Origin of the sequence: Nostoc sp., from assembly GCF_036917355.1 — a bacterium.
Taxonomy (GTDB): Bacteria; Cyanobacteriota; Cyanobacteriia; order Cyanobacteriales; family Nostocaceae; genus Nostoc.
Window position 1 is genome coordinate 57,672 of the sequence record NZ_JBALDP010000064.1, and the last position, 230,686, is coordinate 288,357.

Below are 230,686 nucleotides of genomic sequence, written 5' to 3' on the forward strand. Positions count from 1 at the left end.
TACTAGTTGATGGTAAAACTTTTCAAATATGGAGTCTGCAACGTAAATTCGCTCAATTGAAAGGCATGACTGTCCGGTGTTGACGACGGAAGCCCACAATATTGCTGAGGTTGCTAATTCTAAGTTGGCTGATTCTAAAACGATCGCAGGATCTTTTCCTCCTAATTCCAAAAAAGCTGGAATAAACTGTTTTGCAGCTACCTGTGCAACTTTTCTCCCTGTGGCTACACTGCCTGTAAAGCATACCAAATCTACATTTTCAATTAAAACAGATCCGGTTGCGCCTGCCCCTTCCACAAAAGTTAATACCTCGTGCAGTTTGGGAACAGTATTGAGTGCTGTAATCAGTGGTGCTACGAAGCGGGGAGTGATTTCACTGGGTTTGACAATGACAGCACAACCTGCCAACAATGCCGGAATGGTATCAACAGTAGACAGTGACAGCGGAAAATTCCACGGGCTAATTACCCCAATTAAGGGATAAGGAACGGATGTTTGTTGCAAGGCAATAAAGGGAATGACTGTATTTTTTGCCGATTCTTGCAGCAATTCCGGTGCTAACCGACACCAGCGATCGATGCTGGAGAGTAAAGAGTCTATTTCTAATACCGAGGCTGACAATCTTCCTGTATCATTTACCAAAGCTTCCGTGAGGCGATCGCGTCCAGATATTATCGCATCCTTCCACTGCTGTAAAGCTTCAATTCTTCCCTCTAAGCCCAATTTCTGCCAGCGAACTTGTGCCCGGCGCGTCCGCTTACATTGCTGTACCACCAACCTTGGAGGCGGCGGGATAATTACGTAGTCAAATTTGCCAGTTCGGGGATTGCGGACTTCTATTGGTTTTGTCATTTGTCATTTGTCATTTGTCATTTGTTATTTGTTATTTGTTATTACTTCCTAATCCCCAATTTCCATTCCCAAATTCAAATCATCCCCAGGTTGGTGAAGCACTCAATGGTGGTTTGCTGTGTTTGCAGGAAGTGTTTGCGGTCTACTCCTCTTTCCAGCATAGTATTAGCGGGGTAAAAGTGTGATTGGTAGTAACTTTCGGAGCATAGTTGAAACCACTGCTAGGTAAGTAAAATTTTCAACTACGGTTGGAGGCGATCGCTTGTTTGATTGGCTGTAATTCTAAATTAGTGGACAAATGACAAATGACTAATGACCAATGACTAATTTAGAGAATACGATCGCCACCCCAGAGCGATCGCACAAGTCTATCTGTCAATTCCGATCCAAACATCTGTGCGGCAAATTTATTACCTGGATCGCGTTCAGCACTGATACGGCGGAGCGCTAAATCACGAGCAGCTAAAGCTTCTCGTGCATCTTCTGGCACAGGTTCAGCGCCATCTACCCAAGTTAACCAGCGATCGAGTGTTTCGTGTGCAAGTGTACGAGTTAGTTCCAGGGTTTCAAAAGTAGGTGCGCCTGTGTAACAAAGACTAACGGGCGATTGAAATAAGCGAATATACGCACTTTTGCTAGTAAATACCTTGAGTCGCGAATCTTGCTGTAACTTTAAGAATGTTTCATTAACTGGCTCATAGTAGCGATCTAGAGATGCCAAATCGGTTAAAAGCTCAGTCCGAGGAATGTAATCTATATAAAAGAAAATATTTGGAAGTGTGCCAAACTCGAAGGCCAAATGAGGAACCTGAATATGGGACTTCAACCAAGTGGTGAGACGCATAGTACCAAAATTTGATTTTTCCGGGTTTCCCAACCACGAATGCACTAGCCAGTCAATTTCTTCCCCAGAAAAAGCGGTTAGCGAACCCTTCATATTGCCATCAAGACTGCTATATTGCTGTAAATTTTCTACAGAAGGGTCTGGATGTAACTGAAAACGAGCCTCTAATTTTTGGCGGAGTTCCTTTGTAATCTCCCACAACTGCTCAAATACAGCTTTATTATCTAAATCAGTTGGTTGTTGAGTCATGGTTTGAGTTTGCAGTTTTTCTATAAACTTCATATTTAGTTTGACACTTTCCGGTATCTAATTCGTTACTTGTATCGAGCAACGCATTCATCGAATTCAAGACTGTAAGAAATAGTCCATCAACCAAAGTGCGATCGAGCTATTGCAGCAACATCTTTTTTCAGAGCAAAGTTGGAGCAATTTATCTCAGTCGATGATTCTTCATTTAGATGCTTTTGCTCTTAGCACAAGCTTCAGTGATAATACTGAAATTTTATGTAAAATTATTCTTTATATACTTAATTATAAAAATCAAAATAATTTTGTTGAGAATTATAGACAAATTAGAAGAAAAACAAATATTAATAAGTTAGTTGTTTGATTATAAATATACAGAATATGGCTTTTGATTTAGATAAAGCTTTTCAAATAGATATCGCTCAAATGAATTTGAAAAAAGCACATTCATTAGTATTTAGGTTACATGGTGAGCCGAAAATGCCTTTTGTCATTTGGCTGCTAGAGAATCCTAATAGCATAATGGCATTACCTGGAAAAATTAGTCTACTCCATCATGATTATATTCACATACTTTTAGATAGAGGGATTTCTTCTCAAGATGAAGCTTTTGTCATAGGATTTACAATGGGTAATGACTTAAAGACTAATCAACTACATTTGTTCATCTATCAATTCTTTGCTAAATTTATATATCCAGTTCCTTATAATTTTTCTAAGCTAGACTTTATAAGTTTTAGATTAGGATTTATTTATGGCAGAAAGATTAAAATTAAACAAATAAATGAAATTGACTTTGAAATTTATCAAAATGAAACCATAGGATTTTTGAGAAATTTTCTCGGTATCAATACTGAGGAATGTAGACTTATGCAAGAGTATTAATGGCGACAAAAATTAATTAAAATATATCTAAAAAAAGAGTATTAAAATGCACCTACCTTATAAACTGAGATTTGCTTCCTCTCAACTAATAACTGTAACAGTACTGCTTACTCTGCTCTTATTCATTCCTCAAGTTTGGCTCAACTTGCAAGCATATTATAACTTCAATAGTATTACTAAAAATGAATTTAAACTCCAAAGGTTAAGTGATGAAATTACTTATTTTGATGAAGTGCTAACTATGTCAGCCCGGATGAATGCTGCTACAGGAAACACTATTTGGGAAAAACGATATCGCCAATTTGAACCTAAGCTTGACATTGCTATTAAAGAATCGATTAAACTAGCGCCTAAAGCATATAAAAATGAGGATGCTAAGAAAATTGATGCTGCTAATCAGCGCTTAGTGACAATGGAATATCAATCTTTTGATTTAGTTAATAAAAATCAAAAAGAGAAAGCACAACAACTACTTTTTAGCCGCGAATATGAAACTCAGAAGCAAATTTATGCTGATGGGGTGATAAAAAGAAGGTATAATATATCGCTGGAATTACAGCAGAAGGTTGATGAATATTATCAAAGAATCCTATGGGCAATTTCGGAGTCTATTATAAGTTTAGCGATGCTGATTCCAGCATGGCTTTTAGTATTGCATTTATTACAACAATACTTAAAAGCTAAAAAAATTGCTCAAGCCGCTTTAGAAGAGACGAATTCTCGATTGGAAATGCAAGTTGCGGAGAGAACAGCAAAATTAAAACATAAAAATATTCAGCTACAAAATACACTGCAAGAATTGCAACACACTCAAGTACAACTTATTCAAACTGAAAAAATGTCTTCGTTAGGTCAGCTAGTTGCTGGTGTTGCTCATGAAATCAATAATCCAGTTAATTTTATTTATGGTAATCTGATGCATATTAGAGAATATAGTCAGCAATTACTAACTTTAATTAAACTGTATCAGCAACAATGTTCTAGTGAGAAATCAGAAATAACTACTCTAATTAATGAGATAGATTTAGAGTTTATTGTTGATGATATGCCGAAAATCTTATCATCAATGGCAGTTGGTACTGAACGTATTCGTGAAATTGTATTAACTTTGCGTAACTTCTCGCGCCTTGATGAAGCAGAAATGAAATTTGTTGATATTCATGAAGGAATTAATAGCACCCTATTAATTTTACAGTATCGTTTCAAAGAAAATCATAAACAGCAGGAAATTGCAATTATCAAAGATTATGGAAATTTGCCTCTTGTTGAATGTTATGCAGGAGGCTTAAATCAGGTCTTTATGAATATTCTCAGTAACGCTATTGATGCTTTACATCAACGGGAAGTAGAGTGTTTAAAAGGAGATATTGAAAGACAGCTTAATTCTATTATTATCCATACTCAAGTTAAAAATGAAGAATGCGTAATTATTAATATAAAAGATAATGGTTTAGGAATAACTGAAGAAGATCAAACTAGATTATTTGACCCTTTCTTTACTACTAAACCTATCGGCAAAGGTACTGGCTTAGGATTATCTATTAGTTACGAGATTATAGTGGAAAAACATCAAGGAAAAATTAACTGTATTTCTGTACCTGGTAAGGGTACAGAGTTTGTCATTGAGATTCCTATCAAACAGACACGTTCAATAGTTACGCATTGACAGAGAGCCATTATTGCTATTTCAATTATTACTAATAGAAAATCCTCGACGCGTAGGTTTAATATTAGCTAACTCCACCTGAAAAGTTACCTTGTCACTCATTTCCCCGTTTCTTGCTTCCAAAGTCCACTTACCAGGACGTAAATTCCAAAATAAAGAATTAGCTGAATTTGTATCTAACTTTTCGCCATTTAACCACCACTCCACTGGTGCAGATTTATTTCCCGCTAGCTTAAATTCGAGTTTTTGCTTCGTTTGTTCACCAGGATAAACTAAAAATAAATCGCCATGATGCGGAGATAAAATTCTCAAATTGGTAGAAGTAAAATTTGACTGCTGTTGTTTTGCTAACCATTCATCATACTCTGGTGGCAAATTGAATTGATGCTCGCGTTCGTAATTACTTTTATCTTCAGGATAGAAATATTCCTGCACCACTGAGGTACAATCTGGTGTGGGTCGTAACCCAGAAATTGCACAAACAGGTAATTGCACTAAACCTTTTGGAGATGGAAAAGCTGCTGGTTCTTGATGTTCGTGCAGATGTAACATAATTCGATTCCATAAAGGTGCTGCGCCTGTCACACCTGAAACTTGTCGCATTGGTTCGCCAGTGAAATTGCCTACCCAAGTAGCGACAGTATAATCTGTGGTGAAGCCAACAGTCCAAGTATCACGAAAATTGGAAGAAGTGCCAGTTTTAACAGCAACAGGAAAAGGTAAATTTAACACTGAGTCTACACCAAATGCTGTTGCACGAGCATAGCTGTCACTGAGTATGTTAGTGATTAATTGCCAGATTGTGTGATTAAGGAGTGGAGAGTTTGTAGAGACGCGATTCATCGCGTCTGTAGGGATTGGGGAATTGGAAAATGTGCTTACTAAAGGAATCGCCTCTCCTTGTCGTGCTATGGTCAGATAAGCACGAGCTAATTCCCAAAGGCTGACTTCGCCACTACCTAGAGTCAAACCCAAACCATAATGTTCTGGAGTTTGATTGAGGTGTTCAAATCCTAGTTGATGCAGTCGTTCTAAAAAAGTTTCTACACCTACTTTTTCTAACACCTTTATTGCAGGTACATTTAAAGAATTTGCTAAAGCGATTCGTACCCGCACAGGGCCAAGAAATCTTTCGGTGTAATCTGTGGGGCTGTAAAGTTTCGCGCCGGGAATTGCATAATGGGCGGGTACATCTGCCAAAATGGTGTTTGGGCGAATTAAACCTTTTTCTAAAGCTAGTTCATAAACAAAAGGCTTGAGGGTAGAACCTGGTTGACGTAGTGCTTGCACTCCATCATTGCGTCCCAGTTTGGCTTCATTAAAGTAATCAGGTGAACCGACATAAGCCAAAACTTCACCAGTGTCGTTATCAATCACCAACGCCGCTGCATCATGGACATTGTTAGCGGCTAAGGAAGAAATTACCTGCTGTAGCTGTGCTTCGACAAACTGCTGCAAAGGGCGATTGATAGTCGTGCGGATGGGGGAATTTTGTTCTGTTTGCGTTTTATCAAACTGATTGGCTAACCAAAATAAAAAGTGTGGTGCAGCGATAATTCCCCCTTGGCGAGACTGAAACACAACCTTTTCGGTGTGTGTTCGGGTTGCGTTTGCTTCACTAATATACTTTTCCTGTACCATCCGATTAAGGACGTATTTTTGTCGCTGCTTCAGCCGTTCCCAATGTTCGTAGGGATTAAAGTATGTGGGATTATTAGGAATAGCAGCTAACAAACTAGCTTGAGCAAGATTCAACTCACTAGCTGGGATGGAAAAATAAGTCTGTGCGGCGGCTTCCACACCATATATATTCCCGCCCATTGGTAAGCGATTGATATATGCAGGCAGGATTTCATCTTTGTTCATCCCTGCTGCTAACCGCCAAGATAGCCAAATCTCACTCAGTTTACCAGAGAAGCTGCGCGGCACTGGATCTAACATTCGCGCCAACTGCATAGTAATTGTGGAAGCACCGGAAACAATTCTTTTGGCGTGGATGGCTTCTTTGCTGGCGCGGATAACAGCTTTCATATCCAACGCCCCATGATGGTAAAAGCTGCCATCTTCGGCGGCTAAAATGGCATGGATAAACTGGGGCGAAACCTGATTTAGTGGTACTACTGATGTATGCTCTTGGTCGCGGGTGAGCAATGTTCCTAATGGTAAACCATTGCGATCGCTAAATTGCATTGCCAACTGATTTTGGGCAATATCTGCGGCACGAATGGGCGCAAAATAAGGGAGTAAGCGTACCAGCAGACACATTAGCAGCACAGCTAGGATAACTTTACTAGTGGGCTGAAGTTTGAGTAGCGATCGTAAAATTAGTTTCATCAGGGAATCCCCTGTCCAAGAAAACCTACCTTAATCTTGACGCAGCGATTACATCTACATCAGTAAATATTTCAAATCCTTAATAATTAATTTTTACTAACTCAGCAGATGTAAATTAATGTTTGCGGAATTTAAATACTTCTTTATAGTTAAGAATTGTAGTCATTTTTGGAACAATAACATTAGATTAGTTATCTATGTAAATAAACATACGTTACATCCGCAGCTTGTGTAAAAGTAACTAGTTATCTTCCGTTCTTTATTAGCCTTGGCATTTCCGACTCCATCAGGTAATGCAAGTTTTTATTTGCTATAGTGCGTGAATTTTGTATTTTTAATTACTAGAAAAATGACTATCAGAGTTTTACTGCGTTTCCAGCATAAAATAACCTATCGGATTCTTAAAGTTATTGGCAGTTCGGTAAAAAAAATTAGGCGTTCTTCAAGTCGGAAGAGAACAATACAGTTTATCCTTCTCTTTACATTTATATTAGGGATGGCAGGGTGTAATTTTTTTGGTATCAACTCAAGTAAAGAACAACTACCAGCAGTTTCCTCACTCACACCACCAAAATTACCAAACTGGATTGAACAAATAAGTCCCATTGGAGATGCAAAACCTCTCAATCAAATCCGCATCCGTTTTAAAGAAGCTTTAATACCAGTTGAAAGTCTTGATAGTCCAGAACAGCAAAAAATATTACAAAAATTTGCCCTTTGGCCGCCTTTACCCGGTCAATTTCGCTTTTTAACACCGCGCATGGTGGGATTCCAAGCTGATAAAGCATTACCAATAGCGACACGGTTTCAAGTTACTCTTAAGGCGGGTTTAGCCGATTTAAAAAATCACCAATTAGACAAAGATTTATCTTGGACTTTCAACACTGAATCCATCAAATTAACTAATTTACCTGGTGTCAATCCCGTCGAAAAGGCTGATATCGAACCAATTGATTTACAACATAAATTACAGTTTACTTCCAATGTAGAATTGGATTTAGCTTCTGTCCAAGAACATTTACAGCTAATTCCCGAAGGTCAAAAGAAAGGTATAGGTTTTAAAATTGAATTAAATAAAGAAGAAAAACCATTAAAGAATGAAGAAGATCCTTTAGAAAAATTTGATCCTTCAGCACGCAACTGGATTTATAATCTCGTCCCCCAGCAAAATCTGGAAAAAGCAACCAGTTATCGCTTAGTATTTTCTCCAGGAATACGTCCTGCTTATGGCAATCTAGCGACAGAGAAAGAATTTGCTAGTAAATTAGCAACTTATTCGCCTTTGGCTTTTCAGAAAATTAACTTTTACGGACAGCCAGATTCAGGTGGAACATTTGGACGATTTGTTAAAGGCAGTCCGCAGCTAGAATTTAATAACGTTTTATTAGCAGATTCAGCTAAACAAAACATTACTATTAATCCAGCACCAAAAGAAATTTCGATAATTTTGGAAGTTAATGATGAAGATAAAATTGTCGGGATTAATCCTTATGCGCTAGAACCTGCCAAGACTTATACAATTACTATCGGCGAAAATCTCAAAGATAAGTTTGGGCAAACTTTGGGTAAACCTGTCACCCTTAAATATGATACTGGAGATTTAGCTGGAGATATTTGGGTACCATCAGATTTGAATATTTTTCCTACAAGTAAAGATTTACAGCTAAATATTAGTACGGGAAATCTGCCAGAATCTAAATATAAAGCAGCTTATCGAGTAGTCCAACCGACAGATTTAGTTTATTTTAATAATAGTAGTGATTTATTGCCACAACCTTCTGATTGGCAGAGCTTTAAGGTATCGGGTAAGAAAAATCAATCAGTTGATATTGCTGTTCCTCTGCGGGAAAAAATAAATTCTACTACGGGGATGTTAGCTTATGGAGTCCAAGCCCGCACGAATAAATATCAGGAGAATGGGAAGGAACTGTGGCGCGAACCTACAACTTATGGCTTAGTTGAATTGACAAATTTGGGCGTATTTACTCAGTGGTTTCCTGAGTCAGGGTTAATTCGTGTCAATCATCTTACAGATGGTTCGCCAGTGAAAGCGGCTGCTGTTGAAATTTACCAATCAAAATTACAAGCAAAATCTCGTCCAGAACCAGTACCTTGTGCAATAGGTAAAACTGATGACAATGGAATTTTTAGAATTATTGGTGAAGGATTACAAAAATGTTATTCTGGCAATGAAAGCTCTAGTAAATCACCACAGTTATTAGTAATTGCCCGTGAGAATCAAGATTGGGCATTTGCTAGAACTGAAGAATATAGCGGTGTTTATGGCTACGGCATTGATGCAGGTTGGCAAGATAAGAAGCCAGAATCACGCGGGGTAATTTTCTCGGATAGACAGTTATATCAACCAGGTGAAAAAGCTTGGTTGACTGGTTTTGCAGACTATTTACAAAATGGTGTAATTCAGCAAGATAAAAATGCTGCCTACCAATTAACTTTGGTAAATCCCGATGGGCAAAAAACCAGCTTAGGTACGCAAACTACAAATGAATTTGGTAGTTTTTCTCTGGAACTGCCAATCAAAACTACTCAGCGCTTAGGCTACTATACAATCCAGGCGAAAGGTAAAAATGGACAAGAAATTTCTGGAGAGTTTCGGGTAGCTGAGTTTAAGCCACCCAACTTTAAAGTGGAACTCAATTTAGATAAAGAGTTTGCATATATTGACGAGAAAGTTAATATTAATGCTACAAGCAATTATTTGTTTGGCGCACCTGTAGAAGGTGGAGAAGCAAAATATTTTATCACTCGCCAGCAGACCGATTTTGTGCCTAAAGGTTGGGAGGGATTTACTTTTGGTAGGCAATGGTTATGGCCGGAGGAAACCCCTACTATATCTACTGATGTATTGCAAACTAATACCCAACTAGATGCTAATGGTAAAAGTAGTCAAACTGTAAATGTGGCTAATGATTTACCATATCCGATGACTTACCAAGTAGATGTGCAAGTTGCAGATGTTTCTAATCTGTCGGTAGCGAATTCCAAAACATTTACAGCTTTACCGAGTAATCGCCTTATTGGATTAAAAAGTAATTTCATCGCTGATGCTGGTAAGGCTTTTCCTGTTGAAGTGATTGTTACTGACCCTACAGGAAAACCAATCGCAGGTCAACGGGTGCGCTTGGAATTACAACAAATTAAATACAGCAGCGTTACGCAGTTGGTAGAAGGTAGTCGAACACCAAAAAATCAAGTTGAATATAAAACAGTAGGACAAGCTGAAATTACATCTGCTAGCAATCCGCAGTCGGTAAATTTAACAGCACCGGAATCCGCTTCATATCGGATTAGAGTTAATTTTAGCGATACTAAAGGTGAATTAAGTGCCACAGATTTGCAAATTTGGGCAACTGGAGAAAATCCGGTATTTTGGGGTTCTAGAGAAGAAGATATCTTAGAAGTTAAATTAGATAAAAAAGAGTTTAAACCTGGTGACACGGCTACTGCACTAATTCAATCTCCATATCCAGATGCAGAATTGTACTTTGCTGTAATTAAAGACAAACCCCTTTATCAGCAGATAATAAAAGTTCAGGGAGGCGCACCACAAATTCAGTTTCAAGTTACACCAGAAATGTTGCCCAATGCAGCCATCGAAGCTGTATTAGTAAGACAAGGTAAACCCATTAACCAAGTGGAAGCGGGAAGTTTAGATAACTTGGTGAAGATTGGTTTTACACCTTTTAAAGTTAATTTAGAAGATAAATATTTAAAACTGCAAGTTAAGCCAGTCCAAGCATCATTAGAACCTGGTGCAGAGGAAACAGTACAACTAGAATTGAAGGATAATCAAGGAAACCCCACCAAAGGACAGTTTACAGTCATGGTGGTAAACGAGGCGGTGTTACAACTTTCTGGTTATCGTCCGCCAGATTTGGTAGATACAGTTTATGCAGAACAGCCAATTTCTACGCGCTTTAGCGATAATCGCCCAGATGTCATATTACAAGCACAAGATGTAGCTAAACCGAAAGGTTGGGGTTATGGCGGTGGTTTCTCAACTGGTGCAGCTAATACTCGCACTCGCACCGATTTTCAAGCCTTAGCTTATTACAACGGTTCTGTCGTCACCGATGCAAATGGTAATGCACAGATAACCTTTAAACTCCCGGATGACTTAACTACATGGCGAGTGATGGCTGTGGCCACCGATGGAAATCTGCGTTTCGGGAATGGCGATGCAACATTTATCAGTACTAAACCACTGCTAACTAATGCCATCTTGCCACAATTTGCCCGTCCAGGCGATCGCATTCTCGCTGGTTTATCCGTCACAAACAACACTGGGAATACAGGAAATCTCTCAATAAATGGCGAACTTAGCGATAACGTGAAGTTTGCTGACAAAAACCCCACAGCGACTTCTTTGCAAACCAAAGCTGAATCCGCAACTCACGCTTATCGTTTTCCAATGATGGCGGATAGTGTGGGAACTGGTAAAGTTCGCTTTACGACTCAGCTAAATGGTACGACCACAGATGCTTTTGAAGTACCTTTGGAAATTAAGCCAATTGAAATTACAGAACAAGTCGTTGAATCTGGTGTCACTGAAAAACAGGTGAAGATTCCCCTGAATGTCGATAAAAATACCTTCCCTGATGCGGGAGGTTTAGATATTCAGTTGGCGAGTACTTTGATTCCAGAAATTAAAGCACCAGCAAAACAGGCTGTAGAAGATGAGGATTTACCATTTACAGAACCGGCGGCGAGTCAATTAATAATTGCTGCTAATTTGCAAACTATTGCCCAAAAATACGGTCAGACATTTACAGAATTTAATCCTAGCCAACAGGCAAGTCAAGCAATTGAAAAATTACAAAAACTCCAAATAGCCGATGGTGGTTTTGCTGCTTTCCCCGGACAAGAAAAATCTGACCCTTGGGTTTCTTCCTATACGGGTGAATCTTTGGCTAAAGCTAGTCAGGTGTTCCCTAATTTAGTTGATTCTGCAATCGTATCTCGCCTGAAAGCCTATTTACAAAAAGTTCTAGCAAACCCCGGAGAATACGACTTTTGTAAACAATTACTCTGTAAAAGGCAGCTACAATTTAATGCTTTAATCTCTTTAGCAGAATTAGGAGATAAACGCAATACTTTCCTCGCAGATATTTATGAACAGCGCAATAATTTTGATGTAGCAACTCAAATTAAACTAGCGCGATACTTATCTCAATTCCCAGAATGGCAAGATGAATCTCAACAATTAGTGAATAAGCTGCAACAGAATATCTATGAAACTGGTCGCACAGCAGTTGTGAGTTTACCAACTAGTTGGGGCTGGATGAGTTCATCTACCACGACGCAAGCGCAAGCTTTACGATTATTTATTGCCAAACAGAGTAAACCCGAAGTTATAGATAAATTATTCCAAAGTCTTTTGGTATTGCGACGGGATGGTACGTGGCAAACCAACTATAATAATGCTCAAGCTTTAACAGCTTTGGTAGATTATAGCCAACTGCAACCCACACCACCTAATTTTGTTGCCACAGTGGAATTAGCTGGTAATAAGTTAGGAGAAAATCGTTTTGATGGCTACAAAAATCCTACCTTACAGCTAAATGTGCCGATGAATAAATTACCTCGTGGTCGTAATGATTTAACGCTGCAAAAATCAGGTAATGGCACTTTACACTATCTGGTTGCTTATAATTATCGCTTGCAAGGAAATCAACCAGGTAAATTTAATGGACTACGCATAACACGAGAAATTAGTCAAGTAAATAAAGAGAAAGTTTTGCAAAAAACAGGTCTTTATGCTTTCGATAAACCCTTGACTTTAGCCTCTGGACAGGTGTTTGATATTGGTTTAGAAATTATCGCCGATCGCCCCGTGGATCGTGTGGTGATTAAAGATCCATTACCAGCAGGATTTGAGGCGGTGGATGCGAGTTTTCAAACTGCTACAGCTGCATTACAAGCAAAAGCCGATAGCTGGGAACTTGGGTTTAAGAATGTGTACCGCGATCGCATTATCGCCTACGCCGACCACCTGGAACCAGGAGTTTATAGCCTCCATTACTTAGTCCGTTCTGTTACTCCTGGTACATTTTCTTGGCCTGGTGCAGAAGTTCACTTGCAATATGCGCCAGAAGAATTTGGGCGTACTGCTGAGTCTACATTGGTGATTGAGGATAAGTCGTGACAACTGGGTTCTATAATCAATGCGATCGCCTTTTCACCTCAGCCAACAAATAATAACAACCAAAATCTGTATATGTACTAATATGCAAAGGGAGCTATTTCTCCTTTATTAAGCAGAATTATTACCAAATTTCACCATGATGAATAACTGGTTTGATACAGCTCGATTGGGGATGTTTATTCATTGGGGACATAGTTCCCAACAAGGATGTGAGTTATCTTGGCCGTTAGTTGGGGGTGTATTCAGCCTACCTTTTTGCAAAGATATTCCAGTTGAGAAATATCACTACACAGCTAATACTTTCAATCCACAGCAATACAATCCTCAAGAATGGGCAGATTTAGCAAAAAGTCTAGGAATGAAATATACCATATTAACAGCCAAACATCATAATGGTTTTGCCCTATTCCATACCCAAGAATCAGACTTTTCAATTGCATCTGCACCTTATAAAAAAGATATTGTACGTGAATATATCGAAGCGATGCGCTCTGTAGGATTGCGTATTGGTCTTTATTTTTCGCTTAGTGACTGGCATCATCCAGACTATCCAGCTTTTACAGAAGCAGATAAACCTTATCGCTTTGACCAGCTACCTCAACCTACAGCGCAACAGTGGGAGCGATATATCCAATTTATGTTCAATCAGATACGAGAATTATTGACTAACTATGGTCAAATTGACATCATTTGGTTTGACGGAAGTTGGGAACGCACTCCTGAGCAATGGCAGGCTCAAGAATTAGCAAAAATGATTCGTGATTTACAACCTAATATTCTCATCAACGATCGTCTTCCGAATTGTGGAGATTTTGAGACTCCTGAGCAGTTTATTCCTCCTCACCCACCCGATCGTACTTGGGAAACTTGTCTGACTATTAACGAGAGTTGGGGATATAATTCAAATGATTGCAACTTCAAATCGTCTCGTAAATTGATTCATACCCTTTGCGAAGTAGCAGGAAAAGGAGGCAACCTCTTGCTTAATGTTAGTCCAATGGGTAATGGACAAATCCCTCTTGAGCAGTTAGAGCGTCTCAAAGATATAGCAGATTGGATGGGGAGCCACTCTGAAAGTATACTTGATACAACCCCAGGATTAGAACCGTGGCAATTTTATGGCCCCTCAACTCGTAAGGGCAATCGCATTTATTTACACCTATTAATGAAACCTTACGAAACAATATCAGTTAGGGGTATACCAATCAAACAAGTAAAATCGGTGTTTGTTCTTGCTGACGGCACAGCACTAACCTACACAAGTCGCTGCGCAATTATTGATTCTATCCTTAATTCTAATCCGTTAGGAGAATTAACAATTGATGTACCTGAATCAGTAATTAATCCATACGTTACAGTGATTTGTATTGATATTGATTCTTGAGTAATTAATGTAAATTCATTAACAGTACAGCGATCGCCCCAATTCTTAGAGCAAAAGAGAGCTATAGTGTAGCATTAGCGACGTAGGAGCGTCACAGCCCCTTAAAGTAGCTTAAATTAGAGATCGCATACAAAAAAGCCCCTAACCCCGATAATCCTGAACTGAGAATCGGACGTAGAGAATGCAATGTACGCGCCTACAATGTTCAGCTTTGTACAGCTTCGGTGGCAATTATGCAGCTTATTGGGATAAAAAGTATACTCAGGCTGTAAATTTTAGTACTGAAGAGCTTGAAGAGATTATTGCTAACAATCAATAAGCTGATTTTTCATCTCCAGAATTGTTACGGAGACTTTTAGTAAAAACTATAGCATTAAGAGAAAACGGTAGAATACGCCCAAATAACTAAATGATGCTGCGATCGCTTAACCCAATTGCCGCCAATGTGCCGGTGCTTCGATATAATCAGGTAGACGAGTGGTGCGATCGCCAACTGCCTCTCTAATCTGATGCAACTCTAAGTTTTTTGCTCCGGTCAAAATAGTCCCTTCCAATTTGACATCATTGAGGTTAGCTTGTGAAAAGTTAGCTCCCATGAGGTTTGCCTGAGTCAGGTTAGCTTGATAAAAGGTTGCCCTATAGAGGTTTGCTCCAATGAGATTAGCCTGATATAGGTCAGCTTCCGTTAAGCTAGCTTCTGAGAGATTGGCAAAATAGACTTCTGTTTGGTGGAGTTTGGCTGCATTCAAATTAGCCCCAGAAAGGTTAGCTCCATTTAAGTTCGCCCCACAGAGGTTAGCACCAATCAAACCCGTTTGGTGCAGGTTGGCTTTACCCAATTTTGCTCCTTGCAAATTAGCTAAAAACAACTTTGCTCCAGAGAGGTTAGCGACTTTTAAGGTCGCTTGTTGCAAGTTAGCTTTATAAAGGTTCGCCCCTTGTAAATTAGCTGCACGCAGACTTGCACCAGAGAGGTTGGCTGAACGCAGGTTGGCTCCAGAGAGGTTAGTGCGATTCAGGTTAGCCCAACAAAGGTTGGCTCCATATAAACTAGCTTTTAGTAATTTGGTTTCATAAAGAATCGACCTAATGAGTTTAGCGCCACTAAGGTCACATCCACTCAAGTCAGCCCCACGCAGGTCAGCCCCACTCAAGTCAGCCCCGCGCAGGTCAGCTTGTTGCAAGTTGGTTTTTAGTAGGTCTGCTTGTCTAATATCGGTGTTACGTAAATCAAGTTTTTGATCTTTTGGGTCTTCGAGTAAATTACGCCTGCCGATAACAGTCAGGGCTGCTTGAATATCGGTGCGTATTTTGGGGAATTCTTCATGGAGATTTTGCTCCAACTGCGGCGTTGGACGCGACCCACCTCGACGCCGACTTGAGTAAATTGCTCCTTGATATTCCGGCTTTTGTTGCTCCCCTTTTACGTGCTGGATGGGTGCATTCTCTCGCACAAAGGCAGTGAGGATTTCCATAATTGTCCAGTGTTCTTGAGGAAAATCCTGAGCAACCCTTTCTAAAGCGTAAATTGCACCTGTCCGGGTTTCCACCTTTTCATGGCCTAGCTGGGCAATTGCGCCCATAAAGCGCTCTGCAATCAATCTGTCTTGATTGAGTTTTGCGTTTTGCAGGCCAATTTCTAAGTTTTTCTCAGATGCGATCGCACTTTTCTGCATCGCTTGGGCACGCCTTGCTGCATAATAAGTATTAAACATTGCTGCCGATGCCAGAAAAACTATTGCAGTAGTTGTTAAAGCTTGGTTTCTATACTGGATTTTTTCTTGAATTGACAACTCTTTAATATTGGACAAGACAAAGAAAATTACAGTCAACGAGCAGCCAAATATAGCTGTTAAAGTTATCAACCAATTCAAAAGAGCGTCTGTCTTTTTAGAAGACATGGTAAAAATTTTCCTTACAACCTAGAATTATTACTTAGATGTTGAGGAAAAATAGTATAGCATTTAGCAGAAATTTATAATAGGTGTCCAAACACTCATTGAACTAAGGAATTATATCTAATATAATTTTACGTCACACATTAAGAAACGCTTGCGCTACAAAAATTACGAATTACGCTGAAAATAGAGAATGAGGAGAGAAGCAATTAATCGCGTCTCTACTAAAGAGTAGGGAAAAATTTTTCAATAAGCAATCAAGCGGATATGATATTACTCAGAGAATTTGGTTTCTCTGAGGTTTGCTTCATCAAATATGGTGTCATAGAGAATTGCTCCATGCAAGCTAGCTAGATATAAACTGGCACGATGCAGGTTAGCTTTAGAAAGATTAGCTTTCTCTAGATTAGCTGCACTGAGGATTGCTCCTTCTAAGTTCGCTAGATATAAATTAGCTCCTTCTAGATTAGCTGCACTAAGTATTGCCCCCGCTAGATTAGCTTCTCTAAGATTAGCCCCAGCGAGATTTGCTTGATAGAGATTTATCTGTTGTAGATTCGCCCCTTTCAAGTTTGCTCCTCTCATATCTGTGAAGCTCAAATCAAGTTGCTCATTTACTGGGTCTTTGTTTGCATCTCTTCTGGCGATAACAGTCAGCGCGGCTTGAATATCTACACGAATTTTTGTTGACAGGTTACTCATTACTTCCTGTTGGGGCATATAAGGAGCATTCTTTCGTACAAAAGTAGTAAGAATATCTACGCTCTTCCAGTGGTACTGTGGATAACTATAGGCAATTTGTTCTAAATCATTAATTACAGCTAGACTAATTTCTATAGTGTTATTTCCTAGCTGTTCGCTTGCTCTTCTTAAGCGTCGTTTTAGCGACTGATGCTGATTTTGTTTAACTTTTTGCTGAAAAACTGGTATCCGCAGCAATATTTTTGATAGCTGGATGGGAGTTTTTGATAAAATGTTTTTCATGGCATTAAAGACATTAAGGATTAATGGAAATGAATTGTAATATCTAATTTTTATTGAATAAATTATTTACGTTTGCTATTGTTTCATACATATTTAGTCCTGAAATTTATTTATGTAATCAACAAAATGGAAAATATAACTTCCGAGTAAGTAGACATAAGCATACATACTCTTGGCATTCTCAATAATCAGTTGTATTCACTAGTGCAGCATGGCGGAAATAAACGTACCATTTCAAATGGCGCAAGAGCTTAGAATATAATTCTTTTGACTTTTGACACTTCGACTCCTTTCGGCTGCGCTACCTCGGCTCTGGTTCCATCGAGCGACTTGTACTGAGTTTCGACTACGCTCAACTACCGCGTAGTCGAAGTAAGTTGAGATGCTCGGCACAACTCAAGGCAAGTCGCTCAGTGTTAACTTTTGACTTCCGCCTTGCGGTACTCGTCTTTAGTCTTCACGGATAATTAACTCTCGTCATGATAATTTTGATTTACTTATAATCATTGATTAACTAAAGATGACTATTAAAACTCAGCAAAATATACAACCAATAGTTAAAAATCTGGTGTTAATTGGTGGCGGTCACAGCCATGCTATTGTTATAAAAATGTTCGGTATCAAACCGTTAACAGGAGTACGTTTGATACTGATTACCACAGCATCAGAGACAGCCTACTCTGGGATGTTACCAGGACATATTGCCGGATTTTACAGCCACAATGAATGCCATATTAACTTGCAACCCTTGGCGAACTTTGCTCAAGTACAATTGTATATTGACACAGTAGTTGCCCTTGACTTAAAAAACAACAAAGTTCTTTGTAATAACGGACTTGTGGTAGATTTTGATGTGCTGTCTATTGATATTGGCAGCACTCCAGCCATACTGTCTGTATCAGGTGCGGCAGAATATGCGATCGCAGCTAAACCAGTATCGCAGTTATTAGAGCATTGGTATGAACTAATTACAGCTGTACGTAAAAATCCTCAACAACCAATTAGGATTGCGATCGTAGGTGGTGGCGCTGGCGGTGTAGAATTAGCGCTATCGATGCAATCTCGTTTACATCGGATTTTGGATGAAACTCAACAACCTATTCAAAACCTAGAAATTCATTTATTCCAGCGCGGACAAGAACTGATGCCCAATTATCATCAATCAGTGCGGCATCAACTTCAGCAAATTTTAACTGGCCGAGGTATTAAGTTACATCTAGGAGAAACTGCGTATAAAATTGCACCTAAAACCCATAATGAAGCTAAAAAAGTATTTGAAATTAAATGTGAATCTGGTTTGATAGTAAAGTGCAATAAAATTTTTTGGGTAACACAAGCATCAGCACCCGAATGGTTAAAGAACGCTGGACTAGGAACTGATGAGCAAGGTTTTATTTTGGTAGAAGACACGTTACAATCTCAAACGCACCCGCAGGTATTTGCATCTGGTGACATTGCCACAATGGTAAATCATCCGCGTCCGAAAGCTGGGTTATTTGCTGTTAGGCAAGGTAAACCTTTGTTTGAGAATCTACAGCGAATTTTATTAGGCAAGCCGCTCAAAACTTATAAGCCACAGAAACAATATTTGAGTTTAATTGGTACAGGAGATAAACGAGCAATTGCAACCAGAGGCACTTTGACTTTACCACCCCACAAACTCTTGTGGCATTACAAAGATTGGATTGACCGCCGCTTCATGGAACGCTTTCGCTTTGAAGATTAGGGACTGGGGACTGGGCAAGATGAGGGAGAATAATTGAAAAATTTCTTCCCAATGCCCAATGCCCAATGCCCAATGCCCAATGCCCTCATCTAAGCTGTTCAATTAGCTCAACAATTTGTTGGTAATATTGGATATTTCCTTCTTGGTAATACAAGTCTGCGGATTTCTGAAAATCTCTAATTGCTCCTTGAGAGTCCCCCAAATTCCGGTAGACATCTGCCCGCAGGATGTAAGCTGAAGCCCAATTAGGCTGACGCTGTAAGGCTTGGTTTAAGTCTGCAAGCGCTCCTTGTAAGTCTCCCAACAAAGAACGACTACGACCCCGATTGTACCAGTCTTCGGCAAAGCTGGGGTCGATCGCGATCGCTCGACTGTAATCTTCTATAGCCCCTTGATAATCTTCTAGGGCATAGCGAGCATTAGCACGATCGCTGTAAAATGCAGCAGATTGGGGATTTATTTGCAAAGCTTGGGTGTAATCTGCGATCGCACTTTCATAAGCTTCTAAAGCATAATGGGTAGAACCTCGGTTGTAATATGCTTCAATTAAATCAGGATTAATTTTTAATGCTTGATTATAATCAGCGAGCGCTCCTTGTTCATCCCCTAAAAGACGACGAGCATTTCCCCGATTGCAATACGCTTGGGAAAAATCAGGAACAAGCTTTATCGCTTGAGTGTTATCATCAATTGCTCCCTGTAAATCTTGCAGAGCTTCGCGAGCAATACTCCGACCATAATAAGCTGCGGCTAAGTTATCATTAATCTGCAATGCTCGATCGTAATCTTTAATTGCGCCTTTATGATCTCCTATAGAACGACGAGCCGCCGCGCGATCGCAATATCCTTCAGCTAAATTAGGATTGAGTTGTAATAGGCGATTGCTATCTTCAATTGCACCTTGATAATCTCCCAATCGCCGACGAGCATTAGCGCGAAAGCCATATACTAAAGCGAGAGTCGGATTTTCTTGTAATGCTTGGTCATAATCTGCGATCGCACCTTGATAGTCTTCCAGAGTACTACGAACCAGACCTCGCTCGCAATAAGCTTGCACATCATCAGGATTCAGCTTTAATGCTTGATTAAAGTCTTCAATTGCTTCATGATAGTTTTTGAGGTGAGCAAGCACCAAACCCCGATTATAGTACGCTCCGGCAAAGTTGGGATTGATTTTTAGGGCGCGGTTGTAATCTGCGATCGCACTTTGATAATCTGCTAAAGCGTAGTGAGCATTACCTCGGTTATGATAAGCTTCTGCCAAATTAGGATCTAATTGTAATGCTTGGTTATGGTCAGCGATCGCTTCCTGATAATTGCCTAAAATATGGTGAATATTGCCCCGATTGCTGTAAGCTGCGGCAAAATGGGGATGCCATTGTAAAGCTTGCTGAAAATCTGCGATTGCCCCTTGACGATCGCCACGTTCAAAACGAGTTACGCCCCGATTATGATAAGCATTAGCAATATCAATATTGATGTTATCAGCTAATTGGGTACTCATTTCGATAGTTTGGATATAATCTGCGATCGCTTTGTCGTAGTTTTCCAAAGCAAAGTAGGCATTGCCCCGGCTGTGGTAAGATTGCGCCAGATTAGGATCGATTTGTAATGCTACGTTATGATCTGCGATCGCGCCTTCATAATCGACTAAAAAGTAACGAGCATTAGCGCGGTTATAATAGGCTGTGGCAAAATTGGGATTAATTTCGATGGCGCGATTGAAGTTAGCGATCGCACTGCGATGATCTTTGATTTGGCCACTTAAAATCAGCCCTCGATTATGGTAAGCTTCCGCATAGTCAGGATTTATATTGATTGCTTGGGTGTAAGCTGCGATCGCGGCTTGATAGTCACCTTGCAAATTTTGGTTTAATCCTTGGTTAAAAAAATCTTCCGCATTCATATAATTTTTTGGCTTTTGACATTCTCTAGCCTAAAGCATCGGGATTGTTAACGATATGTTTTCAAAATTATTCCAACTACTATTGTGCCGGTTGCTAGGATTTTTTGTTTCAATCGCGCGAATGGGTTTCATTTATTTGAAAGTCTAATTAAAGCTTAAAAGTTATGAACAGCAGAGTAGGCGATTACAAAACCCCTCTTGAAAAGTTCTTCAGGCGGGTTTAGTCTGTATAGCCGCGATTTCCAATCGCCCGGTGTTTCTTTCAAAAGTAGATGCTCCCGATAGAGATAGAGTAGACGTAGATAATCTATCGTCTACCTTTTCAGTCTTCGTTTGCATAATTTCAAACTTCAAATCTGAAGAATAATCAGACAACTCATAACCAACACTCTTAACATGAGCCAACATTAACTCATCTCGTTGATGCCAAACAGCAAATATTTTCTCCCTGCCATCATATAGCGTTTCTAAATCAATTTGGTAAACCTCATTTACTCGCTTAAGCTTCAAACCCAACAAATTTAATAGCCGGCTAAGTATTTTTATTGCCGAAACCTGCTCTTTCTCACCAACTAAATTAATCCCAAGCGCTCTTTTGATATGCTTACTATGCTGAAAAGCAACATTTTTTAGCAATATCAAATCTGGCTCATTTTCAGAAAACTCTCGTTTTTCTTCGAGAAACTGAAGCATTCCTAAAGCTCTCATCGCTTCAACTTTGAGCGTGTAAGTTTTTAAATCTGGTAGAAAAACTTTCCCTTCACCCCAAGACAATTGCTGATGCCATTCTTGCTCATCTCTAACGTGAAAATACTCGCTTTCGTGAGTTAAATAATAGTGGATTAACAACTGACGATAATATCCTTGTTCATCCTGTAATTTCAGCCAAGGAGTAATTTTTACACCATATCTTTGTCTAAGAACATATTTATTAATTTGGTTACGTTCTCCATCCGTTAGGGAATGCTTAACTAACATCTGCTCATATTCCACATAATCGATATCTTTAGCATTGGCAACAGCAGATGCTAAAAATAGTTGATTTTGCTGCTTAATATCTTTAATTTTACGTTTAATTTCTTTAGCTTTTTGACGACTTTGTGCCCAATCTTTTTGAACCTTAACAATTTCTAAAATTAACCTTTTACGGGTAGCTAAATCATCTGCATCGGTTGCCAAAAAGGCCAGACGTAAATCTCGAATAATATTATTATGAACTGCATTACTCCGCACCTGAATTTGATGCCCATCAGCAATCAAACCATCTTGCATCGATTGCCGATACAGGCGAATAGAAGCATTTACCCTTGCAGATAACTTCGCCCAAGTTCGCAAATGAATTGGGTCATAAACTAAGGGTAAATCCACATCTATTTTATGTAGGGGACTCAGCAAAGCTAAGTTTTCTTTTTGATTTTCTTGATACCAATCAGATAACAAGCGATAATTTGTACTCCCACTACCAATTAAACCAATACCTCGTTTAGCACACCAGACAACACGCGGTACATCATCTCGGACTCTTGCTAACGCTTGTCTTGCTTCCGAGTCAGGAATTACCCCTTGAAAAATGCCATAAACTCGATCGAAATGTTGGACATCAATACTAATTCCTGTACCAAGGCTAGGGGTAACAAAAACGCCGTCATATTCCGATATTTTTTGATTAATCGCTGCAATAAAATCAACTGCTGCGTGACCAGGTGTATTTGTAGTATGACTACTAACTACCAGAGTTTTAGGAAATTGTCGCCGTAATTTTTGTAGACGTTCTTTCAAATAACGTTCAATTGTTTCACAACTATAACGCCCAGCGCGACTATCAGTAGTAACATAACATTTACGTCCAGCAAGTAAATCCAATTCTAGCTGGTGAATTAGCGGTGTTGGGTTCGGTGAATCATAAAAAGTTACGTCCCAACCTTGTTGAGGTTTCCACTGATTGAGAACTACCCAAGGCGTTAATTTAATTCCTGCCAATCCTTGTAAATATTCAAGTGAAACATCTGATAAATCAGCATCTTGAGCAATTACTAGCCCCCCACTTGTTAAAACTGTTGCAATGAGTTGCTGGAATAACTTTAATATTTTTACCCGCTTATGCTTACAAGTATTACTATTTAACAGATGCCATAGAGATTGCTCTACTTCATCTAAAATTACTATTGCCCCGCGCCAATGTTCTGGGTTAAGTTTCCAAATCGAATCAACGCACAAGCCGAGAGATTGCTGAGGAAAGAGAGAGCGCAGTATGGGAGGAGCGGGGGTAAGTGTTTGATTAATTTTTTTCTCCCCATCTTCTTTATGTGTTCCCCATTGAATACCAATTTTTTCACACAAGAATCGTCCAAGTAAGATTCTGTGAGTAATTAACAAAACAGGTTGATTTCGACTTTTTGCTTGTTGAACAACGCCTTGCAATGCCGTAGTTTTCCCCGTTCCTTTCGCTGATTTGACTCCTACTAATCCAGAGGTTGGGAAAGGTATTTCACCTATATAAGGACGGTTGAAGGTAAGTGCAGCAGGAATACTTAACTCGGTGTGGGGTTTGGTTTGAGCAAGATAAATTTCTAAATCAACACTTTGGCGATAAACTTTCTCAAAACTATTTGCACCCTTAGCAACAATAAACTCATCAACCCCTTTTTCTAATCCTGGAAGTTCGATGACTTTTACAGGGCAATTTTTTTGCTGGAATAAACAACCAAGTTGAGAAATAGCATTATTTACAGCAGCAATTGTCTTGGGTTGAGTTTCAAAATCAAAGCAAATATAAAAGCTGCGCTTTGTAATCGTAAATGCTGCTAAATCAGGAATTAGCTGACGACGGGTAACTTTACCAAATTCATCTTTCACAACCCGATAACCACTGGTAATTCCGGGAATGGCAATGGCTACATATCCTTGCGTCAACAACGTGGCTGCTTTCTTTACACCCTCGCAGATGACGAGGGGGATGTTCTGTTGTATCACCCATTGCCAAAAGCCTCTAGCCTCGCCATCAGGAGTAATGGTGATATTGTCGGGCATGGCTAGATTGTAACGCCCAGCGACTTGCTGCCACACTTGCAACGTTACCCGCAAACAAAACACTCGCGTTGGCGTGCTGGGGGGATGCTCGTACTTGATGGATTTGCCATTGTGATTTTGTCGGGGTTGGTTTGGCTTAAAGCATCCCCATTCCATCATTTGCCAATTATTCAGAGGGTCTAGTCCCGAACACCACCAACCGCCTTCTGTGATATGAGCGTAACGCTGCAACCAACTATTTTTTACCATTCCGGTATTGGTGCGGGGAAGTAGCTCAGAAATTAACAGGTACTCATAAGCTGTTACACCTTGGAGCGACCTAAAATTGAGATGCACTAAGTGTAAGTCTATACCACTACTCTTGACTAATTCTTCAAGGTGTTGGGGGTGTAAATAGTGCAGATGCATAGGGAAAGGCGGAAGGGAAGACAATGAGATTAAAACAGTAACATGCATCTGCTTTTTTTTAATACGCGATATTGCGAAGCTTATATGATGCTTTTTTTACTTCGTTGCCGGAGACACATCGGTTAAAGCTGTAGTGGGTTATTCTGCCTATTAGATCCCCGAAGTAATAATTTTGTATTGTGATATTTGTTCGCTTTTTATTTTTATTTATCAGTAAATTTCTGCGTTAAGGAATGCGATCGCTACATGACATCGTTATTGAGGTAATATCTTCATATACTTCAGTAAAGGCTTGACACTGAGCATCCACTCTGTAGGACGCCTGTAACCTCTCTGGATGAATAAAGCCAAAAACGCTGACTCTACAGAACCCTTGAACCTCGCTCCAAAGGTTTGAGATAGCCTTGAGTATTAATTTTTCTTTGCGATCGCAGTTAATACAGATAACTTGACGTAAAACTTTTACCCCAGTAGCACGGTAACTTCTCAAGCTGATTGGAGGTAAAATAAACAACAACTTTTAAAATAAGTTCAATCTGCTTTATAAACCCTTTGCTTTTAGTTACGAATGTAGGAAATATGGCTTTGTATTTTTTCATTTTTCCGTGTGTTTGTTTCATCACTGGCTATTTTTTATTCAAAAATAGAAATAATGAAATCTCACATTTAGTGACTGTATTTGCAGCTATCAGCCTGATTTTGGGTTTAATGTTAGCTCCTTGGCAGATTTTAGTTCTACTATTAATTCTTATTCTTATCAGTACAAGCTACGAGTATTATACAAGCAAAGTAGTCAGCAGGGAAACACAATATACACAACAGCCAGTTCCCAAATCGGAACCAGACTATCACTTAATCTACCGTGGAGCTTCCTATCGTCATGACCTCAACCCCAAATTAGATGGGGAAACCACAGCATCAGTAACCCATAAGTTGAGCTTTCGGGGATGTACTTATGTTGTTGGCGCCGATCCTAATACCCAATCGACTGGAATCATTACACCACAAGCAACTCATAAGTTGAGCTTTCGGGGAAGCACCTATTCTATAAATAGAACTACACACAGAGATATTAAAGAGCAAGGTAGTTAGAAACTTGGTGCAAGTCTTTGAAAGTTTACATTTTATTGGCTCATACCTTCCAAATCCCAGAGGCGATGTCTACAATGGGCTATGACGATCGCTAACACTACACTACTTATGAGGTACTGGTGCTATTTATGGTAAATTCTGCTGTAGCACCTGCAATTTAATGTCATTATAGACTTTATGCCCAGCAATAATGCGATATCAAGGGAGAGCCAGCGATCGCACATCCTCGACTATTACCTACCGAACTCAATGCTGCTTGATTATGCGATCGCTATAAATCATAACCATTTTAAGAAATACCTCATACATATACTTTGAGAAATGGTATTAATATATGGCTTTGTCAAGATTTCTAGACGAACAAATAATGTTAAAAAATAAGAACATATTCTGGAAAGTACTGTTGAGAAAGTTTATTTTTTATATGAGTGGAGTGGAACTTCCTTGGTAAAAGAGATATCTAGTTAGTTTGATTCTTAACTATTCACTCCTTGGAGAGGCGATTAGTCTCCCAAAATAGACAACATATTTTTAACCTGTAAAATTATGTGGAAATCAAAGTTAATATTTAGATTAGTACTGTCGGCTGCGGCGATCGCTACTAGCGTGCAGCTAAATTCAGCAAGTGACTATGCTATTGCTCAAAGTGAATCTTCCAATCCGACTGTTGAATCTGAGCAACAAAACCAAGCTTTAGAAGATGGCAAGGTTGCTATGGCAGGAGTTGGTATAGGAGCCATTGTAGGCTTACTCATTTCTGGTTTATGGTATCAGAAACGTTGTTACCAAAAAATCCAGTCACGTGCTAAAATAAACCGCTTTCGTGAAGAGTTTCTCTGTGGTTCTTTAGCAGATTATTATTTATCTAATTCTAAAGCAAATTCTTCACCTACAAATTCTCGGAAAACTTTACCAACACCCACTAAAGAAGAATCCCCTACTTCTGAGGAAACTTTCGTAACGCCAACTAAAGAAGAAATATCCGATCCCTCTACTTCTGAAACAAATAATCTAGAAGTAGAACCTACGCCAGCGACAGCATCTAATTTCTTATCTGACTCCTACCACAAGTTAATTGAGGAAATTGTTAATACATCTCTCAACGATAAAATCAGTTCTAAAGAGTATATATATCGCCAATTAGTAGAAAATGTGAACAGTGGTAATGATGAAATCTTTGAACGCTGTTTGAGCGATCGCTTGCATTCTACCCAATCTGAACTACATAAAGTAATAAATTCTCCGAGTTTATTCCAAAAAGAGACTCCTGAGTTAAAGAAATCTCGTCTAAATCGTACCTTGAAGGCATTACAAAGTATTCAAGAGGAATGGGAACGAGTCCAAAAACAAAAACTAAATTAAGCTTTAGTTAACCCAACTGTGCAACAAATTCTCACGGACTGAAAAGCAAGAAGCTTTTCAGTCTTGTTACAAAACCGAACTAACATTATTAAATTTATTGGTGTGGACGGTTATGATTACTCGCTATAATTGCTAGAAAAATACAGGCGATCTCACTAAGTTTTTACAATAGATATCAAATATGGGTAGCTATGAACCTTATGATTGGCAAGACAACGAATTAGATAAGGGTTTGCCTATTAAGTTATAATTTCAGTTATTTGTAGATTTAAATATTTTCTTATTTCTGACTTAATTATTACGATTTTAGAATCTTTCTCATCTTTTTTATAGTGGTAGCTTGGATGCTTCACATAAATTACTGGCTTCCCATGTAAACTTTTATAACTATGAAGAAATTTTTCAACTTCTCTTCCAAAAGCAATGATTACCTTTGGATTAAAAAAAGTCATTTCACGCATCAAGTGGCATTGAAAACAGTTTTTGATAGTATTCTTTTTTAGTTTATCTTGTTCTCCAATTGTTGAACATTTGACAAGGTTAGTCAGGACACAATACTTAAAAACTTCACCTTGATCAACATCCAGTATAGTTGACATATAGTTCAATATATTTTTGTGGAAAACTAGATTACCCTTTTCTCCTGGCTTTGTTGTGGCATTACCAGTAAATAACCCCCGATTCCAATCTATATGTTTTTGAGCAATGTCTTTAGGTGAACCTCTATAGTAGCCAATTTCAGCGTTAATAATATGTCCGGGATTTTTGGCAATAAGCATCACTTGGATATTTTCGGGATTTCCTTCTGTGTAAAATCCTCTTGGTGGAGAGTCTAACGCAGGATTATTTAGTTCATTATTGAGTCGATTCATGTTAAGAGTATTTGGACACTCTCTTTCTGAGTTTTTACAGTTGACTACTGTTGCGTAGAAATTGATAACTTGATTCATTGGCTTATATGGGTGGTTTATTAAAAACTATACTGATCTGACTAAAGTTGTCCTGAGTAATGCTACTAAAAAATCGTTTCGCTGATGTTTCAGCGAAACGATTGAAGTTAATCTCAAAATTAGAAATAGCTAACCCTCTAAACTAAACCACGACAGCTTCTTCGCGGCGTACAATACCTCAGCGTTGATTTCTTTGAAACCGCGATCGCAGACAAGTTTCTTGGTGCTGTAATAGTTTTATATTCTGTTAACTGAAGTTATTAGTGAATAGGACGTAAAACTTATAATTCACATTTTACAGATAGTTACGATTATTTCCAAGCTAGACAAAGACTTTCTTCTACTTGCTATACCTGCATATAATGGGATTATTGAACATCCATAACTGGTGAATAAAATGGCTAAAACATTAACAATACAGTTATCAGATGACTTAGAAAGTAAATTAACTGCTCAGGCGCAAAAACTGAATTTATCTTTAGAAGATTTAATTTTGCAATCATTATCTCAATCAGCTAAACAGGAAAATATCTCCGAATTCGATCCAATTTTACCTTTATTAGGTACATTGAAATTTGATACTTCTGATGTAGGAGAAAACCACGATCAATATCTCCAGCAAACTTTGCAGCAGGAGCTAAAAATTGACGAATAAAGTCTTTATCGATACATCGGGGTGGGCTAATTTATTTATTGCAACTGAGTCCTACCATGAACAAGCAAAGCAGTGGTTTCAACATAAACGTCAGCAAAATCAAGCAATGGTAACAACTAATTATGTTGTTCTTGAACTGGTGGCTTTGCTGAATAGCCCTTTACGCGTACCTCGTCCGCAGTTATTTAAATACGTAGAAGCTGTCAGAACTGCTCCTTATATCAACTTGACTTATATTGAACCAACAATAGATTCAGCAGCTTGGGAGCTACTCAAAACTAGAGAAGATAAAGCTTGGTCTTTGGTAGATAGCACTTCTTTTATAGTCATGCAAAAGCTTGGTATTAAAGAGGCATTAACCACAGATCACCACTTTGAACAAGCTGGCTTTATTCGTCTGCTGAAGTCAGAATAAGTAATAATAAAAGGCATTCATTAAGATATGCCCTTTATTATTAAAAATCCCTAACCCGTTAACCTATGCCCCGACAGCTTCTTTCGCGGCGTATAATACCTCAGCGTTGATTTCTTTGAAACCGCGATCGCGCGCAAATTTTTCAGTATTACGCTTCACTTTGCCGCGAACAAATCCCGGAATCTTATTCAATTCTGCTTGACCATCTTTTGTCCAATTCAAATCAGAATCAGCAGAAATTCCCCTAGTAATAACTTCTTTGGTATCATGACCGCCAAAGATTTCTAACAGGTGATCTTCCATTCCCAAAGTGAAGGAATTGTAGATCAAATCTGTAATCTGATTCGTACCTTCGTAACCCATAAATGGTTTGTAACCAATCGGGAAGTTTTGGACGTGGATTGGTGCAGCAATTACGCCGCAGGGGATATCTAAGCGCTTACCAACATGGCGTTCCATTTGCGTGCCGAAAATGGCAGAGGGTTCAACACGAGCGATCGCATCTCCAATTGCACCATGATCTTCGGAAATTAGCACTTCATCGCAATATTCGCTAACCTGCTCGCGGAACCAATCTGCATCATATTTACAGTAGGTTCCAGCCCAAACAACATGAATCCCCATTTCTCGCGCCAGAATCTTGGTAATGGCGGCGGCGTGGGTGTTGTCACCAAAAACCACAGCTTTTTTGCCAGTCAAGTTTTGACAGTCAATCGAACGGGAGAACCAAGCAGCCTGAGATACATGCAAGGTTTGCTCATTGATGAAGTTTTCATAGTCAACTTCTGCACCTTGAGCGTTAATTACCTGCTGAATCTTGCGAATACAACGGGCAGTTTCCACTACACCCATTGGAGTAATGTCTATATAAGGTGTGCCAAATTGTTCTTCCAGGTAACGGGCTGTGGTCAAACCTAGTTCACGGTAAGGTACTAAGTTAAACCAGGCTTGGGACATCTTTTTCAAGTCATTCACCGAAGCACCTTCAGGAATTAAGGTATTTACCTCAATCCCTAAGTCAGCCATCAACCGTTTGAGTTCGGTGCAGTCGTGATTGTTGTGGAAACCAAGGGTGGTAGTACCGATAATGTTAACCGAGGGTTTCGCAGTTTTGCCCTGTGCCAATTCGCCGCGCTTCCGGGCTTTTTCAATGTAGTATTGAACGATTTGATCCAAAGTGCGATCGGCGGCTTGCAATTCGTTGTAGCGGTAGTGGTTCACATCCGCTAGCATTACGTCTCCTTTCGCTTCCAACTGCGCCCGTTCGACAAAGTTGTGCAAATCCTCTTGCAAAATGCTGGAGGTGCAGGTGGGAGTTAACACAATCAAATCTGGGTGTTCCTCGGCATCCTTGCGGACGATGTTATCTACCACCTTCTCTTGGGAGCCGCGTGCCAAAACGTTGCGATCGACGACACTGGTTGTCACCGGAGTAAAATCCCTCTCCCGGGATAGCATGGAGCGCATGACGTTAAAGTAGTCATCGCCTATAGGGGCGTGCATAATCGCATGAACATTTTTAAAAGAACTAGCGATTCGCAGAGTGCCGATGTGGGCTGGGCCAGCATACATCCAGTAAGCCAATTTCATGTTTGTGTCTCCCTTTTAAACAGAAATAACTAAGTAAGTGGGCGTAAAAAATATAAGATAGAGCTTACCAGCAACCCCTTCGGTGCGTAGTTTACTGCCGTAGGCATCGCCCAGCGTGTCCTTGGTAGAGAAGGGGAGAGGTTTGGAGAGAGGTATTATCTTTAATTCAGCCCATTTACTTATAAGTGCTTGATTATTAAGTCGTTTCTGATTTTCTCAAACCTGCTGGCTGAAAAAAAATAAGGTTTGTTGCGGGTTTTAGGGGAGGCTATATAGCTGAAACCTATTTGCTGCTTGGGATACAGCTATCATCTCAACAACATTGCTGGTGATTTTGTAAAAAAATCTTAATGTTCAAACAGAATTCAGGAGTCAGGAGTCAGAATTCAGAATGAATCCTGTACTCTCCCCGCTATCAGTGGCGAGTCTGAATCCCCACAAAGAGTGATTCTGATTCCTGAATTCTGAATTCTTCTTCAAGAATCTCTCATTCCCTAGTCAGTTGCGTTTTTACCTAATTCGCTAAGATGTACACAAGCTCATTTTCACAACAATTATGGTGAAAACACCCTCCCAGCTTTGGACAATTCCTCCTTTGGAAAATGGCGACAAACTCACCCGCTACGAATTTGAGCGTCGCTATAATGCCACCCCTAACCTAAAAAAAGCTGAATTAACCGAAGGGATTGTCTATATTATGCCTGCTGCTCTGCGTTTCCGAAGTCACGGTCAACCGCATGGTTGGATTTTGACATGGCTTGGTACTTACGAAGCTGCGACTTCTGGTGTAGCCTTGGGAGTTGAACCTACCGTCCGCTTAGACTTAGATAACGAACCTCAACCCGATGCTGTTCTGTTAATTGTACCGGAAGCAGGTGGTCAAACGCGGCTGAGTGAGGATGATTATATTGAAGGTGCGCCAGAGTTAGTTGTGGAAATTGCTGCTAGTAGTGCGGCTATCGATCTTCATGGCAAAAAACAGGCTTATCGTCGCAACGGTGTTAAAGAATATATTGTTTGGCAAGTTTTAGACCAAAAATTGACTTGGTTTTCTCTAGAACAGGGTGAATATTTGGAATTAGTAGCTGACAATGAAGGCATTTTACGAAGTCGGGTATTTCCAGGGTTGTGGTTAGCGGCGACGGAGTTATTAGCAGGTAATATGCAGGGTGTGTTGAAGATTTTACAAACTGGTTTGCAGTCTGCTGAACATGGGGATTTTATCAAGAAATTGGGTAGTGATTAACCCCTTCTAAATAGGGAAAGTATCTTATACAAATTATGTTTACACACCAAATTCTTCTGCTTTAGTATGTATAGTTAATTCAGCAGATATTTCAGGATTTTTGGCAACCATCATAGTAATTCGTGGCTTTCGTTGTTACATCTAGTGTAATAACAAGACTTCAGTCCTAATTTTGTTTGCGTAGCATCTCTTCAGAGAGGACTAAAGTCCTCACTACAAACTATGAAGATTTTGACGGTAATTATATTATTTGAATCATCCACTTTTTCAAGAGGAAAAATGCTGCTTCACCACATCTAAGCGTGAACAGTTCCAATAATCAATATGGGAAATAATCAAACCATCAGAGTTCAGACCTAATTCACTCCAACCAGGAATAGAGATCCGTGGCTTCCAGGGTAGAGGAGTATTCCAACTGAGTGTCCACTCAGTTTTTATTGTGTCTCCTAAACGTTGAATATTATGTAAGTCCATCTTGGGATTTAAAAACCAAGTTTGGATAAAATTAATCATTAATTTGTAACGTTTAACACCACGAAACTTATTCAGCGGGTCTTTAAAATAAACCTCTGGGGCATAAATGCTGTAAGTTTGATTGGCTGGGAATCTTTGATAGTCTTCTTTGAGGATTTCAATGATATTCATGATAGATAAATATATCTGTAAATTGGTTTAATATGAAAACTTAAAAATGTAAATTAACCCTCATTCCATAAACGTTCTAATTGACGCCGCCAAGCAGTTAGGACTTCTTCTCGCCCTTGTGAAGTTTGATTTATTTCGCCCATCATTCCTTCGGCGTAAAAGCGTTCTAAGCTTTGCATGGTAGCTTGCAGAGATTGTCCTTGCTGTTTTGCTGCCTGAATAATTTGCCGGATGCGGCTTTCAACTAGTTGATTAAAGACATTATCTAATCTAGCCTGATGGAGAGATAAAAGTCGGTTGATTGCATTGGATAAATCTGCACTTACTAAAGTTCCACTGTGATGTTGAAATACCCCCCAAATTACTCTTTCATATAAAGCGTAACGTACTTCTTGAGTGTCATCGAAGTTGGCTTCTAAGAACTGTTCTAAAAATGGTTGGGCTTCTTGGATGGGCAGAATAGGCAGTAAAACTCGCAGCCAAGTATTATCTTCGGAAAGCAGCACCAACAGCCGAAAATTAGGAGTGTCTACTTGCCACGATCCAGGGGCGATCGCAACAACAGCCGATGTGTCAAATAGTTCTGTTAGCGTACCCGCAATTTCTTCAGGTGTCATAACCTTATATTTATATGTAGCCTCTAGATTAGCGCAGAGGTGCATCAACTTATTAGACCTCTTGCAAAAATATGTTTTTGCACTCTTAGGGAAAAGGGTAAAGGTTAAAGGGAAAGGATTTTGAGTTTCTTTACCCTTTCCCCCTTACCCTTTCCCCCGACTTTTGCAAGAAGTCTATTCACTAGAATGCTTGCTTGTCCAGTCTGAAAACACAGTGGGGGCGCACAGCTAGGTGTACGCCCCCACAAATGAATGTATTCCACTGAATTGAAATATCTGATTTAAATAAGCGAATTGCTCAAAAATACGATACCGATCGCACACAAAGCGAAACCAGCAAGGCTGATTTTCCAGGGTAAAATTCGGTTTATTTCGCCCATACCCACCCCAACACCAATTTCTCTAGCACTCATGGCAACGGCAAACAGGGTTAAGGCAATACCTAGTATATAGGCAACTACTGATATTGTTCCTGCACTAACAATAGATTCAGCATTAGCGTAACCCTGAAATAAACCAGCACTGATGCCCACTAGAGCAAGCACCAGAAAGTTTAGTTGATTTGGCATCATCAGCATAGTACCAAAAACGATGGTAGAAATGGCGATCGCTATTTCTGTGCCTGGTAAATTTAGCTGGAATATATGAATTACAATGCCCAAAACTGTTGCCAAGACAAAACATCCAGCGATCGCAGCGCCACGAACAAACACAGATGAGAGTAAGCCAATAGCAACAATACCAACTAAGCAATTTAAACTAACTACTGGATCTGCCAATCCCCAAACAAAGGCTTCCCAGGCGTTAGAGATGTTATGGTCAACTGGTGTTCCACTCAATGAACTCAGTAAGCTAATTAAAATTAAAGCTGCGATCGCCCCAACATGGCGAGGCATTAACTTTGAGGTATAAAATTCTGGTGAAGCACGGAATTGCGATAATTTAGTTTTGAACATCACTATATGCCAAATTAGTTTTTTCGGTAATTTATACTACCCAGCTTTCAAAAAAAACTAACAGTTATGTAAAGCCGCAGTTATAGGAACAGCCCCGATCGTCAACTGTATTAATAATCACTAGCAATTTGAATTTAAGATGCGATCGTTGATTAGCGATCGTTTCAAATGACAACACAACTAAACTATAAAAATGAATCTAAAGTACGGTGAATTCGATATATTAGAGCGAGAACTAGAAGCTCTTCCACCGATTCATAGAGTGGCGTTTGCGGCAGCTTGTTGCGAGAGATTATATCCACACTATGATATTTACTTGCGAGCAGCTAGAGAAGATGATTGGGATGGAGAAGATTTATTTAGAGTAGCACTCGATGAAATCTGGGAATTTTTGGCAGGAAAAAAGATTGATGCGTCTAGATTTCGTAAACTGTATTCTGATTGCGACGAAAGCTACCCCGACTATGAAAACGTAGACACTCCAGAAGCACAGACAGCCGCAGGTGCAATTCTCAATACTTTAGAACTTTGTTTAGATCCAAGCGTACAACACACTATTTCAGTAGCAAAAGAAATAGACGAAACTCTTTTCATGTATATAGATTATTTATACCAGTCTGAAGACGAATATTCGGCAGACATTTCTCACAAAGAACTATTAGAAATAGTTGCCAACCATCCGTTTACAGTACGAGAAATGGCAAAACAAAGCGAAGACTTGCGGCGCTTGCGAGAAACTCCCACTTTAACTCCTGAGTTTTTACAGTGGCTGCGTACTTCTTCTGAAAATGGTGGTAAAAGTCTGCTAGATTTAAGTTGAGAAAACAATAGTGAAGGGTGTGACTAAAGAACCTCAAGAAAACGCAGCGTCAAATTTGGATGCTGTAAAAATTAAATGGTTTCGCCACCATCTCTCTATATGGGGAACGCAAAACTTACGCGATTTTCCTTGGCGGCAGACTTGCGATTCTTACGCAATTCTCGTTGCAGAAAATCTGCTGCAAAAAACAGACGCAGTTATGGTTGTTCCTATTTACAAAACATTTCTCTTGAGGTATCCTACCCTCGAAAACTTAGCCAAGGCAAGCATTGATGAATTGAGGGAATTGCTTGAGCCTTTGGGTCTTTTCTTCCGCGCTGAAAGATTACAAAAGTGCGCTCGCATCATCTTAGAGCAGTATGGAGGAAAAATCCCCGATTCAGAAAAGCAGTTGCTTGAATTACCTGGAATTGGTAAATATACAGTTCGTGCTATTTGTTCTCAAGCCTTCAGTCAACCGCTAGCCGTACTCGATACTAACGTAGCTCGCATCCTCGAACGCTTCTTTGGCTTGCAAGGGGAAAGAGTGAAATCGCGCTGTAAGATTCTTTGGGGTGCGGCAGAAATAATTGCTCCCAATAAAGAAGTTGGCAAGTGGAATCTAACCTTGCTAGACTTTGGAGCGATGGTTTGTAGAGCAAAAAATCCTCTTTGTAATGATTGCCCTCTTTCAGCAAAGTGCAATTATGTCCAAACGCAACGTAACTTAGAGAGTCTTAAGAAAACATAGCATCAAGTTTGCCATAACCCAACCTTATCAAGGCTTTTTTGAGTGTTTCTGTCGCTTAAACCAAGCTACGATTCTAAATTTATTTATGTGTAGCACTGTTTTTACTTTTTAATTTTCGTTAATTGATTATGACTCTCGAATACTGACTTCTGAATTATTTTTGACGATATACTCAACTAATTGTTGAATCATTTGGGCATCTGTTTCACTTAAACTTTCCAACTCAATTCTATTGCTTTGTTGTGGGGTACTAAAATCGCTACTATATATACGACGACTCAAGCCTACAGGACTATTCCCATAAAGTGTTGTATAAAATACACACGCTGCTACATACGAGCCAATCGGACTAGGGTGGCTTCGATCGGAATTGTAAAGGTTTAATTTTAGATTCGCTTCCTGAATTTTTTGCCAAGCTATTCCCACCGGTGCAACTTTAGCTTTCAGTTCTTGAGCAATGTTCATGTAAGCATCAGTCAATATCTGTTGCGTTTCTGGTTGATTTTGCTTTGCCCAAGTTAAGTAAAACACTGTTTGTGAATTCACTCGCTTAATCTCAGCATCAAACAGACTAGCATACTTATACATTTCCTGGGGATTGGTAATTGGTAAAGTACTTTGCTCTTGCAGTACTACATAATCCCAGCGTTTTGCTTTCAAAAGTCTGAGTGCTTGACCACGTTTCCAGTGGTTTTGAAGTGTAGCTCCACCAATCACAACCATTTCAGTTTCTAACTTTTTAGGTTCTTTTGCTGAAGCAGCTAACTGTTGTGTCAACCAAGGAAGATCGTTGAAATATGTATAACTATTGCCAATAAATAAAACTTTGATTGCCTGTTGTTCAGCTACGGGGAAAGAATTTCTCTGAAACTGCCTTGCTAGCATATTAAGCAAGACAATTATTAGAAAGAGGAATAAACATACATATACTATCTTGGTATTGCTCATCTTCCCTGAAATCTTTGCAGTATAACTTAATTCTTGGACAGGATTTTTTGGAAATAGTTCTGACTATTGATGAGTGGATGAAATTTTTTCCCAAGAGATTGCAAATTTTACCCAACCTAAAACTTCTCTTAACTGAATTTGTATAACCCCAGACTTGTAGTCTGTTCGCGTAGCGTGCGCCTTTGCGCAGGGCGTGCCAAAACGAGATACTCCCAGAGGGAAGATGGTTAAAGGCTCCCACTTTCACGACTTTTCAGTATATTGGCGCAGCCATAGACGAGATGAGTTCACCTACAGATGAGCAAATAGCACTAGACCTCTTGCAAAAATATATTTTTGCACTCTTAGGGTAAAGGGTAAAGGGTAAAGGGTAAAGGGAAAGGATTTTGAGTTTTTTTACCCTTTTCCCCCGCCCCTTATCCCCAGAGGGGGCCCCACCTTCCCCTTTTCCCGGACTTTTGCAAGAAGTCTACTGATTCGGCTAAGGCTCGAAGATAAGAAAATTAGTTACCCCGATAGATTTGAACAGGAAAAGCTGTTGAATTTGTGCAAAGCTAAGATGCTTGTTGAGCTAGTAAACAGCCCCGATCGCAATTTTTAGATAATTAAACCATAGTACCCGGTAGCACAGATGTGCTGCCCTACGAAGGATTGAAACAAAATCCCCCAATACTTTAGAGTTAATAATAAACTCAACTTCAAAGCGCGATCGCAATGACTGATAAAGAACTCAAACATCTAATTGAGAGTAATGCTAAAACAGTCCAAGCTATGTTAGATGAAATGGCGGAAGCACGTCAGGAACGCCAAGAACTCCGAGAAGGAATGCTCCAAATTCAGAATGCAGTCGCACAATTAACGAATATACAAGAGAGAATAACCAATTTACTAATTTCTATTGATGGCGATCGCCCCACAATTCTTAAAAAACTCTCAGCCCTGGAAACTAAGCTTGACCAGTTATTGCAGCAAAACCCAACGGATGAGTTAGGGTAAATACTCATAATAATGCCTAGACGTGTTGAAACAACATTTATTTTCCTTAAACAGTCGATAATGTAAATAAATGTAAAAAATTCTCAGGCAGGATAAAAGCATCTATGCGTGTAATTTTAATGACTGGTAAAGGCGGCGTGGGTAAAACTTCTGTCGCTGCTGCAACTGGACTCCGTTGCGCAGAACTAGGCTATCAGACGTTGGTTTTAAGTACAGATCCCGCCCACTCCCTCGCAGACAGTTTTGATATGGAATTGGGACACGCACCCCAAAAAATTCGTCCAAATCTCTGGGGTGCTGAACTAGATGCGTTGCAAGAACTGGAGGGAAACTGGGGTGCTGTGAAACGTTATATTACCCAAGTTTTACAGGCAAGGGGTTTAGATGGCATACAGGCGGAGGAATTGGCAATTTTACCAGGGATGGATGAGATTTTTGGCTTGGTAAGGATGAAACGCCATTACGATGAAGGTGAGTTTGATGTCTTAATTATCGACTCAGCGCCCACCGGCACAGCACTGCGTTTGCTGAGTTTACCTGAAGTCGGTGGCTGGTATATGCGCCGTTTTTACAAACCATTTCAAAATATCTCGGTGGCACTTCGACCTCTGGTTGAACCTTTGTTTAGACCAATTGCTGGTTTTTCGCTACCTGATAAAGAAGTAATGGATGCACCTTTTGAGTTTTACGAACAAATTGAAGCTCTGGAAAAAGTATTAACAGATAATACTCAAACCTCAGTGCGTCTAGTAACAAATCCCGAAAAAATGGTGATTAAAGAGTCTCTCCGTGCCCATGCTTATCTGAGTTTGTATAATGTTGCAACAGATTTAGTCGTGGCTAATCGGATTATTCCCCGCGAAGTCCAAGACCCATTTTTTCAACGTTGGAAAGAAAGTCAGGAGCAATATCGCCGAGAAATTCATGATGATTTTCACCCTCTGCCAGTGAAAGAAGTTCCCCTATTTTCTGAGGAAATGTGTGGATTGGCTTCATTAGAACGCCTGAAAGAAACTCTTTATAAAGATGAAGATCCAACCCAGGTTTATTACAAAGAAACAACTCTTAGAGTAGTGCAAGAGGAAAATCAATACAGCTTAGAACTTTACCTACCTGGTATACCTAAAGACCAAGTTCAACTCAGTAAAACTGGAGACGAATTAAACATCACTATTGGCAACCATCGTCGTAACTTAGTTTTACCACAAGCCTTGGCAGCACTACAACCAGGCGGAGCAAAGATGGAAAACGACTATCTAAAAATCCGCTTTGCTGACAACACAAAAGTTTAATTTTGTTGAACGTTACTCTGTCAACAAAAAGTTAAAACTAAAAAGCAAGAATTTTCTCTTGTAGCTAGTACAGACGCAATCTTTTTAGCGTCTGTTTTTATGATTTTTTAGTGAATTTTAATAAAAGCTAAAAAAATATTTTTATTAATGATTTGACCGTAGTTTTACTGAAGACAAAATGATTAAATAAATTTCACAATGTCTTTAGATTTAATTATGCCAGTTTTCAAATTATTAATTTATTTTGCTATAACAATGACCTCCAATCCCGAACAAGATTTGCCCTTATGTCGCGATGAAGAAAGTTTACTACGCCGCATTACAAACCGTATCCGACGAAGCTTAGAGTTAGAAGAAATTATCACAGTAACAACGGCAGAAGTGCGATCGCTATTAAAAACCGATCGAGTGATGATTTACAAATTTCATCCTGATGGTAGTGGTCAAGTGATTGCTGAATCGATTAATAAAAATTGTTTGCCCTCGCTACTGGGGTTAAATTTTCCCGACGATGACATCCCATCCTATGCCCGCGAACTATTTATCAAATCACGGGTGCGTTCTGTTGTGAACGTCGAGACTAAAGAGATTAGTCAAATTCACCTGCATGACTTGGATAATGGAGATATCTCAGAAGAGATCCATTACCGCCCTGTAGACCCCTGCCATATTGAATATTTGACGGCAATGGGCGTAAAATCCTCTGTAGTAGCGCCTATTCTCTATCAAGATCAACTTTGGGGACTGCTGGTTTCTCATAATTCCCAAGCGCGTTCAATTTCAGAATATGAGCTAGAAGCAATACAAATGGTAGTCGAGCAGCTGTCAATGGCGATCGCTCAAAGTACCCTTCACACTCAAGTTCGCAAAACAGCCGAACGAGAAGCGATCGTTAACCGCATTGCTACCCTCCTACATTCACTGCCGACGATTGTCTTACAGCCAGCCCTAGAAGCGGCTGTTGCTGCCTTTAATGGTGTTGGTGGCAGGCTGTGCATTAGAAATGAAGCTTTTGATTTCCACAATGGCAACGTCACCAGCTTAACAGAATGCTTAATACCAGGAAATACTTGTATCAAGCTTTATATCTGTGGAGAGCAACCTGTAATGCCAGAACAAACTATATATCCACTGATCGAGCAATATAGTATCTGGCAGGAACACTACAAATTTACTAACTACGACGTTTGGGCGATTTCAGATATATATAACACTCCTGGCTTGCGAAGTTTGCAAGTTGCTTTTCAACCAACTAAAATTCGCAGCATATTGATGATCCCACTCCAGTATCGTCAGCAGTTGTTGGGCTACTTAAGTATTTTCCGCAATGAAGTAGACATAGAAACTTTATGGGCGGGGCAGCATGACAGCGATCGAAGACAACTCTACCCGCGACGATCATTTGAGGTTTGGCGCGAATCTAAAACAGCACAAGCTCAACAATGGACAATTGAAGAGATTGAACTGGCTAGAAACCTCAGTAAACACTTTGCTTCCGCAGTTCAGCAGTATGAACTACACCAACAAGTCCAAGTCTTCAATGAAAATTTAGAAAAACAAGTTAGAAGACGCACCGTTGAGTTACAACGCACAGCTGAACAAGAACAAGCTGTGTTTAAAGTTATTGCCGAGATTAGAGAATCTTTGGACACAAATACGATTTTTCAAACCACAACTAAAGAAGTTTGTCAATTAGTCAAAGCCGATCGCGTTTCTGTTTATCGTTTCGATTCTAGTTGGGGTGGTGAATTTGTCGGGGATTTCGAGGCTGCTAGTCCATACTGGTCGAATGAGTCCGAATTAGGTATTAATACAATTTGGAATGACACCTACTTACAAGACACAGAAGGAGGACGTTACCGCCACAATGAAACATTTGCAGTCGATGACATCTACAAGATGGGGTTTACTCAGTGTCATGTCGACAATCTAGAGCAGTTTCAAATTCACGCTTTTGTGCTTGCGCCGATTTTTGTTGGGCAAAAACTTTGGGGTTTGTTGGCAACTTATCAACACACTGGCCCCCGGCAATGGAAAACTTCAGAAGTTAACTTTCTCAGTCAGATTGCCGCCCAAATGGGTGTAGCACTCCAGCAAGCTGATTTACTCTCTCAGACACAACAACAGACATTAGATTTGCAACAAGCAGCAGAACAACAACGGGTATTGTTTGAAGTTGTAGCGAAAGTTAGAGAATCTTTAGACTTAGATGCGATTTTTCAAACAACCACCCAAGAAATCTGTAAATCACTACAAGCAGATCGAGTTGCAGTCTACCGCTTCCAGGCTGATTGGAGTGGTGAATATATTGCCGAGTTTGTGGGTGATAATTGGTTAAAGCTAGTAAGTTCTGATACTAAGACAGCTTGGCAAGATAGCTATTTACAGGAAACCCAAGGTGGGCGATATCGTCACAACGAAACCTTTGCAGTCGATGATATCTATGCAGCTGGCCACTCTCAATGTCACGTTGCAGTTTTAGAGCAAATTCAAGCAAGAGCTTATGCGATCGCACCTATATTTATCGGGCAACAGCTATGGGGCTTGTTAGCAGCTTACCAGAATTCTGCACCGCGCCATTGGGAAGCTTCGGAAATTAAATTTATTACTCAAATTGCCAATCAACTTGGGGTTGCACTCCAACAAGCACAATTACATAATCAAACCAAAGAGCAGACGCAAAAGCTAGCTCAAGCTTTGCATGATTTACAGCAAACTCAAACCCAACTGATCCAAACCGAGAAAATGTCTTCATTAGGTCAATTGGTAGCTGGTGTGGCTCACGAAATTAATAACCCCGTGAACTTCATTTATGGCAATATCAATCATGTCAACGATTACACCCAAGATTTACTCAGTATCCTAGAACTTTATTTACACAATACCCCCAACCCTAGCTCTGAAATTCGCGATCGCGCACTCGATATCGACTTAGAATTTATCATTGAGGATTTGCCCAAAACTCTATCTTCCATGAAAATTGGGGTCGATCGCATCCGGCAGATTGTCTTAGGTTTACGGAATTTCTCTCGCCTTGACGAAGCAGAAAAAAAACCAGTTGATATTCATGAGGGCATTGATAGCACCTTGCTAATTTTGCAGCATCGCTTAAAAGCAAAACCAGAAAGTCCAGCGATTGAATTAGTTAAAGAATATACTAACCTTCCTTTAGTAGAGTGCTATGCCGGGCCGCTAAATCAGGTATTTATGAATGTTTTAAGCAATGCGATCGATGCTTTAGAAGATTACACACAATCTCAATCAAAATCTCATAGCAGTCAAATTACTATTCGTACTGCTCTTGGAGAACTTGAAGGCAATATCAAGAGCGTAGTAATTCGCATTGCAGACAATGGCCCAGGAATACCCGAAGCTATGAAGGCAAGAATTTGCGATCCATTTTTCACAACTAAGCCAGTGGGAAAAGGCACTGGCTTGGGGTTATCAATTAGTTATCAGATTATTGTAGATAAACATGGTGGCGTGTTGAAATGTGATTCTCAGCCGGGGTTAGGTACAGAATTTTGGATTGAAATTCCGATTAAACAAATTCGTCATTAGTCATTGGTCATTTGTACTGAGTGTATCCCTAAAGCGAAAGCTCCGCTAACGCGTAGCGTCTCGTAGAGAAGCCGTTGGTGCAGCCTCTCGTAGAGAAGTATTAGTCATTAGATATTAGACTTGAAGTCCGCTTGCGCGGATTTCGTTTTTTTTAGCTGCGACTTCATTTCAGTAGACGGAAAATTTTTGCGATGCCGCTTCTATGAGACCCTACGCGAACGGCCGGTGTAGCCATCGTCAATTCCTTGAGGTTTAATTTTAATTAAGTGCATTGGCGATCGCAGTACCAAGTTGATGCAATGTTTTCTCTCGCACAAAATCGGCGGCTGCCCGTGCCGACTCTGCCAAGTTTTTAGTCTGACGTATTTGGGTAAAAATTTGATTGCCTGTGCATTGGAAAATATCGCTCATTTCCGGAAAAACCTTTTATTCTTTTGAAGCAAATAAAGAGCAGTTGGACAGTTCATTTTTGAAGAGTCCTTAATGCTTAGGGATCGTTTATAAAGTAAATATTAAGTAGGATGTGTTACAGCTTTAGCCTAACGCTCTTTTATTACTCTCGTCAGATTAAATTTGAAACCCTATTTTGGCGTTAGTCCGCCTGGGCGGACTATACTTGTGTAGTCGCGATTTCTAATCGCTTGGGTTATTCTCCAGAGTCATAGAAGAGCGCTAATGCACCGCTATATCAATGGTATGTTAAGCGATCGTGTCATATTTTTCGTGACAAATCATATTGAAATATGCGCCTAACACAACGCCAGTTGTACTACAGATAGTGCAGCGTAAAGCTTTAGGTATGGCTTTGCTTAGAGCTAGTCATCTCCCTTGGCGCTAGCCTCTCCCTTTGGGAGAAAAGGAGAAGCTAAGAGCGAACGAGCGTTGGGAAACTCCGCAACGCACTGGCTCCCCTACAGTAATTTTATTTTTACTTTATAAATAGCCTCTTCTAGGTATGAAAAGCATCTGACTAGAAAAGACAGTTAAGATGTGTAATTTTGCAAACAGCTTACTCAAAGCAAATCAAACAATATTATTGATCGGGAACATTCTTCTTATGCAATTAAACAATTCTTCTTTTGCAGCTATATCTGATAATGAAAAGAATATAAGTCTAGCGGCTGTATTAAAGCATATACTTGTAATTTTAATCTCAATATATTTAGTCTGTATTCCGTTAGGAAAGGTAGGACAAAAACGATTTACGCCCGTAGATTTGGGAATTCTTGTGATATTGCTAATCGTGAATTCAGATATAAAATTTAAAGAAGTGGTTGAAAGAATTTCATCCGCAAAATTGACTCCTACTTCTGTTGAGGTAACTCTCAAAGAGAAAGTTGAACAACTTTCTGAAAAAATTGACGATCAAGCTAAAAAAATTGATGAATTAGATAAGGCAGATGCCGAAGCAAAAAGTTGTGTCGATCTTCAACTGAGTGAGACTAGTTATAAAAACGTCAATTTTAACCTCTCACAAGTACTAACTTCTCAGTTGCACAGGCATAGCTAAATAGGTCATTTTCAAACCACCCAATGGTGTAAAAATTACTGGAGTTAGGCTTTGATTCAGATGCATTTGAATTTCGGAAGATGGTAACTCTTTTAAGCCTTCCATCAAATATTTAATGTTAAAGGCAATCTCGATATTTTCACCAGAAATTTGTGCTGGCATCGACTCTCTACCACTGCCCACATCTTGAGCCTCACAAGACAAGGTAATTTCTTGGGCTTCGCTATCAATACTGAGCTTGACAATATTATTTTTTTGATCGGCTAACACAGCAATCCGTTCCAAAGTGCTGACAAATTGTCGCCGTTCAATTGTCACTTGTCGCTCAAATTGGCGCGGGATTAATTGTCGATAAGCAGGATATTGCCCTTCTAATGTGCGACTAGTCAAGCGTTGATTTTGCCATGCAAACACAACTTGACCTTGATCGAAATATAAAGCTACAGGTTCATCTGATGAGGCGCTATGAGCTAGCATTCTTTGGAGTTCGCGTAACGCTCTCGCTGGTACTGTCACTTCTAGTTGAGTAGTTCCGCCTAGAGGACGTTCGTTGCTAGTTTCTACGACTGCTAGGCGATGTCCGTCGGTAGCTGCAAATTCTAGGGTGTCTTGTTTAACTGTTAAATGCACACCAGTGAGTACTTGCTTGGTTTCATCAGCACTCGTAGCAAACAATGAACCGCGTAATCCTTCAATTAATGCGGTGGTGGTGAGATGGATTACTTCTGTATTTTCAATTATAGGTAGTTCGGGAAATTCTTCCGGCCCCATTGCTCGAACTTGGTAATGTCCACTCTTGGGTGTGAGTGTGACAATTAAACCTTCTCCACCAGATGTTGCACCTGTCAAGGCTGATTCATCGTCTAAAGTGATTTCGCCCTCTGGAAGACGAGAGGTGATGTCTACAAGTAATTTAGCAGGAAGTGCGATCGCACCACTTTGCCATACCTCTGCGTTAAAACTGGTACGGATTCCCAAACTAAGATCGAAAGCTGTTAAGCTTACTTGGTTAGTTTCAGCATCGGCTTGTAACAGCACATTAGCAAGTACTGGATGAGTTGGCCGTGAAGGTACTGCACGACTAACAAGTGAGAGGTTTGTACTGAGATCGCTTTGGGAGCAAACTAATTTCATAAGTCAGATGCAGCTAGTGAAAGATATCCTAACATCCTTATTCCTCACTTTTTCTCACTTGCATTCCCCCGAATGCACCCTTAGATATTTTTGCTGACCACAGTCAGATAAGTATTTTACTTCCTAAAACACACCTTTGTTAAATACCTACCCTTGAAAGGTTAGGGGATGAGGGCGTGAGGGATTTGCAAAACGCTTGTCCGATATAGTTTTCGGCTTAAGTTGACACTAATGAACATGTTGTGCCCCTACCCGTGTACTTCCTGCCTCAAAATGTAGAAAAAAACTTATGAGCGCAAGGCTTTGACTGGATCGATCTGGCTAGCCCGCACGGCGGGAAGCAAACTAGCTCCCACCCCCACCAGTAGCGCTGAACCCACTGCCAGCACTGCAATTCTGCTATCAAACTTATAGGGCAAGCTAAAGGTATCAGTAATTACAACAGTCAATCCATGCACTACTCCTAGAGCCGCTGTTCCTCCTATTAGACTTAAAAGCATCGCCTCTAGAATAAATTGCAGCATGATTTCGCGTTGGGTTGCACCTATGGCCCGTCTCAAACCTATTTCAGCAGTTCGTTCATTTACTGAGGCAATCATAATATTTGCAATTCCAACACCGCCAACTAACAGCGCGATCGCTCCTACTGCTGTTAGACCTTGAGAAGCCATCTCTAGAGTTTTCTGCTGCTGTATAATATCTGATACATTATTCCAAAATTTAAATTTGTAACCTGGAAATCTTTGTAACAATAACTCCTCTGCTTGGTGGCTTAACTCTTCGATATCTGCAAGTGCATAAGGGCGCATTTGGATGCTCCCAATATCGCGGCTACCAGTCGAAGCGTTGTAAATAGACATTGGCACATACAGTTGACCCGCCGGAGGTGCATTTTCACTTAGAATAGTTGCTACCACCCCGATGACGATATAGGGTCTGTCCCCAGCATAAATCAGCTGCCCCACAGGTTCTTGCTTTTGAAAAAGTTGTTCTGCCAGCAATTGATCGATTACGATTACCGGGCGGTAGTTGGCAAAATCTTCAGACGTGAAAAACCGTCCAGATACTAAGGATATCCCTGAAGTCAACAAAAAATCTTGGGAAACAGGTGACAAGGTTGGAGTAAATTCCTTGTCGCGAAATATAGTTGGTGTAGAACCAGCCCAATTAAAAGAACTGATCGCTTGCAAGCCCACCATTCGCTGTCGTAAGAATTCCATATCTTCCAACTTGAGTTGGGTAGCTTGACCACCAGAATCCCAATTTGGATAAACTGAAACTTGAGGTGCGCCTCGTTTTGCTAATTGTTGAGCGATCGCATCTCGGCTAATATTACCAACCTGAAGTGTAGCGCTGACAGCAGCCACACCCATAAATACCCCTAGAGTAGTCAGAGCAGAACGCAAGGGGTTTCTACCTAAAGAATGAAAGGTAATATTTAATAAGTCAAAAGCTGAAAGAGCCATAATAGTCGCTTTGCTCTAGCTTGGGGATTGGACGGAGGGGCAGGGGAGCGGAGGGGCAGAGGGGCAGGGGAGCAGAGGGGCAGAGGGGCAAGGGGGCGGAGGGGCAGCACTTCTCTACGAGACGCTGCACTTCGACTACGCTCAGTGACCAGGCGAATGGCTACGCTCAGTGACCGAAGGGCAGAGGGGAAAACTTACTGCAACTTATCCCCTGCTCCCCTGCTCCCCTGCTCCCCTGCCTCCTGCTCCCCTGCCTCCTGCTCCCCTGCCTTAACTGGCAGCCCTGGCTTGAGTTCTGACTCAACGGGCGGCAGTATAACTTGTTCGCCGGGATGTAAACCAGAGGTTACTTCTACATTCATTAACCCCTCCAATCCCAGATCAATGGTGCGTTTTTGGGCTTGATTTTGACTATCCAGAACCCATACAAAGGGGCGTGGCTGCGATCGCACAATTGCCTCTGTCTTCAAAACTACTACGTTCTGCCGTTGCTGCAACACAACCTCGACATTTACCCTGCTACCAGGGAGCAGTGTGCGAGTCGGGCTATCAAGCTCAACGGTTGCGGGTACTGTTGGTTGCTCTGATTGTTTTGAACTGCTACCATCTTGTTTTTGGGCTTCAGGACTGAGTGCTTGAGGATACAAGCTTTGCACGCGTCCAGAAAATCTCTTTGCATTCGGCCCGATCGCATTAATGCGGGCCAGTTGGTTGACGCGAACTTGAGCAGCGTTGAGGGTAGAAAGCTGGAGTTTCACTAAGACTTTTCTCGGATCGCCTAAAGTGAGCAGATTGGTACGCAACTCGACCCCATCACCGTTTTCTACATTCACACCCAAGACTACGCCATTCAATGGTGCAGTTACAATATTATCCTGGAGTTGCTGCTGAATAAGTTGGCGCTCCAATTGCAAAGTCTGAATTTTCAGGGCGGTTGTACGTGCCTCTGCTTGATTATCTCGCAGGCTAGCGCGAGCAACGCGTACAGTATCTTCCTGCGTTTTGGCTTGTTCTTGGGCAATAGCTCCCTCTCGCACCAAGGGAGCAAGCCTCTGGAGTTGTTTTTCTTCGGCTGTTAGTCGTTCTTGGGCTTCAATAATTTTCTCGCGACTACGTGCTAGGTTGAGTTGCTCTTGTTGAATTTGTAACTGCTGATTGGTAAGAGCAACTTTTCGTTCAGGGTAGCGCAGGGTCAGCAGCACTTGACCAAGTTTTACTCTCTCACCAGGTTTTACCATGACTTGTTCTACTGCACCCTGTTTTGGGGACTTCAAGATTCGCTGTTCCCGTAACTCAACAGTACCGCTCTCATTGATTGTGGTTTCAACATTACCTCGCTCCACAGTTAACAAGCGTACTGCTACTGGTTCAGGAGGTTGATTCAGAGCTAAGAAGTAGGTTAGCCAACCGCCAGCACCGGCTAAAGCCAAAACTCCTGACCAGGCTAGCCATCGACTTGGGATATTAAATTTATCTTTTTCATATTTCCAGTTCATGACAACTCGATCCAGTGAGTTTGTAGTTAATTACAAGCGATGCTACGACGGGCTACACCTACGCAATTAAGTAGGGACGCAAGGCCTTGCGCCCCTACCGCGTGGTCTATTTACCTGAAAATAGCTGTAATGTTGAAGAATCTTGCAGCCAGAGATCGAACACGACGAGGCGACTGTTGTCCAAAACGCGGCAAAAATTTGAACTGAGATAATTTCGCAGACCAGAGTAATAATCAAGCCACCAGAAGGCAGGCCAGGCTATGACCATGAAACTTGCTCCCGCTTGACGCATTCGTTCAAGTTCCCGGATAGCGATCTCGTCATTTAGTGGCGCTCCCCAGTATTGACCGTCATGTTCTAAAAAGGGCAGAGCATCGAATTGCGGCAGAATCTCGCAGCTCCATTGATTTTCATCGACCAAAATCAAACGCTTGCCGATGGGAATCACAGATGCAATTTCCCGCATAGCAATTTGTAGCCGCTCTGACCAACTCAAATTAAGTTCAGGTATCAGTTCAGATGTCAACTCACTACGGCGCATATTTATATACAACAGGCGCTCTGCTAGCCACTGACGATAAGATGCATCCTCTGCACGCGGTGAATTTAACAAATAAGCGATCGCATCAGTACGTTCTGCCATCGCAGCCAGCGATCCTGTTCCTCCAGAGCCGAAGTTAAGCTGGGAATCCTGTTCAGCGTGAGACCGGAATTGAGCCAGCGTTTTAGGTATAAAGAAAAGATCGAATTGCGCTGCTATCCGCAAGTATAGGTTCAAGTCTATCAAGTACTTGGAGTGGGGTGTGTCATATCCCCCAACTGCTGCCAGTGCATCAGCACGAAACATGGTAGCTGCACAGAAGAGCAAAACCCATTTTCGCCCGTCAACAATTTGGTGAATAAAATCTAATCCGTCGATGAACCCCTCTAGAAAGTTACTTGAAAATCTTCTGCTTTTGTCTTCTAAGAAAGCACCATTATTGTCAATCACTTCAATTTGGGCAACTGAAAAACCAGCATCTGGATGGTTATCTAACGCTAAGACGGATTCGCTAATAAAGTTAGGTAGTACCATATCATCGTCCGGCAAGAAGCTGAGATAGTAACTAGAGTTAAGCTCAATAGCTCGTTGCCAATTGCGAAATAATCCAATATTAGTTTCATTACGCACGTAAGTAATGCGCGGATCTGCAAACGAGCGAACGACTGCCTCTGTATCATCGGTAGAAGCATTATCTAACACCAGAGCTTGGAAATCTGAATAGTCTTGTGATAAGACGCTTTGAAGGCTAACTTTTAATAAATCCGAGCGATTGTAGGTTGGGATGGCGATAGTCACTTTGGTTTCATATTTCATATCCTTGCTACTCACCCTCTGTTTGGTAATAACGCCCGCATCATAAATTAAAGACAAACTTATCTTTAAGTTATTAAATCCAGTTCTCACGACCAGAGATCGAACACAATCAGGCGGCTGTTGTGCAAAACACAGCGGAAGTTTGAATTGAGATAATTGCGTAGCTGTGAGTAGTAATCTAGCCACCAGAAAGCGGGAAATCCAATGACCATGAAGCTTGCTCTTGCTTGTCGCATTCGTTCGAGTTCCTGAATGGCAGTTTGGTCGTCAGGTGGAGCGCCCCAATAATCACCGTCGCATTCGAGGAAGGGAAGGAAATTAGATTGAGGTAGAATCTCAGAACTCCACTGATTGTCGTCAACCAAAATAAAACACTTTCCTGCTGGAATCGTGGCTGCGATCTCCTCAATGGCAATCTGTTGTCGTTCTGGCCAGCTAAGATTGAGTGCGGGTATTAGTTGAGATGTAAACTCGCTGCGACGCATACTAATATGCAATAGGCGCTCTGCTAGCCACTGACGATAAGATGCATCCTCTGCACGCGGTGACTGTAACAAATAAGCGATCGCATCATTACGTTCTGCCATCACAGCCAGCGATCCCAATCCTCCAGGGGAGTGAAAGCTAACCTGGGAATCCTGTTCAACATGGAACCGGACTTGAGCCAGTTCTTTAGCAATAAAGAAAAAATCGAATTCCGCTGCCATCCGCAAGTATAGATTCAAGTCTAGCAAGTACTTAGAGTGCGTGATGTCGAATCCCCCAACCGCCCTGAGTGCATCAGCACGAAACATCACTGCACTGGTACGCAAAATCCATTTTCGCCCATCAACAATTTGATGGATGAAGTCTAGACCGGAGATTAGCCCTTCTGGTAACTGATCTGAAAGTTCTGTACCTGTGACATGCAATGTAGCACCGTTAATGTTAATAAATTCAGGTAGTCCAGCCGACAGACCAGCATAAGGATGGTTGTCCAGTGCTAAAACAGACTCGTGGATGAAGTTGGGCAGCAGTACATCATCATCCGATAAGATGCTGAGATAGGGGCTAGTGTTTAGCTCAATACTCCGCTGCCAATTGCCAAATATGCCAATATTAACTTCGTTGCGTACATAAACAATTCGCGAATCTGCGAATGAGCGTACAACTGCCTCTGTATCATCATCAGAAGCATTATCTAATACAATAACTTGGAAATCTGGATAGTCCTGTGCCAATGCGCTTTGCAGGCTAGTTTTGAGTAAATTTGATCGGTTGTAGGTTGGAATTGCGATCGTAACTTTGGTTTCAGGTTTCATATCGTTTCTGCTCACTCCCTGTTTTGCTAAATAATGGCCAGGCAGTATCAAGCTAAAGTGTGTAAATCAAAGACAACCAAGCGTTGATTTTCCAAAAGACAACGAAACTTAGTGCGCAAATAGCGAACGAATTCAGCATAGTAGTCAAGCCACCAAAAGGCAGGCCAGGCAAACACGATGAAACTTGCGCCTTCATGGTGCAGTCGCTCAAATTCCTTAATTGCTACGGTATCGTCACTAGGAGGCCCCCAATACACACCCTCTTTTTCTAGGAAAGGGATCGCTTTGCAATTTTCAAGTAGCTGATGATGACCCAATTCGTCCATGTCAACCAAAATATAATTCTGCCCTTGTGCAATCAAGGAGCCTAACTCTTTACCCAACTCGACCATCCGCTGAAGATATTTGTAACAAGAATCTTCCCTATATTCAAATGCATCATTAACTTTAATACCTTGTTTGTGTAAATATTCTCGTAGAACTTTCTCTTCATAATAATAGTGGTTAAGTCGCCAGCTATAAGTACGCTTGTTTGTGCCATTATGACCATGAATGCGGTATAACGACTGATAGTCATTAATCCGTCTGATACTGCCGGAAAAAGGAGCCAAAAAGCCAAGGTATGACTCTGCATTTAATCGATAGTTAGTCTCAGGCATAGGTAAGATTTTCTCTAAATAGCTGCGTAACCAAACGTTACCGCTAGTAGGTGGAAAAGTATGACCTTCTAGACCATATTTAAGCTGCTCATTGTACAAATTACCTTCTGGCAAAATACCTTCACAATCAACTTTTTCTAGTAAGTTGCTGTTAACATCAATCACACGCAAGGGCCAATGAACCTTAACTGCATCTGGATCGTTATGTAAGATTTTCACTGCTCTTTCAATAGCACTTGGTAGCAAAACATCATCTGAATCCAAGAAGCATATAACCTCACCACAACTAATAGCAAAACCAGCATTAAATGCAGATGCTTGTCCACCATTATCTTTTAAGACAGGAACAATTTTGTCTCCATAACTGGCAATAATTTGTTGTGAGTTATCGGTTGAACCATCATCAACTACGATGACTTCTGTAGGCTGATAGCTTTGATTTAGGGCACTTTCAATTGCCTCGGATAAAAACGATCCATAGTTATAATTAGTAATGATAATACTAGCTATAATTTTTTGCATATACTTTTCCTTTTATCCTAAGCCAAACACAATTACACAATCGTTTTTTAATAAGTAAGGAAACTTTTGACGCAAATATTCATGAAATTCAGTAAAGTACTCTAGCCACCAAAAAGCCGTCCAAAAGAAGACAATTGCATATACCCCAGTTTGGTGCAATCGCTCAAATTCTTGAATTGCCATATTATCATCTGTGGGAATTCCCCAATATTGTCCGTTGCATTCAGTAAAGGGAATAGTCTGAAAACCTTCAATGATTTTGTTGCCATTTAGGCAGTCCTCATCGACTAAGATGAAAGATTTTTCTGCTGAAATTACAGCCTTCAGTTCCTCCCTCAACTCATACAGATGACCAATGCGATTGCGCTCTTCCACGAAATATAAATCTGCGGTCATTTTAGCCAGATTCCACTTTTTCTGAATCTCATTTAACTCCTTGGCAGCTTGTTGAATATCCCATCTTTTAAAGAAATAATCGAGATTATCGCGTTCTGGAGGAAAAGGATGCCAGAAATGAATAACAGACTTCGGTTCAAACACAACTGGGATGTTAGAATGATACAAAGCCATACTAGAATCAATCCAATCTAAATAGACAACATCATCAAAAGGCATCACTCGATCGAAAACACTTCGACGGTAAAGTTGACAATGAACCTCTCCAGATAACTCTATCTTTCGGCGATGGGAACCTCGATCGAGCAGTTGATCCCCTGTAGGTGGCAGAATTTCCAACTCGATCCCATTCGTCGTTTGTACTGAATGAACCTGTCCTAAGTTTGGGTCCCAGTGAATTTTAGTTGCATCCAAACCGCCCTCGATAATACGGGGAATGGCCACATCAGCTGGATGTTCTTCGCAAGCCTGGATGAGATAAGATAACCAATTCTCTTCTACGAGAACATCATTCTCGATAAAACACAAGAAATCATCATTAGGGTTAGATTCCTGAATTACCAGATTTCTTGATTGGTTAGGCATCAAATAATAATCCTTATAAATGACTTTGACATTGCTACGCCCCTCAAGCACCTGTTCAATTTGCTGCCAGTAAACTTCAGGAGTGTTGCAATTTATCACAATTAAATTAAAAGGAATATGCGTGTAATCAAAAATTCGCTGCAAAGATTCCGCAGCTAAGGAGAACTGTTCGCGAGGAAAAAATCCAATGGTAACTGTTGGCATATTGATATTCCTAAATTGAATCATGATGATTAATTCATGGCTGCTTCTAGCAGCGAGGACAGAACTTTATGGGAGTCAAAATAATCTTCCGCAATCTTCCGTGCGGCATGACGATGTTTTTCATAGTTAGAATTGATCGTGTGGACACCATTTATCGCCTCGCAGTGGTCTTGGAAGATTAAAAGTCCTTCTCCGATCGGTAGCCAATCGCTTAAGCCTGTGTCTTGAACTAGAATTGGCCTGCCAGAGGCTAGGTAACAGACGCTGCGATCGCTAAACCAGCCACCTTTGGTAGCAACATAACCCTGTTTTGCGACTCCAAACTCAGCACGGGATGCTTGAACAAATTTCTGGTAAGACTCTGGTGTAAAGGACGCAAGCCATCCAGGGATCACCTCCCAGCCATACTGCGATAGTTCATCAGGAAAGCCACCGCTCAATGCAATCCGAAACCCCTGTTTGGTGAGTTGCGGTATATCAATAAACTTTAAAAACTCTTTATCCTTGTTCCCATAGGTGATTCCTTCGTATACTACCTCCCGATAACTGTGCCACTGCATAATCGAACTGAAGCCGATGGTGTCATTGTCTTCAATTACTGGCCAGTAAGGCAGTGCTACTGGAGGTAATGTCTTTAGCCAATGCCTACCGTTTGTGGGGATAAGACAGTCTTCAGCATCTATGCGTTGTCCAATCGTGAATAGGCGATCGCAACGTTCAATCGTCTGTAATAATTCTGAATTACCGCTAGCAATATTAATCTGAGTAAAACCGGGATCGGCATCAATATAGATGCGGCGCTGCGGCCATTCATATTCATCTCTCCAAACAGAAAGTGGTGAGCCACGGACAATCATTAAATCAGCCTGAGAGCAGATGTCTTTAAACTCGTCAATCTCCATTCCAACTGAATGCTCGTCAGTTCGGTAAATCCACTGGTTTTTAAAACCAAGCGGTTCTAGGCAGTTTTTAATATAATTTGTCGGATAGTCTAACTCTGTCGTAATTTGCTCGGTTTCCCAGTTGTAAACCCACGACATCGATCCACATTCTTCCAAGTAGAAAATATCATGTCCAAGGGCACGCAGACCCAGAAGGTATTGCAGGTCAGACCAGGCGTTGCCCCCTATGGGAAACCGGCCGATAGCACTAGCAAAAATTATAATCATCCTATTTTAAATTTATTAAATGTTTTGATTTAGATGTATTAGCTGATGATTTCTCGTTCTGCATAGGCAGTCAGAGCAATGGAGATAGATAAGGTGTGTTCATATTTAAAACTGTCTCTAGTAGTCGAGGTAGCACCACTTTGTAACTGAAGAATTGCTCGGCTAATTTCTCTGCTGCTTGACAGTGAGCCTGATAATTTGTACTGACGCGCTCGATACAGCCTATGGCTTCCTGCAAACATGAAAACACCAACGCACCTTGTCCCGTTGGCAGCCAATCGCTAAATCCGGTATCTTGTAAAATGACGGGACGACCAGCAGCGAGATAGCAGACACTGCGATCGCTAAACCAACCGCTACGGGTTTTGACATAAGCTTGTTTGGCAACGCTAAACTCTCCACGAGAGCCAGTCAGGTAAGTTATGTAGGTTGACAAACTAGCGCTAATTTCCCTACCATCTCGAACTAACCAACCTGCTGCCTTTAAAGATTTCGTAACCTCTGCTATTTCTGCATCCTTGCCAGCAAGAGCAAGTTCGAGTTTTTGCGAACAGTAGCTAGGGAGTTCCAGCAGGCGCATAAATTCCCAATCTTTCTGACCATAATGCTCACCTTTGTAAGTCACGCTGCCATAAGCATTCCAATTGGCAATTGTCGTGAATGGTAAATCTGCGCGTTCTTCGCCACTATCTTCGCGAATGAGTATCGGGCTTTTCCATATCTCTGGCACAACAGGCGGTACAGTGGGAAGCCATTTAATTCCATCACTCGGTATGCCACAATCCGGTTGTCCAATATTAACGCCATAACTAAAGTAGGCATGATAATCGTTGCGCCCCTCAGCAGCGAATGTCCCAACCTGAGTAAAGAATGGATCCATATCGATTAATACTCGGTGTTGACACAAAAGAAATTCAGGTAGCCAGCAAACTCCACCGATATTCAATAGCAAATGCGCCGTCTTGAGCATCTGCTTTATTTCTTGCCAATCTGCACCGTAGACAGTTCCTGTATCCCGGTTTACATAGCAGAGTGTTGCATTAACGCCATAACTGTGTATTAGCGTTTGGACTGCGTGAAGTCCAAAGCCTGGGTCGTCAGTGTAATTGTGGGCGATGGGGTTATAGCAAGACTGAGACCAACCGCTTTCTTCTAAGTATAAGATTTCATGTCCCAGATGATGTAGCCCTAACACATAGTGAAAGTAGGCTAAGAGATTGCCAGCTACTGGATGTCGAATCATATATCCGCAAACAACAATGCGTGCCATGCTTATAACCCCACTTGCTCCATAAGACTGCCAATTACTTTCTCTGCGGCAAAGTACTCTGAGGCAATTTCGCGGGCTGCCCGACAATTGCCTTCGTAGTCGCTTTCGATCGCATCCACTGCCGCCAGAATATCTTCTATAGTGTTGAATGCAAATAATCCTTTCCCTGTGGGCAAGAACTTGCTAAACCCTGTCTCTTGGGTGATCACAGGACGCCCTGCTGCTAAATAGCAGACGCTGCGATCGCTAAACCAGCCAGTGCGAGGACGAACATACTGATCCTTTGTAACAGTGAACTCGCCTAGAGAAGCACAAATATAGTTACGATAGGCGATCGGATCGGATAATGCCCTAGCATAAATAATTCGCCAACCGCGATTAATCATTTCAGCTTCCTCTTGAGCATTAATACCTTCAAGAGCAAGCTCAAGCGGTAGCAAAGATTTTGCTGGAAGGTCTATGAAACGGCGGAATTCTCGGTCTTTGCGCCAGTAATACTTCTCCCCCTGCCAAACGATATTATTGTCCCAATGCTCCCAGTTTGAGATAGTTGTGAGAGCTGAGTCCAAAATTGGTGGACTATCGGTATACCACCAATCGAGGCAAACTGGCGGTCGCGTCGGATGCCACTGGTATCGAGCGACGGGTACAAGACAGTCCGGCGCTCCAAGATTCTCGCCATAGGTGAATAAGTAATTGTAAGCATCAAGTTGCTCAATCTTTTGGGTGTCATTCTCGGCTACTTTAATCTGATCGACCATCGGATCGGTTTGTAAATATATAAGACAGGCTATATCGTCGTGCTCAGTACGTAGGGGATGGTATCCACATAGATTAATAACTGCGTCCGCTTCTTTGTATAATTTTGCCAATCCGATTAAGTCACGTGCTCCCAGGGTTGCATCTCGCACTCCTGGAGGACGGAAAATCCAACGATCGCCCAAACCGATACTATCCATGTATTGGGCAAGATAACGGACATTTGCTGAATATTCTGATGTATGCCAGCAGAAGGTAATGGGATCTAATAGTTCGCTATCAGTATCTTCGACGTACCATACATCGAAACCTAATCGCCGCAAGCCTGCTAGATAGTGGAGTACTTGCCAGGTCATGCCCCCAAATGGGAAGGATGCCAGCATACCCCAGACGACGACTATTCCCCGATTAGCAGGCGGATAGTCAAAAGAAAGGATCATTTGGTTCACTCCATCCATCATTGAAATTTAAGAGCATAGTTGAGGATGCCATTCAAAGTTTGTTTAGCTTCAAAATATGTTTCAGCAATTTCCCTTGCTGCTCGACAGTGCTTTTCATAATTAGTATTTATTGTCGCTAAGGCATCGGCTGCTTCACTAAGCGTCGAGAACCGGAACATCCCCTCGCCATCGGGTAGGAAGGAACTCGGCCCAGTATGTTGAACAACGACAGGTTTCCCGCTTGCTAAATAGCAGAGGGTGCGATCGCTAATCCAGGCATTTTGAAACTTCATGCATGAAGGTTTAGCACAACTAAACTCTCCTCGCGACATTTGGATATAAGATTGATACCTATCTGGACTGCCAGCCATTTTGTAGGCATGACGCACCCGCCAACCATAGCTCTCCAGCACTTCCCGATCCTCTGCGTCTCCTTTATAATCAGTAACATCACGCGGTACGGAATTGTTGGCTTGCCAGCTTTGCTCTTTTCTGCTTTGCTCATCTTCCACGTCTCCCTCACCCAGGCACAGCGCCAGTTCAAGCACTTGGTCGGTTAGGCGCGGCAGTTCCACAAATTGCATGAAGGAAACTCGCTTGTTGTTCTCATAGCAGATATCCTGCCCGTCCGTAATCCATTCCCCCTTGCCACCATTGCCCCACCAACCGGAGACAGTCGTAAATGCTTCGCTGTTGGGATTGTAAAGGTATGGCCACAATTCAAGACATACTGGTGGTCGAATTCGCATCCAAGTCAAACCACAATCTGAAAACTTAGCGCTAGGTGTGCCGACAGTTTCACCAGTACTAAAGTAATAATCGTGTGGAGGTACGGTGAGTTGTCCAACTGTTATCCAAAATTGTAATAAACCTGGATCGATATCTATTAGGGCAGTCCGTCGAAAACATGAAAGCAAAGCTGGATGAATACCGTAGTAAAAATTTAGTAAAAGGTCTGCTTGCCGAAAGATTGCCTGTGCCTTTGATGACCAAACTCCGATGTATTCATACTCGCTGCCACGATCGGATATCGCGTTCTGGTCTGAATAAAGAATGACCTTTCCACTAAGTCCATAGCGTTCCATACGCTGGTAAAACGTTGAAAGCATAAGCTTATCCTGCTCTGGATCGCTGCTGCTGTGGAAGCGCTCTAACCAATACACCTCACATCCCAACTGGCGCAGCCCCTGCACATATTGCATATAAACCCAGAAATGGCCCCCTCCTTCTGGAAAGGTCACGACGTTTGATGGGGAGATGACAACGACAGACATAATACTTCCCTCCCAACTAAGCTGATAGGTTTGCTAGAAAATTGGCGAGTTCTCGAAAGCCTATAAGTTGGATCTGGAGTTCTGTGAGCTTGCTTCTGATGATTGGGCTGCAAAGCGTTTGTAATTCCGTTTCTCGCTCGATCGCATAGGTTGATGAAAACTCTGGATCGACGTAACCTGGATGGCAGCTCAATTCAGTAAACCCTTCCTGAACTTCGGTTTCTAGCATTTGGACTAAATTTTCCACGCTAATCTGCTCCAGGTGCGTCTCTCCATCCCATTGCCCATAAAAGCTAGGGAAATAACGAACCGGAGAGTGTTCTCGTAGTGGCAATCGATATTGCTGCGCTAAATTAAGGAAGTGGGGCAGTAATTGAGGAGAGCGGTGGATGTTATGATGCGAGTCAAGATGAGTCGGTAGATGCCCTATTAGCTCTTGAAAGCGTTTCAATTGATGATTTAGTTCGGCACGGCATCGATCCGGAGTCGTGAGATCGACTACTAATTCCCCATCCTCGGTCGTGATATTTATATGCAAACCAACGCTCAGTTCGGGTAGTTTACGGCTTAAGATAGCTGCTTCCTCACTCCCTGGCATATTCACCATTAAGCTCGTGCTAGTTAAGACTCCGTTACAGTGGGCTTCAACAATGCCACTGTTAATTCGTTGACTAGCACCAAAATCATCTCCATTAACAATGCAATACTTCATGGATCAAACTCTTTAAACAGAAATCTTGCTAGTTTTCTAACCACCTGTTTGCCAACTCACGATCGCAGATCGCATGGTTGAGTCGAGCCGAAGTGTAATTTATACAGCTTCTTGTAATAGCCACTTACCGCTAGCAACTCCTCGTGAGTTCCCATCTCTACTACTTTCCCCCGATCCAAAACTACGATTCGGTTGGCTCGTTGAATTGTCGAGAGGCGATGGGCAATGATAAACGTAGTCCGTCCTGCCATCAATCGCTCTAATGCCTCCAGCAGTAGAAACTCGGTTTGAGCATCCAGGGCGGAGGTTGGTTCATCCAGAATTAGCACTGGAGCATCCTTGAGCAGGGCGCGGGCGATCGCTAATCGTTGTTTCTCTCCTCCTGAAAGTGTGGCTCCGCGCTCACCAATTACCGTGTCATAACCTTGGGGTAATCGTTGAATAAAGGTGTCAGCATTGGCAGCTTGGGCAGCTTTGACGATCGCTTCGCGGCTGGCATTAAAGCAGCCATAGGCAATGTTCTCAGCAATAGTTATCGGCAGTAAAAACGGCTCTTGCAGTACCAGGGCAATCTGCTCGCGCAAGTTTTTGACTGGCACGCTTTGGACATCCACCCCATCAAAGAGGACTCGTCCCTGCCAGGGGTCAAAAAAACGGAGAATCAGGGAGACTAGGGTAGTTTTGCCAGCACCCGTTGCGCCTACCAGTGCGATCGTTTCTCCCGGTCGCGCTTCTAGGGTAATTTCTTGAAGGACGGGATAGTTGGGTTTATAACCGAAGGTGACTTTCTCTAAACATACGTGTCCCCGTCCTCCCACTGGACGAACTGGCAATGGTCTAACATTAGAAGCATCCTGCACCCCATCTTGAGCATCCAAAACCTCTAACACTCGCCGAGCACTAGCAGCTGCGCCAGCAAAACTAGAGGACATATAAGCTAGAGTCGCCATCGGCACGTACAGGGAGGCGAGATAAGAGAGGAAGACTAGTAAAGAACCAATTGATAGTGACCCATCCAAAACCTGGAAGCCACCGTAAGCCATGATTGCTGCTGTTCCGACTGCGGTTACGCCACCCACCCCAACTTTGAATTGCATTTGGGCAAAGATAGAGCGTACATAAGCTTGGAGGGCTTTTTGAGACAGGTAGCGAAAGCGCTCATCTTCGTGTGCTTCACGTCCGAATGCTTGAATAATCGGTATTGCTGTCAAGGTCTGCTCGCTGAGTGCGACGATCTCACCTTCAAATTGTTGATACTGATAGGTTCGTTCAGTCATGGGCTGGTTAAAGACCCAAATTAGTAAGATTATTAAAGGAGCAATCATCAGCGAGAGCAGTGAAAGCAGTTGATTAATCTGCCACATCACGGCGAACATTGCGACCAAATTCACCAGGGAAGTAAGCACGGGCAGAAAAACTCCCATCGCCAGATTCTGAATACAGATGCTGTCAGTCATTACCCGCCTGACCAGATCGCCAGCACGCTGTTGGTTGTGGAATCTCAAAGAAAGATGCTGTAAGCGATCGAACAGTGCTGCTCCCAAGTCATAAACCATCTGGCTGCCAACACCAGCTCCAACATATTCCTGTATCAACCGAACTCCCTCACTGGATAAAAATAAAACGATTGTGGCAGCTGCTAACCAAGCGAGCAACTGCATATCGGATTCACTACCAGGCAAGGTTTTGAGCCAAACAACGCTATTTGGCAGCGATTGGTTGTTCAGGACGCAATCAACGATCAACTTCAAAGGCCAAGGCTTGAGTACATTCAGCCCCACATTAATCAGCATTAGTAGCATGACAAAGGTGAGTCCCCGCCAACGAACCAGGGCGTAACGTGCCAATCGCAGCCACCAAATTTTCATAGAACCACCTCCTGCGGCGGTTTGGAAAACTGCAAGGAGTGCAGACGATGATAGAAACCACCGATAGCCAGCAACTCTTGGTGCGTTCCCATCTCCACAACCTTTCCCTGTTCTAGAACCACAATCCGATCTGCTCGTTGAATTGTGGAAAGTCGATGGGCAATGATAAACGTAGTCCGTCCTTCGATGAGGCGATCTAAAGCTTCCAGCAGTAAAGTCTCAGTCTGGGCATCCAGGGCAGAAGTAGGTTCATCAAGAATCAGTACTGGTGCATCCTTGAGCAGGGCGCGAGCGATCGCTATTCGCTGTTTCTGTCCTCCAGACAGGAGTGCCCCTCTTTCTCCAATCGGGGTATCATACCCTTGGGGTAACTGTTGGATGAAGTCGTCCGCCTTAGCTGCTTTGGCTGCTGCGACAATCTTCTCTAGGCTTGCTTCTGGACACCCGTAGGCAATGTTCTCTGCCACCGAGAGCGGCAGTAAAAACGGCTCTTGCAGCACCAGGGCAATTTGCTCGCGCAAGCTTTTCAGTTGTACATCTCGGACATCCACTCCATCAAAGAGGACTCGTCCCTGCCAAGGGTCAAAAAAGCGGGGAATCAGGGAAACCAGTGTACTCTTACCAGCACCTGTCGCGCCTACTAGTGCGATCGTTTCTCCTGGTCGCGCTTCCAGGGTAATTTCTTTGAGGACGGGATAGTTAGGTTCGTAACCGAAGGTGACTTTCTCTAAACATACGTGTCCGCGTCTTCCCACTGGACGAACTGGCAATGGTCTGGCATTAGGAACATCCTGCACCCCATCTTGAGCATCCAAAACCTCTAACACTCTATCTATATTGGCATCTACGGACTTCAGGCTCCCGTAGATGCCAAATAGACCCTTAAATGCTCCTTGTATAGATTGTAGATATGCTAAAAAGACAAGCAAGCTACCGATACTCATAGCCCCCAATAACACCTGCTGCCCGCCCACATACAGAACGATCGCAGTACCAATCGTTGTCACAGTACCATTAGCCACTCCGTAAACACTCTTGAGCAGAGTTTCGCGTTGTGAGAGAACAACTGCGTCTGCCGCTAAATGCTCAAACTGCCGGGTATTGTAACTCTCTCTACCAAATGCCTGGATCATGGGGATTGCTGTTACCGTTTGGTGGACAAAACTGGTGAGGCGGGACTGGGCTTCACGGTTAAGTTTTGTCCGGCGCTTGAGTTGGGAACCAAAAACAAGGGCTGAACCGCCCATTATTGGGGCTACGAGAAGCGAAAGCAGTGTTAGTAAAGGACTCAGATTCCAGGCGACGATGCTAATAGTTGCTAGTGTCAGCAGGTATTGCACAGGTGAAATCAGCAAAGCACCACTTAAGGTATAAACACAATAGGTATCTCCGGCCAGACGGCTGAGGGAATCACCGACAGTCCGTTGGCTATGGAACAGCAGTGAAAGGCGTTGCAAACGATAGAACAGTTTTTGGGCTAGTTCGTAGACCATACTTTGCCCGGCAGCACTCCAGGCCCAGCTGAGGGTAGTTTCCAAGGTAGCGTTTAGAGCATAAAGTCCAAGGCTACAAACAGCGGCGATAACAACCAGCAACGCTGGTGTGATCGCCAAGTTAAATGTCCCCAGGAATGAGGGAACCAGCGGGGGGATGACTGCCTGGCCGAAAGCATAATCCACCAAGATTTTCATTGGCCAAGGTTGAAGTGTGGCGGTGGCTGAAGTGCCAGCCGTGAGACCGAGGATTGCGATTAAGGTACGCCACTGGCGCAGCGGATATCGGAGCATCTGCCCGTATCGATGCATTATTGCTTTGATCTCTTGCCTCACTTGCAGATTTACCTCTCGTCTGGCCATTTGCTTACTGGAGTACCAAGACGTTTGTCATGGCTGTAATATTACACTTTCTGCGACAGACTGGTTGTTGGTGGTTTGTATTGGCAGCAAGTAAACTCTTTTGGCAACAATCTCCAGTACTTGGTAAAGAATACGTCCCAACTGGAAGTTCTGATATAAGATGACACTGGCATTGAGCGTACCTAGTGCGATTGTGAGTGTTGCTACTTCTGGCATTCCCAGAACGATCGCCACAATTGCGAACAGACAATAGCCAACCATCGCCATAATGGCTAACTGTGACATTCTCAGGGCACACCGCACCCGCAAAACTCTTTTGTTACCTCCATGATTTTCAGTACATACTTTCAGCTGAACTTTTGACCAAATCCCCTGGTAAATCTCTAAATCCCAATCGCTCCAGCCTCGATCCATCGCAATGAAATACTTGCAAGGCAGGAGTAAATCCATTACCTTTTGCAGCAGGTTCTCCTTCTCGATTCCTGCTTCTGTCCAATAGGACAACTCATAGGCGCGATCGGGCCAGGAAATATTTACTCTATGTGCTGGCAAATCAAACTGAATTAAATCTGCTTGAGTTAGTGTTTGAGTCATTTTTTTAATGCTTCTATTTTTATTTACAGATCGTCAAACTTTATCGGCTCGGCTTTCTTGAGTTCTTTGATTCGCCATTTATAGCGTTCTATACTACGTACAATCGGCCCCAGGTAAATCAATAGCGCCACCAGCAACCGTGCCCTTCTTTTAAGAAAACGAGAGTCAATGCGCGCTTGTATAGCACCTGCTACACACCAGCTAAAAGAGATGAGGAACATTACTGCACCCAACCACGGGCGATCGCCAGACAAAAGCGCAGACACAAATAAGATCAAAGCTGCGACATTCCACTCCAGTGTCAGCGGGAGGTAAGAGATCAGAGAGGAGGAAGGCTCGTACAAGGTTTGAAACAGACCCCGACCAAACACCCCAGAGTAGATAATTGGTTGACCAATACGAAGAAATGCAGATAAATCTCCGTAGATTCTCCCCAACCAAGAGGGCTGTCCCAAAAGGTTAAAGCGGTAAGGATGCTGAAAATAAACGAGTGCTTCTGCCTTGCCATAACCTTGCTGCTGTTTGAGATAGGCAGCTACTGTATTACGGCGAAAGTGCCATACGATTGCCGTTGGGCTAAAACCAATGGTGTAACCTCGATCTTGCAGTCGCCAGCAGATATCGACATCATCCCCAGCAGTACGAAATATAGGGTTGAAGCCGTTAATTTCTTGTAGAACCTCCCGACGAAAAGCCATGTTACAGCCAGCAATATGTTCGGCTACCTCATCACTCAAAAGTATGTGGGTAGGTACGCCAGGAGAGACGGCAACGCAGGCAGGAACAAGAGAGTCCTCTGGGGGAGATAAGTTTGGCCCGCCTACAGCAGCTAGACCAGAGGAGAGAAACTTGGCAACCAGATAGGTAAGCCAGTCTGGATCTGCCATACAATCAGAATCTGTATAGGCGACAATTTCGCCAGTTGCAGCGGCCATACCGACGTTGCGGGCGACGCTTAATCCCTTATTTTCTTGGTTAATTAGGCGTACATAGTTGTAATGTTGAGTAATTTCGAGAGTGCGATCGCTCGATCCATCATTAACTACAATGACTTCATAGTTGGGATAGTTGAGTTCTTTGAGAGAAGCTAGACAAGTATCCATCGTGCGTTCAGCATTGTAAGCGCAGACAATCACTGAGACATTGGGATACTCAGGTAGCGCTGGCGGTAGAGGCGCTGTGTAATACTGCTGAACTGTCTGGAAAGCTGGCTTTTGGAGCCGTTCGGCGTCAACTAGACCAAAAGCCCAATCCTGTATGGCATATCCGCCGGTAAACCATTCATCTGTCCAAGAAAATATTATTGTCCCGGCTGCTCCCATCTCAAAACTAGATGATAGCTTTTGAGAGAGAATTTCGGCTTGGGCTTGGGTTCCTTCACGCATTGAGTCAACGCCAAACTCACTCAGCACTAGAGGTTTATCCTCGGCTAGGTTATGGAGTCGTGAAAGGTAGCGACGAAAATCTGTTTCCCGATGCAGGTAAACGTTAAAGCATGAGAAATCAGTAAAGTCAATATTTAAATACTCTGTAGAGGGGTAATTGGCATAACTCACCAAACCTTCGGGATCGCTGTCTTTGGCTACTGCCATTAACTCTTTAATAAAAGCCCGAACTGGTTTTGCTCCATGCCATCGGACAATATCTGGAGGAATCTCATTACCTACCAAATAAGCAAAGGTGGCGGGATGATTCCGGCAAACTTGAACTCCTTGAACAATGCAGTTACGGATTTCTGCTTGTACAGCAGAAGAGTTAAGGAAGGCAATATGCTGAGACCAAGGTATACCAATCAACAGCCTCAGTCCATAAATTGCAGCTAGATCCAATAGCCAATCAGGTGGAACAGTATAGGTACGCAGACAGTTAGCCCCCATTTCTGCTATCATGGCGAAATCTTTTTCCACAACTGATTTTTCTGGAAAGGACTCACCGTGGCTACCGATGGAAAAAGGGCCGTAACTCACTCCTTTAAGAAAAAACTTTTCATCTCTAATAAAGAAAAACTTACCTCTTACTGTGACTACCTCGCTTTTTGCAAGTGGTTCAGCACAGAAGCCAGAAGGTGTTGAAGTCAAGTTTTGCAAATTACCCCCGACAATTGACTGCAAATTTATTTCCTTGCTGCTGAAACGCTACGTCAGTTTGCTCAAAAACAGAAACACACATATACTTAGCTCATTAATGCATTCGCAGCATATTTAGCGTTAGTACCATCACAATCGCTATCAATTAACAATTTAGTAATACTTAATACTGTGTCAGCAGTACGTTTGCGATCGCGTTTACGCAAATGTATGAATTAACGTATACTTTCAGTCTAGTTTTGTATGCGTTGGTCAATTAAACTCAGCAATTGGTGTTGCTGAGTCAGTTCAAAATTTACAGTTGAATATATAGATTTAGGGTTCAATTTCAGCCAATGGACGAAATGTTGAAAAAAATCTGATACTACATATACTCAACTTGAAATGAGTAGTTTTAAAACTTGTTACTACTATGGTTTATAAACTTGCTCTCTGCTTTAGCGGTAGGTAACAATAACGTTGCCAAAATACTCTCTGGTACGGTTGGAGTTACTTTACAAGCACTATTGAGGCAATCTACCAATAACTGGCTAGCAGTATAGTACTGTTTAAGTATTTCTTTCTGCTGCTCGCTAAACTGCCATTGATGTCCAATATTGCGACACCGAACTATCACCAACCTCAATTCATTAGCCCAAGTTTGACCATTAGTATTCCACCATTCTTTTAAATTTTCTCTGCCTTGAACTGGGGTCGGTAATTGTTCTTTGAGTTTTTGCAAAGAACTTTGTAACTCAGGATTACAGACAAGAGTTTGGCGATCTGGGAGAGTATAGCTTAAAGCCAAAACTCGATCTAAAGTCGGCTCGTTATACAGAGCAACGCTTAAGTGAAGCGCACACTGAAGAGCTATATCTAGAGCTAAATCAGGGGTAAGATTACTAGTAAGTCTGAGATCGATGCCAAGGGAAAAAGCCAAGTCATTAGTCAAGTTCAGATCGTCGAGAAGTTCTAGTGTTAGATAAAAGGCACGAATAGCTACTCTGTTATGAGTAGACTGAACTGAAAGAGACTTATGGTTAAGCCAGTTGAAGAAATTTTCTAATTGCCGATCGAAGGCTACAAGCCGATCGATATGTTGCTTCATTAATTGCAACAGACAAGTGGGATTATCCAACATACCAGCAGTTAATAAAAAAATTTTGCGCCAACGTGGTTCAGTTAAATGGTGAACCAGATCGATTAATTTTTTTTCTAATATTTGGGGGTTGGCGCTATTAACAATATTTTTAGCTGTTAAATACTCCTGAAAAGCTATATGCGAAAACGAGTAAATTCCCTGCGCCTGCTCTATTAGTAATCCATGTGTCTCAAGCAATTTCAGCACTGCTTCACTGTTGAGTTGCAGTATATCAGGCTCAGTTTGGGCTATGGATAAGTTACAGAGGTAGTCCGTAATATATTGCTCGACGATCCTTTGTGTGAAAAAGTAATGACCTTGTTTAAAAGTAATAGCAGCAATTTGACTTAGCAGTTCAATCTTTTGAGCTAAAGACAAATGAAGATAAATTTCATCTCGTTTAATGTTCCTCACTTTATCCCAGCGATTGAGCAAAATGTCCAATCCTTTGTTGTAAAATTCGACCCTTCTAATTGGAAAGTCTGAGCAAGCTTTAAATACACAACAAGCCAAATTAAGCAAAAGTGGTCTGACAGCTAGTTCTCGAATTTGTTGATTCTCTAATAACTGTAATTTTTGCACGAATTTACAAGCTAAAGCTTTTCCTTTTTCGATGGAGTTCTTGCTAACATTGACAAACCAATTTTGCACAAAAGTCTCGATTTGAAAGCAATCAAAATCAGCAATTTCAACATCGCTAAATTCCTCAAACTGATACTGTTGATAACCGATACGACATGTTAGAATCAACTTATTTTGGTAATAGTTTGCAGCAAAACTGCGAATTTTAGTGATGATTTTGGCGTTATCATCTTCTGGAATTTCATCTAAGCCATCCAGTAGAATTAATATTTTGCCACTAACTAGTAATGTTTGAATTTCTTGGTCTGAAGCACCGCAGTCAGCAAGCTGTTGACTAATATAGTTCAATAAACTGTAATTTCCGGTCTCTCTAGCATCCTCAGCAAAGTTTTTCAAGCGAATAAAAATTGGTATCCGGTCTGATAGTAATTTGCCTTGATTGCATTGCATAGCAATATACTGTAGAAACGTAGTTTTACCAGACCCTGGTTTACCTAGTACCATAAGTTTAGGATAGGTGATAACTGCTTGGATTGCAGAAACTCGTTCTTGATAAAGTTGATTAGAAGCAAAACAGTTGAACTCTTCAGGAATGAAGCTTTGTAAATCGAGGATATCTACCCATCTTCGACTTGTAACATTATTCAGAATATTGGTGCTGACATAAATTTCTTCTAGTTGAATTGGTTGATCGATATCTAACAACCTCGTAGTCCCACATTGAGATTTAATCTTATCACTTAGACGCGATCGCAACATTTGTACTAAGCTTTCGGTATCTTGGCAGTTTTCCCATTCCTGGTTGTTTTCTGTCAGTAGCCTCTGATTGGGTAGTTCAGCAATATCTTGCCAATCTAAACCGAGTCGAAAGCATATTTCCATAAAGTTCTGACGCTCAATCGGCTTGCCTGTAAAAAATTTCCAGATTGGTTGCCGAGTCTCAAGTCCTATCTCGCTAGCTAAATACTCTTGCGTCCATTCTCTAATTTTAAAAGCCTTTTTTGCTTTCTCAATACCTACAGTAGATGCTTTCAACGAACGTCGTGCCATAAACCAGTTTTTTAATCTCCAGTTATTAAATTAAGGAAATATTTAATCAATTAATTATTGATTCATAATTATGTTACTTTCCTCTTTAAGTTTTATCAATTTTTTTTGATATATTTAAAGAAAAGATTGTAACTAACGTAATTGATGTAGTGCCATTGATACTTATTAATACGATCGGTTTGATTGCTGGCTTTTAAAACTAACTAATTCATTTCGAGGCTTTCTTCCCTCTTATGGCTTATATTTTACCTTTCTTTTGAAAGAAATGTTTTTTAGATTTGTGATTTTAAATACGAGTTAAACCAATTTAATTAAAATTAGGAAAGGTAGGAAAGGTAGGAAAAGTAGGAAAAGTAGGATAGATATACAAATTAAAGAAAACTTATCTGATATATATACGTTAAGTCATACATACTCCTGAACGCGATCGCAAACAGATTTATCGGATTCATCTCCTATTTAGAAGAACCTTGCTATTAAGTATCCCAAAAGACAGTTGCTATTTTCGCCAGCACTGAATGTAAACTTTCAGACTATTTTCAGATTGCGATCGCCCAAGTTGATGAAATTCTCAAAGGTTTTACCTTAAAAAGCTACGCTAAGGCCATCTTTAGCAGTGCTATCTGCGAAACTTTATGCCAAAAGGGGGAAGCAAAAACTCCAAAAACCTCTTCCATTTGCATCTCTGCGCTCTTAATGATAAGTCTTTAAGCGGACACGCTATCAACTGGCTACGCCTACGCAGATATACTTTAAAAGTTCTAACTCTTACCACAATCTGAACCAAACAGTTGTGTTTGCTACTTCGAGTTGCTTAACCTGACTATTAGTCCAGCTATGGTGGTTTTAAAACTTGACTACTTACTGAAGATTTATACCAATTCTCTATGAAGATGCACTAAACCATAAGTAAAAGAAACAAAAACGAACCGCATATCCCTTCGGGAAGCAAGCTACGCGTAGCGTCTCGTTAGAGAAGGACGCATCGCGCAGCGTCTCGTCAGAGAAGGACACAAAGAAAGAAGTTAAAAGGGTTTGGCGCAGCCTCACAAAGAAATGGTATTACCCCTCTTTTATCACTTTCGGGAGAGAATAATCTGGAGTGCTTACAGCATAAGACTTTTAGCAAAAAACCATGATTTCAGCTATTGTGTTAGAAAATAAACGCTCAAATGCCTGTTCTATCTACAGTTCAAAATTAGGCTTTGATTTTTCTTTTCCCAGAGTGACAAAACAGGGATTACAGTGCTTTCCCAATACAAGTTGCACTACTACTAGGAGAAAACATAACCTGGCAAATAAAACCTCTTTTCGCCAATTATGACCGAGAAATACTCAGATTTTAACTCTGGTGGCTTTTTTATAGATAATTATAGTGGGGAATTATCAGCTAAATCCACTTACAAATAAAAAGCCATGAAAGAAAAACCTAAACAACAAATGCGTATATGGGCGATGTTGTGTCATCTCTCGGCTTTACTAGGGTGGATATTATTGTGTTTTTTGGTATTTCTTGGCATTCCTTTATATTTACCTTTAAATATTTTACCTCCACTCATAATTTGGTATTTTAAAAAATCTCAATATCCCTGGATTGATTTGCAAGGTAAGGAATCATTAAATTTTCAAATTTCTTTAACTTTTTACACTTTTGTTGTTATAACAATATCTTTAATTTTAGTAGTAACTTGCTTGAGTTTGGCAGTGACTACTAATGGTTCAATTAATCAAATAAAAAATACTTTCGATAACTTATTAATTATACTTATGTCATTAATTTTATTCAAACTGCTACTACAATCCTTTGTAGTGACTTTTGCTGCTGTTAAAGCTTACAATGGCGAGCATTATCGTTACCCCTTTACAATTAGAGTTTTACGATAAGCCTATCTGATAGTATACTAGATTCAAAAGAGCGATCGCTAGATGTTATCAACTCGATAGCAACCGCCAAGCAGGAGGAAAATATTGCCTATAAACTTTGATATAACTACATATTAGATGTGAATTATAAGTAAATAATAAGTTGCATAAAGATGAGGATAAAAATTAGATGATTGGAGTTGCGATCGCAGGCACTGGATTTGGTCAAAAAGTCCACATACCCGGATTTCAAGCACATTGTCGCACTGAAGTCGTTGCTGTTTATCACCGCGATATAAATAAAGCCAAAGCCATAGCAGAATCCCATAATATTCGTCACGCTTACGACTCACTTGCAGATATTGTGGCATTACCAGAAGTGCAAGCCGTCAGCATTTCGACACCGCCTTTTTTGCACTATGAAATGGCAAAAACTGTACTGCAAGCTGGAAAACATTTATTACTAGAAAAACCGACAACCTTAAATGCATTTGAAGCAAAAGAACTTTATCAGTTAGCTAAAGCCAAAAGCGTTATTACAACTCTAGACTTTGAATTTCGCTTTGTACCAGCATGGCAATTGTTTGCAGAATTATTGTCAGAAAATTATGTGGGTGATTTACGCCTAATTAAAATTGATTGGTTAGGTTCTTCTCGTGCTGATACTTCACGCCCTTGGAATTGGTATTCTGATAAAGATAAAGGAGGCGGTGCATTGGGATCTTTGGGTTCTCACGCCTTCGATTATATTCACTGGTTATTCGGGCCAGTGCGTAGATTAAACGCTCATTTAACTACTGCTATTCCTACACGAGTTGACCCGATTAGCGGGGAATCTAAGGCAGTGAATACAGATGACAATTGTATATTAACGTTGGAATTAGCAAATGGTATACCTTGCCAACTTTTTATCAGTGCGGTTGTTCATGCAGCAAGAACGCACTGGGTAGAAGTATATGGCGATCGCGGTACATTAGTTGTGGGCAGTGAAAATCAAAAAGATTATATACATGGTTTTCGTGTTTGGGGTTCCCAGTCAGGTAAACCTCTAACAGAAATAGAAATACCGAATCGGTTAATTTTTCCCAAAAATTATGCTGATGGCCGCATTTCGGCATTTATCCGCGTAGTAGACCAATGGGTGCAAGGAATTGATCGCAATCAAGAAATTACACCATCACTACGCGAAGGAATTTATTCTCAGTTGTTGATGGATTTATCTCATGAATCGCATCAAAAAGCAAGTTGGGTAGACGTACCTAGCTTGGAAAGATTTCTTCGTAACTAGAAAACAAATGAGCAAAACTCCCCGCATTCGTATCCCACCGGAAGTCAAAAAATATGTTTTTCAACGCGACCAATATCAATGCCGAAGTTGCGGTAAAACTAATGTAGAAACTAATCTCAGTATCGATCATATAATTCCCCTCGCTCGTGGGGGTCAAAATGATATTAGCAATCTCCAAACTCTCTGTTTTACCTGTAATCAGCAGAAAACAGATAATATCGATCCGCGTTTCCGGCGATATTTTCAGCTTTAGGTTACGATGGTATGAGCTATTAGTTTCTCTCTCATTTCTATGCCTCAAAATCAAAATAGCAATTTCCTAATATTTCTCAATATTAGAACTACCCTTTTTTACTTCTTCACTGTCATAGCTATTTTAGTAGTAGCCTTTCCCTGGCTATATGAGATTAAAACGAAAGCTGGGATCGACATATCACCTGGACGCCATGCAGGAACATTTTTTGAAAAACATACCCGTGGAGTCTTCAAGTGTGAGTGGCTTTATCCTTACCATTGCGATCGCTCTCACGTTAGGTAATATCATTTCCGGTTAAATAATTATCATTGCAATCGCAACGCAGCAATCCAACACCCTTGCGATTGCTTCACTGCACTTCGTTCCATTCGCAATGACATATCAAAACTAATTTACCGGAGATGGATTTTATAATATCATGTCCGGTAAATCAAGGTGAATAAAAATGTTCGTTCGTAGTAAGGACTTTAGTCCTGGTTTTGGGGACTGAAGTCCCCACTACGAACTGCTTATTATGGCTGAAGTTGACACCAACGTACTGCTGTGCGCCACTACATCTATTTCAACTTCAACTGATTTGAGATCGAGCTAACATCAACAGCTAATTTTTTACCCAACTTGAGCAACTGAAGACACTGATTATCTCCTTCATTACCAACGCTAGTAATACACACTGGTGCTATCTGACTTTGCAGACAACTAAAGTATAGTTCCTGCGATCGCTGTAGGGAAACATTAATATTTAGTTGATCCCCGACATCAATCAATCGTTCCAACAGTTGGATATCTGCATTAAAGCTACCATTGGCATCGTGCAATAATTGCCAGAGCGATCGCGCAATTAACTGTTCTAACATTTGCTTACCGTCGGGAATATTCAGCCGACAACGCAGATGTTTTGCTTCAATAGCGATCGCCTCTAATTCTAAGATGTGATTCCAACTCTTTTGGGAATCGGCAATTTCTTGCTCAAGCGATCGCAATGTCATCAGACAGCGATGCCCTAAAGCAATATCTGCTGCCACCTGCAATTCTTGCGGTACAGCGATTTCATCACGATGAAACGCCATCAGCACGCCATAATTATCACGGTAGGCTTGGGTATACAACTGTCCTAAACGTGTCAGTGTTTCTTGACTCAGCAGCCCCATAATCCGGTGGCGTTCTTCAGCAAATAGATTTTGCAAGTTAAAAGCTTCTTCCCCAAATAGCTGTGTCATCGCCAAGATCGTATGAGCCGCACTAGCTTGTTTTAGCGCCCCAAACAGCTTTTCTTTTAATTTGCTGTAGTCACGCCGCCCAGTAAATTGTTGAATGCAGCAGTGGAAATCCCAGCCTCCCAAATGTAGAACCGCAAATACCAAATGCTCACTTTCCCAAGTAATCTCTGATACCAGCTTTAAATTTCCCACAGCCAGAGTTAGCGATCCCATACGTTGCAGTTGGTAATCTAGCTCATTGGCAGCGTAGCAATAAACCTTTTTTTGGTAACGCTGAGACTGTTTGTCAGCAGCATCTTTTCTTGGTAGAGAATTGTGCGCCTCTGCTGGTTTCTGATTGGTAAATAGGGAAGTAATAGCGTAATGGGCTGCAACTTGCTTAAAGCCAAGTTGGGCAGTTAACACTAGTTGCCGATAAATTTCGGCACCGTGTTTGAACTGATCCACATTACTGGGGGCTAAACCAAGATGTTTGACGAAGCCTTTTTCCAGCTGCACGCCAGCCACTTCCCCTGCCAATTCCAAAGCACGGGCGGCATAGCGCAGAATTTGTGTCCCTTCTGGACGAGAAATTTCTTCAAAAAACCAACCGCAACTAGTGAACATCAACAAAGCGTGACGTTGCATTTCCAATAGGCGCAGAGCATCTACTTGTTCGGCTGCGGTTAGTTTGTGGGTTTGATGACGAGCAAGGAAACGGTTGACATTGGTAGCAGAGCGATCGCGCATTACTTGGATATATTCATCTCGTGCTAGCCAGGGATCGCGAAATAACTGTCTACCATGTTCCTCATAAACCTCAGTTAGCTGATCCCGCAACCAATTGAGTGCATCCCGCAAGGGACGACGCCATTTCTGATGCCAAACACCACCTTCCCCACCGCAACCACAGTCATCCTCCCATCTGCCGACACCGTGAGCGCAACTCCAGGCTGTGACTGACTTCAATTCCACTTCCCAACTGGGAGAATTCAAGCTCAGGTAGTGGGCAAAGTTCGTTACCGTCCAACCCTGTTGAGGAAACTCTTTGGTAAAGGCGTAAGCTAAAGTTTTCTCAGTCCCCTTCTTGTGGTGTCCAAAGGTTTCCCCATCTGTCGCCACAGAAATTAACTGTGCTGGACGATGATCCCCACGCACTGCTGAACCAATACGTCCGGCAAAGTGACTGGAATTATAAACGACATCACTAAAACCCATATCTCGCGATATCGGCCCATCGTAGAAGAAGATATCAATGTAGGGTAATTCTTCTGTACTAGTATCGTTGGGGCTAGTGGCGAGCGCCTCCGGCGGGGCGTAGCCCAACGCACTCAGAGGTGAAGATGAAGTGTTTAGTGTGGGCTGCAAATAACAACGGTAGGGACGGGTAGAATCAATCTGACTACCGCCGACTTCAATCCATTCAGGATGGGGACGATCTGGAGTCGGGAGAGGACGGCAACGCAGTGCTTGAGATGGTGCTAGGACTATGAAGCGAATACCCTCAGCCACAAGAGCTTCTAAGGTTGCGTAGTCTACAGCCGTTTCTGCTAGCCACATCCCTTCGGGATCGCGGCCAAACCGGGAGCGGAAGTCTTCTTTACCCCAGCGAATTTGGGTATATTTGTCGCGCTCGTTCGCCAGAGGCATGATGATGTGATTGTATACTTGCGCGATCGCATTGCCGTGACCATGTAAGCGTTGGCTACTCTTGGCATCTGCCTCTAAAATTCGCTGATAAACTTCCACATCGTAGCGTTCTAGCCACGACATCAGCGTTGGCCCGATATTAAAACTGAAATACTCATAATTATTGACGATCCCCACCACTTGGCCTTGGTCATTTAAGACTCTGGCAAAGGCATTTGGACGATAGCATTCCCAATGAATCCGCTCATTCCAATCATGGAAAGGTGCAGCGCTCGGTTGGCGTTCAATTGCGTCCAGATAAGGGTTTTCCCTTGGTGGCTGGTAAAAATGACCATGCACCGTCACATAAACACCATTAGCCTTTCTCAGGGGATCGGTTTCTTTGGTGTTATTGGGATCTGAATGTAATGTTAACGTTGAGCCAGAGCTAGCTGGCATTTCAGCAGCAGAAGTCATGTATATTTATCCAAAACAAAAAACTTGCAGTTGCACCGAAATAATCCTGTGTAAACCTTACTCCAATAGTTTTTACACAAAATCCGGTATAAACAACAACTATGGAATCCAACTAAATTTTGACAAAGCTGTTTTATTGTAGTGGGAAATCTGCGTTATCGCACAGCCCTTTCCCTGAAGGCTTAAAGTAATTAGCCATTGAACAAAGCCTTAGTTAGGGGTTTTCTCTTCTTAAGCGCCAATCAAAAATTTAATTGTCTTTTAATACATTAAACCCCATTTTTGATGTAATATTTTGGCTCAAATTCATAGTTTTGCAACAAAAGATTACAAGAACTCATTATATCGCAATTTTGCTTTACACAACATCCGCAACGGTGAACGGAAAACAGTACAATTTCTGAATTGCTCTACAGGCGGTTGAGAGTATCCTATGGGAGTGCTGAATGAAAGTGATTGTTAATTCAACACTCCAAATTTGAAACTTAGGATTGCTCGCTGTGAATGATACCCTCAACTTAAGACAACAAATGTCAACCAAAAACATTATTCTTTTCGCTTTACTACTATTTATCCCAGTTTCTGTAGCAGCCCACTTTTTGGAGTGGGGAGAATTGACAGTTTTCATTACAGCTGGATTAGCAATTCTGCCCTTAGCAGCTTGGATGGGTACAGCCACAGAAGAAATTGCTGTCGTAGTCGGGCCATCATTGGGGGGCTTGTTAAACGCTACTTTTGGCAATGCTACAGAACTAATCATCGCCCTAGTAGCGCTGAACGCTGGGTTAATAGATGTAGTCAAAGCCAGTATCACGGGATCGATTATTAGCAACTTACTACTTGTAATGGGTTTTTCCATGCTTTTGGGAGGACTGCGCTACAAAGAACAGACATTTCAGCCAATTGTGGCGCGGGTGAATGCTGCTTCGATGAATTTGGCGGTGATTGCCATTTTGATGCCAACAGCAATGAATTACACTTCTCAAGGAATTAATGCAGAAACAGTGCAAAATCTTTCTATTGCTGTTGCTGTAGTATTAATCTTGGTTTATGCCCTAACACTGCTATTTTCGATGAAAACCCACTCCTATCTTTATGATGTGGGTGTAGCGGAGACAGAAGAAGAGGAAACCCCTCACGCAAAACCAAATATGATGTTGTGGGTTGGCGTCTTGCTAGTATGTACCTTACTAGTGGCACTTGAGTCAGAAATGTTGGTAGATTCTCTGGAAGTAGCCACATCTCAGCTAGGTTTGACGGCGCTGTTTACAGGGGTGATATTGGTTCCCATCGTTGGTAACGCGGCTGAACACGCCACAGCAGTCACCGTGGCGATGAAAGATAAGATGGATCTTTCCCTTTCGGTAGCTGTGGGATCGAGTATGCAGATTGCCCTATTTGTCGCACCTGTATTGGTGATAGCAGGGCGGATATTAGGTAAACCAATGGATTTGGATTTCAAACCCTTTGAATTAGTTGCTGTGGTTGTGTCAGTGTTGATTGCCAACAGTATCAGTTCCGATGGTAAATCTAATTGGCTAGAAGGCACTTTATTATTAGCTGCTTATACAGTGTTGGGGTTCGCCTTCTACTTCCATCCAGTTATGGAAGGTATGGGGTAGTACCGCAAGGCGGAAGTCAGCCCCTTTGGGGAAGTCAAAAGTTCACACTGAGCGGAGTCGAAGTGTCAAAATTCAAAAGTTTTGTATATCAAGGCTTTTGAAAATTTTCAAATGGTAGCTTGATTTCCGCCGTGCTGTATTAGTTAATAGTGCGTAGGCGTAGCTTGGCGTAGACATTGCTCATATAACGAATTCGTGGAAGCTCTCATCCTTAACGCCAGTAAAATAAAGAGATATAAGAGCGATCGCCTGTATGAGCTACTGCCTTAACCCTCATTGTCCTAAGCCTGAAAATCCCAATCATGTCAATTTTTGCGTGACTTGCGGTGCAAAATTACTCCTCAAAGAACGTTATCGTGCTATCAAACCAATCGGGCAAGGTGGTTTTGGCAAAACTTTCTTAGCTGTGGATGAGGATAAACCCTCAAAACCACGCTGCGTAATTAAGCAATTTTATCCTCAATCTCAAGGCACTAACACTCTGGCTAAAGCCGTAGAGTTATTTAATCAAGAAGCGGTGCAGTTAGATGAATTGGGTAAACATCCCCAAATTCCCGAACTACTGGCATATTTTACCCAAGAAGCTCGGCAGTATCTTGTACAAGAATTTATCGACGGGCAAAACTTAGCCCAGGAGTTAGCACATAGAGGTGCTTTTAATGAAACGCAAATCTGGCAACTATTAAACGATTTATTGTCAGTTTTGCAATTTTGCCACACCAAACATGTAATTCACCGCGATATTAAGCCAGAAAATATTATTTTACGCGAGAGCGATCGCAAACTAGTATTAGTAGATTTTGGTGCTGCTAAATCTACCACTGGCGCTGCCTTAAATAAAACTGGTACTAGTATTGGTAGTCCAGAATATGTAGCACCTGAACAAATGAGAGGTAAAGCTATTTTCGCCAGCGATATTTATAGTTTGGGTGCGACTTGTATTAATTTATTAACAGTGCGATCGCCCTTCGATTCTTATGATACTAACAACGATACTTGGGTATGGCAGCAATACTTGCAAACTCCCGTCAGTAATGAGTTGAGCCGCATTCTCAACAAAATGTTAGAAAGTATTCCAATTCGGCGTTATCAAACAGTAGAGGAAGTTCTCAAAGACTTAAATAAATACTTGCCAGCAGCATCAAAACCAGCGATTGCACCAAAACCTATCCCTCAATCGCCACCAAATTCTTTACCTGCTTTTGTATCGAAATCTCCTAGTCAACTTGAGAAAGAATTAGAAGAAATGAAAACCCAATTTATGGGTAACAACAAACCTCAACCAAATAAAATACAGCCACCAAACCCAACACCTCAGCCTTCTAGTAAAAGTAAAATAGATGAAGAATTAGAAGAATTAAAAGCCAAATATCTTGGTAATAATAACCCTTAAAATTTATCTGGTCAAATAACACTATGTTTTATATTTATACATAATTAATCGTCTTCTAGATTAATTACAAAACCTTTGTTATTACTGTCTGACTAATGCTGCTAAGGAAACTATTAATTAGATATCTACAAAATAGTCGCATTACCCCTCGGTTCGAGCAGATAATTCCTTTCATGAGCTTACCCTACGCTCATATCTATACCTGTAAACTCCAGTTATGTACGCAAAAACCCATGATTTTTTGTTCGGGATTATCTTCTAAAGATTCTTCTGCACCATAGAAGGCAATACCTTTAACATACGATGATTCACAAGGATAATGCATTTCATCCCCGCTATCATATTCAAGCTCAACATACTCGTTTAAATCCGAAACCTTAGAGCCGATTTCAAATTTATCCAAAAATTTTCCTTGGTAGCCCTCAAACACAAAAATCTTGAATAGAATATCATCTGAATTGAATTCAAGAAGTACAATCCTGTCTTTATAATAGAAAACTTTATGTCCATCTAACTTCTCAGAATCTGAGCAGATTGTCTGGCAGATCCAGCCATCCGACTTAGATAAAGCTTCGTTGATATTAATTGATTTCAATCCTTTTTCTCTCTTCTCTCTTTCTTCTTGGAGATTGACAACCAGATTAGGTTCGCTAAGATCGGGGATTGATGAAAGATGTTGTCCAATACTAAATCCTGCTGCGGAAACTCCAGGGAGAATTTCAGCCCACAAATCAAGTCTGTCCATTAATTTGTCTCCTCTCCAATAAGTTTAAATTATTTACCGATATATTCTATGCAGTTTTATCTGGAATGACATTACCTCTGATATTTAAAGTGTATAAACTGACGGAAAGACTACAACTAGGAGATAAATATTTAACAACTTACCTGGGGGAGGAAAAGTAGTTTTGATTCCAAAAATTGGATAATTTATTTTTTGGAGTTCCCTAAAAAGAAAGTGACTCTGAAACTCAGAGCCACCCTTAAAACTGTATTTTGAAACTTTTTAACTTTTCACAATATCCTGGTGTAGATGTGTGAAAATTTACTTCTTAGCTTCAGCAATAGGTACCCATTCAGTGTGGAAAGTTCCGGGTTTATCAAGACGCAGGTAGGTATGTGCGCCGAAGTAATCGCGTTGTGCTTGAGTTAGATTTTGAGGCAAGCGATCGCGGCGATAGCTGTCAAAATAATCCAAGGATGCGCTAAATGCGGGTACTGGAATTCCCAGTGTTGCAGCTGTTGCAATCACTTCCCGCCAAGCAGTTTGTCTGTCGAGAATTGTCTGCTTAAATTCGGGAGCTAACAGCAAGTTAGGCAAAGCTGGATTTTCGCTAAAAGCCTTCTTAATCTTATTCAAAAAGCGAGCGCGAATAATACAACCACCTTTCCAAATCCGCGCCATTTCGCCCAGATCCAAATTCCAGTTATATGTTTTTGAAGCTGTGGATAGCAACGCCATCCCTTGAGCATAAGAACAGATTTTTGAGCAATAGAGAGCATCGCGTACTTTATTGATAAAGTCCTTAGTTTGCCCGTCATACTTGCCACTGGGGCCTGTGAGGACTTTAGATGCTGCAACCCGCTCATCTTTAATCGAAGATATAATCCGGGCATTAACTGCTGCTGTAATTGTAGGAATAGCAACTCCCAATTCCAATGCAGTTTGTACAGTCCAGCGTCCAGTTCCCTTTTGACCTGCTGCGTCAACAATCAAATCCACCAGGGGTTTTTTTGTTTCTGGGTCAATATATGGGAAGATATTCTTCGTAATCTCAATCAAAAATGAATCGAGTTCATCGGTGGTGTTCCATTCAGCAAACACCTCATGTAGCTGATTATGGTCTAATCCAGCGACATTTTTCAGCAAGTCGTAGGCTTCAGCAATTAGCTGCATATCGCCGTACTCAATGCCGTTGTGTACCATTTTGACATAGTGGCCAGAACCACCAGGGCCAATGTAGGTTACACAGGGGCCATCATCCACTTGGGCAGCAATTTTGTTGAAAATCGGCGATAGAAACTCGTAAGAGCTTGTTGTACCTCCAGGCATCAGTGAAGGCCCATTTAGCGCTCCTTCTTCACCGCCACTGACACCCATACCAAGATACCGAAGCCCAGCCGGCTCTAATTCCTGAGTGCGTCGTTCCGTATCTTCAAACCAAGAGTTGCCACCGTCGATAATAATATCGCCTTCCTCTAACAAGGGTTTGAGTTGAGCAATTACCGCATCCACTGGCTTACCAGCTTGCACCATTACTAGAATTTTGCGGGGACGTTCCAGTAAGGCAACGAATTCTTCCAAGGTAAATGCGGCTTTGACGTTCCGTCCTGTAGCACGCTGCGCCATAAACGCATCCGTTTTTTCTCGGGAGCGGTTGTAAACTGCAATTGGGAAGCCATTGCGCTCCACGTTGAGAGCGATGTTCTCACCCATAACGGCTAATCCAATCACACCAAAGCTTTGTAGTGTCATAAAAAATTTCTGGCTAACTCTTGCAGATCCTTTTACTTTAAGGGTAGTCCGATATTTTCCCTTCTCTCCTAAAGAAGACCTTAAGACTTGAATAAATGACAAAAATCCACAACTAACAGGGATAATTAATTTTAAATTGTATCTAAATCAACAATTGACTGGCAAAATTTGCAAAATTGAAATAATTAAAGGACGTAGTAAGGAGTAACCAAATAATGCTGGCATATGTCCTAGCTTTGGTGGTCGGTCTTGGTAGTTTAGCCATTTATATAGCAGCTTTCTTTTTTCCAGAAATCCACCGCAAGAATGACTTTATCTGGAGTGGTGTAGGGCTGTTCTACGCCTTAGTTTTATGGGTGTTTGCACCACGCATTACCGGGGGTTTGTTGCTCGGTCATGTGGCTAGTGTGGCTCTTTTGGTCTGGTTTGGCTGGCAAACTCTATCATTACGTCGGCAATTGACCCCGCAGGTACAACAAACTCAAGTACCAAGTGCTGAGACAGTAAAAACTGGCATTCAAGAACAGGTAAATAAGTTGTCCCTTCAGGAACGGTTGGGCCAGTTGCAAAAAGGTCTGGGTAGCACCTTCAGTGGCGCGAAAGACAAGGTGCAGCAGACTGTGAGCAAAAAGACACCCACAACCCCCAAACCTGAAGATATTACCTCTGTACTGTCAGAGAAACCTGCTATTGAGATTATCGACAAAACTATTGTCATACCAGAACCACCAGCAGAGGAGACAGTTACTACTGACACGGAAGACAAAACCGAAAGTGTACCGGAAGCGATTCCCCCACATCCCCCATCTCCTGAATTGGTGGAAGCAGCGCAACCAGATTTTGAAATTGAGGATAAGCAACCGATTCCTGTAGAAGAAATTGCGCCGGATGCGGTACTCGCTCCCCCAGCAGAAACGCCACCTGAACAAATACCGCCTAATCAAGGTAGTTGAATGCAGTGAAACCCAGCGTTAACCTAATATAATGTTGGGTTTCACTATTTCCATCAGGCTATTTTAGGGCTAATTTCAAACGCTAATTCCGAACGATAGAAGCACACATCAAACGCTAAAAAGAAATTCATGTGTCCTAAAATCAATGGGGCGTTTCTATCTCTTGTCCAAGCAAAAGCTAGCTCTACTGCCGGAAATTGTTCAACATTCGCCATCAACACCAATGCCCTCGCCTCAAACCTAGCCAGATTACCACCCAATGGAACGGAGAGTCTTTGACGTTCCCAAACTGCTCCCAGCCTTGCCCGATTTCGTAAGACAATACGTTGACAGTAGAACCAGTATCTAGCAAGCCTGATACACTTACAGAGCGATTCTGATAAGTTAAAATTAGCGGCAGATAAGGCAGCGTACTTAATGCACCAAGTTCTGGGTTTACCTCAGTAAATGCAAATCTAACTTTATCAACCATGTGTTGCCGCTTTTTCTTCTGCTAATGCCTTCGCTAAAACAGCAGCAGCTTCAAAAGAATCATATAAGCCAAGACTTGTTACTTTGTCCTCAGCATCCAATGGGACTAAATTTGATTCCTTTAACAATTCAGCTGCCAGGAAATGTATTAGTAAGAGTTTATCAGTGTGGGATAATTCTTTAACTAGCGGTATGAGTTCGGTAAGAAGCATAAGTTAAAGCTTTAATGAATTTAGATAAATTTTAAAGCATAGTTTGAGGAATGCTCTTAACTAACTAGGGATAAAAATTATGAACATCCAACTTAAAGCGGAATACGAGCAATTTATACAAACCCGAATTGCTACAGGAAGATATGAAAATACTGACAATGTAATTACTAAAGCATTAAAACTGCTGGAAGAATTGGAGAACGTTTATCAGGAATGGGAAGAAGAAACCCAGAAAAATAGCTGTTAGTCCCTCAATCGTCAGTGAGTGAGTGTAAGCTATTCATTTAACCTTACAGCAATGCCTGAAATCTTACATTGTCCCGAATGCTATCAAAATCAGGGTTGAGTTTTGCTTCTCTACAACATCGACTAGGATTGAGATTAATTGCTTGTTGTAGGTTTTCAATGGCTAAATCAACATCATTTTGTAAGGCGAAATAGCAAGCTTTACCGTAATGGCCACTCTCATCATTAGCCTGTAGTTCTAAAGCTTTCTCACAACTAGCCAGTGAATCTTGGTAACGCCCCGCACGAGCCAGCACAATGCCCTGATTAGCCCACAAAAGCGGATATTCTGGTTGAAGTTTTATAGCTTCATTGAGGTTAGCTAATGCTTCATCATAACGCCCCAATAAACTCAACATTAAAGCCTTGTTGCTCAACATCTCAGGAGCATTGGTTTGAATTTTTAAGAACCGATCGCAGATAGTAATTACCTCTTTATAAAACTGTAAGTGCATCAGTGTAACAGCTATATTTCTTAATACATTCAGGTCATCATCTTTAATTGCTAAAGCTTCATTGAAACTAGCAAGTGCTTCTTGATAACGCTCTAATCCTGCCAGTACTGAGCCTCGGTTGTTCCAAGCCTCGCCATAGTCATCTTTAATTTGCAAGGCTTTATCGTAGCTATTGAGCGCCTCTTCATAACGACCTAATTTTCCCAAGACATTGCCCTGGCAGTAATAAATTATGGGGTTATCATCTTGAATTATTAAGGCTTTGTTATAACTCACGAGCGCTTCTTCAGAACGATCTAGATTATCCTGCTGATCACCTAAATTTAAAAATAGACTACTGCTGAATTCAGCATAACTAGGATAACTATTATTTGCAATTTTTTCAGCCTGCTCTGCTGCCTTCTGTAGCAAATCAACTTGCTGATTTGGTTGACTGCGTAGGGATTTGGACAACAGCCCTGTATATTTACCCAGTCCATCTTCCAAAAAGTCAACTTGAGTAAAACAAAGTCGTAATGCTGCTTCTATTTCTTCTTTGGAGGGGCCAATCAGATTCTCGTAGTTAATTTCATATTTAGCTGGATTTTCTGTTAACATCATCCAACTAAAGAGAAAGCCCAATTTTATGCTTTTCAGAAACTTATTAGTTGAATCGGGCAAGAGGCGATAATTCTCTACTGCTGCTTCTGCGACAACTGCGGCGAAAGGAATCATTACTACTTCAAGTTGTTTAAGATAGCGAGAAGCAAAGAAATGGGAAAGAAATTGACGCTGACCCTCATCTCTTCTCCCAAAGAGAGCATGATAGAGAAATTCAGCAGTGTATTGACGCCAATGATAGTTATCGTATTTTTCTGGTTCAGGGGTATCTGGAGCAACTTCTTGGTTTGCTTGTTGCTCAAAATATGTAGCTAGCAGTTCATGGGTTTCACGAAATCGCGTTCTATCCTCATTACAAAATGACAAGCGAAAAACATTACGAGCCACATCATCCAGACGATAGTGATCTTGAACAAACTCAACAAAATCGCACTTTGTTAGCCATTCAAAACAGTCGATACTTGCATGAACACCAGTTTCAAAATCTATTCCTTGCTTTTGCATCAAGTACTGAATCAACGATCGATCAAACCAACGACAACAAGCGGCTAATTGTACTATCTGTTTTTGATTTGCATTTAGTCCTTGCAGTAGCAGATCAGTAATTGCTTTGTTACCACGGGAAAAGTCGTCAATATCTCTACCTGCTTCCTTCTCTCGTCTAATCCAGTTGAGATAGTAGGGTAAGCCTTGAGTAGCTTTATATATTTTCTGAATATCTCCAGATTTAGTAAAGCCAATATGCTGAAGATATTCCTTAGTTTGTTCTTTGTTGAATTCATCTAGCCGTCGTTCATAGATTACATCCCGATCCTGTTGTAATTTCCGCCAACTTTCTTTTTCTAACAAAGAACGTCGTCCTGCCACCAAAATACGTACACTATAAGACTTAAGGGGTGTATCTTCTAACAAATATTGCCACAGCCAGGTGTCAATATCTGAGGATGCCTTTTCATAGGTATCTAAAACCAGTACAATCGAGCGCTTGTGTTTTTGAGTTTTCTGAATTAACCCTTGAGCAAATGCATGAGTCAACTTGGGTATTGGTTCGAGCATCAACTCCTGAAGCTGTTTGTCGTTCTTCGTTGCTGGATGCTGTTGCAGTAGTTCTTGTATACGCTCTTTCGTCGGATTGAGTGCCTGTGATGCATCTGATAACATTCCCCCAGCCTTGACCGTAGCATCCAAACCTAAACTCAATGCTGTTCCAGGATCTCCCAAATAGCCTGCACCTGTGGCTAGCAGTGTGGCTGTTCCTAGTTCAAACCAATCCTTAACTGTATTTTGTTGCTCTGTATCAACTGATTTACCTTGTACAGGTTCAGTTTTCAGCTTGTAAATAGTTTCCTGATACTGCTCATAAAGTGATGTAAAAGGGTCGGGTTTAGGTAATAAATCCCTTCGCCAGAGTCCGGTAGGTTTTGGTAATAGCTCATAAAGCTTTTCCATTAGCTTCAGTGGCGTTTCAATACCTGCTGTAAGTCCAAAGGACACCTCTGCAAAGTCAGCTTGCAATTGGTGCGTCTCTTTCAGTTTTTTGATGAGGGTAGTTTTACCAACTCCCCCGAACCCATAAACCTGAGACAGCAGTGGATTAGACTCTGGAAATTCCAGTGCTTTTGTAAATTTAGCAAGAAAATCCTGCGCTTGCTTACGAGAGATGTAGTAAGGTATTGGAGTTGTCATTTAGTAATAGAAATACTTGGTTTAATGTATAGATTTTAGCGACTCCTATTTTAATTCAACACCTCAAATAGAGTATTTCAAGGAATTATATAAAAATTATATTGAACCATTGTGATTTTTAATACTAAATCTGAGCCTTTGATTGCAACTCGCGATCGCATTACCATTAGCCATAAGAAATTGCGACTGAAATGTACCCTAGTAAAGCAATTCTAGTTTTGACAAAATAATTTTCACTTGGGGCTGCTGCCCAATGAGGTTTTAAAAGGGTTTTAGCTTAAATTGACACGTATGCCCCGCACTTTCACGAAGAAACAACTTTCAAATGTGAGCCATGATGAGATAGGTAGCTGGAGTTAATCACCCGATTACGCCCAGAAGTTTTAGCCTGTAACAAACATTGATCGGCACGATACAGCAGACTCTCTCCTTTCTCATCATCCTCAGCTTGCAGAGAGGCTGTACCCAAACTAATGGTGACATTAATTGTCAGTTTATTGTTGAGTGCAAATGGTTCGTCGCTGACTACGCGATTGAGACGACGGGCTACTAGTAGTGCTTCTTCATCGGTAGTGTTAGCCAGAAGAATTACAAATTCTTCGCCACCATAGCGGAATGCTGTATCTTGACAGCGCAAATTGTGGCGCAGACGCTGACATAATATTTGCAAGATGCGATCGCCTACTAAATGCCCGTGAGTATCGTTAACTTTCTTAAAATGATCTACATCCAGAATAATCAAACTCAAGGAAGTTTTTTGGGCCCTGGCTCTTTGAATTTGTCTGGGCAAGTCCCATTCTAAAGCACGACGATTATTTAATTCTGTTAACGAATCCGCTAAGGCGATCGCAGATAACATATCATTTGTCCGAATCAAATCTCGGTATTTTTGTGCTTTCCGCAAACCAACTGTCAATTGAGCAAGTATTAGTCCATGATTGGCAGTCAACTCTGCCAAGCTATAGTCTGTTTTTTCTTCAATAAGATGCCAAATATATGCATCGGCTCCTTGCTTTAGTGCCGCAGCACTCATTTCCAATTCCCTATGCCAACCTTTATTTCGATCGGTAAGCTGCTGGGAACGATCCTCGAAAAGAATACAATATATCCACGATAGTTTTGTCTGATCCTTCAACCAATTGCACAATTCCATGCTGCCATCTAGGCTAGCTTGTACCAGGATTATATCAGGAGGTGTTGTTTTAATCTGCGACACTGCTCGATCCAAGTTGTCTATAACTTCGACACTAAAAGCAGTCGCATAACGGATCTGATCTGGAAGTGTGGCGATAAAATTATTTTTTCCAAAGATCAGAATAGAAATATTCATTGCTTTATTTTTTATCCTATTTAAATTTTAAATAAATTCACTTGGGTCACTACTGCTCTTGTGTCTAATACTAAATATGATGTTCTAGGCTAAATTATATTTTTTTACATCTTGTTTTTTGAGCATCGATTAGATAGTGAACTTCCAATTTTAATCTCATTTTAAGATTTTAGATTTACTACTAATTTACTACTACCGTTTCGGAAATATTCATTTCTAACAACTAATGTCTTCTTTACAGTTTATTTTTAAAACAGTAAAAATACTGAATATTATTTAAATGTATAAAAACTATTGTTGTGGATTCTTAAGTACTATTTCCATGATGGAATTACCGAAATAAATAGTTTGTAATAACCATTGCATTAGGTAGATAAATTTATTCCTAAGTAGAAAAACGAAGAAAATATAAAGTTTTTTTCTTGAATTATCAAATTTGAAATTTTATTATGCAATTTAAAATATTATTTCCCATAAAAATTTTTAGCCTTTTTCTTTATAAGCTAGGCTTAGATCGCATCTTAAAAAATATTTAAAATATATATAATATACACAGTAAAACTACCTCCTGCTATGTACAGTAGCTTTTTGGGGCTTACCTCTCATCTAAATAAAGACAGAAGTTGTCGGGTAAAAATTTATAATGTAAGTAAAATTTAACCTAAAAAAACAATGCGTCAGCAGGAGAAATAAAATATTTCTGCTGACATTTTATCTAGATTTGCCTATTTACTTAATTCACGTCTTTTTTATTTGCTGTAACATCATAAATTTAGAAAACAAAGCTAAATAAAAAAATTATGTCAAAACCTGCCACTAATTTGGGGAAGTTATTTCTATTTCGCCTTTCTACAGGTGGAAAATATAAAAAATTTTGTTAGCGTCGCCTGAGATATTAAAGTCTAAACTTCTTCTGTGAAAAGCTAGAATCCGATCGATAACCTTCTACAGCGTAACCAGCAGCAACAATTACCTGTTTGATTGACTTCTCAGAAGCTTCGGACTCCACCGTGACAGTTTTAGCGTTAATATCAACATTCACTTTGATCTCAGGTTCCATAACGTATATAGACTCAGTAATTATTTCGGCACATCCCTCAAAAGCAATATTTGATACTTTCAGTTTTAGTGCCATTTGTTACCTCAGTATGGGAATTTTAAAGTATTTCTTAATGATTAATTTTAAGCATCGAAATGCGATATTTACGACGGGCTACGCCTATGCACATCTTGCCAAAGTCAGATAGTAGCGTAAAAGCATCCTAGTAACTGCATATATCTCACCCAATGGCAGAATTCGCTGGCAGTAATATGAAACAAAATGCAAGAATATATAAAGCTATTTATGAAAATACACCTATCTAGTGCCGCTACGCCCAAGTCGAAAGTCTAAAGTCTAAAGTTAAAAACACCTATGTCTTCAAATCCCCAGTACCTAAGCGGTAACGAAATTCGCAACATATTTCTCGACTTCTTTGCTCAACGGGAACACCAAATTCTCCCAAGTGCCTCCCTTGTGCCAGAAGACCCAACCGTGCTGCTGACGATCGCGGGGATGCTACCATTTAAGCCAATATTCTTAGGGCAGCGTACACCAGAATTTAAACGGGCTACGACTTCGCAAAAGTGTATCCGCACTAACGATATCGAAAATGTTGGACGCACCAAACGGCATCACACTTTTTTTGAGATGCTGGGTAATTTCAGCTTTGGTGATTATTTTAAAGAACAAGCGATCGCTTGGGGTTGGGAAATCTCCACGCAAGTCTTTGGCTTTTCCCCCCAAAATCTCGTCGTCAGCGTTTTTAAAGATGATGATGAAGCTTTTGGAATCTGGCGCGATCAAATCGGTGTGCCGGTAGCGAGAATTAAACGCTTGGGCGAAGATGATAACTTTTGGGTATCTGGCCCGACAGGCCCTTGTGGGCCTTGTTCCGAAATTTATTACGACTTCCACCCAGAACGTGGTGACGAAAATATAGATTTAGAAGACGATTCCCGGTTCATCGAGTTTTACAATCTCGTGTTCATGCAATATAACCGGGATGCTTCCGGGAATTTAACGCCGCTACAAAACAAAAACATCGACACCGGCATGGGTTTGGATAGAATGGCGCAAATTCTCCAAAAAGTGCCCAATAATTACGAAACTGACCTGATTTTTCCAATTATCCAAACAGCAGGGCAAATTGCTGGTGTTGATTACCACAGCAGTGATGAAAAAACTAAAACTTCCTTAAAAGTCATTGGCGATCATATTCGCGCTGTCATCCACATGATTGCTGATGAAATTCGCGCTTCCAATGTCGGACGCGGTTATGTGCTGCGGCGGTTAATTCGGCGGGTGGTGCGTCACGGGCGGTTAATTGGGATTTCTGGCGAATTTACTACCCAAGTTGCTGAAACTGCGATCGCTCTTTCTGAATCAGCTTACCCCAATGTACGCCAACGGGAAGCGGCAATTAAAGCTGAGTTGCAACGGGAAGAATCGAATTTCCTCAGAACTCTGGATAGAGGCGAAAAACTACTAGAAGAAATTATCCAAGAGGTGAAACAGCGAGGGGAAACTCAGATTAGCGGTGAAAGTGCATTTACTCTTTACGATACCCACGGTTTTCCCTTTGAACTTACTCAAGAAATTGCTGAAGAAAACAACTTGACAGTTGATGTTGATGGATTCCAGAAAGCAATGGAAATCCAACAACAAGGAGGTAGAGGCGCACATGAAACCATAGATTTAACTGTACAAGGTTCCCTCGACAAACTAGCAGAACACATCCAAGTCACCGAATTTATCGGCTATACCCAATCGGCGGCGACGGCAAAAGTCGAAGCGATATTAGTAGAAGGTGTTTGCCAAGAGGAAGCAGAAGCGGGGACAGAAGTGCAAATTGTCCTTGACAAAACGCCATTTTATGCTGAATCTGGGGGGCAAATCGGCGATCGCGGTTATATCTCTGGTGATGGTATCGTTGTTCGAGTGGAAGACGTGAAAAAAGAATCTGATTTCTTTGTTCACTTCGGACGCATCGAACGCGGTACACTGCGCGTAGGCGATCGCGTTACCGCCCAAATCGATCCGGCTTGTCGCCGTCGCGCTCAAGCTAACCATACCGCAACGCACCTATTGCAAGCGGCATTGAAAAAAATTGTTGATGAGGGCATATCTCAAGCAGGTTCCCTGGTTTCATTTGACAGGTTGCGCTTCGACTTCAACTGTCCCCGGGCGTTGACAGCAGAGGAAGTTCAACAAGTTGAGGAACAGGTGAACAGTTGGATTGCTGAGGCTCATGCTGCAAAGGTGGAAGTATTACCTTTAGCAGAGGCGAAAGCTAGGGGTGCTGTTGCGATGTTCGGAGAAAAATACGGTGAGGAAGTGCGCGTGATTGACTTCCCTAGTGTATCAATGGAACTCTGCGGTGGAACCCATGTCAGCAATACTGCTGAAATTGGCGTCTTCAAGATTATCTCGGAAGCTGGCGTAGCTTCTGGGGTGCGGCGCATTGAAGCTGTTTCGGGGCCAGCAATCCTAGATTATCTGAATCTGCGGGATAAAGTAGTTAAAGATTTGAGCGATCGCTTTAAAGTCAAACCCGAAGAATTACCAGACAGAATCACAAGTCTGCAAAGCGAACTGAGAAATAGCCAGAAGGAATTAGAAACCTTAAAGGTACAGCTAGCGATCGCTAAATCAGACAGCTTGCTACAAACAGCAGAAAGCGTAGGCGGCCATAAAATTATTGTCGCCCAATTAGAAGATGTCGATCCAGAATCATTGAAAACCGCAGCCGAACGCTTGTTGCAAAAAATCGGCAACGGTGCGGTGGTACTGGGTTCTGTTCCAGAAGAAGGGAAAGTGAGTATAGTTGCAGCTTTTAGTTCAGAAGTGAACAAAAAAGGACTGCAAGCTGGTAAATTTGTAGGTGCGATCGCTAAAATTTGCGGCGGCGGCGGCGGTGGAAGACCGAACTTAGCTCAAGCCGGCGGACGCGATGCAAGTAAATTACCAGATGCGTTAGGACAAGCGGAAAGTGAGTTAAAATCCGCGTTGGGTTAACCAAACCGAAGGGGAACTCTTAATAGGGGAAGAATTTTAAGCGTTGCATATTTACGCGATCATTTAGCAATTTCCAAAATTCCCCCCTGCCTCTCCTGCCCCTCTGCCCCCGTGCCTTCCCTGCCCGCGACTTCTCCCCATTCCCCAGATATGCTTCAGACTTTTCTATAATAATTAAGTGATTCCCGTCATCAAAAACAGCCTGTGACTACCACTCCCCTATCTCCAAATTCAACAGCTCAAGTTCCAGATACGCTAGGCCGCTTTGGACGCTTTGGCGGTAAGTATGTACCTGAAACGCTCATGCCTGCTCTGGCTGAATTAGAAACAGCTTATCAGCAATACCGCAATGACCCTGGTTTTCAAGCAGAACTACAGCAGTTGTTACGAGACTATGTAGGACGTGCGACACCATTGTATTTTGCTGAACGCCTGACTGCTCATTATGCCCGACGCGATCGCACCGGGCCACAAATTTATTTAAAACGTGAAGATTTAAATCACACTGGCGCTCACAAAATCAATAATGCCCTTGGTCAGGTATTGTTGGCGAAACGCATGGGTAAGCAGCGGATTATTGCCGAAACGGGTGCTGGACAACATGGAGTTGCTACAGCCACAGTTTGCGCTCGTTTTGGGCTGGAATGCGTAATTTACATGGGTGTTCAGGACATGGAACGCCAAGCTTTGAATGTTTTTAGAATGCGGCTGATGGGGGCAGAAGTGCGTCCGGTGGAGGCGGGAACCGGAACTTTGAAGGATGCTACTTCCGAAGCAATCCGAGATTGGGTGACAAATGTGGAAACTACCCACTACATCCTGGGTTCGGTAGCAGGGCCTCATCCTTACCCAATGATGGTACGTGATTTCCATGCAGTAATCGGCGAAGAAACCCGCGCCCAAGCAATGGAAAAGTGGGGTGGATTACCTGATATTCTCTTGGCTTGTGTAGGTGGTGGTTCCAATGCGATGGGACTATTCTATGAGTTTATGAATGAGTCTTCTATACGCTTCATTGGCATTGAGGCAGCCGGAGAAGGTGTTAATACCGAAAAACACGCAGCTACATTGACAAAAGGACGAATTGGTGTATTGCACGGAGCCATGAGCTACCTACTGCAAGATGAAGATGGGCAAATCATTGAGGCACACTCAATTAGTGCGGGGTTAGATTATCCTGGCGTGGGCCCAGAACATAGCTATTTAAAGGATACTGGTCGCGCTGAATACTATAGTGTGACGGATGCAGAGGCTTTGGAGGCATTCCAGCGATTATCGAAATTGGAGGGGATTATCCCGGCATTGGAAACAGCCCACGCGATCGCTTATCTCGAAACCCTCTGTCCTCAGCTAATCGGCAGTCCTCGGATTGTAATTAACTGCTCTGGACGTGGTGACAAAGATGTACAAACGGTAGCCAAGTTATTGTATCCAGGGTAAATCTACATAAAATATTTGGGAGAAAACAATAATGGGTCAACAATTCCAACACCCAATGTTACCGCAACCCACTCACGACGAGTTGGCACGGCAAAACTTTGTGCAAACTATGAAAATGCACATTTTCAAGAATGTCACTCCTGGTAATAAAGAAATTTATGAAAAACTAGCCAAGCCGAAGTTTGAACAAGAACATCAGCGCCCTCCCGAAAATCGTTATGAAATTCGGGAATTAATGCAGCACGAACCCTACTATCGCTGGACTAGTGCCCTGAAGCGCATCAACCAGGAAATGTTATGGGATGCTGTAAATGCCAACGTTGACAGACAACTGCCAGAGTTGATCGAGCGTGCCAAAGATAAGGGTGGTGAACTGGGTACTTTAACCGTAGATCCAAATTTTCAAATACCTGCTTATCAAAAGGCTGTAGACATTCACTGTATGCCCGGAGGATATCACAGTGAATTCACTGCCGATGATGTCGCAGCCGGTGCAACCTACGATCGCGGCGCTTACGTTTATGGACTCGGTTGGTTGGGGCCGCTCAACGATGATATGGGGCTATCTATAGTCCAAAACTACCTTTTAGCAGAGTTTCCCAACTTTCGACCAAGAAAAATCCTCGATATGGGATGTTCTATTGGCAATAGCACATTACCTTATGTCGATGGTTTCCCAGATGCGGAAGTCCATGCTATAGATATAGGCGCATCTATACTGCGTTACGCTCATGCAAGAGCCGAAGCTTTGAGAAAACGGGTACACTTCTCTCAGCAAAATGCCGAACATACTAACTTCCCTGATGAATCATTTGACTTAGTGGTTTCTCACATTTTGCTGCATGAAATCCCCCCGTCATCTGTGCGTAAAGTTATGCAAGAGTCTTATCGTCTACTGGCTCCTGGTGGCATGATGATTCATCTAGAAGCACCCCTATATCATCACATGGATCTTTATACACAGTTTATTTATGATTGGGAAACCGCTAACAACAACGAACCCTTCTGGAGTGCTGTACGCGATTTAGATTTGGTGCCGCTAGTTACTGAGGCTGGTTTTGCAGCAGATAAGACATTCGAGAAATTTGTCCCGAATGGGGCATGGAAAGCAAAAGAAACTAATGGTATGTTTCAAAATCGTAACTCAGCCACCCAAGGCACTTGGTTTATGGTTGCTGCAACCAAGTAAGAATTCGTAATTCGTAATTCGTAATTCGTAATTCGTAATTTAGGAAGTCAGATTTTATCTGGCTTTCCTCGTTTTGTATGTCTAGTCTTATTTTTGGAGAATTGGTATTACGATGACAAAAATAGCCAAGGGTAAACGACCTGTTTACTTAGAAAATCCGCAAACTGATAAATTGTTAGCGATCGTTATGGCTTTGACTGGTGAGGTGTCCGTGCTGCATGAGCGGCTAGACACCATCGAACGGTTGCTAGAGGTGAAAGGTATTTTATCGGCTAGTGAGATTGAAGCTTACGAGCCGGATGTCAAAGTAACCAAGGAACGGGAACAGTGGCGTGCAGAATATATTGCACGGGTGTTGCGTGTGATACAGGAAGAGTTAGAACCCCTTAAATAGACCTAGTTGAAATCACGTATAAAAATGGCTGGATTTATTCAGCCATTTTTTATTCGACATTCCGCATCTTCAACTATCACAATCGGTTTTTACTGCTTTTTTGATATAAAAAAGCTATTTAAAATACTTAAGTACAGTAAAATAGCTGAATTTATGAAGATGAATAAGCATAATCTGGAACTCATGAATTCAAATAAATCTAGTAATTACACTATATGACAGTCTGAATGGGGAATCTTGGATAAAAAGAATCATACTAATGGTAGAAGACAAATATTGATTAAATAGTACAAACTTTGCGTCAAATCATGCATTTAAACGTTTGCTAGTAGTTTTTGAGCAAAAAAGCCTATAAATAGAGCTATTTAGACCTATAAGCAATTTGTCACATTGATATTCGTTGGTTACATTGTCTAAAACTTTACTGCCAACAAATGATCAAACAAATAGTTTACAGCGTTGCTTTAGGCACTATTGCTCTCAGTAGTGGAGCAATCGCTACTTCTGTAACAAATCCAGCTTGTACGCCAGCACCTTCAAATGTATCGAATAATACTAATCAAATTGCAGCAAATAGCATGGACACTGCTGCTCTAGAACAGTCGATTTTTAACCAAATCAATAACTACAGAGCTTCTCAAGGGCTACCAGCGCTGACTCGTAATTCTGCCATCGATAATCAAGTTAGGCTTCACAGTAAGAACATGGCTAATGGTACTGTTCCCTTTGGACATAATGGATTTTCACAACGTCTTAATGCAACCGGTATTTCTTACAGAGGAGGTGCTGAAAATGTCGCTTACAACCAGGGACATAGCGATCCTGCTACAGTCGCTGTGCAAGGTTGGCTCAAAAGTCCAGGGCATCTTGCCAATATCAGAGGTAATTATAATTTGACGGGGATTGGTGTCGCCAAAAACAGTCAAGGCGCAATCTACTTCACACAAATATTCATTCGCTCATAGGTTTGACGCGATGTGCAACTTAATATTCTGACCTCACTTCCATTCCTCTCTCCTGCAAAGAGAGAAAGGCTTTGAATTCTACCCATTCCTTATTATTAGGCCAGGAGATTAGGTTTGAGTAAAAATTGCACACAGCGTTAGATTTGGTAAAGTTTAGGTTTTTTCTCAAATTTCCTAGACTTTAACCTGTTACTAAAGCTTTTGCTTGATAATTCATGAAAATCTGAAATTATTAGCAAAATTAACCGTGATTTTCATGAAGCTGACTTATTGAAGTACTGACAATTGAAAATGATTGTTTGTGTTACTTGTCAAGGATATAGCCAAATTGCCGAAATTCATCATTACTTAATAGTATTGTGGTATATATCCTCGGAACAATAAGGTAGAGTAGAAGTCTTATATCTCTACACATTACGCAATTCTCCATGTTCCGACAAACTGCTTTTGGCATCGCTTTAAGTGCGCTTGTCCTTGCTAGTGGATTAACGACTGCTCCGATACCAAATCATACTTCTACGAATACATCCACCCGTAATAAGCTGTTGTCGCTTTTTTCTAGTCAGGTTGCAATATCGACTCCTACTTTTAAAACTACTGAGTTAGAAAAATCAGTATTTGACCAAATTAATCGATATCGGGTTTCTAAAGGGCTGCCAAAGTTGACTTTAAATCCAAATTTAACTCGACAGGCCAGAATTCATAGTCAAAATATGGCTAAAGGCAAAACCCCATTTAGTCATCAGGGATTTGAAGGACGAGTCAAAGCTATCCCGATTCGCTACAACAGTGCAGCGGAAAATGTTGCTTTTAACCGGGGATATAGCAACCCCGTAGAGGAAGCTGTTACTGGCTGGATCAAAAGTCCTGGACATCTAAAGAATCTTAAAGGAAATTACAACCTGACTGGAATTGGTGTTGCGACTAATAATCAAGGCGAAGTCTACCTGACACAAATGTTTTTTCGCACTAGGTAGATTTAATTTCTGATTTTTTTGCACAATAATAATGTAGTGTCTGACAAGACTTTTTTTGCTGGACACTGCTATTATTTTTGAACAATTGATGACATTACCAGATTTTCAGGTGAGCGATCGCGACCTCAGTGACGCAACCCTTAGCCAGTATTTAGAATCTACAGCGATCGCAGTTGATACAGAAACGATGGGATTATTGCCACTGCGCGATCGCTTGTGTCTCGTCCAACTGTGCAATCCAGAAGGGAAAGTGACTGCAATCCGCATAGCCAAAGGACAAGCTGACGCCCCCAACTTAAAAAAACTCTTGGAAGCAGTCAATGTTGTGAAAGTGTTTCACTTTGCTCGATTTGATTTGGCCACTTTGCGAGCCAATCTGGGGATTCAGGTAGGGCCGATTTTTTGTACCAAAATTGCTAGTAAATTAGCCCGTACTTACACAAATCGCCACGGACTCAAAGATGTGGTGCAAGAATTAGAACAAGTAGAACTAGATAAAAGTTCTCAAAGTTCTGATTGGGGTAACGCCGTTAGCTTATCTGAAGCTCAACTAAGTTATGCTGCCAATGATGTGCGCTACTTACTTAGCGTGCAGCAGAAGTTAATACAAATGCTCAAACGGGAAGAACGCTGGCAAATTGCTCAAGAATGTTTTGAGTTTCTACCAACGATAGTTTCCTTAGATTTGTTGCAATTCAAGGATCTATTTGAACACTAATCGAATAGAGAATGGGGAGTAGAGAATAGGACAAGAAATTTTTATTGGTTGTCAATCCCGATTAGTGATATGTCAAGTTGAAATTGATAGATAAGCAAGTTCGTAGTAAGGACTAAAGTCGTTATTTTCCAAGCACTAAAGTGCTTACTACAAACCCTGATTCTAAGTTACAGCAGATTTCAAATGAGTGAAGTAAACAATGATTTGTCTCAAAGCCAGGTATATATAAAGCCTGTTTTACTTCTGGATTCTGACTGGAGGCGGAGCATCTCCGGCTCCGCTTCTGAATTTTGCTGTATTTTTTGCCTAAGAGCCAACATTGGAATCATTGGTGTCTCTAGGAGTTTTAGATTCACTAGCAGCTTCCTTGAGGTTACTTGCTCCCTCTTGAATGCCTTCTTTAAGGTTACTTGCTTGCTCTTGAATACCTTCTTTAAGGTTACTGGCTCCTTCTTGAATGCCTTCCTTAAGGTTACTTGCTCCCTGTTTAATGGATTCTGTGGCGCTAGTACCGCCCTTTTGCAGATTTTCTTGGTGGTTTTTTAGCCGATCTACAACATTGTAGTCATCTGCACCTGGGGGAGTTTTTGATTCAACAATCCCTTCTGTTGGGCCACCGATTGCTTTCCATGCGCCAAGACCACCTTTGAGTTGGGAGACATGCTCAAATCCATTAGAACGCAGTTGTTGTGCGGACTGAGCAGTGTCTTGATCGTTATCACCGTAAAGGTAAATGTCACGGCTCTTATCTAAAGAAGCTACTGCACGCTCTACCAATTCATCTGCTGGCATTGGCATTGCTCCCATAATGTGACCTTCATTGAAGGTCGAGCGATCGCGCACATCCAGGATTGTAAAAGCTGGTTCGCCCCATTCCAGACGACTCTTGAGGGTATGAGCATCAGTTTGTGCTTCTATTGGTGGTTGGGGGGGAATGATGCCGCCTACTAAATTATTAACCATAATTTTTCCTTACTCACGATACTAATAGCAATTTAGCGAACTGAAGATATTTAATTGATCTTTCTCTGGTATGAGTATTCTTAAACTCTCTCCTCAGATAGACTGAGTATTTTCCAGAAAATCAACCAATTAATCAATTGTAAATAATGCCATTTAATAGTATTGATAGACAATATTCTATTTAAAAAGAATCAAATATATTTAAAGGAAATATTTTAGTCATCTTAGATATTTTAGGTTTTACGTAATTCTTCATGAATCAAGAAAACATTAGTTTGAAATGAAAAATATTTAGTGATAAATATAGTAAGCGATACCTTTCTAATATTAGCGATCGCTAATAATAATGTCTCCTCAATTTTCTGCGGCACTTCTAGAGTTACATCAGCAGCACTACTGGGGCAATCTCCCAGCAATTTGTTGACATTGTAATATTGCTAGAGCAATTCTTTTTGCTGTTTCTTTTATTTGTGAAAGCTGTTTGTGCTGCCCATATATCTTCTGGTCATGCTTTCAGTCATTGGCTTATCATAGTCTCAGGCTGAAACTTGTAGTATAGTATATGCTTAAGAGGGCAGCTACATGTAAATGCACCAGGGTAGATTTTCGTAGACCTTCTTCAAGAGAACATACCTGTTGGCTAGAGTACAGTCGAGTAAGTAGGAGTTGAGAATCTAGATTGGCTGATAATTTAGTTTGTGAGCCTTTATAGAGACCTAATTGATCGGGGAGTGCATTGCTCTTTTAAAGTTGTAGCAATTGCAGTCTCTTCTGGATGTGTCTTTTGACTATTTGCGGTTACGGAGATGGTTTTTAATTACACTTATCCTAAATGTAAAAAAAATTCAATATTATACAATATAAATTCAAAATTATGCAAAAATCATGCGATAATCATAAATTTTATCGGCATGACGATGGCTGAGGTTGTCATAAGCTTCATGGAAAATTAAATGTATACAAGTACTACAGTAGCGATGGTACTCAGCAGAGACGCGCGTCAATACACTTTCAACAGAAATACGTAAAACAAAACTGGCGCAACAGCAAATCGCAGAATCCACAATAGGCAGCATTATGGTTATGATTCCCGCTACTACTCCCAAAATTCTGATCGTCGATGACGACTTCGGTGTGCGAAATCTCGTATATCGTTTTTTAAGTCGGAAATATCAAATAGAGTCGGCAGCAGATGGTAGGAGTGCCTTATCGTTGTTTGAGCAATTCAACCCAGCTTTAGTAATTCTGGATTGGAATTTGCCGGATGTTACTGGTTATAGCCTCTGCCAAGAAATGCAAAGTCGTACTAATGTTTTAGTGCTGATACTGACTAGTAGGACTGACGAGGCTGATAAAATTAAAATCTTAAGCGCAGGTGCTGATGATTTCATGACTAAACCATTTAGTCTTGCAGAAGTTGAAGTTAGAGTAGAAGCTCTTTTGAGACGGATACGCTACATCAACCCCTCCCCAACACAACGTATCGTGTTCAAGCAACTAGTAATTAATCCAGAGGGCCGCGAGGTAACACTTAACGATAAAACTCTTGCTTTAACAGCACTAGAATTTAATATCTTACATTTTTTGGCAAGTCATCCTAATCAGGCTTGGAGTCGTCCACAGCTAATCCAAAAAATCTGGGGTTGCGACTATATAGGAGATGGTCGGGTGGTTGATGTACATATTGGTCAGCTTCGCAAAAAGATGGAAGTCGATCCCAGCATACCGGAGTTTATTAAAACTGTGCGGGGCTATGGTTACAAGTTTGAAGCGCCCGACGAGAATACTAGTTTTTAAGACTAGCACACAGGTGCAGACAACATTGAGATAAAAAAGAATTGCTTAACTGAACCATATTAGGAACTGATTTGGTCGCGTCTTGACGATTTTAAGCAAAGCTGTACTTAATTTTTCTTAGCCAATCTTTGACTAACCAACTCAGCCGCTAAATGTATTGCTGCTCTCATACTCGTAGCATCAGCAATTCCCTTACCCGCAATATCAAACGCTGTTCCGTGGTCAGGTGAAGTGCGAACGAAAGGAAGACCTATAGAAGTATTAACTGCCCGATCGAACGCCATTAGCTTCACAGGAATTAAGCCTTGGTCGTGGTAAAGTGCCAAGTAAGCATCAGCGGGATTTTGTACTAAAGAATTTCCATACCAAGCTTGACCAGGTTTAACCCACATCGTATCTGGCGGTATCGGCCCATCTAGTTGCAATTGTGGTCGGTTTTGCCGTTCTTGCTCCAACCAGGGAATTAACCAATCTTGTTCTTCATATCCAAGTTGTCCCTGTTCGCCACTGTGAGGATTTAACCCGGCGATCGCAATTCTCCCTCTATATATACCAAAATCTTTCTCTAAACACTCCACTAACAAATCCAGTTTTTGTGTCAACAACTGCGGTGTCAACACATCGGCTACTTGACGTAGGGGTATATGTGTGGTTACAAGTAAAGCGCGGAGCGTCCAACCAGTATGGGGCGATCGCGCTACGAATAACATCCCAAAACGGTCAACACCTGACTTCTGCGCCAAAAGTTCTGTTTGCCCTGGATAATTATATCCTGCGGCCTTCCAAGCAGATTTAGCGATCGGCCCTGTGACAATACCATCAAATTTACCAGCCAGTGTTTGAGCGATCGCATATTCCATATACGCAAAACTAGCCGCACCACTGGCTGCATTACCTATTCCTGAAATAATTTGATCTTTAATTTTTCCATCCAACTGCACATCGCTGACCGACAACTCATCTGGATTTGCCAAAGCTACTAAATTCTCAGTTAAATTCAGTTTGTAATAAATCTGTGCCAGCAAATCTCCGTTACCTACTACTGTAACGTCATATTTTTTACGAATTTCTGGATCGGCTAAAGCTTTCAAAATGACCTCCGGCCCAATTCCTGCCGGATCTCCGAGCGTCAGCGCCAAACGCGGACGATTCTCTTTCACAGAATTTATTAAGCCACCTTGATTATTTTGATACATAAAATTTTTTCATAATTATTATCATTAAATATTCTCGTTTTACCCATCTCCACTTCTGCCAACAGTAGGGATTGCCCCCCAAGCCAGTAGGGATTACCTGCTAAACTAGTTTAAAATTATTTACACAGGTCTAATCCTAGCAACTGTTGAAAAGCTTCTAGTAGACCTAGTTTACACACCAATTTGCATAAGGAGAATCACACTAATGGGCGGCGAAATTTTGAATGCAGCTCTATTGTCTTTCGGTTTAATCTTCGTAGGCTGGGGCTTAGGCGCGTTGTTACTGAAAATTCAAGGCACAGAAGAATAATTGAATTCTGAGTTCTGAGTTAGGAGTTATTACTCTCCCCACTTCCCACTCCCTTTTTCATTGAAATGAGAAAAAAGCTTGTCCGTTAATCGGACAGCTATTTTCCCATGAGTCCATCCACATAAATTGATTTTCTGAGAAAAGATGTAAACTTTTGTTTGCATAGGTTATTCTGATAACATTCTTTTCATAAAACATTAAAATTTATTACAACCCTCATGACATTATTAATCGTCGGTGCCACTGGCACCTTAGGAAGACAAGTGGCTCGTCGTGCTATCGATGAGGGATATAAAGTACGCTGTCTTGTCCGCAGCAGTAAAAAAGCAGCTTTTCTTAAAGAATGGGGTGCAGAACTCGTCCCCGGAAATTTACGTTACCCCGATACCCTAGCAGAAGCTTTAGTTGGTGTAACCCAAGTTATTGATGCCTCAACCTCTCGCCCTACAGATTCACTGAGTATCAAACAAGTGGACTGGGAAGGCAAAGTAGCATTGATTCAAGCAGCAAAAGCAGCGGGTGTCGAGCGTTTTATTTTCTTTTCGATTTTAGAAGCTGATAAATACCCAGAAGTGCCGCTCATGGAAATTAAGCGGTGTACAGAACTATTCTTGGCTGAGTCGGGCTTGAATTATACCATCTTGCGGCTAGCTGGGTTTATGCAAGGTTTAATTGGTCAGTATGGGATTCCTATTTTGGAAGGACAGCCAGTTTGGGTAACAGGTAATTCTTCTCCCATCGCTTATATGGACACTCAGGATATTGCTAAGTTTGCAATCCGAGCATTGAGTGTACCAGAAACTGAAAACCAAGCTTTTCCTGTAGTCGGTACTCGTGCATGGAGTGCAGAAGAAATTATCAACCTGTGCGAACGCTTATCTGGAAAAGATGCCAGAGTAACGCGGATGCCAATAAACTTACTGCGTGCTGTACGGGGCATAATGCGATTCTTTCAGTGGGGATGGAACGTAGCAGACCGACTGGCGTTTACAGAAGTATTGGCTAGTGGTAAACAGTTAAATGCTTCAATGGATGAAGTATACACAGTGTTTGGTTTAGATCCGCAACAAACCACAACCCTAGAAAGTTATCTCCAAGAGTACTTCAGCCGAATAATGAAGAAACTCAAAGAAGTAGACTACCAGAAAAATAAAAATAAAAAGCAAAAACCTAAAAAAACTCCTTTTAAACAGTCTTCAAAAGCCAACAGTCAATAGTCATTACACAACAGACATTAGTCGTCAAACTCTAGACTCTGGATATTTGACTCTAGATTAATGACTACATGACCAAAAATGTGTAAGGATTAACAGAATACAAAGCATCGCCTAAACTTGGATATTTGAGTGTGCCGAAAGCAGGCATTATCTACAATGACGTTAAACCGATAGCGGGCCGTGTCGCTATTGAGTTGAAAGACAAGCTAACCGCAGCCGGTTGGAATGTATGTATCACATCGAGTATTGGTGGGATACTGGGCTATCCTAACCCGGAGAGTCCTGTTTGCCACACCCCCATTGACGGTCTGACACCCCCTGGTTTTGACTCAGATATGGAGTTTGCAGTGGTATTAGGGGGAGACGGAACTGTTCTTGCAGCGTCTCGTCAAGTAGCCCCTTGTGGTATTCCACTGCTAACAGTGAATACCGGCCACATGGGATTTTTGACGGAAACTTTCCTGAATCAATTGCCCCAAGCACTAGAACAGGCAATGGCAGGTGAGTATGAAATTGAAGAACGAGCTATGCTCAATGTCAAAGTGTTTCGGGATGATTCAGTGCTATGGGAAGCCTTATGCCTGAATGAAATGGTGCTACACCGGGAACCTTTGACCTCTATGTGCCATTTTGAAATTGCCATAGGGCATCATGCGCCAGTAGATATTGCCGCAGATGGTGTGATTGTTTCCACGCCTACTGGTTCTACAGCTTACTCATTGAGTGCTGGTGGCCCAGTGGTGACTCCTGGCGTACCTGTTTTACAGCTAGTACCCATTTGTCCCCATTCCCTAGCTTCCAGAGCATTGGTATTTCCAGATACTGAGTCGGTCAATATCTACCCAGTCAATATTCCTCGACTGGTAATGGTAGTAGATGGGAATGGAGGGTGCTATATCTTACCAGAAGATCGAGTATATATGGAGCGATCGCAATATAGTGCCCGATTTATTCGCCTGCAACCGCCTGAGTTTTTCCGAATTTTGCGAGAAAAATTAGGTTGGGGTTTACCACATATTGCTAAACCAACTTCGGTAGAATTGCCGTAAGCATTGGGCAGGAGGCAGGAGGCAGAAGGCGGGAGGCAGAAGTTTTTGAATTTGAATTGATTTCTCCCTCATCTTCCCACTCCCCAATCTGCTGATTTCCTTCCAGAATTACGGTATGGAGATTGAATTTGGAGTTAGTTATTAAGATTGCATCCGAGAATTCGATAGCTAACACCTGAACGTGCTAAAACATCCTTAGCAGCGCGTCAAATCAGAATTGCTACATCACTAAAAGCTCGTAATTGCACTTTATAACTGATGTAAAGATTTTCTCTGGAATATCTTTACAATCCCAAATCCAATATCCCAAATTGTTATGACAGTTGCTCAAAGTCCTTGTGTTTTGGTGATTGAAACCGATGAGAGCCTTGCAAATCAGCTTTCTTGCGATTTGCAAGAAGCTGGTTATGAATCAATTTTGGCTCATGATGCAACGAGTGGTTTACAACACTGTCGCGATCGCCAACCTGCTTTAATTGTTTTAGACCGGATGTTAGCAGGAGAATCAGGACTCTCATTGTGCAAAAATCTGAGAGGAACTGGTATGCGATCGCCTGTATTAATTTTAATGGCAAGGGATACAGTTGACGATCGTGTAGCTTGTCTAGAAGCTGGAGCGGATGATTACATCCTCAAACCTTACCGCTCAGAAGACTTTTTGAAGTTGATTCGCCTCTACTTGAAACCCGATGTGGATACCACAGAGCAATTACGCTTTGGGGATTTAATTTTAGACATAGCAACTCGTCGTGCCATACACAACGGACGACCAATTGACTTGACAATGAAGGAATTTGAACTATTAAAATTCTTAATGGAACATCCCCGTGAGGTGTTAACCCGCGAACAAATTTTAGAAAATGTTTGGGGTTACGACTTTCTGGGTGAGTCAAATGTAATTGAAGTATACATCCGTTACTTGCGGTTAAAAATCGAAGATGAAGGTCAAAAGCGCCTCATTCAAACAGTGCGAGGCGTAGGGTACGTTTTAAGAGAATCCTAGTATACTGTAGCGGGAGTTTGTTTATCTCCTTACCTCTTTCTTTCCTAGCCTCAGACTGGGAATGGTTTCTTTGGGTGCTGCTGCCTCTTACCCAAGGGGTTTTTCTGGCTACAACACTGTAAAATTGAAGTCTAAATTACAAAATCGAAAAGCTATATGACTCGTCGGCTAAGTTTGCTCTCGATAGTGCTGAGTATTTTTCTGATGGGTTGTTCCGTGCCAACAACTGCTAAATCTCCTAGCCCCACCTCTGGTTCTAAAACTCCAGCACCAGAAAGTTTAGGTCAAAAACTACCAATTTCTGCTAAAGCCATTGTGCCTAATGGTACAACGATTCAATTAGAGGTAGCACAGACGCCACAACAGCAAGCGATGGGATTGATGTATCGACCAGCTTTACCAGATGACCGGGGAATGCTGTTTGGCTTCCCTTCAGCACAACCAGTCAGTTTCTGGATGAAGAATGTACCTGTACCCCTGGACATGGTATTTCTACATAAAGGTGTAGTTAAATATATTCAGGCTGCTGCGCCTCCTTGTACAAGTGAGCCTTGTCCTACCTATGGGCCTAATACACCAATTGATAAGGTGATTGAACTTCGTTCTGGAAGAGCTGCCGAATTGAAGTTGAAAGTGGGGGATATTCTCAAAATTGAGTTTTGAAACTCTGGTGCTTTGCGGGGATAAAAACTTGGGTAATTACTCGGTTGAAAGCCTATACGGTCGAAATATATGTTTTTTCTGTAAAAAATGTCACTGTATGTGGTCAAACAGCACTTGTAACGCTACTATTTAAAAACTGTGGTAATAATGTAAAATTCTACTGTCTCAAACCTGAAATCGCAGTTTTCAGGTTTAGTCTCAAAAATATTCCCTTGGGCGTAAGTGTAAATAGTCGCCAATAAGAGAGTATAGGCTATGGAATCTTTATTACTACCTGTGTAATTAAATAAAGCACAAAGGTAAATAAGATGAAGCCAATTTAATTAAGTAAAAATACTGCTTAATAAGCTAGCAGATGATTTGTATGAGAATTTTTATTTCTCAGACCATCTATGAGAAGCCTCTGTTGAAGGCAGATTAACAAAAACTGTGCTGGGGTGTATGCCCGAAAACGGCACAGTGACAGATAAAATACTGGCTACTGTCTACCGAGTAATGGTGAACTGATATATGACAATACATTCTGCACAAGGAGGTGAGATACAAGTGTCACCATCAAAATATTCCCGACTGATTCATTTTTTGCAAGAAGACTTGGCAATTTCTACAGCATCACTAGCAGTGGCGCTTCGGCATCGGGAGCAAGACCCAGGCCCATTGGCAATGATTCTTTGGCAATATGGGTTAATTACTCTAGAGCAATTAGAAAAAATTTATGATTGGCTGGAGACGGCGTAGACTATACCGATTTTGGATTGTAGATTTTAGACTTTGGATAAAAAGTTTCTACCAAATACCTATTAGCAAAATTTCAAACAATACTATTTATACCAATTTGGGATGATACTAAGTTGCCAAAGTTAGTCTTGTTTGGTGTCAAAGATCAGTGGGCTTTCTTCAAAGCAAATAATACTATCTAGGGCAACTTGGTGTCATTTAAGAGAATTGAGGAATGTCACATCAACTCTACCTTATGCAAAGGTTTCTACTCTATATACAAATTAAAAGAGCGAGTTGATAATTTAACTCGCTTTTTTGATTTATTACTCAGGACTGACTAAACACTTTAACAGCTGCGGCTATACCAGAACCAGGGGTAAAGTCTTCGTAGCCAAGTTCTGTCAGGGTAACTTCTAACGATGCTATGCAGCTAAGGATATCGCGATCGCTCACAAAACCCAAGTGACCAATACGGAAAATTTTATTACTCAAATGGTCTTGACCACCAGCTAGAGCAATATCAAAGCGTTTTTTCATCAATGATCGAATCTTATCCGGTTCAATTCCCTGTGGTGCGACAGCCGTAATCGCCGGACTCGCGGAATTATCTGCTGCAAGCAGGGGTAAATTTAACCCTTTAATGGCGGCGCGGGTAGCGTTCTTCAGCCGTTCATGTCGAGCAAATATTGATTCTAAGCCTTCTTCTTTCATGATTCGTAACGTGGTGTGTAACGCTACAATCAAGTTCACAGGTGGAGTAAATGGAGTTGTATTTTTGGCTGTGGCTTTGCGATATTTGCCTAAGTCCAAATAATATTTTGGTAGCTTAGCAGTTTTGTAAGCTTCCCAAGCTTTGGGACTGACAGAGACAAAACCCAATCCCGGCGGAATCATATAACCTTTTTGGGAACCGGAGGCAACGATATCCAAACCCCAAGCATCCACAGGTAGATTAAACGCACCCAAGCTCGTGACGGCATCAACGATAATTAAAGCTTCACCGTGTTCTTTAACGTGGCGGTTGATGCTTTCTAGGTCATTCAACACACCCGTCGAGGTTTCGCTGTGAGTAATGATTACGGCTTTAATTTGCTTTTGGGTATCTGCTTGGAGTTTTTCGGCAAATACTGCGGGGTCTAAGGTTTTTCCCCATTCTACCTTAACTTCTTCTACATTCAAACCGTAGGCTTGGCCAACTTCTACCCAGCGTTCGCCAAATTTACCATTAGAGCCAACTAAAATGCGATCGCCTGGAGAGAGAAAATTAATTATTCCTGCTTCTACAGCACCCGTACCACTGACATTCAGCATCAGCACATCACTTTGAGTTTGGTGCAGCCACTTCAGGTTTTCCGTCACCTCTGCCAATATGTTGCTAAATTCACTAGTACGGTGTCCAATCGGATGCTTGGCTAATGCCAGTAAGGCAGCTTCTGGCACCGGTGTAGGGCCTGGAATCATTAGTATCAGCTTATCGTTCATGTGTCTATCCTAAAAGTCAAATAAAAGTCAAAATTGTGGGAGGTTGGTTAAGTCTGATAGCAAATCCTAGATATTCATCTACAAATCACACTCAGATCGTCACCAGCCTTGTTGTATATTTTCCAAATTTATAGGAAAAGTATCGTGGGAGTTAATGATCGGTCAGCTTGACCTTTGCAATTTATACCAGACCCCAACTCAGATAAAACCTTTGTTCCAGGCAATCTTACCACACACCTAGACGCCAGGTTAAGGTGTCTGCTCGTAGGCAAACAGCTATTTTAGCCAAGGATGAAACATCTATCTAGATGAGGCATAGGTACGATAAATTCTTAAAATCTACCCATAATCCACCTCAGTTGTTTTTATAGAAAAATGCGAAATCGTTTTGAACATCGCGGTAATTGTCGGTGAAAAAGTTGTGTTTTGCTTCCATGAAAGAAGTAACCTCCTACACTATACGGAAGAATTGGATGTCACCGTTTGCTAAGAGATAGAAAATACCCAACCCAAACTTTTCAATCTATTTGGGTCAAAGATTTGTTCTTGGGTTTCCATTGTCTAAAAAATACCTTTATCTATGATTTATTTGAGTCAAAATCGCTTCGATGCCAATATCCAAGCCTTTTCTGGCTGATTTGATAGCGACTAATTTGACGCAGAAGTTGAGATATCTATGCTACTAATTGCTGCACTTTTTGATACTGCACTTAGTGGTAAGCGATGCCGACGGCAGGCTACGCCTATGCTAATAAACTATAAGTTTTTATACTATACTTACAAAATTGTTACAATCGTGCTTAGTCTCCTTAGTTACTATTCACGGTGAGTCGTTTTTAACTAGTGTTCAGTTCATAAACTGTCACTCACTAGATCCCCGGTATTCTTGTAAAAGAGATATTCTTAGTTAGTGCAAGGAGTGATACCATTTCACCACATGTTTGTCACAAGTTATCCCCGTAATACTCTCTCCTCAGGGAGTGTTGCAGATTTCAAATGTTGCATCAAACGAGTGAGTTGGTATAAGCTTTTACGGAAAAGTGCTTGAGTGAGCAAAACTCTCAAGCGCTTTTTTGTGTATAAATAAAACAGTCCTACTCTCTGGACAGCTATATATATGTGTTTAAATACACATCTATCAGAGGAATAAACTATTGATATAAAAATTGTGACAACATATACTTGACGACTTTAAAATTTGTGTATTCCGTCAAAACCTTTTTAAGTGACTGGACGTACCACACGAATTAGTTTTCCTTGCAAAGGTTCTTCTGTTGCCACAGCCTCATCTATCCGTGCTGCAAATTGTTCCCAATTACGATTATTCGTGCAAACAAAAATACCGAAGTGGTTAGAATCACGACGATGCAAACGGATAAAATCAACTCTGTTGATAGTTAATATTGAGCGTTCTTGACTTATGGCAAATGCTAGCACTTCCTCATCAGGTATACCTTGGTCTGCATTTTCTGCTTCTTGAACTGTCAAAACATCATGCCCCAAAGCGCGTAATAATTCCACAACTGGAAAGGGAAACTGCTCATCTGCGTAAAACCGTGCCATCGATTAGGCTACCTCATTACGCTCAATTGCCAATTCGATTTCATCGGGATGAGCTTCTGCATATACCCAAGCATTAGCTAAATCTGTAGCTGTAATAGTTGGATAGCTCGTCAAAAGGTCAGCATCACTATATCCAAGACCGCGAGCTTCCACAAGTACCCAAACGGGAATACGAGTTTTAGCGATGCGAGCCTCTCCACCACAGACTTTAGGAGTTTTTTCAATTCCTTGCCAATTGTTGCCGAGACTTTGAGCAAGTAACTGTATAGCCTGCAATTTTTCACCAGGACTGAGGGCAAGCAGTTGTTGTTCTAACTCTTTGAGTGTCACGGATGTAAATCCTCTGATGTTTTGTCAGGCTAAATTTACAATTTTATCAATTGCTAAGTACAACATTTCATTAATTCGTAGCGAATTCCCTGCGGGAAGACGTTCGCGTAGCGTCTCGTAGAGAAGCGCATCTGCATTTAAATTTCAACCCTCAATTCGCCACGATTTTACGCAAAACTGTACTTAGCTAACTACAAAATTCACCAACTTACCAGGCACCACAATTACCTTTTTAATCTCTTTGCCTTCGATGTAACGTTGAGCAATTTCTGATTCACGGGCATATTTCTCCAACGCTGCTTTATCTGCTTGTGCTGGTACTTGAATCGAGCCGCGAGTTTTACCCATAACTTGAATCACTAAAGTGATTTCATCAGCTACCAAAGCAGCTGGGTCAAATGATGGCCAAGTTTGAGTATGAACTGAATCGCTTTCACCCAATAAATGCCACAATTCATCAGCAATATGTGGTGCAAATGGTGCTAGTAAAACCACCAAAGTTCGAATACCTTCTGCGTAAATTGGTGAACTTTTGCCGTTAGCATCAGTTAAGGCATTACTCAACTTCATCAATTCTGAAATAGCGGTGTTGAATTGATATTCGTCTTCCACGTCTTCTGTCACTGCTTGAATCGCCGTGTGAATCGCCCGCCGCAATTCCTTTTCTACCTTAGTTAAATCAGAGAGTTGAGCTTTTTTACGGGATACCCCAGCCGCAATATAATCTGTCACCAAACGCCAAACCCGATTTAAAAAGCGGAATTGTCCTTCCACATCGGCTTCATCCCATTCCAAATCTTTTTCTGGCGGCGCTTTGAACAAGATGAACATCCGCGCTGTGTCTACACCGTATTTGGAAATTACATCTTCTGGCGCTACACCGTTGCCCTTTGATTTAGACATGGTGGCATAGAGACGTTGCAACGGTTCACCTGTCTGGGGGTCGCGCGGGTCGGCTGAATTTACCAAATTAGAAGCAATCCATTTATCTTTACCACCCTTCTTAGGATTTAGGTAAGTTAAACCCTGCACCATACCTTGAGTTAACAGGCGTTGGAAAGGTTCGTCAAAATTTAACAAGCCTCTGTCCCGCAGAACCTTAGTAAAGAACCGCGAATACAACAAATGTAAAATCGCGTGTTCAATCCCACCCACATATTGGTCAACTGGCATCCAGCCGTTTATTTTATTAGAATCGAAAACTTGTTGTTCATTCTTAGCGTCAGGGAAACGCAAGTAATACCACGAGGAATCAATAAAAGTATCCATCGTGTCGGTTTCCCGCTTCGCTGGAGTGCCACAAGTTGGACAAGGTACATTTACCCAACTCTCTAACTGAGTCAAAGGTGAACCGCCACGTCCAGTAAATTCCACCTCTTCTGGTAACTGTACCGGCAAATCTCGATCGGGAACTGGTACTATGCCACAGTTAGGACAGTGAATTACAGGTATCGGTGCGCCCCAGTAACGCTGCCGCGAAATCAACCAATCCCGCAAGCGATATTGCACCCGCACTTTACCAAAACCTTGTTGTTCGGCGTATTCAATTATTGCTTGTTTAGCATCTATGGATTTCATACCAGTAAAAGCCCCAGAATTAATTAAAATTCCTGGTTCAGTGTATGCCTGGTTATATTCAATTTGGATGAGTTGTGTAACTTCATCAATCTCTGATGTTGGGGTTAAGTCAAAACCTGCAACATCATCTGGGGAAACGATGACAAAATCAGCCGGCAAATCGTAATTTTTGGCAAACTTAAAATCCCGGACATCGTGTGCTGGTACACCCATCACTGCTCCAGTACCATACTCATACAGTACATAGTCAGCAATCCAAATCGGCACTTCTTCCTCTGTAAATGGGTTAATTGCCTTACCACCTGTGGGGATACCCTGCTTCGGTTTATCTTCAGATGTACGTTCTAACTCACTTTGATGGGAGATTTCTTTAATAAAGGCTTCTACCGCTGCTTGTTGTTCTTTTGTAGTGACGCGCTTTGTTAAGGGATGTTCTGGTGCTAACACTAAGTAGCTAACACCATAAACTGTATCTGGGCGTGTAGTGTACACTCCAATTTTTTCATCTAACCCAACGATGGGAAATTCTAAGTAAGCGCCTGTAGATTTGCCAATCCAGTTTGCCTGCATCGACTTGACGCGTTCCGGCCAACCTGTCAATTTATGTAAGTCATTGAGCAATTCTTCGGCGTAGTCGGTAATCTTGAAAAACCACTGGCGTAATAATTTGCGCTCAACTATGGCGCCACTGCGCCAAGAACGTCCTTCGTTATCAACTTGCTCATTCGCCAATACAGTTTGGTCAATTGGGTCCCAGTTTACTGCTGCTTCTTTTTGATAAGCTAACCCCGCTTGCAAAAACTGCAAGAAAATCCATTGTGTCCACTTGTAATAATCTGGCGAACAGGTAGCAAGTTCGCATTCCCAATCAATAGATAAACCAAGACGCTGCAATTGTTGCCGCATCTGAGCCATATTCTGATAAGTCCACTTTGCTGGCGGTACACCACGGTCAATGGCGGCGTTTTCTGCTGGCAAGCCAAAGGCGTCCCAACCCATTGGGTGTATTACCCGATACCCTTGCATTCGCTTGAGGCGGGCAATCACATCGGTAATTGTATAATTACGGACGTGACCCATGTGTAGGCTGCCCGATGGATAAGGGAACATGGAAAGAGCGTAGAATTTTGGCTTGTTGCTAACTGTCGGTGTCTTATCTAAGCCAAGTTCTACCCATGTTTTTTGCCATTTTTCCTCAATTGCTGCTGGGTTATATCGGGAATCCACCAAAAATTCTCCTACTGGGTCTACGTCTACTCACTATGTCAACCTACCTATGTCAACATAGCAGGTTAATCTAAATATTGTAGGTCAACTACTCACAGATTTTTATATATATCAGTGCGGTTGAGCAGCAGCCTGATTATGCTCAAACTGCAACTCTTTCAGATATCGCAAGAATTATTTGATGAAGGTTTAAATGGTTGAACTAAATATAAAACTTTCTGATTTGGTGCGGGTTTTTGTCTACGGCACGCTCAAACCAGGTGAAGCTAACTATAAAAGATACTGTGCTGGCAAAGTAGTTGATGTCAAAACAGCCTTTGTACAAGGCAAGTTATTTGCTCTGCCAATGGGCTACCCGACGATGACGCTAGGGGATAGCCAAGTTTACGGATATTTACTCTCTTTTTCCAACCCAAAGATTTTAAATGAGCTAGATGTACTGGAAGATTACCAGCCCAATAGACAAACGCCAAAAAACCTCTATAATCGACAAATTATCGAGGTTTATGAACCAAAGTCGCTCTCTTTGGGTTGGGCTTGGGTTTATTTAATGACTTTAGAGCAAGTTGAGCAATTAGGAGGCTTTCTCCAGCCTGGGGGCTGGTGGAGTGGCTGTGGTTTAACCCCAAAGTACAGTTATGAACTGTAAACTGTTAATGCGATTAGTTTATGTCCTGTTTGGGGTCGTGTCGTTGCGGCTGAACCTGATAAATTGAATTTTCTGGAGAGGCTACTGCTGCTTTCGGAATTTCAATTACCGGGTTATTTAGTCCCACCATCAACGGCGAAGGGGGAACTATAGACGCTGAGGAGGTTTGTATAGGTTCTCTTTGTGGTCGTTGCGCCAGTTGCGGCACCATCAAACCGCCACCTACTAAGCCAGATATTGCACCGATCGCACAAGCAGCAACAGCTGCACCTGCCGCTATCCAGTTTAAACGGGAGCGGCGGCGCAAACGTGTCAATACTTGCTGAACTGTTTCTTCTGGGGACTGTTGGGCTGCTGGCACTGGGAGTGTCCGCAAGCCTTGGCGCAGCTTTAACAGTCGAGCATATAAACATTGAACTGAGGCATCTTTTGCCAACCATTCTTCTACTTGCCTGCGTTCGGTGGCTGTGACTTCACCATCCAGGTAAGCACTCAATAACTCGAAGCGATCGCGCTTCACCATATCCATAAGACCCGTTGATTCATTGGTATGATTGGCCATTCCATCTGACAAATTTTGAGGAAGTTGCAAAGGAGAACGGTCGTAAAACTGAGAATCAGTAGTCATCTTAACATTATTACCAATTCATACACGGGTAAACTGGGCGGGAATTTTGGGAAAATTAGCCAATTTTCCTCTTAAAGGCAGAAACAATCTACGTCTTTCTAGTAATTTTTAATCTATGCTTAAATTCTGCCATTGGGCAGAGGCAAGATACCGTAAATTAGGAGTCTAGATAATTCTGCAAGTGGGCTTGCAGCCTCGATCTAGCTCTGGCTATTCTTGATTTCACAGTTCCTAGAGAAACTCCAGTGATTTCAGCAATTTCTTCATAAGCCATGCCTTCGATTTCTCTGAGGACAATGGTAGTACGAAAAACTTCTGGTAAATCCGCGATCGCTTCCCGCAATTGCTCGTAAAATTCTCTAGTTGTCAGTTCTTCTTCAGGGCCTGGGGTATCGCCAGCGATTTCCCAATCCATCTCGCCATCCTCTAAGGAACGGGGAGCATCGAGTGACAAAGGACTCATAACCCGCTTGCGTTTGCGTAACTCGTCGTAAAACAAGTTGGTGGCAATGCGGCTTAACCATCCCCGAAATTTAGCAGGCTCTTGTAATCGGTTAATATTCCGATACACTCGAATCCAAACTTCTTGAGCTAAATCGGCTCTGTCAGGCCAATCTGGAGCCAAGTGGTATAAGACTCGATCGACTTGACTTTGATAGCGGCGTAATAGTTCCGCAAAAGCAGCACGATCTGGTCGCAGTCCGGCTTGACAGCGCAAAATTAAATCGTGGTTAGGGAGTTTGTCAACTTGCACTGATGCTTCTGGATACTTTGCATCAACCGTTGACCAGGATACAGTAATCGATTGACTCATAGATCGTACTGGCTCTAAATCATCCCTATCCATTAGACCTGCTAATGGGACAGAAGTTCCATGCTCAGGTGACGGATTTATGACTGGAACACTGAAGCATACAATTTTGGATACATTTATAGCAATAAGCAGAGCCACTTTTCCTTATACTGCTCCCATAGTTGCCTAAGACCCATCAACGAACAAAGGCGCGATGTATTGCACATTTTAGTGATTTTAGCAACTGGGTATATACGCTTGATCGAGATAATTAAATTTAGCTATAAAAATGAAGATAAAATTTTGTAATTCTAACTTCTTCATACCTTTAAAATTCGGGTAATAATTTCTGGAAGTTAGGTTGCTGTGGTTGCTAAGATGGTGATTTAATTTTTTGATTTCGTTACCAGAATAGTTGCTGATTGTTCTGATTGTGGCCCGAAGGCAGTACTAGAGTTATGTTGCTCTGGTACGCGAACTTGAAAAAAGAAGTTGAGCGAAAATGTAATTGTTACCGCTAGCAAGAGTTTTTCAAACATGGTTTTTCATCCACCTACACCATTAATGATTGATTGCTACATTTCAAGAGTTCCAGTAAAAAGTCCGAGGAGAGGCTTACGACCCTCAAAACTTTTGAGGAATGAGGTTGCTTACTTGGATTTTTGCCGTTGGGACAATTTGTATAGTCTTAGTTTGCCCAGAGGTGTTGGCAGATTTACAGCGGAAATGATAAGTATTGATAAATTTTTAATAATAGGATGATGAACTCATCCAATTACTCGGCTGGATATGTCAGGGATAAACAATAGGCGATCGCAATGGTAAGAAACGAATCTGTAGGACGTATTGTAATGCTGCTTTGTTTTGGCACAGCATTTTTATCCTTAGCTGTCCATTGGCGCATTAGTACGGCGGAACGGCAGTATGAGAAGTCTGCATCTACTTCGATGCGGCGAGATTCTACCCGAACCAATCTTAAGGGAAGCCGGCCACAGGGAGTCTACAAGAATCTTTCTCAAGTGAGTTTGGGGGAAATTGCGCTGGGTGGATCTGTGCCAGCTGATAAAGTTACCCAAGGCTCGACTGCCCAGAGGACGTTTACACCAAAGTCCTCTGCTATTAAAACTAAAACTAAATCAAAAATAATTAAGAAGAATCTAGCTAAAATAAATGATCTTAGGGCTTCTACACTCAAGCCTTCTACCATTAAGTCGCAAATAATTAAGAAGAATCTAGCGAAAGCAACTATTCGTAGGGCTTCTAAACTTAAGCCTTCTACCATTAAGCCTCAAACTAAGCCCCAAATTATTAAGAATAATGTAGCTAAAGCAAGCGACTTACCAACTCAGCCGCAGATGGTGGCGAAAGTTGAAAGACAAAATCCAGTGGCAGATAGTTGGCCAAAAGGTCTGTGGTCTCAGGCTTCAGCACAACAAGTACCATCTAGTAGGCTGGCAAATGTCAAGACGCAAGTGGTGGTTGATTTAAGCGATCGCCGCACTTATGTATATGCAGGAGATGAGGTGATCGCCAGCTACCCGATTGCTGTCGGTAAGAAAGGTTGGGAAACGCCCACAGGTTCTTTCCAGGTGATCCACATGAGACACTATCCAATCTGGCGTCACCCGATTACTGGCAAAGTATTTCAGGCTGGTACGGATAGTCCCTTGGGAGATAGATGGATTGGTTTTTGGTCAGATGGACGGAATGAAATTGGCTTTCATGGCACGCCAGATATAGACCTGGTAGGAACGGCTGTATCCCACGGCTGCTTAAGAATGCGTAATTCTGATGTCCGATTGTTATATGAGCAAGTGAGTTTAGGGACAACAGTTTTAGTACGTGATTAATTAGTTAAGAGTCATTAGTCCTTTGTCCTTTGTCCTTTGTCTAAAACAAATGACTAATGACTAATGACTCTTAAAATTATAATTTTTGCTCAAAGTTAGGTGCATAAGTTTGGAGTAAAGCACTAACTTGGCGTACAACCTCATTTCCAGTATTTTTACCCAAGGCTTGCCGTTCTGGGAAGAAATTGGGTCGATCGAGATAACGGTTAATCGCCTCACTTATTTGTTGAGAAATTAAGTCTTGCAGTTGTTCCTGAGCTGTTTGCCGCTGAAAATTAGCACCCTCTTCTGTAGTAGCATACAAAGGTGGCAACCGATTGAGAGCGTAAGCGGCAATATCTCCGACATCTAAAGAACTTTCGCTGGTGGCTTCAATTTCTGCGACTCGTGCGATCGCTTCCGTCAGCACCAATTCTTCCATAACGTTAATGAATTGTTTGCGAGGTACCGCCACTACCTCACCAGTCAATAGCGCACCCATCAGCCGATCCAACGCCATATACTCTTCAATTGAGAGTTCCGAGGCGTTATCACAGATTCTACCGACTTCTGCTTCCATTGCTGGTGTCAAATAACCATCCTGGAGAGCTTGTTCTACAATTTTTTCGATACTCATAACGCTTATCATCATTTATGTTGGCCAAGCAAGGTAGGGACGGTATCAATCCAATTTATTTTGCCTAATTCTCAGCAAAAAATACACAAATTATGCAAAGACAGGATCAATTCTGCCTCTACTAGTTAACGACCTTAGTTCGCCAAGGTGTTGGATCAACAGATTGTCCGTTGACATATAGACCCCAGTGTAAATGTGGCCCTGTGGCAGCACCTGTTGAACCTACTGCACCAATTAGTTGACCAGCTTTCACCAAATCACCTTCTTTAACGTTAATACGACTTAGGTGCATGAAAATACTGATTACTCCTTGACCGTGGTCAATGCCAACTACGTTACCGTGTATCCGAAACCCTTGGGATACCCTACCTACTAAAGCAACTCGCCCAGCGGCCGGGGCAATCACTGGTGAGCCGGCAGCACCAGCGTAGTCAAGACCACGATGATAGTAGTCCTTTGCAAATGTACCATTATAGTAGCGACGTACACCATAGTTTGTACTCATTCGCCCTGCATTTGGCTTCAGGAATACTCCATTCCAATACTTTTCTGGTGTTTGTAGCGCCTTCAAAGCTGCCACGCGCTTAAGTTCATACTCTGTGGCATCCACTCCGGCTTTGCCAGGTGGCAAAGTAATACGTTGTACGGGGAATTTGCGATTAAGCACATTCACTGCTAAGTTTTGCACTTGACCATCCCCCGCAACCCGAAGTGTTCTAGTTCCAGCTTTTTCTAATGGAGTTGTGGGAACAAAAGCCCGATACTGATTGGGCGCAATTTCAAAGGCTGGGTATGTATTCTTTCCACTGGCTACCGTTGGTTTTGTACCATTCTCTGGATTATCTAGATTAATCTGAACCGAGAGTGTATCCCCTAATTTAGGATTAGTTGGAATCACTTTCACTTGCAAAGCATCTACAGGTAATCCCAAGGCGATCGGGAGAACAGCAAATATTCCTTTTAATACATTTATTGCACGGTAATTGGCTGTCAAAGTTTTGACATCAAAACCGAGCAACTTTTTGTTTGAACTACTAGCGCTATTCTCAATAATCATAGAACTACAAAAAAACCCTTGCTTGTATTGGAAAATAGATTAGCTTATTATCGCTAGTGTTTCCTGTTTGAAGCCGATGTTGTTGACAACCATAAATTTTCGGAAATTATCCAGGTATTTATTTATGGATTGCAAGGGCAAATCATTTTATCTGTAATTTTAGGAAATTGGTCTTGACTCTAATAACCAAGGCGTATGACATTGGCAGTGAGCATAAAATTTAACTGTTATTACATAAATAATACTTGAAGGAAATCTTGGAATCAACTGGACACTTTTTCAACTGGACACTAATATCACATTGTTCGGTTGAAATCGGTATGGGGAAATTACTTAAACTAGGTAAGTAAGTCAGTGAGAATAAATTAAACTATATATTAGTAAATATTTTAAAATTTACTCATAATAAGGGTTTAGTTGCCAGAAAAAGAGACATTAAGACAAAAATGTGAGTCTGCCTCGTCACACTTAAAGTTTACTTTATAAATCAACTCTGAATGAGGGAATACCTAATTGGCTTTAGACTGATAGTATTACTTTTGACTTGAGTTTGCCATCTTCCATTTGAACTATGCGATCGGCAATATCTAGGATACGGTTGTCATGAGTAACCATCAAGATGGTACAGCCTTGTTCTTTTGCCAGTTTTTGCATGAGATTGACTACATCTCGTCCTGATTGACTGTCAAGGGCGGCAGTGGGTTCATCCGCAAGGATTATTTGAGGATGACTGACTAAAGCACGAGCGATCGCTACTCTTTGTTTTTGTCCTCCAGACAGTTTATCAGGGTAATAATGCAAATGATTTCCTAATCCTACTTGCTCTAACATTTGGGCTGATCTAGCTCGCATCTTTTTTAACCCAAGATGTTTGTGCAATTCTAAGGCCATTTTGACGTTTTGGAGTGCCGTTAAACTACCATGCAAGTTATGTCCTTGGAAAATATAACCGTTATGGCGTCGTGCTTGTACTAGTTCTTCAGCACTAGCACCACAAAGTTCTCGTCCTAACACCTGTAAACTACCAGATTGGGCAGAACGCAATCCACCCACTAAGGTCAGTAAGGTAGTCTTTCCAGAACCAGAAGGCCCAGTCATGATAATAATTTCACCAGCATTAATCTCTAAGCTGATACTACATAAAACTTGTTTGCGGAGTGAGCCGTGACCAAAGTGGTGGTCGAGATTCTGAATGGAGATGATGGATTGACTAGTCATAATATAGATCGATTACTCGTGACAATCGTCATTGGTCATTTGTCCTTTGTCCTTTGCAAATGACCAATGACCAATGAGGAATGACAAATTTAAAACATATCAGCGGGATCGGTGGCTTGGAGTTTGCGGGTGGCGATCGCACCAGAAATGATACACATAATGATAGTCAGTACTAATACCTGCAATGCTCGAATCGCAGTCATGTACATAGGCAAATTTGTGGCACTGCGAGTCAGTTGGTAAAGTGCTAAAGACACTCCCAATCCGGGGAAGAAGCCCAGTGCTGCTAATATCAACGATTCTTCAAGCACCACACCTAGCAGGTAGTAATTGCGATATCCCATTGCTTTGAAGGTGGCGTATTCTCGAACGTGGGCATTAACATCGGTGGAGAGGACTTGATAAACGATTATCACGCCCACCACAAACCCCATCGATACACCCAGGCTGAAGATAAACCCAATTGGGGAATTTGTTCTCCAGAAATTGTTCTCAAATTCAATAAATTCAGCGTGGGTGAATACTCTGACATCATCTTTGAGGTAGGCTTTGAGCATTGCGGCTACTTTTTTCGGTTCATAACCTGGTTTGAGAACAATCAAACCTAGACTGACACTGTTGGACTGTCGCCCAGAAAATAGCCGCAAAAAATTTTGATCGCTGGTAATCAGATTGCCATCAAAGCCAAAGGATGCTCCGACTTGGAATAAGCCACTAATGGTAATTGTGCGTCTTTCAATTTCGGCAGTCAGGGTTTTGCCTTGGTCAATTTGAGCGATCGCTTTTTGATAATCTCCTCTTGCACCACGATCAAACAATACGGTATCTGGCAGTTTGATCGCTTGCAATTGCTGGTTAACATCGGGTAAGTCAAAAGCTGGCTTGTCTGGGTTAAAGCCGATAACTAACACCCCTGTCTCACGGTGTGTTTGGGGATTTTTCCAGATTGTGTTGTTGAAATACATTGGTTCTGCTGACTTTACCCCTGGTATATCCATTGCTTGGTAAAGTCGCCGACGAGAAAATGTAGACAAGCTTGGTAAATTACGGGCTTGGGGACTGGTTAAAACAATGTCTGCTTGCAAACTGCGATGTAGTCTGGTGTTACTGTCATATAGCGCAGTCTGAAAACCTAGCTGCATGAACATCAGAAGATCCGCAAAGGCAATGCCTGATAATGCCACTAAAAGACGGCTTTTTTCATGATTTAGTTGCAGCCATCCTAGAGGGGTTCGCCGTCGCAGTTGTTTGAGCAATCCCATGATAAGAAGTGGGGAGTGGAGGGAGTAAGGGAGTAACGAAGAAGAATTAATAACCAATGACAAATGACAAATTTCACAATTCAATTACTGCCTTAACTTGCATATTGGTTAAGGTGGCAGCTTTTTGGCTAGAAGTTTCATCTAGTCGGATGTGGACTTCTACTACTCTGTTGTCGATATTACTGACGGGATCTGTGTTAATGACATTCTGCCGTCGCACTTGCAAGCCTTTGCGATCTACGATTCCCTCCAATTCAATTGGGAGGTTATCACCAAAGATTCGCACTTGCTGCCCTGAATGTACTTTGCCGATATCGCTTTCGTAGACTTCGGCGATGACATACATCTGGCTGGTTTGTCCAATATCTGCAATGCCATCATTTGAGACTAATTCCCCAGGATGGGTATGGATCTCAAATACCTGTCCATTTTGGGGCGATCGCACTACAGCCTGTTCAAGATTGACTTTTGCCAGATTCATGGCTGCTACGGCACGATTAATTTCCGCTTGGGCTGATTCTACATCCACTCCGCGCACTTCGGCGATTTCATCAAGTGTTGCTGTGGCTTGTTTAACCTGTTGCTGACTAGTTGATTGGGTACGGTTTAACTGTGCCTGGGCTTCTTGTAGGCTTTTTTGGGCGGTTTCCAAGTTTAAACGCTTGTTATCCCGTTGAGAGGCGGAAATTGCACCCTGTTGATATAGTCGCTGATAGCGTTCGTCTTCTGCTTGGGCGTTACGCACTTCGGCTTGGAATCGCTCAATTGTCGCGGCTTGGGCATTAATATCACCTTGGCGTTCGGCTTCTAGACGAGCGATCGCAGCTTTTTGGGCGGCAATTTCACCGCGTTTAGCACCTGCTTGAGTGCGGTTTAGGTTTGCTTGGGCTACTTTTACCTGTTCTTGCGCCTCTTTGAATGCAGCTTGGAGGCGATCGCGGCTGTTCAAAATTGCGATCGCTTGTCCTGCTTTTACCCTATCCCCTTCCTTCACCAACAACTTTTCTACCCGACTTCCTTCCGCAGACACCGCAGCAGAGAGTTTAATTACCTTTCCCTGTGGTTCGAGTCGCCCTAAAGCTGTTACTGTTTTTAACTGTGGTAATTGTGTTACTGGTACTTGTGCCTCTGGATTTGCATAATTTTGCCAGCGTTTTACTATATAAAAACTTATTCCGCCAACCAATAAAGATATAGTTATACCTATAGCAACGGATGGACGCAGAATAGACTTAGGGAACGTTCTGTACCCTAGCTTTGAGTTTCGCACCATAGATTACCTCTTAACTAGTGGCGCAGAAAAAAGAACAGATTAGGCTTTTCTCCGTACTTGTTTCTAATTCCTACTTCTTGAGTCAGTGATTGTCGATTTATCACTTAAAAGTCCATAAAATAATTTGAAAATCGTTGAGATTTTACTTAGATAAATTGATTTAGCTGGCTAGGATAACAACAAATATCTTTACCAAATTATAGGTTTATGTTTTTAGCAAACTACTTTTGTTTTATGAAAGTACTCAGGTATAGTAAACGGTTTTAAAATTCCGGGTTGTAACAGCGCCAACAATCATAATCAAATTAAGTAAATAACAAAAAATATTTGGTGTGATTAAGATCGGTGGAAATTTATATCAAATTTTGATGATAATAGCGTTTACCAATGGTATTAGGTACATCATATTCCCCTCCTCACTTGCGGGGTGGGATTTTTGTACCTCATAAGGTACAAGAACCCCTATAATCCCATTCAAAGGTTAAAACGAAACATTAACCAAACCGCATTGGGACACCTGTAGCTTGCAATTCTCACAAATCAAATAGGATTACTGTATTAAGTCTGTTTGCTATTGGGAATTATAAAGATAGGGATACAAAACTTTCACAATAGTTTTGACGTATTTTTTTATAGTATAAACGTACTATTAACTTTAGTTTTACAGCTATGCAACCTCTTCACCCAATTAGCGAATCGAATTTGCAAAGAGGCAATTGGATTTGTATTTGTCCAACTGTTTATACAGAAACAGGAATTCCGCAAGAGCTAATTTCTCGTTCTTCTCTATCTCAATCAACCTCTAGTCAATTATACGGTCAAAACACACTAAATTTCATTTCACAAATTGAAGTAATTACCTCAGAAATAGGCACAATTTCCTTAGTTTATCTATTCCCAAAGCAAAATATCAAGATTTTACATGGGAACATCCTGATTTTTCTGTGTCGATTGTGGTCGCCGAAACTAGCAATAATCACTGGTTATGCCTTGCGCCCATCGTCCCCGATCAAGTAAGCGATGATGTCTACGCTCCCCATCAACCCACGACGCAAATTGTTTGCGAAGAATCAATAAACGCAGTCAACGAAAGTTTGATAGCTGAATTTAAATCCTGTCTTGACGATCTCACCCCAATTACGATTTACGGCTACCACTACGGCGGATATAACTGCACTTATCAACATCATCTCGTAGGTGCATACGCCAAAACCAAAACGACTGCCATTGAACTTGCACTGCAAGCAGCAACTATGGTTTTTTTAGAGAAACGAACAGTTGAGTATGCTGATAATAGCGATAATAGCCGTAAACTCTAGCCAGTTTATGAATCAGTGTTTAGCTAATCGTACTTACTACAATATCAGCTTTTGGGATCTTGACTACTCCTATGAAGTCGGACAAACGCTAGCAGGAGATTGGCTAGGCGTGCGATCGCAAGGCGAATTTGAATACAATCCTTAGAAAGAGCAGCAAAAATATAATGTCTAAAAAGTCTGATTCGCAGTTCCAAAATTTCTTTACTTCACAAATTTGATTTGTGAAAATTGCTCAAAAAGAATCTGCTTAAGATGCTGCAACAACAGCACGGTCATTTACTAACTTGCCATCTTCCATATAGACAATGCGATCGGCAATATCTAGAATGCGGTTGTCATGAGTAACCAAGAGAATGGTACAGTCTTGTTCTTTAGCTAGTTTTTGCATGAGGTTGACCACATCTCGTCCCGATTTACTGTCAAGGGCTGCGGTAGGCTCATCTGCTAAGACTATTTTAGGACGACCAACTAATGCACGAGCGATCGCAACTCTTTGTTTTTGTCCCCCAGATAAATCATCAGGATAATAATTCAAGCGTTCTCCTAATCCTACCTCCTCTAATATTTGGGCTGATCGGGTTTTCATTTCTGCTGGGGAAATATTATTATGCACTTCCAAGCCCATTCTGACGTTCTGGAGTGCTGTCAGACTACCATGCAAGTTGTGGGCTTGGAAAATATAACCGTTATTGCGTCGCACCTGGGTAAGTTGTGCTTTGCTAGCGCCACACAGTTCTTGTTCCAATATCTGCAAACTGCCGGATTGGGCAGAACGCAAGCCGCCTGCTAAGGTGAGAAGTGTAGTCTTACCAGAACCAGAAGGCCCTGTCATAATAATAATTTCGCCGGCGTTAATATCCAGGTTGATATCAAAGAGAACTTGCTTGCGGAGTTGACCATGACCAAAATAGTGGTCGAGATTTTTAACAGAGATTACAGGTTGACTACTCATAAATAGCTCGATTACTCGTGATGATTGTCATTTGCAAAGGACAAATGACAAATGACAAATGACAAATTTAAAACATATCTGCGGGGTCAGCAGATTGTAATTTACGGGTGGCGATCGCACCAGAAATGACACACATAATCATAGTCAGTGTTAATACCGTCAAAGCCCGCGCTACGGTCATATAAAGTGGTAAATTGGTGGCATTACGAGTTAAAGCATAAAGTCCTAAAGGTGCGATCGCTCCGGGAATAAACCCTAAAACTGCCAAAATAATCGCCTCTTCAAACACCACACCTAATAAGTAGAGATTGTTATACCCCATTGCTTTGAAAGTGGCGTATTCTTTGATATGGGAATTCACATCTGTAGAAAGAACTTGATAGACGATAATCACGCCCACCATAAACCCCATTGCTACACCCAGGCTGAAGATAAACCCGATAGCAGTATTTGTTTTCCAGTAATTTATTTCAAATTCGATAAATTCTGCTTTGGTTAAAACTTTAACATCATCATCTAAATGAGCTTCTAAAGCTGTTTTCATCTGTTTTGGGTCGTAGCCTGGTTGTAGTTGCACCAAACCGAGACTGACACCACTGGCTTCTCGCCTGGGAAATAGTCGTAGAAAGTTCTGGTCGTTGGTGATTAAAGTGCCATCGGCGATGAAGGAAGCCCCGACCGAAAATAAGCCGCTAATGGTAATTGTCCGGCGTTCTATTTCGGTTGTGACAGTTTTACCTTGGTCAATTTTAGCGATCGCATCATTATAATCTCCTCTAGAGGCGCGATCGAACAAAACGGTATCTGGTAGCTTAACAGCATCTATCTGGCGATTTACATCTGCTAAGTTAAACACTTGCCGATCGGGATTGAACCCCATAACTAATATTGTCGTTTTCTGTTGTGTTTGGGGATTTTTCCAATCAACAATGTTGATATACATTCCTTCTGCCGACTTTACACCTGGTACATCCATTGCTTGATACAGCCGTCGCCGCGTAAAGCTAGACATATTTGCTAGGTTACGTGCTTGGGGACTGATGACAAACATATCAGCCTGCATACTCCGATGCAGGATTGTGTTACTTTCAAACAGGGCAGTCTGAAATCCCAGCTGCATGAACATCAGAACATCGGCAAAGGCAATGCCTGACAATGCTACCAAAAGACGGCCTTTTTCATGACTCAGTTGCAGCCATCCTAAAGGTGTTCGCCGCCGCAGTTGCTGGATAAATCCAATCACAGTTCAATTACCGCCTTGACTTGCAAATTAGTTAAGCTAGAGGCATTTTGGCTAGATAGTTTATTCAATTGCACATGAACTTCCACTACTCTGGCATCAATATTGCTAGAGGGATCGGCGTTAATCAGATTTTGCCGCTTTACCTGCATACCAATCCAATCCACTCTTCCCTCTAATTCATTGCGGAGGGAATCACTGCTTACCAGCACCTCTTGTCCCGGACGCACTTTCTTGATATCACTTTGGTAGACTTCTACTACTGCATACATCTGGTCGGTTTGACCTATAGCCACAATTCCTTCATCGCCAACAGTTTCTCCGGCTCGTGTATTAATCTCCAAAATTCGACCAGCTTTTGGAGCCACAACGTATGCCTGTGCCAGTTCTGCTCTAATTTTCTCCACGGTGGCTTGAGCGCTGTCTACCTCTGCTTGTGCATTTGCTATATCTGTGGGACGGACTTCAGCAGTTTGATTCAGGTTAGCTTTTGCTTCGTTAATCTGCTGTTGCAAGCTGGCGAGGGTTTGATCTTGGTTAGCTTTTGCTTCGTTAATCTGCTGTTGTAGGGTTGCGACAGTTCTTGTCTGAGTGGCTTGGCTTTCAATTAACGCTTGAGTGGAAGTTTCGGCACTTAAACGTCTGCTATCAACTTCCTGGCTAGAAATTGCTCCTGCTTTATATAAAGTCTCGTAGCGCTGTACCTCAGCTTGGGCATTACGTCTCTCAGCTGCCACACGAGCAACTGTTGCTTGCAAGCTCCGTTGTTGCCCAAGGAGTTCTGCTTCTAGACGATTAATTGTGGCTTGCTGAGTTTTAATGTTTCCTTGTAGTTCTACTTGCACGCGATTCACGGTTGCTTGACGCGCTCCAATTTCTCCCTGTTTGGCTCCAGCTTTTACCTGGTTAAGGCGGGATTTGGCAACTTGAACTTGTTTTTGGGCTTCACTCAAAGTAGCTTGTAGGCGATCGCGGTTGTCCATAATCGCAATTACCTGCCCGGCTTTGACGCGATCGCCTTCTTTCACCAATAGTTGCTCTACCCGATTCCCTTCATTAGAAGAAGGCGCTGACAGTTTTATTATTTCTCCCTTTGGTTCCAAACGTCCTAATGCTGTTACTGTTTTTACCACAGGCTGAACTACTACTGGTGCTTTTTGCTTTTCATTAGCTGTAGCCTGAAGCTTCATCAACGTATAAACACTGATTCCACCTATTGCTAGCGATGTAAATATTGTAAGTAGAAATGGCGATCGCAAAAGATTCTGAGAAGACCCTAAACCCTCTGAATTCCTGTTTTCCCTCATGCTATTCCCCCTTACCACCAGTAGCAACCTGTACTAAACTGTCCAGTTCAATTTATGCTAAACTAAACGGACTAGTTTAGTCAATAGGACACAACTAAACTTGTCAATCAATTTGCTCGGTATTATGTAGCAGAATGCTATTGCTACCTTCTGCCTCCTACCTCCTGCCCCCTTCAACGAAGGGTATATTTATTTTCGTCATTTTGTACTAGGGCATTTTGCAGCATCTATTAATATTGTTTATAAGAGAGGATGGTTAATAAATGGTACGCATTAAAGCTGACGAAATCGATCGAGATAATTCCGTTGATAAAGTAGAGCAAATTCTGCAAGGTGCAATGCAAGAATTCCTTCAACATGGCTATGCTGGTACGAGCATGGATCGGGTAGCGGTAGCGGCAGGTGTTTCTAAAGCGACAGTCTACAGCCACTTTCAAGATAAAGAAGGACTTTTTAAAGTACTGTTAGAGCAACTAACAAGCAAAAAGAACAACTCTATTTTTGGCACAGAACCGATTGAGGGAGAACCAGCCACTATAGTGCGCCAAGTAATAACCAAAGCATTAGATCAGATGCTTAACGACAAAGAACATAGTGCATTTATGCGAGTCTTAATCGGGGAATCTGGGCGTTTTCCTGAGTTAGCTCAAATTTGTATTCGGGTGATGATTAAGCCAGTAGCGGAAACTCTCACTCACTACTTGGCGGCTCCAGAATTAAAGATACCTGACCCAGAGGCGACAGCGAGAATTATCTTAGGAGCATTAGTGCATTTTCATATTACTCAAAATGTGATGCATGGACAGGATATTATACCAATGGAAAGCGATCGCTTGATTGATGCCTTGACACACCTAATCGCAAAATGCGCCGATTGATTGGTTATATCCCGGCGCGTGGCGCTTGTTTGGTCGGAAATTCAAATTCACCTGGAGTAAGAGTTGACTGTTTTTTCCATAGAAGCTACAGTACTATCTCCGGCTTTTTTCGTTCCTTACAAGCTGCCACCAATACATCCTCTAGCGATCGCCAGATAACTAAGCAGGAATAACTTGAACAACTAGTGCGCGTTTATCCAGTGACTGGATTTTACCTACTTGACTGAGATCGTTTGCAATTCGGTCTAGCAGTTCTCCCGCTTTGTCACGATATTGATGTTCTCGGCCTCGTAAACGAATGGCAAACTTAACAGAATCGCCTTTACTCAACCACTGACCTGCTTGTTCGATGCGTAAATTGTAATCAGCTAAACCCACGTTTAGACCGAATCGAACTTCTTTTACCGTGGGTCTAGCACTCTGGCTCTGACGTTTTTTCTTTTGATACTGAAGCTTGCCATAGTTGAGAATCTTGGCGATTGGAGCGTCTTTACCTTGAGAGACTACAACTAAGTCAAGCTCTAAGCTTTCGGCTAGCTGTAACGCCTCATTGGTGTCGATCAGACCACGATTATTATTCTCATGGTCAATCAAGAAGACGCTAGGTGATTTGATTTGTGAATTAATCAGTTGCTTTTGGATTGCGATAATGAATTTCTCCCATTTGTTCAATACTTTGCTTTACAAGCAGGTAATGCCAATTTAACACAACACTGAATCAGAGCAACTTTAACAACACAATAGACGGCAATCTGATAGAATGAGGGACTGCGGCACTCGCTCTCAGTCTTTGCGCTACTGCCCATCCAGCTTTTCAATAATTTTTATCCGTCCGCCTAAGACTGACGCCATCATTGGCGACAGGCCGATGTTATTTTTGGAGTTTTATGTCTTTTTCCGATCTCGGCTTGTCCAATGAAATTATCCGTGCTGTTACCGAACGAGGGTACACGGAACCCACGCCAATCCAAATGCAGTCCATTCCTGCTGTCTTGTCGGGTAAAGATTTATTAGCTGGGGCACAAACTGGCACTGGAAAGACCGCTAGTTTTACACTGCCGCTCTTGCATCGATTGTCGTCTAATAAGAGCAAAGGTACGCCTAATGGATACCCACCAATCCGGGCATTGATTCTCACCCCGACTCGCGAACTCGCTGCCCAAGTGGAAGAAAGCGTGCGCGAGTATGGCAAGTACTTAAATCTTAACTCAATGGTGATGTTTGGCGGAGTCAGTATTAATCTGCAAAAACAGCGTTTGAGGAGTCGAGTGGATATTTTGGTCGCGACTCCAGGGCGACTGCTAGACCACGTACAGCAGGGTACGCTGAATTTATCGCAGATTGAGGTTTTAGTGCTGGATGAAGCCGATCGGATGCTGGATATGGGTTTTATTAATGATATCCGCCGCATCCTCTCACTCCTGCCCAAACAGCGACAGAATTTGCTATTTTTCGCTACTTTCTCAGACAAAATTAAGGCACTGGCCGCCGGATTGTTGAATAATCCGACAATGATTGAAGTGGCACGCCGCAACGTTACCGCCGACACGATCGCCCAGAAAGTTTACCAAGTAGACCGTGACAAAAAACGCCAATTACTTGCTCATCTGATTCGGCGAGATAATTGGTATCAAGTGCTAGTGTTCACTCGCACTAAGTATGGCGCTGACCGTTTGGTGAAGCAGTTGGGCGAAGACCGCATTCAAGCCTTGGCAATCCACGGTAATAAGAGCCAGCCGGTGCGTACTAACGCTCTGGCAAAGTTCAAAAATGGCACTTTACAAGTATTGGTGGCGACAGACATAGCTGCTAGGGGGCTTGACATCAGCGAACTGCCCCATGTTGTTAACTTTGATTTGCCCAATGTACCAGAAGATTATGTTCATCGTATTGGTCGCACCGGTCGCGCTGGCGCATCAGGTGAAGCTGTATCGCTAGTGTGCATCGATGAACAGCATCTATTGAAAGATATCGAAAAACTGATTGAGCAACGCTTGCCGAAGGAAGTGGTTGCTGGTTTTACGCCCAACCCCGATACCAACCCCGAACCAATTGCAAATGTACGGCAACAGAGAGCCAAGCCCGGAAGTGAGAAGCGTCCGGCTCATACTCCTAAACCTTTACCACAGACATCGGCTAAACGTAAAGCAGCGCCACCTGCGACCAATGGCGAGAAACCTGGCGCTCGTTCATCTGGATCGCGCCGTTCTGCTAAACGCGATCGCTAACATTTGTTAGCTGTTCAATAGATTGATTTTTCACGGATTCTGGAAAACATTCAATGTAATATCTGTCACATACAGTTGTCGGAATGCAGTTAACAGTGTCATAAACAAAAGGTGAAGGTTAACCTGTAGGGTATAACTTACCTTAGAGTTGCTTGACCTCTAGCTTCGATGGATCTATCACACTCATGACTGAACTGACGCTACGCCTACAAGAGGGAGATACCGAGACAACGATCGTAGTTGACCAAGATGTATTTACAATTGGTCGTTTGCCGGAATGTAATTTGTACTTACCTTTTGGTGGAGTATCCCGCAACCATGCTCGCCTGGTAAAAACGGCTGACGGTGTGTGGACTATTGAGGATCTGGGCAGCAAAAACGGGACGCAAGTCAATAAATATCTGGTTAACTATCCCCAAGAGTTACATCACGGCGATATCGTTTGGCTGGGCAATGTTAGCCTGGTAGTGCTGCTCACAACCCCTGTTTCTCAACCGACACCAGAGTATGCCGGAATTTCGGACATTAATGAGCAAAGAACCATCCTTCATAATGTCGAACAATTACAACAGCAATGGATTGCAGCTGATAGTAAAGATGGCAACATCAGCAATAAGGACAAAACCATTGCCCGTCTCAAAGACTTAGTGGACATAGCGAAAAATCTTTGTGCAGCCGCGTCTATAGAAGAGATTTTTTCTCAGGTGCAGCAAGTAGTTTTTCGTTACCTTGATAGTATCGATCGCTTGGCATTATTAATTGATGTCAATGGTTGTGGCCAGTTAGAATTAATGAATGCTGCCACTAGAAATATTTCTCAACAGAAACATCTTCCCTCTGATGGTAGTTGGATTAGTCGTAGTATCTGTCAAAAAGTATTTGATGAAAAAGTAGTCATTCAAACCGGTGATACTCATCAGGATGAACGGTTTGCTAGCGAACAGAGTATTTTGGTCAAAGGTATTCGTAGCGCGATGGCGGTGCCTTTATGGGATGAAAATAAAGTTGTGGGCGTACTGTATGCCGATGCCAATTTTTCTTCTTACCATTGGGCAAATGAAGGTGAGGAAGAATTAAGCTTTTTTTCAGCTTTAGCAAATCTTGTAGCTTCTAGCGTGCAGCGTTGGTTATTAGTAGAGAAACTCAAAACTGAAGAGATGATTCGTCACCGACTAGAACGTTATCATTCTCCAGCAGTTGTACAGCAGTTGATATCTGTAGGCGGATTACCAGGTGGTCGTTTAGCTCCCGCTGAGAGCGAAATCAGTATTTTGTTTGCTGATTTAGTTGGCTTTACGGCAATTTCTGAAAGGTTAACACCAACAGCGATCGCTCAACTATTAAATAATTTATTTGAAGAAATGCTAAAAGAAGTGTTTGGTTGCGGCGGCACTTTAGATAAATATATTGGTGATTGTATTATGGCATTTTTTGGCGCTCCAGAACCGCAAGCAGATCATGCCGATCGCGCTGTTACTGCTGCCAAGGGAATGCTCAATCGTCTCGAACATCTGAATGCCAATGGTTTTTGGCTCGAACCCCTGCAATTACGGATTGCGATTAATAGCGGTAAAGCAGTGGTGGGAGATGTCGGTAGTTCCCAAAGGGTAGATTATACGGCATTAGGCGCAACAATTAATCTTGCTGCTCGGATGGAAGCAGTTTGTCCGCCTAGTGAATGCGTGATTAGTGAAGCCACCCATAAAATGCTTTCAGAACCCTCTGACTTTCAAGAAATGGGAGATTATCGTTTCAAAGGTATTGAGCGATTAGTTAAGGTTTATCAGACAAATTTGCAACCAGTGCCAACAATTATTAGTTATTAACCCAAGTTGGGTATTACGCGGCTTGGATTACTAGATAAAGATTGTTTTTATGCAACTTCACATAAAATTGGTATTACACCTATTTACCTCAAAAACCATCTCTTGATATTTATCCCAAAGACTTACCTGCTCTACCTCCTGCTGTTTTTTAATTCCGTCGAACTCACGTTAATTTAGAGTGTTACAATCAAAAAGTTAAGCAACTTAATCTTTACATTTCCTTACTATACTATGAGTAAATACATGAATGTTGAAGATGTATTTAGACACTACGCCTCAGGAGAAAGAGACTTTTCTGGAGTCAATTTAAAAGGCTGCACTCTGTGCAAATGCAATCTTAGTGGTGCCAACCTAGAGCAATCTAATTTGATAGCAACCAATATGAATGCTGTCAATCTTAGTTATGCTAATTTGTGTAGTACTGATTTGACTCATGCCGATTTAAGGAATGCAAATATGACTCGTGCAGATTTATTAGGTGCGAATTTAACTGGTGCGGATATGAATTGTGCCAATTTAACTGGTGCCGATTTAACTGGTTCCAGCTTGAGCAATGCCAATCTTATAAATGCTAATTTAACTGATGCTATCGTTATTTGTGTTTATTTAGATGGTACAGATTTAACTAATGCCGATTTAGCTGATGCTACTCTATTTGATTCTTATATAAATAATGTTAAGCCAAATGCTCTTAACTTATTAGACGCTATCTTTTTATTAGATACTACTAATAAACAAGGTACCCATTTACATAATACCACTACACCATACGGTAACATCATTTTTGATAGCATTTATTTGAACTAGTGGTATGAAAATTTCAGGTGATGTTTTTGGGCTTTCTGTTACGACCACAAGCGATCGCTCATTTATCAATCTGGAACAGAGGTGCGTGAAAGTCGGTCTACTAACTTTTAGGTCTAGTGAATGTGATGCAATATTCTGCATATCGTTAAAATATAAAGAAGATGAAAAATCGCCTAGTTAAATTGATTGATACAATTCTCCTACTTAAGCGTGCAGTTATTGAATCAGTCAACGACCATCTCAAAAACCTCTGTCAAATAGAACATTCTCGACATCGAAGTATTTTCAATTTTTTAGTCAATTTAATGGCTGGTTTGGCTGCTTACACCTATTTACCTCAAAAACCATCTCTTGATATTTATCCCAAAGACTTACTTGCTCTACCTCCTGCTGTTTTTTAATTCCGTCGAACTCATGTTACGTTAGCGAGTCATCGAGCGTCATTACAAATTACCTGACTGTGCCAGCACTAAAAATTTGCTCTGCGGTCAAATCTAACTCTGGAAATGTTGGCGACTGAATACGGTCATTTCCTCGAAATTTACTAACGCGATACTCACCTTCTTCTAAACAGCAAACCAAAATAGTCGGTTGTTTGGGCTTGCCAATAAATTCTCTACCGCCCAATGCAGCATAATCTACAATCCAGTATTCAGGAATTCCCATTTCTTCATAATCAGCATATTTTTTCAGATAATCATCACGCCAGTTTGTACTTACCACCTCAATTACTAAAGGAATTGATGCTGCTTGAGTAACAGTTGATTCTTTTTTCCACCGAGGTTCATTAACTAAATTAGGCTGATTTAGTATCAGGACATCTGGGGAATAAGCAGATTCGTTCTCAACTGGTTTAATGAATACTGTTTTAGGGATGAAATAGCGAAGATTTAAGCGACTATATTCTAAAGTAATTTTTGTGGCTAAAAATCCAATAACCTCTTCATGGTCGCCTGTTGGTGGTGGCATTTCTACTACTACTCCATCATATAATTCGTAACGTTGTCCTGTGTTATCTGGATATTTAGCAACGAATTCATCGAATGTAACTACTTTGCGTAAGACTTGAGTCATGGCTTGATTCCTCAATTGTGCAAATTATAGCAACTTTACTTCTATTGAATTCATCAATATTAATACTTATTATTTGGTATATTTTATTTCAAAAATAATTGCAAAATTGTAATATTTAGCAACCAATTCTGGGTTATAAGACTAGAATTTGGGTGTAGCTTCCAGAATTGATCTGTGTAACACTAGGAAGCCTACCGAAGCTATTTTTTAACGGGAGGTCAGGTAATGGCGATCGCCACCATTAATCCCGCCACTGGGGAGACGCTCAAAACCTTTGAGGCGCTCAATGATGCAGAAATTGCCGCTAAACTCGATTTAGCCGAGCGGACTTTTGAACAGTATCGTCAGACTAGTTTCTCTGAACGATCGCACTGGCTGCAAAAAGCTGCCGATATTTTAGAGCAAGACAAAGCAGAATTTGCTAAGTTAATGACTCTAGAAATGGGTAAACCATTTAAAGCTGCGATCGCAGAAGTCGAAAAATGCGCCCTCGTCTGTCGCTACTATGCCGAACACGCCCCTGATTTCTTGGCTGATGTCAGTGTAAAAACTGATGCCAGCCAGAGTTTTGTACGTTATCAACCAATGGGTGCGATTCTCGCGGTGATGCCGTGGAATTTCCCCTTCTGGCAAGTTTTTCGTTTTGCCGCACCAGCCCTGATGGCGGGGAATGTCGGCTTACTCAAACATGCTTCCAACGTGCCGCAGTGCGCCTTGGCAATTGAAGATATTATTCGACGGGCAGGTTTTCCTGAAGGTGCGTTTCAAACTCTATTAATAGGCGCTGCCAAAGTTGCCGATTTAATGGCTGATGACCGCGTAAAAGCTGCTACCTTGACCGGAAGTGAACCAGCAGGTGCATCCCTCGCCGTCGCCGCTGGCAAACAAATTAAAAAAACAGTTTTGGAATTAGGAGGAAGTGACCCGTTTATTGTGTTAGAAAGTGCTGACTTAGAGACAGCAGTTGTCACAGCTACTACAGCGCGGATGTTAAATAACGGGCAATCATGTATTGCAGCGAAACGTTTTATTGTCGCAGATGCGATCGCAGACAAATTTGAAAAATTGCTTTTAGAAAAATTCGAGGCGCTGAAAGTAGGCGATCCCATGCAACCAGATACCGATTTAGGGCCACTGGCAACACCTGGTATTCTCCAGGATTTAGACCAACAAGTGCAAGGTGCTATTAGCAGCGGTGGTAAAGTCCTCACCGGTGGACATCCTTTATCAGATCGTCCTGGAAACTTTTATCCGCCAACGATTATCATAGATATCCCCACCGACACACCAATCGCCAAAGAAGAATTCTTTGGCCCGGTAGCCTTATTATTCCGGGTTCCAGATATTGATGCTGCCATTAAACTCGCTAATGACTCGCCTTTTGGCTTAGGTGCAAGTGCTTGGACAACCAACGACCAAGAGAGCGATCGCTTAGTTGAAGAAATCGAAGCAGGTGCCGTGTTTATTAACAGTATGGTCAAATCCGATCCTCGGTTGCCCTTTGGTGGCATCAAGCGTTCTGGATATGGCAGAGAATTGAGTATCCAAGGTATACATGAGTTTGTCAATGTTAAAACCGTGTGGGTTAAATGATTAGTCGTCATTAGTCATTGGTCAAAGAACAAAGGACAAATGACTAATGACAAAGAACAAAAGTCTTATTCGTTAATAGAGTTGTCGGAAAATAAAATGAATACAGCAGAATTATTGGTGCAGTGCCTAGAAAATGAAGGAGTGCAATATATTTTTGGACTCCCTGGTGAAGAAAACCTGCACGTTTTGGAAGCGTTAAAACATTCTTCGATTAAATTTATTACGACTCGTCATGAACAGGGTGCAGCATTCATGGCCGATGTCTACGGACGCTTAACCGGAAAAGCCGGAGTATGCCTTTCTACTCTTGGCCCTGGGGCAACCAACTTGATGACTGGGGTAGCAGATGCTAACCTCGATGGTGCGCCGTTGGTGGCGATTACCGGTCAAGTGGGAACAGATAGAATGCATATTGAATCCCATCAATATTTAGACTTAGTGGCAATGTTTGCACCTGTTACCAAGTGGAATAAGCAGATTGTGCGACCGAGTATTACACCAGAAGTAGTGCGGAAAGCATTTAAGCGATCGCAATCTGAAAAACCTGGTGCGGTTCACATCGATTTGCCAGAAAATATTGCTGCCATGCCCGTCGAAGGCAAACCTTTGCGTAAGGATAATAGCGAAAAAACCTATGCATCTTTTGCTAGCATTCGGGCAGCAGCCGCCGCAATTTGCCAAGCAGTTAACCCATTAATCTTAGTCGGAAATGGGGCAATTCGCGCTCATGCAAGTGATGCTGTAACACAATTTGCTACCTTACTGAATATACCTGTTGCCAATACTTTTATGGGTAAAGGCGTGATTCCCTACACACATCAATTAGCTTTGTGGTCAGTGGGATTACAGCAAAGAGACTTTATTACCTGTGCTTTTGATAACACAGATTTAGTAATTGCGATCGGCTATGATTTGATTGAGTTTTCTCCCAAGAAATGGAATCGTAATGGTGAAATTCCCATTGTGCATATTGGGGTAAGTCCGGCGGAAATTGATAGTAGTTATATTCCTAACGCCGAAGTCGTGGGAGATATTTCAGATTCCCTCTATGAAATTTTAAAATTAGCAGATAGACAAGGCAAACCCGATCCTTTTGCTATTAGCTTAAGGTCAGAAATTCGGGCTGATTACGAACAGTATGCTCATGATGACGGATTTCCGATTAAGCCGCAAAAGTTAATTTATGACTTACGCCAAGTGATGGGCCCAGATGATATCGTCATCTCTGATGTTGGCGCACATAAAATGTGGATGGCTCGTCATTATCATTGCCATAGTCCCAATACTTGCATAATTTCCAACGGCTTCGCAGCTATGGGTATTGCTATTCCTGGCGCTTTAGCAGCAAAACTGGTTCATCCTAAGCGCAAAGTCGTTGCTGTCACGGGTGATGGCGGCTTTATGATGAATTCTCAGGAATTAGAAACAGCCTTGCGTGTCGGTACGCCCTTTGTCACGATAATTTTCAATGATGGTGGCTATGGGTTAATTGAGTGGAAGCAAGAAAATCAATTTGGTAAAGGAAACTCATCCTTTGTGCATTTTAGCAATCCTGATTTTGTGAAATTAGCCGAAAGCATGGGTTTAAAAGGCTACCGAGTTGAATCAGCTTTAGATTTGATTCCCACTTTGAAAGAAGCCCTCGCTCAAGATGTACCTGCGGTGATAGATTGTCCCGTAGATTATCGGGAGAATCACCGCTTTAGTCAAAAAGCCGGCGAGTTGACTTGTGCGTTGTAAAAACTAGAGACGCGATGAATCGCGTCTGTACAAGAGTTAGGAGTTAGGAGTTAGGAATAAATAACTCCTTATTAATTTTTGCTCCTTTAGTGTTTTGGTAGAGTACATTACACCAAAGGCTAACGCATCGCTTTACTTCAATTCATTTATAGACCTATTTCTTCTCTTTCTCTGCGTCCTTAACGTCCTTGGCGGTTCGTAAAAAAACCACGAAGCTCAGAGGTTCATTCACAATGAGTTAGAAGTTATTAACTCTAACTCATTACTGATTTTTACTCCTAATTAATTGTCTTTTGGTCAAAATTTATGCTTTCTTGCTTTTGGGCAATGTCTTCTACTGGTTTGCATTGCCTTTTGTCAATATCTGACTTAATAATGAGTCCCTTAGTATTGAGCGCTATTTCAACTTGGTATTGACCATTGACCATATTAATAGCGGCGTAAGTTACTGTACCAAACATCATCACTCCGCAAAGTGATAAGGTGATTTGCAGAATTCCCAGTTCTCGTTTCATTTTCAGAGCCATTAATTCCTTACATTCTCATTGCAACTTGCTGCTGGCTGAGAACTGAGTTGAGAAACAGTCACCGATTAGACAAGTTTTAGTTGATTATCGGTTAAGTTCAGGATGACTATAATTTCTAGAGTGCAAGACGTTATGACTAAACAGCTTTGCTATTTAGCTAGTAGAAAAATCTGATATACTCACAGCAGTTTCTCAATGAGGAATGATGGCGCGATCGCTCCGAGTAGCCTTAGAGTATATTGAAAAAGTCAAGTCAGCACTTGGGCGTAACGGCTATCCTAGCCAGCAATCATTGGCTAGTGATGCAGGAATTAGTTTATCCACAGTCAAAAGCTTTCTCACTGGTAAAGCTGTTGACTACCTGAATTTCGTAGAACTTAGCGGTAAGTTAAGACTTGACTGGCAAGACATTGTATACAAAGAACCAGAAACTCAACCGCCGAAACCCCAGCCAACTAACGGGGAAGCATCACCCTTCATCACTGGCGCACCCATCACCCAGCCGCGTCACTTCTTTGGACGCGAAAAAGAATTAAAGCGCCTCTTCAACTTACTCAAACGCCATCCTCTACAAAACGCCGCCATTATCGGCAAAAAGCGTAGCGGTAAAACATCCTTACTGCACTATCTCAAAAATATCACCACCACTCCAGCAGAACAACTGCGTCCTACTCAAAAATCTGACTGGCTACCGCATCCAGAAAATTACCGTTGGATTTTCGTAGACTTGCAAGATGCACGAATGCAAAGTCGAGAAGGACTGCTAAAGTACATCCTAGAATCACTGAAGATGCAAGTGCCGACACCTTGCGATTTAGACCATTTCATGGATGTAGTCAGCGATAATTTGCATTCTCCCACAGTCATCTTATTGGATGAGATTTGTGTTGGATTGCAACGCTGTCCAGAATTAGATGATTGTTTTTGGGAAAGTTTGCGGTCTTTGGCGACTAACCATACAGGGGGTAATCTAGCATTTGTCTTGGCTACCTCTAAATCACTGATTGACCTAGCGCAAAATACAGGACGCAGTTCACCCTTTTTCAATATTTTCAGCTACATCGCATATCTGGAAGCATTGACTGAGATAGAAGCGCGGGAATTGATTGTAAGTTCGCCTATTCCTTTTACTGATGAGGACATAGAGTGGATTTTGACACAAAGTTGCTGCTGGCCAATGTTGTTGCAAATTCTGTGTAGAGAAAGATTATTTAACTTAGAAGAAGGGGAGAATGATGATAATTGGTGTGAGGAAGGATTACGACAAATGAAACCATTTTCTGATTTATTAGATTCATAATTGGCAGAGTAACCATGAAAGCACACCGAATTGAAACAAAATTAACTAAAAATGTAACCTTGATTCTTGAAGATTTACCCTTACAGTCAGACGAAGCTGTAGAAATTCTAATCTTAGAACGTTCCTCCCAACCTTCAGACTCTAACCCTTATCCTTTACAAGGAAAGGTTATTCATTCATTACAATGAACCAATCGAGCCTGTTCCATAGAGCATTGGGAAGTGCTGTAATGACTGCGTTTGCAATGACAACAATATCTTCAATATCTTTACTATTAACCTAAGCAGGCAAATTATGCCTTCTCAAAACTCACCCATTAATTACGCTGAAATCTACACCCATGCACCTAAACCACACTCTAATTTGATCGTAGGTGGTTTGCAACTGTTGTTTTGGCTATTCTTTCGTCCTGTAGCTTGGTATCAGCACACAGAACATATTAGAGATGAGATTAACTCTTTAGCAGACTTAAATAAACCATCTGTATGGCGGCCAGTGCTACAAGGGTATTTTATTGTACCTTTCTGGGCTAATTTTATCCTTGGTTTAGTACTTTGGGGATTAGGTCAGCCATTACCAAACATTTCCTCTATTGTGGCCTCAAGCTTAGGATGTTGTGTAGCATTAAGCGTGGCGTATGGTGTGGCGGAAGGAGTGGCGAAAGGTGTAGCCTTTGGCGTGACGAAAGGCGTAGGCTTTGGCGTGGCGAAAGGCGTTGCCTTTGGCATAGCGTTAGGCATAGCGTTAGGTGTGGCGTTTGGCGTTGCTTTTGGTGTGGCGAAAGGCGTTGCTTTTGCTGTGGCCTTTGGCGTGGCGTTAGGCGTGGCGTTAGGCGTGGCGAAAGGCGTGGCCTTTGGCGTTGCGTTGGGTGTGGCGGAAGGCGTGGCGTATGGCGTGGTGTATGGCGTGGCTTTAGGCGTGGCATTTGGTGTGGTGTTTGGCGTTGCGTATGGCGTGGCGTTGGGCGTGGTGTATGGCGTGGTCTTTGGCATAGCATTTGGTGTCGTGTATGGTGTGGCCTTTGGCGTGGCATTTGGTGTGGCAGAAGGTGTAGCGTTGGGCGTGGCAGAAGGTGTGGCCTTTGGCGTGGCCTTTGGCGTGGCCTTTGACGTGGTGTATGGCGTGGTGTATGGCGTGGTGTATGGCGTGGCGTATGGTATGGCCTTTGGCGTGGCCTTTGGCGTGGCTTTGGGCGTGGCCTTTGGTGTGGCCTTTGGTGTAGCAGAAAAAATTGATAATGAATACTTCAGTACACTGATAATAGTAGGCTTGTTCTTTGGTATACCAGGAGGTCTAGGCTTTGGTGTAGCTGGTGGTTTGGTAAATGGTGTAGCCTCAGGTGTTGTATATGGTGTTACTTTTGCTGTGCTGTTCTTTCTAGGTATCACTATCAACTTATGGCGACCAATAGTTTTATACCCATTAATCCAATTATGGAATTTAGCACTTTATCAATTGCAAAAAAACCACATCAACCAGCTTTATATTTTATTAAGATTGTCTAATATATTATCTTATCGAATTAACCAAAGTCGCACCAATGAGACATTTCTAGAGTCAATCTTACGTTTTCCTTATGAATTTATTGATAAAAGTAAAGATGAGTATTCAAGTTCATTGCGTTATCATTCAGTCTTTTGGGATCAATGTCAGCGACTACCTTTATATGGTTTAGATAAGTACTTACTTCTAGTCATAGAACATAACCCAAACGAGGGTGAAGCAGCCATTGATTATCTCAATGGAAGTCCCCAAGATTGGGCTGTTCAAATTTGCAAAGATGCACTGAGCCTAAGAAACTGTGGTGAGGTAGAAGCTATACGTCAGGTTCATCGCACCATAGAAATTGATGAATTAGGCAACTCAATTAATTCTGTGTTACATATCTTTACTCGCATCAGTCAGGATGTAAATGCAGCATTAGAACAAAGAAGTAATTATAACCAACGTATAGCTCTTAAAGCTGTAGCAGAAAAGCTAAATGGACAGTTAGAAAACTTCAATAGAAGTCATAATAAATACGCTTTTCTATTCCTCCCTTTTGCTAAAAAATGGCTAGATATAATCAACAAATATATAGAAGAATTGGCTATCAAAGTTGAACAAAACAAAGAAATTGACAACCCTTATATTATTGGTGTACCACTCACACTAGAACAAGAAATTTTCACGGGGCGTGATGACATTGGCTTACGCATTGAACAGTTACTTTTAGACCACCGTCGTCCACCTTTACTACTCTATGGTCAACGACGTATGGGTAAAACTTCTCTGCTCAACAATATAAGAAAGTTACTACCTAATACCATCATTCCCATGTTTGTGGACTTGCAAGGCGCACCTTCATCAGCTAGTGACCATACAGGTTTTCTCTACAACCTGGCTAGAGATATGGAGAAGTCAGCGAAAAAGCAAGGTGTAATTCTACCGTCCCTAACCCGCGAAGTGTTAAAATCTGACCCCTTCACTTATTTTTATGAATGGCTAGATAAAGTAGAACAAGCTCTAGAACAAAATACCGCCTTACTAGCGCTAGATGAATTCGAGGTGCTAGACAGTGCCATAGCCAAAGGTCGCTTTGATGAACAGGATGTTTTGGGAATGCTGCGTCACCTCATTCAACATCGTCCCCGATTCAAGGTTTTACTCGCTGGCTCTCATACTATCGAAGAATATCAGCGCTGGGCTAGTTATCTGATTAATGTCCAAGTAGTACATATCTCATACCTCAAAGAAGCGGAAGCACGACAATTAATTGAATATCCCGTCAAAGATTTTACTCTCCGCTATGAACCCAATGCCGTTGAGCGAGTGCTACAACTCACCCGTTGTCATCCATTTTTAGTACAACTACTCTGTGCAGAAATTATTGTCCTCAAAAACGAACAAGACCCCTCTATTCGGCGATTGGCAACTTTAGCTGATGTGGAAGCCGCGATCCCAGAAGCTTTGCAAAGTGGTGGATTTTTCTTTGCTGACATTCAAAACAACCAAGTAGACGCTACCGGACAGGCTATTCTACGTTTTATCGGCGCTCAAGGAGAAGGGGCTATAGTCAGCCGCCAAACTCTATTGCAACAGTTCCCCGATGCTGATATTACTTTCAACTTGCTGTTGCAACGTGAGTTAATTGAGGAAATTGATGACGGCTATGGCTTCCAGGTGGAGTTAATTCGCCGCTGGTTTATTTGAATCGTGTCCAGTAAAGTTAACTGATGACAAATACTACTTGCGCTGGCGTAATTGATCTACTATATATTCTTCTAGTTCTTGTTTTTCTCTGTTACTAGCATTTCGTTGATAAGTTCTTCCGGTTTCTTGAATAAACCGACGTTTCTCGCTGGGAGAAGATTTGAGCTTACCTCCATTTCCTTGCAGCTTTTCCTGTAATTCTTCCCAAGTCTTTTCACCCACACTTTCACCTAGTTTGACGAGTGCCTTTGGGAGTAACATTTTTGCCTCTCGTTGAAAATCTTCCTCTGTTTCAAGGGAAGCTAAATCTATATTGCTGAAGTCGATATCGATTTGAAACTTACTCATAGAATTGTATTTATTTTGTTTACAATTATTACCCAAATCGAGGAAAGATGGGTTTTCAACTTTCAATTACGATCCCAATATAGTATGATTGTACTGTTTAATATTGGTAACTGAAGTTGAAAATATCAATTCCGAAAGTTGATTGAATACTTCCGGTAGTATAGCCTTACTTAATCATTCATCACAAGATTCTCGACTTATTGAAACAAGTCGTAAATCTCAGCCTTTTGGTTTTCATTTATAAAAGAAGATTGCTATATATTCAAAAAGAATACACATAATTAATGACCGTACAACTAAGTTAGCAATATTAGAAATGCTATCTTAAAGGCAAGGTCATTTGCTCAGTTTTTGAGGATAATACCATGACTACAACGCTCAAAGAGCCTAATTCTATTGAGTCATTGCTAGGTAAAGAGGCAGAAGACCTGCTTACTCACAAAGCAAAAGTTTCTCGTGATTTAATACATTTGCCGGGACCAGACTTTGTAGATCGAATCTGGCTTAACAGCGATCGCAATCCTCAAGTATTGCGTAATCTCCATCTACTTTATTCTACTGGTCGTCTGGCAAACACAGGTTATCTCTCGATTTTACCAGTAGACCAAGGGATTGAACACTCAGCAGGTGCGTCTTTTGCGCCCAATCCGATTTACTTTGACCCGGAAAATATTGTTAAGCTAGCGATCGCCGCAGATTGCAATGCGGTTGCTACCACTTTGGGAACATTAGGCATCGTATCACGGAAATATGCCCACAAAATTCCCTTTATTGCCAAAATCAACCATAACGAATTGCTGACTTTCCCCAATCAATTTGACCAGGTGTTGTTTGCGGATGTGGAACAAGCTTGGAATTTAGGGGCGGCGGCGATAGGTGCGACAATTTACTTTGGTTCGGAGAATTCTACCAGACAAATTCAAGAAATCAGCAAAGCTTTTAAACGCGCCCATGAATTAGGGATGGCGACTATTCTCTGGTGCTATCTGCGGAATAACGCCTTTAAACAAGATAAAGATTACCACCTTGCAGCCGACCTCACCGGACAGGCTAATCATTTGGGTGTAACCATTGAAGCCGACATCATTAAACAAAAGTTACCCGAAAATAACAATGGTTACGGTGCAGTTGCCAAAGCCAGTGGTAAGAGTTACGGCAAAACCGATGAGCGGGTTTACACAGAACTGACAACCGATCACCCAATTGATTTAACTCGCTACCAAGTACTGAATTGCTACTCTGGGCGTGTGGGGTTGATTAATTCTGGTGGCGCAACTGGTAAAAATGATTTCGCCGAAGCAGTACGCACCGCCGTAATCAACAAACGCGCTGGTGGTTCAGGATTAATTTCTGGGCGAAAGACGTTCCAGCGTCCCTTTGAGGAAGGTGTGAAGCTATTTCATACCATTCAAGATGTTTACTTGTCGCCGGATGTGACGATCGCTTAGGGAGTGGGGAGTGGGGAGTTACGAGTGGGGAGTTAGGAGTTAGGAATTAGGAGTTAGGAGTTATAACAATTCTTTCCCCCATGCCCAATGCCCCATTCCCCATTTTTATCTAACGTTTCGCAGTAAGAAATCTGGCTGACCACAACTTTTTTGCGATCGCTTCAAAATTTCAGCGCTACAAATACCAGGTTCGCCGTTTTTGGAATAACAAAAGAAGACTTCTTGCAAAAATCTTCCTGAACCAGAACAAAAAGGTGTTATACCATCAGCAGTAATTTGATTATTCGCACTCACAAATGAATTTTTAAAATTTGTCATTGTGGTACGCACGGGTTTCGGAGGACGATTATAAGCTGCGGGAATAGCGATCGCATTTTTTAATTTTTTACTCAATGCCAAGTATTCCGCAGGAGTTTTCCCCGAACAAGTACCATGTTTTTCCCATTCATGATCGTAAAGTTTATTACTAGGATACAAATTGGGAAACCGTCGCTTTACTTCCGACGGTAATTTTTGCGTGGAACAATTAGCAGGATAACCAGTTTGGTACTGCGGCCACAAACCATGTAGTACAAAACCGAGTTTCCTTCCAGCACTGCACTGCTGTGGGTCACGAGTACCATTTTTTGCACAATAATCCGGCGACCACGAAAGTGTCAGTACATAAAAATCAAATTTACCTGGAGTACCGCGATTTTGAGCAATGGCAGCATTAGGTATAAAAAGACTAGTAATTAGCAGAGAAGATGCAATTAAAAGTTTCTTAATCTGCATAAAAACATTTAGTTTCCACTAAAAATAAAGTTATATACGATACATTGTTTAGAGTCAATAATCAAACTGCTTTGCGGAGTCATTTGTCATTTTTCCTTTGTCATTAGTTATTTCTTATTCTCCCCTGCTCCTCTGCCCCTCTGCCTCCCCTGCTCCCTCATCTCCCCGATTATCAACGAATTCAGAAAAAGCAAATCTTGGTAGGGATTCTGGGATATCCTTAGATAAGTGAAAGATTTGCCAAAAATAGTAAGAATGAAGCTGGCAGCAAGAGTAAGTCAGGTAACACCTTCATTAACCTTAGCGATCGCAGCCAAGGCTAAGGCACTGAAGGCGGAAGGAATAGATGTTTGTAGTTTTAGCGCTGGAGAACCAGATTTTGATACCCCGGCGCATATTAAAGCCGCAGCAGTCAAAGCTTTGGATGAAGGCAAAACCAAATATGGTGCAGCAGCCGGAGAACCAAAGTTAAGGGAAGCGATCGCCCGTAAGCTTAAAATTGATAATGGTCTTGATTACAAGTCGGAAAATGTCATCGTCACCAATGGCGGTAAGCATTCTCTGTACAACTTGATGGTGGCATTGATCGATCCAGGCGATCGGGTAATTATCCCTGCACCCTACTGGCTAAGTTATCCCGAAATGGTGACTTTGGTCGGTGGAGTCCCGGTAATTGTGCCTACAGATGCAACGACAGGTTATAAAATTACTCCCGAACAACTCCGTAAAAAAATCACGCCAAAGACGAAGTTATTTATCCTCAACTCCCCATCTAATCCTACAGGGATGGTGTACACGCCAGATGAAATCAAAGCACTGGCGCAGGTAGTAGTTGATGCAGATATCTTTGTTGTCTCTGATGAGATTTACGAAAAGATTCTCTACGACGGTGCAGAACATATCAGCATCGGTTCTCTAGGGAAGGAAATTTTTGACCGCACTTTGATTAGTAATGGGTTTGCGAAAGCTTATTCCATGACTGGGTGGCGTCTCGGCTATTTAGCGGGGCCTGTGGAAATCATTAAAGCAGCGAGTTCCATCCAAGGGCATAGTACATCTAACGTATGTACCTTTGCCCAATATGGTGCGATCGCGGCTTTGGAAAGTCCTCAAGATTGTGTCGAAGAAATGCGCCAAGCCTTCGCCAAACGACGACAGGTAATGCTAGACAGACTCAACGCCATTCCCGGTTTGAATACCGCAAAACCAGATGGCGCTTTTTATCTGTTCCCTGATATCAGCAAAACCGGTCTAAAATCCCTAGAATTTTGTGACGCTTTGCTGGAAGAACATCAAGTTGCTGTCATTCCCGGAATTGCTTTTGGCGCCGATGACAACATTCGCCTTTCCTACGCCACAGATATGGCGACGATTGAAAAGGGAATGGATAGATTAGAGAAATTTGTCAAGTCGCGTATTTAGTTGGTTGTGATTTGTCAGTTGTCACTTGTACTGAGCGTCTTGCCCTGAGCGAAGCCGAAGGGAGCCGAAGTATTTGTCATTTGTGAGGAGAATTTATCAACTCTCCAACTTTTTAACTCCACCTTTTCGACTCAGAACTGGTGGAGTTCATTTTTAAACCTCAAGTTTCATGTTCTGAAGTTCAAGTTTCGTGTTCTGAAGTTCAAGTTCAAGACGTTTTTAGTAAAACATCACTTGTTTCATTGGCTCTATGTCATCTAAAGATAACTCACGGGATTCAAGATAATATAAGATTGCTTCAATAGGATCTCGTTTTTCGATTGGATAATACCTTTGCTCGTATGCTTTCGCAAGCGTAGTTAAAACTTCCAAGCGGTCAAACTCTGGTGTATTGAGTTCTGCATCAAACAATCTTTCAATTTCATCAAGTGCAGCACGATAATCAGCTTCGGTGTGAATAAGATGGGTTTCAAGCATAGATATTACTTCCTCAAATACTTATTGCATCTACGTTGTCGTATTCTTTAAAGAATTATGCCCGCCGAAGGCAATTATGTTACCAACATCACCGAATATGAACAAAATATACGAAATAACTTTGTCTCTTCATTCATAAAATAATGAAAAGTTTGATACCGTCAAAAGTTTTGATTCAACTTTTGGGTTGATATTTTTAGATTAGGTAACAATCGGGGAGAACTAGGGGAGTAGTGAGTTGCAGTAAGTTTTTCCCCTCTGCCCCTCCGCCCCTCTGCCTCTTTCCATGCGCCCTCACCTTTACATCAACTGCATCTCCTGCAACCCCTGGCGTAGTCTCTTCGCCTCTTCGGGATTATACCTTTCGTGAAGGGCGATCGCTTTTTTAAAAGCTGCTAAACTATCTTGATGATTGCCAATTTTCAGCAACACTACCCCTAAATTTTGATATGCTTCGGCATAGTTGGGATTTAAGGTAATTGCATGTTGATAATATACGATCGCATCTGCAAATAAGCCCAAAGCCTTAAATGTCATCGCCAAATTATAATGTCCAAAAACAAAAGTGGGATCGATTTTCAAAGCTGTGGCATAAGCAGTTTTCGCACCGTTGAAATCTCCTGCTGCTTTGAGTAAGTTACCCAAGTTGTTGTATGCTCCTAGTTTGAGCATGGGATAAATTGGCAATTTGATGGCAGCTTGATAGTGAGAAATCGCCTGTGGGGATTTTTGCAACCGACTGTAGGCAATGCCTAAATGATAGTGGAGTTCATATAAAATATCGTAGTTGTCTTCAGCAACGGTGATTCCTCGTCTGAGCAAATCCATACCTTGAGAAATTTTCCCAGTTTGCACATACAACGCCCCTAATTTACTGCAAACATAGGGATCGTTGGGATGAGTTGCGAGAAACCCTTCCATCGCCGTAGCGGCTTTGGCATATTTGTTATTTTGAGCGATCGCACTTTTTTGATATCCTGTGTGTACAAGTGCAACCCCAGGTAAATAACCTATTTGCCAGTGGGGTTCTTTGGCTAAAATTTCTGACACACTATCATCTACCAAGGCATGGTAAGGACGGTCAAAACGAATATCTGGATGATTGCGGAATAGCCTGGAAACCAGAGAATAGGGAGATTGTTCTGCACCAACTTCCTGACGGACGAGGTTGATGAGCAAATATTCATCTCTTGCGATCGCCTCTCGCAACTGCGGTACAATTGCTGGAGTTAGAGTTTCATCAGCATCTAATACCAAAATCCAATCACCAGTGACATATTTGAGAGCTGCATTGCGGGCAGCACTGAAATCATTACACCATTTAAAATGATGGACTTTTGCACCGAGTTGTTGGGCAATATTGGGAGTGCGATCGATTGAGCCTGTATCCAAGACTATCATTTCATCCACTACTTTTCTCACACTGCTCAGGCATTTAGGCAGTGTTGCTGCTTCGTTTTTCACAATCATGCATAGACTCAAACTCATAATTTAAAACTTGGGAGTGGGGAGTAGTGAATAGAGGGATAAGGGAGATGAGAAAGCAACATCTTTACTTCCTATTCCCTTTAACAGTGATAGACTCTGCATAGTGGAAAATTTGCCTCAATTGTGAAATGTTACAATCAAGGCTTTTCTATAGAGCATAAACACTGACAGATGGTGTCAATAATGACAGTGTAATGGATAAACTGTCAATATAAATAACCAGTATCAATCTATGCCGATCCATCTGACTTTATCAGGTAATATAAAATTGCTAGCGTAGACGTAGCCCGTCCTAGACATCGCATCAGGGAGTATTACCTGAATCTGGATTGGACTAATTATTTAGCTGTTATACCCATTTTTTATGATTATATAACTATAATACACATTATCTAAAAGTCATATATGTAATGAAAAACTCACTTACCAGAACATTCCAAAAATATTTGCGATCGCTGAACCGTTGGTTTTCAAATACACCAGAAAGGGCACTTTTAGAAGCTTACGAAGCAGCTCAGAGAATTAAAAATATTGAGAACGAACATTTTGATAACAAAAAAATATCTTTACAATCAGTAAAGTATACTGAAAATGTAATGTCTTACTGGCAAGTATATCTTAATAAGAACCTAACTATTATTAAGATCAGGCTTGCCGAATTCCAGCTTAGTCGAGGAATTGTCAATATCTCTAATTCTGTTTTATTAGAAAAATTGAAGGTTATTGATGAAGTAGTAGAAAAATATGCTATCAAAGATGAGGTAATTAATAATCCCTTAGTGTCAAATTATCAGCCTTTAAACATTAATGAGAACGAAATAAAAAAACAGCTAAATTTATCTAACATAAATGATACTCAAGTTAAAGCTCCAATTCCAAAAAGTAGACTGACTAAGAGTTCTATTGGCAGAAGAATTAATAAAATTCAAGCAGATTTTGCACCGCAGACAGAAGAAGAGTTTGTCAGGAATTATCGCATTTCTAAAGGTAGAACAATAATTGCCCTGCGATTTTTGATAGTTCTCATTCTTGTACCGCTTTTAACTCAATATTTATCTAAAGAATTTCTAGTAACTCCAATATTAGAAAGGGTTAGAGGGGATAATGCAACTCAAATCTTCATCAATTCTGACATGGAAAAAGAAGCTCTCCATCAATTACATAATTTTCAAGAAGAACTGAGATTTGAATATTTTCTTAATCAAGCACCACCACTTTCTTCAGAGCTAACACAAGAAAAAATCAAAAGTAAAGCAATTGAAATATCTGAAGAATTTAGCAAAAAAAGTAATAGCAGTATTAGTAATGCTTTTGCTGATTTAATATCACTCTTTTCTTTTGGTATAGTTATCGCCATGAGCAAAAGAGAAATTGTGATTCTTAAGTCTTTTATGGATACCATTGTCTCTGGTCTCAGCGATAGTGCCAAGGCTTTTTTAATTATTCTGTTTACAGATATATTTGTAGGATTTCACTCACCAGATGGATGGGAAGTCCTTCTTGCAGGATTGGCAGAACATTTAGGTCTACCAGCCACTAGAAATGTAATCTTTTTCTTTATTGCTACATTTCCTGTGATTTTAAACACTATCTTTAAATACTGGATATTCCGCTATCTCAGTCGTTTATCTCCATCGTCATTAGCTACATTAAAAGAGATGGACGAGTAATTTGTAATTATCCAATGCCCAAATTGACTTACTTTGAGTAAAGAATATATTTCTTACCAGAAATCAATTAATTACAAATTACGAATTATTTTCACGCATTTGTCTTTTGATTCGCTAGGCTATGTATATCCTGGTTTTCCCGAAGTATACTATGGATTTTGAAAGCAAAGTTAATGCCTCAACTCCTACAGACAACATAAAGTTTGCTCAACCAACTACTATCCGTAAGCCGCTGGAACTGCTGCGAGATACTGAGGCTTTACTTCGTCGCCCAACTGTAGCGAAACTGTCGCCGATTTTGCCACCAAAACTGAGCAATAGATTCCAAGCAACTTCATCTTTTGCGGATGACTCCTTTGAGGAACTGGCAGAAATTGACCTAAATACTATTAGTGATTTTGAACTGCGTCCTGCACGAATTCTTGTTGGCTTGAGCCTTATTGGTTTTGGGGCGCTGATGATATTGGTGCTGCTGTTATACTTAAACACGTTGCATCCAAAAACCAGTACAGTTGTGCAGATTCGGCAATATTGGTATCAATATATTTGGTTTGTCTGTTTAGGTATCACGGGGATGTTTATCTTGGGACGTGAAGCAATGCGTCCTATACCAAAGCGACGGAAGTAAATAGATGAGAATAAATCGAAGTAGATTAAGTAATAAACATCTTGCAAAAGTAACTTTGGCAAGAAGATACTGGGGAAAGGGGAAAGGGTAAAGGGAAAGGGGAAAAGATAAGGGAAAATTCTATACCTTTACCCTTTAACCCTTAACCTTTTCCTCACTTCTGCAAGAAGTCTAATGTAAGAAATCTTGAGATTAGTTCGTAGTGAAAGCTAAAGCCATCATTTGTTCGCGTAGCGTCTCTGCGAGACGCTACGCGAACACTACAAACTTTTAATTATTTACGCGGCTTTACTTAACTTTCAGGAATTAACACTTCAAAATGTGCTTGTGTATTAACTAGCTGTTAGGAGATTTTATACATGAATCATGATGCTTTTATCGTTCCGCCAGGTTCAAAGATTTCTCTGAAAAAAAACTATGACCCAGCTTATAAAACTGATTTTCATGAAAAAACTGATGCTGCAACCAAATTACAGGTAGATATTGAACGACTAGCTAATTACCAAAATATTCTCTATGCTCAAAACACCTATGCTCTGTTGATTATTTTTCAAGCAATGGATGCTGCTGGCAAAGACAGCACTATTAAACACGTGACTTCTGGTGTTAATCCGCAGGGATTTCAGGTGTTTAGTTTTAAGGGGCCCAGTGCAGAAGAATTAGACCATGATTACTTGTGGCGCTCAATGAAAGCTCTGCCAGAAAGAGGAAGAATTGGCATATTCAACCGTTCATACTATGAAGAAGCGCTAGTGGTGCGTGTCCATCCAGAAATGCTTCAGAAACAACAGCTACCTCGCTTCCCTAATGGAAAAAAGATATGGAAACAGCGTTTTGAAGAAATCAATAACTTTGAAAAATATTTGGTTAATAATGGTGTAATTATTCTGAAGTTTTTTCTAAATGTCTCTAAATCAGAGCAGAAAAAACGCTTTTTAGAACGAATTGACTCTCCTGATAAAAATTGGAAGTTTTCAGATAATGATGTCCGAGAACGAGCTTTTTGGGATGATTATATGAATGCTTATGAAGAGGTTTTTAATAATACGAGTACTAAATGGGCGCCGTGGTATATTATTCCTGCCGATCGCAAATGGTTTACACGCCTGACTGTTGCCAATATTATCTGCACAAAATTAGAAGAACTAAATCTGCAATACCCAACAGTTAGTGAGGAACATAAACAGCAACTTTTGGAGGCAAAACGTATTCTAGAGCAGGAAGATTAACCTGTGAATTTGATGGGTAAAGGCAAAAAAATACTGAAGTAGTTTAGATATACTGTACAATACATGTAGGTAAAAATAAAAAATTGTAACTTAATTAATGCTATTTGTAACTAAAGAAGTTACGCAGATAGCCATAGGCGCAAAATCATGATTGAGATGGCAAAAAATGCCAAAAATCATCCACCTGACTTTACTAATGCTGCCTTTGATATAGTGGCGATCGCAGCCTCAGCAGGCGGACTGACTGCTATAGTTAAAGTGCTATCGACTCTACCCGCAGAATTTCCAGCCGCGATCGCTATTGTGCAACACCTGGCTCCGGGACATCCGTCGTTCATGGCAGAAATTCTCAGTCGGCGCACAAATATTACTGTCAAACAGGCAGAGGAGGGAGATTGTATTACTCCAGGAACGGCTTACGTTGCTCCACCCGATCGTCACTTATTGGTTAACGGTGACGGTACGCTTTCCTTGTCACAGTCAGAATTAGTACATTTTTTACGTCCTTCGGCTGACTTATTATTTGAATCGGTTGCAGCCACTTACAAAGACAGAGCGATCGCTGTTGTGCTAACTGGAACGGGTAGCGACGGCGCGATGGGAGTAGAAGCAATCAAAAAAATGGGCGGTACTGTTATTGTCCAAGACATAAAAACCGCCGAATTTTCTGGGATGCCCTCCGCCGCAATTAACACTGGCAATGTAGATTTTATTCTCCCCCTTGATGAAATTTCCACCACCCTGGTGGGTTTGGTCATGGAAGAATCTGACTAGGCAGGGGAGCAGCACTTCTCTACGAGAGGCTTCTCTTTCAGAGACGCTAACGCGAACGCCAACGGCTCATTTCGGCTACGCTCAATGACCAACGCTCAGTGACCGAGGAGCAGGGGGGCAGGGGAGCAGGGGAGATATGTTTTAGAATGCAAGTTAGTGTCACCATATATTAATGAGGTTTTAATATTCATTAATGAAGCTTTGAACTCCTTTAATGAGTCTTTGATACTCATTAATGAGGCTTTGAACTCTTTTAATGAGTCTTTAATACTCATTAATGAGGTTCAGAACTCCTTTAATGAGTATTAAAGACTCGACAATAAGTCTTTGATAATTGCGGACGTAGATCGTAACTCCACCCCTCTGCCCTCTGCCCCTCGGTCACTGAGCGACTTGCCCTGAGCGTAGTCGAAGGGAGCCGAAGTGCTGCCCCCCTGCCCCCTCCCTAACCTATGACTTCCGCAGAAAAAGATCCTAAATTTGAAAATCTATTGGTTTATCTCAGACAGAGCCGGGGATTTGATTTTACAGGCTATAAGCGCTCGACTTTGATACGTCGGGTACTCAAGCGGATGCAGTCATTAACCATAGAAAACTTTGAAGAATATCAAGACTATCTAGAAGTTTATCCAGAAGAATTCAATTATCTTTTCAACACTATCCTAATTAACGTCACTGCTTTTTTTCGAGATTCATCAGCTTGGGAATACATAGCAGAGCAAATATTGCCTAATCTGATTAAGAATAAAAAAACTTCCGATCCAATCCGCATCTGGAGCGCTGGCTGTGCTTCTGGGGAAGAAGCTTATACCTTGGCAATGTTGATGGCTCAAATATTGGGAGCAGAGGAATTTCGCCAACGAGTGAAAATCTACGCCACAGATGTAGATGAAGATGCTCTCAACCAGGCTAGGCAAGCTGTGTATTCAACAAAAGATGTCCAAACTGTGCCAGATGAACTACGGCAGAAATACTTTGAGATTGTCGGAAACCGCTATGTTTTCCGTCAAGACTTGCGCCGCTCAGTGATTTTTGGTCGCCACGATTTGCTTCAGGATGCGCCCATTTCGCGCTTAGATTTATTAGTTAGCCGCAATACATTAATGTATTTTAATTCTGAAACTCAAGGGCGAATTCTGGCGCGGTTTCATTTTGCACTCAATGATAATGGCTATCTGTTTTTGGGAAAAGCAGAGATGCTATTGATGCATTCTAATCTGTTTACGCCACTGGACTTGAAAAACCGAATATTTACTAAAGTATCGACGGTGAATTTACGCGATCGCCTCCTAGTTATGGCAAATTCAGTAGATGACGAATCTAGCAGCCGTTTGTCTCGAAACCTCCGGCTGAGAGAGATGGGTTTTGACACAGCCCCAATCGCCCAAATAATCATTGATATCAATGGCACTCTGGTAATGCTGAACGAGCAGGCGCGGACTTTGTTCGCCCTTTCCCCCAAAGATTTAGCTCGTCCCTTCCAGGATCTAGAACTTTCCTATCGGCCAGTTGAATTGCGATCGCTAATTGAACGGGCTTATACTGAACGCCGTCCTGTGAGCTTAACAAATGTAGAGCGCTACTTATCTAACACAGAAACCCAATATCTGGATGTGCAAATTACGCCTTTACAAGAAACAGATACCAGTTTTTTAGGAGTCAGTATCTCCTTTCATGATGTCACCCGTTATATTCAACTCCAAGATGCCCTACAACGATCGCAACAGGAATTAGAAACTACCAACGAAGAACTACAATCTACTAATGAAGAATTGGAAACTACTAACGAAGAATTACAATCTACTAATGAAGAATTAGAAACTACCAACGAAGAACTACAATCTACTAATGAAGAATTGGAGACGATGAATGAAGAACTTCAATCTACTAATGAAGAATTACAGACAATTAATTACGAACTGAGCGATCGCACCACGGAACTGAATCGCACAAATATTTTCCTCGCCTCTATTCTCAAGAGTTTCCAAACAGGAATACTAGTAATTGACAGTAGCTTTAATATCTCTATTTGGAATTATATGGTCGAAGATTTATGGGGCTTGCGGACTGATGAAGTACTAGGAAAGTCTCTCTTCAGCTTAGATATTGGGCTACCTGTCGAGCAGTTGCGATCGCCCATCCGCGACTCTCTATCCGGGAAAAAACAGTTTCAAGAAATGATCCTTGATGCTACCAATCGTCGGGGTAGGCAAATAAAATGTTACTTAGCAATCACTCCACTGCTTGGCATCGAAATGCAAGGAGCAGTTTTAATGATGGTAGATGTAGAGAGAGTCAGCAGTATGATTTCTACTCAAGAAATGGAGCAACGGCAGCAGCAGTAATAACAATTAACAATTAACAATTAAAGACAGCGATTTAAATCAGACTGTAGCAAGATTCACCACCAGAGTAACTGATGGTATATGTAGAGGTCTTAGAGGACGTTTGAAAAGTTTTTAGTGATGTATCAAATCCTTTAACTACTTTTCAAACATCCTTTTAAACCTTTTAATTTCCGATAAAAATGCTTAACTGAAGAGTATTGTATTAAATCCTTATTCTCTTTGGTAGCTTTACTGAAGCAGAGGTCAGTTTTCCTTCTGCGTTTATCGATAAAAGCAATCATAGGAAAAAACTACAAATGACTAAGGAAAATTTTCAACAAGCGATTGTTGAGGCGCATCAGCGATTGGAAAACCTTTCGCAGCTTGCAAGTTTTGCGACAGATAACTCTATAAAGCAGGATTACCCTATAGAGCTTTTGCAACAAGCGATTACCGAAATCTCTATTTCTCTAGAAGAGTTACAGCAACAAAATGAGGAATTGATCGCTACACGCCATTTGGTAGAAGAAGAACGCCAACGTTATTACGATTTATTTAACTTTGCTCCAGATGGTTACTTGCTTACAGACGCTACTGGAATGATTCAGGAAGCTAACTATGCTGCGACTAAGTTATTGAATGTGCGTCAGTCTTACCTAATTGGTAAACCAATGGCTGTGTTTGTGCATCAGACAGAACGGCAGAAATTTCGTAACATCATGCTGCAATTGCAACAGCACGGGCAAATCCGCAGAGAAGAGTTACAGATTTTTCACGATCGAGGAAGTGTAAACTTTCCGGCAGAACTAACTGCGATCGCAGTGGAAGATAGTCAGGGTAAAACCGGAAGCTTGCGCTGGCTATTCAGAGACATTAGCGAACAGCAAGCTGCGCTACGCGAACGCCACCAGCAAGACCAGAAAATTCGCGAACAAGCTGCCCTACTAGACATCACAACAGATGCAATTATCGTAGAGGATTTGCACAACCAAATCTTATTCTGGAACCACGGTGCAGAGAAGATGTACGGCTGGCAAGTTCAGGAAGCTCAAGGAAAAAACACCTGTGAACTTTTATCTAAAAAAACCTCACCTCTACTCTTTGCGGCTCAGAAAACTGTGATTGAGCATGGAACATGGCAGGGAGAGTTACATAAATTTACCAAAAATGGTAAAGAAATAATCATTGCTAGCCGCTGGACATTGATGCTCGATGCTGTAGGCTTGCCGAAATCAATCCTAATTATTGACACCGATATCACCGAGAAAAAACAACTCGAAACTCACCTATTGCATAGTCAACGTTTAGAAAGCTTAGGCACTCTCGCCAGCGGTATTGCTCACGATCTCAACAATATTCTGACTCCAATCATGGGAATTGCTCATCTGCTGCCCCTAAAATATCCCCATCTTGATGAGAGTTCGCTGCAAATGCTGAAGATACTAGAAACCAATGCCAAACGGGGCGGTGATTTGGTGAGGCAAATTTTGTTATTTACTCGTGGTTCTGAAAAAAAATTCACAATCCTATTAGTATCGCAATTGCTTGAAGACATCAAACAGATAGTCCAACAGACATTCCCCAAATTCATCGACATCAACACAGACATAGCGCCAGAAATCGCGATGGTTTTCGGAGACAACACTGAACTGCATCAGGTGTTAATGAACCTAGTAGTCAATGCTCGTGATGCCATGCCCAATGGTGGTAAACTCTGTATTTCTGCCAGCAAGCTATTCATCGATGAAAACTATGCCAGGATGCACATAGGGGCAACCGTTAATTCCTACGTGAAGATTACAGTTACTGATACTGGAGTTGGCATTGACTCAGAAATTATCGATCGGATTTTTGATCCCTTTTTCACCACCAAAGAAGTGGGTAAGGGTACAGGACTGGGTTTATCTATCTTGATGAGCATCGTCAAAAGCCACGGCGGTTTTGTGGAAGTAGCCAGTCAGGTAGGAATTGGGACTAAATTCCAAGTATATCTGCCAAGCAAGGAGGGCAGTATTTCTCAAAAAATAGATGAGATAGAACTGCCAAGAGGTCAGGGAGAATTTATTTTAGTTGTTGATGATGAAGTAGCGATCGCTCAGATCGCCAAAACCACACTGGAAATCCATAACTACAAGGTATTGACTGCCCAAAATGGGATTGAGGCCATTGCCCTGTACACTGAGCATAAAGATGAAATTAGGCTAGTGCTGATAGATATGATGATGCCGTTAATGGATGGAGAAACAGTCATTAGCACCTTGCAAATCATCAACCCACAAGTACAAATTATTGCCATGAGTGGATTAGTTAGAACTGAGGCATTAGTCCAAACTAGGGGTATTGAGATCCAAGGCTTTTTAGCGAAACCCTTCACCCCCAAACAATTATTGAACTTTGTCCAAAGAATATTCCGCTAAAATCAGTTTGCTAGGATACTCAGCCAAATTAAAATTCTGGAGTTTTTTGACTCTGTGCTTACTCAGTTGCCGACTATCAACGTCCTAAAACAGCCCACTAGTTCTGCTTGGGTTGAACAAGCGATCGCTAATTTAGATATCATCTTACTCGACCACTCCCACTGCGAACGCAAAGCAGCAGGCGTGGCCTTGAACATGATGTTTCGCTACCCTTCCAATACTAAAATGGTGCGGGAGTTAACTGCGATCGCCCGCGAAGAACTAGAACACTTTGAATTAGTCAACCAATGGTTAGAACGCCGGAATATTCCCCTAGCTCCCCTACCACCACCTCCTTACGGCGCGGGTTTAAAAGCTCAAGTACGCCCCAAAGAACCTGAGCGATTTCTGGATTCCTTACTAGTCACTGGTTTAATTGAAGCTCGCTCTCACGAACGCCTGGGACTATTAGCTGCTCACTGTCCAGAGCCAGAGTTAGCAAAATTTTATCGTGGGCTAATGGCATCCGAAGCGCGTCACTACGGTATATATTGGGTTTTAGCTGCTACTTATTTCGACAAAGAAATTGTCATGCAGCGGCTTGATGAATTAGCAATTGTCGAAAGCGAGTTGCTGGCGACTTTGCACCCAGAACCTAGAATTCACAGTTAGTAGACTAACCCAACAGATATGAAGCTTCAGCTAACACACCTGAGACTGCTTGTCTCCAATTATAAAGATTCTTTTCTGTTCTACCGGGATCTGCTGAAATTTGATGTCGATTGGGGCGATGAAGATAGCGGATATGCTGAGTTTAATACCGGATATCTCAAGCTGGGTTTGCTCAAACAAGAATTAATGGCTGAAGTAGTCCCAAGAATTGAACAGCCTTCATACGTTGTCAATCGAGATAAAATTGCCCTGATTTTGGCAGTGGATAACGTGGATGAGGTCTATGAGCAAGTAAAGGATCAAAATGCGCTCGTTGTGACTCAACCACAAGATCGCCCAAGCTGGGGAATCCGCACAGCTCATTTGCGCGATCCTGATGGCAATCTGATCGAAATCTACAATAATCTCGGAATTATTAGTTAAAAGTTCGCTGCCAACAAGGTTATAAAGTAATTAATCATGAATTAGCATGATACAGAAATGGCTTTCTATTGTTGGCATTGGGGAAGATGGATTACAGGGGTTAAGCGCGATCGCTCGTTCTTTAATCGATCGAGCTAAAGTAATTGTGGGAGGCGATCGCCATTTAGCAATGCTCCCTACAGACGATCGACGTGAGAAACTAGTCTGGTCATCTCCCATTAGCACTTCAGTAGACGAAATCATCCAGCGTCGGGGGCAGTCAATCTGCGTACTCGCAAGCGGCGATCCGATGTGTTATGGCATTGGTGTCACCTTGATGCGGCGAATTCCCATCTCTGAAATGACGATTATCCCCGCACCTTCAGCCTTCAGCCTCGCCTGTGCCAGGGTGGGATGGTCTTTAACCGAGGTGGAAACCTTGAGTTTGAATGGTCGTCCATCCTCCCTACTCCAGTCTTACATTTACCCAAAAGCGCGGCTGTTGATTTTGAGTGAGGGTAAAGACACACCCGCTATTGTTGCTCAAATTTTGACAAATCGCGGCTATGGTGGCAGTAAAATCACTGTATTGGAGCGTATGGGCGGCGCTCATGAAAGAATTGTGGAAGGTACGGCTGCATCTTGGAGTGAAACGGAAGTTGCAGTGTTGAATGCGATCGCAGTTGATTGTATTGCTGATACTGGGGTTATCCCATTACCAAGATTGCCAGGATTACCAGATAACGCCTACCACCATGATGGACAATTAACGAAGCGTGAAGTTAGGGCAATTACCCTAGCAGCTTTAGCACCGACACCGGGAGAATTATTGTGGGATGTGGGTGCGGGTTGCGGCTCAATTTCAATTGAATGGATGCGGAGTAATGCGCGATGTCGAGCGATCGCGATCGAACAAAATTCTTCTAGACTACTGTATATTGCTGACAACGCTGCCACTCTCGGTACTCCAAATCTACAAATCATTGAAGGGAAAGCGCCCCATACCCTGAAAGATTTGCCAGCACCAGATGCTATTTTTATTGGTGGTGGGGTTACAGCAACGGGACTTTTTGATGTTTGCTGGGAAGCACTGCGGCCAGGTGGACGTTTAGTGGCCAATGTTGTCACAGTAGAGGGTGAGCAAACTTTATTTCAATGGCATGAACGAGTCGGTGGCGATTTAACTCGTATTGCCATTCAGCGAGCGGAACCTATTGGTAAATTTTTAGGTTGGCGAGCAATGGCGGCTGTAACGCAATGGGTAGTAGTGAAGTCTTAAAAATTGAATAAAGTTATGAGTGCGATCGCTTTTATGATTTGGTGATAGCTTACGTAAATTCTAATTTTGTTATACACAGTATACTTTGTAAAATGTATCTTGCTGTCAAAACTATGAACAATTGTGAGTATATTCTCTACCTCTAGATACAGCAAAATGAATATCTGTCTGCGGTTAAAATGTCTAATATTTATGTGCGATCTCAGTATTTTTCAATTTTCGCTTTTTGAAGAAACTAAACATAAATAGCCGCTCATTAACCGTTAATACACTGATATTCTTATACCTCAGTTACTTACAATCTGCTACCAATCGGTGATTAATAACCATACTTTTTAACACCTTACAAAATTCCGTTACTCACTGATAGTAGCTACTATGCTCTGGGTATACTAAACCATAGACAGAAAATTATCATAACTAAATGCAATGTTAGTAGAATCAGATAAAGTATTTCCTATACTTGGCTATCGCATTATTAAGCAATTATATTCAGGTAAAAAAACCTTAGTTTATCGAGCTATCAGAGAAAAAGATCGGCAATCAGTTATTTTAAAATTGATGCGTAATGAAGATCCTAACTTTGCTGAAATTAATCAGTTTCACAATCAATACACTATTACCCAAAACCTTGAAATTCCAGGCATAGTCAAACCAATCAACCTAGAAAAATATCACAATAGATATGTGATAGTAATGGAAGATTTTGGTGGTATTGCCCTTAATCTCTGGCAGCAAGAAGAGCAGAAAAAAGGAAATTATTCTGTTTCATTGAGTGAGTTTTTCGGTATTGCCATTGAAATTAGTGCAACTTTAGAACAGCTACATCACTATCGCATAATTCACAAAGATATCAAACCTGCTAATATTTTAATTCATCCGATAACAGGTAGGACTAGAATCATCGATTTTAGTATTGCTACTCTATTACCAAAAGAAATTCAATTTCTCACAAATCCCAACGTCCTAGAAGGTACTCTAGCTTATATTTCCCCTGAACAAACAGGACGCATGAATCGAGGTATAGACTACCGTACCGACTTTTATTCCTTGGGTATCACCTTCTTTGAACTCTTGACAGGGCAGTTACCATTTAGTACTACTGAACCGATGGAGTTAGTCTACTCTCACATTGCCAAAGAACCGCCAAAAGCCAGTCATATTAACTCCAATATTCCCACAATTTTATCTGATATTATCAGCAAGCTGATGGCAAAAAATGCTGAAGACCGATATCAGAGCGCTCATGGACTCAGGTATGACTTGGAGAGATGTCAAAACCAATGGCAAGAGAAAGGAAATATTACAGCCTTTGAATTAGGAATTCGGGATATCTCAAATCATTTTGCCATTCCTGAAAAACTTTATGGTCGTCAAAGAGAGATTGAAATTCTCCTGAGTACTTTTGACCGGGTGACAAAGGGAAGCACGGAAATGATTTTAGTCTCTGGTTACTCAGGGATTGGTAAAACTGCTGTGGTTAATGAAGTCCACAAACCCATTGCCAGACAGCGTAGTTACTTCATCAAAGGAAAATTTGACCAATTCCAACGTGACATCCCGTTGTCAGGATTGGTGCAAGCTTTGCGAGATTTAATTAGTCAAATACTTTCCGAAACAGACGCCCAAATTCAACAGTGGAAAACCAAAATTTTATCGGCATTGAGTACGCAATCTCAGGTAATCATTAATGTAATTCCGGAACTTGAAATAATTATTGGCAAACAACCCCCATCTGCTGAACTTACTGGTAGTGCTGCTCAAAATCGTTTCAATTTATTGTTTCAGAGATTTATTCAGGTATTCACTACTAAAGATCATCCTCTGGTTATTTTTTTAGATGATTTGCAATGGGCAGATACGGCTTCCTTGAAGTTTATTCAATTATTAATGGATGGAAATTCTTCTTCCCTTGCTAAAGATAAAGAGAATATATCTAAAAGCAAAGGCAGTTTGCTACTAATTAGTGCCTATAGGGATAATGAAGTATCAAATTTACATCCGCTACATTTGACACTACAAGAAATTGCCAAAGCAGGAGCAGTAATTAATACAATTAAACTCTCACCTTTAAGTCAGATTGATTTAAATCAGATGATTTCTGATACACTACGTTGTCCAGAAACCATTGCTGTACCTCTGACTCAAATGGTGTTTTTCAAAACGAAAGGGAACCCATTTTTTGCATCCCAATTTATCAAACTATTATACGATGATGGACTAATTGAATTAGATTTTGATGCAGGTTATTGGAAGTACGATATTACCAAAATTAAAACCTTATCTCTTACAGATGATGTTGTAGAGTTTATGGGCATACAAATAGGAAAATTGCCCCAAAATGTACAGAATGTCTTGAAAATATCTGCATGTATTGGTAATGAGTTTGACTTAAAAACATTGTCCCTTGTTAATGAAAAATCTTTAATAGATACTGCATCTGACTTATGGCAAGCATTACTTGAAGGACTGATTATACCTCAGAAAGATGGTTATAATTTTACACCAGAAAATGATAGACAACTATTAAGCTTTTCAACTAGAGAATCGGAAAATTTATCACTTACTAATGCCCAATTACCAAAATATAAATTTGTACACGACAGAGTTCAGCAAGCAGCCTATTCTCTAATTGCCAAAGACCAAATCAAGCAAATACACTTAAAAATTGGACTGCTTCTCTTGAACAACACTCCAGTTGCCGAACGGGAAGAAAATATTTTTGAGCTTGTCAATCATTTCAATATTGCAGCCGAATTTATTACCCATCAAGCTAAACGTAATGAGTTAGCTGAAATGAGTCTGATGGCTGGACGTAAAGCTTTGGTATCAACAGCTTATTCATCGGCACTGAAGTATTTAACTATTGGAATTGAGCTACTAGCAGATGATAGTTGGGATACTAAATACGATCTCACCTTAGCTTTGTATAATACGGCAACAGAAGCGGCATATCTCAGTGGTGACTTTGAATATACAGAAAAATTTGTCCAGGTTGTGTTGCTAAAAGCAAAAACTTCACTAGATCAAGTGAAAGCTTATGAAGTTAAAATACAGTCTTATGGCGCACAAGGAAAAGAACTAGAAGCTGTCCATATTGCAAAAACCTTTTTGAAAACTTTAGGAGTAGAGTTCCCTACAAATCCTAGCCAATCAGATATTCAGTTAGCAATAGAGACAACATCTGCAAAGTTGGCTAATAGGTCTATTCAAGACTTAATTGAACTGCCGGAAATTACAGAAGCGCAACCACTGATAATCATGCGTATTCTATCTAGTTCAATTGGTCTTGCTTATACAGTTGCGCCGGAATTATTACTGTTTATTATTCTGAAACAGATCAATTTATCGATCAAATTTGGTAATTCTCCTTTGTCTGCTTTTGCGTATGTGATGTATGGAGTAATGTTGTGTGGGGTAATAGGAGATATTGATTCTGGATATAAATTTGGGAAACTAGCTGATAGTTTGTTGCCTAATTTCCAGACAAAAGAAGTAACTGGCAAGGTTATGGAAACATTTAATCACCTTGTCAGACATTGGAAAGAGCATCTAAAGCAAACATTGAAACCCTTACTTGAGTCTTATACGACTAATCTCGAAGTAGGAGATATGGAATTTGCAGCTTATGCTCTTTATGGTTACTCTCAACATGCATACTTCACAGGTCATGAACTAATAAAACTTGAACAAGATATAGAAGTATATAGCAAGACTATTAAGCAAATAAAGCAAGAAAGAGTATTTTATTGGAATGAAATATTTCGGCAAACAATCTTGAATCTGCTAGGAGATGCTCAAAATCCGCAGAGTTTAATTGGTACAGCTTATGATGAAGAGAAAATGCTACCACTTCATCTGAAAGCTAAAGATGGAGTCGCACTGTTTTTCCTCTATTTCTGCAAACTTCAGGTATGTTATCTGCTGGCTGATTACTCTCAAGCTCTTAAAAATACTGTCATGGCAGAAAAGTACTTATATGCTGGTGTCGGCATGTTTGTTACTGCTCAATTTTATTTCTATGATTCATTGACGCATCTAGCAGTCTATTCTGATTTCGATGAATTTGAACAAAAAGAAATCCTGCATAGAGTAACAGAAAATCAGAAAAAAATGCAAAATTGGGGAGTTCAGGCTCCCATGAACCACTTGCATAAATTTTATTTAGTAGAGGCAGAACGGCATCGAGTTCTTGGTCAACATCTTGAAGCGATAGATAATTATGAGAAAGCTATTTCTCTTGCCAAAGAAAATGATTACATTAACGAAGAAGCTCTTGCTTGCGAATTAGCGGCTATATTTTACCTTAAATGGGGTAAACAAAGAATTGCCCAATTCTATCTCACTGATGCCTACTATTGCTATGTTCGCTGGGGAGCATTAGCTAAAGTTTATGACTTGCAAAAACGCTATTCTGAATTACTTCTCCCGATGATTCAGCAAGAAGAAACTAGCTATTCTTGCAGTGAAAAAAATCTACCTGAACTGAGTCTACACCTATCTACACTTAGCAATAAATCTACTCTGATTACAAATGAAACTGTGATTGGCTCCAACACTAGTATTTCAGATATGTTAGATTTGGGAACTGTGATTAAAGCTTCTCAAGCAGTGTCTGGAGAGATTGAGCTGGAGGCACTCCTTTCTACTTTAATGGAAGTTGTCATGGAGAATGCAGGAGCTTCTAAATGTGTGCTGATATTGAGTGAAGCTAATAACTTAGACTTAACTGTTGCCGCAATTAGTCCTGGTTCTACTTTTAGAGATACTCACACAGAGTTTTTATCTATTCCTTTAGAATCCAGCGATTGTGTTCCTATCTCTTTGATTAATTATGTCAAACGAACCCAAGAAATATTAGTAATTGATGACATTAAAGCGAAAGCTTCTTTTGCAGTAGATCGTTATATTAACCGTGAGGAGCCAAAGAGCATATTATGTATTCCGATGCTTAATCAGGGCAAATTGCTGGGACTGATTTATCTAGAAAATAATTTAACTACAGGAGCATTTACACGCGATCGCCTAGAAGTTCTCAAGCTCTTAACTATCCAAGCTGCAATTTCTTTAGAAAATGCCATTCTCTACAATAATTTGGCTGAAGCGAATGAGCAATTGGAGAAGTACAGTCATATATTAGAGGAAAGGGTGGTAGTAAGAACAGCAGAACTTAACGAAAAAAATCAGCATTTACAAGAAGCCCTAGAAGAATTACAAAGTACCCAAAGTAAATTGATCCAAAGCGAAAAAATGTCCTCATTAGGGCAAATGGTGGCGGGAATTGCCCATGAAATTAATAACCCTATCAATTTTATTCATGGTAATATTAGTCACGCAAGTGACTATGTTCAACAATTGCTAGATTTGATTAATATCTATCAGCAACAATATCCTCATCCCTCAGCAATAGTGGAGCAAAAAATTGAGGAAATGGATGTAGAATTCCTGACAGAAGACCTCCCAAGGGTTCTCGACTCGATGAAGGTGGGAAGTTCCCGTATCCGAAATATTATTCTGAGCTTACGTAACTTCTCTCGTCTAGATGAATCGGAAATGAAGCCTGTAGATATTCATGAAGGTATCGATAGTACTCTAATGATTTTGCAGCACCGACTCAAAGAAAAGAGCGATCGCCCGGAAATTGAAGTCTTTAAAGACTACGCACAACTGCCGGATGTTCTTTGCTATGCTGGTCAACTCAACCAAGTGTTTATGAATATTTTAAGTAATGCGATCGATGCTTTAGACGAATACAACAATGAAGAAGATTCTCCCAGGAAAAATCCTCAAATTCGTATTCGTACTGAATTAGGAGAAGTAAACACGTTGAAGATTCGGATTGCTGATAACGGTTATGGGATGATTGCACAGGTGCAGCAGAAAATATTTGATCCATTTTTTACCACTAAGGCAGTAGGAAGTGGTACGGGGTTGGGGTTATCAATTAGCTATCAAGTGGTAGTGGACAAACACAAGGGTCAGTTAAGCTGTGAATCTACTCTGGGAGAGGGAACTGAGTTTGTGATTGAGATTCCGCTGCAACAATAAGACAAGCTAACGATACTGGAAAATTTACGTGAGTCTTTGTTGGAGACTCACGTAAATTTAGTATAGGGTTCGGTTGAGAACTTCACCGAAACGTATTCGGGAGATATCAACGAACGCTTGTCACCTCTACATTTGCCGCGATGGGCTATGCCCCGCCGGAGGCGATCGCCAAATCATTGAGAGATGGATGTTGTTTTTGTTTTGCTTGTAATTCCTCACCCAAATGCTTGTAAGCAGATGGATCTATTGGCATCAAAAACTCCCCAACCAAGTTCCCTGCTTGACGGCGGCTACTCAAACCCATATCCTGAAGCAACTCATCAATATAATGGAATGTAAAAGGAGTTACACATGCTCCACTGACGAAAGCATAAGGTCTATCTTTCTTCCTCCATTCCAACTCTGTTGTTACATCCTCTAGCATCTGTTGCGGGGATGGTAAAGGTAAATTTCCTTTAGCATACTCTGATAACCACCTAGCACCAATTTCTGCTGATAACTGGGCACAGAAAGTATAGTTATAACCAACAAAACCCATTTGTGGAACATGAGGGTGAATGAGATGGCGGTAAAGATGGATAGTGCCTTCTTCATCAAATACGTGTCTGCGGTACTTCTCTTCTAAAAAGGGGATATCCTGAAGAAAACCTGTGCCAAAGACAACAACATCTGCCTGTATTCGTTCGCCGTTATCCAATTCGACGCCACTAGCAAAAAACTTATCGATCTTTGTCTTCACAGCACGAATTTTACCCGCGCGTACATGCTCAAAAAAGCCTTTAGGTACCAAGGCGATACTACAACCAATCAATTTGTTCATCGGTTGTTTGGGCACCATCCCACAAGCATCAAGGGGAAACTGTAAGCGTAGGAGAGTCTCATTTAGCCGCCAGAATGCCCACACCAGCGGCTTGCCAAAACTATGCAGCCACTTTTCCCATCCTTGAAGTTTATGATAGGGCATCCAAGTTTCTGCAAACCGAGTCAGGAAGACATACTTGATGTTCAACACACCGAGAAAGAAGTTGGGAACTTTCCACAGCGCTTGACGGAAGACAAGGGTACATTCCTTGGCCTTGCTAGCTGCGAGATTCGCCAAATCGGTGGCTGACTTGCCAAAACCGACAACAACCACTCGCTTGCCCTCAATTACAGAGCCGTCATTAAAATTGTTAGTATGTATTACCTGACCTCCGGCGGCAATGAACTCTTCCATCCCCGGCAAGTTAGGAATGTAGGGAATATCATAAGTACCATTGCACACAATCACAAAGTCGAATTCGTAATTTTGTTTTCCGATCTCCTGACCATCTTCTTGAAAGCTAACACTAACAATCCATCCAGGAGTATTTCCTGATTTGCGCTCCACTTTGGTGACATTTGCACCGAACTGAATTTTTTCTGTGACACCAAAGTGTTGGGCATAGGATTCAAGGTAAGCGCATATTTGTTCTCCTGAAGGCCATTCGGGATAAGAGGCAGGCATAGGAAAGTCTGAGAAAGCATAGGTATCTCTGGGATTTTGAATTGACAGTCCTGGGTAAGCCCTCGACCTTTCCCACACACCACCAAGTCCCTGCCGTTTCTCGAACAATGTCACTTCGTAACCTTCCTCAAGAAACGTCTTTGCTGAGACTAATCCGCTGACTCCAGCCCCAATCACACATACTTGTTTCACCGTCATCTTGGGTTCTCCTAAATTATGAAACTAGTGTAGGAATCTGATATGAGCGATCGCTAACCACACTCAAATACTCTGACTGTTCTTGTGACTTCATCACATGAGTTAAGTATTCATACTGAGACGGTAAAGTTGAAGTTAGGTAATTGGCTCTTTCCCTAATTTCCAAAAATGCAGCTTCAGCGTTGTCATTTCCAATATGTTCTAAAATGGGAAGACTGCTTTCAGGCATGTAATTTAGCCCCAGCAACATTACCGAATAAGAGTAAGACTCGAAGCCGTGGTATTTCGGGTTGATAGTCTTGTTGCTTGGCAGTCTATTTTTCCATAATCGTAATTTTTCCTGTAGTTCTTCTGGAACTTTGATATTGTTCTTAGTTGCTTTCCAGAATTCTGTGTCGGTGCGATCGCTAGCATAGTAATGAAGTGTCAAAAATTCTCGCACACCATCTATGCAGTCAGCGACAACTTTGTTATAGCTGTGAATTAGCTCTTGATTGAAAGATTTGCTGGGAAAGTGGCTAACTAACTCTTCAATTCCATGTTGAATAAAGAAGATGCCAGTAGATTCTAGCGGTTCCACAAATCCACTGGAAAGGCCAATTGCTACACAGTTTTTCACCCATGAGTTTCTGTTCCGTCCAATCCGCATCTTGATATGAGAGGCTTGACGATTATCAGCAACGGCTCCCAAATGCTGGCGTAATTCCTGTTCTGCGTCCTCAGCAGAAATGAATGCACTCGAATAAACATACCCAGTACCATTTCTGCCATACAAAGGTATATTCCAGACCCAACCAGACGAAAGTGCCGTTGATGTGGTGTAAGGGTTGATACCATCTTTTTTGATATCAGTTGGTATTTGCATGGCGATCGCGCGATCGCACAATAGTGAATCTGAATAAGAAATGAATGGCTCACCAAGAGCTTTGTCGATCAAAAGACCACGAAAACCAGTACAGTCAATGAAAAGGTCGCCACTGAGAATCCCATGCTCTTGGGTTGTGAGACTATCTATGCTCCCATCCTCAGTTAACTTAATATCTACCACATCATCAACAATTTGCTTCACTCCCCTTTCCATTGCATAATCTTTCATGAATCTTGCCAGTAGATTCGCATCAAAATGATAGGCATAGGGGTACTGAATCTTTAACTTATCCAGGATATTTTTCTTGATGGTATGCTCTTGAGAAAATTCATTTTGAACTTTGCGATCGAAGACTTTACCATCTAAATATTTTGGCGACAGTTTATGGTCGCATAGCCAAGGAATTAGAAAGCAAGCATAATCAAATGCTTCTCGATCTTTCTTCATTTTCAGCCACCATTCAGAGATATCAAAGCCATCAATTACCTCATATCTTTGGAAGGGATGGTAGAAGTGTTGCCCCTTCGCATTCCAGTTGACAAACTTAATTGCCATTTTATATGTGGCATTACACTTTGGCATCCATTCATATTCTTGTAGACCAAGAAAATCAAAGAATACTTTGATGGTACTAAAAGTTGCTTCTCCAACTCCAATTTTGGTGATATTAGATGATTCTACCAGAGTAATATTAATATTTTTATCTAGTGCTTTACTCAAATAAGCTGCCGTCATCCAACCGGCTGAACCACCACCAACAATTACAATATTTTGTACATCATTTAACATAGCAAAAGTTCCTCTTGAAGTCTAAAATTAAGTAGGAAAATCAGTTACAAAAAACTTATTCAAGAATTTATGCAGCTTTTAATTCTTGCTCGATTTGATGGGTTTTAGCATATACCAAAAGCTCATTTGTAAATTGTGTGAAAACTGTAAATAAGTTCTCAACTAATTCAAAAGCTTCTTGCCGACTTTCTTCTGATAGTTGAATGTCTTGTAAAAATTGCTCTATTCCAGATGTACCCATGATGTGACCAGTTTCAACATTCAGATGAAAATCGGCAAAATATCGGCATGGTTTTTGGGTAATAGCTTTAATTTCTCTACCAACTTCTGCCGCATTTGAAAACATTATGTTTCCGGTCGCTTCGAGAACTTCAATAATTACAATTTTCTGAATAGGAGTAGCGTTTGAAGTATATCGATATAGCTGATAGTTTAGCCAGCGAGCATTCTTAGTTTCTTCACTCCAAAGAAATTTCAACGCATCACTAAATTTCAATGATTTATCAAGCTCTAGGTTCTTCAAATCTTCCAAAAACCACAGCCAATGATGGTCATCTTCATAAGTATGTTTGTTAATTAGTACCTGAATTGGATCCTTTGTTGGTTCTACTCGCAAAAAACACTTATTCAGTTCGCCAAAATTCATAATAAAATGGGCGGCGCATGGTGCCCAAACTAATCTTTGTCTGGCATTTATACTCTTGTCTCGCATGAAATTAAACAAGGGTAATTGAGCATATTCTTGTTTTTTTTCTTCAATCAATGCTAGTAATTGTTGCATTTTTTTAATCGCGCCGATTTTCAATGTTTAATATTAGAGCGAAAATACATTTCTTGCTTGACTGTACAAAGGATAATCTGCCACATGTTTGGTTGTTAAATCCCCAAAGTTTTTTTGATATTCATTGGCATAAAACCCACTATTTGAATAGCAAACAATGCATAACTTGTTATATTGCAATACAGTTAATTGAAAGATAATTGGTCTTTGAAGATGTGATAAATCGCTTCTCTACATCAATACTTTAGGTGTATTGTGTTATATCGTATTGAGGCTAACGCTAAATTGTAACCAGCTAATTTACTGTGATCTATTTTTACTTTAACTTCAATATATCTATGTAATAAACGCAGTTTTTACGTAAGTACACTTGTTAAGAAATGGTCTGATATGAGCGTTTACTTTGCCTTGAAAAACCAAATCGCTCAGTTAAGCGTTCTGCCCTAGCTAAGATTTGAAAGCAGGCTCGTATATACTTGGAAAAATTTTTAGATTTGTTATAGCTAAATACAGTATCAATAATTACTTTTCATACTCAAGTGCCACTGCACACTCAAATTCTTCTGGTGCATATTGCAAATGTACTTGGGCATCAAACCAAGAATATGTACTAGGAGTAACAGAGCGGACTAAGGAATGGAGGCTATAAACTTCTAGTTCTAGGTGATAGGCATAGGCGATAATGCGATCGCCTTCTCTCAGTAGCGATAGTGCTTAGGCGTAGCCCGCACTTCTCTACGAGTTGAATTGAGATCACAACGTCTATCCGGGAATTTTGCTATTATTTGCTACTTTAAAATATATGCAAATAATTGAAATTTCTCCATTCCAAGCATTTCGCCGGAGTGTAGTAACAGTGATCCAGGTAGTTCCAAAGGAGCTACGCTATGTAACAATCCTGACATTACTGGGTGGTGCAGGCCCAGCGATCGCCATTTGGCTCAACAAAACGATCATTGATGAAATAACCCGCTTATTGAGTACAGGGACAACGCAGAATGCCATTGCCCTGATAGTTTCGCAACCGCTGCTACTGTACAGTATTGCAGGTTCACTGTTGGTCAATTTGGTCAGTGATGCGATCGCTAACATCAATGCCTTTGTGTATACTTCTCTGCGCGATCGCATTTTCGGCTTTGTCCAAGGACAAGTAATTGAGAAGGTTGCCACTTTTGAAGATATTGCTCTGTTTGAAACACCCGATTTGCTCAATTTGGTGCAGTTGACCGAAAAGGGAGTGCAAAGACTTCCAGAGCTTTGTCTCAGGCTGGTGACGATGTTAGAGGGAATTTTTATCTTCATTCCAGCCATACTGCTTTCGGTGTCCCTGACTTGGTGGGTACCACTAATTTTGTTTAGCTGCGTTACCCCGGTGATGTATGTGCAGATGAAATACCGTAAGCAAGCTTGGGGAGTAGAAAGAACTCAAGCGAGTGTTTTTCGGGAAATGAATTTATATAAAACAGTTTTAACCGGGGAAACATACGCCAAAGAAATACGCTTGTTTAGCTTGCAACCCTTACTACTAGAACGCTGGTACGGACTTTACCGTACCATTTTTAGAGCAATGGAACAAATCCGCCGTCGGGGGACAACAGCAGTTATTGGTTGGTCTTTATTAAGTGGGTTCGGCTTGGCGTTGCCATACATATACGTAATCCAGGGAGTGTTAGGCGGAACCCATACATTAGGAGATTTGGCACTTTACACTGGGGTAATTTTGGAAGTGCGTCGGAGTTTAGATAATCTGATGTCTGGCGGGTCAGAGTTATATAATATTGCACTGGCAACGACGCCGATTTTCCAACTTTTGGAGTTAGAGCCGCAGTTGTCCCATTCTCATGCAGAGTTGCAATCAAAGTCAGTAACAAAGGTATGGGGAGAAGTCAGAGAATCGGCTGTTAACAACCGGCATTTTCAAAGAAATGGGAACGATCGCCGATCGCAAACAGGTATTGATATCAAAAATCTATCCTTTATCTATCCCAATAGCAATCAGCCAATTCTGAAAAACATCAACTTGACAATTCACCCCAACGAGATGATTGTACTCGTGGGTGAAAATGGTGCTGGCAAGACTACATTAGCAAAGTTATTATGTCGCCTCTACGATCCTAGCCAAGGTGCGATTATTTGGAATGGGCAGGATTTACGATCGCTCCCACTAGAAGATTTGCGATCGCGTATTGATGTAGTGATGCAAGATTACGCTCGGTTTCCAACTACCGTGCGGGAGAATGTTGCTTTTGGGGATTTACTTAAAATAAAAGATGACGATGCAATTATGAAAGCGATCGCTGAGGCTGGTTTGACGAGAGTAATTTCAAATCTCGATCGAGGTTTGGAAACTCTCTTAGGCAAACAGTTAGAAGGTGGTATCGATCTATCAGGAGGACAATGGCAAAGATTAGCGATTGCTCGTGCTTTGCTGCGACTGTCTCCAGCCGAACTAGTCATCCTTGACGAACCAACAGCAAACCTCGATCCGAAAACAGAACATGAAATTTACAATATTTTGCGTCACCTGGCGAAGGGGAGAATAGCCGTTGTAGTCAGCCATCGCCTCGCTTTGGCAAAACTAGCAGATCGAGTAGTAGTAATCGAACACGGACAAATTATCGAAGTAGGCACTCATGATGAACTCATGGCACTAGGCGGACAATATCACTTGATGTTTTGTCGTCAAGCTAGTAGTTATAACTGATACCATTTCTTTGTGATGCTGCGCTAAACCTTTGAAAATAATTGCCTACTCTTACACCAATCCGCTATTAGAAACTTCTCCCGATCGAGCCGATTGGGGATGGGAGGTGGATTGGGTTTATGAAGATTTGGGCAAGCCAGACTCTTCTGAACGATCGCAATTACAACAATTATTCATAGATTGCCAAACTGAACCAGCAGATTATCTCCTGATTCGTCGGTTGGAAGAATTAGGAGATACTGTAGAGGAAATTAGCGATCGCCTCAATCAACTTGAAGTAATGGGAATCGCAGTAATCGCCACTGAACAACCCTACACTTCCGAAAATTACCCTCTGGGCGCTGACTTGCTGAATTTACTACACGCAATCCAACGTCAACAACGTAGTCGCCGCATCCGCCAAGGACACGCCCGTAATCGTCTTGAGATTGCACCGCCACCCGGCAAAGTTCCCTACGGCTATCGCAGAGGTAAAGGAAAATATACCATTGACCGCAGTACTTCACCAGTAGTCAAAGATTTTTTTGAACACTTTTTACTTTATGGTTCCCTGCGGGGTTCAGTGCGTTACTTGGCGAAAAAATACGGCAAGAAAATCTCTGCCACCACAGGAAGACGTTGGCTGACTAATCCAGTTTATCGCGGCAATACAGCTTACCAAAATGGTGAAATTATCTCCAATACCCATATTCCAATAATTTCTAAGGAAGAAGCGGCCCAAGTTGACCGACTTTTACGCCGTAACAGCCGTTTACCATCCCGAACTGCTAGCGCACCGCGTTCTCTGGCTGGGTTGGTTGTCTGTGCTGAGTGCCAGTCGCATCTGACAGTTACCCGTGTTACCCAACGCAACCAAGATAAAGAGTATCTTTATTTACGTTCTACTAGCTGTCCCCAAAGCCCCAAGTGTAAAGCTATTCCCTACCAACAGGTGTTGGAACATACCATTGAAACCGTTTGCCGTGATTTACCTCTGGCGGTAGCAGGAATGAATTTTCCTCAGTTGGATGCATTCAAGAATAGTTTAGGACAAGCGATCGCTCGTCAGCAAGAAATACTTGCTCAGTTACCCGCTTTAATTGAAACTGGAATTTTAGATGCCGAAACAGCAAAATTAAGGGCCTACAAACTCCGCACAGAAATTTCTGTACTCGAAGCAAAGTTGGCAATTCTCCCTCCAGTTAACTTGCGTTCTGTTGCTCAAGCTGTTTCTATACCACAATTTTGGTTAGATTTGTCGGAAACAGAACGAAGATTTTACTTTCGAGAATTCATTAGGCAAATTGACATCACTCTTCAGAATAAAGAATTAAAACTCCAAGTTATTTTTATTTTTTGATTTAATTTAAACACTATTTCTGAGACGGTTGATCCTTATCCCTCTTTTGTCACTTTCGGCAGAGAATAATCTGTAGCCCTTGTCCAGATAGGATTTTAACTGTAGAGCTTTGTTTGAAGGTTTCTATTAGCTTGCAATCGCTAATCTTCCCGCTAAATTTAGGTTTCATCATTTAGCCCCAATTTTTATTTCCCCAGAGTGACAAAAGAGGGGTACTCCAAATCTGCAATTGAACGCCATTCATTGAACCAGTCCATAAGTAACTTAAACCTAAAAGTCGCTTTACAGTATTAAAAGCATCTTCAATTCTCCATCTTCGGCGGTATAAATCAGCCACAACATAGGGTGGTATAACTGTAGGGTCAAGCACACTCGTTAAATAAGAATGCCATGTCTTTCCTGAACGAATTTCAACCAGACGAAGGGTAATAAAGAGAGTTTTCTTTGTGCCAGAACCAAGATGCACCAGACGGTCTCTCAGAAAAAAGCTATCCGTGAATACTTGCTCTACATGAATCGCTGCTCCCTTCTTTAACCGGGTAATAAAGCTCATATTCTGAGCAATTAATTGTAGCCAAAAATTCATGATCTCGATTAGTCTTAGGGCTGCTGCTCACGGTTTTTTACAATTACTCAAGTATTTGTCTTAACTGAGTTTCACATAATTTTTTGGAAGCAAATCATCCTAGCAAACCAGCACAATAATGATAATCAAATATGAGGTTGTGGAAGGAGGCAAGCGACGCTCGCCTCCTTCCACTTCGCTATGATTATTATTCTTATGCAGATATATTTATGCTCAAAGAGGTATTGACAAAACTTGCTTACTTTTAACTTGTTCCCAATGCTTACTGCCAACAGAATTCAAAATATAGAGAGCCTGCCTGCTACTCAAGATGTAATAAACACTAGGGGCGCACAGCTAGCTGTGCGCCCCTACGAATCACCTATATTGCAACCTACAAAAGTTTCGGGTTATGAAATCCAGATTACTTAGTAATGATTTAAGTTAATGCCAGCTTCTTTTGCCATTGCTTCTAACCCATTAATTTGTAGGGTTTTAATTGCTTTGGTAGACAACTTTAGTCTTACCCAGCGATTTCCGCCTTCCCACCAAACACGCTTGTCTTGCAGATTAGCGTGCTGAAGGCGTTTTGTACGGCGGTGGGAGTGGGAAACAGAAAAAGCGTTATTTGCCTTCTTACCAGTGAGTTCACAGCGACGGGACATAGCAACTATCTCCAGATTGTTATTTTAATACAGCCTTTCCATTTTAGGTCTTAGGCAGCAGAAGTGGGGAGATGAGGGAGCAGAGGGAGCAGGGGAAGAATAACCATTAAACAATTTCCAATGTTCAATGCCCAATACTTCTCTACGAGAGGCTGCGCCAACGACTACGCTCAGTACAAGTGCCCAATGCCCACTTGCCCTGAACGAAGCCGAAGGGATGCCCAATGCCCAATGCCCACTCACCACTATTTACTCGCTTGTTCCGTCAACTTGGTGAGTACCTCATTCGATCGCTCGACGAAAGATTTCATTCCCTCAGCGTCAAATCCTTTCTGAGACATCAGCGCTAAATCGTAAACGTGTTGACAAATCAAGTTGACTAACTGATCTGTAGACGATTGTCCGTCACCTTGAATGATACTACCTTGGTTCAGATTTGCCAGATTTTGAATCAGGGGATGAGCAGTATTCACCAGCAAAATGTGATCTTCGGGAAACTCTGCTGTTCCCTGCTGCATCATGGCGTTCATTTCTCGCAGGCGGCGGAGAATCTCTGGTAAAAGCACGATCGCAGGTGGTGTACCTTGAGGATCGTCTGATTTTAAGGCTTCGGTACGGATGTTGAGTTTGGGTTTGTTGAGGGATTTCTCAAATAACTCTTTGATCGTCTCACTCCGGGTTTTGTTCGTCTTGGGATCGACAATTTCCTTATCTTTATCTTGTTCCAGCAGGGTATTATCTAAATCTGAGTCTACCCGCGTAAACTTCACATCCTGATATTCCCGCTCTAAGAAGTTGATAAAGTGAGTGTCGATGAAGGAGTCCATAAATAGGACTTCCAAACCTTGATTTTTGTGCAGTTCTATGTATGTAGCTTGGGTTGTTTCATCAGTGCTGTAGAAAACCCGGTTTTCGTTGCGTTCTTTGTTGCGTTCTAGATACTCTTTCAGCGTAGTATAGGGAGCGCTGGGTGCTGAGTCAGAACTGGGTGAAGGAGTGACATCTTGCCAAGCATCGCCGTCTGAAGATTGGACTTCAACCACTGGCGTTTCAGTAGCAACTTTTTCTGTCAGCTTGGCAGTGGTGCGGAAGACAATGATATCTTCGATTTGTTTTTTGAATTTCTCGTCGTTGAGAACGCCGAATTTGACAAAAGTACCGAGGTCTTTCCACGCACTAATGTATTGTTCGCGGTTATCGCGGAAAAGTTCTTTGAGGCGATCGCCTACTTTTTTGGCAATGTAATCGCCAATTCTGCGCACGGTGCGATCGCCTTGCAAGGCACTGCGCGATACGTTTAGGGGAATATCGGTACTATCAATCACACCCCGCATCGGCATCAGGAATTGCGGGATAATTTCTTCGCAGTTGTCGCTAACAAAAACTTGATTGCAAAATAGCTTGATCTGCCCTTTCGTAACATCTACATCCGGCCTCATTTTCGGGAAATACAGAATCCCGTTAATGATAAAGGGATAGTCTGTATTTAGATGTACCCATAACAAAGGTTCTTCCTGAAAAGGATAGAGATAGCGGTAAAACTCTAAATAATCTTCTTGAGTCAAATTACTCGGAGACTCTCGCCACGGTGCTTTTTGCTTATTTATGACTTCGCCATCGAGTTTAATCGGGACTGGCAAGAAGTCGCAGTATGTCTTGACAAGATTCTTGATTCGTGCCGATTCAAGAAATTCCTCTTCTTCCCCTTGCAGGCTGAGAATAATAGTAGTACCGCGAGTTGTCCGGGAAGATTCTTCAAGAGTGAAAGCTGGGGAACCATCACAAGACCAGTGAACCGCCTGCGCTCCTTCTTGGTAAGATAGGGTATCAATTTCTACCTTTTGCGCCACCATGAAGGAAGAGTAGAAACCAAGACCGAAGTGGCCGATTATCGGTTGATCTGATTTGCCTTCATACTTATGAATAAATTCTTCAGCACTAGAGAAGGCAACTTGATTGATATATTTCTTAACTTCATCTGCGGTCATTCCGATACCGTTATCGGAGATGGATAGAGTTTTCTTATCTTTGTCAATGGCAATTTCAATTTCTGGTTCGCCGATATCTCCAGCATAATCGCCGGCGCGGGATACCATTTTTAGCTTTTGGATGGCGTCTACAGCGTTGGATACCAGTTCCCGCAAGAAGATTTGGTGATCTGAGTAAAGCGACTTCTTGATGATCGGGAAAATATTCTCAGTATGAATACTGATAGTGCCTTGTTCTAGCATAATTGGTAATTTTCGATGTTAGTATCTGAAATGATGATAGTAGGTAATACAACCTAGCCCTCTGCTTTCCAGGATAAACCCGGAGAACACAGAAGGGCATGATACCAATTAGGATTTTAAAAGCATAACTTAGGCGATCGCACCTTTTTTGAGCGTTGTTTGCCGCCATTTTCTGATTCGGATTCCCCTACTTCCGATTCTTCACTCCCCACAGATTGCTGTTTAAGTATTACTAGAATTCTTCTCCAACACCAAAAAATAATGGTATGGATAAGTGGGATCGATAAATTCTTGCTTAACAGTTAACCCAGCTTTGGCAACAGAGTTTAAAATCCGCGTTTTCGGATATCCTTTTAAACCCATTTCCCAGCAGTGTTCGTCACAGACTGGCGTTGTACTCCAGAATTTGGGGACATTAAATAGTAAATGTCTTGGTCTGCCTGAGAAAGAGGTTTTCACCTGAAACGAGAGGTATTGGGTGCAATAGGGAATCGAAATCACCAAATATTTCTTGGTTGCAATAGCAAGTTTTCTCAATGCTTCTTCTGACTGTTCGTAGGGGAAGTGTTCCAGAACTTGAAACAGGACAATCGCATCAAATTTATCTTTTGGTAAGGAAAAATCTGTAGTCAAATCCAAAATTATTTCTGGCTTGAGGCTGGGGTCAACATCAGCAGTGGAGACGTTGTATCCATTATTCTTCAAGATATCTGTTAACAGAGAATTAAAAATCCCAATTTCCAGAACGTTTTTTACCTGATTACCCAGCGAAAAAATTAGACGCAACTGGTGATGGTAACTGATGAGGCGATTTTTTGATAAATATTCTGAATTTCTAATATCTAACGAACTGATGAGTTGCATAAATAAGCCTACCTAAGCTGAGAGATTAACAAATTTGGTGGGTATACAACTACAGGATTCCCGGAACAATCATCAAAGTAACAGTATCTTGTTTCGTTTGTATACAATACACTTTGACCTTTCTCCAACTCAGCTACGGTGTACACACATCTTCAGTAATGAAGGTCAAACCTTGGGTTTACCCCCCTTAATTCCCCCTTGTAAAGGGGGGAAATATCCGGTTCTCCCCCTTGCTAAGGGGGAGTTAGAGGGGGTGAGAAGGACTTGTATACACACCGTAGCCTAGAAGAAGAGAGGCTTTGAAGGGGGATTTTCCAGGGCAAAATCTCACTAACACCAAGGCTATTGCTTTAACGAGTAGGATTCTACGCGCTAAAGTATTTGGCTAACGGGTGATAGGTAATAATCGCAGTGGTAGACTGTTCTGGATAAAGTTGTTCGCTTTCATCCATATACAGGTTAATCCTGTCAGTCTGCAATAACTCCAGTTGCTTGTACTGGTCTTGAATATTTGGACAAGCTGGATACCCAAAACTATACCGCGAGCCACGATAGCGTTGTGCTAACATATCCCGAATATTGTCGGGTTCTTCAGCAGCAAAACCTAACTCACGGCGAATTCTGGCGTGTGTCCATTCAGCTACAGCTTCTGCTACCTGCACTGCCATACCGTGGAAATACAGGTAATCTGTGTATTGATTGGCAGCAAATAGCTTTTGAGCGAACTCTGTGGCAATTTCCCCCACAGTCACCGCTTGCATTGGGAAGACATCAATAATTCCCGACTCCTTCGGTGCAAAGAAATCTGCTATGCACAGCCGTCTTAAAGACTTTTGTCTAGGAAACTCGAAAGTTGTAACTTGCTGTGATTGGTTCTCTGAGTCATATATATGTAGAGAATTCCCCTCGGCTTGACAAGGGAAATACCCATAAATTACCTGGGGATGTAACAGATTCTCCTCAATAATTCGCTGTTTCCAACTTTCTAAAACTGGGTAAACTTTCTCTGCTAAGAAAGCCTGATATTCTTCCTTAGATTGTTCCTTTGGTTTGCGGAATTGCCACTGTCCAGCAATCAAAGCTTGTAAATCTAAATGCCAGAATATTTCCTCGATGGGAATATCACTAGGCTGCAACAATTTCGTTCCCCAGAAAGGCGGTGTTGGACGTTCAATATCTACAGCCACAGCATCAGAACGTCTCGTATCTACTACTTTTGGTTCAGCAGATGTTTCTTCAGCAGTTGTAGCTTTTGGTTCTTTGTGACCATTTGTCGAAACTTCAGCAGTTTCAACTTCATTCAAAAATCCTTGCAAATCTTCCCAGTTATTAGTTGCCTTTGCTGGCATTAATTTATCCATGAAGTGCAAGTCAGAAAAGGCATCTTTGCCATAAACGACTTTACCTTTGTAGGTATTTTGACAATCTTCATAGACAAATTTAGGAGTCAGCGCCGCACCACCTAAAATTACAGGGACACTAATTCCCTTTTCGTTAAATACCTCCAAGTTCTCTTTCATGAAGGCGGTGGATTTTACCAGCAAACCACTCATGGCAATACAATCAGCTTTGTGCTGTTCGTAAGCGTTGATGATGTTTTCTACCGGCTGTTTAATTCCCAGGTTAATCACCTTGTAGCCGTTGTTGGATAAGATGATATCCACCAAGTTTTTACCAATGTCGTGGACATCGCCTTTAACTGTGGCAATGATAAAGGTTCCCTTGGCATTGTTGCCTGATTCTGATTTTTCCATGAACGGTTCTAGAAATGCCACCGCCGCTTTCATAGTTTCTGCTGATTGCAAAACAAAGGGTAGCTGCATTTGTCCTGAACCGAATAATTCCCCGACAACTTTCATGCCATCTAGCAAAAAGGTGTTGATAATTTCTAAGGGGGGATGTTCTTCTAAGGCTTTTTTCAGATGTTCTTCTAAACCAATGCGTTCGCCGTCGATGATATGGCGTTTGAGACGTTCGGGGATAGGGAGACTTTCATCTAAGGAGCGATCGCGCTTAGTTGTCACCCCCGCAAACGCTGTGGTAAGCTCTCCCAAGGGATCGTAAACGCAAACATTACCCTCAAATTTCCGTTCGTCATAAATCAACTGCCGACAAATTTCTTGATGGCGGGCGTCAATCTTCGACAGCGGTAAAATCTTGTTAGCACTGACAATGGCTGCATCCATTCCCGCCGTCGTCGCTTCGTGCAAAAACACTGAGTTCAGCACCATCCGCGAGGCTGGATTCAAACCAAAGGAAATATTGGAAACACCCAAAATTACATGACATCCAGGCAATCCTTCACGAATGCGTCGGATAGATTCAATTGTGGCTTTACCGTTTTCTCGGTCTTCTTCAATCCCGGTGGAAATTGGTAACGCTAGGGTATCAAAGAATATTTCTGTGGGTGGTATGCCATATTCTACAGCTTGACGATATGCGCGTTCGGCGATCGCAAACTTTTTGTCTGCTGTCCGCGCCATTCCATCTTCATCGATAGTACCAATGACTACACCAGCACCGTATTTTTTCGCTAACTCCAGCACCTTCAAAAAGCGCGCTTCCCCATCTTCATAGTTGGTGGAGTTCAGCAAACACTTACCACCGGCAACCTTTAAACCCGCCTCCATTTTTTCCCATTCGGTGGAGTCAAGCATTAAAGGCAGTGTCACATTATTAACAATGCGCGAAACTAATTCGTGCATATCCCGCACGCCGTCACGCCCCACATAATCGACGTTGACATCGAGGATGTGTGCGCCTTCTTTGACTTGCGCCCTCGCCATTGAAACGAGTCCATCCCAATCTTCGGCGTTTAGCAAATCGCGGCACTTCTTGGAACCACTGGCGTTCAGACGTTCGCCAACAATCAAGAAGGAATTATCTTGATCGTAAGGCTGAGTGGTGTAAATTGATGCTGCTGCTGGTTCTAAGCTAGGATGTCTAACTTTTGGCTTCAGGTCTTTAGCGACTTCTGCCAATTGTTGAATGTGTTCTGGACGCGTCCCACAGCAACCCCCGATCACTTGGACACCCAAATCTTCAACAAAATGCATCAATGACATCCGCAATTCTAACGGTGTCAGGCGGTAGTGTGCTTGACCGCCGACGTTCTCAGGTAAACCCGCGTTGGGAATACAAGAAACGATGAAAGGTGAATGTTCTGCCAGATACTTGATATGTGGTTTCATCAAGTCTGGGCCTGTGGCGCAGTTTAGACCGAGAATGTCAATTGGGTAAGGTTCCAAAATTGTCAGCACAGCACTGATTTCTGAACCAACCAACATTGTGCCCATGCTTTCCATTGTCACAGACACCATTAACGGTCTGCGATCGCCCTTCTTAGCAAACACTTCTTCAATGGCATTCAGCGCCGCCTTAATTTGCAGCACATCTTGGCAAGTTTCCACCAAAAACAAATCGACACCACCATCCCACAGCGCCTCTGCTTGTTCGGCAAAAGTAGCTTTCATAGTGTCAAAGTCAATATGTCCCAAGGTAGGGAGTTTAGTTGTGGGGCCGATGGAACCAGCCACAAATCGGGGTTTTTCTGGCGTGGAAAATTCCGCCGCCACACGTTTCGCTAATTCTGCGGCTGTCTTGCTGAGGTAATAAGCTTGGTCTGCCAAGTCATATTCTGCCAGCACCAAGGAGGTACTGCCAAAGGTATCGGTTTCAATGACATCAGCACCAGCAGCGAGAAAGTCCCGGTGAACCTTAGCCACAGCTTCGGGTTTCGTGTGGACTAAGTATTCGTTACAACCTTCATACTGTGGGCCGCCGAAGTCTTCAGCAGTGAGGTTTTGGGTTTGTAAATTGGTTCCCATCGCCCCGTCGAAGACGAGGACTGGGCTATCTGGACTACGCAGGCGTTCAAGGAAAGGATGAGTCATATTTTCCTAGAATAAATGAGGAAATCAAGTGAGTCATGTGATACTCGACTTACTTTATTATTTTCCAAGATTGTGATATTTTCGGCATCTTTTAATAAAGTCTGTTTTGCTGAAACTCACTATTGGCTCATTTTGACCTGATTTCTCAAGGTTGGCGATAACAGAATTATGCAAAAGCGCCCTCATATCATGTCTGCTTGATTGCTTATTAAAGCCGAAGAACCCCACCCCGCAAGCCTACGGTTTACACACAAGTCTGAAATAGCTGAAAAACCCAAGGTTTTACCCCACCCTAACCCTCCCCTTATAAAGGGGAGGGAACCAAATTTCCTATTTCCCCCCAATACATCGGGGGGATTAAGGGGGGTAATTCGACTTGTGTGTACACCAAGCGGGGAGGGGTTGGGGTGTAATGACTGTGGTTAAATAATTATGCGGATATGATATCACTCTACAGGTCGCTGGCTCACAATCTTCAACGCAACCTACATTAGAGTTATTTTTTAGGCAAAACCTACACAGTATTGGCACAGGTGGGATTTTACGGATTCTACACATAGTGAGATGAAATATTTTCGCCAAGTTTCTTATCTTGGGATTACAGCTTAGAGTTGTTACTCCGTTCAGCTCAAAGATGGAAAAAACACCAGGAGTATAACTTGAGTCTTACTATGGATTTAAATTCTTTGTTCAATCTCAATACATTTATTGAATTATTACTGGGGATTAGTTTGAGCGCGGCGGCTGGCTTTCGAGTATTTGTACCACTGCTAGCATTGAGTGTGGCTTCAGTTTTTGGACATTTAGATTTGCCGACTAACTTTGATTGGGTGGAAACACCTCAAGCTGTAATTGTCTTTGCAGTCGCTTGTTTACTAGAAATTACTGGTTATTACATTCCTTGGTTGGATCATCTGCTGGATATTGTAGCCACTCCTGCGGCATTTATCGCCGGGACAATTGTTACAGCATCTGTTGCTCCAGAGATGAATCCACTCGTACAGTGGACGTTAGCTTTAGTTGCTGGTGGTGGAACCGCAGGATTAACTCAGGGATTAACGAATATATTGCGGATAAGTTCTACTGGCGTTTCTGGTGGATTAACCAATCCTGTTGTGTCAACCATTGAGTTGCTCATCGCCATCGGACTGTCTGTGCTGGCGCTAGCTTTACCAGTGGTAGCAGGAGTAATTGTGATTGGTTTTCTAATAATAGCTATTCAAAGAATTTGGAATTTCTTCTTGAATAAACCATCTTCTCAAATTAACGAAACCGTTTCTCCATCAAGAGAATTGGGATAAGTAGTTATGGATTTGTTTCATCGCTGCGTAGGCGTAGCCCGCACTTCGGCTGCGCCCTTCGGCTACGCTCAGGACAGGCTCAGTGACCATCGTAGACATCGCAATTATAAAGCGATCGCAATCCTGGGGTGTGTTAGCGCAAAAGCGTAACGCACCCTTTGAACTCCGTTAACGAGTCTTTTATACTCGCTGATGAGTCTTTGAACTCCGTTAACGAGTCTTTTATACTCGCTGATGAGTCTTTGAACTCCGTTAACGAGTCTTTTATACTCGCCGACGAGTCTTTGAACTCCGTTAACGAGTCTTTTATACTCGCCGACGAGTCTTTGAACTCCGTTAACGAGTGAATGTTATTGCGAGGTTAGCGATGTCTACAACGGGCTACACCTACGCATCCTGTTAATTTAAATATTACAGCCGTTTCTACGCAGATAGAACACATAAATTTAGCCCCACTCCCTACTCCCCATAACCTGCGATACACTATTTTTGTAAATATCGCTACAGAGTTGGTGAGGTTTGCTGATGACAAACGAAGAACTGTTGCAAATTATTGAAAAAGCTGCCAGAGAAAAGGAAACGGTGCTAAACATCAATCACACTCAACTCAGCAATCTGCCACCAGAAATCAGCCAACTCTCCAACTTGACTGAGCTATCCCTCTGTGGTAATGAACTCAGCAGTCTGCCACCAGAAATCAGCCAACTCTCCAACTTGACTCACCTATACCTCGATAAAAATCAACTCAGCAGCCTGCCGCCAGAAATCAGCCAACTCTCCAACTTGACTGAGCTATCCCTTGAGAACAATCAATTCAGCAGCCTGTCGCCAGAAATCAGCCAACTCTCCAACTTGACTGAGCTATCCCTCTCTGGTAATCAATTCAGCAGCCTGCCGCCAGGAATCAGCCAACTCTACAACTTGACATGGCTAAACCTCAATCAAAATCAACTCAGCAGCCTGTCGCCAGAAATCAGCCAACTTTCCAACTTGACTGAGCTATTCCTCAATGAAAATCAACTCAGCAACCTACCGCCAGAAATCAACCAACTTTCCAACTTAACTGAGCTATTTCTCTCTGGTAATCAATTCAGCAGCCTACCGCCAGAAATCTGCCAACTCTCAAACTTAATATGGCTAGACCTCTCTTGTAATCAACTTAGCATTCTACCGCCAGAAATCAGCCAACTCTCAAACTTGGAATGGCTAGACCTCCCTGGCAATCAACTTAGCAGTCTGCCGCCAGAAATCAGCCAACTCTCAAACTTAATATGGCTAGACCTCTCTTACAATCAACTCAGCAGCCTGCCGTCAGAAATCAGCCAACTCTCAAACTTGACAAGCCTATCCCTCAAGAACAATCCACAATTAAGCTCGCCGCCGCCTGAAATTGTTGAGCAGGGAACGCAGGCAATTTTGAACTATCTTCGAGCCAGGTTAGAAGCTAAAGGATAATATCTTTCTAAACTGCTAGTAGTTGGTGAAGAGGATGTGGGTAAAACATCATTAACAGCGCTACACGATGAAGATTTTCACACCCACCAATCCACTACCCACGGCATTGAAATTAAATAGCTTTTAACAGCACTATTGCAGAGATTATCAAGGTATATTTGACTAGAATTAAGGTATTATAGCGATTATTATTTGGATACTATGAGCGGTAGGGGTTTACAGAAGTGGCCCTCTACGACTGACATACCAGTTTAGCTATAAATTAATATCTACCGTTTTACGGGTATTAGAAAAATGAAGTTTACAGACTGGGTGACTAGGGTGCTACTAATCTGGCTGATGTTTGCCACTTTAATTGTAGTGCTGCTAATTGGACGAGCAACAAAATTACACAACAATCCGACAATATCCCGTGCAGCCAATCCACAGGTTACAGCTTTCAGTAAATACCCCCAGGCGAAATTTCAATCAGCGAAAGAGCCAGAGAAGAAATTTCAAAATGTTATCAAGTCCCCAGTCAAGACTAACCAGCCTCTAGCAAGGTACATAACTACTCAAGCTTTTGCACAGTACAGACCTAATTATCAAGTTGCTTCAGTTGACCCAAGTAACTATGGTGAACGTTACACCCAAGATGTTAACGGCATTCCTCTCAGCAACCAACCAATTATCGTCATCCATGAAACTGGTTATTCAGCTTCTAGCGCCATTAATTTCTTTCAAGTAGCTCATACTGATGAAGGGGTGCAAGCAAGTTACCACGCCTTAATCAAGTTAGACGGAACGGTGGTTTATCTAGTACCCCCAGACAAGCGGGCTTTTGGTGCAGCTAACTCTGTGTTTGATGGTTCGCAGGGAGTGGAAACTGTGCAGACTAATCCGACTTTACCCGCGTCTGTGAATAATTTTGCTTATCATGTCTCTTTGGAAACACCGCCAGATAGTTATGACAGTAGCAGTCAACAAACCCATAGCGGCTACACGGAAGCTCAATATCATTCTCTTGCTTGGTTAATTGCTCAAAGTCAAGTCCCAGACGATCGCATCACTACGCACCATTTAGTAGACCGTTCTGGTAAAAAAGTTGACCCGATAAATTTTGATGGTCATAAATTTCTCAGCTTACTTAATACTTATCGTCAGGTTAGACCAATCTATCGAGTCAGCAAATAAATTATTCAATCTTGTAGGGTAGGCGTCCATATTTTGCCCTCACTCCCTCTCCCAAGTTTGAGCTACGGTGTATACACAAGCCTGAAATAGTTTACTCACCTGGTTTTTCGTGTCAGTTTTACCCCACCCTAACCCTCCCCTTGGAAAGGGGAGGGAACTAAATTTACTGTTTCCCCCCAATGCATCGGGGGGATTAAGGGGGGTAATTTGACTTGTGTGTACACCGTAGCTCAAACTTGGGAGAGAAGGGGTTAGGGGATGAGGGCTGTCTTTAATTTTGAATTGTTAACTTGCTCAAGAAGGCGCGATCGCGTCAAAATAAGAGTTAAGACGCTGTAATCTAACTTAACAATGACCATAACGCAGCTTGAGCAAATTTCCCCTCAACTAACACCGCCAAATGAGCGGGGATATGAATACGATCTGGTAATTGTCGGCGGTGGGATTATTGGGTTAACTCTAGCCTCTGCTTTAAAAGATTCTGGTTTGAGTATTTTGCTGATTGAGGCAAAAGTGGCATCAGCGGCGGTAGCGAAGGGACAAGCGTATGCAGTTCACAAACTTTCGTCGCTGATTTATGAAGGAATTGGTGTTTGGGACAAAATGTTGCCGCAAATCGCCAAGTATTGCCGAGTCCGTCTTTCGGATGCCGATCATCCCGATGTGGTGGAATTTACCACAGATGATATAAATACAGCAGAGTTGGGTTATGTGGCGGAACACCAAGCTTTGTTGCAGCCGTTGCAAGAGTTTGTCCAAGATTGCCCAAATGTGACTTATCTGTGTCCGGCAGAAGTGGTAAATACGCAATACCAGCAGAATATAGTCGCCATCGAGATAAAAATTGCCGATCGCCTAAAGACAGTTCGCAGCAAATTAGTTGTAGCAGCAGATGGATCGCGATCGCCAATTCGGCAAGCGGCTGGAATCAAAACTTCGGGTTGGAAATATTGGCAATCTTGCATCGTCGCCTTTGTCAAACCAGAAAAACCCCACAATAACACCGCTTACGAAAGATTCTGGTCTAGCGGCCCCTTTGCGATTTTACCTTTACCGGGGAACCGTTGCCGCATTGTCTGGACTGCCCCTCATGAAGAAGCAAAAGCTTTGTGTGCTTTAAATGACGAGCAATTTTTGGCAGAACTAACCCGCCGCTATGGCGATCAGATGGGAAAATTGGAATTACTAGGCGATCGCTTTGTTTTTCAAGTACAACTCATGCAAAGCGATCGCTACGTTCTCCCCCGACTGGCATTAATTGGTGATGCAGCACACAATTGCCATCCCGTCGGCGGACAAGGTTTAAATTTGGGCATTCGGGATGCAGCGGCTTTGGCGCAAGTAATTCAAGCAGCGCACAAAGCGGGTAAAGATATTGGCCATATTCAGATTCTCAAAGGTTATGAACGCTGGCGCAAGCTAGAGAATCTGACAATTTTAGGTTTCACCGATTTGTTAGATCGGATGTTCTCTAATAATTTCTTCCCTGTAGTAGTGGTTCGTCGCTTGGGTTTATGGTTTTTGCAGCGAGTACCTATATTAAAAGTATTTATGCTGAAATTGATGATTGGCTTGAAGGGGCGAACTCCAGAGTTAGCAAAACGATAAGGCTTAAGAACGCGATGGCTGATATGTTTACTTTTTAAATTTGCAAAAAGTTAGCGATCGCTTGCGGTAATGGCAGAATAATTACAATCAACAAAGCCATTGCCAGTAACCCCCAAACGTCACGTTTGTTATCCAATTCAGTGACATCATTCAGCGCAGGTTCATCAATCAACGGCATAAATAATAAGATAATCGCCCACACCAAAAATTCTTCCCGAACTAAAGAAAGTAGCAGCAACAACACGCGAGCAATTTGACCAATTACGATCGCAGTTCGTTGTCCAAACATCGCATGGACAATGTGACCTCCATCTAATTGTCCCACAGGCATTAAATTTAAGGCTGTGACAATTAGTCCTAAGAAACCTGCTACTGCAACTGGATGCAAATCGAGGGCTGATTTTGCTGTTAACTCACTTCCCAAAGCTAACTTTGAGAGTATAGCCAGTAAAATTGAATACTTCGGATTGAGAGCATCAGGATTTAAAAGTCGGGTTTTTTCAGTCAGCGAAACCACGTCAGAATGAGCCAAACCCCATATTAGTAATGGCAAGGTAATAACAAAACCTGCAATTGGCCCAGCGATACTAATATCAAATAAAGCTTTGCGGTTAGGAATGGGACTACGCATCTGAATAAATGCGCCAAATGTTCCCAAGAAGAAAGGCACGGGAATAAAGTAAGGCAAGGTCGAGCGAATCTTGTAAAATTTAGCTGTTAAATAATGCCCAAGTTCGTGAGTGCCCAAAATAGCCATCAGCCCTAAAGCATAAGGCAATCCTTTGAATAGGACATCTGGGTTAGATAGAAGTTTGAACAAAGATCCAATTTGCCAAATAGGCGGCAAAGTAACACCAGCATTTTCCACTCCCACCAAGGTAGTAGTGATCAAAGTAGCTGCTACCAGCATCAGCGCTAATCCTGGACGAGTTAATCGTTCTTGGTTGCGTCGTGGTGTATCTGTCTGTTTAGCAGCTTGAGTGTTGGGAACCAGGACAAAGAAAGGTTTGCCATTAAAGCCTTCTTGAAAAATCAGCAAGAAGCGATCGCCAAATTGTGCTTCAATATTAGTTTTAATCTGCTGGTAAGCGTTGCTGGCTTTAGTTCGCAACTGACCCCGGCAAATCACAGATTGTGGACGATACTCAATATTTTGAACGTAGTATACAGACCAAGGAAAACAATTTCGCAGTTGAGTTTCTTCGGCTGGTTCAATGGGACGCACTATTGGTTCTGGGATAGGCTGGATAGTTGGTTGTGATTCTGAGGCTGGGGTTTGGGCTTCGTCTGTCTGTGTATCTCTTGGTACTTGACGCCCCCATTGAAACAACGCCCAGTACAAGACTGTGCAGACAAATACCGACCAGAGAATCAGCCCTGGCGGTGGAGGTTGTTTCGCCCCGTAGATTAGCGTCCATCCACTCAACAGGAATGCTGGTGTCATTAAAACCAGCCACAACAACCATACTGGTGTGCGGGTGATGTGAGCAACGCTGCGCTGCACCATTAGATAAGTAGCAAGCCCCAGCAGGAGGATAAACAGAAACCAAAATGCCATGTTCTCTTCAGTAATTTTGACAAAACGCCCCACCAGTAGCTTCAGCACCATAGCATTAACTACAAGGCAGACCTCAAATCCCAATTTTTTTCACAACGGTTAACAGTGTTGGTTAAGGCTCAAGTTTCAATTCTTGAGCATTTCCGCACTGTCATCAAATTGTCCACAACTCCTCAGTTTCGGTTCTTTGATTATGTGCCCTTTACCTCAACAGCCAAGTCATACAACTAAGCCACCACGGGCTGTCTTCCCTGACGAAGTTCTGAGCGGAGGTTCTCTGCAATCGGACTTCGCACAAGAGAGCATTTTTGCCTTTCCACCCAATCGGGACACATTAGGGGGAACCTCTTATTTTATTGTAAGAAATGAAGGCAATATCCTCATAGATTGCCCTGCATTAGAACAAACAAATCAAGATTTTTTGCGATCGCATGGAGGCGTGCGTTGGTTATTTATCACTCATCGCGGTGCTATCGGCAAGACTGCTGAATTTCAGCAAGCCTTTGGCTGTGAGGTGCTGATTCAAGAGCAAGAAGCGTATTTATTACCAGGCTTAACCGTAACTACTTTTAGACAAGAATTTACTATTGATGCAGCTACACAAGTAATTTGGACACCAGGACATTCTCCCGGCTCATCTTGTCTATACTACAGCGAACTTGGAGGTATATTATTTTCTGGTCGCCATTTACTCCCTAATCAGCACGGTCAAGCAGTACCATTACGGACAGCTAAAACCTTTCACTGGCCAAGGCAAATTCAGAGTCTTCGATTATTGTTAGAACGTTTTACACCAGAAACTCTACAGTATATTTGTCCTGGTGCTAATACAGGCTTTCTTAGAGGTAAGCGAGTTATAGATCGAGCTTATCAACACCTCGCCTCTCTGGATTTACCAGATTTGCTGGGAATACAACCCCTTTAGAGGCCAATACGGTTCAGTTAAGCCAGAAAAATAAATTTGCGTAGGTTGGGTTGAGGAACGAAACCCAACATTTACGGGCATTTGTTGGGTTTCACTTTGTTCAACCCAACCTACAATTATCCTTAACTGAACCGTATTGCTTTAGAGGCAGCATGGCTGTTGAGAACCGCAAGGATGAAATTTTGTCAAGACAGCAGTTTTCATGTATTTGAAGCACACCTGTCGTAGGGGCGCAAGGCTTTGCGCCCCTACTAATCAAGATTTAGGTTGAGCGTGAGTGCAAGGCTACAACAACTCAGTGATGGAAAATAAGCGTTGTCGATCTATTTGTTGAAGCTTGATTTTTTCCGCGTAAAAAGCCTGATAATAATATTGATATCGCTCTGGTTCGGCTTCTGGATCGGTTTGTTGCCATAGTTCCAAAAAGTGGCGATAGCGTTTTTCAAGCATTACTAAATCCATACAAGCGATCGCAGCTTGAACTACTTGCGGAGTCCGCAGTATTTCTTTTTGGTTTTTTTCATCCACATGAAATAAATGGGAAATTAACCCGATCTCGCTATCAAATTCTAAAAACCGATCTTGGAGACGGGAAATTAAATTTGGTAGAGACGCAAAGTTTTTCGTCTCTCCATCACCGGATGAAATTTCTAAAATCTGTTGCCATAAAAATCGGTGGTGGGAAAGACTAAATTGCAAATCTCGCTCCTCTAGTTCGTCAACAATCATTTGACGCTGTTCGGGACAATGCAAGTAAATTCGCAATAATAATGCCTCTGCGTGTTCTAAAAGGCTGCGTTCTGTCGGGAGTGGGGAGTTGGAACTTGTACTGAGCGACTTGCCCTGAGCGGAGTCGAAGGGAGCCGAAGTAATGGAGAGTGGGGATTTACCACCTCCCCATGCTTTCTTCGCTGATACGGGCTTAGAATATGTCGCCGCAGCCGGAGCAATTTGAGTTAGCAGATTTTCGACTCTTAGAGGTATAAGCCTGGTATCTCCTAAACTGAGTATTTCTGCACAGTAAGAAACGTAATAGTTGCGTGTATCGCTGTTAGCTATATTTTTAAGTAATTTGACTATTTGCTGAGTTACTTGTTGAAAATCAGTAGCCTGTTTTAAATCTCGGTCTTGAATAATTTGCTGAATCTGCCAGTCTAGCCAAAGTGGCGCATTTTTTAGCAGTTCTCCATAATCTTCTGGAGTGTGACTATGCAAATATTCATCAGCATCTTTGCCATCGGGTAAATTGAGAATTTTTAGCTGAACTTCGCCCTTGTATGCCAGTTCGGCAATTTCACCAATCGCCCGTTCGGTGGCATTGGTTCCAGCTTTATCAGCATCAAAGTTGAGTACTAATTGTTTCGATTCGGTGTAGCGTAATATTAAGCGGACTTGTTCTAAGCTTAAAGCTGTGCCGAGTGAGGCGATGGCGTTATTAATACCAGCGGCGTGAAGAGCGATCGCATCAAAATATCCCTCTACCACCACGGCTCGATCGAGTTTAGAAATTCCATCTTTGGCTCGATCGAGGGCAAATAATGTTTTACCTTTACTAAAAAGTTCGGTTTCGGGTGAATTCAGATATTTAGGCTGTTCATCAGTCAGAGTTCTCCCACCAAAGGCAATGACGCGCCCTTGAACATCACGAATGGGAATCATGAGGCGATCGCGAAATACATCATAATACCCGCCCCCTTCCCGGCGTGGCTTAATCAATCCCGCTTTTTCCAGTATTTGCACTGGGTAATGTTTATCTTCCACTAAATAACGATAAAGAGTTTCCCAACCTGCGGGGGCATAACCTAAACCAAATTGCTGTATAGTTTCTTCTTTGAATTGGCGGTTAGATTGCAAATATTGAAGTGCTTTTTGCCCTTGCGATTGTCTCAAGGCGTGTTGATAAAACTGTGCGGAGGAAGCCAAAACTTCATACAACTGCTCGCGCAAAGATAGCTGACGCTGTAATTCTTGGCGTTGTTCGGGTTCGAGAGTTTGCACAGGTACTTGGTAACGCCGTGCTAAATCCAGCACCACATCAGCAAAAGAACGCTTTCCCAACTCCATGACAAACTTAATGGCATTTCCCCCAGCTTGACAGCCAAAGCAATAGTACATTTGCTTAGTCTGGCTGACGGTGAAACTGGGAGATTTCTCATCATGGAAAGGGCACAAACCGACAAAATCCTTTCCTCGTTTGCGTAAAACTACGTATTCCGAGACGACATCTACAATATCAGCCCGTAGTTTAACTTCCTCAATTGTGTCTGGGTGCAAGCGGGGGATTTGCATGGCTTTGTTATTAGTCATTGGTCATTGGTCATTGGTCATGAACTTTGGAGAAATACCAAAGGACAAATGACTTTAAACTTCTGATAGCTATTATATTCTTGTTGCCAGACCAAGAATGATGTATACAATTGCTTAGACTTAATTTTATCAGAGGAAATACTGAAAATGGGGCGTATTTTTATATCAGCAGCTCATGGAGGCAAAGAAGCGGGAGGAATAGATCGAGGTGCGATCGCAGGTGGTACAACTGAAGCAAAAGAAATGATTCTGCTGCGGGATTTGATTGTTACGGAACTAAGGGCGCGGAGTTTGGAAATTTTGGCGGTTCCTGATGACTTGAGCGCCGCCCAAACTATCACCTGGATCAATTCCCGCGGCCGCCGGGGTGATGTCGCCCTAGAAATTGCAGCTAATGCGGCTAACAGCCCTTCTGTGCGTGGGGCTAGCGTTTTCTACATTGCTAATAATAGCGATCGCAAGAGTAATGCTGAACAGTTACTAGTGGGATTGTTGCGCCGCGTACCCCAATTACCGAATCGGGGAGTCAAGCCAGATACAGATAGTGGATTGGGTAGTTTAGCATTCTGTCGTCAGACAACGCTGCCAGCTTTGGTAATGCAAGTGGGGTTTCTCAGCAATCCAGAAGATCGGGCTTTACTGCAAACTCGTCGCCGCGATTTTGCTTTGGGAATTGTCGATGGATTAGTAACTTGGAGTCGTGTGATTGACCCCACTCCTGGAACTCCGACAGAAGCAAATTATCCACCAATTAATATTAATATTAACGGACAAAGTTACACAGAGCAAGGAGTTTTAGTTAATGGTAATGCTTACATCCCCATTGATTTAGTAGACCTTCTCCGAATTGACCTTTCAAAAGCAGCTAATGTCAATAAAATTACCTATCACAAAATAGTTTATGTCAAAGCCATCGAACTACGAGATTTTAATGTTGCAGTTAATTGGGATGCGGCAACGCGTACTGTTAGCTTACGCTCGAATTTAGCGGTTTGCCCTGGTCAATTTTCGCGGGTAATGTCGAACGGTAATACTTCCGAAATACAGTTACAATTATTCCTCAGAAACAATAATGAAAATGCCTTAACAAAGTTTCCTGACATCCCCAAACTTTATCGGGAAGAAGCAGGTATAGAAGGAGTGAACTATGATATTGCCTTTTGCCAAATGTGTGTAGAAACTGGATTTTTACGGTTTGGTGGCGATATTAGACCTGAGCAAAATAACTTTGCAGGCTTAGGTGCGATCGGTGGCGGTTCGGAGGCTGCATCTTTTCCAAGTGCGAGAATTGGAGTCAGGGCGCACATCCAACATTTGAAAGCTTACGCCAGTTTAGAACCTTTGGTACAAGAAGTCGTAGATCCAAGGTTTCGTTTTGTCACACGCGGGATTGCGCCATTAATCGATCAGCTATCAGGGCGGTGGTCAGCAGATTTGGATTATAGTACAAAGATTTCAGCAATGCTCAAACGATTATATGAATCAGCTGGACTTCTTTGAGTCAGGAAAGGAAAATTACTCAGGTTCTGCAATGTGCGATCGCCTATAGTAGACGGAACGCCATCGCAAACACGATCTGCCTCAGCTGTTTTTTGACAAACTGCTAACCGTTGATTCCACAAACTCAGTTGCAATAGCTTCACCATTTCGCCAACGTTCTTCATAGTTGGGGATATATAGCAGATTTCAAAGTTGTGAGGTACAGAAATACTCCAGCCGCATATTGCTGTAAACATTGGTTTACTTTTTGCCAGTCAAAATGGTCAAGCATTAACTATTGGCGTAGTTCGTATATCTCTTCAATATTAGACTTCTTAACATTGTCGGGAAAAGGTAAATTCAAACCCTTTCCCCCTTAACGAAAAATATTGATTTTATAAGGGTGGACAGATTGAGCAGTTGCTTGAAGCGGCAGGTTGTGAGATTTGGTACTTGCCACCTTATTCACCTGACTTGAATAAGATTGAGCGATGTTGGGCTTGGCTCAAGAGCCGGATTCGAAAGCAGCTAGACCGTTTTCTAACTTTGCGAGAGGCTATGGAGCATATCCTTCACCTAGCATCCTAACTAAAGTGGCGACGGCTATACCGAGTATTTCTGCTTTGATTCAGCAATCGAAAAATATAATCATTGTATACTACTGTAAATCTATCGGTTTAGTGTATTATTTTGAGAGCTACCATCGCTTCCTTACCAACTACAAAGTACAAGGAGAAATTTTTATGACATTTACTGCAACACGAATTGAGATTACGCCTAGTGGAGCAGCTTTAGGAGCAGTTGTTACTGGTGTTGACGCCAGTATTGCAGCAGAACCAGAAGTAATCTTGCAACTTAAGCAGGCGTGGCGCGATCATCACATCCTCATCTTCAAAAATCAACAATTGACTGACGACCAATTATTAGCGTTTGCGAATTACTTTGGCGACATTCTCCAACAGCCTGCTTATATCCGTAAAGGAGAAACCGAGCCGTACCTGCCGCCTCTTGTTCTTACCCTTGCAAATGCTGCCTCTGAAGAAAGTTCCGTCAATGTTGCACCTAACTATCGTAAACTTTTACCCCATATCGATCATGACTGGTTGCCTACACCATCTAGCGGTTCATTTTTATATGGGGTAGAACTGCCTGAGAATGGTCCTGATACCTATTGGGTGAATTTGATTCAGGCTTACGAAGAACTAGATGATCTTACTAAAAAGCAGATTGCTGGCTTGCAGCTACGCCATTTTAATTTCTATGGCAAGTATCGGGATGAGTATCCTGAGCCTGGCTACGCAGCTGGTCGTTCCGTTGAACCCGGTGAACAAGTTGCTACCCATCCTTTAGTTCGCACTCACCCGGATACTGGCAAGAAAGTTCTCTTCTTAAATGCCGCTAGCGAGGTAGATATTGTTGATTACGACCCAGTGGAAGGGGCAAAGCTAATTGAGCGGTTGCGGGAACACATTAAGCAACCCCACTTTGTTTATCAACACCACTGGAGTAAGGGCGACCTGCTTTATTGGGACAACCAAGCTACAGCTCACTATCGTCCCGAATTTAATTCCAACGCAACCCGTGTTTTGAAGCGGGTTAGCATCGCAGGAAGCCGTCCTTTCTAAAGTTCAGCTAGTAGTCTGCCAACCCAAAATTGTTAGGTGAGGGCTGGGAAAAGGGGAAAGGTTAAAGGTTAAAGGAGTAAACATCTTTTCCCTTTCCCCTTTGCCCTTTACCCCGCCAAGTTTCCTTGGCGAACTACTAGTTAAAGGTTGTGAATTCTTTCAGATACCAAAATTTACTCCTCCTTTCCCTTTCCACTTTAGAGAGTAGAGGGGGAAACCTAGTGGTCTGCCATGCCAACGCAAAATTGCGCTTGTGGAGTCGGCAGAGGAGCAGGGGAGCAGAGGAGAGATTTGTACAAGTTCTTTCCCCTCTGCACCTCGGTAACTGAGCGCAGCCTTTCGTAGAGAAGTGCTGCCCCTCTGCTTGCCACCACGCAAAGTTTGTGTGTGTGGCAAACCACTAGTTTTAACACCACCGGATGCGATTGGATATAGCTTTCTTAGCAGGGATAGAAGCTCTAATCGATTCGGTCAGTTTGCAGAGATTTTGCTCCCACCGTATCAGCGTCAGTCAAAATGAGGAGATAGAAAGCTATGGTCAGATTGCAAATTGGAAAGCACTCAATATCTAGGCGTGATTTACTTTACACTTTTTATGGATTAATGTCTTTTACTGCCTTAGTCAGTTGTGGAACAAACAACGGCAGCACAGGCAATAACAGCAACACAACCTTGAGTGCTAATGCCACTAGTAACAATAAAGATAGTACCAAGTTGGTTCGACTTGGCTACCAAGTTTCTGGGGACATAACACACGAAAAAGGCGCGATCGAAAAACGCTTGGCTCCTCAAGGAATAAGTGTTACCTGGTCTCAATTTGTGTCTGGACCACCACTCTTAGAAGCCTTAAATGTGGGTAGCATTGACCTTGGGCCTGCTGGCGAAACGCCACCCATTTTTGCTCAGGCAGCTGGAACTAATTTGATCTATGTAGTTAATACCCCACCAGGTACTGGAGAAGGTTCCGCAATTGTTGTGCTAAAGGATTCTCCAATCCAAACATTGGCAGGTCTTAAAGGTAAAAAAGTTGCTTATTCTAGAGGGACAGCTCAGACCTTTTTTGTGGTGAAGGCTTTTGAAGAGGTAGGGCTAAAAATCAGTGATATTGAATCAGTAAATCTACCTATTGCAGATGGAAGAGCAGCGTTTTTGAACAAGACGGTTGATGCCTTTGTAGAAAGCGATCCTAGTCTAATCAAGCTGCAACGGGAAGGCACTATTCGGGTCTTACGAGACGCCCAAGGAATTAAGACGCCAGGAGCTTATTACCTAGCTTCACGAGATTTTGCAATTAATAATGCTGAACTCTTGAAAGCAATTTTGTCAGAGTACTACCAAGTTGGGCAGTGGGCAAACAAAAACAGGCGGGCTGCTGCGGAAATCCTCGCACCGAAGGTCAAGACTGATGTCGATACTATGGAGTTGGCGCTGACGAGAAGAAAATATGATATGAGACCAATTACTGAGGAAGTAATTAGCGCTCAACAAAAGGTTGCGGATCTTCTGTATGAACTGAAACTTGTGCCAAAACAAGTTGATGTTAAAGGGGCAACCTTAACTGCCCAGCAGTATGCAGCGATTACACCAGATGCCGTTAGGAATAAGGCTTAACCTTTGAATCAGCAAGCTTGCTACAAAAACAGACGCAATGCCCTTCTCTACGAGACGCTCCGCGTAGCTTGCTTCCCCGGAGGGGTACGACAGGCTCAGGGTAAGACCTGCGGCGATAAACTACGCAATTATCCTATAATTATTAGGCAAACTAAGTATTAGATAGCCTAATACTTAGTAAAACACAATAGAACTTTCCTGATGAAAATTTGGAACAGACAACTAGGCGATCGCGTAAGTAATATCATTTACCAGCATTTACCCGCCTTTCGCTGGCGTAACTTTCGGCTGTTTTTTGGGGGACAGTTACTATCAATGTCTGGGACATTTATGACCCAGCAGTTAACTATTCCTTGGCTGGTATATGAATTGACTCAATCGGCTTGGTTGTTGGGAATTGCAGGGTTTGTGCAATTTTTACCGACGTTATTAGTGATTCCGTTTTCGGGTGTATTGTCCGATCGCTGGAGTCGTCGTGACTTGTTAATGCTGGTGCAGATATTGGGAATTAGCGTTTCCCTGACTTTAACGATTCTTACCTTTACAAATTGGATTACCTTTCCCATCCTATTGGTACTGAGCGTTCTCAATGGTTTCCTCAAGGGATTAGATATGCCTGTGCGTCATACAATCGTCACCGAAACAGTAGGCGATCGCGCCGATTGGGGTAATGCGATCGCTTTGAATTCAGTGATGTTAAGTTCCTCGCTTGTATTGGGGCCGGCTATGGGCGGGATTTTGATTGCGACGCTAGGGGTAAAATATTGTTTTCTCTACGATACCTTCAGCTATATCCCTGCCATCTTTACCCTGCTAGCGATGCGGCTGAAAGTCAGACCCACACAGACCCTGACGAGCCTTGGCGATACTTTGCAGAAATTGCGGGAGGGCTTTGAATATGTCTCCAAATTCCAGCCGATTAGAGCAATTTTATTAATACTGGCGTTACAAGGTTTAGTCGGGATGTCTCATATCTCGCTCATGCCCATCTTCGCGGCTAAGATTTTAAATGGGGATGCAACTACGATGGCTCACCTCAGCACCTCAGCGCCCATTGGCTCGTTGTTTGCTTGTTTGTATCTGAGTGTTAGGCGAGGGATTGCAGGCTTAGAGCGTTTGATTGTAGTCGCTCAAGTTTTGATTGGGATAAGTTTGATTTGCTTCTCACTATCGCGTCAAGTTGGATTATCCATAATCATACTGGTGTTTACAGGCTGCTTTTCCATCCTCCTGATTACCAGTAGTAATATGATTATCCAAACCCTAGTTGCTGAAGATAAGCGCGGACGGGTGATGAGTTTTTATGCCCTAGCAATGGTGGGTATGATGCCCTTTGGGAATCTGTTGGCTGGAACTTTAGCACATAATTTTGGTGCAACTAATGCCTTGATTGTCTGTGGCAGTCTGAGTATCTTAGGTACGCTATGGTTCTCTACACAACTGCCAGCAGTGAGGCGTTGGATCGATCGCTAAACCCCGACTCCAACTGTTTGCCGTTCTCGTCGCGCGACTTCCGCACGTACTAAAGGAATGACATCACGCCCATAAGCGATCGCATCCTCTAAAGGATCAAAGCCCCGGATCAACAAGGTAGTCACACCTGCATCGTAATAATCAACCAAAGCCTCTGCTACTTGTTCTGGTGTACCCACTAGAGCAGTAGTGTTACCTGCCGCACCAGTAGCTGCTGCGATCGGTGTCCATAGACGTTTATCGTAAATCTCATTTTTGGCGGCAAAATCTAGCAGACGTTGCGATCCTACCGCCTGGGGTCTAGCTGGTGGGGTAGCTAATTTCGTCCCTCCTCGCAACTTTTGAATTCGCACTAAAATACTATGTGCTTTTTCCCAAGCCTCTTGTTCTGTAGCACCAAGAATCGGTCGCAAAGAGACGCTGAAGCGAATGGAGCGATCGGGTGGTAAGGCAGCACGTACCTCTGCGATTCGTTCTTTAACTGCGGCAATTGGCTCACCCCACAAGGCATAAACGTTACTATGTTTGGCTCCTACCTGTACTGCTGACCCAGATGCACCACCAAAATAAAGCGGGATATAGGGCTTTTGCAGCGGCTTGATCGCAGAGAAAGCATCCTTGATACGGTAAAATTCACCTTCGTAGTCAAAGGGAGTGTCGCTTGTCCAGACGCGACGAACAATTTCTAAATATTCATCGGTGCGACGGTAACGGCTATCATGATCCAGCCAGTCGCCATCTTTCTGCTGGTCAGCATCACTGCCACCAGTAATGATATGTATTGCAATCCGACCGTTAGTAAAATGGTCAAGGGTAGCTGCCTTGCGAGCTGCCAAAGTTGGTGCGACAAAACCCGGACGATGAGCAATTAAAAAACCCAATCGCTCGGTTGCTGAAGCTGCGAAACTAGCAACAGTCAAACCATCAGGGCTACTAGAACTATAGCCAATCAATACTTTGTCAAAGCCTCCTTCTTCATGGGCTTTGGCAAATTCACGAACATAAGCTGTATCAATGATGTCATCGCCCAGACCACCTGATGCACTATTTAATTCCGAAGTCGGTTTTGTCCGAATCAATCCAATAAATTCAATTGGCATAATTAATTGTCCTGAAAATGTTGGTGAGCAGAGGAAGCAGGGGGGCGGGGGAGCAGAGGAGAAGTTGCAGTAGGTTTATTCGCCTCTGCCCCTCGGTCACTGAGCGTAGCCGTTGGCGTAATCACTGAGCGTAGTCGAAGTGCAGCCTCTTGTAGAGAAGTGCTGCCTCTTCTGCCCAATGCCCCATTCCCTAATCAATCAAACAAATCTGGTTGATCGTGAGTAATTTCATCCCACAAATATTGGAATCCACCCCAGCCTGCTTGGTGAGTACCACCGCGTTGTTGGATCTTTAAGGCGATGTCATGGTCAATCAGGATGGGTTTTCCTACGGCTTCTGCTAGCAATTGCGCCTTAGCGGTATCCTCTAGCCTGATGTACCACCAAGCGGCTTCATCCACACTGTGTCCCACGGTCAATATTCCGTGGTTGCGTAAAATTGCAGCTTTGCGGTCGCCTAATGCCTGAGCAATACGTTTTCCTTCGCTTGTCTCCAAAACAATGCCTGTAAAATCATCAAATAGAGCGTGATCTTGGTAAAAAGCACAGGAATCTTGGGTAATCGGATCGAGCAACCGACCTAAAGATGACCAAGTTTTGCCATAGAAGGAATGGGCATGAGCCGCTGCAATGACATCAGGGCGGGCTTCGTGGATTTGAGAGTGAATGGCAAATGCTGCTTGACTAACTTTGCCTTCACCTTGGACTACCTGACCTTCACTATTCACTAGTATCAGGTCTGATATCCGAATGCGACTGAAATGTATCCCAAAGGGATTTACCCAAAAATGATCGGTAAGTTCGGGATCGCGGGCAGTGATATGTCCTGCCAATCCTTGAGCAAAACCCAAACGCGCAAATACCCGAAAGGCTGCTGCCAAGCGTTCTTGGCGATGGCGACGCTCTGATTCAATGGAAACGAAGGTTGGTGTCTGAAAGGGATTGCTGGGGCGGACGAGAGAAGTTTGCACCATCATTTTCAACTCCTACGTATAGATTGGGTAGACCTACAGTGCTGCCTCACTGCTGCTGAAAGCCTCAAGGTTTGTCGATAGACATCGCTTCACCATTAAACTAGCAAGACAACAAAGGATTATGGCTCGGTGGGCGATCGCAGTTTTTATCGTTGCAAATACGTATTTTTCAATCATGTCCAGTGGACAATGCTACAAATAACTTTTGGCTAATAACCGTAAATACGTTACTAATTCACTGATATCAGCTTTAGTGACAACAAATTTCTAACTAGAGTAGTGATACTATCAAATAAACTACGGTAAGTCAATCGAATTTTGGCTGTTTTAACTACAATGAAATTACCACAATTCATTTAAATAAGCAAGTTCAATATAGAATTTTGCTACAAAATATACTTGAGGAGACTGTTGCGATTTGTTAAGCTGTGGAGCGATCGCAAAGTTTTCGGAGAGTGACAGAAGCTGTTTACGGACGCGCTGGCTTCCGTTATGGATGGAAGAAACAAAATAAGATGCACCAAAAAAAATTACACTTTTATTGTGTTCTGACAGTTAAGACCGATCCCCCAATGGTGCTTTGTCGCCCGTACAGAAGCTTGGTTCTGGGTTGAGACGGTTATGACATTGGTGAAATGGTTGCTGCCATTATCTCGTTTAGGAGACTGTATTCATCCGTCAACCCAGGTCAGGGCGCACCTCCAATTGCGAGTATGACTTCGCATTCGTGAGGAAGCCTTATCAAGCGCTTTTTAGATGATGAAAAATCAGGCGCACTTGTTTGGGACACCGCACGTCTTGACAATCGTTGTACGGAGTACCCCGAAAACAGGGATTGCTACACATAATAAAAAAACTTTTTTTGGCGATCGCAAAAGTTTTCAGTCTACTGATATTATTCCCATAACAGTACAGATGGCAACATCTCTGGGTATGCCAGCCGTAACATCTGGTAAGCAATCCCTGCTGTCCCCTGGAAAAAACCGGGATTAAACAAAGAGTTTGGTAAGTTGTTAAACAGATGATATGTAACCGCTCTATCTGGTTGAGCCACTACCCAAGCCGCCTGCTTTTGGGCAATTTCTAGCAAATGGGGACGAAATAGTTTTTGGGCTGCCACCAACAACACCTCTATACGACCAAAATTGCCACAGCAGAGATGGTCTAAATCCTGTAAGCCATACTTCAAAGTTGTCTGCAATGCAACTTCCACATCTTGAAGTATTTCATCCGTTTGGTAAATTGACAAACCGCCCAAACGTGATAAAGCAATACCAGGAGCGCCATGACACCAAGTAACTAGAAACCTAGATTGGCATAGCCCATCAGAAATATCGCGCAAGTCTGGCCAATTGGCGGCGGTGGTTGAGAAAACACTACATTCGTAAGCAATTCCCTCCTGAGCTGCTTGTAAATAGGCTTGGTCTTCGGTGACAGCATAGAGCCGTAACAAAGCATAAGCAATACCACCCGCCCCATGCGAGAAACCTGTTAATGGCTTTTGGGCTATATTTTTCCAGGCTCTAGGCTGTTCTTGTTCGCTGATGCGATGCAAAAGTAAATGTTGACCGCAGTTAATAGCTTGGTCTAAAACCTTTGCTTCACCTGTTGCTTGATAAAGTGTTAATAACCCTAAAATTGCTCCCACTGCTCCCCCAATTACATCTAACTGTTGGTCAGCAGCGATTAATTCTGGTGTAATTAACTGAGCAGCTAGCCGCGCATCTTCGATGAGTGCTGTATTTGATAAAAATTGGCTGATTTTAACTAGAGAATAAATCATAGAGCCAATTCCTGTTGCTCCGCCGATGCCAATTCGGCGAGCAAATTTTTGCGCGAATAAATTATTGGATGTCTGCAATACTGTCTGCAAAGATTGTAGAGCATTCAAAGCCAAGTTTCCCCACTGAGCATTACCTGTGACACGAGCAAGAGCCGCCAGAAATAAAGCAACACCACAACTACCATCGTAGAGACTATAACCCAAAGGCTGGAATTGGAACCGTTCAGCATTCGGAACATAGCTAAAGCCAATCCAGTTGACATTGCCAGCAGAGTCATGCAAAGACCTGGCTTGGATTTCCTCAGCAATGGCTTCAGCTTGCTGGAGCAGTTGAGAGGAGGTTAAAGGAGCAGTTTGGGAGAAATCAGTAGTTTTTAAAGAGTTAGGATTTGGTGGTTCTTCAGCAACAATATTTTGCCCCACTCTGGCATAAAAAGAGCCTTGAATAATCCCTATTTGGCTAGCTAAATCTGTTTCGTTGAGGTTTTGTAACCGCTTGAGAAATTGGTTGTAACTTGGTTGTTTAAAATATTTTTCTATCGGTTGCTTTAGCCCCATAGTTAGGGCATCACTACTGCAAGATGTTCCAAAGTAGGGAATATCCAACTGCTCTAAGGATTGGAGTTCCGATCGCAAAATTGCCCAAGCTTGTGGTTTTTGTCCAGATGTTAGACAAGTTTGACAAAGGATATCCAATTCTATACTACGCGCAATTCCATAACGCAGAAATTCTGGTGTCAGCGTTTTTTCTAAAAGGACGTGATAAAAATTGGTAGGGCGGAAAATAAACCGTACCTGTTGTGCTTGTAGTGCTGTGACAAAATCATCATTTTCCAGGAGTGCTGATTGGCGATCGCTCAAAAAATGATACATTTGCCGAAACCCTACAATTATCTCCTCCAGATAGTCGTTAGGCGAGAGCGCAACCCCATGCAACATCGGTACATTTGCCTGGACAGGTAATTTCACTTCTTCATATACCAAGTGCATTTCGTCCGTATTGACGGCTTTCCAGCGTGGCATTCGCCAAGGTGCTTGCTGGGAGTTAACACTACCTATAGCGCTGACATCGTAGGCAACTCGCTTGTCTGGGCTAAAGTCCCAACGGGGCAAAAGTCCAGTTCGCAGCACGGAATCCTGGAAGTGTTGCTCAATTTCACTCATTTCTTCTATAGCTTGCACAGAGCCTTCTATCGGGTTGGTTTGAGGGTGCAATAGAGTTTCTGCGTCAATCAGCACCGGATGTTCGCCGCAAGCAATTAAATTCTCGTAATGACAGTCATTTCCTCCCAGAACATACAACACGCACAACAGCATCCCGGCTCGCTGATAAAATCGCTGTGCCGCTGCTTCATTCTCACATGGCAATTGTTCTATATAATCAAAAACCCAACCATAGGTATGGCGATCGAGGACTTTAATAACTTTGAAAATTAAAGGTGCATCGTGCTGATTACACCAATTTAATAACTGGTTATAAATAACTTCTAAACCTAAATTTTTGGGTTTATAAACTAGTTTTTTCCCAGATGCAAAAGTTAGAATTAAGACAGAGCGACCGCGATTATGCACATCAGAAAGCGAACCAGCAATAGCTGTCACCTTTCCTAAAGTAACTTCTGTAAAATCTAAAATCTTCTCAATTTCAGAACGATCGGCTTGCAAACGTTGCAGAAATTCTGCTGTTGCTTCCACCCAAAAATCAACAGTTATTGCGATTAACCTACCTAAAACAGCATACTTTTTAAAAAAAGCTAGCAATCCATCTTGTAAGAGATGATCGACAAAATCAATATAATATTTTTTACTAGGACTGCCTAATATCCCCTCTGCTGATAATTTTAATTTCTCTAACATTAAGTTGAGCAAACTATAATTATAGGGACGGAAATTAGTAAATTCCAATTGGAGGGTTTTGGCACTAAGATTTACCAATCTTTGTAGTAAGCCATGCTCTAATTGTAAGTAAGCTGCTTCGGAAAGCAGGTTTAAAGGTAAATAGTCTGGGGATAGCGACATCGAACCCAAAAAAGTTAGTAATTTTTGCCGCCCTACTAAGACAGCAGGTAATAATATATCTGCAAAAGGTAACGGCTTTTCAGCTTCTATGGGTAATTTGTAGGTTTCGGAAGTTACTTCATTTAGATGAAATTTGGCAGAAGTTTCAATAACTTCTTTCAAAGTTTCTGTCCAGATTGGCAGTGGCTCTGATTCTGCTACATGTACACTCAATAGTACCGAACGAACTGTATTAATATCTAATCCATCCCATTGCAGGCGCTTGTAAAATTTTTCCCAATTACCTTGAGCAACAACTTCACACCAATGCTTAATTAACTCATCGTTAGTTTCTTGTTTATTAATTGAGTTTGTCCTTTTACTAAGGCATTCTGATAAAGAATTTGCCTGATAAGCAATTTTTACTAAATCATCATTAATCATTTACAACTCCTTGTATAAACAAAATTACTTACAGCGATTAGTTCAGGTAAGCCCAAAATCCTGATGTAGAAACGCGATTTATTACGTCTTGAAAAACCAATTATTTACATCAATAACTTTTAATTGATATATGTAAGACTCATGCAAAACTAGACGCGGTAAGAGCAACACTCTGCGGCTACTCCTTCTCCCAAGGAGAGACGCTAGCGCGAACAGAAAACTCGTAGAGAAGGTGCAGCGTGTCGCAGACAGACGCATACTCGTAACTTGCTTCAACCTACGAGTATGCGTCTACATGAATTGCCCTATTGAAAATCAGGCTTTCGGCTATTGTTTATACAAGATTTCAACCGATCTGCCAGCACTCTAACATGAGGTTCAGCAAGCATTGTTACATGATCGCCCAGTACCTCATAAATATCTATTGGTTCAGTAGTCAATTCACCCCAACCCAAAGCAGGTTGACAAAAGCTCTCAGAAAACACCCCTCTAGAATCTTCAGCTACCATCTCAGAAGCTCGCAGGAGAGTAACTTTACCTGGATAAATCTGTGGTAGATAATTAACTAAAGCTTGATGACTCGCTTTTTGGACTTCTAAGATGTGGCGAATCATATCATGGCCAGCATCTGGGGGAATGAGATCAGCCCGTCTCAATTTCTCTAAAAAATAGTTGAATTGTGCTTCGGGTTCTAATTGCTGGAGTTCTGTGTAGTCAACCGCCAGTTTTTTCTCAAAAAATCTTTCTAGCACTTGCGATCGCTTCACCATCCATCTCGCATCATCTATTGGTTCAATAACTCCCCTGTGAATTGGTGCTGGTGTATCCATAATCACAAGTAAGCCTATCTCTTGTCCTAGCTGTTGTAACTGTTGAGCCATTTCAAAAGCTACAAGTCCGCCAAAGGAATGTCCACCCAAAAAGTATGGCCCAGTCAGCTGAAAAGCTTGCAAGGCTTCGATATAATGAGCTGCCAAATCAGGAATATTGGTGTATGGCTGTCGTTGTCCATCAACTCCAGGGGCTTGTAGAGCGTAAAGCGGTTGATCTGGACTGAGATAGCGTCCCAAAGCCACGTATCCCAGAACATTGCCCCCAATTGGATGGGCGCAAAATAAAGGTAGTTTGGAACCTGCGGTTTGGATGCCAACTAAGGGAGACCAAGGTCGAGAAGGCGTTTCGGAGCGGAGAATGGTCGCGAGATGTTCGACTGTCCCACCTTGAAAGAGAATCGATAAAGGTAGCTCCCGACCGAACTGCTGCTGAATCAAAGCCATCAGACGCACTGCCAGTAGGGAGTGACCGCCAATGTCAAAGAAATTATCTGTGACACCTATAGGACGGACGTTTATAACCTCTTCCCAAATCTGCACTAGTTCTAGTTCCAAGCTGTCGCGGGGCATGATGAAGGTTGCCAATTTCAGGCTTCTGTCTGTATCGGGGGCGGGGAGGGCTTGGCGATCGACTTTACCATTGGAGGTCAGAGGTAAGGTGTTTAGGATCGTTAGGGCGGCAGGAAGCATGTAGTCTGGTAGGTGTTCTTTGAGATAATCCTTTAGCTGTTGCTGATTGATTGTCATCCCATTTTCAGGAATGATATAAGCTACTAAACGCTTACCAAAGCGGTCTTCATCGGCTACCACAACGCAGGTAAGTACATCTGGGTGTTGGCGCAATACCGTCTCAACTTCCCCTAATTCGATCCGAAAACCACGAATCTTCACTTGACGATCGATACGGCCCAGAAACTCAATATTGCCATCTGGGAGATAACGTGCCAAATCTCCTGTCTGATACAAGCGATTAGATTTTAGATTATCAGTTTTAGAGGATCGTAAGTTATCATCCCGATCGCTTAATCCAAAATCCCAAATCGGCAATTTAAAATTGATAAATGGATTCGGGATGAATTTCTCTTGGGTCAAGTCTGGACGGTTGAGGTAAGCTTGGGCAAGTCCGATGCCACCAATGTACAGTTCTCCTGGCACGCCGATGGGCACGGGTTGGAGATGGCGATCTAAAATATAGACTTGGGTGTTGGCAATTGGACGACCGATAGATGGTTGATTTTGGGCATCTGTGCATTCGGCAATCGTGGCACAGACGGTTGCTTCAGTCGGCCCGTATGCATTAAAGAAGCGGCGATCGCGTCCCCAACGCGCTACTATATCAGCCGAACAAGCTTCTCCAGCGACGATGATTGTCTGTAAAGCTGGAAGTTCCTCAACTGGTAGCACTGCTAGTACAGATGGTGGTAAGGTGACGGTTGTGATGGCGCGATCGCGCAACAAGCGCAGCAAGTTTGCACCAGGAAGCAAGGCATCAGTGGTTGCTAAACAAAGTGTTGCTCCTGCTACTAGAGCCATAAAAATTTCACTGATTGAGGCATCGAAGCTCAGGGAGGCAAACTGAAGGACGCGGCTATCAGGTCGGATATCGAAGGCTTGAATTTGGGCTGTAGCTAAGTTGCACAATCCTCGATGTGCGAGGAGAACGCCCTTGGGTTTACCTGTGGAGCCGGATGTATAAATAATGTAGGCTAGGTTATCGGGTGTGACAACTTGGTTAAGGTTAGTACTGCTGTGTTGGGCGATGATTTCCGATTCTCGATCTAGAAAAACTACAGTTGTGCTTTTTCCTGCTTCAATGGCCAATGACTGTTGAGTGAGTAGCACCGACAATCTCGCATCTTCGATCGTGAAAGCTAGGCGTTCTTTGGGATATTTAGGATCTAGCGGTAGATAGACACCACCCGCTTTCAGGATGCCTAAAATGCTCACAATCGTTAAAAGCGATGCCTCCGGCAACGTCTCCGACGAACGCTCCATACAAACTCCCACCGGCATCTCTGGTTTTATCCCCAGTGAACGCAAGTAATGAGCTAGCTGATTGGCTTGGGTGTTTAACTCCTGATAGGTGAGTGTAGAGTCATTAAATATCAGTGCGATCGCATCGGGCGAGCGCTCGACTTGAGCCTCAAATAGTTGATGAATGCAGATATCACTAGGATAGTCTGTTTGGGTATGATTCCACTCCCACAATAACTGCTGGCGTTCGGCTGTCGTCAACAAAGGTAACTCATCCAAAGGCTGTTTGGGATTAGCAACAATGCCCGCTAACAAGGTTTGAAAATGAGCCAGCATCCGGTTAATCGTGGCGGCATCGAATAGTTCGGTTTTATACTCCAAACATCCAGTTAATCCTTCCTCAGTTTCTTTAAAGGATAAGGTTAAATCCAACTTGGCTGTGCCGCTATCTATCGGCTGAGAACTCAAGGTCAAACCAGGAAGTTTCAGTTCTGTTCTGGGAGCATTATAGAAAGCGAACCCAACTTGGAATAGCGGTGAGTAGCTGAGGTGGCGTTCTGGCTGTAATTCCTCCACCAGTTTTTCAAAGGGCAAGTCTTGGTGATTGAATGCTGCTAAGGCCACTTCCTGCACCTGTTCTAAGAACTGTAAAAATGTCGGGTTGCCAGAAAGGTCAGTCCGTAGCACCAAGGTATTGACAAAACAGCCAATTAGTTGTTCTACTTCCGGTAAGTTGCGACCTGCTGTCGCTGTGCCAACTAGCAAATCTGCTTGACCTGTGTAGCGGTAAAGTAAAGTCTTGAATGCCGCCAGCAGTGTCATAAATAGAGTTGTACCTGACTGCTGGCTCAGGTTCTTCAACGCCTGGGATAGAGCCTTAGATAGTGTCAGCGATCGCTTTGCTCCTTGGAAAGTTGGCTGTGGCGTTCGTGGACGGTCAGTAGGCAGCTGCAACAAAGGCAACTTACCACTCAGCTTTTGTTTCCAGTAGGCAAGCTGGGTTGAAAGTACCTCGCCCTGTAACCACTGTCGCTGCCATTCGGCAAAATCTGCATACTGGATGGGGAGTTCCGGGAGTGGATGCGGTATGCCAAGAGAGTTCGCTTCATAGAGTACTGCTAATTCCCCAATTAGCACTCCCATAGACCAAGCATCGAAAACAATGTGATGAATAGTCAAAATTAGTACATAGTTATCTTTATCTAATTGCAGCAACGTTGCTCTTAATAACGGTGCTTTAGATAAATCGAAGGGCTGTGCTGCTTCCTTCTCTATTAGGAATTTTACTGTATCTATTTGTTCTTTTTTTGCTATTGGCCTGAGATCCACTTCCTTGAGCGTGAAACTGAAACTGGAAGCAATCACTTGTAGCGGTTCCCCATCTACTGCTTTAAAGGAAGTACGCCAGATTTCATGACGCTGAATAATTTCGTTCAGGCTCTTTTCTAGTGCTGCTACGTTGAGTAAACCTTGGATTTCAACGGCTCCAGAAATGTTGTATGCCGAGCTACCGGGGGTTAATTGGTCAAGAAACCATAACCTTTGTTGGGCAAAAGAAAGAGGAAGTTTGGCATTGCGTGAGGTGGGTCGCAATGGCCTATAAGTAGCAGGAGTAACTGTAGCTTGCCACAGAAAATCGAGAATTTCCGCCTTTCGTTGTGATAACTCGGCTTTGAGAGCAGGTGTCAGCGTTCCTTGGGGGGCGCTATAACGGAGGCGAAGCTCCTCTGGAGCCGCGCCTTCCACCCACAGTTTGATATTGCTGCGGCGCAACTCAGATAAAAACTCGATGGTTGTCATAATTCTCCCTCCTCCAATGCGCCCTCAAGATGTGGACTTTCTTTTACCCAATGCAGAGTTTCAATGCTTTCAGCTTGAGTAGCTAATGTTGGCGACTCAAACAGCGATCGCAAAGGTATTTCTACTTGAAAGGTTTTAGCCACGCGAGAAAGTAGCTGAGTGGCGTTGAGGGAGTGTCCGCCTAATTCAAAGAAGTTGTCGTTTAACCCTACTCGATCGAGATTCAGGACTTGTGACCAGATTTGCGCCAACTGTGTCTCAATGGGTGTCTGGGGTGGTACAAAAGTTCGGTTTTGTTGTCGATTGGGTGTGGGGAGCGATCGCTTATCAACTTTACCGCTAATGGTTCTTGGCAACGCATCCATCAGCACGAATACTGAAGGTATCATCGATTCTGGCAGGGATTGTAATAAAAAATCTCTCAATTTCCCTGATTCCAATTCTTCTTTGAGAACAACATAGGCACACAAATATTTATGACTATTTGCGTCTTCACGATCTACGACAACCACATCCTTAACTAATGGATGAAGTCGCAGATAATTCTCAATTTCTCCTAATTCTATTCTCACTCCTCTAATCTTGACTTGCCCATCTTGTCGACCCAAACATTCAAAATTTCCATCTTCTAAAATTCGACCTAAATCGCCAGTTTTATAAACAATATCATTGGGATTATTACTAAAAGGATTGGGAATAAAAACTTGATTGGTTAACTCTGGCTGCTGATAATATCCCAAGGTACGATAGGGAGTCCGAATATAAATTTCACCCACCATTCCCGGAAGACAAACTTTTCCTCGCTCATCAACAACTAAAGCCGCAGCTCCATCCATTGGCTTACCAATAGGGATAGACCGTCGTTCTCGATCGGCAGCCTTGACGAAATAAAAGAACTTCGTCATTGTTGTTTCTGATGCCCCATAAAGATTGACTAACTGAATTCTGTCGCCGTAAATATCCATCCAGCGGCTAATATCCGCAGGCAGTAGGGGTTCTCCAGATAAAAGAATATATTGCAAAGATGAAAATTTTTTTGGGTCTAAATCCTCATTCAGAAGAGAGCGAAATAAGGAAGGTACACAATGAATTAGATTAATTTGTTGACGTTCTATCCACTCAATTAGCTTTCTAGCATCAAGGATAATATCAATTTCTTTCGGTATGCAAACGATACCACCAGCACATAATGGGACAAAAACATCTCTCAAAAAAGCATCAAAAGCGGGAGTAATTAATTGACTAACTCTGGTGAACTCTTTAATCCCAAATGTTTGGATTTCCCAGTTGATGAAATGAGCGATCGCTTTCAGACGACCTGCTATTCCTTTAGGTTTACCCGTCGAACCAGAGGTGAAGTATAAGTAGGACATATCGTCTGGTTCTATCTGAATATTTGGCTTCTCAAATTGAGAATATTCTGCATACTTATTCAGGTAGGAATTCTGCGGATTAAAATTATCAAAATTGCAATTTTCTTCCAGACAAATAACTGGCGATTGTAAAAATTCTGCTGTTCTGCCATTGCTAATTTTCGTTAATCCTGTGGTATCAACGATTAACCATTGCGGAACTACTTCTGCGATGATGGTGTAAATTCGGTCATCAGGTAAATCGGGAACTAGCGGTACAAAGACACAGCCTGCTTTTAAAATACCGATGATTGCAATAATAACTTTAACAGAATCTTTAGCCAAAATCGCTACTATTGAGCTTTTAATAGCGCCATGCTGAATGAGAAAATTTGCAAGTTTATTTGACTGCGTTTCAATTTCCCCATAAGTAAATTGTCGTTCGCCGCAATCAATAGCTGTATTTTTGCTAAATTTTTCAGCAGTTTCACTAAACCAATCTTGAATATAAATTTGGGAGTTCATATTTTTTGGAATTATCTTGGTCTATTGCTTGAGGAACGTGTAAATCTTGCGAAAATATCCGGGAGAGAAACTGGAAAGCCGCAATTATGTTTGGTAAATCTGTGTAATTTTGCAGATGTGAAATACTCCATAGTTCTTGTGCTATTATCGTTAACGGATCTAAAAATATATTCTCGTGTTGCTTACCTGAAATTGACTCTAAATATTTATTTAACAAATGAATTTCTGTGCAGCCTGCGATCAATTTTTGGACATTGTACTTAGCTTGCAAATTTTCTAAAATGGGTAGACACTTTTGAAAATCTCCTTTAATTTTTAGATAATAAATCATTTGATGAATTAAATTTTGATCGCTTTCATCAGGTAATATAATGTTATCTTTAGCAAACTGCCAAAGAATATGCTTTTGAAATATTTGTAATTTTTGCGTTCCGGTTGAGCAAATTAATAAATGCTTTTTTGGTTGGTCTAAAATCTTTTTGAAAATGATATCTACTAAAGAAATAACTCTATCTCTTAAATTATATGGTAATTTGGGCAGTAAGTAATGAGAAGTTATGCAACAAATAACAATTTTTGAAACATCTAATTCACATAATTGATCTAAAGCTTCTATTAAATTAGCTAGTAAAATTTCATCATTTCCCCTGAGCAAAGCTTCCGTTCTGTCAGGGAATGTGGGGTCAGAATAAAGAATGACTTTAGGTGATTGTTGTTCGCGTTGACCGAAAATATTATATTCATAAATTGTCTTCAAAAATTCAGCCGATGCCAATGGGCCCATACCACCTAAAACACCCAACATTTCCCTCTTGTGAGTCTTTGCCATTTTGCCGATACCTCGCTTCTGCTTAAAAAAAACTTAATTATGTTAGTGGTATTGGTAAATTAGTTAATATCAGGCATTTTGAATTCCTGTAAAAATATCCCAAAAGTCAGGGGGATAATTAACAAGTCCATATCAAAAGGAAGATTGAGGTGAAAGCCATCTTGCAGATATTGGTTTTTAAGGTTATCGATAGTGATTGGGTCAAAATAGCCTTGCTTTTTAAGCAAATCGCTTGACAATATGTCATTGATATATTCAATATCTTGTTTTAATAAATGAGGGCTTCCTGGTGCATGAAAAGCAAATTTTTCTCGCTCAACAATTTGTTGAGGAAGAAAGTCTTTTGCTGTTTGTTTAAGAATATATTTTTCTTTTAACCCATTGAGTTTTAAGTTAGGAGGTATTTGTTTGGTAAATTCAACTAGATTAATATCCAAGAATGGATAACGAGCTTCAACCGAATTAGCTAAAGCCATGCGATCGCCATGATCGGAAACCAAATGATCTGATAACCTTAATTTAAAATCAAGATAAGACCTTTGATGAAGAAAATGTCTATTTCGTAGTTTTTCATGGTTAACTAACTCAAAGTTAAGACAGTCAAATTCGCTAAATCGCTCGTTCAATTCTGAGGAATACAAAGCTAATTTTGTTTCTCGGTAAGAGTATAAATCTCTTTCATAAAAAATATTTTTATCTCCCCATACCTTAAGTCTCAATTCATCCTCTAATACAGATTCCAAACTATAATCTTTTTGGTTTCCAGAAAGGTTGCTATTTCGTAATTGTTCAAAACGATAGCCGACATAACCTGCAAATAATTCATCAGCACCTTCACCCGTTAAAATAGCTTTAATATGGTTACTATTAGCACAGCCAGAAAGAGCTAAAGAAGCCGTATTATAGGTTTCTTTGATCGGACATTCAGAATGATAAATAGCTTTCACTAAGCCATCACTAATTTGATGCCAATCAAACCAAATATCATGATGGATAAAATTAAGTTGTTTCAGTAAAATGTCTCGATATTTTGACTCGCATATCTCTTTATCTGTAAAGCCAATCGAGAAAGAATGTACATCACTATCAGGACGTATTTTATTGACTATTGCTGCAATTAATGAAGAATCTAAGCCGCCACTAACGTACACTCCCACCGGGACATCAGCGTGTAACCGATATTTCACTGATTGGATCAAAAGCTCTTGTAATTTCTCTGTGTAATAGCTTTCTGGTTGACTATAAGCAGTTTCATTAATCTGTGGATAATCTAAATCCCAGTATTCTGTAACTTTTACCTGAAAATCTTTAATCAGCACATAATGACCACTTTTTAAACTATTGATATTTTTAAACATCGTTCTCGGACTTACTAATCCGGGAAATGTGAGGATTTGATCTAAACCAACCAAGTCAACCTCACGCGTAACTAACGGATGTGCTAAGATTGCTTTGATTTCTGAGCCGAAAATCAAAAATTTATCCACAATTGTATAAAAAAGTGGACAAATGCCCATTTGATCTCTAGCTAAAATTAATTGTTGTTCTTGATAGTCGTAAAGAGCAAAAGCAAATTGACCATTGAGTTGATTTAAAAAATCTAGCCCATATTCTTCATAGAGGTGAATCAAAACTTCTACATCTGTATTGGTGCGGAATTTGTGACCTTTTTTAATTAATTCCTTCTTCAGTTCTAGATAATTAAATATTTCTCCATTACATATTAAAACTATTGTCTCATCCTCGTTATATAGAGGTTGATTACCGCCTGCTAAATCAATTAAACTTAATCTCCGAAAGCCCAAACCTAAATGTTCTTTAATCAAATATCCCGATGAATCTGGGCCTCGATAAATTAATGTGTCAGCCATATTTTCCAGAACTTTCATTTCTGGGCTACGCTCTTTTGAAATATCAAAATATCCACAAATACCGCACATAATATTTTAATTTTACTCCAGATCAGCATTGAAACTATTGACTAGCACTTGACTTTCTACTGCGTTAGTTTCAGTAGTTAGGGAAATATGCGATAGAGGATGGGCTGCATTGACTGGAATGTTTTTCAGCACAGTCTCAAACTGTTCTAATATTCGGCGAATAGTGGCAAGACCAAATTTATTGGATAAATATTCAATTCTGATTAACAGTTCATAACCGGGTTCTACCGTTACACTTAAAGGATAGTTGGTTTCAAAAAAAGAACGTACATTGATAATTTTTAGGCCACTGTTTTCCTCTATTAAGGAAAGATTTAATGGGTGATTTTGAAAAGAGACAAAACTATCGAACAAAGGCGTTCCTCTAGGTATCTGGCTCCACTCTTGAATCTGCACTAGAGAACTATACTGATACTGAAGCAGTTCTACTTGTTGCTGTTGCAACCGCTGGAACCAGGATAAAACGGAAACATGACCAGAAACTTGTACTCGCATCGGTCGTGTATTGATTAATAGTCCAACGATCGCCTCAACTCCTGGCAAATCTGCTGGACGACCAGAGACAGTCACGCCGAAAACCACGTCTTCCTCACCACTGTAGCGGCTTAAAAGCAAAGCCCAAACTCCCTGAATGATGGTGTTGAGCGTTAAATGATGCTTCCTGACAAAGGACTGTAGGGACGAGGTAACATCGGCTGAGAGTGTGGTTTCCTCCTGAGCATATCCCCATCCCCAATCTCGGTCAGGTAAATTGCCCGACACCCAACCTACACCTAACTTAGTTGGAGCGCGTAGTCCCCTGAGAGCCTTTCGCCAGAAGCTTTCTTCTCCAGACCAGTCTTGCTGTTGCAACCAGGCAATATAGTCTCGATAAAGACAGCTATCTTTAAGGTATAAATCCTGACCTTCACAAAATGCTTTGTAGAACTTGAAAACCTCTGTGACGATCGCAGAAGTAGACCAACCATCCAGTATTATATGGTGGTGGCTCCAGATGAATTGATGAATGTCTGGAGAAGTTTGGATAAGTGCCAATCGCATCAATGGGCCTTCACTCAGGGAAAAAACCTGCTGTGAATCTGCTTGAAGATAAGTTTGCAATTGTTCTTCTTGCTCAGTTGAAGACATGTAGCGCCAGTCTTGCTGCTGCCAAGGCAATTCTAGCTGCTGTAGCACTACTTGTATCGGTTCTGTCAAGTCTTCCCAAAGAAAGATGGTTCGTAAGCTGGGGTGGCGATTTACTACCTGTTGCCATGCTTGCCGGAAAGCGGTAGCATTCAATTTTCCTTGGAAGGTTAAAATCTTTTGCTGGAAGTACACTCTTGATCTTGGATCGTACAAGCTATGAAACAGTAGACCTTGTTGCAGAGGTGAGAGGCAGTAAATATCTTCAATAGCAAATTTAGCGCCCAGTAGATCCAGCTGTTCTTGGTTCAACTTCGCCTGGGGAAAATCAGAAGGCGTATAGCTTCCATCAAAAGAGAGGCGGTGACGAATTAGGGGCATTTCACCTGTTACCAAACCCTGTGTTGGCTTCGGCGTTTTCGTAGCTAAGGCTGCCAACTGGGCGATTGTTTGATGGTGAAATAGCTGCATGGGGGTCAGACAAAGCCCCGCTTCCTTGGCTCTGGCGACAATCTGAATGCTGAGGATAGAATCTCCACCCAACTCAAAGAAGTTATCTTGCACTCCCACTCGTTCGACACCCAAAACTTCCGCCCAGATATCTGCTAATATTTGTTCTTCTGGAGTCCGAGGTGCGATGAAGCCTGCCTCTAGTTCGGGGCGTGTCCAATCTGGTGCTGGTAGGGAGCGACGATCCAACTTACCATTAAGCAGCAATGGTAAAGCGTCCAGCCTCACGAAAACAGAAGGCATCATGTAGTCGGGCAGTTTCTCCTGCAAAAAGTTGCGTAGTTCACTGCTAGATACATCTGTGCGGTGGGGGACGATATAGGCAACTAGCCGCTTTTCACCCCGCTCATCATCCAGAGCGATCGCTACAGTTTCTCGTACTGCTGGGTGTTGTCGCAATGCTGCCTCAAGCTCTCCCAACTCAATGCGGAAGCCGCGAATCTTCACCTGATGGTCAATTCGACCGAGAAACTCAATGTTACCATCACTGAGGTAACGTGCTAAATCTCCAGTTTTATATAGGCGATCGCCTCCTGCCGACGCTCTCTGCGTTCGCGCAGCGTGTCGCAGACAGACGCTATGCGTAGCTTGCTTCTCCGTAGGAGTACGCAGACTCGCTCTAAGCGAAGCATCCCGAAGGGTATACGCTGCGCTATCGTCAAAGGGATTTGGTATAAATTTTTCCTTGGTCAAATCTGGACGGTTGAAATAGCCCCGCGCTAAATTCGCACCACCGATGTATAGTTCTCCAGGGATACCGATAGGAACGGGTTGCAGATGCTCATCTAAAAGCAAGATTTGCGTGTTTGCCAGGGGTTGCCCAAGGGGAACATTTGCTGAATCATAATCGCTTTGACCGTTTTCCACCTGATAAGTAAGCACTCCTACAGTAGCTTCTGTCGGCCCGTAGTGATTAAGAATCTTACAGTCAGGGGCTAACGCTTGCACCTTCTCAACTAATTGCCAACTCAAGGCTTCACCGCCCAAAACTAATCGATGGCGGGGTAGGATTTGGGCGGGGTGTCGGCAGGAATTTAGTAAAGCTTGGAGATGGCTGGGAACAATTTTGAGACAATCGATACCGCCATGATTGTAATAGTAATCAGCCAGCTTATCTGCATCAGAGGCTCGCTCTTGAGAAATTACATGGAGACAGCCGCCTGTACACAAGGCAGGGAAGATAACTGTATTACCTAAATCTGCGGCGAAGCTAGAAACTAAGCTAAAACTAGCACCATTAGGCAGATTTAGTTGAGCAAGAATGCTATAAAGATAATTACACATTTGCTGATGCTCAACGGCAACTCCTTTAGGCTTTCCTGTAGAGCCAGAGGTGTAGAGTACATAGATTAAATTTTCTGGAGTGGCTTTGCTGAACAAGTTTTCATTGCTTTTTTCGGCGATGATATGCCAATCTGCATCTAGGGAAACCACACGCGCTCTGTGTTCAGGAAGATTCCAGGCTGATAATTCTTGAGTCAAGACCACTGTTGCCTGGGTATTTTCTAAAATCAAGGCTTGGCGTTCTTTTGGCAGTTGAGGATCGAGCGGTACGTAAGCACCACCTGCTTTCAGGATAGCTAGCAGGGCGATGATTATCAAGTGCGATCGCTCCAGACAAATTGCCACCAAAACTTCTGGCCCCACACCCCAATCCTGTAAATAACGTGCCAGTTGATTAGCACGAGCGTTGAGTTGAGCATAAGTCAATTGCTGGTTTTCAAATACAACGGCAACATTATCTGGTGTGCTATCTGCCTGTTTTTCAAACAGTTGATGTATGCACTGAAATTTTGAATAATTAGTTTCTGTGTTGTTGCACCATAACAACAGTTGTTGTCGCTCTACTTCACTGAGAATTTCTAACTTACTGATTAAAGTTAAGGGATTCTCAATAGCACTTGCTAACAACATCTGAAATTGTCCCGCCCAACGTTTTATATCCTCTGTTTGAAATAAGTTTGAATCATAGTGAAATTCTGCAACTATCTCTTGATTTTTGTTTACACAGCATGATAGATTTAATTTAAATTTATCAATATAGGTCAATTGCTTATCTATATATATAACCAGATTATCTGCAAAATACTGCTCTGTCTCTTCTGTAAAATTGTAGGTGACTGGAAACCAAGATAAATTTATCTCATTCCAACTAAAATAATCCTGCCATTTGGTTTGTTGAAGTGTAGATTCATTAATCTGCTTTAAAACTTCCAAAAATTGCAAGTTCGCTGCTAAATGAGCATGAATTGGTAAATATCTAGCGAACAATCCTAATGATGCCTGTAATTCCTCATATTGACGACCATCGTATCCTACACCAACAATCAGATTTGATTCTTTTGTCAATCGCCACAGATGGATGTGCCAGATAGTTTGCAGAAATACAGATATTGAAATATCATACTGCCGTATCAGGTTTTTTAGCTTTGCAACTGTATGTGGCTGAATAGCGATCGCAATTGATTCCGGTTTAAAATCTCTAGATTTAGCTGACTGATTTTCTCCTGGAAGTTTGAAATTAAAAATAGCAGAAATATCTTGTTTCTCCCAATAATTTCGACCTTTTTTGGTATCTTCTGCTATGAGTAATTCATGTTGCCATTCTGAATAATCAGCATACTGCATTGGTTCCTGTTGAAGCTGTCCTTTTGCCAATCCTCCATAGTTACAGCTAATTTCACGCACCAAATTTTTAAGTGTTACACCATCTGCACACAGAGACGGTAAACAAAGAAGTAATAAATGCTTTTGAGGCGACAAAGTTATCAAAGATACATTCAAAATTGGAGCTTGTGCAAAATCGAAATCTAATTGACTCATCTTTTGCCAACTCGCTGCAATTTCAGCTTCCTGTTCTAATGGAGTTAAAGCAGCCAAGTCATGCTGATAAATTGCTGGTAGGTTACTGTCAGTTATGACTTGAAAAGGAATACTCTCTCCTGCTGAACTTTTGAATGTGGTACGTAAAATCTCATGTCTATTAATGACAGTATTTAAGGCAATTTCGAGAGCCTCGATATTGAGAATTCCCTCAATGAAAACAGCACATTGAGTCCGGTAAGGCAAGCTAGAATCAGCTTGCTGCAACAACCACAGATGCTTTTGCTGAGTTGAAAGTCGAAAAAACTCAATCATTTCCTCTTCTTGCCTACCTACACCTCAATTGAGTCACAGCAAAAACTATTTAACTCCAATAGAGGATTTTTCGATCGTCTTTAGACATTGCTAAGAAGCCACCAATCGTAATTCTAACTTTTTGCCCTGTTACATCAGTAATTTGATGGACTATATTACCACCATGAAAAACAATCATGTCTCCGATATCGGGGGTGATGTATCTTTTGGGGCATTTTTCTAAATCCAAATCTTTGGTGAGAGTCATTGACTCTTCTGGAGGTAAATCGTAAAGTACTAAATCTCCACCTGCTTCTGGTTTATCAATAATGATAAAATAGCTAAGAGCATCTACCATTTTGGCAATTTGGTTCAAGTGATCGTAGTAGGAATTTTCCAAAAAATCATTGTTTTTATGGGGAACCATTCCACCTAAATTTGGGTAGACAAATCTCACTGTAGCCGGGGTATAAATCCGCTCATCATTTTCTCTAGCTACCTCGACTTTTCTGCCTCCAGAAATTTTAGTTAAAGTTGCTTCTAATCTCGCTTCAAAATTGGTGTCAAAAAGTGTCTTTAATTTGTTCCTGAAATTGTCTGCACCTTGAAAATATCTTTCTTTATCACTACCTGCTGCCATTAAAACACAGCCAAGGGTTGTACCGTATCTAACAGTTTCTAGCTCATCACTGGCATTATCTAGTCTCTGTTTAACTTCTAACATTTCTGCTTGGGAAAAGACTCCTTTGAGGAGCATTCCATCGATTTCACCTTGATAAATTTGATTAACACTATCAGGATAATTACTGGCTAATTCAGCTTCTAAAGTGAGCCAGTTATTGATTGCTAATTCTGGCTGAGTAGCATTTTTATTCATTTTGCCTCCATCAATGATTTTAATTTACATTAGCTGCGATCGCAGCTAATAAAACCCTTATTTCTCAATAATTTTGCCCCACCAAAATTATTCATAAAGGAAAAATGGCTGTCGGAGCTGGAACCTTTATTAAATAAGGCTGACATTCTTGTATTTAGATAAAGTTGAGCAAAGAGGATGTTTTAAAAGTGCTTGGTTCTGTAAAAAATTTCTCTATCTCCCTAAATCCCAACAAAAAAGGAGATAGTAACACAATTTGATACTTTAAAAACATCCTTTAAGCGTTTTCTAAATTCTACGATGATTCTTGGCTATAATTTGATTAACTCCAATAGAATATTTTTTGATCGTCTGTTGATATAGCGACGAATCCACCTATACTAATACGATTTTTGTTTCCCCTGGCCTCAGCTACCTTATGCCATATTGTACCACCGTGGAAAAGAACCATATCACCAATGTCTGGGCTGACATATTTTTTGTCGCATTTTTCAAAAGCTGAATCTTTAATTAAAGTATCAAAATCCTTTTTCGCTTCTTCTGGCGGCAAATCGTAAATTATTAATTCTCCACCTTCTTCTGGCTTATCTACGATCAGAAAATAACTCAGATGTTCTTGTAATCTAGCAACTCTTGTTAAATGAGCAAAGGACGGATGCTGGAGAAATTGACTACCCTTATGAATAATAATCCCACCTTTATTTGGCTCGACAAATCTAATTTGAGCCGGGGCATAAGTTTGATTATTTTCTGAAGCTATTTCTACTGCTCTCCCTCCTGACACCTTACTTAGTAATCCTTCAATCCTTTGTTCATAAGCACCTTCAAAAATATTTTTTAGATCGTTTCTATATACATTTACATCTTGGAAATATTTAGTTGGTTCATTTTCTTTGGCAGGTAGAACAACACCAAATGATTCGCCGTAACCCACACTTTTCCGACTTTTAGTGTTTTCCAGTTGATTTTTAGCCTTGAGCATTTCTTCTTTGGTGAAGACCTGCTTAATCAGCATTCCATCAATTTCACCTTTGTATATCCGATTAACTGCGTCTGGATAATTAGCTAATAAATCAGCTGTAACCGTGAGCCATAAATCATTTTTAACGTATGTCATCGCAGAATTTTCCAAAACTCCTAAATTTTGTTTGTTACCTTGCTTGTTTTAACCAATACCACAAAATCAAGCTAGCAGGAACGGTAATTTAATATTCAGTTACAACTGGCTATGGTGATGGTATCCATAAATTTTGAACCAATAATTTAGGGTTATACAACTTAGTCAAACACTAACATATCTTGATGTAAATCTTTTTTATTAAGCTTTTTTTTCAAACTTTACTTGCTACCCTTCTCCTAACAAAGACGCTATGCGAACGGGAAAGCCAAGGGCAAACAAGCCGAGAAACCCGTTTAACGCAGTCGCTCCCAATAACAGCATTCACAAAAAATAGAGCTTAAAAGCTGAAGTTATTTAGCTTTGATATTACAATTGTACAGTGTTTATACGTGAGAGTGCCAAAAACATTATACAAATCTAGTTTATAAGGGGTATATAGTTAAGTAATGTTAATATACGGTAACTAGATGGTCAATATAATTAAATTTTGTATCGGTCATTGCACTTACTCCCTTCCCGTTATAGGATGACATAGTTACGTGGTAAAGACTTTATCGCTTTTGAAATTCCCAACTCAGAGCTGAAAGCCTGACTACGAAATAAATTTAAGTAATTATCTGACGGAAAGCGAATAGCTACTAAGTGCAAAAGGTTTGATACCAAAGGCTGATCTGCTTTACCCTTTATTTACAAAATCCCAAATATCTCAATTTCTGGTAAGCGGATTTCTCTGGGAAATTTTTCTCAATTTGGATAGAGACCAAATCTGGTGCTATTTTCGACAACCTGAAACTGGGCAATGTCTACAGCTTATAAATTCAGGATTTAAGCGAACAACCAGTAATGCCTACCAACAAAGAATGCAATTTTAAAGCTTGCAATCAGACAATGGCACCAGATATGAGCCTTTGACTAGCGCCCCTATGGGCTAACAAGAAATGGAAGAAATACATTGAAATTTAAAACCTCAGATCCTGACTGAATAAGGTTGATAAAAGTTGTGTGTTTCTTAAGAACCTCTAACAGGTAAGTTTTTCGCTGCCGCAATAATTATGAAAGAAACACATTTAAATATAAACCTTCAAATTCTTAGATAATGAGGGTTTTAATATGTGTTTCTGAAAAACAGAGGACAAGATTAGAAGGAGAAACAATTTATGTCTATAGCACAATTTACTGATTTCGTAAAAAATATTACGACAGAAAATAACAACCCAGCTAGCGACTCATCAGGAGTAGGTGCAGAATTGCAAAAAGCTTTAACTAATCTTCAGGGATCTCCAGAAGAAAAAATTGCAAAAGTAGCGCAAGAGCTTTCTAAAGTAGCTAAATCTAAGGGCTTTGATGTTTCAGAAGCAGATGTGAGTACGTATATCGAGTCTCTGAAAGTCCAGTATGAGATCAACCCTATCATAGCTAGTTTGGCGGATACCTATTGTAGCACCTCTTGTCATTTTGGAAGTGCAATTAATGCCAACTAAAATCTGAGTGCGAAATCTTTTTCAATCTCTGATTTAAAATTTGATACATCTCAGGTTTTCAAAAAACAGGATAGTCTGAGATGTATCTATTACAAGCCTTTTTGCGCAAAAAGAACAATTAGCAGAGTTTGTAAAAATTTGTTTTTGGCGAAATCATGATTAAGTCACCTGTAGCCAAGTCCTTATATAATTTTGTTGAATTGGATGTTAGCGAAATTGGTAACTATCCAGAAGGAATTATAGATATTTGCGATCGCCAGGTTCATGGTCTGATCGTCAAGAATTTTCTCTCTCCAGAAGATATCTCCAGAGTCGTCAGTCGGCTAACGCGCAAAGACCCATTTCCTGGTTCGCCCTTCGGGGATGTGCTGATTTACGGCCCAGCATTATATGTATGCGATGCCGATATTACTCAATATTGTGAAGAAGCGGTTGATTTTCGGAAATATTGCCGTCAACTCTTCAGTGGAGGAGCCGATTTCGAGACGCGGCTAACAGAAGTTCTCGGTGCAATGTCTGGTGGTCGACCCGTTGAACTTCCCGTTACTCCCGACGGCTACGCCTATACTCCAACGACAATTCGAGTTTTAAAAACTGGCCAGGAGATGGGCTGGCATTTTGAAAATCAATTTCTGCATTGCACACCAGGGTATCGCCACTTAGAAACCATAGTTGAACCCGAAGATCATCTCAGCTATTTTGTAGTGTTGAGTGCTGCTAATGCTGGGGGAGAGTTAGTTCTCTATGATTTAGAGTGGTCAGAGACAGAATGGCCCGATAAGGAACATGGGGGAACAAGAAAAAATGGTTTAGTGAACGGTCAACTGATTGCCTCAGTGATGGAAGATTATGACCAAATGTTCCTCAGTCCAGAAGCTGGTTCTCTAGTGGTCTTTGATGCGGGGAGAATTTTGCATCGTGTTTCTGCGGTTGAAGGTTCTCGCCGTCGGATTACCGTAGGCGGATTTCTTGCCTTCTCCAAGGAGCGTGAAAAACTTTTCTACTGGAGTTAGGAAATTGAGAGGGCAATAACGGCATGAAATTTTCTACCTTAGTAGATGCTTTGAGTGAAAGAGCGCGATCGCAGCCTGATAAAAAAGCTTACACTTTTCTTCAGGATGGAGAAATTGCAGCGCATACTCTAAGTTATCAAGAATTGGAGCGGTTAGCACAGGCGATCGCTGCCAAACTTCAGAGTTTTAATGCCATAGGTCAACAAGCCTTACTACTGTATCCACCGGGTTTAGAATTCATTGCCGCTTTTTTTGGATGTTTGTTGGCTGGAGTTGTAGCTATTCCCGCCTATCCCCTCCGTGCCAATCAGTCAAAGTCTAGGCTGTTGGCGATGGCCAAAGATGCAGAAGCAACCTTTGCCCTCACAACCACATCTGTCTTAGCCAATAGTCAGCATTGGTTGGTAGAATACCCAGAGTTAGCCCAGTTGCGTTGGTTAGCCACCGATGACATTGATGCAGATTTAGCAAATGCATGGCAGAAACCTATTGTCAATAGCGATACCCTAGCTCTTCTCCAGTATACCTCCGGCTCTACAGGCACTCCCAAGGGAGTGATGGTCAGCCACGGCAATCTCCTATCCAACTGTACCGACCTCGATCGCGGATGGAACCACACAGCAGATAGTATTATTGTCACTTGGCTACCCACCTTTCACGATATGGGGCTAATTTATGGAGTCATCGAACCCTTATATAAAGGTTGTTCTTGCTACATGATGCCTCCTGTGTCCTTTCTACATAAACCCATGCGATGGCTACAGGCGATTTCGACTTACAAAGCTAGTCATAGCGGCGCACCGAATTTTGCCTACGATCTATGCGTGCGGAAAATCACCGCAGCACAAAAGGCTACCTTGGATTTGAGTAGCTGGCAAATGGCTTTAAATGGTGCCGAACCTGTGAGAGCGGATGTCTTACAACGGTTCGCCGAAACCTTTAAACCCTGTGGATTTGATTTAACAGCCTTCTGTCCCGGTTATGGTTTGGCGGAAGCCACCCTGAAAGTTGCGGCGGTGCGTCAACAAGATCCGCCTGTATTCTTGCGAGTTGATACAGATGCACTAGCAGAAAATCGGGTGGTAGAGGCGAGATTAAATCAAGAAAATGTGCAAACATTGGTGGGATGTGGACGTAGCGAGATTGATACACAAATTGCGATCGTTCATCCTGAATCCTTTACTCGATGCCAAGATTCACAAGTCGGGGAAATTTGGGTATCAGGTTCTACTATTGCTCAAGGCTACTGGAAAAACCCCCAAGAGACACAAAAAACCTTTCAAGCAACCCTCAAAGATAGTAATTCTAGGAAGTTTCTCCGTACAGGCGACTTAGGATTTATCAAGGATGGCGAGTTATTCGTTACAGGGCGGCTGAAAGATACGATCGTTATTCAAGGACGTAACCATTATCCCCAAGATATTGAATTAACCATTGAAAATAGTCATCCCGCATTGCGGCCCAGTTGTGGAGCAGCCTTTGCAGTGGAATTTAAAGGTGAGGAACAGTTAGTTGTAGTTCAAGAAGTAGAGCGGAGTTATCTGCGACGGCTAGATGTTAATGAAGTAATTGGTAACATTCGTCAAGCAGTGGCAGCAGAACATGAGATCCGAACTCATACTGTTTTATTAGTAAAAACGGGAACCGTTCCTAAAACTTCTAGTGGTAAGATTCAGCGTCAAGCTTGCCGCCAAAAATTTTTGAATAACACACTGAATTTATTAACACCAGAAAAATCCCCAGAATTAACAACAACCATCTAAAGATAGAGATAATATGTTAAATCAAGATCAAGTTAAACATTTCCAACAAAAAGGATGGGTCGGCCCAGTTGATATCTTTGCGCCAGCAGAAATTGCCGCAGTAAAAGAATGTTTAGAAACTAATAGCCGCATTATCAAAGAAGCAGATGGACAGGAAATTATCACATTTTATAATAACGTTCTTAACTTAGAAACGCCCCGCGATCATTATCTATTTCATAAACCCATAGCAGAACTATTTAAACATCCACAACTAATTAAGCGCTTAAACCAAATTGCTGGGGAAAACTTATTGCTTTGGTATACAAATGTTTTTTGTAAAATGCCTGGACAAGGGGAAATTAAATGGCATCAAGCGAAAGAGTTTTATACATCCAGTGACATCGATTTTGCTAAGAAAACTTTAGTTTATTCTCAAGACGAAGACCCTTTAAATTTAACAGTATGGGTGGCATTGGAAGATGCGGACTTGGAAAATGGTTGTATGCGTTTCGCTAATGGATCGCATCAGCGAATATTTAAAATATTGAAAGGGAGTGTTCCGGCATCTGAAGGTGTGTTTGCTGGCATCAGTGCCCATAAAACAGTTTGGCAAAAAGAGCAACAATACTCCTTATCTTATGAATTTGATGAAAATGACTGGGAAGTAGAATCAGTGCCAGTCAAGGCAGGTCAAGCAATCGTCTTTACTGAAAGTACAATGCACTGTTCCCTACCCAATCACTCAAATCGCCGTCGCTTGGCGATTATTGGCCGTTATGTGCGTCCAAGTACCCAGGTTTATCCCTATCGCTGGCAAGGGGATTTTATTGATGAAAATGCCCACAACATCAAAAGGCATTTTTGTATTTTGGTTTCTGGACGTGATGATTATAGACATAACGTAGTTAGAGATGAGCATGATTTAGATGAGACGGAAGTAGAATTTCAACTCATGTCTAATTTGGTGCGGTTTGGTCATGTAAATATCCCAGAAGACAAACTACAGCTAGAGATTTATGGTTTAGAAAAACAGGTTTTAGAAGGAGATTGTCAAGAAGAAGAACCAAACCCAATTTTGCATCCGCGTAAATATATTCAATGGCAAGCGTGGAATCGATATCAAGGTATGAGTAATACAGAAGCAATGAAGCGGTATAGCCAATTAGTAAGGAGTTTGCCACGAAAAAATACCAAAGATGTCAGCAGTAGAAGCAATACTAGTACAGTAAACAAGGGAGTATTAAAAGCGGCGGATATTGAAAGTTGGTTAATTTCTTATCTGTCTGAACTGTTGGACACGCAACCAGATGAAATAGAAGTGAAGATTCCTTTCCAACGTTATGGTTTATCCTCAGCAGAAGGAACTGTTCTAATTGGCGATCTAGAAGCTGCGGTGGGATATAAACTTGCTCCGACTCTAGTATATGAATACCCGACTATTGAGGCTTTAGCCCAGCACATAGCAGAGGAAATGCAAGTTTTGGCGTAAACTTCTATAAGTACCGAAAAAATGATGTTGTAATATACACAAAAAAAGGTCAAAAGTGGAACCCATAGCGATTATAGGCATCGGTTGCCGTTTTCCTCATGCTAATAATCCCGAATCATTCTGGAAGCTTTTGCATAACGGCATCGATGCGATCGCTCAAGTGCCAAAAGACCGATGGGATGTTGAGGCTTTTTACGATCCCGATCCGGCTACTCCAGGGAAAATGAACACTCGCTGGGGCGGTTTCTTAGATCGGGTAGATCGATTCGACCCCAATTTTTTCGGGATTTCTCCCCGTGAAGCCGAACGCATAGATCCCCAGCACAGACTGGTTTTGGAAGTAGCTTGGGAGGCTTTAGAAGATTCCGCGATCGCACCAGAAAGTCTCGCGGGTAGCCAAACTGGTGTTTTTATTGGCATTGGCAACTACGACTACGGCAGATTTTTATGTCGCGATCTAGCTAACATCAATATTCATAATGGCACTGGTCTAACTCTGAGCATCGCCGCCAATCGCTTATCTTATCTGCTGGATTTGCATGGGCCAAGTATGGCTATCGAAACAGCTTGTTCCTCATCCTTGGTAGCAATTCACTCTGCTTGCCAAAGTTTGCAAAGTGGGGAGTCTAACTTAGCAATTACTGGCGGTGTCAGCCTGATGCTATCGCCAGACATGACAATTACCTTCTCCCAAGCCCGGATGATGGCTCCTGATGGTCGATGTAAAACCTTTGATGCTAGTGCCAATGGATACGTCCGGGGTGAGGGTTGCGGTATTACGATTCTCAAGCGCCTCAGTGATGCCATTCAGGATCGAGACCGCATCTTAGCAGTAATTAAAGGTTCGGCAGTTAATCACGATGGACTCAGTAACGGGATTACAGCACCGAATGGCTTGGCTCAACAGGCAGTGATTCGCCAAGCCTTAAAAAATGCTGGTGTCGCACCCGCAGAGATTAGCTATATAGAAGCCCACGGAACTGGTACTCCTCTGGGAGATCCAATTGAGATTAGAGCGTTAAAAGCAGTATTGATGTCGGGGCGTTCCCCTGAACAACGCTGTGGAATTGGCTCGGTGAAAACAAATATTGGTCATTTAGAACCAGCAGCCGGGGTAGCAGGTTTAATTAAGGTGGTGTTATCGCTACAACACAAGAAAATTCCCCCCCACCTCCACTTGCAACAGTTAAATCCCCATCTGGGTTTAGATGGAACACCGTTTTTTATTCCTGGGGAATGTCAACCTTGGCCTAGCGATCGCCTTTTGGCTGGTGTGAGCGGGTTTAGTTTTGGTGGTACTAATTCTCATCTGATTTTAGAAGCAGCGCCTGAAGGGGGCAGGGGAGTAGGGGGGATTTTTCAAGTTGAGCGATCGCTGCATCTTCTGACTCTATCGGCTAAGAATAAGGCGGCTTTGCAGGAATTGGCGCAACGTTATGCTGATTTCTTCGCGGCTGATGCTAATGTATCTTTGGCAGATGTCTGCTTTAGTGCCAACACGGGGCGATCGCATTTTGCCCATCGATTGGCAATTGTCGCGCAATCAAGCAAACAGTTAGGCGATCGCCTCAGTAATTTAACTGGGAATCAGACAATGACTGGAATATTAGCTGGTAAGGTTGCCAGCCGCCAGTCCTTGAAAATAGCCTTTTTATTCACCGGACAGGGGTCACAATACGTAGACATGGGTCGTCAACTTTACGAAACCCAGCCCAGCTTCCGCAAAACCCTCGAACGTTGCGATGAAATTCTCCGTCCCTATTTGGACAAGCCGTTGCTGGAAATCCTCTATGCAACCGACGCTGAAAGTTCACTTTTAGACGAAACTGCCTACACCCAACCCGCTTTATTTGCCCTAGAATATGCCCTCGCCGAATTATGGCAGTCTTGGGGTGTTATCCCCCACGTCGTAATTGGTCATAGTTTGGGTGAATATGTCGCTGCTTGTGTAGCGGGGGTATTTAGCCTGGAAGAAGGTCTAAAGCTAGTGGCAAAAAGAGCTAGTTTGATGCAGTCATTGCCCCAAACTGGTGAAATGGTCGCTGTATTTGCCTCTGAAAGTCAGGTACAAGCGGCAATTCAACCATACTCCTCAGAAGTTGCCATTGCCGCGATTAATGGACTTGAGAGTATTGTCATTTCCGGTCTGCGATCGCCAGTCAGGGCACTGGTTGCCGCCTGGGAAGCCCAAGGAATCAAAACTCAACAGTTGCGAGTTTCTCATGCCTTTCATTCCCCACTTATTGCACCAATGCTGGATACCTTTGAAACCGAGGCCAGCCAAGTAAAGTTTCAAACTCCACGCCTACCCCTAATTTCTAATTTAACGGGCGAAATGCTGCCCTCTGAATATATCCCTAATGCCAATTATTGGCGACAGCATACCAGAGAGCCAGTAAAATTCATGGCGGGGATAAATAGTTTATTTGCTCAAGGCTATAACTTATTTTTAGAAATCGGTTCCAAGCCCATCCTCTCCAGAATGGGCCAAAAATGCCATCAAAGTCTTGCAACCTGGCTCCCTTCCCTAGCCCCAAGACAAGAGGATTGGCAAGTGTTGCTTTCGAGCTTATCTGCTCTGTACGTGCAAGGGGTAGATATTAACTGGAGGGGATTCGATCGAGATTATTCCAGAAATAAGCGATCGCTTCCTACCTATCCCTTCCAACGTCAACGTTACTGGATTCAAGATCCAACTCAAGTCATGGATGAACAGAAATTAGATGCCAAGGTATCCCAGTTTCAGACAGATGCAATTTCTGACACCAAACCACCACAGCAGATTTTAGTAACATTGGGTTCTATAATCAGTAAATTACTGCAATTAGCTCCTAATAAAGTAGATATTTATACACCTTTTTTGGAAATGGGGGCTGATTCGCTGATCCTCATTGATGCGATCGCAGCAATTGAAAACACTTATGGCATCAAGATATCTATTAGCCAACTATTTGAAGAATATAGAACCATTGAGGCGTTAGCAACTTACATTGCTCAGAATGTACCTTCCCCTGAATCAAAGTTTCAGCCTACACAGCTAGAGCAATTAACCCCACAAATTGCGAATCCAGTAATTCCCAATTCGCCAGAAACTTTGTCTGAGTCAGCATTAGAGCGAATTATGTCACAGCAACTTCAAGTGATGTCTCAGCTAATGTCTCAGCAGCTAGAACTATTACAGGGTAAGGGAAGTAATCAAGCGCAGGTATCATCATCCTCAAATGGAGATTTTTTATCCCCACAGCAAGCAACTGCACCTACTGTTAATTCTTACCAGAACGGCAAACCAAATCAGCAGCTAGTTTCAGAAACTCAAATTAGGGAGCTTAACCCACAACAACAGCGCCATTTACAAGCACTGATTGCCCGCTATACCAAACGGACGCAACAATCTAAGCGACGAGCCGAAATCAGCCGTTCTGTTCTGGCTGACAGTAGGGCTGTGGCTGGATTTCGCCCTTCCATCAAGGAAATGGTTTATCCGATTATTGGAGAACGAGCAAAGGGTGCAAAATTTTGGGATATTGATGGTAACGAGTATATCGACATCTCAATGGGATTTGGGGTGTTGCTGTTTGGTCATGACGCACCATTTGTAACTCAAGCCTTGACAGAACAGATTCACCAAGGAATACAACTAGGGCCTCAGTCCAATCTGGCAACAGAGGTAGCTGGGTTAATCTGTGAACTAACTAATATGGAGCGAGTCACTTTCTGTAATACAGGTACAGAAGCGGTGATGACAGCGCTGCGGTTGGCACGGACAACGACTGGCCGGAATAAGATTGCTCTATTTACTGGTTCTTATCATGGTCATTTCGATGGCGTGTTAGCTAGGGCAGTCCAAGGTGAGACGAATACTGTACCAATGACTGTAGGTATCTCACCTTATGCAGTTGCCGATGTGCTGGTACTGGATTACGGCAATCCCCAATCCCTGGATATTTTGCAGACTCATGCTGACGAATTAGCGGCTGTATTGGTTGAACCAGTGCAGAGTCGCCATCCTCATTTACAACCCCAAGGGTTTTTACAGCAGTTGAGGCAATTGACACAAGTTGAGGGAATTGCCCTAATTTTCGATGAAGTAATTACAGGTTTCCGCATCCATCCAGGAGGCTTTCAGGCTTACTGTGGGATTGAAGCGGATCTGGTAATCTATGGCAAAATTATCGGCGGCGGACTACCGATGGGAGTCATAGCTGGTAAGAGGGATTACATGAATGGCATTGACGGCGGGATATGGAACTACGGTGATGCCTCCTATCCTCAAGCACAAAAGACTTTTTTCGCTGGAACCTTTAACAAAAATCATCTGGGAATGGCGGCAGCACGGGCGGTATTGCAACATCTCAAGCAAGAAGGTTTTGCCCTGCAACGGCAATTAAACCATAATACCTCTGAGTTAGCGGCAACCCTGAATGCTTACTTTCAAGTGGAGAATGTACCGATAGAGTTAGTCCATTTTGGCTCCCTATTTCGCTTCGCTTCCTCAGAAAATATAGACTTGCTGTTTTATCATTTACTAGAAAAAGGCATTTACATTTGGGAAGGGCGTAACTGTTTTCTCTCGACTGCACATACCAATGCAGATATCGATAACATCATTCAGGCAGTCAAGGATAGTATCAAGGAACTGCGACAAGGAGGTTTTTTCCCCAAAGGTGGGAGTAAGCCGCCAGCAAATGAACTATCTGTCACGCCATCAAAGAAAGTACCACTTTACTTGCCAAGCCCAAGAGAAATTAGCGATCGCCTCACACCCCAATTCCAACAAATAATTGTCCAGGAAGACTTAGAAGCTTATCAACAAGGATTAACTAAACTAGAAGCTTTAAGCCTGACTTATATCCTCAAAGCCTTCCAGAAAATGGATTGGGAGTTTCACCCAGGCGAGAAGTTTACATTGGTAGCGATCGCTCAACAGTTGGGTGTGGTTAACCAACACCAACGATTACTAGGTCGCCTGCTAGAGATATTGGCAGAAGAAGGAATACTGCGTCAAGTTAGCGATCGCTGGGAAGTAATGCGAGTCCCAAAAATTCAACATTTTCAGACCAGGGAAATTTTAAGTGAGTACCCAGCTTTAGAAGCAGAGTTATCTTTGCTACAGCGTTGCGCACAAGAATTAGCACAGGTGTTACAAGGAAAACGTCACCCATTAGAGTTATTATTCCCCAATGGCGACTCAACAAGTTTAACCAAGCTGTATCAGGATTCACCCGTAGCACGAATCATGAACGCTCTGGTACAAAAAACAATTGCGATCGCACTGGAAAATCTGCCCAAGGGTAGTAACGTAAAAATTCTCGAAATTGGCGCTGGGACTGGGGGAACAACAGCCCATATCCTGCCTCATCTGCCCGATCGACAAACAAAATATCTATTTACCGATTTGTCCCCCTTATTCCTTGCCAAAGCTAGGCAGAAATTTGGCGATTATCCATTTGTAGGTTATGAAATATTAGACATCGAACAAGAGCTTGAAGCTCAAGGTTTTGGTTCTCATCAATACGATATCATTGTGGCGGCTAATGTGTTGCACGCCACCGCAGATTTGCATAATTCCCTGAAGCAGGTGTTGCAGTTATTGGTTCCAGGGGGACTGCTAGTGCTGATGGAAGGGACAACTCGCCAGCGTTGGCTGGATTTAATATTTGGATTAACTCAGGGGTGGTGGAAATTTGGCGATTCCAATTTGCGACCATCTTACCCATTGCTTGATGCTTCCCAATGGCAAACCTTATTAGAGGAGAGCGGATTTAGAGAAGTAGTGACTATTCCTGCTGCTGCCTCACAGATGTTTGCAGTTCTACCCCAACAGTCTGTAATTGTGACTGAAGCAGCACAAAAAATCCCCCTGACTGAGGCTCAAAAACAACTCTGGGTGTTGGCGCAGATGAGTGAAGAAGGTTCAATTGCCTACAACGAATCTGTAAGTCTGCAATTACAGGGGTCACTTGACTTAGAGGCAATGTACCAGGCGGTGCAAAAAGTTGTCAATCGCCATGAAGCTTTACGAACTATTATCAGCACTCAAAGTAATTGTCAGCAGATATTACCCTCTGTGAAAATCGATATTCCGATAATTGATTTCTCAAATTGGGATAGTAGTACCTGCAAGGTTCAAGTCGCTAAGTGGCTAGAAAAAGAGGGACGCAAACCTTTCGACTTTAGTGTTGGGCCTCTGTTACGCATCCATATCCTCAAGCTAGAGTCACAACTGCATCTATTGGTGCTGACAGTTCATCACATTATTATTGATGGCTGGTCAATTGATGTCATATTCAAGGATTTGGGCGCGATATATTCAGCAGAATGTCAGAATATTCCAGATGAACTGGAAGAACCAATGCAATTCCGGCAATACATAAACTGGCAAGAACAGCAAAGCCAAACT

Annotated in this window: 166 protein-coding genes and 6 pseudogenes (2 of these 172 only partly in view); 83 read left to right on the forward strand and 89 right to left on the reverse strand. The window is 41.8% G+C overall.

Translation table 11 applies throughout. The features are described 5' to 3' along the window. Both V7K53_RS20120 and V7K53_RS20125 read right to left on the reverse strand, forming a co-directional pair. Nucleotides 1–852, reverse strand: partial view of an aldehyde dehydrogenase family protein gene (locus tag V7K53_RS20120; protein WP_335199250.1) — the 5' portion only. It extends 567 nt beyond the left edge of the window; the window shows 852 of its 1,419 coding nt (coding positions 1–852); its start codon is at nucleotides 850–852; its stop codon lies beyond the left edge, outside the window. A 328-nt stretch (nucleotides 853–1,180) separates the two neighbouring features. Next, entirely contained in the window at nucleotides 1,181–1,945 is a 765-nt protein-coding gene (locus V7K53_RS20125; protein WP_335199496.1) for a red chlorophyll catabolite reductase, read from the reverse strand. 378 nt (nucleotides 1,946–2,323) lie between these two features. On the opposite strand from V7K53_RS20125, the gene V7K53_RS20130 reads away from it, so the two are divergent. Together V7K53_RS20130 and V7K53_RS20135 are read left to right on the forward strand one after the other, a co-directional pair. Continuing rightward, nucleotides 2,324–2,827, forward strand: a complete 504-nt coding sequence (locus V7K53_RS20130) for a hypothetical protein (protein WP_335199252.1) — start codon at nucleotides 2,324–2,326, stop codon at nucleotides 2,825–2,827. 46 nt (nucleotides 2,828–2,873) lie between these two features. Then, on the forward strand, nucleotides 2,874–4,493 hold the full coding sequence (locus V7K53_RS20135) for a sensor histidine kinase (RefSeq protein WP_335199253.1): 1,620 nt from the start codon (nucleotides 2,874–2,876) through the stop codon (nucleotides 4,491–4,493). A 21-nt stretch (nucleotides 4,494–4,514) separates the two neighbouring features. Here the strand turns inward: V7K53_RS20135 and pbpC are convergent, their stop codons facing one another. Beyond that, nucleotides 4,515–6,827, reverse strand: coding sequence for a penicillin-binding protein 1C (gene pbpC / locus V7K53_RS20140; RefSeq protein ID WP_335199254.1), 2,313 nt, complete (start codon nucleotides 6,825–6,827; stop codon nucleotides 4,515–4,517). Nucleotides 6,828–7,323: 496 nt separating this feature from the next. Between pbpC and V7K53_RS20145 the strand changes: the two genes are divergently transcribed. Both V7K53_RS20145 and V7K53_RS20150 read left to right on the forward strand, forming a co-directional pair. Beyond that, nucleotides 7,324–12,993, forward strand: a complete 5,670-nt coding sequence (locus V7K53_RS20145) for an alpha-2-macroglobulin family protein (protein ID WP_335199255.1) — start codon at nucleotides 7,324–7,326, stop codon at nucleotides 12,991–12,993. Nucleotides 12,994–13,129: 136 nt separating this feature from the next. Continuing rightward, the gene (locus V7K53_RS20150) at nucleotides 13,130–14,377 is read left to right on the forward strand and encodes an alpha-L-fucosidase (RefSeq protein WP_335199256.1); all 1,248 of its coding nucleotides are present in this window, start codon (nucleotides 13,130–13,132) and stop codon (nucleotides 14,375–14,377) included. Nucleotides 14,378–14,802: 425 nt separating this feature from the next. On the opposite strand, the gene V7K53_RS20155 is transcribed toward V7K53_RS20150, so the two are convergent. After that, complete coding sequence (locus V7K53_RS20155; RefSeq protein WP_335199257.1) at nucleotides 14,803–16,278, reverse strand: pentapeptide repeat-containing protein; 1,476 nt, start codon at nucleotides 16,276–16,278, stop codon at nucleotides 14,803–14,805. A 270-nt stretch (nucleotides 16,279–16,548) separates the two neighbouring features. Further along, nucleotides 16,549–17,259, reverse strand: a complete 711-nt coding sequence (locus V7K53_RS20160; RefSeq protein ID WP_335199258.1) for a pentapeptide repeat-containing protein — start codon at nucleotides 17,257–17,259, stop codon at nucleotides 16,549–16,551. A 520-nt stretch (nucleotides 17,260–17,779) separates the two neighbouring features. Here V7K53_RS20160 and V7K53_RS20165 point away from each other — a divergent pair. Next, nucleotides 17,780–18,985: an FAD-dependent oxidoreductase gene (locus tag V7K53_RS20165; protein ID WP_335199260.1), complete on the forward strand. Its 1,206-nt coding sequence runs from the start codon at nucleotides 17,780–17,782 to the stop codon at nucleotides 18,983–18,985. A gap of 85 nt (nucleotides 18,986–19,070) precedes the next feature. On the opposite strand, the gene V7K53_RS20170 is transcribed toward V7K53_RS20165, so the two are convergent. The 3 genes from V7K53_RS20170 to V7K53_RS20180 form a co-directional block, all read right to left on the reverse strand. Then, nucleotides 19,071–20,891 carry a tetratricopeptide repeat protein gene (locus V7K53_RS20170; protein WP_335199261.1) on the reverse strand — a complete coding sequence of 607 codons (1,821 nt, stop codon included), beginning with the start codon at nucleotides 20,889–20,891 and terminating at the stop codon, nucleotides 19,071–19,073. Nucleotides 20,892–21,101: 210 nt separating this feature from the next. Further along, nucleotides 21,102–24,329 carry a plasmid replication protein, CyRepA1 family gene (locus V7K53_RS20175; RefSeq protein ID WP_335199498.1) on the reverse strand — a complete coding sequence of 1,076 codons (3,228 nt, stop codon included), beginning with the start codon at nucleotides 24,327–24,329 and terminating at the stop codon, nucleotides 21,102–21,104. A gap of 226 nt (nucleotides 24,330–24,555) precedes the next feature. Continuing rightward, nucleotides 24,556–24,843, reverse strand: coding sequence for a hypothetical protein (locus V7K53_RS20180; RefSeq protein ID WP_335199262.1), 288 nt, complete (start codon nucleotides 24,841–24,843; stop codon nucleotides 24,556–24,558). Between the two features lie 155 nt (nucleotides 24,844–24,998). Here V7K53_RS20180 and V7K53_RS20185 point away from each other — a divergent pair, with 155 nt between their 5' ends. After that, entirely contained in the window at nucleotides 24,999–25,421 is a 423-nt protein-coding gene (locus V7K53_RS20185) for a hypothetical protein (protein ID WP_335199263.1), read from the forward strand. 546 nt (nucleotides 25,422–25,967) lie between these two features. Further along, a complete protein-coding gene (locus tag V7K53_RS20190) occupies nucleotides 25,968–26,783 on the forward strand; it encodes a hypothetical protein (protein WP_335199264.1) in 816 nt (271 codons plus the stop codon). 239 nt (nucleotides 26,784–27,022) lie between these two features. On the opposite strand, the gene V7K53_RS20195 is transcribed toward V7K53_RS20190, so the two are convergent. Then, a complete protein-coding gene (locus V7K53_RS20195; RefSeq protein WP_335199265.1) occupies nucleotides 27,023–27,733 on the reverse strand; it encodes a uracil-DNA glycosylase family protein in 711 nt (236 codons plus the stop codon). A 397-nt stretch (nucleotides 27,734–28,130) separates the two neighbouring features. On the opposite strand from V7K53_RS20195, the gene V7K53_RS20200 reads away from it, so the two are divergent. Beyond that, nucleotides 28,131–28,388, forward strand: coding sequence for a hypothetical protein (locus V7K53_RS20200; RefSeq protein ID WP_335199266.1), 258 nt, complete (start codon nucleotides 28,131–28,133; stop codon nucleotides 28,386–28,388). Next, complete coding sequence (locus V7K53_RS20205) at nucleotides 28,378–28,803, forward strand: type II toxin-antitoxin system VapC family toxin (protein WP_335199267.1); 426 nt, start codon at nucleotides 28,378–28,380, stop codon at nucleotides 28,801–28,803. The genes V7K53_RS20200 and V7K53_RS20205 overlap by 11 nt, the downstream gene beginning before the upstream one ends. Nucleotides 28,804–28,866: 63 nt before the next feature. Here the strand turns inward: V7K53_RS20205 and bchB are convergent, their stop codons facing one another. Further along, a complete protein-coding gene (bchB, locus tag V7K53_RS20210) occupies nucleotides 28,867–30,393 on the reverse strand; it encodes a ferredoxin:protochlorophyllide reductase (ATP-dependent) subunit B (protein ID WP_323233966.1) in 1,527 nt (508 codons plus the stop codon). Between the two features lie 556 nt (nucleotides 30,394–30,949). Between bchB and V7K53_RS20215 the strand changes: the two genes are divergently transcribed. Next, nucleotides 30,950–31,639 (forward strand): Uma2 family endonuclease, encoded by a 690-nt coding sequence (locus V7K53_RS20215; protein WP_335199268.1) that lies wholly within the window; start codon nucleotides 30,950–30,952, stop codon nucleotides 31,637–31,639. Nucleotides 31,640–31,906: 267 nt separating this feature from the next. On the opposite strand, the gene V7K53_RS20220 is transcribed toward V7K53_RS20215, so the two are convergent. The 3 genes from V7K53_RS20220 to V7K53_RS20230 form a co-directional block, all read right to left on the reverse strand. After that, nucleotides 31,907–32,284 (reverse strand): DUF2358 domain-containing protein, encoded by a 378-nt coding sequence (locus tag V7K53_RS20220; RefSeq protein ID WP_335199269.1) that lies wholly within the window; start codon nucleotides 32,282–32,284, stop codon nucleotides 31,907–31,909. A 53-nt stretch (nucleotides 32,285–32,337) separates the two neighbouring features. Further along, a complete protein-coding gene (locus tag V7K53_RS20225) occupies nucleotides 32,338–32,901 on the reverse strand; it encodes a hypothetical protein (protein ID WP_335199270.1) in 564 nt (187 codons plus the stop codon). A gap of 281 nt (nucleotides 32,902–33,182) precedes the next feature. Further along, nucleotides 33,183–33,857 (reverse strand): HupE/UreJ family protein, encoded by a 675-nt coding sequence (locus V7K53_RS20230; protein ID WP_335199272.1) that lies wholly within the window; start codon nucleotides 33,855–33,857, stop codon nucleotides 33,183–33,185. A gap of 193 nt (nucleotides 33,858–34,050) precedes the next feature. Here V7K53_RS20230 and V7K53_RS20235 point away from each other — a divergent pair, with 193 nt between their 5' ends. Beyond that, the gene (locus V7K53_RS20235) at nucleotides 34,051–34,677 is read left to right on the forward strand and encodes a DUF416 family protein (protein ID WP_335199273.1); all 627 of its coding nucleotides are present in this window, start codon (nucleotides 34,051–34,053) and stop codon (nucleotides 34,675–34,677) included. A 19-nt stretch (nucleotides 34,678–34,696) separates the two neighbouring features. Then, a complete protein-coding gene (locus V7K53_RS20240; RefSeq protein ID WP_335199274.1) occupies nucleotides 34,697–35,407 on the forward strand; it encodes an A/G-specific adenine glycosylase in 711 nt (236 codons plus the stop codon). 126 nt (nucleotides 35,408–35,533) lie between these two features. Here V7K53_RS20240 and V7K53_RS20245 read toward each other — a convergent pair whose 3' ends face one another. Next, nucleotides 35,534–36,292 (reverse strand): SGNH/GDSL hydrolase family protein, encoded by a 759-nt coding sequence (locus V7K53_RS20245; RefSeq protein ID WP_335199501.1) that lies wholly within the window; start codon nucleotides 36,290–36,292, stop codon nucleotides 35,534–35,536. 777 nt (nucleotides 36,293–37,069) lie between these two features. On the opposite strand from V7K53_RS20245, the gene V7K53_RS20250 reads away from it, so the two are divergent. The 3 genes from V7K53_RS20250 (at nucleotide 37,070) to V7K53_RS20260 (ending at nucleotide 42,204) form a co-directional block, all read left to right on the forward strand. Further along, nucleotides 37,070–37,351: a hypothetical protein gene (locus tag V7K53_RS20250; protein ID WP_094350381.1), complete on the forward strand. Its 282-nt coding sequence runs from the start codon at nucleotides 37,070–37,072 to the stop codon at nucleotides 37,349–37,351. A 104-nt stretch (nucleotides 37,352–37,455) separates the two neighbouring features. After that, on the forward strand, nucleotides 37,456–38,643 hold the full coding sequence (locus V7K53_RS20255) for a TRC40/GET3/ArsA family transport-energizing ATPase (protein ID WP_335199275.1): 1,188 nt from the start codon (nucleotides 37,456–37,458) through the stop codon (nucleotides 38,641–38,643). Nucleotides 38,644–38,898: 255 nt separating this feature from the next. Next, nucleotides 38,899–42,204, forward strand: coding sequence for a GAF domain-containing protein (locus tag V7K53_RS20260; RefSeq protein ID WP_335199276.1), 3,306 nt, complete (start codon nucleotides 38,899–38,901; stop codon nucleotides 42,202–42,204). A gap of 258 nt (nucleotides 42,205–42,462) precedes the next feature. On the opposite strand, the gene V7K53_RS20265 is transcribed toward V7K53_RS20260, so the two are convergent. Next, nucleotides 42,463–42,615, reverse strand: a complete 153-nt coding sequence (locus tag V7K53_RS20265; protein WP_335199277.1) for a hypothetical protein — start codon at nucleotides 42,613–42,615, stop codon at nucleotides 42,463–42,465. 646 nt (nucleotides 42,616–43,261) lie between these two features. Here V7K53_RS20265 and V7K53_RS20270 point away from each other — a divergent pair. Further along, nucleotides 43,262–43,714: a hypothetical protein gene (locus V7K53_RS20270; protein WP_335199278.1), complete on the forward strand. Its 453-nt coding sequence runs from the start codon at nucleotides 43,262–43,264 to the stop codon at nucleotides 43,712–43,714. On the opposite strand, the gene dnaN is transcribed toward V7K53_RS20270, so the two are convergent. The 17 genes from dnaN to V7K53_RS20355 form a co-directional block, all read right to left on the reverse strand. Continuing rightward, nucleotides 43,685–44,848, reverse strand: coding sequence for a DNA polymerase III subunit beta (gene dnaN / locus V7K53_RS20275; protein ID WP_335199279.1), 1,164 nt, complete (start codon nucleotides 44,846–44,848; stop codon nucleotides 43,685–43,687). The two genes, V7K53_RS20270 and dnaN, sit on opposite strands and share 30 nt — an antisense overlap. A gap of 287 nt (nucleotides 44,849–45,135) precedes the next feature. Then, complete coding sequence (locus V7K53_RS20280) at nucleotides 45,136–46,314, reverse strand: ABC transporter permease (protein ID WP_335199280.1); 1,179 nt, start codon at nucleotides 46,312–46,314, stop codon at nucleotides 45,136–45,138. Between the two features lie 194 nt (nucleotides 46,315–46,508). Continuing rightward, a complete protein-coding gene (locus tag V7K53_RS20285; protein ID WP_335199281.1) occupies nucleotides 46,509–47,810 on the reverse strand; it encodes an efflux RND transporter periplasmic adaptor subunit in 1,302 nt (433 codons plus the stop codon). 106 nt (nucleotides 47,811–47,916) lie between these two features. Continuing rightward, on the reverse strand, nucleotides 47,917–49,167 hold the full coding sequence (locus V7K53_RS20290) for a glycosyltransferase family 2 protein (RefSeq protein ID WP_335199282.1): 1,251 nt from the start codon (nucleotides 49,165–49,167) through the stop codon (nucleotides 47,917–47,919). 86 nt (nucleotides 49,168–49,253) lie between these two features. Next, complete coding sequence (locus tag V7K53_RS20295) at nucleotides 49,254–50,468, reverse strand: glycosyltransferase family 2 protein (protein WP_335199284.1); 1,215 nt, start codon at nucleotides 50,466–50,468, stop codon at nucleotides 49,254–49,256. 47 nt (nucleotides 50,469–50,515) lie between these two features. Further along, nucleotides 50,516–51,649, reverse strand: a complete 1,134-nt coding sequence (locus V7K53_RS20300; protein WP_335199286.1) for a glycosyltransferase family 2 protein — start codon at nucleotides 51,647–51,649, stop codon at nucleotides 50,516–50,518. A 12-nt stretch (nucleotides 51,650–51,661) separates the two neighbouring features. Further along, a complete protein-coding gene (locus V7K53_RS20305) occupies nucleotides 51,662–52,834 on the reverse strand; it encodes a glycosyltransferase family 2 protein (protein ID WP_335199287.1) in 1,173 nt (390 codons plus the stop codon). 29 nt (nucleotides 52,835–52,863) lie between these two features. Continuing rightward, nucleotides 52,864–54,003: a glycosyltransferase family 1 protein gene (locus V7K53_RS20310; RefSeq protein WP_335199288.1), complete on the reverse strand. Its 1,140-nt coding sequence runs from the start codon at nucleotides 54,001–54,003 to the stop codon at nucleotides 52,864–52,866. Between the two features lie 70 nt (nucleotides 54,004–54,073). Next, a complete protein-coding gene (locus V7K53_RS20315) occupies nucleotides 54,074–55,273 on the reverse strand; it encodes a hypothetical protein (RefSeq protein WP_335199289.1) in 1,200 nt (399 codons plus the stop codon). Between the two features lie 2 nt (nucleotides 55,274–55,275). Then, the gene (locus V7K53_RS20320) at nucleotides 55,276–56,472 is read right to left on the reverse strand and encodes a glycosyltransferase (protein WP_335199290.1); all 1,197 of its coding nucleotides are present in this window, start codon (nucleotides 56,470–56,472) and stop codon (nucleotides 55,276–55,278) included. Between the two features lie 17 nt (nucleotides 56,473–56,489). Continuing rightward, nucleotides 56,490–57,746, reverse strand: a complete 1,257-nt coding sequence (locus V7K53_RS20325; protein WP_335199291.1) for a hypothetical protein — start codon at nucleotides 57,744–57,746, stop codon at nucleotides 56,490–56,492. Nucleotides 57,747–57,762: 16 nt separating this feature from the next. After that, nucleotides 57,763–58,458: a carbohydrate deacetylase gene (locus tag V7K53_RS20330; RefSeq protein ID WP_335199292.1), complete on the reverse strand. Its 696-nt coding sequence runs from the start codon at nucleotides 58,456–58,458 to the stop codon at nucleotides 57,763–57,765. A 56-nt stretch (nucleotides 58,459–58,514) separates the two neighbouring features. Next, nucleotides 58,515–60,326, reverse strand: a complete 1,812-nt coding sequence (locus tag V7K53_RS20335; protein ID WP_335199293.1) for an ABC transporter ATP-binding protein — start codon at nucleotides 60,324–60,326, stop codon at nucleotides 58,515–58,517. Further along, complete coding sequence (locus tag V7K53_RS20340; RefSeq protein ID WP_335199294.1) at nucleotides 60,323–62,131, reverse strand: ABC transporter ATP-binding protein; 1,809 nt, start codon at nucleotides 62,129–62,131, stop codon at nucleotides 60,323–60,325. Before V7K53_RS20340 ends, V7K53_RS20335 begins: the two co-directional genes overlap by 4 nt. A 78-nt stretch (nucleotides 62,132–62,209) precedes the next feature. Beyond that, nucleotides 62,210–62,776: a hypothetical protein gene (locus V7K53_RS20345; RefSeq protein ID WP_335199295.1), complete on the reverse strand. Its 567-nt coding sequence runs from the start codon at nucleotides 62,774–62,776 to the stop codon at nucleotides 62,210–62,212. Between the two features lie 23 nt (nucleotides 62,777–62,799). Next, nucleotides 62,800–64,887: a glycosyltransferase gene (locus tag V7K53_RS20350; protein ID WP_335199296.1), complete on the reverse strand. Its 2,088-nt coding sequence runs from the start codon at nucleotides 64,885–64,887 to the stop codon at nucleotides 62,800–62,802. A 370-nt stretch (nucleotides 64,888–65,257) separates the two neighbouring features. After that, a complete protein-coding gene (locus V7K53_RS20355; protein ID WP_335199298.1) occupies nucleotides 65,258–67,615 on the reverse strand; it encodes an NACHT domain-containing protein in 2,358 nt (785 codons plus the stop codon). Between the two features lie 1,416 nt (nucleotides 67,616–69,031). Here V7K53_RS20355 and V7K53_RS20360 point away from each other — a divergent pair. The 4 genes from V7K53_RS20360 to V7K53_RS20375 all read left to right on the forward strand — a co-directional run bounded on the left by V7K53_RS20360 (nucleotide 69,032) and on the right by V7K53_RS20375 (nucleotide 71,304). After that, nucleotides 69,032–69,499, forward strand: a complete 468-nt coding sequence (locus V7K53_RS20360) for a DUF4870 domain-containing protein (RefSeq protein WP_335199299.1) — start codon at nucleotides 69,032–69,034, stop codon at nucleotides 69,497–69,499. A gap of 169 nt (nucleotides 69,500–69,668) precedes the next feature. Further along, nucleotides 69,669–70,766, forward strand: a complete 1,098-nt coding sequence (locus V7K53_RS20365; RefSeq protein ID WP_335199300.1) for a Gfo/Idh/MocA family protein — start codon at nucleotides 69,669–69,671, stop codon at nucleotides 70,764–70,766. A gap of 7 nt (nucleotides 70,767–70,773) precedes the next feature. After that, nucleotides 70,774–71,019: an HNH endonuclease gene (locus tag V7K53_RS20370; protein WP_094352587.1), complete on the forward strand. Its 246-nt coding sequence runs from the start codon at nucleotides 70,774–70,776 to the stop codon at nucleotides 71,017–71,019. Between the two features lie 39 nt (nucleotides 71,020–71,058). Beyond that, nucleotides 71,059–71,304 (forward strand): hypothetical protein, encoded by a 246-nt coding sequence (locus tag V7K53_RS20375; RefSeq protein ID WP_335199302.1) that lies wholly within the window; start codon nucleotides 71,059–71,061, stop codon nucleotides 71,302–71,304. Between the two features lie 275 nt (nucleotides 71,305–71,579). Here V7K53_RS20375 and V7K53_RS20380 read toward each other — a convergent pair whose 3' ends face one another. Then, nucleotides 71,580–74,327: a DUF3536 domain-containing protein gene (locus tag V7K53_RS20380; protein ID WP_335199303.1), complete on the reverse strand. Its 2,748-nt coding sequence runs from the start codon at nucleotides 74,325–74,327 to the stop codon at nucleotides 71,580–71,582. 530 nt (nucleotides 74,328–74,857) lie between these two features. On the opposite strand from V7K53_RS20380, the gene cax reads away from it, so the two are divergent. Next, entirely contained in the window at nucleotides 74,858–75,949 is a 1,092-nt protein-coding gene (gene cax, locus V7K53_RS20385) for a calcium/proton exchanger (RefSeq protein ID WP_335199304.1), read from the forward strand. Nucleotides 75,950–76,202: 253 nt separating this feature from the next. Continuing rightward, nucleotides 76,203–77,342: a serine/threonine-protein kinase gene (locus tag V7K53_RS20390; RefSeq protein ID WP_335199305.1), complete on the forward strand. Its 1,140-nt coding sequence runs from the start codon at nucleotides 76,203–76,205 to the stop codon at nucleotides 77,340–77,342. 196 nt (nucleotides 77,343–77,538) lie between these two features. Here the strand turns inward: V7K53_RS20390 and V7K53_RS20395 are convergent, their stop codons facing one another. Continuing rightward, nucleotides 77,539–78,087: a hypothetical protein gene (locus V7K53_RS20395; protein ID WP_335199306.1), complete on the reverse strand. Its 549-nt coding sequence runs from the start codon at nucleotides 78,085–78,087 to the stop codon at nucleotides 77,539–77,541. 300 nt (nucleotides 78,088–78,387) lie between these two features. Continuing rightward, on the reverse strand, nucleotides 78,388–79,818 hold the full coding sequence (gene gndA / locus V7K53_RS20400) for an NADP-dependent phosphogluconate dehydrogenase (protein ID WP_335199307.1): 1,431 nt from the start codon (nucleotides 79,816–79,818) through the stop codon (nucleotides 78,388–78,390). Nucleotides 79,819–80,033: 215 nt separating this feature from the next. Between gndA and V7K53_RS20405 the strand changes: the two genes are divergently transcribed. Then, nucleotides 80,034–80,771: a Ycf66 family protein gene (locus V7K53_RS20405; protein WP_335199308.1), complete on the forward strand. Its 738-nt coding sequence runs from the start codon at nucleotides 80,034–80,036 to the stop codon at nucleotides 80,769–80,771. A gap of 53 nt (nucleotides 80,772–80,824) precedes the next feature. On the opposite strand, the gene V7K53_RS34095 is transcribed toward V7K53_RS20405, so the two are convergent. From V7K53_RS34095 to V7K53_RS20415, 3 genes are read right to left on the reverse strand one after another with little or no spacing between them, the layout of a single operon-like run. After that, on the reverse strand, nucleotides 80,825–80,986 hold the full coding sequence (locus V7K53_RS34095; protein ID WP_442940502.1) for a hypothetical protein: 162 nt from the start codon (nucleotides 80,984–80,986) through the stop codon (nucleotides 80,825–80,827). Continuing rightward, nucleotides 80,986–81,243 (reverse strand): hypothetical protein, encoded by a 258-nt coding sequence (locus V7K53_RS34100; protein WP_442940503.1) that lies wholly within the window; start codon nucleotides 81,241–81,243, stop codon nucleotides 80,986–80,988. The genes V7K53_RS34095 and V7K53_RS34100 overlap by 1 nt, the downstream gene beginning before the upstream one ends. Further along, on the reverse strand, nucleotides 81,236–81,454 hold the full coding sequence (locus tag V7K53_RS20415) for a hypothetical protein (RefSeq protein WP_335199310.1): 219 nt from the start codon (nucleotides 81,452–81,454) through the stop codon (nucleotides 81,236–81,238). The genes V7K53_RS34100 and V7K53_RS20415 overlap by 8 nt, the downstream gene beginning before the upstream one ends. Before the next feature lie 79 nt (nucleotides 81,455–81,533). Here V7K53_RS20415 and V7K53_RS20420 point away from each other — a divergent pair. Next, nucleotides 81,534–81,689, forward strand: a pseudogene (locus tag V7K53_RS20420) (ribbon-helix-helix domain-containing protein); the annotation flags it as partial. A gap of 55 nt (nucleotides 81,690–81,744) precedes the next feature. Here V7K53_RS20420 and V7K53_RS20425 read toward each other — a convergent pair. From V7K53_RS20425 to V7K53_RS20435, 3 genes are all read right to left on the reverse strand, one after another. Continuing rightward, entirely contained in the window at nucleotides 81,745–84,480 is a 2,736-nt protein-coding gene (locus tag V7K53_RS20425; RefSeq protein ID WP_335199311.1) for a tetratricopeptide repeat protein, read from the reverse strand. Between the two features lie 304 nt (nucleotides 84,481–84,784). Beyond that, the gene (locus tag V7K53_RS20430; protein WP_335199312.1) at nucleotides 84,785–85,810 is read right to left on the reverse strand and encodes a GGDEF domain-containing protein; all 1,026 of its coding nucleotides are present in this window, start codon (nucleotides 85,808–85,810) and stop codon (nucleotides 84,785–84,787) included. 895 nt (nucleotides 85,811–86,705) lie between these two features. Continuing rightward, a complete protein-coding gene (locus tag V7K53_RS20435; protein ID WP_335199313.1) occupies nucleotides 86,706–86,945 on the reverse strand; it encodes a heavy-metal-associated domain-containing protein in 240 nt (79 codons plus the stop codon). A 279-nt stretch (nucleotides 86,946–87,224) separates the two neighbouring features. Between V7K53_RS20435 and alaS the strand changes: the two genes are divergently transcribed. The 7 genes from alaS to V7K53_RS20470 all read left to right on the forward strand — a co-directional run bounded on the left by alaS (nucleotide 87,225) and on the right by V7K53_RS20470 (nucleotide 95,550). Further along, nucleotides 87,225–89,867 carry an alanine--tRNA ligase gene (alaS, locus tag V7K53_RS20440; RefSeq protein WP_335199315.1) on the forward strand — a complete coding sequence of 881 codons (2,643 nt, stop codon included), beginning with the start codon at nucleotides 87,225–87,227 and terminating at the stop codon, nucleotides 89,865–89,867. Between the two features lie 204 nt (nucleotides 89,868–90,071). Beyond that, a complete protein-coding gene (trpB, locus tag V7K53_RS20445; protein WP_335199316.1) occupies nucleotides 90,072–91,307 on the forward strand; it encodes a tryptophan synthase subunit beta in 1,236 nt (411 codons plus the stop codon). Between the two features lie 31 nt (nucleotides 91,308–91,338). After that, the gene (locus V7K53_RS20450) at nucleotides 91,339–92,496 is read left to right on the forward strand and encodes a class I SAM-dependent methyltransferase (protein ID WP_335199317.1); all 1,158 of its coding nucleotides are present in this window, start codon (nucleotides 91,339–91,341) and stop codon (nucleotides 92,494–92,496) included. Between the two features lie 112 nt (nucleotides 92,497–92,608). Then, on the forward strand, nucleotides 92,609–92,890 hold the full coding sequence (locus tag V7K53_RS20455) for a hypothetical protein (protein WP_335199319.1): 282 nt from the start codon (nucleotides 92,609–92,611) through the stop codon (nucleotides 92,888–92,890). A 434-nt stretch (nucleotides 92,891–93,324) separates the two neighbouring features. Next, nucleotides 93,325–93,855 (forward strand): CAP domain-containing protein, encoded by a 531-nt coding sequence (locus V7K53_RS20460; RefSeq protein WP_335199320.1) that lies wholly within the window; start codon nucleotides 93,325–93,327, stop codon nucleotides 93,853–93,855. A gap of 428 nt (nucleotides 93,856–94,283) precedes the next feature. Further along, the gene (locus V7K53_RS20465; RefSeq protein ID WP_334999319.1) at nucleotides 94,284–94,832 is read left to right on the forward strand and encodes a CAP domain-containing protein; all 549 of its coding nucleotides are present in this window, start codon (nucleotides 94,284–94,286) and stop codon (nucleotides 94,830–94,832) included. 88 nt (nucleotides 94,833–94,920) lie between these two features. Beyond that, nucleotides 94,921–95,550 carry a ribonuclease D gene (locus tag V7K53_RS20470; protein WP_099102107.1) on the forward strand — a complete coding sequence of 210 codons (630 nt, stop codon included), beginning with the start codon at nucleotides 94,921–94,923 and terminating at the stop codon, nucleotides 95,548–95,550. A gap of 516 nt (nucleotides 95,551–96,066) precedes the next feature. Here V7K53_RS20470 and V7K53_RS20475 read toward each other — a convergent pair. The 3 genes and pseudogenes from V7K53_RS20475 to V7K53_RS20485 all read right to left on the reverse strand — a co-directional run. Continuing rightward, nucleotides 96,067–96,513, reverse strand: a pseudogene (locus tag V7K53_RS20475) (rhodanese-like domain-containing protein); the annotation flags it as partial. 233 nt (nucleotides 96,514–96,746) lie between these two features. Continuing rightward, nucleotides 96,747–96,938: pseudogene (locus tag V7K53_RS20480) on the reverse strand (hypothetical protein); the annotation flags it as partial. A gap of 447 nt (nucleotides 96,939–97,385) precedes the next feature. Continuing rightward, on the reverse strand, nucleotides 97,386–97,589 hold the full coding sequence (locus V7K53_RS20485) for a hypothetical protein (protein WP_335199322.1): 204 nt from the start codon (nucleotides 97,587–97,589) through the stop codon (nucleotides 97,386–97,388). 1 nt (nucleotide 97,590) lies between these two features. Between V7K53_RS20485 and V7K53_RS20490 the strand changes: the two genes are divergently transcribed. After that, nucleotides 97,591–98,310: a response regulator transcription factor gene (locus V7K53_RS20490; RefSeq protein WP_335199323.1), complete on the forward strand. Its 720-nt coding sequence runs from the start codon at nucleotides 97,591–97,593 to the stop codon at nucleotides 98,308–98,310. A gap of 107 nt (nucleotides 98,311–98,417) precedes the next feature. On the opposite strand, the gene pdxA is transcribed toward V7K53_RS20490, so the two are convergent. After that, complete coding sequence (pdxA, locus tag V7K53_RS20495) at nucleotides 98,418–99,506, reverse strand: 4-hydroxythreonine-4-phosphate dehydrogenase PdxA (protein ID WP_335199324.1); 1,089 nt, start codon at nucleotides 99,504–99,506, stop codon at nucleotides 98,418–98,420. Between the two features lie 205 nt (nucleotides 99,507–99,711). Between pdxA and petM the strand changes: the two genes are divergently transcribed. From petM to V7K53_RS20525, 6 genes are all read left to right on the forward strand, one after another. Next, on the forward strand, nucleotides 99,712–99,816 hold the full coding sequence (petM, locus tag V7K53_RS20500) for a cytochrome b6-f complex subunit PetM (RefSeq protein ID WP_094344256.1): 105 nt from the start codon (nucleotides 99,712–99,714) through the stop codon (nucleotides 99,814–99,816). Between the two features lie 218 nt (nucleotides 99,817–100,034). Continuing rightward, the gene (locus V7K53_RS20505; RefSeq protein WP_335199325.1) at nucleotides 100,035–101,033 is read left to right on the forward strand and encodes an SDR family oxidoreductase; all 999 of its coding nucleotides are present in this window, start codon (nucleotides 100,035–100,037) and stop codon (nucleotides 101,031–101,033) included. Nucleotides 101,034–101,164: 131 nt separating this feature from the next. After that, nucleotides 101,165–102,082: an NAD(+) kinase gene (locus V7K53_RS20510; protein ID WP_094352564.1), complete on the forward strand. Its 918-nt coding sequence runs from the start codon at nucleotides 101,165–101,167 to the stop codon at nucleotides 102,080–102,082. Between the two features lie 316 nt (nucleotides 102,083–102,398). Then, nucleotides 102,399–103,085 carry a response regulator transcription factor NblR gene (nblR, locus tag V7K53_RS20515; protein ID WP_335199326.1) on the forward strand — a complete coding sequence of 229 codons (687 nt, stop codon included), beginning with the start codon at nucleotides 102,399–102,401 and terminating at the stop codon, nucleotides 103,083–103,085. A 156-nt stretch (nucleotides 103,086–103,241) separates the two neighbouring features. Then, nucleotides 103,242–103,748 carry a DUF192 domain-containing protein gene (locus V7K53_RS20520; protein ID WP_335199328.1) on the forward strand — a complete coding sequence of 169 codons (507 nt, stop codon included), beginning with the start codon at nucleotides 103,242–103,244 and terminating at the stop codon, nucleotides 103,746–103,748. Between the two features lie 510 nt (nucleotides 103,749–104,258). Continuing rightward, nucleotides 104,259–104,486 carry a DUF2949 domain-containing protein gene (locus V7K53_RS20525; RefSeq protein ID WP_335199330.1) on the forward strand — a complete coding sequence of 76 codons (228 nt, stop codon included), beginning with the start codon at nucleotides 104,259–104,261 and terminating at the stop codon, nucleotides 104,484–104,486. A gap of 309 nt (nucleotides 104,487–104,795) precedes the next feature. Here the strand turns inward: V7K53_RS20525 and V7K53_RS20530 are convergent, their stop codons facing one another. The 4 genes from V7K53_RS20530 to leuS all read right to left on the reverse strand — a co-directional run bounded on the left by V7K53_RS20530 (nucleotide 104,796) and on the right by leuS (nucleotide 110,648). After that, nucleotides 104,796–105,950 (reverse strand): pyridoxal-phosphate-dependent aminotransferase family protein, encoded by a 1,155-nt coding sequence (locus tag V7K53_RS20530; protein WP_335199332.1) that lies wholly within the window; start codon nucleotides 105,948–105,950, stop codon nucleotides 104,796–104,798. Nucleotides 105,951–107,171: 1,221 nt separating this feature from the next. Next, nucleotides 107,172–107,513, reverse strand: coding sequence for a DUF5615 family PIN-like protein (locus tag V7K53_RS20535; RefSeq protein ID WP_094352559.1), 342 nt, complete (start codon nucleotides 107,511–107,513; stop codon nucleotides 107,172–107,174). 3 nt (nucleotides 107,514–107,516) lie between these two features. Then, on the reverse strand, nucleotides 107,517–107,843 hold the full coding sequence (locus V7K53_RS20540) for a DUF433 domain-containing protein (RefSeq protein WP_335199333.1): 327 nt from the start codon (nucleotides 107,841–107,843) through the stop codon (nucleotides 107,517–107,519). A 183-nt stretch (nucleotides 107,844–108,026) separates the two neighbouring features. Next, a complete protein-coding gene (gene leuS, locus V7K53_RS20545) occupies nucleotides 108,027–110,648 on the reverse strand; it encodes a leucine--tRNA ligase (RefSeq protein ID WP_335199334.1) in 2,622 nt (873 codons plus the stop codon). A gap of 193 nt (nucleotides 110,649–110,841) precedes the next feature. Here leuS and V7K53_RS20550 point away from each other — a divergent pair, with 193 nt between their 5' ends. Next, nucleotides 110,842–111,297 (forward strand): gamma-glutamylcyclotransferase family protein, encoded by a 456-nt coding sequence (locus V7K53_RS20550; protein ID WP_335199335.1) that lies wholly within the window; start codon nucleotides 110,842–110,844, stop codon nucleotides 111,295–111,297. 13 nt (nucleotides 111,298–111,310) lie between these two features. On the opposite strand, the gene V7K53_RS20555 is transcribed toward V7K53_RS20550, so the two are convergent. The 3 genes from V7K53_RS20555 to V7K53_RS20565 form a co-directional block, all read right to left on the reverse strand. Continuing rightward, on the reverse strand, nucleotides 111,311–111,925 hold the full coding sequence (locus tag V7K53_RS20555) for an anti-sigma factor family protein (protein WP_335199337.1): 615 nt from the start codon (nucleotides 111,923–111,925) through the stop codon (nucleotides 111,311–111,313). Nucleotides 111,926–112,082: 157 nt separating this feature from the next. Continuing rightward, on the reverse strand, nucleotides 112,083–112,739 hold the full coding sequence (locus V7K53_RS20560) for a sigma-70 family RNA polymerase sigma factor (protein WP_094352725.1): 657 nt from the start codon (nucleotides 112,737–112,739) through the stop codon (nucleotides 112,083–112,085). Between the two features lie 365 nt (nucleotides 112,740–113,104). After that, on the reverse strand, nucleotides 113,105–113,257 hold the full coding sequence (locus V7K53_RS20565; protein WP_292736083.1) for a hypothetical protein: 153 nt from the start codon (nucleotides 113,255–113,257) through the stop codon (nucleotides 113,105–113,107). 678 nt (nucleotides 113,258–113,935) lie between these two features. Here V7K53_RS20565 and V7K53_RS20570 point away from each other — a divergent pair. Next, nucleotides 113,936–114,568 (forward strand): L,D-transpeptidase, encoded by a 633-nt coding sequence (locus tag V7K53_RS20570; protein ID WP_442940504.1) that lies wholly within the window; start codon nucleotides 113,936–113,938, stop codon nucleotides 114,566–114,568. A gap of 76 nt (nucleotides 114,569–114,644) precedes the next feature. On the opposite strand, the gene V7K53_RS20575 is transcribed toward V7K53_RS20570, so the two are convergent. The 5 genes from V7K53_RS20575 to V7K53_RS20595 form a co-directional block, all read right to left on the reverse strand. Beyond that, nucleotides 114,645–115,184 carry a late competence development ComFB family protein gene (locus V7K53_RS20575; RefSeq protein ID WP_335199338.1) on the reverse strand — a complete coding sequence of 180 codons (540 nt, stop codon included), beginning with the start codon at nucleotides 115,182–115,184 and terminating at the stop codon, nucleotides 114,645–114,647. A gap of 121 nt (nucleotides 115,185–115,305) precedes the next feature. Beyond that, complete coding sequence (locus V7K53_RS20580) at nucleotides 115,306–116,241, reverse strand: M23 family metallopeptidase (protein ID WP_335199339.1); 936 nt, start codon at nucleotides 116,239–116,241, stop codon at nucleotides 115,306–115,308. A gap of 519 nt (nucleotides 116,242–116,760) precedes the next feature. Further along, nucleotides 116,761–117,459, reverse strand: a complete 699-nt coding sequence (locus tag V7K53_RS20585) for a DevA family ABC transporter ATP-binding protein (protein ID WP_335199340.1) — start codon at nucleotides 117,457–117,459, stop codon at nucleotides 116,761–116,763. Nucleotides 117,460–117,548: 89 nt separating this feature from the next. Beyond that, nucleotides 117,549–118,721, reverse strand: coding sequence for an ABC transporter permease DevC (gene devC, locus V7K53_RS20590; RefSeq protein ID WP_335199341.1), 1,173 nt, complete (start codon nucleotides 118,719–118,721; stop codon nucleotides 117,549–117,551). Between the two features lie 73 nt (nucleotides 118,722–118,794). Then, nucleotides 118,795–119,991 carry an ABC exporter membrane fusion protein gene (locus V7K53_RS20595; protein ID WP_442940505.1) on the reverse strand — a complete coding sequence of 399 codons (1,197 nt, stop codon included), beginning with the start codon at nucleotides 119,989–119,991 and terminating at the stop codon, nucleotides 118,795–118,797. A 947-nt stretch (nucleotides 119,992–120,938) separates the two neighbouring features. On the opposite strand from V7K53_RS20595, the gene V7K53_RS20600 reads away from it, so the two are divergent. Together V7K53_RS20600 and V7K53_RS20605 are read left to right on the forward strand one after the other, a co-directional pair. Further along, the gene (locus tag V7K53_RS20600; RefSeq protein WP_335199343.1) at nucleotides 120,939–121,313 is read left to right on the forward strand and encodes a hypothetical protein; all 375 of its coding nucleotides are present in this window, start codon (nucleotides 120,939–120,941) and stop codon (nucleotides 121,311–121,313) included. A gap of 7 nt (nucleotides 121,314–121,320) precedes the next feature. Beyond that, entirely contained in the window at nucleotides 121,321–121,458 is a 138-nt protein-coding gene (locus V7K53_RS20605) for a hypothetical protein (protein ID WP_335199344.1), read from the forward strand. A gap of 102 nt (nucleotides 121,459–121,560) precedes the next feature. Here the strand turns inward: V7K53_RS20605 and V7K53_RS20610 are convergent, their stop codons facing one another. From V7K53_RS20610 to V7K53_RS20620, 3 genes are all read right to left on the reverse strand, one after another. Continuing rightward, a complete protein-coding gene (locus V7K53_RS20610; RefSeq protein ID WP_335199345.1) occupies nucleotides 121,561–122,265 on the reverse strand; it encodes a DevA family ABC transporter ATP-binding protein in 705 nt (234 codons plus the stop codon). Nucleotides 122,266–122,332: 67 nt separating this feature from the next. Then, nucleotides 122,333–123,508, reverse strand: a complete 1,176-nt coding sequence (gene devC, locus V7K53_RS20615) for an ABC transporter permease DevC (protein ID WP_335199346.1) — start codon at nucleotides 123,506–123,508, stop codon at nucleotides 122,333–122,335. Then, nucleotides 123,505–124,812: an HlyD family efflux transporter periplasmic adaptor subunit gene (locus tag V7K53_RS20620; protein ID WP_335199347.1), complete on the reverse strand. Its 1,308-nt coding sequence runs from the start codon at nucleotides 124,810–124,812 to the stop codon at nucleotides 123,505–123,507. The genes devC (V7K53_RS20615) and V7K53_RS20620 overlap by 4 nt, the downstream gene beginning before the upstream one ends. Nucleotides 124,813–125,075: 263 nt before the next feature. On the opposite strand from V7K53_RS20620, the gene V7K53_RS20625 reads away from it, so the two are divergent. Then, nucleotides 125,076–125,690 carry a TetR/AcrR family transcriptional regulator gene (locus V7K53_RS20625; RefSeq protein ID WP_335199348.1) on the forward strand — a complete coding sequence of 205 codons (615 nt, stop codon included), beginning with the start codon at nucleotides 125,076–125,078 and terminating at the stop codon, nucleotides 125,688–125,690. Continuing rightward, nucleotides 125,678–125,863 carry a hypothetical protein gene (locus V7K53_RS20630; RefSeq protein WP_335199350.1) on the forward strand — a complete coding sequence of 62 codons (186 nt, stop codon included), beginning with the start codon at nucleotides 125,678–125,680 and terminating at the stop codon, nucleotides 125,861–125,863. Before V7K53_RS20625 ends, V7K53_RS20630 begins: the two co-directional genes overlap by 13 nt. On the opposite strand, the gene infC is transcribed toward V7K53_RS20630, so the two are convergent. Beyond that, entirely contained in the window at nucleotides 125,850–126,362 is a 513-nt protein-coding gene (gene infC / locus V7K53_RS20635) for a translation initiation factor IF-3 (RefSeq protein ID WP_289798351.1), read from the reverse strand. The two genes, V7K53_RS20630 and infC, sit on opposite strands and share 14 nt — an antisense overlap. A gap of 215 nt (nucleotides 126,363–126,577) precedes the next feature. Here infC and V7K53_RS20640 point away from each other — a divergent pair, with 215 nt between their 5' ends. The 4 genes and pseudogenes from V7K53_RS20640 to V7K53_RS20655 form a co-directional block, all read left to right on the forward strand. Continuing rightward, nucleotides 126,578–127,918: a DEAD/DEAH box helicase gene (locus V7K53_RS20640; protein WP_335199352.1), complete on the forward strand. Its 1,341-nt coding sequence runs from the start codon at nucleotides 126,578–126,580 to the stop codon at nucleotides 127,916–127,918. Between the two features lie 185 nt (nucleotides 127,919–128,103). Continuing rightward, nucleotides 128,104–129,744 carry an adenylate/guanylate cyclase domain-containing protein gene (locus tag V7K53_RS20645; RefSeq protein WP_335199353.1) on the forward strand — a complete coding sequence of 547 codons (1,641 nt, stop codon included), beginning with the start codon at nucleotides 128,104–128,106 and terminating at the stop codon, nucleotides 129,742–129,744. 243 nt (nucleotides 129,745–129,987) lie between these two features. Further along, nucleotides 129,988–130,551 (forward strand): pentapeptide repeat-containing protein, encoded by a 564-nt coding sequence (locus tag V7K53_RS20650; RefSeq protein ID WP_335199354.1) that lies wholly within the window; start codon nucleotides 129,988–129,990, stop codon nucleotides 130,549–130,551. 161 nt (nucleotides 130,552–130,712) lie between these two features. Continuing rightward, a pseudogene (locus V7K53_RS20655) lies at nucleotides 130,713–130,952 on the forward strand (transposase); the annotation flags it as partial. Between the two features lie 49 nt (nucleotides 130,953–131,001). Here the strand turns inward: V7K53_RS20655 and V7K53_RS20660 are convergent. Then, complete coding sequence (locus tag V7K53_RS20660; RefSeq protein ID WP_335199355.1) at nucleotides 131,002–131,625, reverse strand: Uma2 family endonuclease; 624 nt, start codon at nucleotides 131,623–131,625, stop codon at nucleotides 131,002–131,004. A gap of 225 nt (nucleotides 131,626–131,850) precedes the next feature. Here V7K53_RS20660 and V7K53_RS20665 point away from each other — a divergent pair, with 225 nt between their 5' ends. Both V7K53_RS20665 and V7K53_RS20670 read left to right on the forward strand, forming a co-directional pair. Then, nucleotides 131,851–133,218: an NAD-dependent succinate-semialdehyde dehydrogenase gene (locus V7K53_RS20665; protein ID WP_335199356.1), complete on the forward strand. Its 1,368-nt coding sequence runs from the start codon at nucleotides 131,851–131,853 to the stop codon at nucleotides 133,216–133,218. A 96-nt stretch (nucleotides 133,219–133,314) separates the two neighbouring features. Further along, nucleotides 133,315–134,958 carry an acetolactate synthase large subunit gene (locus tag V7K53_RS20670; RefSeq protein ID WP_335199504.1) on the forward strand — a complete coding sequence of 548 codons (1,644 nt, stop codon included), beginning with the start codon at nucleotides 133,315–133,317 and terminating at the stop codon, nucleotides 134,956–134,958. A gap of 278 nt (nucleotides 134,959–135,236) precedes the next feature. On the opposite strand, the gene V7K53_RS20675 is transcribed toward V7K53_RS20670, so the two are convergent. Then, a complete protein-coding gene (locus V7K53_RS20675) occupies nucleotides 135,237–135,485 on the reverse strand; it encodes a hypothetical protein (protein ID WP_335199357.1) in 249 nt (82 codons plus the stop codon). 202 nt (nucleotides 135,486–135,687) lie between these two features. Between V7K53_RS20675 and V7K53_RS20680 the strand changes: the two genes are divergently transcribed. The 3 genes from V7K53_RS20680 to V7K53_RS20690 all read left to right on the forward strand — a co-directional run bounded on the left by V7K53_RS20680 (nucleotide 135,688) and on the right by V7K53_RS20690 (nucleotide 139,977). Next, nucleotides 135,688–136,785: an ATP-binding protein gene (locus tag V7K53_RS20680; RefSeq protein WP_335199358.1), complete on the forward strand. Its 1,098-nt coding sequence runs from the start codon at nucleotides 135,688–135,690 to the stop codon at nucleotides 136,783–136,785. A 14-nt stretch (nucleotides 136,786–136,799) separates the two neighbouring features. Beyond that, complete coding sequence (locus tag V7K53_RS20685; RefSeq protein WP_335199359.1) at nucleotides 136,800–136,973, forward strand: hypothetical protein; 174 nt, start codon at nucleotides 136,800–136,802, stop codon at nucleotides 136,971–136,973. Nucleotides 136,974–137,079: 106 nt separating this feature from the next. Further along, entirely contained in the window at nucleotides 137,080–139,977 is a 2,898-nt protein-coding gene (locus tag V7K53_RS20690) for an AAA family ATPase (RefSeq protein ID WP_335199360.1), read from the forward strand. 33 nt (nucleotides 139,978–140,010) lie between these two features. Here V7K53_RS20690 and V7K53_RS20695 read toward each other — a convergent pair whose 3' ends face one another. Further along, nucleotides 140,011–140,325 carry a hypothetical protein gene (locus tag V7K53_RS20695; RefSeq protein ID WP_335199361.1) on the reverse strand — a complete coding sequence of 105 codons (315 nt, stop codon included), beginning with the start codon at nucleotides 140,323–140,325 and terminating at the stop codon, nucleotides 140,011–140,013. Between the two features lie 365 nt (nucleotides 140,326–140,690). Between V7K53_RS20695 and V7K53_RS20700 the strand changes: the two genes are divergently transcribed. Then, nucleotides 140,691–141,773, forward strand: a complete 1,083-nt coding sequence (locus V7K53_RS20700) for a class I fructose-bisphosphate aldolase (protein WP_335199362.1) — start codon at nucleotides 140,691–140,693, stop codon at nucleotides 141,771–141,773. 105 nt (nucleotides 141,774–141,878) lie between these two features. Here V7K53_RS20700 and V7K53_RS20705 read toward each other — a convergent pair whose 3' ends face one another. Further along, nucleotides 141,879–142,547, reverse strand: a complete 669-nt coding sequence (locus tag V7K53_RS20705; protein WP_335199364.1) for a ribonuclease T2 family protein — start codon at nucleotides 142,545–142,547, stop codon at nucleotides 141,879–141,881. Nucleotides 142,548–142,802: 255 nt separating this feature from the next. On the opposite strand from V7K53_RS20705, the gene V7K53_RS20710 reads away from it, so the two are divergent. Next, nucleotides 142,803–143,969 (forward strand): pyridoxal phosphate-dependent aminotransferase, encoded by a 1,167-nt coding sequence (locus V7K53_RS20710; RefSeq protein ID WP_335199367.1) that lies wholly within the window; start codon nucleotides 142,803–142,805, stop codon nucleotides 143,967–143,969. Between the two features lie 219 nt (nucleotides 143,970–144,188). On the opposite strand, the gene V7K53_RS20715 is transcribed toward V7K53_RS20710, so the two are convergent. Both V7K53_RS20715 and V7K53_RS20720 read right to left on the reverse strand, forming a co-directional pair. After that, a complete protein-coding gene (locus V7K53_RS20715) occupies nucleotides 144,189–144,446 on the reverse strand; it encodes a helix-turn-helix domain-containing protein (RefSeq protein WP_335199368.1) in 258 nt (85 codons plus the stop codon). 300 nt (nucleotides 144,447–144,746) lie between these two features. Continuing rightward, the gene (locus V7K53_RS20720; protein ID WP_335199369.1) at nucleotides 144,747–145,934 is read right to left on the reverse strand and encodes a tetratricopeptide repeat protein; all 1,188 of its coding nucleotides are present in this window, start codon (nucleotides 145,932–145,934) and stop codon (nucleotides 144,747–144,749) included. 410 nt (nucleotides 145,935–146,344) lie between these two features. Between V7K53_RS20720 and V7K53_RS20725 the strand changes: the two genes are divergently transcribed. The 10 genes from V7K53_RS20725 to V7K53_RS20770 all read left to right on the forward strand — a co-directional run bounded on the left by V7K53_RS20725 (nucleotide 146,345) and on the right by V7K53_RS20770 (nucleotide 163,359). Next, nucleotides 146,345–147,604: a proton extrusion protein PcxA gene (locus V7K53_RS20725; protein WP_335199370.1), complete on the forward strand. Its 1,260-nt coding sequence runs from the start codon at nucleotides 146,345–146,347 to the stop codon at nucleotides 147,602–147,604. A 151-nt stretch (nucleotides 147,605–147,755) separates the two neighbouring features. Then, nucleotides 147,756–148,232: a hypothetical protein gene (locus V7K53_RS20730; RefSeq protein WP_335199371.1), complete on the forward strand. Its 477-nt coding sequence runs from the start codon at nucleotides 147,756–147,758 to the stop codon at nucleotides 148,230–148,232. A gap of 359 nt (nucleotides 148,233–148,591) precedes the next feature. Beyond that, nucleotides 148,592–149,461: a polyphosphate kinase 2 family protein gene (locus V7K53_RS20735; RefSeq protein WP_335199373.1), complete on the forward strand. Its 870-nt coding sequence runs from the start codon at nucleotides 148,592–148,594 to the stop codon at nucleotides 149,459–149,461. Between the two features lie 147 nt (nucleotides 149,462–149,608). Next, a complete protein-coding gene (locus tag V7K53_RS20740) occupies nucleotides 149,609–150,235 on the forward strand; it encodes a chemotaxis protein CheB (protein ID WP_335199375.1) in 627 nt (208 codons plus the stop codon). 452 nt (nucleotides 150,236–150,687) lie between these two features. Continuing rightward, the gene (locus V7K53_RS20745; RefSeq protein ID WP_335199376.1) at nucleotides 150,688–152,580 is read left to right on the forward strand and encodes a CheR family methyltransferase; all 1,893 of its coding nucleotides are present in this window, start codon (nucleotides 150,688–150,690) and stop codon (nucleotides 152,578–152,580) included. Nucleotides 152,581–152,879: 299 nt separating this feature from the next. After that, complete coding sequence (locus tag V7K53_RS20750; protein WP_335199378.1) at nucleotides 152,880–154,979, forward strand: PAS domain-containing hybrid sensor histidine kinase/response regulator; 2,100 nt, start codon at nucleotides 152,880–152,882, stop codon at nucleotides 154,977–154,979. A 54-nt stretch (nucleotides 154,980–155,033) separates the two neighbouring features. After that, nucleotides 155,034–155,630 (forward strand): tRNA-(ms[2]io[6]A)-hydroxylase, encoded by a 597-nt coding sequence (locus tag V7K53_RS20755; protein ID WP_334839021.1) that lies wholly within the window; start codon nucleotides 155,034–155,036, stop codon nucleotides 155,628–155,630. Nucleotides 155,631–155,648: 18 nt separating this feature from the next. Beyond that, complete coding sequence (locus tag V7K53_RS20760; RefSeq protein WP_335199379.1) at nucleotides 155,649–156,053, forward strand: VOC family protein; 405 nt, start codon at nucleotides 155,649–155,651, stop codon at nucleotides 156,051–156,053. A 46-nt stretch (nucleotides 156,054–156,099) separates the two neighbouring features. Further along, nucleotides 156,100–157,311: a precorrin-6y C5,15-methyltransferase (decarboxylating) subunit CbiE gene (gene cbiE, locus V7K53_RS20765; RefSeq protein ID WP_335199380.1), complete on the forward strand. Its 1,212-nt coding sequence runs from the start codon at nucleotides 156,100–156,102 to the stop codon at nucleotides 157,309–157,311. 429 nt (nucleotides 157,312–157,740) lie between these two features. Next, nucleotides 157,741–163,359 carry an ATP-binding sensor histidine kinase gene (locus V7K53_RS20770; RefSeq protein ID WP_335199382.1) on the forward strand — a complete coding sequence of 1,873 codons (5,619 nt, stop codon included), beginning with the start codon at nucleotides 157,741–157,743 and terminating at the stop codon, nucleotides 163,357–163,359. Between the two features lie 145 nt (nucleotides 163,360–163,504). Here V7K53_RS20770 and V7K53_RS20775 read toward each other — a convergent pair whose 3' ends face one another. From V7K53_RS20775 to V7K53_RS20785, 3 genes are all read right to left on the reverse strand, one after another. Then, nucleotides 163,505–165,043, reverse strand: coding sequence for a flavin-containing monooxygenase (locus V7K53_RS20775; protein ID WP_335199384.1), 1,539 nt, complete (start codon nucleotides 165,041–165,043; stop codon nucleotides 163,505–163,507). Nucleotides 165,044–165,059: 16 nt separating this feature from the next. Then, the gene (locus tag V7K53_RS20780) at nucleotides 165,060–166,700 is read right to left on the reverse strand and encodes a tryptophan halogenase family protein (protein ID WP_335199386.1); all 1,641 of its coding nucleotides are present in this window, start codon (nucleotides 166,698–166,700) and stop codon (nucleotides 165,060–165,062) included. 67 nt (nucleotides 166,701–166,767) lie between these two features. Then, nucleotides 166,768–167,481, reverse strand: a complete 714-nt coding sequence (locus V7K53_RS20785) for a hypothetical protein (RefSeq protein WP_335199387.1) — start codon at nucleotides 167,479–167,481, stop codon at nucleotides 166,768–166,770. A gap of 802 nt (nucleotides 167,482–168,283) precedes the next feature. On the opposite strand from V7K53_RS20785, the gene V7K53_RS20790 reads away from it, so the two are divergent. Together V7K53_RS20790 and V7K53_RS20795 are read left to right on the forward strand one after the other, a co-directional pair. Continuing rightward, a complete protein-coding gene (locus V7K53_RS20790; protein WP_335199388.1) occupies nucleotides 168,284–170,185 on the forward strand; it encodes an ABC transporter ATP-binding protein in 1,902 nt (633 codons plus the stop codon). Nucleotides 170,186–170,216: 31 nt separating this feature from the next. Beyond that, on the forward strand, nucleotides 170,217–171,524 hold the full coding sequence (locus V7K53_RS20795; protein WP_335199389.1) for a recombinase family protein: 1,308 nt from the start codon (nucleotides 170,217–170,219) through the stop codon (nucleotides 171,522–171,524). A 211-nt stretch (nucleotides 171,525–171,735) separates the two neighbouring features. On the opposite strand, the pseudogene V7K53_RS20800 reads toward V7K53_RS20795, so the two are convergent. The 5 genes and pseudogenes from V7K53_RS20800 to metH all read right to left on the reverse strand — a co-directional run. Next, a pseudogene (locus tag V7K53_RS20800) lies at nucleotides 171,736–172,107 on the reverse strand (transposase); the annotation flags it as partial. A 410-nt stretch (nucleotides 172,108–172,517) separates the two neighbouring features. After that, nucleotides 172,518–172,754: a 50S ribosomal protein L28 gene (gene rpmB / locus V7K53_RS20805; protein WP_322680645.1), complete on the reverse strand. Its 237-nt coding sequence runs from the start codon at nucleotides 172,752–172,754 to the stop codon at nucleotides 172,518–172,520. Between the two features lie 245 nt (nucleotides 172,755–172,999). Beyond that, complete coding sequence (gene htpG / locus V7K53_RS20810; protein WP_335199390.1) at nucleotides 173,000–174,985, reverse strand: molecular chaperone HtpG; 1,986 nt, start codon at nucleotides 174,983–174,985, stop codon at nucleotides 173,000–173,002. Between the two features lie 222 nt (nucleotides 174,986–175,207). Further along, entirely contained in the window at nucleotides 175,208–175,849 is a 642-nt protein-coding gene (locus V7K53_RS20815) for a class I SAM-dependent methyltransferase (protein ID WP_335199392.1), read from the reverse strand. Between the two features lie 365 nt (nucleotides 175,850–176,214). Beyond that, nucleotides 176,215–179,742 carry a methionine synthase gene (gene metH / locus V7K53_RS20820; RefSeq protein WP_335199394.1) on the reverse strand — a complete coding sequence of 1,176 codons (3,528 nt, stop codon included), beginning with the start codon at nucleotides 179,740–179,742 and terminating at the stop codon, nucleotides 176,215–176,217. A gap of 671 nt (nucleotides 179,743–180,413) precedes the next feature. Here metH and V7K53_RS20825 point away from each other — a divergent pair. From V7K53_RS20825 to V7K53_RS20840, 5 genes are all read left to right on the forward strand, one after another. Beyond that, nucleotides 180,414–181,043, forward strand: coding sequence for a DUF4126 domain-containing protein (locus V7K53_RS20825; RefSeq protein ID WP_335199396.1), 630 nt, complete (start codon nucleotides 180,414–180,416; stop codon nucleotides 181,041–181,043). A 525-nt stretch (nucleotides 181,044–181,568) separates the two neighbouring features. Continuing rightward, the gene (locus V7K53_RS20830; RefSeq protein WP_335199398.1) at nucleotides 181,569–182,498 is read left to right on the forward strand and encodes a leucine-rich repeat domain-containing protein; all 930 of its coding nucleotides are present in this window, start codon (nucleotides 181,569–181,571) and stop codon (nucleotides 182,496–182,498) included. A 12-nt stretch (nucleotides 182,499–182,510) separates the two neighbouring features. Beyond that, nucleotides 182,511–182,618 carry a hypothetical protein gene (locus tag V7K53_RS34105; protein ID WP_442937369.1) on the forward strand — a complete coding sequence of 36 codons (108 nt, stop codon included), beginning with the start codon at nucleotides 182,511–182,513 and terminating at the stop codon, nucleotides 182,616–182,618. Between the two features lie 174 nt (nucleotides 182,619–182,792). After that, nucleotides 182,793–183,671, forward strand: a complete 879-nt coding sequence (locus V7K53_RS20835) for an N-acetylmuramoyl-L-alanine amidase (RefSeq protein ID WP_335199399.1) — start codon at nucleotides 182,793–182,795, stop codon at nucleotides 183,669–183,671. Between the two features lie 351 nt (nucleotides 183,672–184,022). Continuing rightward, nucleotides 184,023–185,279, forward strand: coding sequence for an FAD-dependent hydroxylase (locus V7K53_RS20840; protein WP_335199400.1), 1,257 nt, complete (start codon nucleotides 184,023–184,025; stop codon nucleotides 185,277–185,279). A 34-nt stretch (nucleotides 185,280–185,313) separates the two neighbouring features. On the opposite strand, the gene V7K53_RS20845 is transcribed toward V7K53_RS20840, so the two are convergent. Further along, nucleotides 185,314–186,837: a site-2 protease family protein gene (locus V7K53_RS20845; protein WP_335199505.1), complete on the reverse strand. Its 1,524-nt coding sequence runs from the start codon at nucleotides 186,835–186,837 to the stop codon at nucleotides 185,314–185,316. 193 nt (nucleotides 186,838–187,030) lie between these two features. On the opposite strand from V7K53_RS20845, the gene V7K53_RS20850 reads away from it, so the two are divergent. Next, nucleotides 187,031–187,762 (forward strand): MBL fold metallo-hydrolase, encoded by a 732-nt coding sequence (locus tag V7K53_RS20850; protein ID WP_335199507.1) that lies wholly within the window; start codon nucleotides 187,031–187,033, stop codon nucleotides 187,760–187,762. A 285-nt stretch (nucleotides 187,763–188,047) separates the two neighbouring features. On the opposite strand, the gene dnaG is transcribed toward V7K53_RS20850, so the two are convergent. Continuing rightward, nucleotides 188,048–190,051: a DNA primase gene (gene dnaG / locus V7K53_RS20855; protein WP_335199508.1), complete on the reverse strand. Its 2,004-nt coding sequence runs from the start codon at nucleotides 190,049–190,051 to the stop codon at nucleotides 188,048–188,050. Nucleotides 190,052–190,216: 165 nt separating this feature from the next. Between dnaG and tftA the strand changes: the two genes are divergently transcribed. Beyond that, nucleotides 190,217–191,569, forward strand: coding sequence for a hormogonium tapered terminus morphoprotein TftA (tftA, locus tag V7K53_RS20860; protein WP_335199401.1), 1,353 nt, complete (start codon nucleotides 190,217–190,219; stop codon nucleotides 191,567–191,569). Here tftA and V7K53_RS20865 read toward each other — a convergent pair. After that, the gene (locus V7K53_RS20865) at nucleotides 191,509–191,805 is read right to left on the reverse strand and encodes a hypothetical protein (protein ID WP_335199402.1); all 297 of its coding nucleotides are present in this window, start codon (nucleotides 191,803–191,805) and stop codon (nucleotides 191,509–191,511) included. The genes tftA and V7K53_RS20865 overlap by 61 nt on opposite strands. A 136-nt stretch (nucleotides 191,806–191,941) precedes the next feature. Here V7K53_RS20865 and V7K53_RS20870 point away from each other — a divergent pair. From V7K53_RS20870 to V7K53_RS20885, 4 genes and pseudogenes are all read left to right on the forward strand, one after another. Further along, nucleotides 191,942–192,136, forward strand: a pseudogene (locus tag V7K53_RS20870) (transposase); the annotation flags it as partial. A 155-nt stretch (nucleotides 192,137–192,291) separates the two neighbouring features. Continuing rightward, complete coding sequence (locus V7K53_RS20875) at nucleotides 192,292–193,173, forward strand: TauD/TfdA dioxygenase family protein (RefSeq protein WP_335199404.1); 882 nt, start codon at nucleotides 192,292–192,294, stop codon at nucleotides 193,171–193,173. A 534-nt stretch (nucleotides 193,174–193,707) separates the two neighbouring features. After that, nucleotides 193,708–194,784 (forward strand): aliphatic sulfonate ABC transporter substrate-binding protein, encoded by a 1,077-nt coding sequence (locus tag V7K53_RS20880; RefSeq protein WP_335199405.1) that lies wholly within the window; start codon nucleotides 193,708–193,710, stop codon nucleotides 194,782–194,784. 201 nt (nucleotides 194,785–194,985) lie between these two features. After that, complete coding sequence (locus tag V7K53_RS20885; protein WP_335199407.1) at nucleotides 194,986–196,257, forward strand: MFS transporter; 1,272 nt, start codon at nucleotides 194,986–194,988, stop codon at nucleotides 196,255–196,257. Here V7K53_RS20885 and V7K53_RS20890 read toward each other — a convergent pair. The 11 genes from V7K53_RS20890 to V7K53_RS20940 all read right to left on the reverse strand — a co-directional run bounded on the left by V7K53_RS20890 (nucleotide 196,254) and on the right by V7K53_RS20940 (nucleotide 218,555). Next, a complete protein-coding gene (locus V7K53_RS20890; RefSeq protein ID WP_335199409.1) occupies nucleotides 196,254–197,357 on the reverse strand; it encodes an LLM class flavin-dependent oxidoreductase in 1,104 nt (367 codons plus the stop codon). The genes V7K53_RS20885 and V7K53_RS20890 overlap by 4 nt on opposite strands. Before the next feature lie 194 nt (nucleotides 197,358–197,551). Further along, complete coding sequence (locus V7K53_RS20895; RefSeq protein ID WP_335199511.1) at nucleotides 197,552–198,331, reverse strand: class II aldolase/adducin family protein; 780 nt, start codon at nucleotides 198,329–198,331, stop codon at nucleotides 197,552–197,554. A 33-nt stretch (nucleotides 198,332–198,364) separates the two neighbouring features. Then, entirely contained in the window at nucleotides 198,365–198,508 is a 144-nt protein-coding gene (locus V7K53_RS20900) for a hypothetical protein (RefSeq protein WP_335199411.1), read from the reverse strand. Between the two features lie 718 nt (nucleotides 198,509–199,226). Next, a complete protein-coding gene (locus V7K53_RS20905; RefSeq protein WP_335199413.1) occupies nucleotides 199,227–202,556 on the reverse strand; it encodes a type 2 lanthipeptide synthetase LanM family protein in 3,330 nt (1,109 codons plus the stop codon). A 305-nt stretch (nucleotides 202,557–202,861) separates the two neighbouring features. Then, nucleotides 202,862–207,163 (reverse strand): amino acid adenylation domain-containing protein, encoded by a 4,302-nt coding sequence (locus tag V7K53_RS20910; protein ID WP_335199415.1) that lies wholly within the window; start codon nucleotides 207,161–207,163, stop codon nucleotides 202,862–202,864. Further along, a complete protein-coding gene (locus tag V7K53_RS20915) occupies nucleotides 207,160–209,040 on the reverse strand; it encodes a non-ribosomal peptide synthetase (RefSeq protein WP_335199417.1) in 1,881 nt (626 codons plus the stop codon). The genes V7K53_RS20910 and V7K53_RS20915 overlap by 4 nt, the downstream gene beginning before the upstream one ends. Next, the gene (locus tag V7K53_RS20920) at nucleotides 209,006–209,869 is read right to left on the reverse strand and encodes an aspartate/glutamate racemase family protein (RefSeq protein WP_335199419.1); all 864 of its coding nucleotides are present in this window, start codon (nucleotides 209,867–209,869) and stop codon (nucleotides 209,006–209,008) included. Before V7K53_RS20920 ends, V7K53_RS20915 begins: the two co-directional genes overlap by 35 nt. Before the next feature lie 59 nt (nucleotides 209,870–209,928). Continuing rightward, nucleotides 209,929–211,809: an asparagine synthase (glutamine-hydrolyzing) gene (gene asnB / locus V7K53_RS20925; RefSeq protein WP_335199421.1), complete on the reverse strand. Its 1,881-nt coding sequence runs from the start codon at nucleotides 211,807–211,809 to the stop codon at nucleotides 209,929–209,931. Between the two features lie 12 nt (nucleotides 211,810–211,821). Continuing rightward, nucleotides 211,822–216,582, reverse strand: a complete 4,761-nt coding sequence (locus V7K53_RS20930; RefSeq protein ID WP_335199423.1) for an amino acid adenylation domain-containing protein — start codon at nucleotides 216,580–216,582, stop codon at nucleotides 211,822–211,824. 49 nt (nucleotides 216,583–216,631) lie between these two features. After that, nucleotides 216,632–217,438 (reverse strand): 2OG-Fe(II) oxygenase, encoded by an 807-nt coding sequence (locus tag V7K53_RS20935; RefSeq protein WP_335199425.1) that lies wholly within the window; start codon nucleotides 217,436–217,438, stop codon nucleotides 216,632–216,634. Nucleotides 217,439–217,760: 322 nt separating this feature from the next. After that, complete coding sequence (locus V7K53_RS20940; RefSeq protein WP_335199427.1) at nucleotides 217,761–218,555, reverse strand: 2OG-Fe(II) oxygenase; 795 nt, start codon at nucleotides 218,553–218,555, stop codon at nucleotides 217,761–217,763. 1,160 nt (nucleotides 218,556–219,715) lie between these two features. On the opposite strand from V7K53_RS20940, the gene V7K53_RS20945 reads away from it, so the two are divergent. The 5 genes from V7K53_RS20945 to V7K53_RS20965 all read left to right on the forward strand — a co-directional run. Then, nucleotides 219,716–220,039, forward strand: a complete 324-nt coding sequence (locus tag V7K53_RS20945) for a hypothetical protein (protein WP_335199429.1) — start codon at nucleotides 219,716–219,718, stop codon at nucleotides 220,037–220,039. 155 nt (nucleotides 220,040–220,194) lie between these two features. After that, nucleotides 220,195–221,052 carry a 2OG-Fe(II)-dependent halogenase WelO5 family protein gene (locus tag V7K53_RS20950; RefSeq protein ID WP_335199431.1) on the forward strand — a complete coding sequence of 286 codons (858 nt, stop codon included), beginning with the start codon at nucleotides 220,195–220,197 and terminating at the stop codon, nucleotides 221,050–221,052. Between the two features lie 23 nt (nucleotides 221,053–221,075). Beyond that, nucleotides 221,076–222,815: a fatty acyl-AMP ligase gene (locus V7K53_RS20955; RefSeq protein WP_335199433.1), complete on the forward strand. Its 1,740-nt coding sequence runs from the start codon at nucleotides 221,076–221,078 to the stop codon at nucleotides 222,813–222,815. Between the two features lie 13 nt (nucleotides 222,816–222,828). Continuing rightward, the gene (locus V7K53_RS20960) at nucleotides 222,829–224,286 is read left to right on the forward strand and encodes an acyl-CoA-binding protein (RefSeq protein ID WP_335199435.1); all 1,458 of its coding nucleotides are present in this window, start codon (nucleotides 222,829–222,831) and stop codon (nucleotides 224,284–224,286) included. 55 nt (nucleotides 224,287–224,341) lie between these two features. Beyond that, on the forward strand, nucleotides 224,342–230,686 hold the 5' portion of the coding sequence (locus tag V7K53_RS20965; RefSeq protein WP_335199437.1) for an aminotransferase class III-fold pyridoxal phosphate-dependent enzyme. 849 nt of this gene lie beyond the right edge of the window; the window shows 6,345 of its 7,194 coding nt (coding positions 1–6,345); its start codon is at nucleotides 224,342–224,344; its stop codon lies off the right edge, out of view.

Bases quoted from the DNA above. Each gene is read 5' to 3' on its own strand.
- V7K53_RS20125 (WP_335199496.1), bottom strand. From the start codon at position 1,945: ATGACTCAACAACCAACTGATTTAGATAATAAAGCTGTATTTGAGCAG.
- V7K53_RS20130 (WP_335199252.1), top strand. From the start codon at position 2,324: ATGGCTTTTGATTTAGATAAAGCTTTTCAAATAGATATCGCTCAAATG.
- V7K53_RS20135 (WP_335199253.1), top strand. From the start codon at position 2,874: ATGCACCTACCTTATAAACTGAGATTTGCTTCCTCTCAACTAATAACT.
- pbpC (WP_335199254.1), bottom strand. From the start codon at position 6,827: ATGAAACTAATTTTACGATCGCTACTCAAACTTCAGCCCACTAGTAAA.
- V7K53_RS20145 (WP_335199255.1), top strand. From the start codon at position 7,324: ATGGCAGGGTGTAATTTTTTTGGTATCAACTCAAGTAAAGAACAACTA.
- V7K53_RS20150 (WP_335199256.1), top strand. From the start codon at position 13,130: ATGATGAATAACTGGTTTGATACAGCTCGATTGGGGATGTTTATTCAT.
- V7K53_RS20155 (WP_335199257.1), bottom strand. From the start codon at position 16,278: ATGTCTTCTAAAAAGACAGACGCTCTTTTGAATTGGTTGATAACTTTA.
- V7K53_RS20160 (WP_335199258.1), bottom strand. From the start codon at position 17,259: ATGAAAAACATTTTATCAAAAACTCCCATCCAGCTATCAAAAATATTG.
- V7K53_RS20165 (WP_335199260.1), top strand. From the start codon at position 17,780: ATGACTATTAAAACTCAGCAAAATATACAACCAATAGTTAAAAATCTG.
- V7K53_RS20170 (WP_335199261.1), bottom strand. From the start codon at position 20,891: ATGAATGCGGAAGATTTTTTTAACCAAGGATTAAACCAAAATTTGCAA.
- V7K53_RS20175 (WP_335199498.1), bottom strand. From the start codon at position 24,329: ATGCATCTGCACTATTTACACCCCCAACACCTTGAAGAATTAGTCAAG.
- V7K53_RS20190 (WP_335199264.1), top strand. From the start codon at position 25,968: ATGTGGAAATCAAAGTTAATATTTAGATTAGTACTGTCGGCTGCGGCG.
- V7K53_RS20195 (WP_335199265.1), bottom strand. From the start codon at position 27,733: ATGAATCAAGTTATCAATTTCTACGCAACAGTAGTCAACTGTAAAAAC.
- V7K53_RS20200 (WP_335199266.1), top strand. From the start codon at position 28,131: ATGGCTAAAACATTAACAATACAGTTATCAGATGACTTAGAAAGTAAA.
- bchB (WP_323233966.1), bottom strand. From the start codon at position 30,393: ATGAAATTGGCTTACTGGATGTATGCTGGCCCAGCCCACATCGGCACT.
- V7K53_RS20215 (WP_335199268.1), top strand. From the start codon at position 30,950: ATGGTGAAAACACCCTCCCAGCTTTGGACAATTCCTCCTTTGGAAAAT.
- V7K53_RS20220 (WP_335199269.1), bottom strand. From the start codon at position 32,284: ATGAATATCATTGAAATCCTCAAAGAAGACTATCAAAGATTCCCAGCC.
- V7K53_RS20225 (WP_335199270.1), bottom strand. From the start codon at position 32,901: ATGACACCTGAAGAAATTGCGGGTACGCTAACAGAACTATTTGACACA.
- V7K53_RS20230 (WP_335199272.1), bottom strand. From the start codon at position 33,857: ATGTTCAAAACTAAATTATCGCAATTCCGTGCTTCACCAGAATTTTAT.
- V7K53_RS20235 (WP_335199273.1), top strand. From the start codon at position 34,051: ATGAATCTAAAGTACGGTGAATTCGATATATTAGAGCGAGAACTAGAA.
- V7K53_RS20245 (WP_335199501.1), bottom strand. From the start codon at position 36,292: ATGCTAGCAAGGCAGTTTCAGAGAAATTCTTTCCCCGTAGCTGAACAA.
- V7K53_RS20250 (WP_094350381.1), top strand. From the start codon at position 37,070: ATGACTGATAAAGAACTCAAACATCTAATTGAGAGTAATGCTAAAACA.
- V7K53_RS20255 (WP_335199275.1), top strand. From the start codon at position 37,456: ATGCGTGTAATTTTAATGACTGGTAAAGGCGGCGTGGGTAAAACTTCT.
- V7K53_RS20260 (WP_335199276.1), top strand. From the start codon at position 38,899: ATGACCTCCAATCCCGAACAAGATTTGCCCTTATGTCGCGATGAAGAA.
- V7K53_RS20265 (WP_335199277.1), bottom strand. From the start codon at position 42,615: ATGAGCGATATTTTCCAATGCACAGGCAATCAAATTTTTACCCAAATA.
- V7K53_RS20270 (WP_335199278.1), top strand. From the start codon at position 43,262: ATGCAATTAAACAATTCTTCTTTTGCAGCTATATCTGATAATGAAAAG.
- dnaN (WP_335199279.1), bottom strand. From the start codon at position 44,848: ATGAAATTAGTTTGCTCCCAAAGCGATCTCAGTACAAACCTCTCACTT.
- V7K53_RS20280 (WP_335199280.1), bottom strand. From the start codon at position 46,314: ATGGCTCTTTCAGCTTTTGACTTATTAAATATTACCTTTCATTCTTTA.
- V7K53_RS20285 (WP_335199281.1), bottom strand. From the start codon at position 47,810: ATGAACTGGAAATATGAAAAAGATAAATTTAATATCCCAAGTCGATGG.
- V7K53_RS20290 (WP_335199282.1), bottom strand. From the start codon at position 49,167: ATGAAATATGAAACCAAAGTGACTATCGCCATCCCAACCTACAATCGC.
- V7K53_RS20295 (WP_335199284.1), bottom strand. From the start codon at position 50,468: ATGAAACCTGAAACCAAAGTTACGATCGCAATTCCAACCTACAACCGA.
- V7K53_RS20300 (WP_335199286.1), bottom strand. From the start codon at position 51,649: ATGCAAAAAATTATAGCTAGTATTATCATTACTAATTATAACTATGGA.
- V7K53_RS20305 (WP_335199287.1), bottom strand. From the start codon at position 52,834: ATGCCAACAGTTACCATTGGATTTTTTCCTCGCGAACAGTTCTCCTTA.
- V7K53_RS20310 (WP_335199288.1), bottom strand. From the start codon at position 54,003: ATGATTATAATTTTTGCTAGTGCTATCGGCCGGTTTCCCATAGGGGGC.
- V7K53_RS20315 (WP_335199289.1), bottom strand. From the start codon at position 55,273: ATGGCACGCATTGTTGTTTGCGGATATATGATTCGACATCCAGTAGCT.
- V7K53_RS20320 (WP_335199290.1), bottom strand. From the start codon at position 56,472: ATGATCCTTTCTTTTGACTATCCGCCTGCTAATCGGGGAATAGTCGTC.
- V7K53_RS20325 (WP_335199291.1), bottom strand. From the start codon at position 57,746: ATGTCTGTCGTTGTCATCTCCCCATCAAACGTCGTGACCTTTCCAGAA.
- V7K53_RS20330 (WP_335199292.1), bottom strand. From the start codon at position 58,458: ATGAAGTATTGCATTGTTAATGGAGATGATTTTGGTGCTAGTCAACGA.
- V7K53_RS20335 (WP_335199293.1), bottom strand. From the start codon at position 60,326: ATGAAAATTTGGTGGCTGCGATTGGCACGTTACGCCCTGGTTCGTTGG.
- V7K53_RS20340 (WP_335199294.1), bottom strand. From the start codon at position 62,131: ATGCATCGATACGGGCAGATGCTCCGATATCCGCTGCGCCAGTGGCGT.
- V7K53_RS20345 (WP_335199295.1), bottom strand. From the start codon at position 62,776: ATGACTCAAACACTAACTCAAGCAGATTTAATTCAGTTTGATTTGCCA.
- V7K53_RS20355 (WP_335199298.1), bottom strand. From the start codon at position 67,615: ATGGCACGACGTTCGTTGAAAGCATCTACTGTAGGTATTGAGAAAGCA.
- V7K53_RS20360 (WP_335199299.1), top strand. From the start codon at position 69,032: ATGAAAGAAAAACCTAAACAACAAATGCGTATATGGGCGATGTTGTGT.
- V7K53_RS20365 (WP_335199300.1), top strand. From the start codon at position 69,669: ATGATTGGAGTTGCGATCGCAGGCACTGGATTTGGTCAAAAAGTCCAC.
- V7K53_RS20370 (WP_094352587.1), top strand. From the start codon at position 70,774: ATGAGCAAAACTCCCCGCATTCGTATCCCACCGGAAGTCAAAAAATAT.
- V7K53_RS20375 (WP_335199302.1), top strand. From the start codon at position 71,059: ATGCCTCAAAATCAAAATAGCAATTTCCTAATATTTCTCAATATTAGA.
- V7K53_RS20380 (WP_335199303.1), bottom strand. From the start codon at position 74,327: ATGACTTCTGCTGCTGAAATGCCAGCTAGCTCTGGCTCAACGTTAACA.
- cax (WP_335199304.1), top strand. From the start codon at position 74,858: ATGTCAACCAAAAACATTATTCTTTTCGCTTTACTACTATTTATCCCA.
- V7K53_RS20390 (WP_335199305.1), top strand. From the start codon at position 76,203: ATGAGCTACTGCCTTAACCCTCATTGTCCTAAGCCTGAAAATCCCAAT.
- V7K53_RS20395 (WP_335199306.1), bottom strand. From the start codon at position 78,087: ATGGACAGACTTGATTTGTGGGCTGAAATTCTCCCTGGAGTTTCCGCA.
- gndA (WP_335199307.1), bottom strand. From the start codon at position 79,818: ATGACACTACAAAGCTTTGGTGTGATTGGATTAGCCGTTATGGGTGAG.
- V7K53_RS20405 (WP_335199308.1), top strand. From the start codon at position 80,034: ATGCTGGCATATGTCCTAGCTTTGGTGGTCGGTCTTGGTAGTTTAGCC.
- V7K53_RS34095 (WP_442940502.1), bottom strand. From the start codon at position 80,986: ATGGCGAATGTTGAACAATTTCCGGCAGTAGAGCTAGCTTTTGCTTGG.
- V7K53_RS34100 (WP_442940503.1), bottom strand. From the start codon at position 81,243: ATGGTTGATAAAGTTAGATTTGCATTTACTGAGGTAAACCCAGAACTT.
- V7K53_RS20415 (WP_335199310.1), bottom strand. From the start codon at position 81,454: ATGCTTCTTACCGAACTCATACCGCTAGTTAAAGAATTATCCCACACT.
- V7K53_RS20425 (WP_335199311.1), bottom strand. From the start codon at position 84,480: ATGACAACTCCAATACCTTACTACATCTCTCGTAAGCAAGCGCAGGAT.
- V7K53_RS20430 (WP_335199312.1), bottom strand. From the start codon at position 85,810: ATGAATATTTCTATTCTGATCTTTGGAAAAAATAATTTTATCGCCACA.
- V7K53_RS20435 (WP_335199313.1), bottom strand. From the start codon at position 86,945: ATGGCACTAAAACTGAAAGTATCAAATATTGCTTTTGAGGGATGTGCC.
- alaS (WP_335199315.1), top strand. From the start codon at position 87,225: ATGTCTTCAAATCCCCAGTACCTAAGCGGTAACGAAATTCGCAACATA.
- V7K53_RS20450 (WP_335199317.1), top strand. From the start codon at position 91,339: ATGGGTCAACAATTCCAACACCCAATGTTACCGCAACCCACTCACGAC.
- V7K53_RS20455 (WP_335199319.1), top strand. From the start codon at position 92,609: ATGACAAAAATAGCCAAGGGTAAACGACCTGTTTACTTAGAAAATCCG.
- V7K53_RS20460 (WP_335199320.1), top strand. From the start codon at position 93,325: ATGATCAAACAAATAGTTTACAGCGTTGCTTTAGGCACTATTGCTCTC.
- V7K53_RS20465 (WP_334999319.1), top strand. From the start codon at position 94,284: ATGTTCCGACAAACTGCTTTTGGCATCGCTTTAAGTGCGCTTGTCCTT.
- V7K53_RS20470 (WP_099102107.1), top strand. From the start codon at position 94,921: ATGACATTACCAGATTTTCAGGTGAGCGATCGCGACCTCAGTGACGCA.
- V7K53_RS20485 (WP_335199322.1), bottom strand. From the start codon at position 97,589: ATGCTGCCTATTGTGGATTCTGCGATTTGCTGTTGCGCCAGTTTTGTT.
- V7K53_RS20490 (WP_335199323.1), top strand. From the start codon at position 97,591: ATGGTTATGATTCCCGCTACTACTCCCAAAATTCTGATCGTCGATGAC.
- pdxA (WP_335199324.1), bottom strand. From the start codon at position 99,506: ATGTATCAAAATAATCAAGGTGGCTTAATAAATTCTGTGAAAGAGAAT.
- petM (WP_094344256.1), top strand. From the start codon at position 99,712: ATGGGCGGCGAAATTTTGAATGCAGCTCTATTGTCTTTCGGTTTAATC.
- V7K53_RS20505 (WP_335199325.1), top strand. From the start codon at position 100,035: ATGACATTATTAATCGTCGGTGCCACTGGCACCTTAGGAAGACAAGTG.
- nblR (WP_335199326.1), top strand. From the start codon at position 102,399: ATGACAGTTGCTCAAAGTCCTTGTGTTTTGGTGATTGAAACCGATGAG.
- V7K53_RS20520 (WP_335199328.1), top strand. From the start codon at position 103,242: ATGACTCGTCGGCTAAGTTTGCTCTCGATAGTGCTGAGTATTTTTCTG.
- V7K53_RS20525 (WP_335199330.1), top strand. From the start codon at position 104,259: ATGACAATACATTCTGCACAAGGAGGTGAGATACAAGTGTCACCATCA.
- V7K53_RS20530 (WP_335199332.1), bottom strand. From the start codon at position 105,950: ATGAACGATAAGCTGATACTAATGATTCCAGGCCCTACACCGGTGCCA.
- V7K53_RS20535 (WP_094352559.1), bottom strand. From the start codon at position 107,513: ATGGCACGGTTTTACGCAGATGAGCAGTTTCCCTTTCCAGTTGTGGAA.
- V7K53_RS20550 (WP_335199335.1), top strand. From the start codon at position 110,842: ATGGTTGAACTAAATATAAAACTTTCTGATTTGGTGCGGGTTTTTGTC.
- V7K53_RS20555 (WP_335199337.1), bottom strand. From the start codon at position 111,925: ATGACTACTGATTCTCAGTTTTACGACCGTTCTCCTTTGCAACTTCCT.
- V7K53_RS20560 (WP_094352725.1), bottom strand. From the start codon at position 112,739: ATGAGTCAATCGATTACTGTATCCTGGTCAACGGTTGATGCAAAGTAT.
- V7K53_RS20565 (WP_292736083.1), bottom strand. From the start codon at position 113,257: ATGTTTGAAAAACTCTTGCTAGCGGTAACAATTACATTTTCGCTCAAC.
- V7K53_RS20575 (WP_335199338.1), bottom strand. From the start codon at position 115,184: ATGAGTATCGAAAAAATTGTAGAACAAGCTCTCCAGGATGGTTATTTG.
- V7K53_RS20580 (WP_335199339.1), bottom strand. From the start codon at position 116,241: ATGATTATTGAGAATAGCGCTAGTAGTTCAAACAAAAAGTTGCTCGGT.
- V7K53_RS20585 (WP_335199340.1), bottom strand. From the start codon at position 117,459: ATGACTAGTCAATCCATCATCTCCATTCAGAATCTCGACCACCACTTT.
- devC (WP_335199341.1), bottom strand. From the start codon at position 118,721: ATGGGATTGCTCAAACAACTGCGACGGCGAACCCCTCTAGGATGGCTG.
- V7K53_RS20605 (WP_335199344.1), top strand. From the start codon at position 121,321: ATGAATCAGTGTTTAGCTAATCGTACTTACTACAATATCAGCTTTTGG.
- V7K53_RS20610 (WP_335199345.1), bottom strand. From the start codon at position 122,265: ATGAGTAGTCAACCTGTAATCTCTGTTAAAAATCTCGACCACTATTTT.
- V7K53_RS20620 (WP_335199347.1), bottom strand. From the start codon at position 124,812: ATGAGGGAAAACAGGAATTCAGAGGGTTTAGGGTCTTCTCAGAATCTT.
- V7K53_RS20625 (WP_335199348.1), top strand. From the start codon at position 125,076: ATGGTACGCATTAAAGCTGACGAAATCGATCGAGATAATTCCGTTGAT.
- V7K53_RS20630 (WP_335199350.1), top strand. From the start codon at position 125,678: ATGCGCCGATTGATTGGTTATATCCCGGCGCGTGGCGCTTGTTTGGTC.
- V7K53_RS20640 (WP_335199352.1), top strand. From the start codon at position 126,578: ATGTCTTTTTCCGATCTCGGCTTGTCCAATGAAATTATCCGTGCTGTT.
- V7K53_RS20645 (WP_335199353.1), top strand. From the start codon at position 128,104: ATGACTGAACTGACGCTACGCCTACAAGAGGGAGATACCGAGACAACG.
- V7K53_RS20650 (WP_335199354.1), top strand. From the start codon at position 129,988: ATGAATGTTGAAGATGTATTTAGACACTACGCCTCAGGAGAAAGAGAC.
- V7K53_RS20660 (WP_335199355.1), bottom strand. From the start codon at position 131,625: ATGACTCAAGTCTTACGCAAAGTAGTTACATTCGATGAATTCGTTGCT.
- V7K53_RS20665 (WP_335199356.1), top strand. From the start codon at position 131,851: ATGGCGATCGCCACCATTAATCCCGCCACTGGGGAGACGCTCAAAACC.
- V7K53_RS20670 (WP_335199504.1), top strand. From the start codon at position 133,315: ATGAATACAGCAGAATTATTGGTGCAGTGCCTAGAAAATGAAGGAGTG.
- V7K53_RS20675 (WP_335199357.1), bottom strand. From the start codon at position 135,485: ATGGCTCTGAAAATGAAACGAGAACTGGGAATTCTGCAAATCACCTTA.
- V7K53_RS20680 (WP_335199358.1), top strand. From the start codon at position 135,688: ATGATGGCGCGATCGCTCCGAGTAGCCTTAGAGTATATTGAAAAAGTC.
- V7K53_RS20685 (WP_335199359.1), top strand. From the start codon at position 136,800: ATGAAAGCACACCGAATTGAAACAAAATTAACTAAAAATGTAACCTTG.
- V7K53_RS20690 (WP_335199360.1), top strand. From the start codon at position 137,080: ATGCCTTCTCAAAACTCACCCATTAATTACGCTGAAATCTACACCCAT.
- V7K53_RS20695 (WP_335199361.1), bottom strand. From the start codon at position 140,325: ATGAGTAAGTTTCAAATCGATATCGACTTCAGCAATATAGATTTAGCT.
- V7K53_RS20700 (WP_335199362.1), top strand. From the start codon at position 140,691: ATGACTACAACGCTCAAAGAGCCTAATTCTATTGAGTCATTGCTAGGT.
- V7K53_RS20705 (WP_335199364.1), bottom strand. From the start codon at position 142,547: ATGCAGATTAAGAAACTTTTAATTGCATCTTCTCTGCTAATTACTAGT.
- V7K53_RS20710 (WP_335199367.1), top strand. From the start codon at position 142,803: ATGAAGCTGGCAGCAAGAGTAAGTCAGGTAACACCTTCATTAACCTTA.
- V7K53_RS20715 (WP_335199368.1), bottom strand. From the start codon at position 144,446: ATGCTTGAAACCCATCTTATTCACACCGAAGCTGATTATCGTGCTGCA.
- V7K53_RS20720 (WP_335199369.1), bottom strand. From the start codon at position 145,934: ATGAGTTTGAGTCTATGCATGATTGTGAAAAACGAAGCAGCAACACTG.
- V7K53_RS20725 (WP_335199370.1), top strand. From the start codon at position 146,345: ATGAAAAACTCACTTACCAGAACATTCCAAAAATATTTGCGATCGCTG.
- V7K53_RS20730 (WP_335199371.1), top strand. From the start codon at position 147,756: ATGGATTTTGAAAGCAAAGTTAATGCCTCAACTCCTACAGACAACATA.
- V7K53_RS20735 (WP_335199373.1), top strand. From the start codon at position 148,592: ATGAATCATGATGCTTTTATCGTTCCGCCAGGTTCAAAGATTTCTCTG.
- V7K53_RS20740 (WP_335199375.1), top strand. From the start codon at position 149,609: ATGATTGAGATGGCAAAAAATGCCAAAAATCATCCACCTGACTTTACT.
- V7K53_RS20745 (WP_335199376.1), top strand. From the start codon at position 150,688: ATGACTTCCGCAGAAAAAGATCCTAAATTTGAAAATCTATTGGTTTAT.
- V7K53_RS20750 (WP_335199378.1), top strand. From the start codon at position 152,880: ATGACTAAGGAAAATTTTCAACAAGCGATTGTTGAGGCGCATCAGCGA.
- V7K53_RS20760 (WP_335199379.1), top strand. From the start codon at position 155,649: ATGAAGCTTCAGCTAACACACCTGAGACTGCTTGTCTCCAATTATAAA.
- cbiE (WP_335199380.1), top strand. From the start codon at position 156,100: ATGATACAGAAATGGCTTTCTATTGTTGGCATTGGGGAAGATGGATTA.
- V7K53_RS20770 (WP_335199382.1), top strand. From the start codon at position 157,741: ATGTTAGTAGAATCAGATAAAGTATTTCCTATACTTGGCTATCGCATT.
- V7K53_RS20775 (WP_335199384.1), bottom strand. From the start codon at position 165,043: ATGACGGTGAAACAAGTATGTGTGATTGGGGCTGGAGTCAGCGGATTA.
- V7K53_RS20780 (WP_335199386.1), bottom strand. From the start codon at position 166,700: ATGTTAAATGATGTACAAAATATTGTAATTGTTGGTGGTGGTTCAGCC.
- V7K53_RS20785 (WP_335199387.1), bottom strand. From the start codon at position 167,481: ATGCAACAATTACTAGCATTGATTGAAGAAAAAAAACAAGAATATGCT.
- V7K53_RS20790 (WP_335199388.1), top strand. From the start codon at position 168,284: ATGCAAATAATTGAAATTTCTCCATTCCAAGCATTTCGCCGGAGTGTA.
- rpmB (WP_322680645.1), bottom strand. From the start codon at position 172,754: ATGTCCCGTCGCTGTGAACTCACTGGTAAGAAGGCAAATAACGCTTTT.
- htpG (WP_335199390.1), bottom strand. From the start codon at position 174,985: ATGCTAGAACAAGGCACTATCAGTATTCATACTGAGAATATTTTCCCG.
- V7K53_RS20815 (WP_335199392.1), bottom strand. From the start codon at position 175,849: ATGCAACTCATCAGTTCGTTAGATATTAGAAATTCAGAATATTTATCA.
- metH (WP_335199394.1), bottom strand. From the start codon at position 179,742: ATGACTCATCCTTTCCTTGAACGCCTGCGTAGTCCAGATAGCCCAGTC.
- V7K53_RS20825 (WP_335199396.1), top strand. From the start codon at position 180,414: ATGGATTTAAATTCTTTGTTCAATCTCAATACATTTATTGAATTATTA.
- V7K53_RS20830 (WP_335199398.1), top strand. From the start codon at position 181,569: ATGACAAACGAAGAACTGTTGCAAATTATTGAAAAAGCTGCCAGAGAA.
- V7K53_RS20835 (WP_335199399.1), top strand. From the start codon at position 182,793: ATGAAGTTTACAGACTGGGTGACTAGGGTGCTACTAATCTGGCTGATG.
- V7K53_RS20840 (WP_335199400.1), top strand. From the start codon at position 184,023: ATGACCATAACGCAGCTTGAGCAAATTTCCCCTCAACTAACACCGCCA.
- V7K53_RS20845 (WP_335199505.1), bottom strand. From the start codon at position 186,837: ATGGCATTTTGGTTTCTGTTTATCCTCCTGCTGGGGCTTGCTACTTAT.
- V7K53_RS20850 (WP_335199507.1), top strand. From the start codon at position 187,031: ATGTGCCCTTTACCTCAACAGCCAAGTCATACAACTAAGCCACCACGG.
- dnaG (WP_335199508.1), bottom strand. From the start codon at position 190,051: ATGCAAATCCCCCGCTTGCACCCAGACACAATTGAGGAAGTTAAACTA.
- tftA (WP_335199401.1), top strand. From the start codon at position 190,217: ATGGGGCGTATTTTTATATCAGCAGCTCATGGAGGCAAAGAAGCGGGA.
- V7K53_RS20865 (WP_335199402.1), bottom strand. From the start codon at position 191,805: ATGTTTACAGCAATATGCGGCTGGAGTATTTCTGTACCTCACAACTTT.
- V7K53_RS20875 (WP_335199404.1), top strand. From the start codon at position 192,292: ATGACATTTACTGCAACACGAATTGAGATTACGCCTAGTGGAGCAGCT.
- V7K53_RS20880 (WP_335199405.1), top strand. From the start codon at position 193,708: ATGGTCAGATTGCAAATTGGAAAGCACTCAATATCTAGGCGTGATTTA.
- V7K53_RS20885 (WP_335199407.1), top strand. From the start codon at position 194,986: ATGAAAATTTGGAACAGACAACTAGGCGATCGCGTAAGTAATATCATT.
- V7K53_RS20890 (WP_335199409.1), bottom strand. From the start codon at position 197,357: ATGCCAATTGAATTTATTGGATTGATTCGGACAAAACCGACTTCGGAA.
- V7K53_RS20895 (WP_335199511.1), bottom strand. From the start codon at position 198,331: ATGGTGCAAACTTCTCTCGTCCGCCCCAGCAATCCCTTTCAGACACCA.
- V7K53_RS20900 (WP_335199411.1), bottom strand. From the start codon at position 198,508: ATGATTGAAAAATACGTATTTGCAACGATAAAAACTGCGATCGCCCAC.
- V7K53_RS20905 (WP_335199413.1), bottom strand. From the start codon at position 202,556: ATGATTAATGATGATTTAGTAAAAATTGCTTATCAGGCAAATTCTTTA.
- V7K53_RS20910 (WP_335199415.1), bottom strand. From the start codon at position 207,163: ATGACAACCATCGAGTTTTTATCTGAGTTGCGCCGCAGCAATATCAAA.
- V7K53_RS20915 (WP_335199417.1), bottom strand. From the start codon at position 209,040: ATGAACTCCCAAATTTATATTCAAGATTGGTTTAGTGAAACTGCTGAA.
- V7K53_RS20920 (WP_335199419.1), bottom strand. From the start codon at position 209,869: ATGGCAAAGACTCACAAGAGGGAAATGTTGGGTGTTTTAGGTGGTATG.
- asnB (WP_335199421.1), bottom strand. From the start codon at position 211,809: ATGTGCGGTATTTGTGGATATTTTGATATTTCAAAAGAGCGTAGCCCA.
- V7K53_RS20930 (WP_335199423.1), bottom strand. From the start codon at position 216,582: ATGATTGAGTTTTTTCGACTTTCAACTCAGCAAAAGCATCTGTGGTTG.
- V7K53_RS20935 (WP_335199425.1), bottom strand. From the start codon at position 217,438: ATGAATAAAAATGCTACTCAGCCAGAATTAGCAATCAATAACTGGCTC.
- V7K53_RS20940 (WP_335199427.1), bottom strand. From the start codon at position 218,555: ATGACATACGTTAAAAATGATTTATGGCTCACGGTTACAGCTGATTTA.
- V7K53_RS20945 (WP_335199429.1), top strand. From the start codon at position 219,716: ATGTCTATAGCACAATTTACTGATTTCGTAAAAAATATTACGACAGAA.
- V7K53_RS20950 (WP_335199431.1), top strand. From the start codon at position 220,195: ATGATTAAGTCACCTGTAGCCAAGTCCTTATATAATTTTGTTGAATTG.
- V7K53_RS20955 (WP_335199433.1), top strand. From the start codon at position 221,076: ATGAAATTTTCTACCTTAGTAGATGCTTTGAGTGAAAGAGCGCGATCG.
- V7K53_RS20960 (WP_335199435.1), top strand. From the start codon at position 222,829: ATGTTAAATCAAGATCAAGTTAAACATTTCCAACAAAAAGGATGGGTC.